The 229,825-nt window shown below is 71.7% G+C and carries 196 protein-coding genes and 11 pseudogenes (2 of these 207 only partly in view); 114 read left to right on the top strand and 93 right to left on the bottom strand.

Translation table 11 applies throughout. The features are described from left to right. From OG689_RS04630 to OG689_RS04615, 4 genes are all read right to left on the bottom strand, one after another. Positions 1-1,356, bottom strand: the 5' portion of a protein-coding gene (locus OG689_RS04630; RefSeq protein ID WP_266317946.1) for an NAD(P)/FAD-dependent oxidoreductase. 159 nt of this gene lie to the left of the window's left edge; only the first 1,356 of its 1,515 coding nucleotides appear in the window; its start codon is at positions 1,354-1,356; its stop codon lies off the left edge, out of view. Positions 1,357-1,718: 362 nt separating this feature from the next. After that, positions 1,719-3,689 carry a lamin tail domain-containing protein gene (locus tag OG689_RS04625; protein ID WP_266317944.1) on the bottom strand — a complete coding sequence of 657 codons (1,971 nt, stop codon included), beginning with the start codon at positions 3,687-3,689 and terminating at the stop codon, positions 1,719-1,721. A gap of 245 nt (positions 3,690-3,934) precedes the next feature. After that, positions 3,935-4,618, bottom strand: a complete 684-nt coding sequence (locus tag OG689_RS04620; protein WP_266317943.1) for a winged helix-turn-helix transcriptional regulator — start codon at positions 4,616-4,618, stop codon at positions 3,935-3,937. Positions 4,619-4,692: 74 nt separating this feature from the next. Beyond that, positions 4,693-5,133, bottom strand: coding sequence for a VOC family protein (locus OG689_RS04615; RefSeq protein ID WP_266317942.1), 441 nt, complete (start codon positions 5,131-5,133; stop codon positions 4,693-4,695). A 485-nt stretch (positions 5,134-5,618) separates the two neighbouring features. Here OG689_RS04615 and OG689_RS04610 point away from each other — a divergent pair, with 485 nt between their 5' ends. The 5 genes and pseudogenes from OG689_RS04610 to OG689_RS45005 form a co-directional block, all read left to right on the top strand. After that, positions 5,619-6,047 (top strand): organic hydroperoxide resistance protein, encoded by a 429-nt coding sequence (locus tag OG689_RS04610; protein WP_266317941.1) that lies wholly within the window; start codon positions 5,619-5,621, stop codon positions 6,045-6,047. Positions 6,048-6,198: 151 nt separating this feature from the next. Beyond that, positions 6,199-6,570 (top strand): VOC family protein, encoded by a 372-nt coding sequence (locus OG689_RS04605; protein ID WP_266317939.1) that lies wholly within the window; start codon positions 6,199-6,201, stop codon positions 6,568-6,570. A 171-nt stretch (positions 6,571-6,741) separates the two neighbouring features. Continuing rightward, positions 6,742-7,281 (top strand): DinB family protein, encoded by a 540-nt coding sequence (locus OG689_RS04600; RefSeq protein ID WP_266317937.1) that lies wholly within the window; start codon positions 6,742-6,744, stop codon positions 7,279-7,281. A 328-nt stretch (positions 7,282-7,609) separates the two neighbouring features. Next, complete coding sequence (locus tag OG689_RS04595) at positions 7,610-8,410, top strand: NRDE family protein (RefSeq protein ID WP_266317935.1); 801 nt, start codon at positions 7,610-7,612, stop codon at positions 8,408-8,410. After that, positions 8,374-8,691, top strand: a pseudogene (locus tag OG689_RS45005) (hypothetical protein); the annotation flags it as partial. The gene OG689_RS04595 and the pseudogene OG689_RS45005, both read left to right, overlap by 37 nt. Before the next feature lie 186 nt (positions 8,692-8,877). Here the strand turns inward: OG689_RS45005 and OG689_RS04590 are convergent. Continuing rightward, entirely contained in the window at positions 8,878-9,810 is a 933-nt protein-coding gene (locus tag OG689_RS04590) for a diacylglycerol kinase (RefSeq protein ID WP_266317934.1), read from the bottom strand. After that, a complete protein-coding gene (locus OG689_RS04585; protein WP_266326864.1) occupies positions 9,807-11,387 on the bottom strand; it encodes an FAD-binding oxidoreductase in 1,581 nt (526 codons plus the stop codon). Before OG689_RS04585 ends, OG689_RS04590 begins: the two co-directional genes overlap by 4 nt. Before the next feature lie 80 nt (positions 11,388-11,467). Here OG689_RS04585 and OG689_RS04580 point away from each other — a divergent pair, with 80 nt between their 5' ends. Both OG689_RS04580 and OG689_RS04575 read left to right on the top strand, forming a co-directional pair. Continuing rightward, complete coding sequence (locus OG689_RS04580) at positions 11,468-12,046, top strand: TetR/AcrR family transcriptional regulator (protein ID WP_266317932.1); 579 nt, start codon at positions 11,468-11,470, stop codon at positions 12,044-12,046. Beyond that, the gene (locus OG689_RS04575; protein WP_266317931.1) at positions 12,043-13,596 is read left to right on the top strand and encodes a glycerol-3-phosphate dehydrogenase/oxidase; all 1,554 of its coding nucleotides are present in this window, start codon (positions 12,043-12,045) and stop codon (positions 13,594-13,596) included. Before OG689_RS04580 ends, OG689_RS04575 begins: the two co-directional genes overlap by 4 nt. A gap of 69 nt (positions 13,597-13,665) precedes the next feature. Here the strand turns inward: OG689_RS04575 and OG689_RS04570 are convergent, their stop codons facing one another. Then, a complete protein-coding gene (locus OG689_RS04570; protein ID WP_266317929.1) occupies positions 13,666-14,850 on the bottom strand; it encodes a cytochrome P450 in 1,185 nt (394 codons plus the stop codon). Positions 14,851-15,032: 182 nt separating this feature from the next. Here OG689_RS04570 and OG689_RS04565 point away from each other — a divergent pair, with 182 nt between their 5' ends. From OG689_RS04565 to OG689_RS04550, 4 genes are all read left to right on the top strand, one after another. Beyond that, a complete protein-coding gene (locus OG689_RS04565) occupies positions 15,033-15,926 on the top strand; it encodes a LysR family transcriptional regulator (protein WP_266317927.1) in 894 nt (297 codons plus the stop codon). Between the two features lie 102 nt (positions 15,927-16,028). After that, the gene (locus OG689_RS04560) at positions 16,029-16,448 is read left to right on the top strand and encodes a VOC family protein (protein WP_266317925.1); all 420 of its coding nucleotides are present in this window, start codon (positions 16,029-16,031) and stop codon (positions 16,446-16,448) included. Further along, a complete protein-coding gene (locus OG689_RS04555; protein WP_266317924.1) occupies positions 16,441-16,620 on the top strand; it encodes a hypothetical protein in 180 nt (59 codons plus the stop codon). Before OG689_RS04560 ends, OG689_RS04555 begins: the two co-directional genes overlap by 8 nt. A 460-nt stretch (positions 16,621-17,080) precedes the next feature. Next, positions 17,081-19,153 (top strand): calcium-binding protein, encoded by a 2,073-nt coding sequence (locus OG689_RS04550; RefSeq protein WP_266317922.1) that lies wholly within the window; start codon positions 17,081-17,083, stop codon positions 19,151-19,153. A 122-nt stretch (positions 19,154-19,275) separates the two neighbouring features. On the opposite strand, the pseudogene OG689_RS04545 reads toward OG689_RS04550, so the two are convergent. Then, positions 19,276-19,407 (bottom strand): annotated as a pseudogene (locus tag OG689_RS04545) (glucarate dehydratase); the annotation flags it as partial. 164 nt (positions 19,408-19,571) lie between these two features. Here OG689_RS04545 and OG689_RS04540 point away from each other — a divergent pair. From OG689_RS04540 to OG689_RS04530, 3 genes and pseudogenes are all read left to right on the top strand, one after another. Further along, complete coding sequence (locus OG689_RS04540; RefSeq protein ID WP_266317921.1) at positions 19,572-19,871, top strand: antibiotic biosynthesis monooxygenase; 300 nt, start codon at positions 19,572-19,574, stop codon at positions 19,869-19,871. Continuing rightward, positions 19,858-20,711: pseudogene (locus OG689_RS04535) on the top strand (IS5 family transposase). Before OG689_RS04540 ends, OG689_RS04535 begins: the two are co-directional and overlap by 14 nt. A 507-nt stretch (positions 20,712-21,218) precedes the next feature. Continuing rightward, positions 21,219-21,959 (top strand): class I SAM-dependent methyltransferase, encoded by a 741-nt coding sequence (locus tag OG689_RS04530; protein WP_266317919.1) that lies wholly within the window; start codon positions 21,219-21,221, stop codon positions 21,957-21,959. Between the two features lie 123 nt (positions 21,960-22,082). On the opposite strand, the gene OG689_RS04525 is transcribed toward OG689_RS04530, so the two are convergent. The 3 genes from OG689_RS04525 to OG689_RS04515 all read right to left on the bottom strand — a co-directional run bounded on the left by OG689_RS04525 (position 22,083) and on the right by OG689_RS04515 (position 26,181). After that, positions 22,083-22,790: an NADAR family protein gene (locus OG689_RS04525; RefSeq protein ID WP_266317917.1), complete on the bottom strand. Its 708-nt coding sequence runs from the start codon at positions 22,788-22,790 to the stop codon at positions 22,083-22,085. Between the two features lie 94 nt (positions 22,791-22,884). Further along, positions 22,885-25,107 (bottom strand): FUSC family protein, encoded by a 2,223-nt coding sequence (locus tag OG689_RS04520; protein WP_266317915.1) that lies wholly within the window; start codon positions 25,105-25,107, stop codon positions 22,885-22,887. A 471-nt stretch (positions 25,108-25,578) separates the two neighbouring features. Next, positions 25,579-26,181, bottom strand: coding sequence for a TetR/AcrR family transcriptional regulator (locus tag OG689_RS04515; RefSeq protein ID WP_266317913.1), 603 nt, complete (start codon positions 26,179-26,181; stop codon positions 25,579-25,581). Between the two features lie 120 nt (positions 26,182-26,301). On the opposite strand from OG689_RS04515, the gene OG689_RS04510 reads away from it, so the two are divergent. After that, a complete protein-coding gene (locus tag OG689_RS04510) occupies positions 26,302-26,757 on the top strand; it encodes a DUF4345 domain-containing protein (protein ID WP_266317912.1) in 456 nt (151 codons plus the stop codon). Positions 26,758-26,969: 212 nt separating this feature from the next. On the opposite strand, the gene OG689_RS04505 is transcribed toward OG689_RS04510, so the two are convergent. After that, on the bottom strand, positions 26,970-27,272 hold the full coding sequence (locus tag OG689_RS04505; RefSeq protein WP_266317911.1) for a hypothetical protein: 303 nt from the start codon (positions 27,270-27,272) through the stop codon (positions 26,970-26,972). A gap of 221 nt (positions 27,273-27,493) precedes the next feature. Between OG689_RS04505 and OG689_RS04500 the strand changes: the two genes are divergently transcribed. The 3 genes from OG689_RS04500 (at position 27,494) to OG689_RS04490 (ending at position 29,606) form a co-directional block, all read left to right on the top strand. Next, entirely contained in the window at positions 27,494-28,159 is a 666-nt protein-coding gene (locus tag OG689_RS04500) for a helix-turn-helix domain-containing protein (protein WP_266317909.1), read from the top strand. Then, a complete protein-coding gene (locus OG689_RS04495; RefSeq protein ID WP_266317907.1) occupies positions 28,156-28,893 on the top strand; it encodes an SRPBCC domain-containing protein in 738 nt (245 codons plus the stop codon). The genes OG689_RS04500 and OG689_RS04495 overlap by 4 nt, the downstream gene beginning before the upstream one ends. A 140-nt stretch (positions 28,894-29,033) precedes the next feature. Next, positions 29,034-29,606, top strand: coding sequence for a dihydrofolate reductase family protein (locus OG689_RS04490; RefSeq protein ID WP_266317906.1), 573 nt, complete (start codon positions 29,034-29,036; stop codon positions 29,604-29,606). Between the two features lie 325 nt (positions 29,607-29,931). On the opposite strand, the gene OG689_RS04485 is transcribed toward OG689_RS04490, so the two are convergent. Both OG689_RS04485 and OG689_RS04480 read right to left on the bottom strand, forming a co-directional pair. Then, a complete protein-coding gene (locus OG689_RS04485; RefSeq protein ID WP_266317904.1) occupies positions 29,932-30,330 on the bottom strand; it encodes a barstar family protein in 399 nt (132 codons plus the stop codon). 169 nt (positions 30,331-30,499) lie between these two features. After that, on the bottom strand, positions 30,500-31,528 hold the full coding sequence (locus OG689_RS04480; RefSeq protein WP_266317903.1) for an aminoglycoside phosphotransferase family protein: 1,029 nt from the start codon (positions 31,526-31,528) through the stop codon (positions 30,500-30,502). 179 nt (positions 31,529-31,707) lie between these two features. Here OG689_RS04480 and OG689_RS04475 point away from each other — a divergent pair, with 179 nt between their 5' ends. The 4 genes from OG689_RS04475 (at position 31,708) to OG689_RS04460 (ending at position 34,894) form a co-directional block, all read left to right on the top strand. Then, the gene (locus OG689_RS04475) at positions 31,708-32,559 is read left to right on the top strand and encodes a class I SAM-dependent methyltransferase (RefSeq protein ID WP_323189250.1); all 852 of its coding nucleotides are present in this window, start codon (positions 31,708-31,710) and stop codon (positions 32,557-32,559) included. Positions 32,560-32,761: 202 nt separating this feature from the next. Beyond that, the gene (locus OG689_RS04470; protein ID WP_266317902.1) at positions 32,762-33,199 is read left to right on the top strand and encodes a glutaredoxin domain-containing protein; all 438 of its coding nucleotides are present in this window, start codon (positions 32,762-32,764) and stop codon (positions 33,197-33,199) included. A 205-nt stretch (positions 33,200-33,404) separates the two neighbouring features. Then, positions 33,405-33,755, top strand: a complete 351-nt coding sequence (locus tag OG689_RS04465) for a VOC family protein (RefSeq protein ID WP_266317900.1) — start codon at positions 33,405-33,407, stop codon at positions 33,753-33,755. A gap of 383 nt (positions 33,756-34,138) precedes the next feature. Beyond that, positions 34,139-34,894, top strand: a complete 756-nt coding sequence (locus OG689_RS04460) for a DUF4239 domain-containing protein (RefSeq protein ID WP_266317899.1) — start codon at positions 34,139-34,141, stop codon at positions 34,892-34,894. A 179-nt stretch (positions 34,895-35,073) separates the two neighbouring features. On the opposite strand, the gene OG689_RS04455 is transcribed toward OG689_RS04460, so the two are convergent. The 4 genes from OG689_RS04455 to OG689_RS04440 form a co-directional block, all read right to left on the bottom strand. Beyond that, positions 35,074-35,808: an SDR family oxidoreductase gene (locus tag OG689_RS04455; RefSeq protein WP_266326860.1), complete on the bottom strand. Its 735-nt coding sequence runs from the start codon at positions 35,806-35,808 to the stop codon at positions 35,074-35,076. A 157-nt stretch (positions 35,809-35,965) separates the two neighbouring features. Beyond that, a complete protein-coding gene (locus OG689_RS04450) occupies positions 35,966-36,178 on the bottom strand; it encodes a TrmO family methyltransferase (RefSeq protein WP_266317897.1) in 213 nt (70 codons plus the stop codon). Positions 36,179-36,322: 144 nt separating this feature from the next. Further along, a complete protein-coding gene (locus tag OG689_RS04445; protein WP_266317896.1) occupies positions 36,323-37,585 on the bottom strand; it encodes a family 16 glycosylhydrolase in 1,263 nt (420 codons plus the stop codon). A gap of 321 nt (positions 37,586-37,906) precedes the next feature. Continuing rightward, a complete protein-coding gene (locus OG689_RS04440; protein WP_266317894.1) occupies positions 37,907-38,836 on the bottom strand; it encodes a LysR family transcriptional regulator in 930 nt (309 codons plus the stop codon). 485 nt (positions 38,837-39,321) lie between these two features. Between OG689_RS04440 and OG689_RS04435 the strand changes: the two genes are divergently transcribed. From OG689_RS04435 to OG689_RS04400, 8 genes are all read left to right on the top strand, one after another. Beyond that, on the top strand, positions 39,322-40,092 hold the full coding sequence (locus OG689_RS04435; protein ID WP_266317892.1) for a helix-turn-helix domain-containing protein: 771 nt from the start codon (positions 39,322-39,324) through the stop codon (positions 40,090-40,092). Between the two features lie 310 nt (positions 40,093-40,402). After that, positions 40,403-41,026: a DUF4142 domain-containing protein gene (locus tag OG689_RS04430; protein WP_266326858.1), complete on the top strand. Its 624-nt coding sequence runs from the start codon at positions 40,403-40,405 to the stop codon at positions 41,024-41,026. A gap of 107 nt (positions 41,027-41,133) precedes the next feature. Then, a complete protein-coding gene (locus OG689_RS04425; RefSeq protein WP_266317891.1) occupies positions 41,134-42,486 on the top strand; it encodes a DUF1996 domain-containing protein in 1,353 nt (450 codons plus the stop codon). A gap of 134 nt (positions 42,487-42,620) precedes the next feature. Further along, positions 42,621-43,427, top strand: a complete 807-nt coding sequence (locus OG689_RS04420) for a hypothetical protein (RefSeq protein WP_266317890.1) — start codon at positions 42,621-42,623, stop codon at positions 43,425-43,427. Then, positions 43,424-44,860: an NADH-quinone oxidoreductase subunit NuoF family protein gene (locus OG689_RS04415; RefSeq protein WP_266317888.1), complete on the top strand. Its 1,437-nt coding sequence runs from the start codon at positions 43,424-43,426 to the stop codon at positions 44,858-44,860. The genes OG689_RS04420 and OG689_RS04415 overlap by 4 nt, the downstream gene beginning before the upstream one ends. 258 nt (positions 44,861-45,118) lie before the next feature. Next, on the top strand, positions 45,119-46,129 hold the full coding sequence (locus OG689_RS04410) for an SCO0930 family lipoprotein (protein WP_266317887.1): 1,011 nt from the start codon (positions 45,119-45,121) through the stop codon (positions 46,127-46,129). Beyond that, positions 46,126-46,593 carry a hypothetical protein gene (locus tag OG689_RS04405; protein ID WP_266317886.1) on the top strand — a complete coding sequence of 156 codons (468 nt, stop codon included), beginning with the start codon at positions 46,126-46,128 and terminating at the stop codon, positions 46,591-46,593. The genes OG689_RS04410 and OG689_RS04405 overlap by 4 nt, the downstream gene beginning before the upstream one ends. Before the next feature lie 578 nt (positions 46,594-47,171). Beyond that, positions 47,172-47,960, top strand: coding sequence for a sigma-70 family RNA polymerase sigma factor (locus OG689_RS04400; RefSeq protein WP_266317884.1), 789 nt, complete (start codon positions 47,172-47,174; stop codon positions 47,958-47,960). Positions 47,961-48,346: 386 nt separating this feature from the next. Here the strand turns inward: OG689_RS04400 and OG689_RS04395 are convergent, their stop codons facing one another. Together OG689_RS04395 and OG689_RS04390 are read right to left on the bottom strand one after the other, a co-directional pair. Then, on the bottom strand, positions 48,347-49,576 hold the full coding sequence (locus OG689_RS04395) for a serine hydrolase domain-containing protein (RefSeq protein ID WP_266317882.1): 1,230 nt from the start codon (positions 49,574-49,576) through the stop codon (positions 48,347-48,349). 373 nt (positions 49,577-49,949) lie between these two features. Next, positions 49,950-51,131: an LUD domain-containing protein gene (locus tag OG689_RS04390; protein ID WP_266317881.1), complete on the bottom strand. Its 1,182-nt coding sequence runs from the start codon at positions 51,129-51,131 to the stop codon at positions 49,950-49,952. 150 nt (positions 51,132-51,281) lie between these two features. Between OG689_RS04390 and sigJ (OG689_RS04385) the strand changes: the two genes are divergently transcribed. Both sigJ (OG689_RS04385) and OG689_RS04380 read left to right on the top strand, forming a co-directional pair. Then, positions 51,282-52,235: an RNA polymerase sigma factor SigJ gene (gene sigJ, locus OG689_RS04385; RefSeq protein ID WP_266317880.1), complete on the top strand. Its 954-nt coding sequence runs from the start codon at positions 51,282-51,284 to the stop codon at positions 52,233-52,235. Between the two features lie 565 nt (positions 52,236-52,800). Further along, entirely contained in the window at positions 52,801-53,940 is a 1,140-nt protein-coding gene (locus OG689_RS04380; RefSeq protein ID WP_266317878.1) for an extracellular solute-binding protein, read from the top strand. 109 nt (positions 53,941-54,049) lie between these two features. On the opposite strand, the gene OG689_RS04375 is transcribed toward OG689_RS04380, so the two are convergent. Beyond that, positions 54,050-54,472, bottom strand: coding sequence for a hypothetical protein (locus tag OG689_RS04375; RefSeq protein ID WP_266317877.1), 423 nt, complete (start codon positions 54,470-54,472; stop codon positions 54,050-54,052). 171 nt (positions 54,473-54,643) lie between these two features. Here OG689_RS04375 and sigJ (OG689_RS04370) point away from each other — a divergent pair, with 171 nt between their 5' ends. From sigJ (OG689_RS04370) to OG689_RS04360, 3 genes are all read left to right on the top strand, one after another. Beyond that, positions 54,644-55,597, top strand: coding sequence for an RNA polymerase sigma factor SigJ (gene sigJ, locus OG689_RS04370; protein WP_266317876.1), 954 nt, complete (start codon positions 54,644-54,646; stop codon positions 55,595-55,597). Between the two features lie 202 nt (positions 55,598-55,799). Then, a complete protein-coding gene (locus tag OG689_RS04365; protein WP_266317874.1) occupies positions 55,800-56,423 on the top strand; it encodes a GNAT family N-acetyltransferase in 624 nt (207 codons plus the stop codon). A 182-nt stretch (positions 56,424-56,605) separates the two neighbouring features. Then, positions 56,606-57,214, top strand: a complete 609-nt coding sequence (locus OG689_RS04360) for a hypothetical protein (protein WP_266317873.1) — start codon at positions 56,606-56,608, stop codon at positions 57,212-57,214. A 151-nt stretch (positions 57,215-57,365) separates the two neighbouring features. Here OG689_RS04360 and OG689_RS04355 read toward each other — a convergent pair whose 3' ends face one another. Both OG689_RS04355 and OG689_RS04350 read right to left on the bottom strand, forming a co-directional pair. Beyond that, positions 57,366-58,319 carry a hypothetical protein gene (locus tag OG689_RS04355; RefSeq protein ID WP_266317871.1) on the bottom strand — a complete coding sequence of 318 codons (954 nt, stop codon included), beginning with the start codon at positions 58,317-58,319 and terminating at the stop codon, positions 57,366-57,368. 346 nt (positions 58,320-58,665) lie between these two features. Beyond that, positions 58,666-58,965, bottom strand: a complete 300-nt coding sequence (locus OG689_RS04350) for a LuxR C-terminal-related transcriptional regulator (RefSeq protein ID WP_266326856.1) — start codon at positions 58,963-58,965, stop codon at positions 58,666-58,668. Between the two features lie 35 nt (positions 58,966-59,000). Between OG689_RS04350 and OG689_RS04345 the strand changes: the two genes are divergently transcribed. Further along, positions 59,001-59,453 carry an ATP-binding protein gene (locus OG689_RS04345; protein ID WP_266317870.1) on the top strand — a complete coding sequence of 151 codons (453 nt, stop codon included), beginning with the start codon at positions 59,001-59,003 and terminating at the stop codon, positions 59,451-59,453. A gap of 556 nt (positions 59,454-60,009) precedes the next feature. Here OG689_RS04345 and OG689_RS04340 read toward each other — a convergent pair. Then, complete coding sequence (locus tag OG689_RS04340; protein WP_266317868.1) at positions 60,010-60,705, bottom strand: pyridoxal 5'-phosphate synthase; 696 nt, start codon at positions 60,703-60,705, stop codon at positions 60,010-60,012. Positions 60,706-61,310: 605 nt separating this feature from the next. Here OG689_RS04340 and OG689_RS04335 point away from each other — a divergent pair. From OG689_RS04335 to OG689_RS04325, 3 genes are all read left to right on the top strand, one after another. Next, entirely contained in the window at positions 61,311-62,192 is an 882-nt protein-coding gene (locus OG689_RS04335; RefSeq protein WP_266317866.1) for a SigB/SigF/SigG family RNA polymerase sigma factor, read from the top strand. Between the two features lie 62 nt (positions 62,193-62,254). Next, on the top strand, positions 62,255-62,620 hold the full coding sequence (locus OG689_RS04330) for an STAS domain-containing protein (RefSeq protein WP_266317864.1): 366 nt from the start codon (positions 62,255-62,257) through the stop codon (positions 62,618-62,620). Further along, on the top strand, positions 62,620-63,054 hold the full coding sequence (locus OG689_RS04325; RefSeq protein WP_266317863.1) for an ATP-binding protein: 435 nt from the start codon (positions 62,620-62,622) through the stop codon (positions 63,052-63,054). The genes OG689_RS04330 and OG689_RS04325 overlap by 1 nt, the downstream gene beginning before the upstream one ends. A 145-nt stretch (positions 63,055-63,199) precedes the next feature. Here OG689_RS04325 and OG689_RS04320 read toward each other — a convergent pair whose 3' ends face one another. Next, entirely contained in the window at positions 63,200-63,373 is a 174-nt protein-coding gene (locus tag OG689_RS04320) for a hypothetical protein (RefSeq protein WP_266317861.1), read from the bottom strand. Positions 63,374-63,793: 420 nt separating this feature from the next. Between OG689_RS04320 and OG689_RS04315 the strand changes: the two genes are divergently transcribed. Next, positions 63,794-64,267 (top strand): YfbM family protein, encoded by a 474-nt coding sequence (locus tag OG689_RS04315; protein WP_266317859.1) that lies wholly within the window; start codon positions 63,794-63,796, stop codon positions 64,265-64,267. A 152-nt stretch (positions 64,268-64,419) separates the two neighbouring features. On the opposite strand, the gene OG689_RS04310 is transcribed toward OG689_RS04315, so the two are convergent. Together OG689_RS04310 and OG689_RS04305 are read right to left on the bottom strand one after the other, a co-directional pair. Then, positions 64,420-64,785 (bottom strand): PRC-barrel domain-containing protein, encoded by a 366-nt coding sequence (locus OG689_RS04310; RefSeq protein WP_266317858.1) that lies wholly within the window; start codon positions 64,783-64,785, stop codon positions 64,420-64,422. A 126-nt stretch (positions 64,786-64,911) separates the two neighbouring features. Continuing rightward, positions 64,912-65,439: a histidine phosphatase family protein gene (locus OG689_RS04305; RefSeq protein WP_266317857.1), complete on the bottom strand. Its 528-nt coding sequence runs from the start codon at positions 65,437-65,439 to the stop codon at positions 64,912-64,914. Between the two features lie 440 nt (positions 65,440-65,879). Between OG689_RS04305 and OG689_RS04300 the strand changes: the two are divergent. The 3 genes and pseudogenes from OG689_RS04300 to OG689_RS04290 all read left to right on the top strand — a co-directional run. Then, positions 65,880-67,229: pseudogene (locus OG689_RS04300) on the top strand (anti-sigma factor antagonist); the annotation flags it as partial. 427 nt (positions 67,230-67,656) lie between these two features. Beyond that, positions 67,657-69,444 carry a thiamine pyrophosphate-requiring protein gene (locus tag OG689_RS04295; protein WP_266317855.1) on the top strand — a complete coding sequence of 596 codons (1,788 nt, stop codon included), beginning with the start codon at positions 67,657-67,659 and terminating at the stop codon, positions 69,442-69,444. Between the two features lie 185 nt (positions 69,445-69,629). Next, positions 69,630-70,073, top strand: coding sequence for a DoxX family protein (locus OG689_RS04290; RefSeq protein WP_266317854.1), 444 nt, complete (start codon positions 69,630-69,632; stop codon positions 70,071-70,073). 259 nt (positions 70,074-70,332) lie between these two features. On the opposite strand, the gene OG689_RS04285 is transcribed toward OG689_RS04290, so the two are convergent. Continuing rightward, positions 70,333-70,509: a hypothetical protein gene (locus OG689_RS04285; protein ID WP_266317853.1), complete on the bottom strand. Its 177-nt coding sequence runs from the start codon at positions 70,507-70,509 to the stop codon at positions 70,333-70,335. 367 nt (positions 70,510-70,876) lie between these two features. Here OG689_RS04285 and OG689_RS04280 point away from each other — a divergent pair, with 367 nt between their 5' ends. The 7 genes and pseudogenes from OG689_RS04280 (at position 70,877) to OG689_RS04250 (ending at position 77,227) form a co-directional block, all read left to right on the top strand. Next, entirely contained in the window at positions 70,877-72,514 is a 1,638-nt protein-coding gene (locus tag OG689_RS04280) for a diacylglycerol kinase family protein (RefSeq protein ID WP_266317852.1), read from the top strand. Then, a complete protein-coding gene (locus OG689_RS04275) occupies positions 72,514-73,512 on the top strand; it encodes a YihY/virulence factor BrkB family protein (RefSeq protein ID WP_266317851.1) in 999 nt (332 codons plus the stop codon). The genes OG689_RS04280 and OG689_RS04275 overlap by 1 nt, the downstream gene beginning before the upstream one ends. Before the next feature lie 9 nt (positions 73,513-73,521). Then, a complete protein-coding gene (locus OG689_RS04270; protein ID WP_266317850.1) occupies positions 73,522-74,424 on the top strand; it encodes a phosphatase PAP2 family protein in 903 nt (300 codons plus the stop codon). A 99-nt stretch (positions 74,425-74,523) separates the two neighbouring features. Beyond that, positions 74,524-75,369 carry a YhjD/YihY/BrkB family envelope integrity protein gene (locus OG689_RS04265; protein WP_266317849.1) on the top strand — a complete coding sequence of 282 codons (846 nt, stop codon included), beginning with the start codon at positions 74,524-74,526 and terminating at the stop codon, positions 75,367-75,369. Positions 75,370-75,575: 206 nt separating this feature from the next. Then, on the top strand, positions 75,576-75,869 hold the full coding sequence (locus tag OG689_RS04260) for a WhiB family transcriptional regulator (protein WP_266317848.1): 294 nt from the start codon (positions 75,576-75,578) through the stop codon (positions 75,867-75,869). A gap of 130 nt (positions 75,870-75,999) precedes the next feature. Further along, positions 76,000-76,452, top strand: a pseudogene (locus OG689_RS04255) (SRPBCC family protein); the annotation flags it as partial. Positions 76,453-76,903: 451 nt separating this feature from the next. Beyond that, complete coding sequence (locus OG689_RS04250; RefSeq protein ID WP_266317847.1) at positions 76,904-77,227, top strand: plasmid stabilization protein; 324 nt, start codon at positions 76,904-76,906, stop codon at positions 77,225-77,227. Between the two features lie 64 nt (positions 77,228-77,291). Here the strand turns inward: OG689_RS04250 and OG689_RS04245 are convergent, their stop codons facing one another. Next, positions 77,292-77,930, bottom strand: a complete 639-nt coding sequence (locus OG689_RS04245) for a LysE family translocator (RefSeq protein WP_266317845.1) — start codon at positions 77,928-77,930, stop codon at positions 77,292-77,294. An 89-nt stretch (positions 77,931-78,019) separates the two neighbouring features. After that, complete coding sequence (locus OG689_RS04240) at positions 78,020-78,844, bottom strand: DUF1963 domain-containing protein (RefSeq protein WP_266317844.1); 825 nt, start codon at positions 78,842-78,844, stop codon at positions 78,020-78,022. A 234-nt stretch (positions 78,845-79,078) separates the two neighbouring features. On the opposite strand from OG689_RS04240, the gene OG689_RS04235 reads away from it, so the two are divergent. The 3 genes from OG689_RS04235 (at position 79,079) to OG689_RS04225 (ending at position 83,008) form a co-directional block, all read left to right on the top strand. Continuing rightward, positions 79,079-81,523 (top strand): SpoIIE family protein phosphatase, encoded by a 2,445-nt coding sequence (locus tag OG689_RS04235; RefSeq protein ID WP_266317843.1) that lies wholly within the window; start codon positions 79,079-79,081, stop codon positions 81,521-81,523. Between the two features lie 135 nt (positions 81,524-81,658). Beyond that, complete coding sequence (locus tag OG689_RS04230) at positions 81,659-82,186, top strand: hypothetical protein (protein ID WP_266317841.1); 528 nt, start codon at positions 81,659-81,661, stop codon at positions 82,184-82,186. A gap of 411 nt (positions 82,187-82,597) precedes the next feature. After that, positions 82,598-83,008, top strand: a complete 411-nt coding sequence (locus OG689_RS04225; protein ID WP_266317840.1) for a VOC family protein — start codon at positions 82,598-82,600, stop codon at positions 83,006-83,008. 147 nt (positions 83,009-83,155) lie between these two features. Here the strand turns inward: OG689_RS04225 and OG689_RS04220 are convergent, their stop codons facing one another. Continuing rightward, positions 83,156-83,740, bottom strand: a complete 585-nt coding sequence (locus OG689_RS04220; protein ID WP_266317839.1) for an XRE family transcriptional regulator — start codon at positions 83,738-83,740, stop codon at positions 83,156-83,158. A 116-nt stretch (positions 83,741-83,856) separates the two neighbouring features. Between OG689_RS04220 and OG689_RS04215 the strand changes: the two genes are divergently transcribed. After that, positions 83,857-84,681, top strand: coding sequence for an EamA family transporter (locus OG689_RS04215; RefSeq protein WP_266317837.1), 825 nt, complete (start codon positions 83,857-83,859; stop codon positions 84,679-84,681). 65 nt (positions 84,682-84,746) lie between these two features. On the opposite strand, the gene OG689_RS04210 is transcribed toward OG689_RS04215, so the two are convergent. Next, a complete protein-coding gene (locus tag OG689_RS04210) occupies positions 84,747-85,541 on the bottom strand; it encodes a hypothetical protein (RefSeq protein ID WP_266317836.1) in 795 nt (264 codons plus the stop codon). Between the two features lie 356 nt (positions 85,542-85,897). Here OG689_RS04210 and OG689_RS04205 point away from each other — a divergent pair, with 356 nt between their 5' ends. Next, positions 85,898-86,335, top strand: a complete 438-nt coding sequence (locus OG689_RS04205) for a VOC family protein (RefSeq protein WP_266317834.1) — start codon at positions 85,898-85,900, stop codon at positions 86,333-86,335. 129 nt (positions 86,336-86,464) lie between these two features. Here the strand turns inward: OG689_RS04205 and OG689_RS04200 are convergent, their stop codons facing one another. The 5 genes from OG689_RS04200 to OG689_RS04180 form a co-directional block, all read right to left on the bottom strand. Continuing rightward, positions 86,465-87,355: an alpha/beta fold hydrolase gene (locus OG689_RS04200; protein ID WP_266317833.1), complete on the bottom strand. Its 891-nt coding sequence runs from the start codon at positions 87,353-87,355 to the stop codon at positions 86,465-86,467. Between the two features lie 206 nt (positions 87,356-87,561). Continuing rightward, the gene (locus tag OG689_RS04195) at positions 87,562-87,729 is read right to left on the bottom strand and encodes a hypothetical protein (protein WP_266317832.1); all 168 of its coding nucleotides are present in this window, start codon (positions 87,727-87,729) and stop codon (positions 87,562-87,564) included. Positions 87,730-87,758: 29 nt separating this feature from the next. After that, a complete protein-coding gene (locus OG689_RS04190) occupies positions 87,759-88,115 on the bottom strand; it encodes a PRC-barrel domain-containing protein (protein ID WP_266317831.1) in 357 nt (118 codons plus the stop codon). 96 nt (positions 88,116-88,211) lie between these two features. Beyond that, complete coding sequence (locus OG689_RS04185; RefSeq protein WP_266317829.1) at positions 88,212-88,694, bottom strand: flavin reductase family protein; 483 nt, start codon at positions 88,692-88,694, stop codon at positions 88,212-88,214. Positions 88,695-89,514: 820 nt separating this feature from the next. Beyond that, positions 89,515-91,041, bottom strand: a complete 1,527-nt coding sequence (locus tag OG689_RS04180; protein ID WP_266317828.1) for an alkaline phosphatase family protein — start codon at positions 91,039-91,041, stop codon at positions 89,515-89,517. Positions 91,042-92,395: 1,354 nt separating this feature from the next. Here OG689_RS04180 and OG689_RS04175 point away from each other — a divergent pair. From OG689_RS04175 to OG689_RS04145, 7 genes are all read left to right on the top strand, one after another. Next, positions 92,396-94,528, top strand: a complete 2,133-nt coding sequence (locus OG689_RS04175; RefSeq protein ID WP_266317826.1) for a family 20 glycosylhydrolase — start codon at positions 92,396-92,398, stop codon at positions 94,526-94,528. Positions 94,529-94,791: 263 nt separating this feature from the next. Then, entirely contained in the window at positions 94,792-95,913 is a 1,122-nt protein-coding gene (locus OG689_RS04170) for a TIGR03364 family FAD-dependent oxidoreductase (protein ID WP_266317825.1), read from the top strand. A 21-nt stretch (positions 95,914-95,934) separates the two neighbouring features. Next, positions 95,935-96,618: a phosphonatase-like hydrolase gene (locus OG689_RS04165; RefSeq protein ID WP_266317823.1), complete on the top strand. Its 684-nt coding sequence runs from the start codon at positions 95,935-95,937 to the stop codon at positions 96,616-96,618. A 95-nt stretch (positions 96,619-96,713) separates the two neighbouring features. Next, complete coding sequence (locus tag OG689_RS04160) at positions 96,714-97,781, top strand: ABC transporter ATP-binding protein (protein WP_266326854.1); 1,068 nt, start codon at positions 96,714-96,716, stop codon at positions 97,779-97,781. Beyond that, on the top strand, positions 97,774-98,691 hold the full coding sequence (locus OG689_RS04155; RefSeq protein WP_266317822.1) for a 2-aminoethylphosphonate ABC transporter permease subunit: 918 nt from the start codon (positions 97,774-97,776) through the stop codon (positions 98,689-98,691). Before OG689_RS04160 ends, OG689_RS04155 begins: the two co-directional genes overlap by 8 nt. Next, complete coding sequence (locus OG689_RS04150) at positions 98,678-99,475, top strand: ABC transporter permease subunit (protein ID WP_266317821.1); 798 nt, start codon at positions 98,678-98,680, stop codon at positions 99,473-99,475. The genes OG689_RS04155 and OG689_RS04150 overlap by 14 nt, the downstream gene beginning before the upstream one ends. Before the next feature lie 142 nt (positions 99,476-99,617). Next, on the top strand, positions 99,618-100,682 hold the full coding sequence (locus OG689_RS04145) for a 2-aminoethylphosphonate ABC transporter substrate-binding protein (protein WP_266317819.1): 1,065 nt from the start codon (positions 99,618-99,620) through the stop codon (positions 100,680-100,682). Positions 100,683-100,837: 155 nt separating this feature from the next. On the opposite strand, the pseudogene OG689_RS04140 reads toward OG689_RS04145, so the two are convergent. Next, positions 100,838-101,044, bottom strand: a pseudogene (locus OG689_RS04140) (substrate-binding domain-containing protein); the annotation flags it as partial. 285 nt (positions 101,045-101,329) lie between these two features. On the opposite strand from OG689_RS04140, the gene OG689_RS04135 reads away from it, so the two are divergent. Then, a complete protein-coding gene (locus OG689_RS04135) occupies positions 101,330-102,166 on the top strand; it encodes a hypothetical protein (RefSeq protein ID WP_266317817.1) in 837 nt (278 codons plus the stop codon). A 105-nt stretch (positions 102,167-102,271) separates the two neighbouring features. Here the strand turns inward: OG689_RS04135 and OG689_RS04130 are convergent, their stop codons facing one another. Together OG689_RS04130 and OG689_RS04125 are read right to left on the bottom strand one after the other, a co-directional pair. After that, a complete protein-coding gene (locus OG689_RS04130; protein WP_266317815.1) occupies positions 102,272-102,649 on the bottom strand; it encodes a transposase in 378 nt (125 codons plus the stop codon). Continuing rightward, a complete protein-coding gene (locus OG689_RS04125) occupies positions 102,646-103,425 on the bottom strand; it encodes an ISAs1 family transposase (protein ID WP_266317813.1) in 780 nt (259 codons plus the stop codon). Before OG689_RS04125 ends, OG689_RS04130 begins: the two co-directional genes overlap by 4 nt. A 394-nt stretch (positions 103,426-103,819) precedes the next feature. Between OG689_RS04125 and OG689_RS04120 the strand changes: the two genes are divergently transcribed. From OG689_RS04120 to OG689_RS04100, 5 genes are all read left to right on the top strand, one after another. Beyond that, the gene (locus tag OG689_RS04120; protein ID WP_266317811.1) at positions 103,820-104,800 is read left to right on the top strand and encodes a glycosyl hydrolase family 28-related protein; all 981 of its coding nucleotides are present in this window, start codon (positions 103,820-103,822) and stop codon (positions 104,798-104,800) included. Positions 104,801-104,880: 80 nt separating this feature from the next. Continuing rightward, the gene (locus OG689_RS04115; RefSeq protein ID WP_266317809.1) at positions 104,881-105,933 is read left to right on the top strand and encodes a hypothetical protein; all 1,053 of its coding nucleotides are present in this window, start codon (positions 104,881-104,883) and stop codon (positions 105,931-105,933) included. Then, positions 105,918-106,250: a transposase gene (locus OG689_RS04110; RefSeq protein WP_323189375.1), complete on the top strand. Its 333-nt coding sequence runs from the start codon at positions 105,918-105,920 to the stop codon at positions 106,248-106,250. The genes OG689_RS04115 and OG689_RS04110 overlap by 16 nt, the downstream gene beginning before the upstream one ends. A gap of 404 nt (positions 106,251-106,654) precedes the next feature. Then, the gene (locus OG689_RS04105) at positions 106,655-107,212 is read left to right on the top strand and encodes a hypothetical protein (protein ID WP_266317807.1); all 558 of its coding nucleotides are present in this window, start codon (positions 106,655-106,657) and stop codon (positions 107,210-107,212) included. A 113-nt stretch (positions 107,213-107,325) separates the two neighbouring features. After that, entirely contained in the window at positions 107,326-107,919 is a 594-nt protein-coding gene (locus OG689_RS04100) for a DinB family protein (protein ID WP_266317805.1), read from the top strand. A gap of 80 nt (positions 107,920-107,999) precedes the next feature. Here OG689_RS04100 and OG689_RS04095 read toward each other — a convergent pair whose 3' ends face one another. Next, positions 108,000-108,389: a darcynin family protein gene (locus OG689_RS04095; protein ID WP_266317803.1), complete on the bottom strand. Its 390-nt coding sequence runs from the start codon at positions 108,387-108,389 to the stop codon at positions 108,000-108,002. Between the two features lie 99 nt (positions 108,390-108,488). Then, positions 108,489-109,382: an NAD(P)H-binding protein gene (locus OG689_RS04090; protein WP_266317802.1), complete on the bottom strand. Its 894-nt coding sequence runs from the start codon at positions 109,380-109,382 to the stop codon at positions 108,489-108,491. A gap of 107 nt (positions 109,383-109,489) precedes the next feature. Between OG689_RS04090 and OG689_RS04085 the strand changes: the two genes are divergently transcribed. From OG689_RS04085 to OG689_RS04075, 3 genes are all read left to right on the top strand, one after another. Next, on the top strand, positions 109,490-110,470 hold the full coding sequence (locus OG689_RS04085) for a LysR family transcriptional regulator (protein WP_266317800.1): 981 nt from the start codon (positions 109,490-109,492) through the stop codon (positions 110,468-110,470). Positions 110,471-110,571: 101 nt separating this feature from the next. Then, positions 110,572-112,788: a hypothetical protein gene (locus tag OG689_RS04080; protein ID WP_266317798.1), complete on the top strand. Its 2,217-nt coding sequence runs from the start codon at positions 110,572-110,574 to the stop codon at positions 112,786-112,788. A 225-nt stretch (positions 112,789-113,013) separates the two neighbouring features. Next, on the top strand, positions 113,014-113,811 hold the full coding sequence (locus OG689_RS04075; protein WP_266317797.1) for a hypothetical protein: 798 nt from the start codon (positions 113,014-113,016) through the stop codon (positions 113,809-113,811). Between the two features lie 414 nt (positions 113,812-114,225). Here OG689_RS04075 and OG689_RS04070 read toward each other — a convergent pair whose 3' ends face one another. Next, the gene (locus OG689_RS04070) at positions 114,226-114,660 is read right to left on the bottom strand and encodes a VOC family protein (RefSeq protein WP_266317796.1); all 435 of its coding nucleotides are present in this window, start codon (positions 114,658-114,660) and stop codon (positions 114,226-114,228) included. A gap of 47 nt (positions 114,661-114,707) precedes the next feature. Then, on the bottom strand, positions 114,708-115,340 hold the full coding sequence (locus tag OG689_RS04065) for a class I SAM-dependent methyltransferase (RefSeq protein WP_266317794.1): 633 nt from the start codon (positions 115,338-115,340) through the stop codon (positions 114,708-114,710). 194 nt (positions 115,341-115,534) lie between these two features. On the opposite strand from OG689_RS04065, the gene OG689_RS04060 reads away from it, so the two are divergent. Next, a complete protein-coding gene (locus OG689_RS04060) occupies positions 115,535-116,119 on the top strand; it encodes a helix-turn-helix domain-containing protein (RefSeq protein ID WP_266317792.1) in 585 nt (194 codons plus the stop codon). 159 nt (positions 116,120-116,278) lie between these two features. After that, complete coding sequence (locus OG689_RS04055; protein ID WP_266317790.1) at positions 116,279-117,829, top strand: PLP-dependent transferase; 1,551 nt, start codon at positions 116,279-116,281, stop codon at positions 117,827-117,829. A gap of 36 nt (positions 117,830-117,865) precedes the next feature. On the opposite strand, the gene OG689_RS04050 is transcribed toward OG689_RS04055, so the two are convergent. The 4 genes from OG689_RS04050 to OG689_RS04035 all read right to left on the bottom strand — a co-directional run bounded on the left by OG689_RS04050 (position 117,866) and on the right by OG689_RS04035 (position 121,729). Continuing rightward, positions 117,866-118,774 carry a LysR family transcriptional regulator gene (locus OG689_RS04050; RefSeq protein ID WP_266317789.1) on the bottom strand — a complete coding sequence of 303 codons (909 nt, stop codon included), beginning with the start codon at positions 118,772-118,774 and terminating at the stop codon, positions 117,866-117,868. Between the two features lie 265 nt (positions 118,775-119,039). Beyond that, positions 119,040-119,909 (bottom strand): iron uptake transporter permease EfeU, encoded by an 870-nt coding sequence (gene efeU, locus OG689_RS04045; protein WP_266317788.1) that lies wholly within the window; start codon positions 119,907-119,909, stop codon positions 119,040-119,042. A gap of 36 nt (positions 119,910-119,945) precedes the next feature. Next, positions 119,946-121,235 (bottom strand): iron uptake transporter deferrochelatase/peroxidase subunit, encoded by a 1,290-nt coding sequence (gene efeB / locus OG689_RS04040; protein ID WP_266317787.1) that lies wholly within the window; start codon positions 121,233-121,235, stop codon positions 119,946-119,948. 17 nt (positions 121,236-121,252) lie between these two features. Further along, entirely contained in the window at positions 121,253-121,729 is a 477-nt protein-coding gene (locus OG689_RS04035) for a cupredoxin domain-containing protein (protein WP_323189249.1), read from the bottom strand. A gap of 348 nt (positions 121,730-122,077) precedes the next feature. Between OG689_RS04035 and OG689_RS04030 the strand changes: the two genes are divergently transcribed. The 3 genes from OG689_RS04030 to gap all read left to right on the top strand — a co-directional run bounded on the left by OG689_RS04030 (position 122,078) and on the right by gap (position 124,782). After that, positions 122,078-122,488 (top strand): hypothetical protein, encoded by a 411-nt coding sequence (locus OG689_RS04030; protein ID WP_266317786.1) that lies wholly within the window; start codon positions 122,078-122,080, stop codon positions 122,486-122,488. A 118-nt stretch (positions 122,489-122,606) separates the two neighbouring features. After that, the gene (locus OG689_RS04025; RefSeq protein WP_266317785.1) at positions 122,607-123,563 is read left to right on the top strand and encodes a helix-turn-helix domain-containing protein; all 957 of its coding nucleotides are present in this window, start codon (positions 122,607-122,609) and stop codon (positions 123,561-123,563) included. Positions 123,564-123,783: 220 nt separating this feature from the next. After that, entirely contained in the window at positions 123,784-124,782 is a 999-nt protein-coding gene (gap, locus tag OG689_RS04020; protein ID WP_266317783.1) for a type I glyceraldehyde-3-phosphate dehydrogenase, read from the top strand. Positions 124,783-124,939: 157 nt separating this feature from the next. On the opposite strand, the gene OG689_RS04015 is transcribed toward gap, so the two are convergent. Then, on the bottom strand, positions 124,940-125,644 hold the full coding sequence (locus tag OG689_RS04015) for a hypothetical protein (protein ID WP_266317781.1): 705 nt from the start codon (positions 125,642-125,644) through the stop codon (positions 124,940-124,942). A 537-nt stretch (positions 125,645-126,181) separates the two neighbouring features. Between OG689_RS04015 and OG689_RS04010 the strand changes: the two genes are divergently transcribed. Then, on the top strand, positions 126,182-129,595 hold the full coding sequence (locus OG689_RS04010) for a DNA polymerase III subunit alpha (RefSeq protein ID WP_266317779.1): 3,414 nt from the start codon (positions 126,182-126,184) through the stop codon (positions 129,593-129,595). A gap of 120 nt (positions 129,596-129,715) precedes the next feature. Then, positions 129,716-130,087, top strand: coding sequence for a hypothetical protein (locus OG689_RS04005; RefSeq protein ID WP_266327779.1), 372 nt, complete (start codon positions 129,716-129,718; stop codon positions 130,085-130,087). A gap of 71 nt (positions 130,088-130,158) precedes the next feature. On the opposite strand, the gene OG689_RS04000 is transcribed toward OG689_RS04005, so the two are convergent. Continuing rightward, positions 130,159-130,731: a hypothetical protein gene (locus OG689_RS04000; protein ID WP_266317778.1), complete on the bottom strand. Its 573-nt coding sequence runs from the start codon at positions 130,729-130,731 to the stop codon at positions 130,159-130,161. A 153-nt stretch (positions 130,732-130,884) separates the two neighbouring features. Between OG689_RS04000 and OG689_RS03995 the strand changes: the two genes are divergently transcribed. Both OG689_RS03995 and OG689_RS03990 read left to right on the top strand, forming a co-directional pair. After that, a complete protein-coding gene (locus OG689_RS03995) occupies positions 130,885-131,931 on the top strand; it encodes an ATP-binding protein (RefSeq protein ID WP_266317776.1) in 1,047 nt (348 codons plus the stop codon). Next, on the top strand, positions 131,928-132,575 hold the full coding sequence (locus tag OG689_RS03990) for a response regulator transcription factor (protein WP_266317774.1): 648 nt from the start codon (positions 131,928-131,930) through the stop codon (positions 132,573-132,575). Before OG689_RS03995 ends, OG689_RS03990 begins: the two co-directional genes overlap by 4 nt. Positions 132,576-132,793: 218 nt before the next feature. Here OG689_RS03990 and OG689_RS03985 read toward each other — a convergent pair whose 3' ends face one another. The 3 genes from OG689_RS03985 to OG689_RS03975 all read right to left on the bottom strand — a co-directional run bounded on the left by OG689_RS03985 (position 132,794) and on the right by OG689_RS03975 (position 134,916). After that, complete coding sequence (locus tag OG689_RS03985) at positions 132,794-133,414, bottom strand: DJ-1/PfpI family protein (protein WP_266317773.1); 621 nt, start codon at positions 133,412-133,414, stop codon at positions 132,794-132,796. After that, on the bottom strand, positions 133,402-133,533 hold the full coding sequence (locus tag OG689_RS03980) for a hypothetical protein (RefSeq protein ID WP_266327777.1): 132 nt from the start codon (positions 133,531-133,533) through the stop codon (positions 133,402-133,404). Before OG689_RS03980 ends, OG689_RS03985 begins: the two co-directional genes overlap by 13 nt. A 183-nt stretch (positions 133,534-133,716) precedes the next feature. Beyond that, on the bottom strand, positions 133,717-134,916 hold the full coding sequence (locus tag OG689_RS03975) for a serine hydrolase domain-containing protein (RefSeq protein ID WP_266317772.1): 1,200 nt from the start codon (positions 134,914-134,916) through the stop codon (positions 133,717-133,719). Between the two features lie 198 nt (positions 134,917-135,114). Here OG689_RS03975 and OG689_RS03970 point away from each other — a divergent pair, with 198 nt between their 5' ends. Both OG689_RS03970 and OG689_RS44740 read left to right on the top strand, forming a co-directional pair. Further along, positions 135,115-135,261: a hypothetical protein gene (locus OG689_RS03970; protein ID WP_266317771.1), complete on the top strand. Its 147-nt coding sequence runs from the start codon at positions 135,115-135,117 to the stop codon at positions 135,259-135,261. 271 nt (positions 135,262-135,532) lie between these two features. Then, on the top strand, positions 135,533-135,751 hold the full coding sequence (locus OG689_RS44740; protein WP_323189374.1) for a DUF1524 domain-containing protein: 219 nt from the start codon (positions 135,533-135,535) through the stop codon (positions 135,749-135,751). 566 nt (positions 135,752-136,317) lie between these two features. On the opposite strand, the gene OG689_RS03965 is transcribed toward OG689_RS44740, so the two are convergent. The 9 genes and pseudogenes from OG689_RS03965 to OG689_RS03925 form a co-directional block, all read right to left on the bottom strand. Next, positions 136,318-138,468, bottom strand: coding sequence for an NPCBM/NEW2 domain-containing protein (locus OG689_RS03965; protein ID WP_266317770.1), 2,151 nt, complete (start codon positions 138,466-138,468; stop codon positions 136,318-136,320). Between the two features lie 753 nt (positions 138,469-139,221). Continuing rightward, positions 139,222-140,099, bottom strand: a pseudogene (locus tag OG689_RS03960) (transposase); the annotation flags it as partial. A gap of 140 nt (positions 140,100-140,239) precedes the next feature. Further along, positions 140,240-141,748 carry an ISL3 family transposase gene (locus OG689_RS03955; RefSeq protein WP_266326850.1) on the bottom strand — a complete coding sequence of 503 codons (1,509 nt, stop codon included), beginning with the start codon at positions 141,746-141,748 and terminating at the stop codon, positions 140,240-140,242. Positions 141,749-142,241: 493 nt separating this feature from the next. After that, positions 142,242-144,143, bottom strand: a complete 1,902-nt coding sequence (locus OG689_RS03950) for a glycoside hydrolase family 27 protein (RefSeq protein WP_266317769.1) — start codon at positions 144,141-144,143, stop codon at positions 142,242-142,244. 590 nt (positions 144,144-144,733) lie between these two features. After that, positions 144,734-147,070, bottom strand: a complete 2,337-nt coding sequence (locus OG689_RS03945; protein WP_266317768.1) for a LuxR C-terminal-related transcriptional regulator — start codon at positions 147,068-147,070, stop codon at positions 144,734-144,736. 720 nt (positions 147,071-147,790) lie between these two features. Beyond that, entirely contained in the window at positions 147,791-149,692 is a 1,902-nt protein-coding gene (locus tag OG689_RS03940; RefSeq protein ID WP_266317767.1) for a glycoside hydrolase family 27 protein, read from the bottom strand. Between the two features lie 738 nt (positions 149,693-150,430). Then, positions 150,431-151,381: a BadF/BadG/BcrA/BcrD ATPase family protein gene (locus tag OG689_RS03935; RefSeq protein ID WP_266317766.1), complete on the bottom strand. Its 951-nt coding sequence runs from the start codon at positions 151,379-151,381 to the stop codon at positions 150,431-150,433. After that, positions 151,378-152,313 (bottom strand): N-acetylmuramic acid 6-phosphate etherase, encoded by a 936-nt coding sequence (locus OG689_RS03930; RefSeq protein ID WP_266317765.1) that lies wholly within the window; start codon positions 152,311-152,313, stop codon positions 151,378-151,380. Before OG689_RS03930 ends, OG689_RS03935 begins: the two co-directional genes overlap by 4 nt. A gap of 27 nt (positions 152,314-152,340) precedes the next feature. Beyond that, a complete protein-coding gene (locus OG689_RS03925; protein ID WP_266317764.1) occupies positions 152,341-153,219 on the bottom strand; it encodes a MurR/RpiR family transcriptional regulator in 879 nt (292 codons plus the stop codon). Between the two features lie 365 nt (positions 153,220-153,584). On the opposite strand from OG689_RS03925, the gene OG689_RS03920 reads away from it, so the two are divergent. The 5 genes from OG689_RS03920 to OG689_RS03900 all read left to right on the top strand — a co-directional run bounded on the left by OG689_RS03920 (position 153,585) and on the right by OG689_RS03900 (position 160,275). Continuing rightward, the gene (locus OG689_RS03920) at positions 153,585-154,640 is read left to right on the top strand and encodes an ABC transporter substrate-binding protein (RefSeq protein ID WP_266317763.1); all 1,056 of its coding nucleotides are present in this window, start codon (positions 153,585-153,587) and stop codon (positions 154,638-154,640) included. 5 nt (positions 154,641-154,645) lie between these two features. Next, on the top strand, positions 154,646-155,494 hold the full coding sequence (locus OG689_RS03915; protein ID WP_266317762.1) for an ABC transporter permease: 849 nt from the start codon (positions 154,646-154,648) through the stop codon (positions 155,492-155,494). Then, on the top strand, positions 155,473-156,291 hold the full coding sequence (locus OG689_RS03910; RefSeq protein WP_266317761.1) for an ABC transporter ATP-binding protein: 819 nt from the start codon (positions 155,473-155,475) through the stop codon (positions 156,289-156,291). Before OG689_RS03915 ends, OG689_RS03910 begins: the two co-directional genes overlap by 22 nt. A gap of 10 nt (positions 156,292-156,301) precedes the next feature. After that, positions 156,302-158,602, top strand: coding sequence for a beta-N-acetylglucosaminidase domain-containing protein (locus OG689_RS03905; RefSeq protein WP_266317760.1), 2,301 nt, complete (start codon positions 156,302-156,304; stop codon positions 158,600-158,602). Between the two features lie 80 nt (positions 158,603-158,682). After that, the gene (locus OG689_RS03900; RefSeq protein ID WP_266317759.1) at positions 158,683-160,275 is read left to right on the top strand and encodes a discoidin domain-containing protein; all 1,593 of its coding nucleotides are present in this window, start codon (positions 158,683-158,685) and stop codon (positions 160,273-160,275) included. A 246-nt stretch (positions 160,276-160,521) separates the two neighbouring features. Here OG689_RS03900 and glpX read toward each other — a convergent pair whose 3' ends face one another. The 12 genes and pseudogenes from glpX to OG689_RS03845 all read right to left on the bottom strand — a co-directional run bounded on the left by glpX (position 160,522) and on the right by OG689_RS03845 (position 172,690). After that, a complete protein-coding gene (gene glpX, locus OG689_RS03895; RefSeq protein ID WP_266317758.1) occupies positions 160,522-161,502 on the bottom strand; it encodes a class II fructose-bisphosphatase in 981 nt (326 codons plus the stop codon). A gap of 60 nt (positions 161,503-161,562) precedes the next feature. Then, on the bottom strand, positions 161,563-162,396 hold the full coding sequence (locus OG689_RS03890) for a class II fructose-bisphosphate aldolase (protein WP_266317756.1): 834 nt from the start codon (positions 162,394-162,396) through the stop codon (positions 161,563-161,565). Next, the gene (locus tag OG689_RS44735; RefSeq protein ID WP_323189373.1) at positions 162,374-162,856 is read right to left on the bottom strand and encodes a PfkB family carbohydrate kinase; all 483 of its coding nucleotides are present in this window, start codon (positions 162,854-162,856) and stop codon (positions 162,374-162,376) included. Before OG689_RS44735 ends, OG689_RS03890 begins: the two co-directional genes overlap by 23 nt. 103 nt (positions 162,857-162,959) lie before the next feature. Further along, positions 162,960-163,310: pseudogene (locus tag OG689_RS44730) on the bottom strand (PfkB family carbohydrate kinase); the annotation flags it as partial. Continuing rightward, a complete protein-coding gene (locus OG689_RS03880; protein WP_266317754.1) occupies positions 163,310-164,275 on the bottom strand; it encodes an ROK family protein in 966 nt (321 codons plus the stop codon). The gene OG689_RS03880 and the pseudogene OG689_RS44730, both read right to left, overlap by 1 nt. Continuing rightward, entirely contained in the window at positions 164,268-165,224 is a 957-nt protein-coding gene (locus tag OG689_RS03875; protein ID WP_266317753.1) for an SIS domain-containing protein, read from the bottom strand. The genes OG689_RS03880 and OG689_RS03875 overlap by 8 nt, the downstream gene beginning before the upstream one ends. A 469-nt stretch (positions 165,225-165,693) precedes the next feature. After that, positions 165,694-167,109: a hypothetical protein gene (locus tag OG689_RS03870; RefSeq protein WP_266317752.1), complete on the bottom strand. Its 1,416-nt coding sequence runs from the start codon at positions 167,107-167,109 to the stop codon at positions 165,694-165,696. Between the two features lie 302 nt (positions 167,110-167,411). Further along, entirely contained in the window at positions 167,412-167,936 is a 525-nt protein-coding gene (locus OG689_RS03865; RefSeq protein ID WP_266317751.1) for a glycoside hydrolase family 88 protein, read from the bottom strand. 818 nt (positions 167,937-168,754) lie between these two features. Further along, positions 168,755-170,506, bottom strand: a complete 1,752-nt coding sequence (locus tag OG689_RS03860; RefSeq protein WP_266317750.1) for a ricin-type beta-trefoil lectin domain protein — start codon at positions 170,504-170,506, stop codon at positions 168,755-168,757. A 350-nt stretch (positions 170,507-170,856) separates the two neighbouring features. Beyond that, positions 170,857-171,114 (bottom strand): RICIN domain-containing protein, encoded by a 258-nt coding sequence (locus OG689_RS03855; RefSeq protein WP_266326848.1) that lies wholly within the window; start codon positions 171,112-171,114, stop codon positions 170,857-170,859. 21 nt (positions 171,115-171,135) lie between these two features. Next, positions 171,136-171,375 (bottom strand): polysaccharide lyase family 8 super-sandwich domain-containing protein, encoded by a 240-nt coding sequence (locus OG689_RS03850; RefSeq protein WP_266317749.1) that lies wholly within the window; start codon positions 171,373-171,375, stop codon positions 171,136-171,138. Between the two features lie 229 nt (positions 171,376-171,604). Next, complete coding sequence (locus OG689_RS03845) at positions 171,605-172,690, bottom strand: GntR family transcriptional regulator (protein ID WP_266317748.1); 1,086 nt, start codon at positions 172,688-172,690, stop codon at positions 171,605-171,607. 402 nt (positions 172,691-173,092) lie between these two features. Between OG689_RS03845 and OG689_RS03840 the strand changes: the two genes are divergently transcribed. The 7 genes and pseudogenes from OG689_RS03840 to OG689_RS03815 form a co-directional block, all read left to right on the top strand. After that, positions 173,093-175,480: a ricin-type beta-trefoil lectin domain protein gene (locus OG689_RS03840; protein ID WP_266317747.1), complete on the top strand. Its 2,388-nt coding sequence runs from the start codon at positions 173,093-173,095 to the stop codon at positions 175,478-175,480. Between the two features lie 121 nt (positions 175,481-175,601). Continuing rightward, positions 175,602-178,862 carry a glycoside hydrolase family 3 C-terminal domain-containing protein gene (locus tag OG689_RS03835; protein WP_266317746.1) on the top strand — a complete coding sequence of 1,087 codons (3,261 nt, stop codon included), beginning with the start codon at positions 175,602-175,604 and terminating at the stop codon, positions 178,860-178,862. Between the two features lie 236 nt (positions 178,863-179,098). Further along, positions 179,099-180,199: a substrate-binding domain-containing protein gene (locus tag OG689_RS03830; protein WP_266317745.1), complete on the top strand. Its 1,101-nt coding sequence runs from the start codon at positions 179,099-179,101 to the stop codon at positions 180,197-180,199. A 64-nt stretch (positions 180,200-180,263) separates the two neighbouring features. After that, entirely contained in the window at positions 180,264-181,064 is an 801-nt protein-coding gene (locus tag OG689_RS03825) for an ATP-binding cassette domain-containing protein (protein WP_266317744.1), read from the top strand. 5 nt (positions 181,065-181,069) lie between these two features. After that, on the top strand, positions 181,070-182,341 hold the full coding sequence (locus OG689_RS03820) for an ABC transporter permease (protein ID WP_266317742.1): 1,272 nt from the start codon (positions 181,070-181,072) through the stop codon (positions 182,339-182,341). Positions 182,342-182,480: 139 nt separating this feature from the next. Then, positions 182,481-182,651 (top strand): annotated as a pseudogene (locus tag OG689_RS44725) (transposase family protein); the annotation flags it as partial. Continuing rightward, positions 182,649-182,837: pseudogene (locus OG689_RS03815) on the top strand (hypothetical protein); the annotation flags it as partial. The pseudogenes OG689_RS44725 and OG689_RS03815, both read left to right, overlap by 3 nt. Here the strand turns inward: OG689_RS03815 and OG689_RS03810 are convergent. From OG689_RS03810 to OG689_RS03800, 3 genes and pseudogenes are all read right to left on the bottom strand, one after another. After that, complete coding sequence (locus tag OG689_RS03810; protein WP_266327775.1) at positions 182,785-182,970, bottom strand: hypothetical protein; 186 nt, start codon at positions 182,968-182,970, stop codon at positions 182,785-182,787. The pseudogene OG689_RS03815 and the gene OG689_RS03810 sit on opposite strands and share 53 nt — an antisense overlap. A gap of 266 nt (positions 182,971-183,236) precedes the next feature. Next, positions 183,237-184,382, bottom strand: coding sequence for an RICIN domain-containing protein (locus tag OG689_RS03805; RefSeq protein ID WP_266317740.1), 1,146 nt, complete (start codon positions 184,380-184,382; stop codon positions 183,237-183,239). Between the two features lie 844 nt (positions 184,383-185,226). Then, a pseudogene (locus OG689_RS03800) lies at positions 185,227-185,427 on the bottom strand (ISL3 family transposase); the annotation flags it as partial. A 127-nt stretch (positions 185,428-185,554) separates the two neighbouring features. On the opposite strand from OG689_RS03800, the gene OG689_RS03795 reads away from it, so the two are divergent. After that, positions 185,555-185,992: an ATP-binding protein gene (locus tag OG689_RS03795; protein WP_266317739.1), complete on the top strand. Its 438-nt coding sequence runs from the start codon at positions 185,555-185,557 to the stop codon at positions 185,990-185,992. Between the two features lie 28 nt (positions 185,993-186,020). Further along, a complete protein-coding gene (locus tag OG689_RS03790) occupies positions 186,021-186,404 on the top strand; it encodes a recombinase family protein (protein WP_266317736.1) in 384 nt (127 codons plus the stop codon). A 53-nt stretch (positions 186,405-186,457) separates the two neighbouring features. Here OG689_RS03790 and OG689_RS03785 read toward each other — a convergent pair whose 3' ends face one another. Continuing rightward, a complete protein-coding gene (locus OG689_RS03785; RefSeq protein WP_266276092.1) occupies positions 186,458-187,309 on the bottom strand; it encodes an IS5 family transposase in 852 nt (283 codons plus the stop codon). 124 nt (positions 187,310-187,433) lie between these two features. Further along, complete coding sequence (locus OG689_RS03780; protein ID WP_266317147.1) at positions 187,434-188,846, bottom strand: NF041680 family putative transposase; 1,413 nt, start codon at positions 188,844-188,846, stop codon at positions 187,434-187,436. Positions 188,847-189,479: 633 nt separating this feature from the next. Here OG689_RS03780 and OG689_RS03775 point away from each other — a divergent pair. From OG689_RS03775 to OG689_RS03760, 4 genes are all read left to right on the top strand, one after another. Continuing rightward, positions 189,480-189,701 carry a hypothetical protein gene (locus OG689_RS03775; RefSeq protein ID WP_266317730.1) on the top strand — a complete coding sequence of 74 codons (222 nt, stop codon included), beginning with the start codon at positions 189,480-189,482 and terminating at the stop codon, positions 189,699-189,701. Between the two features lie 96 nt (positions 189,702-189,797). Then, entirely contained in the window at positions 189,798-190,382 is a 585-nt protein-coding gene (locus tag OG689_RS03770; protein ID WP_266317727.1) for a GNAT family N-acetyltransferase, read from the top strand. Positions 190,383-190,724: 342 nt separating this feature from the next. Then, the gene (locus tag OG689_RS03765; RefSeq protein WP_266317723.1) at positions 190,725-191,396 is read left to right on the top strand and encodes a helix-turn-helix transcriptional regulator; all 672 of its coding nucleotides are present in this window, start codon (positions 190,725-190,727) and stop codon (positions 191,394-191,396) included. A gap of 656 nt (positions 191,397-192,052) precedes the next feature. After that, positions 192,053-192,502, top strand: coding sequence for an ATP-binding protein (locus tag OG689_RS03760; protein WP_266317717.1), 450 nt, complete (start codon positions 192,053-192,055; stop codon positions 192,500-192,502). 184 nt (positions 192,503-192,686) lie between these two features. On the opposite strand, the gene OG689_RS03755 is transcribed toward OG689_RS03760, so the two are convergent. The 5 genes from OG689_RS03755 to OG689_RS03735 all read right to left on the bottom strand — a co-directional run bounded on the left by OG689_RS03755 (position 192,687) and on the right by OG689_RS03735 (position 198,909). Then, a complete protein-coding gene (locus OG689_RS03755; RefSeq protein WP_266317715.1) occupies positions 192,687-193,754 on the bottom strand; it encodes a substrate-binding domain-containing protein in 1,068 nt (355 codons plus the stop codon). A gap of 916 nt (positions 193,755-194,670) precedes the next feature. Then, positions 194,671-195,651, bottom strand: coding sequence for a hydroxyacid dehydrogenase (locus OG689_RS03750; RefSeq protein ID WP_266326846.1), 981 nt, complete (start codon positions 195,649-195,651; stop codon positions 194,671-194,673). Positions 195,652-195,770: 119 nt separating this feature from the next. Then, positions 195,771-196,628: a carbohydrate ABC transporter permease gene (locus tag OG689_RS03745; protein WP_266317711.1), complete on the bottom strand. Its 858-nt coding sequence runs from the start codon at positions 196,626-196,628 to the stop codon at positions 195,771-195,773. Further along, the gene (locus OG689_RS03740) at positions 196,625-197,485 is read right to left on the bottom strand and encodes a carbohydrate ABC transporter permease (protein WP_266326844.1); all 861 of its coding nucleotides are present in this window, start codon (positions 197,483-197,485) and stop codon (positions 196,625-196,627) included. Before OG689_RS03740 ends, OG689_RS03745 begins: the two co-directional genes overlap by 4 nt. A 74-nt stretch (positions 197,486-197,559) precedes the next feature. Beyond that, on the bottom strand, positions 197,560-198,909 hold the full coding sequence (locus tag OG689_RS03735) for a sugar ABC transporter substrate-binding protein (protein WP_266317707.1): 1,350 nt from the start codon (positions 198,907-198,909) through the stop codon (positions 197,560-197,562). A gap of 260 nt (positions 198,910-199,169) precedes the next feature. Between OG689_RS03735 and OG689_RS03730 the strand changes: the two genes are divergently transcribed. Both OG689_RS03730 and OG689_RS03725 read left to right on the top strand, forming a co-directional pair. Further along, a complete protein-coding gene (locus OG689_RS03730; protein ID WP_266317703.1) occupies positions 199,170-201,131 on the top strand; it encodes a DUF2264 domain-containing protein in 1,962 nt (653 codons plus the stop codon). Positions 201,132-201,137: 6 nt separating this feature from the next. After that, positions 201,138-201,917 (top strand): sugar phosphate isomerase/epimerase, encoded by a 780-nt coding sequence (locus OG689_RS03725; protein ID WP_266317700.1) that lies wholly within the window; start codon positions 201,138-201,140, stop codon positions 201,915-201,917. 10 nt (positions 201,918-201,927) lie between these two features. On the opposite strand, the gene OG689_RS03720 is transcribed toward OG689_RS03725, so the two are convergent. After that, on the bottom strand, positions 201,928-203,004 hold the full coding sequence (locus tag OG689_RS03720) for a substrate-binding domain-containing protein (protein ID WP_266317699.1): 1,077 nt from the start codon (positions 203,002-203,004) through the stop codon (positions 201,928-201,930). Between the two features lie 242 nt (positions 203,005-203,246). Then, positions 203,247-205,808, bottom strand: coding sequence for an RICIN domain-containing protein (locus OG689_RS03715; protein WP_266317695.1), 2,562 nt, complete (start codon positions 205,806-205,808; stop codon positions 203,247-203,249). Positions 205,809-206,531: 723 nt separating this feature from the next. On the opposite strand from OG689_RS03715, the gene OG689_RS03710 reads away from it, so the two are divergent. Further along, positions 206,532-207,662 (top strand): LacI family DNA-binding transcriptional regulator, encoded by a 1,131-nt coding sequence (locus tag OG689_RS03710; protein ID WP_266317684.1) that lies wholly within the window; start codon positions 206,532-206,534, stop codon positions 207,660-207,662. Positions 207,663-207,945: 283 nt separating this feature from the next. On the opposite strand, the gene OG689_RS03705 is transcribed toward OG689_RS03710, so the two are convergent. The 5 genes from OG689_RS03705 to OG689_RS03685 form a co-directional block, all read right to left on the bottom strand. Beyond that, positions 207,946-208,950 (bottom strand): ABC transporter substrate-binding protein, encoded by a 1,005-nt coding sequence (locus tag OG689_RS03705; protein WP_266317680.1) that lies wholly within the window; start codon positions 208,948-208,950, stop codon positions 207,946-207,948. Between the two features lie 397 nt (positions 208,951-209,347). Beyond that, positions 209,348-210,784 carry a hypothetical protein gene (locus OG689_RS03700; protein WP_266317675.1) on the bottom strand — a complete coding sequence of 479 codons (1,437 nt, stop codon included), beginning with the start codon at positions 210,782-210,784 and terminating at the stop codon, positions 209,348-209,350. A 215-nt stretch (positions 210,785-210,999) separates the two neighbouring features. Continuing rightward, positions 211,000-211,998: an ABC transporter substrate-binding protein gene (locus tag OG689_RS03695; protein WP_266317669.1), complete on the bottom strand. Its 999-nt coding sequence runs from the start codon at positions 211,996-211,998 to the stop codon at positions 211,000-211,002. A 116-nt stretch (positions 211,999-212,114) separates the two neighbouring features. Beyond that, positions 212,115-213,167: an ABC transporter permease gene (locus OG689_RS03690; protein WP_266317665.1), complete on the bottom strand. Its 1,053-nt coding sequence runs from the start codon at positions 213,165-213,167 to the stop codon at positions 212,115-212,117. Then, positions 213,164-213,976: an ATP-binding cassette domain-containing protein gene (locus OG689_RS03685; RefSeq protein WP_323189372.1), complete on the bottom strand. Its 813-nt coding sequence runs from the start codon at positions 213,974-213,976 to the stop codon at positions 213,164-213,166. Before OG689_RS03685 ends, OG689_RS03690 begins: the two co-directional genes overlap by 4 nt. Before the next feature lie 256 nt (positions 213,977-214,232). Here OG689_RS03685 and OG689_RS03680 point away from each other — a divergent pair, with 256 nt between their 5' ends. The 5 genes from OG689_RS03680 (at position 214,233) to OG689_RS03660 (ending at position 220,816) form a co-directional block, all read left to right on the top strand. After that, positions 214,233-215,246 (top strand): LacI family DNA-binding transcriptional regulator, encoded by a 1,014-nt coding sequence (locus OG689_RS03680; RefSeq protein ID WP_266317655.1) that lies wholly within the window; start codon positions 214,233-214,235, stop codon positions 215,244-215,246. Between the two features lie 2 nt (positions 215,247-215,248). Further along, positions 215,249-216,151: an ROK family protein gene (locus OG689_RS03675; RefSeq protein ID WP_266317649.1), complete on the top strand. Its 903-nt coding sequence runs from the start codon at positions 215,249-215,251 to the stop codon at positions 216,149-216,151. Between the two features lie 158 nt (positions 216,152-216,309). Then, positions 216,310-217,491: a mannose-6-phosphate isomerase, class I gene (gene manA, locus OG689_RS03670; protein WP_266317643.1), complete on the top strand. Its 1,182-nt coding sequence runs from the start codon at positions 216,310-216,312 to the stop codon at positions 217,489-217,491. A 506-nt stretch (positions 217,492-217,997) separates the two neighbouring features. Next, complete coding sequence (locus OG689_RS03665) at positions 217,998-220,040, top strand: hypothetical protein (protein WP_266317639.1); 2,043 nt, start codon at positions 217,998-218,000, stop codon at positions 220,038-220,040. A gap of 428 nt (positions 220,041-220,468) precedes the next feature. Then, positions 220,469-220,816, top strand: coding sequence for a recombinase family protein (locus tag OG689_RS03660; protein WP_266317635.1), 348 nt, complete (start codon positions 220,469-220,471; stop codon positions 220,814-220,816). A gap of 386 nt (positions 220,817-221,202) precedes the next feature. On the opposite strand, the gene OG689_RS45000 is transcribed toward OG689_RS03660, so the two are convergent. After that, a complete protein-coding gene (locus tag OG689_RS45000) occupies positions 221,203-221,574 on the bottom strand; it encodes an IS3 family transposase (RefSeq protein WP_354536920.1) in 372 nt (123 codons plus the stop codon). Positions 221,575-221,623: 49 nt separating this feature from the next. On the opposite strand from OG689_RS45000, the gene OG689_RS03655 reads away from it, so the two are divergent. Then, positions 221,624-221,803, top strand: a complete 180-nt coding sequence (locus OG689_RS03655; protein WP_323189248.1) for an ATP-binding protein — start codon at positions 221,624-221,626, stop codon at positions 221,801-221,803. Positions 221,804-222,136: 333 nt separating this feature from the next. Here OG689_RS03655 and OG689_RS03650 read toward each other — a convergent pair whose 3' ends face one another. After that, entirely contained in the window at positions 222,137-223,537 is a 1,401-nt protein-coding gene (locus OG689_RS03650) for a hypothetical protein (protein ID WP_266317631.1), read from the bottom strand. A 248-nt stretch (positions 223,538-223,785) separates the two neighbouring features. On the opposite strand from OG689_RS03650, the gene OG689_RS03645 reads away from it, so the two are divergent. The 5 genes from OG689_RS03645 to OG689_RS03625 form a co-directional block, all read left to right on the top strand. Continuing rightward, positions 223,786-224,991: an ROK family protein gene (locus tag OG689_RS03645; RefSeq protein WP_266317626.1), complete on the top strand. Its 1,206-nt coding sequence runs from the start codon at positions 223,786-223,788 to the stop codon at positions 224,989-224,991. A gap of 553 nt (positions 224,992-225,544) precedes the next feature. Continuing rightward, positions 225,545-226,594 (top strand): substrate-binding domain-containing protein, encoded by a 1,050-nt coding sequence (locus tag OG689_RS03640; RefSeq protein WP_266317625.1) that lies wholly within the window; start codon positions 225,545-225,547, stop codon positions 226,592-226,594. 168 nt (positions 226,595-226,762) lie between these two features. Further along, the gene (locus OG689_RS03635) at positions 226,763-228,337 is read left to right on the top strand and encodes a sugar ABC transporter ATP-binding protein (RefSeq protein ID WP_266317623.1); all 1,575 of its coding nucleotides are present in this window, start codon (positions 226,763-226,765) and stop codon (positions 228,335-228,337) included. Next, complete coding sequence (locus OG689_RS03630) at positions 228,334-229,371, top strand: ABC transporter permease (RefSeq protein ID WP_266317622.1); 1,038 nt, start codon at positions 228,334-228,336, stop codon at positions 229,369-229,371. Before OG689_RS03635 ends, OG689_RS03630 begins: the two co-directional genes overlap by 4 nt. Before the next feature lie 240 nt (positions 229,372-229,611). Next, on the top strand, positions 229,612-229,825 hold the start of the coding sequence (locus OG689_RS03625; protein WP_266326842.1) for an IS110 family transposase. It continues 1,016 nt past the right edge of the window; 214 of the gene's 1,230 nt are visible here — the first part of the coding sequence; its start codon is at positions 229,612-229,614; its stop codon lies beyond the right edge, outside the window.

Genomic DNA, 229,825 nt, shown 5'->3' with positions numbered 1-229,825 from the left:
CCGGGGGAGGTCCGCGAGCGAGCGCCTGACGTAGCCGGCGTCGAAGTCCAGGAGGGGGCGGGTGGGCATGTCGGGCTCGGGGACCGCCCGGGCGGTGTCGTACCCGTGCTCGTCCATGTGTCGGAGCAGGCGGCAGAAGTACTCGCAGACCAGGCCGACCTTGAGGGTCCAGGAGCTGTTGGTGTAGCCGATGGCGAAGGCGAAGTTGGGCAGGTCGCCGAGCATCATGCCGCGGTAGGCGACGGTCTCGGGGAAGGAGATTTCCCGTCCGTCGACGGTGAGGTCCATGCCGCCGAAGAGCTGCAGGTTGAGGCCGGTGGCGGTGACCACGACGTCGGCCCGCAGTTCGCGTCCGCTCGCGAGCAGGACGCCGGTCTCGGTGAAGCCGGCGATCGCCTCGGTCACGACCGAGGCCCTGCCGTCCCGGATCGCGGTGAACAGATCCCCGTCGGGTGCCAGGCACAGCCGCTGGTCCCAGGGGTTGTACGGCGGGTTGAAGTGCTCGTCGACGGGATAGTCCTCGGGCAGCAGCCTGGCGTTGGCGGAGCGGATGTACCTGCGGCCGGCGTTCGGGAACCGTCGCAGGAGCCGCCAGATCAGCCGCTGGACCGCGATGTTCCTGCGCCGGGTCAGCGCGTAGCCCCGTTCCGGGCCGAACACCTTCTGCAGGCGGTTCGCGAGGGCGTCGCGGCGCGGCAGGGCCATGATGTAGCTCGGCGTGCGCTGGAGCATCGTCACGTGCTCCGCGGTCTCGGCCATGGCGGGCACCAGGGTGACCGCGGTGGCGCCGCTGCCGATCACCACCACCCGCTTCCCGGCGTGGTCGAGGTCCTGCGGCCAGTGCTGCGGGTGGACGATGTCCCCGGAGAAGCGTTCGCGGCCCTCGAACACCGGGGTGAAGCCCTGGTCGTAGCGGAAGTAGCCGCCCGCGCAGAAGATCCAGCCGGCCGTCAGCCGCGTGCGCTCGCCGGTGCCGGTGTGCAGCACCTCGACGGTCCAGCGGGCCGTCCGCGAGGACCAGGCGGCCGCCAGCACCTTCTGCTGGTAGCGGATGTGGGGCTCCAGGACGTTCTCCGCGACGGTCTCCCGCAGGTAGGTCAGGATCCGTGGGGCCGCGGCGATCGCCTCCTGGTCCCGCCAGGGCTTGAACTCGTAGCCGAAGGTCTGCAGGTCGGAGTCGGAGCGGACGCCCGGGTAGCGGAACAGGTCCCAGGTCCCGCCGGCGGCCGCCCGGGCTTCGAGGACGGCGAAGGACTTGCTGCCGTGCTGCTGGAGATAGCGCCCCGCGCCGATGCCGGAGATGCCGGCTCCGACGATGAGCACGTCGACGTGCTCGGTGGGAAGGCGGTCTCCCATGGTTCGATCCTCCTCGATGAGACCAGAGGCCCGTGGTCGCCGACGGGACGGCCCCGTGAACGGGCACGACGCGATTGCTCGTCGCGCCATGCTGCACTATGCACCATGGGCTCGGAGGGGGCTCCTCCCGCGCCTGCGGCGGGCTCTGTCCCGCACCCGGGACGGCCCCACGACGTTCTCGGCGGCGGTCCGTGGGCGGGCACGACGAAGCTCCCGGCAGTCATCGGGTGGTCACGGTTCGTGACCCCGTCTGCCGGGAGCTTCGTCGTGCGGTACGGCCCGGGTGCCTCAGTGGCCCCCGTCCGGCGGCACCCAGGAGGAGGCTCCGCGGGTGAGCCGCCTCCCGGGCGCGGGGGGAGGGATCAGCAGGGGAAGGTGCCGCTGTAGAGGGCGTGTCCGTAGGAGGAGCTGCCGGAGCCGAAGCCGTAGACGCCGTCGTCGCTCCAGACCGCCTCGCGGAAGCCGCTGACGCAGGTGGAGGTCGGCGCGATCGCGAAGCCCTCCAGGTTGTCGGCCGGCATGACGGCCGGGTTGGTGTAGGTGACGTCGGGGACGATCGCGCCGGTGGCGTTGACCTTCATCAGGGTGTGCGTCTCGCCGCAGGTGTTGTCGCAGGTCGCGATGATGCGCTGGGTCCCGGCGTCGAAGGTCACGTCCATCACGGAGGCCTTGCCGGTCGCGATCGTGCCGAAGGTGATGAACGTGCCGTCGGAGTTCAGGCCGTACACGTGCAGGCTGCCGTCCCACTCCAGACCGGCGAAGAACAGGCCCGAGCCGTGCAGCGGGTAGTTCGCCGGGTTGTAGGCGGCGCCGGTGAGCGGGTCGACCCAGCCGTTGGCGGTCAGCCAGCTGTCCGGGACGTGGCCGACGCCTTCGAAGCCGAGGTTGGCGTCGTCCTTGCTGCCGGTGTTCAGCTGCGGGAACTGCGAGGTCATGTCCCACTGGTGGATCGGCGTGAGCGTCGAGCCGGTCGCGGCCGGATCGAACTCCATGATCGTGTCCTTGGGGACCGTGTTGTTGGAGTTGTCGCGCTCGGAGGTCACGTAGATGTGGCCGTTGCCGCCGACCGTCAGGCCCTCGGAGTCCGGCTGGCCGGAGCCGCCCGCGAAGTGGATCTGCTTGCCGGTCGCGCTCCAGGTCGCGTCCGGGATCCACTTGCCGCCGCTCTTCACCAGCTTGTACAGCCAGTTCTTGTTCTTGGCGGCCCACAGCACCGACGGGTTCGCCGGGTCGAACGCCAGGCCGCTCACGTCACGGCCCTCGGGGCCGGTGGACGTGGTGAACGCGCAGACGTTGTCGGCGATGGTGACGTCCAGCCCGCCCGGCCACGCCAGGGTGCCCGTCGGGGTGGAACCCGTACCGCTGGGCGCCTCGGGGGTGCAGCCGCTGGTCAGCGCACCGCCGCCACCGAGCAGCTGCCCGGTCTGGCCGCCGCCACCGCCGCTGCCCGAACAGGAGTTCACGCCGCCGAGCGTGGCGGTCGCGGCGGTCCGGAACCAGCCGGTGCCGTTCGCGCAGCGCTCGTCCGACGGCTTGGCGCCGTTGGTCGCCCAGGTCACCGAGTCGATGGTGCTGCCGTTGCCGTCGATCAGGAAGACCGAGTCGTTGTCGCCCAGCCCGAGGGTGGAGTTGAAGGTGACGTAGCCGCCTGCGGGGATGCTCGTCGCACTCGGCGAGGAGGACGAGATCGACACCGGGGAGTGCGTGGTGTCGTTGTCGACGTACTTCCACGACCCGATGCTGACCGCGCCGGTGCCGCCGTTGTACAGCTCCACGGTGTCCGCGCCGTCCGAGGTGACCTCGTTGATCCGCACCCGGCTCGCCGCCGGGAGCGAGGACGGGCAGCCCGCGGCGTTGGCGGCGCCGAACGTCGTCGCCACGGTCGTGGTCACCCACGCCCCGGCGCCGTCGCCGCCGCAACGGGCCATCGCCGGCTTCGCGGCGTTGGTCGCCCACTCGACGCGGTCGACCACCGTGCCGTCGGCCGTGTAGATCACCAGCTTGTCCGAGTCACCCAGCCCCTTGGGCGAGTTGAAGGTGACGAAGCCGCCGGCCGGGATCGTGGTGGCGGTCGGGCTGAACGACTGCGGCGAGAAGCCGTCGTCGGACATCTTCCAGCCGCTGATGCTCACTGCGGTCGAGCCGGAGTTGTACAGCTCCACCGTGTCGTTGTTCGACGAGGTGACCTCGTTGATCCGGATGTTCTGGTAGCCGGCCGGGTCCGCGGCGGCCGCGGGCTGCGCGGCGAGTATCCCGGTGACGAGGAATCCTGAGAACGTCAAAGCCGCGGCGCAGACGGAGGCGACGCCGGTACGCGAGTGTGAGGTAGGCACGAGGCCGAACTCTGACGGCGCAACATGGAACCGGCGTGTACTGCGGCTGAATGCCACCTGCTGGCCACCGGAACGCCAGGCGCGCGCGGTCACCACGCGACGCGCGGTCACCACGCGACGCGCGGTCACCACGCGACGCGCCGGCATCGCCGGGGGCTCGGTCGGACGCACGTCGGGCCGTCGTCGGGCCGTCGTCGGGCCGTCGCCGGGTCGGCGGCGGCCGTCGCGCGCCCGGGCGACTCGGATCAGCTCGTCCGGTCCGCCGTCCGGGTGCGCGGAGACGGGAGGCGGAACAGGCCTCTCAGCCTGCGGAGCGCCTCCCGGTCGCCGGCGGCGGTCGCCGCGCCCGTCTCCATCGCCTCCGCCATGGTGAGGGTCTGGTCGGTCAGCCGGAGGAACGCCTCCCGGCCGATCGTGACGGTCGCGTCCGGGTGCTGGGCCGGGCCGTGCAGCGCCTCGACGGACCCGTCGGCGATCCGGGCATGGAACAGTTCGTCGTCGATGCGGAACTCGTAGACCGCGTGGAGCCCGGCGGCGGCCTCGGCGTCGAAGCAGGCCCGCAGGCCGAGTACGGCCCAGCCGGGGTGGAAGGTCTCGTCCTGGCGCCGTTCGCCCATCGCCCACTTCAGGCCCCACCGGGCGAGCTGCAGGATCGCCGGCCCGAGTTCCTCGCCCGCCTGGGTGAGGGCGTACGCGGGGGTTCGCGCGGGCGGGGGGAGCACGATCCGGTGCGCGAGCCCCTCGCGTTCCAGGTGCTTCAGGCGGGCGGCGAGCAGTCCGGTGCCGAGGCCGCGCAGGCTGGCCTGCAGGTCGCCGTACCGCTTGGGGCCGGTCAGAAGTTCGCGGATCAGGAGCAGCGTCCAGCGCTCCCCGACGAGGTCGAGGGTACGCGCGGTCGCGCAGTACTGGTTGTACGTTCGCTGTTCCACTTCGTCATTCTAGGGTCCTGCGCGAGCAATCCGATCGGTACCGGCGGCCGGCGTCGACAGCGGACTCCCTTCTCTCAGCCCAGTTGCTCGGCCAGCGCGAGGATGATTCCGCTCGGCCCGCGGAGGTAGCAGAGCAGGTAGCTGTCCTCGAAGCGCGTCACCTCGCCGACGAGTTCGGCGCCGTGCGGCCGGAGGCGGGCGAGGGTGTCCTCGAGGTCGTCGACGGCGAACATGACGCGGTGCAGGCCCCGGGTGTTCGCCGGGGTGACCGCCGGCTCCGGCGTGATCGCCTTCGGGGAGTGGTACGTCGCCAGTTCGAGCCGGCCCGGGGCGTCCGGGATCCGCATCATCGCGATCTCGCTCCGCATGTCGTCGAGCCCGACGACCTCTCCCGCCCAGCGTCCCTCGATCGGCATCCTGCCTTCCAGCTCCATGCCGAGTTCGGTGAAGAAGGCGACGGCGGCGTCGAGGTCGTCGACGACGATGCCGACGTTGTCCATGCGCTGAATGGTCATGAGCCCGAGGATAGGTGCCAGGTCCGACAGTGCCGGCTCGGCCGGCCGTCCGACCCGTCAGCACTCCTTCTTCCGGTGGTAGGGGTCGACGGGGGCGACGTCGGCCCAACCGGGGGTCGTCCCGGACAGGCCGTCCGGCGACACCGGGGAAGTGCTTCGGCTTCCACACGAGGGAAACCGACTTCGCGTCACCTGTCCGTGGAAGGACGGGCGTGGAGGAGTATCCGGTGTCCCAGGCCCAGGGGCCGTGCCAGGCGCCGTGGACGAGAACGAACGTGGTCGTCGGGGATCCTCCGGACGAGTGGGGGCTGCACCCGGTCGGCGGATTCCGCCGGGGCGGCGGCTTCTTGGTCGGTGGCCCGGCGGGGCGTTCTCCGAATCGGCTGTCAGGCCGACTGCCGGTGCGTGGATCTGATGGTACGTCATTGACTTCTTGATTTTGAAGTGCCAGATTCTGAATCAGGTAGCAATGAGGGGAGTTCAGGATGACCAAGGCGCGGTACACGGCGCAGGCGCACGTCACCGGTGGCAGGAACGGCCACGGCCGCACGCACGACGGCCGGCTGGATCTGGAGCTGCGGCAGCCCGAGGAGCTGGGCGGGGACGGCGAGGGCGTCAACCCCGAGCAGCTGCTCGCGATCGGCTTCGCGGCCTGCTTCGGCACGACGCTCGCACTGGTCGGGCAGCGCGGCGGGCTCAAGGCGGACGACGTGGAGATCGACTCGTCGGTCTCACTGGTCCCGGCCGACGGGGGACGCCTTCAGCTGGCCGTCGAGCTGCGGATCGAGTTGCCCTCGGTCACCGCCGAGCAGGCGGTCGACCTGGTCAGGACGGCCCACCAGGTCTGCCCGTACTCCGGTGCCACCCGGGGCAACATCGACGTGGCCCTGGTGGTCGGCGGCACCCGGGTGTGACAACCCGCCCGCTCCCCTCGCCGAGGGGAGCGGGCGGCACCACCGGAGATGGGCGCCGTACGCCCGGCGGCCGGCTCCCCTCCGCATCCAGGGCAGGGGACAGGCCGGTCCACCAGGTTTCGTCCCCGCGATCGAAGGCACACTGGCCGACATGCCTCTCTCGCTGCATCACATCGTCATCGACGCCCACGACCTGCCCGCCCTGGCCCGGTTCTGGGCCGCCGCGCTGGGCTGGCAGATCCTGTCCGAGCGGGAGCGGGAGGTCGTGATCGGGCCGGACGCCACGTCGCCGGTGGGCATCTGCTTCATGCCGGTGACGGACCGCAAGGCCACCAAGAACCGTCTGCATCTCGATCTCACCTCCGCCGCGGAGGACCGCGAGGACGAGATCGAGCGCATCCTCGCCCTCGGCGCCCGTCGGGCGGACGTCGGGCAGCGCGGCAACGAGTCGTGGACCGTGCTGGCCGATCCGGAGGGGAACGAGTTCTGCGTGGTCCGGCCGAAGGAGACCCTCATCGGCTGACGGCCCTGGACTCCGCCGCATCCCCGGACCGTCGGGCCATGACCGCCGTCCGTCCCTGTCGGCCCGGGGATTCGATCTAGGCCATGAACTGGCCTAGATCCCTCCTATCGTTTCTCTTGTCGACGGAACAGACGGAACAGACGGAACAGCACCTCACGAAGGCGGAGAATCATGACCGAGACCACCACCCTCACCCCGGCCCTCACCGGCGAGCGCGCGGATCTGCTGGAGCAGCTCGGCAAGGCGCGGTTCTTCCTGCGCTTCACCGCGAACGAGCTGTCCGACGCGCAGGCCGCCGAGCGCTCCACCGTGAGCGAGCTCTGCGTGGGCGGGCTGGTCAAGCACGTCACCGGCGTGGAGCAGAGCTGGCTCGCGTTCATCCTCGAAGGCCCGTCCGCGATGCCCGACTTCACCGCCATGACCGAGCAGGACCTGGCCGACCGCCGGGACAGCTTCAAGCTGCTGCCCGGTGAGACGCTGGCGGGGGTGCTCGCCGACTACGCCGAGGCTGCCCGCCGGACGGACGAGCTGGTCGCCACCCTGCCCGACCTGGATGCGTCCCATCCGCTGCCGAAGGCGCCCTGGTTCGACGGCGACGTCCGGTGGTCGGCCCGCCGCGTCCTGCTCCACATCATCGCCGAGACCGCCCAGCACGCCGGTCACGCCGACATCATCCGCGAGGCCCTGGACGGCGCCAAGAGCATGGGCTGACCCTCCCCGTACGAGCTGCGGCCCGGCCACCGCCGGGCCGCAGTCGCGCTCGCGGCCTCCCCCTGCCGCGCCGTCCCGTCGGTCCCCGTCGGTCCCCGTCGGTCCCCGTCGGTCCCCGTCGGTCCCCGTACCGTGTGCCGGCTGCCTGGGATCCGGGCGGGCAACCGTCGCCCCGGAGCGGGAGCGGGTGATGGTCCGGGGCGGCAGGGCTGCTCCCGCCAGGCGCTCGGCGCGAGTCGGTGAACCCGGCCACCGGGCCGGGGTCCCGTGGGAGGATCACAGGCAGGGGACGGCCGAGGTGAGGGGATGCGCCGTGTGCACCGTGTTCGTGAGTTTCGATCCCGGCTCGCCGGTGCCGATCCTGGTTCTCGCCGCTCGGGACGAGTACGCCGACCGGGCGTGGCTGCCGCCGGCCCGGCACTGGCCGGACCGGCCGCGGCTGCTGGGCGGCCTCGATCTGCTGGCGGGCGGCACCTGGCTGGCCGTCGACCCGGGCGGCGCGGGCCGGGTGCCCCGTCTCTCCTGCATCCTGAACGGGTTCGGGGTTCCCGCCGAGCCGGCCGGCCGTCTCTCGCGCGGAGAACTGCCCCTGTTGGCGGCGCAGGGCGACGACCTCACCGACCGCGACTGGGCGCGCTACGACCCATTCCACCTGATCACCGCCGGGCCGGACGCGGTGTCCATGCTGGGCTGGAGCGGCACCGAGCTCACCCGCCGGGCGCTGGAGCCGGGGCTGCACGCCGTGATCAACGACGGGATGGAGGGCCTCGCCGAGCACCGTACGTCCTCGCAGCGCGCCTCGCGGATGATGGCCGCCCGGCTCGCGTACTTCCGGCCCCGGCTGGCGGCCGTCCACCGGCCGGAGCCGCCGGCCGCTTCCGCCCCCGGGGCCGTCGCCCCGACCGCCGACGTGTGGGGCGACTGGGCGCCGATCGCGGACGGCGACGGGCTGGACCGCACGGATCCGGCCGCCCTCGTCCAGCGCCGCGACTTCGGCGAGGGCCGGATCTGGGCGACCACCTCGCTCGCCCTGGTCGGGCTCGGCCGCGGCGCGGTCCGCTACGACTTCAACCCGGCGCCGGGGAACGCCGCCTGGTACCCGGTCGACACCCGGCCGGCCGGCGACTGACCACGCTGCAGGCCGACCCCTCCTACGCCGCCGTGGTGGACGTCATCGGGCACCACTACCCCTGCGAGGGCACCAACGGCGGCACCGGCGACACGGGAACCGCCTGCAACCGTCCGACGCCCGCCGGCGCGACCGCCCTCGACAAGCCGATCCGGGCCAGCGAGAACGGCTCCCTGGACCTGAACGGCGGCGCCGCCCCGCAGATCCGCACCATCACCCGCGGCTACGTGGACGGGAGGATCACCGCCACCTTCAACTGGCCGCTGATCGCCGCCACGCCGATCGGCGCCCAGCAGCAAGGCCCTCGACACCGCCGACGGCTCCCTCGCCAAGGGTGCCCAGATCGTCCAGGCCGCCCCCTCGGCCGGCGCCACCACCCAGCAGTGGACGCTGGTCGGCGTGCAGTTCCCCTGACCGAACCCCGAACCCCGACCCCCGGCCCTGCCGCGACCGGCAGGGCCGGGGCCTCAGCGCGCGGTCGCGCCGGGGACGATGACGTCGAGCGACTTCGGCAGGATCCGGACCTCGGCCGGCAGCGGGCCGACGTACTCGCCGTCCGCGTACGCGTTGATCCCCGGGGACTCGATGCGCAGCGAGGCCGTACGGTAGGTCTCCACCTCGGAGCGCCGCACGTGGGTGCCCTTGAACACGGTCGGGAAGAAGCGCGCCACCCGCAGGCGGGGCATGGCGTGCACGAGGGTGACGTCGAACAGGCCGTCGCTGCGGTCCGCCCCCGGGCAGATCACCATCCCGCCGCCGTAGCTGCGGGTGTTGCCGATCGCCGCCAGGGTGAGCGGGCGGTCGACGACCGTGCCGTCCGCCAGCACCAGCCGAAACGGCAGCGGCCGCAGGTTGGCGAACTCGACCAGGATGGCCAGGTTGTAGCGCATCCGGCCGTGCGGCCAGCGGAGCCGGTTGGTCCGGTCGCTGACCAGCGAGTCGAAGCCGGTGGCCAGCACCGAGCCGAAGATCCGGACGGTGCCGTCGGCGGCCTCGATCCGGCCGAGGTCGACGGTCTCCACCCGCCCGTCGACGATCACGTCCGCCGCTGCCTCGGGGTCCTTCAGCGGGATCCCGAACTCGCGGGCGTGGTCGTTGCCGGTGCCGGCCGGGATCACGCCGAGCGGCACACCGCTGCCGGCGAGGGCCTGCAGGGCCAGGCTGATCATGCCGTCGCCGCCCGCGACCACCAGGGCGTCGGTGCCGCGGGCGACCGCCTCGCGGGCCAGTCGAAGGGAGTCCGCGGCGTCGGCGCCGGCGGTGGCGAGGACCTCGACGCCGCGCTCGCGCAGCCGGTCGGCCGCCCGCCGGGCGGCCTGCTCGGCCCGGCCGCCGCCCGCGGCCGGGTTGGTCAGCAGGGTGACCTTGCGGATCGGCCCGGCGGCCGCCGGCCCGCTCACGGGATGAGCTTGCCGGGGTTGAGGATCCCGGCCGGGTCGACGGCGTCCTTGACGGCCCGGAGGATCTTCACCCCGAGGTCGCCGATCTCCCGGGTCATCCACGGCAGGTGGTCGGTGCCGACCGCGTGGTGGTGGGTGATGGTGCCGCCGTGCGCCAGGATGGCGTCGCCCGCCGCCTGCTTCGCCCGGCCCCACTCCTTGAGCGGGTCGCCCTGCTGGGCCGCCACGACGGTGAAGTAGAGCGAAGCGCCGGTCGGGTAGACGTGCGAGATGTGGCACATCACCAGGGAGGACGAACCGCTCTCGCGCAGCGCGCCCTCCAGGGCCGAGGTCACGGCGGCCTTCAGCGCGGCCAGGCCGGCCCAGCTGGTGGCGGTCTCCAGGGTCTCGCAGAGCGCGCCGGCGGTGAGCAGCGAGTCGCGCAGGTACGGCGCGTTGAAGCGGCCGTGCTCCCAGGCCTTGGCGGCCTCCTCGCCGAGCGAGGTGCCGCCCGCGGCCAGCAGGACCTCCCTGGTCCGCAGGTGGCGGGCGGCCGCCTGCTCGGGGGTGCCCTCGAAGACGGTCACCGCCAGGCAGCCGCCGGTGACCTGGGCGCCGCCGATCCGGTCGGTCATCGCCAGGTTGATCGCGGTCTCGGTCTCGTCGGAGATCCGGATCACGGTCGGGCCGGTGCCCTGCTGCTCGACCTCGCGCAGCGCGGCGGCGCCGGTCGCGAAGTCGGGGAAGCTCCAGGCCTCGTGGATCTTCACGGCGGGAGTGGGGTGGACCCGCAGCCGGACGGCGGTGATGACGCCCAGCGTGCCCTCGGAGCCGAGGAACAGCTGGCGCAGGTCGGGGCCGGCGGCCGAGGCCGGGGCGCGTCCGAGGTCGATCGCGCCGGACGGCGTGAGCACCCGCAGCCCGCGGACCATGTCGTCGAAGCGGCCGTGGCCCGCCGAGTTCTGGCCGGAGGACCGGGTGGCCGCGAAGCCGCCGACGGTCGCGTACCGGAAGCTCTGCGGGTAGTGGCCGAGCTCGTACCCCCGGGCGGCGAGCAGCGCCTCCGCCTGCGGCCCGGTCAGGCCCGCGCCGAGGACGGCCTCGCCGGAGACCTCGTCCAGCGACTCCAGGCGGTCGAAGCGCCGCAGGTCGAGCGAGATGACGGCGGTGAAGCCGCCGCGGACCGGGTCGACGCCGCCGACCACGCTGGTGCCGCCGCCGAACGGCACGATCGCGATCCGCCGCTCGGCGCAGAGCGCCAGGAGCGCGGTGATCTCGTCCTCGCCGCCCGGGAGCACGACGGCGTCCGGGGCGTCCTGGACCTCGCGGCTGCGGCGGCGCAGCAGGTCGGGGGTCGACTTGCCGCCCGCGCGGGGCAGCCGGTCGGCGTCGTGGCTGCTGACGTGCGCGGCGCCGACGATCGCGGCGAGGGCGTCCAGGTCCTCCTGCGGCAGGGCGGACGGCCGCAGGACGACCTCCTCGGCGGTGGGCGCGGGGTGGTCGGCCGGCGTCACCCCGAGCGCCTGCTCCAGCAACCCCCTGATGTCCTCGGAGAGCGGCTTGGCGAGGTCGGGGTCGCCCCAGGCGTCCCACTTCATCGGGGGCAGCGGCAGGGTGGCGGGCGTCCGGTCCGGTCCGGTTGGCGCATCGGGTGTCATGCGTTACAGTTTTACACATCATGTCAAGTAGTAATGCTGACCCGCAGAGCGTCGACGACGCCATCCTCGACGCGGCCGCCGAGCTGATCACCCACCTCGGCGCCCGCCGCACCCAGCTGGCCGAGATCGCCCGCCGGGCGGGGGTCAGCCGGCCGACCGTCTACCGCCGCTGGCCGGACGTCCGCGCGGTCGTCGGCGCCCTGCTGACCCGCGAGATCGCCACCACCCAGGCACAGGTCGTCCGGGCCGGCGACGACCGCGAGTCCGTGGTCGCCTGGATCGTCGAGGTCGCGTTGCGGATCCGCGACCACCCGGTGCTCGGCGCGCTGCTGCACTCCGACCCCGAGGTCCTCTTCGAGTACGTCACCGAGCGGCTCGGCACCAGCCAGCGCGGCCTGCTCGACGCCCTGTGCGGCGCGCTGGTGCTCGGCCAGCGGCACGGCTCGGTGCGCGCCGGGGAGCCGACCGAGCTGGCCGCGATGGTGCTGCTCATCGCCCAGTCCACCGTCCAGTCGTACCGCATGGTCGCCCAGCTGCTTCCCGAGGAAGCATGGCGGCGCGAACTGGCCAGAGCCCTGAACGGATACCTCGCGCCATGACCCCAGCCACCGGCTCGACCGCACTCGACGGCCGCCGCCGCGCCCGCGACCTCGACGAACTCGCCGCCGGCGGCGGCCGGATCGACGTCCTGGTGATCGGCGGCGGGGTCACCGGCGCCGGCACGGCCCTGGACGCCGCCTCGCGCGGGCTGCGCACGGTGCTGGTCGAATCCCGCGACCTGGCGTTCGGCACCAGCCGGTGGAGCTCCAAGCTCGTCCACGGCGGCCTGCGGTACCTGGCCTCCGGCCGGATCGGGGTGGCCCGGGAGAGCGCCGTGGAACGCGGCATCCTGATGACCCGCACCGCCCCGCACCTGGTGCGCGCCCTGCCCCAGCTGGTGCCGCTGCTGCCCTCGACGGGACGCGGCCGGGCCGCGCTCGTCCGCGCGGGCTTCCTGGCGGGCGACGTCCTGCGGCTGAGCGCCGGCACGCCGGCCCGGGTGCTGCCGCGCCTCCGCCGGGTCGGCGTGGCCGAGACCGCGGAGCTGGTGCCGGCCGTGCGCCGGGAGGGGCTGACCGGCGCGCTGGTCGCCCACGACGGCCAGCTGATCGACGACGCCCGGCTGGTCGTCGCGATCGCCCGGACGGCGGCGCAGCACGGCGCCGCGGTACTGACCCGGGTACGGGCGGACGAGGTCACCGGCACCTCGGCGCTGCTCACCGACACGCTCACCGGGCAGACGCTGCGGGTGTCGGCCCGGGCCGTCGTCAACGCCACGGGCGTGTGGGCCGGCGAGGTCGACCCCTCGATCCGGCTGCGGCCCAGCCGCGGCACCCATCTGGTCTTCGACGCGGCGGCTTTCGGGCACCCCTCGGCGGCGCTGACCGTGCCGGTGCCCGGATCGACCAGCCGTTTCGTCTTCGCGCTGCCGCAGCAGCTCGGACGGGTGGTGGTCGGCCTGACCGACGAGGACGCGCCCGGCCCCGTCCCGGACGAGCCGGAGCCGACCGAGGGCGAGATCTCCTTCCTGCTGGACACCGTCAACACGGCCCTGCGACGGCAGTTGACCCGCGACGAGGTGCGCGGCGCCTTCGCCGGGCTGCGTCCGCTGATCGACACCGGCGGCGGCAGCACGGCCGACATCTCCCGCAAGCACGCCGTACTGGAGTCGCCCTCCGGGGTGCTCACCGTCGTCGGCGGCAAGCTGACCACGTACCGCAGGATGGCCCAGGACGCGGTGGACGCCGTCCTGCGGGCGCGCGGCCTGGCCGCCGGGCCGTGCCGGACGGCGGACCTCCCGCTGGTCGGGGCCCCGCGGCACCGGGACAGCGCTCCGCTGCCGGGCGAGGACGTACCGGCTTCGCTGACCGCGCGTCACGGCGGGGCGTCACGGGCGGTGCTGGACGCCGCGACGGTCGCCCGCCCGCTGGAGCCGGTCGCCCCCGGGATCGAGGTCACCCGCGCCGAGGTGGAGTTCGCGCTGACCCACGAGGGCGCGCTGGACGCGGCCGACGTCCTGGACCGCCGCACCCGGATCGGACTCGTCCCGGCCGACGCCGAGCGCGCCCGACCGGTGGTCGAGGAGATCGTGGCCGCCCACCGGGGCTGACGCGTCGTCCGGCCCCGACCCCGCACCGGCCCCGTCCCGTCCCGGCCGCCGGCGCCCGCCCGGGGCCGCTCAGGTCAGCACGGGCAGCGAAGCAGGCCCCCGGACCAGGCGCGTCCGCCGCCAGCGGAGTTGATCCGCCGGCACGGCCAGCCGCAGCCGGGGGAAGCGCGTGAGGACGGCGCGGAGGGCGATCTCGGCCTCGGCCTGCGCCAGCGGGGCGCCGAGGCAGCGGTGGATGCCGTGGCCGAAGGCGAGGTGCCCCGCGGCCGCCCGGTCGAGGTCGAGCAGGTCGGGCGACGGGAACCGGCCCGGATCCCGGTTGGCGGCGCCGATCGCGACCAGCACGGGCAGGCCGGCCGGGATCTCGACGTCCCCCAGGGTGACGGGCTCCGTGCTGAACCGGAAGGTGGAGGTGCTGACGGGGGAGTCGAAGCGCAGCAGCTCGTCCAGTGCGGTCGCGATGCCGTCCGGGTCGCTGCGCAGGCGCTCCAGCTCGGTGGGGTGCTGGAGGAGCGCCAGGACGGCGTTGCCGAGGTGGTTGGTGGTGGTCTCGTGTCCGGCGACGAGCAGGAGCGCGGCCAGGGACACCAGTTCCTCCTCGCCGAGGCTGTCCCCGCCGTCGCGGGCCGCGATCAGGCGGTCCAGCAGGGCGTTCCCCGGCCGTCGCCGCCGGTCGGCGACGAGGTCGGTCAGGTAGCCGGCCACGGCGTGCGAGGCGGCGTCGACCCGGTCGGGGGCCCCGGCGGCGAACAACTCGTCCGACCAGTGCCGTACCTGGGCCCGGTCGGCCTGCGGCACCCCGAGCAGCTCACAGATGACCGCGACCGGCAGGGGCGCCGCCAGATCGGTCACGAAGTCGGCCTCGCCGCCGACGGGCCAGCGGTCCAGCAGCTTGTCGGTGGTCTCCTGGATGAACGGACGCAGGGCTGCCACCGCGCCCGTGGTGAAGGCCTTGGCCACCAGTTTGCGCAGCCGGGTGTGGTGGGGCGGGTCGGTCGCCAGCATGGTGTGCGCCACCGCGGGGTGCAGGCGCCGTCGCGATTCCCTGCCGGCGAAGAAGGCGGCGGTGTCCTTGGAGAGCCGCGGGTCGGCGAATGCCTGCCGGGCTTCGGCGTACCCGGTGACCAGGTAGCTGCTGTGCCCGCCGGGGCCGGTGGGGAAGGGCTGGACCGGGCCCGCCGTGCGGATGTCGGCGTAGGCGGCGTAGCCGGCGTATGGGTCGCGCGGGTTTCGATCGCCGGTCGGCTCGTTCATGGGCTCGGGACTCCAAGTGGTTCAGGCAGCCACCATCGGCGGCCCGCAGATCTCGCACCGGGCGTCGGCTGCCCCCGGAGCGGCCATTATCCGTCCTGCCGTCGATGATCTTGTGGAGCGAAGGGCACCGTAGAATGCGCCGCGTTCGGATGATCGGAAGATCATCACTGATACATCGGGGGATGCTGATGGAACTTCGGGACATCGAGATCTTCTTGGCGCTGGCCGAGGAACTGCACTTCGGCCGGACCGCCGAACGGCTGCGCGTCACCCCGGCCCGGGTCAGCATGGCCATCAGGAAGCAGGAACGCAGCGTCGGGGCGATGCTGTTCGAGCGCACCAGCCGCACCGTGCGGCTGACCGAGGTCGGCCGGCAACTGAGGGACGACCTGCGGCCGTGCTACCTGGGGCTGCAGGAGTCGCTGGAGCGCGCGCGGATGGCCGCCCAGGGAGTGAGCGGGCGGCTGCGCGTCCTGATGATGCCGTTCAACGTCGGGGACCTGCACATCTACTGGAAGACCTTCCGCAAACGGCACCCGCAGTGGGAGCTGCAGGTCCGACTGTCGAGTCTGGAGGACCCGTTCGGCAAGCTGCGCGACGGCGAGTGCGACGTCTTCGTCGCCTGGCTGCCCGTCGAGGAGCCCGACCTGACCGTCGGCCCGACCCTGTTCACCGATCCCCGCATCCTCGCCGTCTCGGCCGACCACCCCCTGGCCGGGCGGTCCTCCGTCCCGCTGGAGAACCTCGCCGACTTCCCGAACGCCACCGGCCGGATCGGACTGGACTACTGGGAGGAGGGCTACATGCCCTTCAGCACACCGCGAGGCCGTCCGATCGAGCGCGCGCACCAGGTGGCGGACTCCTCCGAACTGATCGACATGGTCACCATGGGCGAGATCATCCAGCCCTTCCCGAGCCACGTCACCCGGTACTGGGGCATGCCAGGCGTCCGCTGGCTGCCGATCCAGGGCCTCTCCCCCCTCTCCTTCGTCCTGGTGTGGCGGACCGAGGCCGAGAACGACCTCGTCCGCGCCCTCGCCGCCACCGTCCGCGACCTCGGCGCGTTCCGCTTCTGACCGCACCCCCCGGACGGCCTGCGGCATCGTGAACACCTGGGTTAACGAACGTTGCGAGAACCGTCGTTGTTCGCGCCGGCCGCCAGGGTCAGGCTGAACGGCATGAACATCACCTCCACCACGGTGGCTTTGGAGGTCGGCGACCCGGCCGCCTCCAGTCGCTTCTTCACCGAGCACCTCGGGTTCCGGGAACTCCTCCGCACGGACGACCTCATCCAGCTCGAACGGGACGACGGCGCCGCCGACATCCTGCTGGTCACCTCGGACACCGCGGTGGCCCCCGGACCGCCGCTCACCGGGTTCGTGTCCTTCACGGTCACCGGAATCGCCGAGGCGGCGGCCCGACTCGTCGCGGAGGGGGTCACGGTGACCTCGCCGCTGGCCCTGCAGCCCTGGGGCGGGTGGACGCTGGGGCTCGTCGACCCCAACGGCATCGACGTCCAGCTCGCCGAGTGGAGCGCGCCCGCCGGCGCGGCCCACCCCGCCGAGGACCGCACGGCCGAAGGAGCAGGCCGTGACTGACCTCTCCCCGTCATCGGCCGACGGCCCCGACACGGCGGACAAGGCCGAAACCGCCGGGACGGTCTGTGCCCTGCGGACCGCCTACGAAGACCGGAAGGTGCTGGAGCGCGGCGACTTCGCGGTGATCGCCGACACCGTGTTCGGCCTGCTGCTCCCGCCGGCGCGGGGATGACCCCGTAGTGCTGGCGGCGGCCTCGTTGTCCGCCGCGCCTGACCCGCCGCAGCGCCGGCCACGGTCGGCTGGGACTTCCTGTAGGCGAGCCGGTGGGCGCTCATCCGCCCGCCGACCGCCCCGCCGCCCGGGCGGCTAACCCTTCCCGGCGCAGACGGGCCGCCATCGAGCGGGTCGCCTCCCCGCGGGGCGCGACACCGCCGGCCGAGCCGCCGGAAGCCGCCGCCGGCGGGCCTGCCAAGGCCCGCCGGTTGCCTCACCCGTGCGAGTGGATCCCGGCCGCCGGTGGGCGGAGTGCGCGCAGGGCGTCGGGGCTTCGCCGCGTCGTGCCCGGAAGCTGTGGCTGGACGCCCGATGGCCCGGGCGGCGGGCGGGTGCCCCGGCGACGGGGTGCCGGCGTCGTCGGTGGTCACCCGGTGCGCCGACCGGAGCCATGACGACGAGAGGCAGAGTGGGCCGAATGTCCCTGTTCAGTGCTGATCCAAGACCGGAGTCCGTGCGCGCCGCCGGCGGCCGAGGCCGTTCCGGCCTCGGCCGGGCCGGGGTGGCGGGCGCCGCGAGTGTGGCGCTGCTGCTGGCGCTGCCCGGCGTCGCGTGGGCCGCTCCGGGTGACCTGGACCCCGGGTTCGGTACGGGCGGCAAGGTGACGACGGACTTCGGCGGCAGTGGGGACGCGGCCACCGCGGTGGCGGTGCAGGCGGACGGCCGGATCGTCGCCGCGGGCGTGAAGGACGGTGACTTCGCGCTGGCCCGGTACAACACCGACGGCAGTCCGGATGCCGGTTTCGGCACCGGGGGCAGGGTGACGACGGACTTCGACGGTGGCGGGGACGCGGCCAACGGGGTGGCGGTGCAGGCCGACGGCCGGATCGTCGCCGTGGGCGTCAGCGAGTCGAGCGCCGGCGGCAACTTCTTCAGCTTGGTGCGCTACAACACCGACGGCAGCCTGGACACCGGGTTCGGCGCCGGCGGCAAGGTGGTCACGGACTTCGGCGGCGGCGGCATCGACGAGGCCTTCGCGGTGGCGGTGCAGGCCGACGGCCGGATCGTCGCCGCCGGCCTGAACGGCGGCGACTTCGCGCTGGCCCGGTACAACACGGACGGCAGCCCGGATGCCGGCTTCGGCACGGGGGGCATGGTGCTCACCGACTTCGGCGGTGGCGCCGACGCCGTCCACGGCGTGGCGGTGCAGGCCGACGGCCGGATCGTCGCGGCCGGCTACACCGGGAACAACGTCGGCAACTACGACTTCGCGCTGGCCCGTTACACCAGCACCGGCGCTCTGGACACCGGGTTCGGCACCGGCGGGCGGGTGACCAGCGACTTCGGGGCCTTCGAGTCCGCCAACGGCGTGGCGGTGCAGGCGGACGGCCGGATCGTCGCGGCCGGCGTGACCGGCAACGACTTCGCGCTGGCCCGCTACACCGCCGCCGGGGCGCCCGACACCGGGTTCGGCACCGGCGGCCGGGTGACCACCGACTTCGGCGGGTCCGAGAACGCCCAGGCGGTGGCGCTGCAGGGTGACGGCCGGATCGTCGCGGCCGGGTTCGGCACCGCGGGCGGCAGCAACAACTTCGCCCTGGCCCGGTACAACACCGTCGGCGGGCTCGACACCGGGTTCGGCACCGGCGGCCGGGTGACCACCGACTTCGGCGGCTTCGACCAGGCCCACGGGGTCGCGGTGCAGGCCGACGGCCGGATCGTCGCGGCCGGCCTGACCGACAACGACTTCGCGCTGGCCCGCTACGAGGGCGGGGGCGGCGCGCCCGTGCCCACCGACGTGAACCTGTCGGTCACCAAGTCGGGGCCGGCCACCGTCAGTCTCGGCGACCTGGCCACCTACACCGTGAGGGTGAGCAACACCAGCAGCACCCTGTCGGCCACCGCCGTCACCCTGGCGGACACCCTCACCGGGCCCGCCGTCCTGCTCTCGGCCACACCCGGCACCGGGACCTGCACCACCTCCGCCGCCGGGGCAAGTTGCGCGCTCGGCACCCTCGCCCCGGGGGCGAGCGTCACCGTCACCGTCGTGGTCGAACCCACGGTCATCGGGACGCTCTCCGACCGCGCCACGGTCGGGGCGGCCCAGCCCGACCCGGTGCCGGCCGACAACAGCGCCACGGCTACCACCACGGTGAACAACGCCCACGGCTGCACGATCATCGGCACCAGCGGGGCCGACAACCTGTTCGGCACCAGCGGCAACAACGTGATCTGCTCGCTCGGCGGCAACGACATGGTCAGCGCGGGCGGGGGCAACGACATCGTCTACGCCGGCTCCGGGAACGACACGGTCGACGGCGGCAGCGGGAACGACACCCTCTACGGCGGGACCGGCAACGACACCCTGAACGGCTCCACCGGCGCCGACACGCTCAACGGCGGCCCGGGCAACGACACCCTGATGGGCGGCAACGACAACGACCAGCTGAACGCCGTCGACGGCGTGGCCGGCAACGACGCGGCCCACGGCGGCAACGGCTTCGACAGCTGCACCGTCGACCCCGGCGACACCGTCACCGGCTGCCCGTAACGACAGGGCCGAACCGAACCCGCGGGCCCGGCCGCCGGACGGCGGCCGGGCCCGCGGACGGCGTGTGCCCACTCGTACCTCGGGCTGTACGGGCGGGCACGCACTGCCCGGCGGCCCCGGGCTCACCAGCGTGGCCGCCTCCGCCGGTACGCAGGGTCGAAGCGCTGCATGTACGCGGTGTCGTCGCGCTCCCGGACCTCGCAGCGTAGGTGGTTCTCGTGCAGCCGGGCCAGCGCGTCGCGGTCCAGTCGTACCGCTCCGGCGCCGCGGGCGTGGCCCCGGTCCGCCTTGATATCGAACGCCGGCGCGCCGGCAGCGCCGGTGCCGCCTTCTGGACGCGCGTCATCCGATCGGGCACCCAGCGGGCGGATGCAGAAGTCGAGGGTCCTTCGGCCACGTCGGACATAGGGTGTGCGTCATGGAATCGCATGTGCTGGTCGTTGCCGATGTGTCCTGCAGCCCGGAGAACGCGGTCGAGTTCGGCCGGATCCTGCACGAGTTCGCCGGGGCCTGTCGCGAGGAACCCGGCTGTCTCTCCTACGAGGTGTTCCGCTCCGAGGAGTCGCCCCAGCGCTACGTGAGCATCGAGAAGTACGCCGACGCCGCCGCCTTCGCGGCTCACCGCGACTCCGACCACTTCCGTGAGATCGGCCTAGAGCGCGTCTTCAAAGGCGATGGGCTGATGAGCGATCATGTTGGTCGTGATTCGTCGTCATGAGCTGTCGGACGTGGAGTGGGAGGTGCTGTCCCGTCTCCTGCCGCGAGCGGGGACGGGACGGCCTCGGGCGGACGACCGGATGGTGCTGAACGGGATCGTGTGGAAGCTGCGGACCGGCTCGGCGTGGCGGGACGTGCCGGAGCGGTACGGCTCGTGGCAGAGCCTGTACACGCGTTTCCGCAGGTGGGCCTTGGACGGGACCTTCACCCGGATGCTGCGCTCGATCCAGGCGGAGAAGGACGCGGCCGGAGACATCGACTGGCTGGTGTCGGTCGACTCCACGATCGCCCGTGCCCACCAGCACGCGGCCGGCGGCCGCAAAGGGGGGCTCCCGACTGGGACAAAGCGGATGATCACGCCCTCGGTCGATCCCGGGGCGGACTGACCACGAAGCTCCACCTCGCCTGCGACGGGCGGGGACGCCCACTGGGCCTGGTGGTCACCGGCGGGAACGTCAACGACTGCACGCGCTTCGAACAGGTCATGGCCGACATCCGCGTGCCCCGCCTCGGGGCGGGCCGCCCGCGCACCCGCCCCGACCACGTCCTGGGCGACAAGGGCTACAGCTCCCGCGCCATCCGTACCTACCTCCGTCGGCGCGGCATCGCCCACACCATCCCGGAACGCGCTGACCAGGCAGCCGGCCGCCGCCGAAGGGGACGACACGGCGGACGGCCGCCCGGTTTCGACAGGGAGAAGTACACCCACCGGAACACAGTCGAACGCTGCTTCAACCGGCTCAAGCAGTACCGCGGCATAGCAACCCGCTACGACCAGACCCGCGAGTCCTACCAGGCCGCCGTCACTCTCGCCTCAACCCTGCTCTGGATCAACCTTTGAAGACGTGCTCTAGCCCGGCTGATGCCGCTGGCGATCGCACGCGACGTGCGGATGTACGACCAGCCGGCTGAGATCCCGGCCGCAGGACGTTAGCCGTCTCCCCGCCGACCGATCACCTCGGATCGCCGGCCGGCCGGCGATCGTCCCGCCTCCCGCGGGTCGCCGTGACCGGCCGGGCGCGGCCACGGGCCCTTGCAGTGATCAGGTGAGGCGCCGGCGTGGTTCGCCGGTCCGGTCGACTGACGAGCCGTCGGAGCAGAGCGAGTGGTCGAGTGGCTGTACTCGTGCACATGTCGCCGCCGAACCCTCCTCCGCGCCGGCATCGGTGTCGGGCCGACGGTCCCACCGGGCGTCCGAGCGAAACACCAAGACGGCAACGGGCCTCCGGTACGGCATATTTGGAGCTTCCGCCAGTACGACGCCCCGGTCGTCGCGAGGGAGACTGCCCGGCAGGGGCGGCGGCCCGTTCCGAAGGCCGAACGCCGGGAACAGAGGGGGAACAGTACGATGAGTGGTCAGCTGTACGACGAGATCGGCGAGGCTTTCGAGGGCTTCAAGAACCTCCCGCTCGCGCGCTACGGGGAGGTTCCGGGCTTCCTCGCCCTCGTCGGCGACGTGAAGGGTCGGTCGATCCTCGACCTAGCCTCCGGAACCGGCTTCTACAGCCGGGAGTTCAAGCGCCGCGGCGCCTCCCACGTCCTCGGCGTCGACATCTCCTCCGTGATGGTCGACGCGGCCCGGGCCCAGGAGGACGTCGACCCGCTGGGTGTGCACTACGAGGTCGGCGACGTCGCCGAACTGCGGTCCTTCGAGCAGCGGTTCGACATCGCGGTCGCGGTGCAGCTGTTCAACTACGCCGAGGACGTCGCCACCATCGAGCGGATGTGTCGGTCCATCCACCGCAGCATCACGGAGGGGGCCGAGTTCTTCGCCTTCGTGCAGCACCCGGACTTCCGTTTCGACGGGCCGTCCCTCGCCAAGTACGGCTTCCTGTGCGAGTCGCTCGGCGAGGAGACCGAGATCGGTCCGCGCGTGCGGATCACCGCGCTCCTCGACCCGCCGATCTCCTTCGTCGCGAACCCGCCCAGCCGCGAGGTCTACGAGAAGTGCCTGCGGGCGGCCGGATTCAGCGAGGTCACCTGGGTGCCTCTGGAGGTCTCCGCCGCGGGCGTGCGCGAGTACGGCAAGGAGTTCTGGGACGACCTGGCCGCCAACCCCCCGTTGACGATGCTGCGCTGCCGCGCCTGACCCGGGAGGCCCGTCCCCGGCTCGGCGGGGGACGGGCCGCCGTCCGGCACCGGGCCTGCCACTCGGTGGACGGCGCGCACGGAAGTCGAGGGTTGCGAGGCCCGGGACGACCGGGCCGCCGGCTCAGTGCGCCTGGTCCGCGAGGGCCAGTTCGGCCCGGACCAGTTCGAGGAGCCGGCCCATCCAGTTCCGTCCCGAGCGGGTCTGCTCGCCCCAGTACGTGGAACCGGGGTCGTGGTAGCGGATGGTGGTGTCGCCGGTGGCCAGGAGGATCTCCGCCGCTCCAGGGTGCTGGGCGAACTTGGCGCGCAGCACGCGGGCCATCACCGCCGGGCGGGCCTGCGCGCCGCCCGGGCCGTCCAGGGCCTGGAAGGCCTCGGCGGCGCACGAGTGGCGTACTTCGTCGACGGTGACCGGCATCGGGTGGTCGTTGTGCAGTTCGGGGAGGGAGAATTCGTCCACCAGCACCGCGCGGTCGGCCGGCGGCCCGGTGCGTTCGGGCGGTGCGTTCAGCCGCTCGATGTCCGCCCGGATCTCGGCCATCAGGCGTTCCGGGGTGAGAAACGTGTGCGCCGAGGCGAACCGCCAGGTGGCGAGCCCGGCGGCGGAGCCGCGGGAGCCCTCGGCGATCCGGGCGGCCACCTGGCCGTACCCGACCCGCTCGGCGAACTCCTCCACGGTGGACAGGCCCCAGCAGTCGACCAGACCGTCGGCGTACACGGTCAGTTCGGTGAGGCTGTGGACACCACCGTGATGGGCGAAGACCGGCCGCCACAGGCCGGGAACGCGCTCGCCGTCCGAGTACCTGAAGGTGCGTCGCTCGCCTGACATGGCGGCCAGCCTAGGGGATAGGCACCCGCCCCGGATCGGCCACCCGACGGGGGAGGCGGCCGGGCGGCCCGTCCGGCGGTCGGAGGGTCCCGGGTCACGGTGTGCGGTCGGCGGTCCGGGCCGGTTCGGGTGCGGGGGGTGAGACGGCGGCGAGGTCGTCGAGCAGTCCGCTGAGCCAGACGCTGAGATCGGTGGCGGTGAGCAGCAGCGGGTCCGCGGGCGGGTGGGCGGCGAGGGTGCGTTCGCCGAGCAGGACTTCCTCGGTCTCGGCGAGGCGCAGCTCGGCCCGGTCGGGCCGCCTTCGCTGCCGCAATCCGTGACTCTGCCGCCGAAAGGCGCCCGCCACCCGGTCGGCGTCCCGCTCCAGCCGCTCGACCGTCCGGGGCCAGGGGGCCAGTGAGCCGGGCGGGCAGCGGGTGAGGAGCTGTTCGGCGCCCCTGGTCGTGTGCTGGCAGGCGAGCAGCGCGGCCTGCCAGTTCGGGCCGTCCATCACCGGGTCGTGCCGTTCCGCCTGGAACTGGGCGTAGGACGCCTCGGCGAAGGTCAGCGTGTGCTGCGCGCGCTGCAGGGCGCCCGTCCCGGCGGCGCGGCCCGCCACCACCGCCACGGTCTCCTGGAGGGCCAGCGCGCTGTCGGAGAGCAGATCGGAGATCGAGCGCCGTAGCTCGCTGCCCCCGCCGCGCGGCCAGGCGCAGAGGCCGGCCAGGGTGCCCACGGCGGCGCCGATCAGCACGTCGATCAGCCGGGTCTCGGCCAGGCGCCAGTCGGCCGGGGCCAGCTGAGTGAAGATCATCGCGACCACCACGGTGAAAAGCCCCTGGCCCCAGGCCACCCCCAGCAGCGGCCCGGCGGTGAAGGCGAGCAGCATGGCCACCGGAAGGACGGCCGCGTAGACGGCAGGCCGCTCACCGATGGCGAAGAGCAACGGCGCGGTGGCGAGCGCGCCGAGCAGCGTGCCGGTGAGGGCGGGCCGCAGCGTCATCCGGGTGTCGGCGGCGCAGGTACGCATCAGGGTGAGGGTGGCGAGCAGCGCCCAGAAGCCGTGGGACAGGTCGAGGGCGCCCGCGACCAGCCGCGCGACGGCCAGGGCCGAGGCGGTCCGCAACGCGTTCTGGAAGTACACCGACCGGGGGGTGAGGTGCCCGCGGAACCGGTGCCACCAGAGCTTCGGGGTGGACATGTGGGCGTACCAGAACGGGCTGCGCCAGCGGTCCTGCGGGTGCGGGTCCGGTGGTACGGGCGCGCGCCGGCTGATCCGGACGGCGAGCAGCAGGAACCGCGCGCCCTCGGCGGCGTCCAGGGCGATGCAGCCCAGCCGCAGCTTGGCCTCGGCGGCCTCGGGCGAGGACGGCCAGGGCTCCTGGGCCGGCTCGGCGCGGGCCGTCTCGAAGCCGGCGATCGCCTCCTCCACGCGGGCCGGGTCGGGCGCCGGAGCCCGGGCGCAGACGCCGGGTGCGGCCGCGCGCAGTGCCCGGGCCGTGGCCCGGAGCAGGACGGCGGTCTCCGGGGTCGGGGCGCCCACTCCGAGGGTCACCACCCGGGCCAGCTGGGTCCGGGTGTAGCGCAGCGCGGCGGCCGAGTGGGTGAGCGCCCGGTCCACCGCGCTCGCCGACGCGGGGCGTTCCAGTACGGGCACCCGGGAGGGGCGGAGGCTGTCGACGGCGACCCGGCTCGCCGCCAGCGGCCCGTCCGCGCCGGCAGTCCGGCGGGCGGCGTCGGCGTACGCGGCGTCGGCGGGGTCGACGGCGTCGCCGATGTCGGTGGCACCGGCACTCGCCCTGGGCGCCGTGCACGCGTCGGCCGCGGTGTCGGCCAGCCGCGCCACCACGTCCGCGGCGCGGGCGAGTCGGTCCTGGTACCGCACGGGTGTCCGTTCCGGCCAGAGCACCAGCTCGGCGCCGGCCAGCAGGACCACCCCGACGGTGACCCCGGCGAGCCGGGCCAGGAGCGCCTCGGGCTGGTAGGGCGGGAAGCACGGCAGGATGTAGAACAGCTGGAGCCCGTTGGCGAGTCCGACCAGCCGTGGCCCGCCGACCGACCCGTAGGCGACGGCGAACCCGACGACCAGCATGCCGAGCGCCGCCGACCAGGCGTGGACCGCCAGCAGGGTTCCGGTGGCGACCAGGGCGTACGCGGCGGGCAGCACCGCCAGCAGCGTCCGGGACCGTTCCCGGGGGCCGCCGCCGAGCTGGGAGAGGGCGCCGGTGGCCACGGCGCCGAACAGCGCGTAGGTGGCCGTCGTGGCGTTGTGCAGGCCGTACCGGCAGACGTAGAAGCTCGCGCAGGCCACCAGGGTGACCCGGAGTGCACGGTGCACGGCCACCAGGTGGGGATCCCGGCGGCGCAACCACCCGGGGGCGGCGGGAAAGCGGCCCATCGGCACCTCGCTCCCTCCTGCCGTCCCCGCTCGCCGGGCGTCGGGTGGTCGGTGATCGGTGGTCCGCCGTCCGTGCCGGGCCGTCCGTGGTCGGTCGTCGGCGGTCGACGGCGGTCGACGGCGGTCGACGGGACGTTCCGCCGGCAGCGCCCGGTGCCCTCGCCGAGGGCGCGGGCGGAGAGCGTTGCCGACCACTCCGGAACCGGATGCCGGCCGGTACCCGCGCGCCAGGTTCTGCACGGACGCCACGGGCCGGACCGGTGCTCGTCCGCTCGCGGCCCGGGGCCGGCCGCCACGGCGGCCGGCCCCGCTCACCACGGTACGGTGCGGCGCCGTCCCGGGCCTGCGCTGAGGAACCGGGACAGGCCTTCGCGCCGCGCGTACCGTCACCGGCCGGCTTGCGCCGCCCTGCTACGCGGGCCCGGTCCCTGCGGGGAGCAGCGGGCGGAGGGCGCCGAGTACGGCGCCGACGCAGACGTCCCGCAGTTGGGTGCGGGTGCACGTTTCGTTGCCGAGCCAGTCGACGACGAGGACCTGGACGAAGACCAGCCAGCTGCGCAGCACGGCGGAGACCGCCTCGCGGCTGTTGTCGTCGGCCAGGGGGAGGACGGCGAGGAGGCGGGCGCGGAGGGCGTCGAGCTCGCCGGTGATGATCGTCTGGACGACGGGGTCGCCGGCCAGGACGCGGTTGGCGGCGATCACGGCGTTGCGGTTGGCGATGAAGTAGTCGAGGTGGACGTCCATGCCCTGGACGAGCTGGTCCAGCAGTGAATCGGCCGGGTCGAGACGGGTCTCCGTGAGCAGCCGGTCCGCCGCTTCCTGGTAGACCGCGGCGAAGAGCGCCTGCTTGCTGGGGAAGTGGCGGTAGAGCAGCGCCCGGGAGACGCCGGCCTGCCGGGCGACGTCCTCCATCAGCACGTACTCGTAGGGCTGCTCGGCGAAGAGCCGCGCTCCGACGGAGAGGAGCTGGGCTCGTCGTTCGGCGGGGCTGAGGCGGCGGCGGGGCGGTGGCACCCGGTCAGCTTACTTGACACGCGTCTACTTCCAGGGCCTACCCTGCTCCCAGGGCTGGTAGACGTGTGTCTACTAGTGTGCCTTCGGCATGGACGACGGAAGACGGGGTGGTGGTGGGCCATGGCCAGAACTCTCCGAGTGCTCGTGCAGCTCATGGGATGGTCCTGCGTGGCGATCGGACTGTTCCATCTCGCGCTCGGCAACGCGGCGATCCCCGGCGCCGCGCACGCGGGGGTGACGATCGACAGCTGGGGACGCTTCATGGGCGCGGCCTTCGCCGGCTACGGGCTGGCCTGGCTCTGGGCGGCTCGGCAGCGGCCCGTCCCCGCCGCGGCGGTACGCCTGCTCGCCGGCGTGTTCCTGCTGGGCGGCCTCGGGCGCCTGCTCTCGCTGGCGCTGAACGGTTGGCCGCAGTGGTTCCAGATCGTGCTCGCGAGCCTCGAGCTGGGCCTGCCGCCGATCTACTTCTGGCTCGCGGACGCCGACGAGCGGGCTTTCGGGCGGGCGGATCCGGGGGCGGGCGCCGGCCAGGGGGCCGGGGCGGCCGGGGCGGCCGTCCGGACGGTGCGTTCGTAGTAGTCCAGGGGGCGGCTCCGGGGCGCTTCAAACAGGCCCCGGGGCCGTACCGGCAGGTGAGCGGTGCGGCCGCGCCGCTCACCCACCGGACCACCTGCGCACCCGAGCTCTGCCCACGGGGACCGCCCGCGGGGTCCGGCTACGTGGTCGGCGCCCGGGGTCGGCGCCCGCGGCCGGTTCCCCGGGCGAACGAACTCCGGCGCGCGCGTGTCTCAGCGGGCCGTCCACACCGGGCAGGTGGCGGTGTGCCGGTGCAGGACGACGACGGCGCCGCCCTGCAGGGTCTGGCGCCGGCTGCTGACGGAGCAGCAGACCCCGGCTCGAAGCGGCTCCGGGCCGGGGAGTGGGACGGTCGGGCGGACGGGCAGCGGGGGAGAGGGTTCGCGCGGCGCCGGGAGCGGGGCGCGGGCCACGGCGGCGCCGGTGGCGCGGTCGGCGCCGCTGCGCCGGCTGCTGTCCAGCGCCGGGGTGAGGGCACGATCACGGCTGCGGCGGCGGTTGCGTCGATGAGGCATGGCACCCAGCCTGCCCGCCTTCCGCGCCTTCATGTCCCGCGCGCCGGGAAGGCACGCCGTCCGCGCCAGCCGAACGGCCGCACCCGGGACCGGGGCGGTGGGTCCGTCGCGCGCCCGATGCCGGTCGGCGCCGGGCCGTGCTTGCCGGCGCGGTCCGTCCTTGCGGCACCGACAACTTTCCTATTCTTGACAAAAAATATTGTCGGGGTCATCCTGGAACAGTGCTGGACGTCGCTGTGATCGAAGAACCCGCCGCGGCCGAGGCGTCCCTGGACCCGATACGGTCCGGGATCCTCGCCGCCCTGGCCGAGCCCGGCTCGGCCACCATACTGGCCGCCCGCCTGGGCCTGCCCCGGCAGAAGGTCAACTACCACCTGAAGGAGCTGGAGCGGCACGGGCTGGTCGAGCTCGCCGAGGAACGGCGCAAGGGCAACGTCACCGAGCGGGTGTACCGCGCCACCGCCGCCTCCTACGTGATCTCCCCGATCGTGCTGGCCGCCGTCAGCCCGGACCCGTCCCGCTCCCCCGACCAGCTCTCGGCCCGCTGGCTGCTCGCCCTGGGTTCGCGGCTGGTGCAGGAGGTCGGGCAGCTGCTGACCGGCGCCGCGCGGGCCGGGCAGCGGGTCGCCTCCTTCGGCATCGACGCGGAGGTGCGGTTCGCCTCCGCCTCCGACCGGGCCGCCTTCGCCGAGGACTTGGCCCAGGCCGTGGCAGCCCTTGTCGGCCGCTACCACGACGAGTCCGCCCCGGCCGGCCGCAGCCACCGGCTGGTCGTCGGACTGCACCAGATTCCCGCCCCCACCGATCCCCGGGGGCCCGCCGCAGGCACCACCGGGAGCACACGGACGACACCGCAGCCCGAAGCGGGACAGGAGGACCAACGATGACGCACCCGTTCGAGATCGAGCTGGAGACGGCCCTGCCGGCGACCCCGGAACAGGTCTGGGAGGCGATCGCCACCGGGCCCGGGATCGACTCCTGGTTCATGGGCCGCAACGAGGTGGAGCCGCGCGAGGGCGGCAGCGCCGCGATGGAGACCGGCGGCCACCGGGAGAAGGCGCTGATCACCGCCTACGAACCGGGCAAGCGCTTCGCCAGCCGTACCTCCCCGGCCGAGGACGGCCGCTTCATGGCCTTCGAATACCTCATCGAAGGACGGGAAGGCGGCACCACCGTCCTGCGCGTCGTCCACAGGGGCATGCTCGGCGACGACTGGCAGGACGAGTACGACGCGCTGCGCCGCGGCTGGCCCTTCCACCTGCACACGCTGCAGCAGTACCTGGCCCACTTCGCGGGGCGGATCGCCGTCCCGGTCTTCGCCGCCGCGCCGACCGGCCGCAGGTCGGGGTCGGACGTCCGGCTGCTGCTCGCCGGCGGACTGTCCCTGCCACTCCCGGTGGCCGTCGGCGCGCGGGCGCAGGCCCGACCGGCGGGCCTGCCGGCGCTGGACGGCGAGGTGGTCTGGGCCGACGACGAGCGGTTCGAGATCCGCACCGCCGACGGCATCTACACCTTCCACCAGGGCCCCGGCATCGCCCTGATGTTCCACCACCTGTTCGCAGCGGACACCGACGGGGCCGAGGACGCCTGGCAGCGGTGGCTGACCGGACTCCTCGACTGACCGATCTCCCCGCCCGACCCCCGGGCGCCGCTGCCCGATGCGTCCCGCGACCGCATCCGCACCGGGCCGCACCCCGCCCCGCCCTCCCGGCGGAGGCCCGCAATCGTCAGCACGACACAAGAGAGCAAAGGACATACCCGATGCGCACCCTCATCAGCACCGCCTTCATCTCCCTCGACGGCGTCGTGGAGGCCCCCGGCGGCGAGCCCGGCTACCGCAACTCCGGATGGACCTTCAAGGACATCGAGTTCGTCCCCGACGCCTTCGAGATCAAGGAGCGCGAGCAGCGGGAGTCCGCCGCCGTCCTCCTCGGCCGCACCAGTTACGAGGCCTTCAGCCCCGTCTGGCCGGACATGGTGGAGTTCGCCCAGTACCGGACGATGCCCAAGTACGTCGTCTCCACCACCCTCACCGACGACAAGCTCGTCGCGAACTGGGGTGACACCACCATCCTGCGCTCCCTCGACGAGGTCGCCGCACTCAAGCAGACCGACGGCGGCCCGATCATCGTCCACGGCAGCGCCACCCTGAACCAGGGCCTCTCGGACGCGGGCCTGATCGACCGCTACCACCTGCTGGTCTTCCCGCTGCTGCTGGGTGCCGGCAAGCGGCTGTTCAGCGCCACGGACAAGGACACCCAGAAGCTGAAGCTCGTCGAGCACGAGGCCTACTCGAACGGCCTCCAGAAGCAGATCCTCGACGTCGTCCGCTGACCTGCCCCCGGCAGCGCCCCCGCAGTCGCACCCCGCAGCCGCACCCCGGCCACCGTGCCCGCCCCCGCCGTCCCGCGGGGGCGGGCACGGCCGCACCCGCTTGCACCGGAACTGCCCCGGTTCAGTCCGGCTTCCGCAACAGGCCTATGAGGAGAGCCGGTGGCCGAGCTGGTCGAGGAACTGCTACAGGCCGGCTGCAGCGAGGTCGCAGCCGTCGAACCACGAAGCCATGGTGTATGTCCAGACACGTCCGCTTGCGGCGTGTTCGAGGACCTGTCCCCGCCCAGCAGTAGACGGCCAGGAGTCGTAGCTGGTGCCACAGCGCCTACAGCAGAAGCGAATTGAATGTCTTGCCAGGGTGATCCATCCCGAGCCCCCAGCGGCGACCAGCAGCATTGAGAATCCTGAGAAGGATCTCGCGGTCCTCGGCACACGCCTGCAACATGAGTGCTGATCGCTCGATGACGATCAGGTAGTGGTCAGCGGGCGCCCACTTCATGTCGCCGAGGCAGTCCGAGAGGGCATTCCAGTTCCAGCCGAAGTAGACCGGAAACCGGAGGCGGGCACTCATCTGTTCGAAGAGCCCTTGCTCGTCGCCCATCTTGGCACCATCCAGCCAGGCTACGTAGCTGGTCCCTGAAGGCGGCAAGAGGAACGAAGAGTGCTGGGCGTCCTCCTCCAGGTGGTGCACCCAGGGGGCCTCGCCAGTCCAGTAGTGGTTCATTTCCCTCCGGTTCAAGCTGTCAAGCCTGCTTCGACACGATAGCTGTGCAGCGCCCGACGGGTTCGGCTGAACATGCGTGCTTTGCCGAACGGCTCCTTGGAGGCGATGGCGGAGAAATAGTCAAGACCTGTGGCCCGGCGATCGTCCGGGTTGCGGGGTGACAGCGTCCTCACGGTCGTTGTGTGGGCGGCGGTTGAAGGGTGGGCCAGCGGGTGAGCATGCTGTTGCGCATGGCTGCGGCCAGCTGTCCGAGACCTGGCAGGTCGCCGCCGTCGGCGGTCATCCGGCTGATGACTCCGAGACGATGGACGAGCCGCTGTCGGGCCGTCACCGTCCCCCAGCGCCAGTCCTGGTTCGGGATCCTGACCAGATGGTCAGTGGTGCCGCGCTGAGCCCGCTGGACCAGCGCATCACCGCGTAGCAGCCAGCCGGCACATGCGTCGGTGAGATCGTCCTGGACATCGGTGCTCGTCGCCCGGCGCCAGGCGGCGCGGTAGGCGGCCTCCGCCGCATCCAGCAGGGGCTGAGTCGGGGCAGTGACACACCAGCAGGTCGGGAAACCGATGCGCAGGTAGGCGAGTTCCACCAGCCCGTTGCCCAGCGCGGCCTGTTCGAAGTCGATGAACCTGACGCCGCTGCGGGTATGCATGTCGTTGCCGGGACAGGGGTCGCCGTGCAGCAGAGCATGGCCCGGCGCCTGGGCCAGGCGGTCCACGAGGCCGTCCAGCTCTGTCCGTACTCCGGAGGGCGCTGCAACGCCGAGCGTGTGGGCAAGTCCGAGGAAGGAGGCGGCGTCATCCCGGGTCGGGCCGGACCAGACGGGGAGAGTGCCTGCGTCGTCGGCGCTGGTAGCCGCATGGAGCCGGGCCAGCGCCGCGGCGTAGTCGACCACCCAGTCCTCGCGCGGCTGCTGATGCTCCAGGTACTCCAGGACCAGGACCCGCTCCTGCGGGTCGGTGCCGAGGAGCGTCGGCACGACGGGCGGATCGACCCGGGACGAGAGCTTCAGCGCGGCCACCTCGCGGGCGTACCTCTCGGTGGCCTCCGGGGCGTCGATCAGTTGCTTGACCACCACGGGTGTTCCGGACAGCTCGGCCCGCCATACCCGCGATCGCGGACTGCTGCCCAGCCGCCGAGCCCGACGGGGTGTGCCCAGTTCGGCCCGCAACGTGTCGCCGAACGGCAGTCGTGACCACATGGCCTCATCCTCGCATGCGCGCGAACGGCGTTCTGAGCGGGGCGGGTTGGAGGACGCACCCAGCACCCCAGCCCTCCCCCGCCGGACGCCCCGACTGTCACCCTTGCCGCACCGACCGACATCGGACCGGCCCGCCGGAAGACAACCTGAATCACCGGTATTGCATCTAGGCTGGCGCGGTGACTGATGAGCAGGAGCGGGTGCAGCCGTCGGGAGTGTGGGCCACGGCGGTGGGGGTGGCCAGGGTGCGGGCGCTGGAGAGCGAGCGGGAGAACGCGCTGTTCCACGACCCGCTGGCACAGGCCTTCGCCGCCGCCGGCGGGCTGTGGCCCTCCTCGCCGCCGCTGCCCGACGACGAGGCCGCGCGACGCCGCCGACTGGCCGTGTCGTTCTCCATCGTGATCAGGACGAAGTTCCTCGACGATCTGTTGCGGGAAGCCTCGGCGTCCGGGGTCCGGCAGGTCGTGCTGCTCGGCGCCGGGATGGACAGCCGGGCCTTCCGGATGGACTGGCCCGAGGGCACCCGGCTGTTCGAGGTCGACACCGCCGCGCCGTTGGACTTCAAGGATTCGGTGCTGCGCCAGGAGCGGGCCGTCGCGCGTTGCGAGCGGATCACCGTCGCGGTGGACCTGCGTGAGGACTGGCCGGGCGCGCTGGCCGCCGCAGGGCACGACCCTGCGGTGCCGACCGTGTGGATCGCCGAAGGGCTGCTGATCTATCTGCCCGAGGACGCCGTGGAACTGCTGCTGGCCCGGATCGGCGCACAGTCGGCGGCAGGCAGTCGGTTGGGGCTGACCTTGGGCTCGCGCGGCGTGATCGAGCGTTTCGCTGCGGATGCCGCGCCGGGATCGGCGGCGGCCATGTGGGTCTCGGAGATGCCCGACGACCCGGTGGGCTGGCTGGCCGGGCACGGCTGGGAGGCCGACAGCCACACCCTGCGGGAGCGCGCTGCCGCCTACGGTCGCCCGATCAGCAGCCCGCCGCAGCGCGAGGAGCGGCCCGGCGGACTGATCTCGGCGGTCCGCCGGTAGGGCGCTTTCCGGTTCCCTGGACGATCGACTCCAAGGGGGCCTGAAGAGTGGATCCAGGTTCATGCGCGGCCGGCCGATTACGGGGAGCTGCCCCGGGGCCAGGCCGCGTGACCCGGCCGATCGGGCCGCCAGGGAAGGCAGTTGACGATGGGGCGCCGGCATGGGTCCGCGCCGAACCGCACGACCGATAGTCTGTACGACTATGACGCGCGCCTGGACCTTGCCCGTACTGTTCATGACCGGCGGCGCACTCCTGGCGACCGTGCAGTTCGTCAGAGGCTCGTCCGTAGTCGCCGTCGCCTTGCTGCTGCTGTTCGTCCTGCTCGCGGGGCTGCACTCACCGCTGGCCTTCCCCCGATCGATCGGGGCGGCCGAGGCGCAGGACCGAAGCGCGGTCGACGGTCGACCGGTCGTCTACTGGCGGGCTGGCTGCAAGTACTGTCTGCGCCTGCGGATCCGGCTGGGCCGCAGCGCCCGCCATCTGCACTGGGTCGACATCTGGAGCGATCCGGCCGGGGCGGCGGCGGTGAGAGCGGCCAACGACGGCGACGAGACCGTACCGACCGTGGTGGTGGCAGGACAGGCGTACGTCAACCCGGATCCGGCATGGGTCCGAGGACAGCTTCCCGCGTCCGGGTGACACCCCGGGCGCCGTGCCGGACCGAAGGGTGGCCCGTGGAGGCGCCGCAATCGCCTTCTCCGCCGAGCGGGTCAGGCGCCGTGGTGCCGAGATGGCTGCCGTCCGGTACGCCCTGAACCGGCCCGCAGCCGGTGCGTGCTGGGCCGGTGTGTCCTGGGCCGGTGTGTCCTGAGCCGGCATGGCCGGTAGCCTCTACCCTGGCGTCATGATCAACGGTGCTCACATCGTCATTTACAGCCGTGACGCGGAAGCGGACCGCGACTTCTTCAGGGACGTGCTGGAGTATCCACATGTCGATGCCGGAGGCGGCTGGCTGATCTTCAAGCTTCCGCCGGCCGAGGTCGCGGTCCATCCCACGACGGGGCCGGAGACTCAGGAGCTCTTCCTGATGTGCGACGACGTCGAAGCCACGATGGAGGATCTGACCGCGAAGGGGGTGGAGTTCACGCAACCGGTCACCGAGGAGCGTTGGGGACGGCTGACCAGGCTCCGTCTGCCCGGCGGTGGAGACGTGGGCATGTACGAGCCCAGGCACGAACGGGCCACCGGACTCTGACGCCCTTCGGCCCGGTGGTTGCCTCGCCCTTCCCACGCGAGGACGAGTGCGGCTCGGACCGGCGTGAGGTCCGCTGTCCCGGAACAAAGGGGCCGCAGAAGCGGTGTCAGCGACCTTGCGAACCTCACTGCGGCAGAAGTGGTCAGCTGGTCCCGCAACCCGGCCACCCCTGACGGCGCGCGGTCGACTGTGCTCAACAGATGGCTTTCGACCGGCTCGAACAGCTAACGGCTGCTGGAATACCAAGTGCTCACAGAGGGCGGTCATTTCCAGTCAATATGCTGGATCGGTGAACTTCGGTCATCCTGTGCACTCAATGGGATGGATTTAGCCGTGCGCGTTTCAGTCGGCGTACACGAGTGCGGTCAAATGGACCTATGAGCATGGCTGCAATCGCCCTGGCTGCCGGCTGCGTCGGCGCCTCGATCCTCCTCCTGGTCCTCATGGTTCGCTACGTTCCGCAGCATTGGCGGGAAGGGTCCACCCTGAAGGACGGCATCGAACATTTTTCGACGCTCAACAGGACACTGTTCAGCTTTATCCTGGCGCTCTCGATCGTCACTGCCGGCACGAGTCTGAGCAAAGCCGCCGATGAGGTCAGCAATGAGGGCGCGAGCCTTGTCAATCTCTACTGGGCGACGCGGCCGCTGTCTCAATCCGCCCGGGATCAGGTCCGCGAATTGACTCGCGAGTACACGGTCACCGTGATCAACGAGGAATGGCCGGCGATGGCCGAGGGTGGAAGCAGCGCCCGGGCCCAGGAACAGTACGACGCGCTGAGGCGGTTGCTGCAGGACTCTTCGGGTGACTCCAAGCAGGAACAGACTTTCGCCCGGGACTCACTGCTCGCCCTCCGGGAGGTGGGTGACGCCAGGCGGGCGCGGATCCTGGCGGTCTCCCACGAAGTCCCCGACTACCTCTGGTTCGGGCTGATCCTGTCCGCGGTGCTCCTGGTGGCGGCGTCGGCGCTCCAGATCCAGGATCTCAGGTGGCCGGGAATCGTGGGAATCGGCGGGCTGGCACTGCTGCTGTCCGGCGTGATGATCTTGCTGTCAGCCATGAACCACCCCTTCAGCGGCGGGATCCACGTGGAGCCCGACGCCTTGAGATTCGCGCTGCATCGCTACGCCGTCATCTGACCTCGGGGGCCGGGCACCACAAGCGCGGCCGTTGCCGGGCGGGCGGGCAGGAGGACAGCGACGGACCGGCATCTCCCACCGGCCGGTGCGGTCGCTCCTTGCCACGGGAGCCATTCCCCGCTGTCTCCGAGAGCGACCCCCTTCGCGGGCGACCTCCTCCGCGTTCGTCCCGCCGGGTCCTACGCGAGTCCGCCGTTGCTCATCAGCAGCTGCCCGTTGATCCACTGGCCCTTCGGCGAGCAGAGGAAGTCCACCAGGTGCGCGGTGTCCTGCGGGACGCCGAGGCGGTTGAGGGGGGTCTGGCGAACAACCTCCGCGCGTCCCTCGTCGGACATCCAACCGGTGTCCACCGGACCCGGATTGATGACGTTGGCGGTGACGCCGAGGTGCGCGAGTTCATGGGCCGCGGCCAGGGTGATCCGGTCCAGGGCCCCCTTGCTCGCCCCGTAGGGGAGGTTGCCCACGGTGTGGTCGCTGGTGAGGCTGACGACGCGCCCGGTGCCGGGAGCGCCGGTGAAGCGTCGGCCGAATTCGCGGATCAGAAGCCAGGCGGCGCGGGCGTTGACGGCGAAGTGGCGGTCGAAGCTCTCGACGGTCGTGTCGAGCAGGCCGGAGTCGACCGATTCGCAATGACACATCACGAGGGCCGTGATCCCGCCCAGGTGGCGCTCGGCCTCGTCGAAGACGCGGGCGGGTGTGTCCGGGTCCGCGAGGTCGGCCTCGACGGCGACGGTGGCCGCCCCGTGCTCGGTCAGCTCGCGGATGATCGCATCGGTTCCTCCCTGCTCGACGCCCCATGCCATCCGCCGGTCGTAGGGGTTCCAGTACGTGAAGGCGATGTCCCAACCCGACGCCGCCAGTTGGGAGGCGATGCCGGCGCCGATCCCGATCGTGCGGCCGACCCCGGTCACCAGTGCCAGGGGGCGGGGACCGCCAGGTCCGTGTTCTTCTCCGGTCGTCGTCACAACAGCAGATCATTTCGCGGTGAGCGCCTTCGGGGCAAGGTCCTTCTCGTTGCGCCGGAGCTGTTCTGATCGATGGTCAGGCCAGCCGCGGGGGCTCGGACGCGCCCTACCGTTCGCCACCCCGAGCCAGCACCGGCTTGACGTCCAGTACCGGGGTGCCGTTCACGGCTTCGAGGTCACTGACCTGGACGCGCAGGCCGTCGACGGCCAGGACGGTGACCCGGTGCAGGCCGATGGGGTTGGGGCGGTCCGGCGACCGGGTGGCGAAGACGCCGGTCTCCGGGCGGGTGAGGTCCCCGCGCGGGTGGACGGCGAGCACCGCGCGGTCGGTGCCATGCCGCCGCCGTCACGGGGAGCCTTCGCCGCGGCCGTTGGTCGATGACCCGGCGTTCATGGAGCGGGGCGGGCCCGTCCTCCCCGGAACGGTCAGGGGAGGACGGGCCCGCAGAGTGCGCGCCGTGGGTCAGCCGATCGTCCACTTCTGGTTGGCGCCGCCGCCGCACGTCCAGGTCTGGAGCCTGGTGCCGTCGGCGGAGGAGTTGCCCTTGGCGTCCAGGCATTTGTTGGCGCCGGTGTTGGTGAGGTCGCGAGCGGCGGTGGACGTCCACTGCTGCGCCTTGGTGCCGTTGCAGGTGTACAGCTGGACGACCGCCCCGTCCGCGGTGGAGCCGCCCGCGACGTCCAGGCACTTGCCGAGCGCGCGTACGGTGCCGTCGCTGCCGACGGTCCACTGCTGGGCCGGGGTGCCGGTGCAGTTGTGCAGCTGGATGGGGGTGCTGTCGGCGTTGGAGCCGCCGGCGACGTCCACGCACATGCCACCGATGCCGGTGATCGGGCCGGTGCGGCCGGTGCTGTTCCAGGCCGTGGTGCGGACGTAGTCGACGGTCATGGTCTGCGGGAAGGACGTGGCGCCGTTCGGGCTGCCGGGCCAGTCACCGCCGATGGCCAGGTTGAGGATGACGAAGAACGGGTGGTCGAAGACCCACCGGTTGCCGCCCACGTCGGCTGGGGTGCGGGTCTGGTAGGCGTGGCCGTCCACGGACCAGGTGATGGCGGTCGGGCTCCAGTCGACGGCGAACACGTGGAAGTCGTCCGCGAAGACCTGGCCGTTCGGCAGGGTGTATCCGGCGCCGATCCCGGCACCTCCGGAGTAGCCGGGGCCGTGGATGGTGCCGTGGACGGTGCCGGCCTCGGCGCCGACGTTCTCCATGACGTCGATCTCGCCGTTGTTCGGCCACCCGACGGTGCCGAGGTCGTTGCCGAGCATCCAGAACGCCGGCCAGACGCCCTGGCCGCGCGGGATCTTGATGCGGGACTCGAAGTGTCCGTAGGCCTGGGTGAAGCTCCTCGCGGTGTTCAGGCGTGCCGAGGTGTACTGGCACTGCCCGTACCAGCAGCTCAGGCCGGGGTCGGTGTTCTTCCGGGCGGTGATGACCAGATGGCCCTGGCCGTCGAGGGCGGCGTTGCCGGTGCCGCCGGTGTAGTACTGCAACTCGTGGTTGCCGTACCCCGAACCGCCGCTCTCCTGGGTCCACTTGGCGGCGTCGGGGGCGGTGCCGGCGGCGCCGTTGAAGTCGTCGGACCAGTTCTGGGCGAGGATGGCGGCGTCCGCCGGTGCGGCGCCGGAGCCGGTCGTCGAGACGAGCACGGCCGCTATGAGGGCGGTGGTGATGATGAGTACGAGCTTGCCGAAGGACCAACGGCGCACGCGACGAGCAGCAGCCATGGGCATGCTCCCTTGTCTGGGAGGAGGGGCGGGGGCGTCCGGCCGGGCGTGCGTCACGAGGGTGGGGGTGAGGTGAGAGCGCTCTCACATCTGACGCGGCGTCGTCCGTGGCCCTGAACACTACGGAGGGAATTTCGTCATGGCAATGTCAGGCCATTGTCCGCGCGAGGCTCTGACCTGCGGATATGCGGCAGGGATCGGCGCTTAACATTCCCTTAAGCCTGGCTTGAAGTGCGGAGAGGGCTCTCGGCGGGGCGCGGCGACCGTGGACCGGAGGCCCGCACCCCGGGCCCGCGCGCGCCCCCGCGGGGCCGCCGCGCCCTACGCCGGCGGCCGGCGCGGCGCCGGGATGTCCTGGCCCGGCGCCCGGGTGGTCTCCCGGAGGAGCGGGAGCAGCATCTGCTCGTACGCCGTCAGCGGGCGGGCCAGGGTCCAGCTGACCGTGATCGTGCGACCTTCGGGCGCCGGGCGGATCCTCAGCTCGGCCAGCAGTCCGTGCCGGAGTTCGAGCCGGACGGACCGGCGCGGCACCAGTCCCACCCCCAGGCCGATCCGGATCCCCTCCTTGATGCCCTCGGTGCCCCACAGGTCGAGGGTCCGGGCGTCGTCCAGCTCCCAGCCGTGCAGCAGGTCGGTGAGCTGACGGCGGGTCTGCGATCCGCACTCGCGGAGCAGGAAGGTCTCATCCGCCAGGTCGGCGGGGGTGAGGTTGCGTCCCGCCAGCGGATGGTCGGCCGGGCAGACCAGCAGCATGTCCTCGGCGAGGAGCCGCTCGGAGCGGTACCCGCCGGGAGGCAGCGGGTTCCCGCTCAGTCCGATGCCGGTCCGCCCCTCCTCGAGGGCCTCGGCGAGCTGGTCGGCCGTGCTGACGGCGACACTGAACTGCAGGGCGGGCTCCCGGCGCCGCAGTTCCAGCAGCACCGACGGCAGGAAGTGCCCGCCGATGGTGCTCGTGCTGCCGATCGTCAGGGGCTCTTCGCCCAGCAGTGCCGCCGCGTGCACCGCTTGGACGGCCTGGTCCGCCAGCGCGAGCACCTCCTTGGTCTGCGCCAGCAGGACCTTGCCGGCCAGGGTGGGGCGGATCTTCGGCCCCGAGCGGTCGACCAGCTGGGTCCGCAGGGCTATCTCGAGGTTCTGCACCTGTTTCGAGACGGACGACTGGCTCAGGAACAGGACCTGGCTCGCGGCCGAGAATCCCTCACACTCGATGACCTGTACGAAGATCGCCAGTTGATTGAGGTTGAGTCGCATCGTGGCCTCGCTCGCGTCCGGAGGGTAAGGGACACAGGGGCGGCGCGGCGCCTCGCGGGCCTGGCCGGTAGGGCAATGTACCGTGCGCCGGGCCCGCGCCACAGCGGAGGTCCACCTTCTGTTCCGCCGGGCCGGGGTCGGGTGTGCGTCCGTCCCGCATGCCCTGACCTGTACTGACGGTCGGTCGGGCGAGGTCCGCCCGATGCCCGCACGTCAGGGGCGGGTCGCTGCCAGTAGGTAAAGAATGAGCAAAGCGACGGGACGAAACCTCGATTTGAGCCTCTTTCCCTGGTGACCGGCCCGCCTGTGGCCGGCAGTTCCCGGGAGGAGATCCGGTGCACCCAAGCCTCAATGGTCGGCCGGCCGTGCATTCTCCGTCCGACGCTCCCACACGGCGGACACCCGCCCTACCCGGCCGCCGCCCCTTCGCGGCCCGGCGCCCGTCCCCGGCGGCGCCGTCCAGGCACAGTACGGAAGGAGCCCCCATGCACGCGCCGGCCCTGCCCGGTGACGGCCGCGGCGAACCGGTCCGACACCGGCCGCCCGAGTCCGACGCCGGGGCCGGGCGGCGGGACGACCCGGGGACGGTCCAGGCGGTGGCGCTCTCCGTGGCGCCGGGACCACCCCCGCCGGGACTGTCCGCCGTGCGGGTCGTCGCCTACCTGCACGGACCCGAGCCCTACCTGCTGATCCCCGACCCCGCGCCGGGGATGCACCGGACGCTTCTGCGCTGGCTGGAGGGCCGGTCGGCGGCGGTGGGCCCGGTGGTGCCGCGCGCCGACGCGGGTGCCTCGCTCCGCTGGGCCCGTACGCTGCTGGCAATGGCGCCGCAGTGGCCGGGCGCCGCGGGGGAGCTCCTCTTCGTGGAGGACCATCTGGCCAAGGTGATGCTCTTCCAGGACCCCTTGCTGGCCGGCCACCTGTCGGTGAAATGGCTCGGCAGACTACGGGACATGACGCCTCGTCAGCGTGAGCGGACGGAGCAGACCCTGCTCGCCTGGCTGGAGGGCGGCGGCGCGGCCCGGGCGGCACTGCTGCTGCGCATCCACCCCCAGACCGTCCGGTACCGGCTCCGGATGCTGGAGCGGCTCTTCGGCAGCAGCCTGCGCACCTCGCAGGCGCGGTTCGAGATCCTGCTCGCGCTGAAGATCCACGGCATGGCCGCCGAGTGCGCCCGGCTGCGCCGCAGAGCCGACGAACTGCCCGTGCACGACACGTTCGAGCCCGGGCAGGACGCCCGGCCCGGCAGTCGGTGAGCGGTACCCGCTCCTGACCCCTCCAGTCCAGATTCCGTGACGTTCGACCGGGACCTGCGATCGCGAAAATCCGTCCGTCGTCGATGAGTTCTCCCACGGGCGGGACCGCGTTTCGTCGAGTGTTCACCGCGCCCACCGGGCTGTCCTCAGCCGATTCCGGTGGCGGGCCGGCCTGACCGCTCATTCCGGCATGATGAGGAAACCGATGTCATCTTCGAGGAAGAAGCGCGGACCCGGAAAGACTCCCTTCGGTATTCCCAAGGTGAGTCGCCTTCCGCGATCGTTCGCCACTCTTCTCGTGATCGTGGCCATGATTTCCACGGCGGCGGCCCTGGTGGTCCCCATCGTGCGCTCGGCGGGTTCGTACCGCAGTCCGCAGGCGGACCAGGTGCCGGGGACGGTGCAGACGCCGACCGGGCCGCTGACACCCCTCGACCGGGACTTCGTCAAACGGGTCAGACTGGCCGGGTTGTGGGAGATCCCGGCAGGTCGGATGGCCCTGGCCAAGGGCGGCAGTACCGAGGTCAGGACCGCCGGCCAGCACTTGGTGGACGGGCACACGGAGCTCGACCGGGCCACCCTGGACACCGCCCAGACGCTGGGCCTGGAGGTGCCCGGCGAGCCCTCCGTCCAGCAGAAGGCCTGGCTGAAACAGCTGGACGACGCCCAGGGGGCGGAATTCGACCGGCTGTTTGCGAATATTCTGCGCAATGCCCACGGTCAGGTCTTCGCCGTCGTCGCCCAGGTGCGCGCCAGTACCCAGAATTCCACGGTCCGTGATCTGGCGACCATGGCCAATTCCACGGTGCTGGACCATATGACGGTCCTGGAGGACACCCGACTGGTGAAATTCGGCGACCTTTCCGGCCCGCCGGCGAGCACCTCGTCGCCGACCGCGAGTCCGGTCCCGGCCCCTGGCGGGACCCAGCGTTAGACACCTGCAGCAGAAGAGGCTGTCCACGGCCTGTCCGACAGGCCCGATCCCGTTTCGAGGGTGCGATGATGAAGGTTCACAAACGTGGCAGGTCAAGGCGCAGGGTCATGGCCCTGCTGCTGGCCGGGGTGCTGGCCGTCAGCGGCGCGTCCGTGCTCGCCGCCGCGGCGTTCGCCGGGCAGCGCCCCTGGCGGTCCCAGCCGGCCGCCGCCCAGATCGGTACGGTCGCCTGCGGCGACGTCGGTGCGAGCCTGGACGCGGTGCCGGAGGCCGCCCAGCCGGACGTCGACCAGGACCTCGCCGATCTCGACGTGCAGGTGGCGGACGCCTACCGCAGCCTCTCCGAGCCCGGCTCCGGGGGCGGCGAGAAGAACGTCATGGGCGCGCTGGCCGAGAAGCGCTCGACCACCCTGCGCAAAATCACCGAGAAGGCCGGACCGGACTCCGGGCTGCCCAAGGACCTCACCGGACTGGCGAACTGCTCGATCCGGCGCGACCTGGTCGTCGACGCCTCGACCCGGGACTACGCCCCGGAGAACCAGAGCGGGACGGCCGACAGGAGCAAGGGTTCGGGCGGGGGGCAGTCCGCCCTGGGCCGCGGTTTCGTCGACATCAAGTCCGTCTCCCCGAACGTCGTCAAGCCCGCCCGGAAAGGGCCGGCCACCGGCACCTTCACCTCGAGCTGCGGGCGCAACGGCAACCGCCACCTCAACCCCGACAACGTGATCGTGGCCCCCGGGGTGAGCAACGGCGCCCACCACATGCACGACTACGTCGGCAACCGCGTCACCAGCGCGTTCTCCAGCAACGACAAGCTCGCCGCCGCCGGCACCACCTGTTCCAACGGGGACCAGTCGGCGTACTACTGGCCGGTGCTGCGGCTGCTCGACCGCACCCAGGAGAGCGACTTCCAGGCGCCCGGCGGCGGCAAGGACCGCAACCGCGGCCGGATCCTGCAGCCGGCCGAGGTCGGGATCACGTACAGCTCCCCCACCGGGAACAAGGTCCAGCCGATGAAGCGCTTCCTGCGGATCATCACCGGCGACGCCAAGGCCCTCACCAACGGGCCGGTCAACGCCCACGCCTCGTGGAGCTGCACCGGGTTCGAGGACCGCCAGCTCGCCGACAAGTACCCGGTCTGCCCGGGCGGCAGCCGGGTGGTGCGGACCCTGAAGTTCCCGGACTGCTGGGACGGCAAGAACATCGACAGCGCCAACCACCGCTCCCACACCGCCTTCTCCAACGCGAACGGCAGCTGCCCGAAGAACTTCCGGGCGATCGCCCAGCTGGTGGAGCGGGTCACCTACGAGGTGCCGTCCGGGGTGCGCTTCGCCGTCGACAGCTTCCCCGAGCAGCTCCACAACCCGATCACCGACCACGGGGACTTCATCAACGTGATGAACCAGAACCTGCTTGACCAGATGGCGAGTTGCGTCAACGAGGGGCGCCGCTGCGAATGACCCCCACGGGCCGCCGCCGGGACGGACCCGGGCGGCCCGGGCCGCGACTCCCCGCGCGGCCCGCCCGGCGCCCCGCCCGACCAGGGCGGCGCCCCCAATCGACCGCAGTACGGACAAGGCCGGAGGGCACAACGATGTCGACAGGGCAAGGACGCCGGTCCCGGCGTTCGGCCGAGGACCCGGGGCGGGCCCGCCGCGGTGACCAGGCGCCGGACCGGGCCACCGGAGACCGGCCCGAGGCCGGCGGCCGGACCGCACCCACGGCGTGGTCGCTGCTTCCGCTGCTGGCCGTGGGGCTGGGCCTGACGGCCGTGGTTGTCAACGGCGCTCTGCAGGCCTTCCTCGGGGTGGCCGCCGGGGTGCTCGCCCTGGTGTCGTTCTCCGCGGCCGTCCTGTGGGGCCTCGCGGCGACCGACCGGCTGCTCCTTCATCCGGTGCACCGGCTGGCCGCGCAGGCGGTCCACCGGACGATGGGCGTCGCGGGTGTGGTCTTCCTCGTCCTGCACGTCTGGATCAACCTGTTCCAGGACCGGATCGGCGCACTGTCGGCCTTCGTGCCGTTCGCCGACCCGCACCGACCGGTAATCCTGGGCCTCGGGGTCCTGGCCGGCTACCTGCTGCTGGCGGTCGCCCTCGCCGGGGCGGCCCGCGGGGCGCTGGCCAGGACCGGCGAGGCCAGCCGGTGGCGGATCGTCCACATCTGCGCCTACCCCGCGTGGGGCGCCGCGCTGGTCCACGGGCTCAACGCCGGCCGGCTGCCCGCCCCGTGGGTGTCCGTGCTGTACGCGGTCGCGGTGGCCGGTGTGGTCGTCGCGCTCGGGCTGCGGCTGGCCTTCCAGGACCGCGGTTCGCTGCGCCGCAGCGCCGTCCCGGTCCGGCCGGAGCCCGACGGCCGGCCGGCGGTCGGCGCCGGATCCGCTCGGCGGTGGCTGGACGGATGACCGGCGCACCCATCGCCTGGCTCGGCCGGCCGGTCCTGTTCGCGGGCCTGGAGCACGAGGAGCGGCTGGACTACCGCTCGCACCTGCTGGTCCACGACCGGCCGACGGCGATGCCGGCCGACGAACTGGCCGACCTGGCCGAGAACGTCAACCTGCGCGGCCGGGGCGGGGCCGGCTTCCCGTTCGCCAGGAAGATCCGGGCCGTCGTCAAGGCGGCCGCCCGGCGCAAGGGCCGCCCGGTCGTGGTCGTCAACGGAACGGAAGGAGAACCCAGTTGCCTGAAGGACGCCGCGCTGCTGCTGCGCACCCCGCACCTGGTGCTGGACGGCGCGCTGCTGGCGGCCGCCGCGCTGGACGCCGAGCAGGTGGTGCTCGGCGTCACCCGGGCGGACGTCGAGCAGTCCCTGCGCCGGGCGCTGACCGAACGGAGGACCACCAGGCCGGCGGTCACCGTCACCCGGCTGCCCGAGCGGTTCGTCTCCGGCGAAGGGAGCGCGCTGGCCCGCGGCATCACCAGCGGGATCGCCCTCCCGCGCGGCGGCGGCGTGCGGACCAGCGACAGCGGGGTCGGGGGCATGCCGACCCTGTTGTCCAACGCCGAGACGTACGCGCAACTCGCCGTCGCGGCCCGGCTGGGGGCGCTGCCCTACCGCGAGGTCGGCCTTCCGTCCGAGCCCGGGACGGTCCTGCTGACCCTGGGCGGCTCCCAGGTGGTGGAGACGCCCACCGGCGTCCCGCTCGGCGAACTGCTGGCGATGTTCGGCATGGAGATCGGGCAGGGCGTCCTGGTCGGCGGCTACCACGGCAAGTGGCTGACCCCCGCGGCGGCCGCCATGGCCGTGGTGTCCCGCGAGTCCTTCCAGAGCCTCGGCGGGGCGCTCGGAGCCGGCGCGATCCTGCCGCTGCCGGACAGCACCTGCCCGCTGGGCGAGGCGCTCCGGGTCGCCCGCTGGATGGCGGACGAGACGGCCGGCCAGTGCGGCCCCTGCTACCTCGGACTGCCCGCCCTGGTCAAAGCGTTGGAGGAGGTGGTGCGGGGCGGCGGTCGAGCCGCCCTGGACGTCGTCGAGACCCGGATGAAGGCGGTCACCGGACGGGGTGCCTGCAGCCACCCCGACGCCGCCTCCCGGTTCGTGGCCTCGGCGCTGCAGGTCTTCGACGAAGACCTGCAGCTGCACTCCTACCAGTACGGTTGCGGCCGGTCCGTGCAGGGCGTCCTCCCGATGCCGGTCATGGAGAGCGCCGGGAGCATCATCGTGGACTGGACGCTCTGCGAGGCGCACGGGCTGTGCACCAGTGTCCTGCCCGAGGTCATCGGCCTGGGCGCGGACGGCTTCCCCGCCGCCGGCGTCATGCCGGTCCCGCCGCGACTGCTCCAGCAGGCGGCCCGGGCGGTCGACCGATGCCCCGCGCTGGCGCTGCGGATCCAGTGAGTGCCGCCCGGCACCCGGCGACCGCGGACGGCGTACCCCGGTGGCGATCACCGCCGCGCACCTCACCCCTGACCCCTCACCCCTGCCCCCTCACCCCTGCCCCCTCACCACACCCGGCCGTCCCACCCGGCCGTGCCACCGATCGGCCCCTCGATCGGACTGTCCGATCATCCCACCTCGACCCACGAATCCCTCGAAACCCCAGGCTCCACCGATGGAAAGGCACGGAAGATCTTGACAACGAAACGATACGGGCTCGTGGCGGTCTGCCTCCTGCTGGCCGGCCTCGTGTTCATGGCGGCCCTCGGGAGCGTCAGCAGCAGCGCCAGCCCGTCCTCCGGGGCGTCCGATTCGACCCAGTTGGCCGGCGCGACGCCGTCCCCGGCGGGTGCGTACGGCGCGTACGGCTCCTACGGCGACGCCTCCTCCTCGCCCTCGGCCTCGGGGACGGCCGCCGCCGGGCGTCCCGGCGGGGCGCTGGCGATCCGGGTGGACGACCAGCTCGGCCCCGTCATGACGGACGGTCAGGGCTTCACCCTGTACCGCTTCGACAAGGACACCGCCAAGCCGCCGATGTCCAACTGCTCCGGCGCCTGCGCCACCACCTGGCCGCCCGTGATCAACGACAGCAGCACCCAGCCGGGCACCGGCATCGACCCGGGCAAGATCGGCGAGGTCATCCGGGCCGACGGCACGCACCAGCTGACGGTGGGCGGATGGCCGGCCTACCGCTACGCGCAGGACACCGCGGCCGGTGACACCAAGGGCCAAGGCGTGGGCGGCACCTGGTTCGCCCTGGCGCCCGACGGGACGAAGGCCAAGGCCGCCGCGGCCGACGCCTCCGCCTCCGCCGCACCCACGGCCCAGGCCCCTGCCACCACGATGCCGCAGCCGTCCCAGCAGGCCCCGGTGAAGGTGCAGATATCCGTGGTCGTCAACCCCCAGCTCGGCCAGATCATGGTGGACGGCCACGGCCGGACCCTGTACCACTTCGGCAAGGACACCGCCTGGCCGATGCGCTCCAACTGCGAGGGGCAGTGCCTCAAGACCTGGCCGCCGGCCCCGCCGGTGGACGCCGACAAGGTCAAGGGCGTGGACCCGAAGCTGATCGGCAAGATGCAGCGCCCGGACGGCACCTGGCAGCTCAGCATCAACTGCACGCCCGTGTACTACTACTCGGGCGACCAGGGCTTCGGTGACGCTCTCGGGAACGGGATCGACAACCAGTGGTCGGCCATCAACCCGCAGGGCAAGCCGGCCGGCAAGTGAAGGCCCGGGGCACCGTCCTCGCCCCGTCCGGTATCGACCGCACCGCGGTCCGGTGGGCCGCGCTGATCCTGCTGTTCCTCCTCGGGGTCGTCGAACTCCTGTGGGGACCCGGCGGATTGGTCGGGACCTCGCAGGCGGCCCAGCGCCCCGGACCGAGTTCGGTGGAGGAACTGGCCCGCCGGATCGGCTGCACGGCCGAGATCACCACCGACGCGGCCGACCTCCGGCAGGGCATGTGCACCTCGGGCGGGGAGGAGGTCTGGATCGCCAGCTTCCCGACACGGCGCGCCCAGGACGCCTGGACCACGGAGGCACAGGCCTACGGCGGGTCGTACCTGGTCGGCGACGGATGGGTGGTCGTGCTGTCCGACGCCACGGCGGGCGTCCTGCACGGGCTGCTCGGCGGGACGATCGTCAGCGGGGCCGAGCACACCGGCGCGCACGCACCAGCCGACGGCGGGTGAACCGCGAGAACAGTGACGACAGCGACAACAGGGCGAGGGTCCCCACCGGCAGCCGCCGGCGGGGACCCTCGCCCTGTTGCCCCCGCGCCGCCCGCCCGGTGTCCGAGAACCGCTCGGCGATCCGTCACAGCGTCATGAACGCTCCCTGGCAAGGACGTCCAACCATGCGAATGCCGTATGCACTTTTCTGTTATTCAAGGGCTGCCGCACTTGACGGGGCTTCGCCACGGTGTCGGCGCGCGCGTCCGCGTCCCACCAGTGGGCCCGCGGCGACACCCGCACGGCACTGCGAGGCCGTGCGTGCAGATTCCTCACATTCGGATCCGGAATCACCGGGCGGCCTGCCGTTCCCGGAACTGTTGCCCTGAAACCCGTGGGACTGGTGTGCTGTGGCCCTTCCTGCCACACCGTCCCGACGGCCGCAGCAGCAGACCGCCGTCGATGCCCTTCGTCCGGGCAGTTCACGTCCCGGCCCGTGCGGCCGTCACGCCGGTCAGGCCCGCGAACTTCCCACCGTGAGAAGGCCAGAGCTGAGGAGGAACAAGTTGACTCTTCGTACCAGTACCCGTGAATCGGGATTGAGCGCGCTGAGCGACGCCGAACTCTCGGCGGCACTCGCCACCTCGACCACGACCGGCGGCTCCCGCATCCGGGAGGTGATGGCCGAGGTGTTCACCCGCCACCACGGCGCCGTGCTCGCCTACGCCCGCGGCTACTGCCGCGACCCGCAGACCGCCCAGGACCTCGCCGCCGAGGCCTACGCCAGCACGTACCTGTCCGTCGCCCGCGGCCGCGGCCCGCGGCACGCCTGGCGGCCCTACCTGATGGCCGTCGTGCGCCGCACCGCGATGGAGTGGAGCGCCCAGAGCAAGGACCGGGTCCTGCTGCCGGAGGACTTCACCACGTGGGCCGAGCGCCTGGCCGACGACGCGGAGACCGAGGGCGCGGTGCTCGCCGCCGAGGAGACGGCGCTGGTCGCCAGGGCCTACCGCGCCCTCCCGGAACGGTGGCAGGTGCTGCTCTGGTTCTTCGTGGTGGAGGGCGAGTCGGCCGCCACCGTCGCCCAACGGATGAGCATGACACCGAGCGGGGTGCGCTCCCTCGCGGCCCGGGCCCGCGCGGGCCTGCGCGAGGCGTACCTGCGCGCGCACGTGGACGAGGACACCGCCCCGGAGTGTCGCTACTTCACCTCGCTGCTCACCGGAACCGCCCGCCGCCCCGGCCGGCGTCGAGGCCGGGAGCTGGCCCGCCACCTGGGGGAGTGCCCCCGCTGCGGGCGGGTGGCCGAGGACTTCCGCCGGGCCAACCGCCACCTGGAGGCCGCGTCGCCGGAGGCCGCCCGCCCCGAGGCGGTGCCGTCCTGCTGAGCCCGGCGGCTCGGCCCGGCAGCCGGCCGGACACGCCGGCGCGGGGCGGCACCGCTCGGGTCCGACCCGTTCGGAGCGCGGCTTCGCCCCTCGGGGAGGACCCGGGCGGTTGCGACGGGGGAGTACCGGTCCGGCAGGGCCCGGGCCCGTAGCGCGGAGGACGATGCGCGGCGGCCTGGAGCCGCTGGAGGCAGCGGCTCCAGGATCCGCCCCGCTTCCGGTGACGAGGTGACGAGGTGACGAGGTGACGAGGTGACGAGGTGACAAGGTGACCGCGTGACCGCGTGACCGCGTGACCGCGTGACGACCTGATGACCTGACGACCTGACGAGAGGGCCCGGCCGGGTCGGGCAGGGCGGGGGAGCGGCGGCGGTACGGGCGGGGGCTCAGCCGAAGTCGGGGATCGGGTGGTCCGGGGCGAGGGCGGCCGCGATCCGCTGGCTGATCTGCTGGGCGGTGTGGCCGCCCGGGCTGGTCGGGCCGTTGGTGGTCGAGACCGCGATGGCGAGGTGCTCGCACGGCAGGTAGGCCTGGGCGGCGGCGTAGCCGAAGAACAGCGGGTGCTGGACCACCCAGTCGTTGAGGACGAGCAGGCCCATCCCGTAATGGGTGGCTTCGGTGTTCGCGAGGCAGATCTGCTCCGAGCAGGTGGAGGTCGGGTGGCCCAGGCCCACCGTCCCCGGGTTCAGCATCTCCTGGTAGCCGGCCGGTGAGAGCAGCTCGCCGGAGCCGATACCGGCGGCCGAGCGGGCCAGGTCGCAGATGTCGGTGGTCTGGACGGCGCCGGGGGCGGTCGTCCACGAGGGATTCCAGAAGGTGGACTCCTCGTACGTCCCGCGATCGGAGGTGAAGGCGTGCAGGACGGGCGTCGGGATGTCGGGCGTGAAGCTGTTGCGGGTCTCGTCCAGTCCGAGCGGGCCCATGACCTTCTGCTGGAGCAGGATGTCCAGCCGCGTCCCGGTGATCTTCTCCAGGGCGGCACCGAGGAGGACGAAGTTGGCGTGCGAGTAGCTCCAGTTGGTCCCCGGGTCGTACCACAGCGGCCTACCGGTCGAGACGGCCACCAGCTCCTCCGCCGTCCACGCGCGGAACGGGTTCGCGTAGACGGTGTCGCCGAACCCGGGGGCGGTGACGTAGTCGACGAGGCCGGAGGTGGAGTCGCCGAGCATGCGCAGGGTGATCCGGTCGCCCAGGTGGTCCGGAAGGCCGGGCAGCCAGCGCCCGACCGGGTCGTCGAGGCCGACCCGGCCCTCGTCCACCAGGCGCAGCAGCGCCGTGCCCAGGTAGGCGATCGCGATGTTGCCGTTCCGGAAGTGCATGGCGGGCTCGGCCGGCACCCCGGTCATCGACTCGCCGAGCGCGGCGGTGACCACCTCGTGACCGTCGACGGTGACCCGCAGGATCACGGACTTGAGGTCCAGCTCCGCCTGGGCCTGCTCGGCGATCCGCAGGATGTCGCGGGCCGGGCCGCTGTCGGGCAGCCGGGAACTGACGCAGGGTCGGCGCCGGCCGCCGTCGCCCGCCACGCCGGTGGCGCTCGTGACCGGGGCGCTGAGGGCGACGAGCGCGGTGACCGCGGCGAGGCACAGCAGTGAGGTGGGGCGGGTGCGTCTCATGCCCGCAGTATCGGCGGGGAGCGTCCGGGCACCGGCCCGGCGGCCGGAGACCCGCACGAACATCACCCGTCGGGCCCGCACGGACGATCGCCGGGCGCGCACGGACGATCCTCGGGCCCGCGGCGACCGCCCGCCCGGCAGGTCGCTCACCGCCGATCACCGGCCCGTGCCCCGGCGCGCTGCGGAGGATGCCCGCCCGCGGCCGGGCATCCCGGGTCGGGCCGGCTCGCTGCCGGCCGGCCACCCGTGCGGCCGGGCCGTAAGGTCCGTGGCCGGGTGGCCGGGGTGGGACGTGAGCGAAGGCGGTCCGGACGTGGGCAGTGCGCCTCCCCGGCCCTCAGGCCCCGGCCCTCAGGCTCCACCGCACCGGAGGTCAGAATCCGACGGCCTCGCGCAGCAGCAGGACGGTGCCACGCCCGGGCTGCGGTTCGGCGTTGAGGACGAGCAGGCGGTTGACCGCGCTGGGCCGCCCGTAGATCGCCTGGGCGCGCACCGTCTCCAGCGGGAGGGCGTGCTCCTGGACCCGGCGCAGTGCGGTGCTCAGGTTGGGCACCACCTTCTGCGCGCCGACCACCCAGATCGTCCTCGCGGCGCCGCCGGCGGAGGCGGGCAGCTGGCTGCCGCTGCCCGAGGCGATGACGAGCGAGCCGGTTTCGGTGACGGCCGAGACACTGGCGACGAGGACGTCGGGGGTCGCCGTCAGTAGCCGGATCCGGTCGGACTCGGTGGTGCGGTCCATCGTCAGCACCTGTGGCCGGACGGCCTGGTAGCGGTCGTCCGTCTCGATGTCCTGCGCGATGTCGGAGAGCCGAAGCGTCTCGCTGGCCCCGGTGAACACGCTCGCGCCCTCCGGGATCAGATCCTTGACGCGGGCGCGGGCCGCTGCGGCGTCGTCGAGGAGTTCGGCGGTGAAGCCGTTCGCCCGCAGCGCCGCGATCGTCCGGTCGAGCCGCTCGGCGGACGCCGGTGCCGCGAAGTCGTCGGCCGTTTCGGACGTCTCCGCCGCCGACCCGTCCGCCGCACCGGCATCCGATGCCCGACCGGCATCTGATGTCCGACCGGCACCCGATGTCCGACCGCCGTCCCCGGCCTTGCCGGAGCCGTGTGCCCGGGCGTCGGGGGTGGGCGCCGAACCCGCCAGCGGGGTGGTGTCGATGTACCGGACTTCGTAGACCCGCTCGGCGAACCTCCATCCGTCCGGGGTGCGCCGGTACGTGTCGTGGTAGACGGCGAAGTTCAGGCCCGAGCGGCCGTCCAGCAGACGCGCGAGCTCCTGCATGTAGGTGCGACCGGTGGCGGTGTCGCCGTCGATCCGGATCGTGCCCGGGTGGGAGTTCTGCACGAAGTAGTCCCACTGGCTCTGCAGGCGTTCGCCGCCGGTCCGGATCTCCTCCCGGCCGATCAGCTCGACCGGGATGTCGGGCATGCGCAGAGCGCCGTCGGGGGTGAACAGCGCGGCGAGGCGGGCGCGGTCGCGCATCATGGCCGCGTCGGTGAACTCGCCGCGCAGCGCCTCGATCTCGACGCGGTCGGCGATTTCCTGGAAGTCGTTCATGCGGAGGGTCCTGTCCGGTGGATGGTGTGTTCGTCTGCACCACTCCGACAACGCAGCCCCGCCGAATGTGAGGGGAGCCGCCGACCTCACATTCCACCGCTCCGATGTGTCGTACTGAAGAGGACACGGAACGAGGGAGCCGGAGAGCGCATGACCACCCCGTCGGAACAGGTGCAGCGGCAGGCGGACGAGCAGCGGGACGCCGGCCTGAGCGCGATCATGAGCGAGCGGCGGCACCTGCTGAATCTCGCCTACCGGCTGCTCGGCTCCCTGGCCGACGCGGAGGACGTCGTCCAGGAGACGTACGCCCGCTGGTACGTGATGTCCCGGGCGGAGCAGGAGTCCATCGCGTCGCCGGGCGCCTGGCTGACGACGGTGGCCGGCCGCATCTGCCTGAACCTGCTCGGCTCGGCGCGCGCCCGGCGGGAGTCCTACGTCGGCGCGTGGATCCCGGAGCCGCTGCCCGCCCAGGCCGGGCGGATCGCCGGGGCGGCCGGCGGCGTCGGCGCGGACCCGGCCGACCGGATCACCCTGGACGAGTCGGTGACCATGGCCTTCCTGGTGGTGTTCGAATCGATGACGCCGGCCGAGCGGGTCGCTTTCGTGCTGCACGACGTCTTCCGCTACCCGTTCGCCGAGGTGGCCGAGATCGTCGGCCGCAGCCCGGCGGCCTGCCGCCAGCTGGCGTCCTCGGGTCGCCGCCGCATCGCCGCCGCGCGGGCCGGGGCGAGCCCGGACGCGGCCCTGCGGGCGAGCGTCGTCCGGCGGTTCAAGGTGGCCTGGGAGGCGCAGGACATCGAGGCCCTGATCGGCCTGCTCGACCCGGGCGCCGTCGCGATCGCCGACGGCGGCGGCCGCGCCGTCGCCCGCCTGCTGCCGATCGAGGGCGCCGAGCAGATCGCCCGGCTCTATCTGACCATCGCCCGCCTCGCGCCGCCCCGGACGATCCTCGAGCGCACGGTCAACGGGCTGCCGGGCCTGGCGGTCGAGTCCGAGGGCCTGATCGAGACGGTGTTCGCGTTCGAGGTCGCGCGCGACGACCGCATCACGCACATCTGGGCGGTGCGCAACCCGGACAAGCTCCGCCCGTGGCGGCCGTCCTGATCCGGCCGAGATCCGCGGCTCCACCGGGCCGTGCCCCGGCTGCCCGGCCGCTGCGCCCGGCACCTCGTCCGACCGGTACGACGAGGTGCCGGGCTGTCGCCGGCCTCCACCGGGACGGCGCCGGGCCAGGCATCCGGATGCTTCCGGACGGTGTCGGCGCCCGCTCTTCACGGGCGGTCGCAGGCCTTCGGGCCGCCGTACCTTCGGAACAGTGGCAGGGCGCCGTCCCGGGTCGCTCCGTGGCCGGTCACGGCGCCTGCACGGCTGGGAACGGACACGGTGACGAACGTTGGCGCGGGCTACGGTCCGCGACGGTTGAACAGGAAGAACCGCAGGTCGGCCGAGTATGCTGGAACGGAGCGTCACTACGTTCGGGGGGTCGGCGGCTTGTTCGGGGAGATGCCGTCGCCGACGCGCCGGGGGGTTGCGCGTGACGTGGACGGCGGGCCCACGGCACTCGCGCCGGGCGGGCCGCGCGACGGCGCCGAGCCCCCCGTGGATGTCCGTGCCGCCGCCTCGGAGTGGCGGGCGTCCGGTGATTTTCTGCTCTTTTGGAGGCGGCATCGTGGCTGTATCCCGTCGGGGCGCGTACACCCTCGCCGCCTGCCTGTGCGCCGTGGCCCTCGGGCTCGGTGGCTGCGGCTCGGAGGGGTCGGGGAAGCCGGTGGCTCCCGCCCAGGCCGCGTCCGCCGAGGACGTGGGCGGGATGGAGACGCTGATCAAGGAGGCACAGGCCGAGGGCCAGCTCAACACGAGCACCCTGCTGCCGCACTGGGCGAGCTACGGGGCCCTGATGGACGGGTTCGCGAAGAAGTACGGGATCAAGGTCGTCAACGACAACCCGGACGGCTCCAGCCAGCAGGAGATCGACGACATCAAGCGCCTCCGGGGGCAGGCGAACTCGCCCGACGTGCTCGACCTCGGTGACTCCTTCGCCCAGTCCGCGGCGCGGGAGGACCTGCTGGCCCCGTACCGGACCGTCCCGTACAACCAGATCCCGTCCTCCCAGAAGGACAGCAAGGCCCGCTGGGTCAACAGCTACGGCGGCTACGTCGCCATCGGCTGCGACGCCAACCGCGTCGCCACCTGCCCCGTGTCGTTCAACGATCTGCTGAAGCCCGAGTACAAGGGCATGGTCGCGCTCACCGGCAAGCCGGTGACCGCCGGGTCGGCCTTCGCGGCCGTGTACGCGGCGGCGCTCGCCAACGGGGGCTCGTTCGACGACATCCAGCCGGGCATCGACTTCTTCGCCCAGCTCGACAAGGTCGGCAACTACAACCGTGCCAACGCCTCGGTGAGCGCGATCGCCGCCGGCCAGACACCGATCGTCATCGAGTGGGACTTCCTCAACCTCCAGCACACCGACGAACTCAAGCCGTCGGGCGTGGACTGGAAGGTGTCCATCCCGTTCGACGGCAGCTTCTCGCAGTACTACGCGCAGGCCGTCAACAAGGACGCCCCCCACCCTGCCGCGGCCCGGCTGTGGGAGGAGTACCTCGCCGCTCCGGAGGGCCAGAACCTGCGGTTGGTGGAATTCGCCCGACCGGTGCTGATGGACGTGATGGCGAAGAACGGCACCCTCGACACCGCACTCGCCGAGCGGCTGCCGACCGTCGAGGGCACCCCCACCTTCCCGACCGAGGCCCAGCTCGCCAAGGCGCACGAGACCGTCCGGACGAACTGGCCGACGGCCGTCCCCGACTGACCGGCGCGCCTGGGCCCGGGACGTCAGACGTCCGGGCCCGGCGCCCGGGCCCGGCGGACCGGCGGTCGTCCGGCCGGCCGTACGGTGACGGCAGCGCTTCGGGCGGCGGTCAGGACCGCCTGCCGGAGTACGCCGGCAGCCGGCCGGTCAGCACCTGGCCCAGCGCCAGCACGCTCAGACCGAACATCAGAACGCCCAGGGGGACGTGGAGCGACGGACGGTGCGTGACCCCCAGCACCACCTGCACCGAGGCGAGCAGCAGGAAGCCGAAGGCGTGCAGGACGGGGCGGGGGCTCCCGCCGCCCGGCCGCCACGCCAGGACCGCGGCGAGCAGGTACAGCATCGAGGCGCCGTACATCACGCGCGCTCCGACGCTGTGCAGCACCTCGCCGTGGGACGAGGACAGCAGCAGTCCGGCGGTGGCCGCCTGGAAGAAGATGGCCACGGTCTGCAGGGCGATCGCGGTCTGCAGGAACGCGCGGCCGCTGTGTTCCGTGCTGGTCCGGCTGGCCGTGGTGGTCCGAATGGCCATGGTGGGTCCCCTGTTCTGCCTCGCGGCGGTGGATCGGTAGTGTCTCGGTTGATCGACGACGCAGGCCTGCGAAATGTGAGGCGCATCGCCGGTCCGACAGTCCGATGCGGGTGTTTCGCCGACCCGGCGGGAGCGGAAGCGGACGAGAAGAAGCAGGGAGCGGTCGCCACCATGAGCACCTCGTCGGCGCCAGGTCACGACCGGTCCGAGCCGGGGCCGGGCGCGATCGTCGGCGAGCGGAGCCGGCTGATCAACATCGCGTACCGGCTGCTCGGCTCGCTGGCCGAGGCCGAGGACGCGGTGCAGGAGACCTACGCCCGCTGGTACGCGATGTCGCCGCCGCAGCAGGAGGCCATCGCATCGCCCGGCGCCTGGCTGACGACGGTGGCCGGCCGGATCTGTCTGGACCAGCTCGGTTCGGCGCGGGCCCGGCGCGAGCGCTACGTCGGCGAATGGATCCCCGAGCCGCTGCCCGACCGTACCGAGTGGATCGGCGGCCCGGCGGGCGGCGGCAGGGCCGAGCCGGCCGATCCCGCCGACCGGGTCACCCTGGACGAGTCGGTGAACATGGCCTTTCTCGTCGTACTGGAGTCGATGACCCCGGCCGAGCGGGTGGCGTTCATCCTGCACGACGTCTTCCGGTACCCCTTCACCGAGATAGCCGAGATCGTCGGCCGGACGCCGGCGGCCTGCCGGCAACTGGCGTCCTCGGCCCGGCGACGGACGCGCGCCGTGCAGGCCCCGGTGCTCCCCAAGGCCGGTCAGGCCGGTCTGGTCCGGCATTTCAAGGAGGCGTGGGAGGCCAGGGACATCAAGGCCCTCGTCGGTCTGCTCGACCCCGACGCCACGATGATCGCCGACGGCGGGGGACTGGTCGGCGCCGTCCTGCGGCCGGTCGAGGGCAGCGAGCGCATCGCCCAGTACCTGATCCACATCGCGGACAAGGCCCCCGGTCTGACGCTCCTGGAACGGACCGTCAACGGCCGGCCCGGCCTGGTCGCCCAGCACGGCGGCGTCACCGTGACCGTGGCGGCCTTCGGCCTCGCCGGCGATCGCGTCACCCGCATCTGGGCGGTGCGCAACCCGGAGAAGCTCCGCCCCTGGACCGAGTCGGGGCAGAACTGACCCGTCGCCACCGGCGGGACGGAGCAGGCCCCGTCGCCACCGGCGGGACGGAGCAGGCCCCGCAGGTCCCCGGCCGCAGTGACGGTCGGGCGGGCGCGCAAGCACCCGCCCGAGCCCGCTCGTCCCGGCGGAAAACCGCTGGCCGGCGCGCCGCCGCCCTCGTAGCATCCGACCGACGGCGGGCGAGGAACGGAAGACCGACATGACCACCACGGCGCAGGAGCCGGACACCGAGGCCGATCTGAGCGATCGTCCGGCCTCCGTACGAGGGCGGGGCGTCGTCCTCACCCCGCTGGACGTCGACGACGCCGAGCTCCTCCAGCGCTGGCGTTCGGACCCGGTCGCCGCGCACGCGCTCGGGAGCTGGCCGCGCCCGCTCACCGCCCTGCGTGAGCGCCTCGAACGCGACATCGGGAGCAACGGCCGCGACGACTTCCTCATCCTGCTGCCCGACGGAACCCCGGTCGGACACACCGCGGTCTTCAACCAGGACTACGGCGACGCCACCGCCGAGCTGGAACTGGTGCTCGCCCCGGAGCACCGTGGCCGGGGCCTCGCCCTGGACGCCCTGAACGCCCTGACCGACCTCACGTTCGGCGAACTTCCCCTGCACCGCCTGCAGGCGGACACCCACGCCACCAACGACGCCGCACTCGCCACACTCGCCGCGGCCGGGTTCGCCCGCGAAGGCGTCCGCCGCTCCGTCTGCATCCACCGGGGGCGGCGCCACGACGTGGCCGTGCTCTCCCTGCTGCGCCCCGAGTGGGAGGCCCAGTCCCGTCCGAAGGCCTGGGAGCTGCCGATGCCTCCGGAGACATCCGGCTGAACCCCCGGACCAGGTGGAACCCCCGGACCAGGTTGTCTCCCGGACCGGGCGGTGTCCGTGGGGCCGTGGCTGGGCCGGTCGGGTGGGGCCGGGGGCGTATCGGTGGCCCACCGGTGTGGTGCCGGAGAGCGGCGAGGCGATGGCGGGAGGCTGGTGCTCCGGAGGCAGGCAGGAGAGAGCGTGTGACTGGGCGCAGCCGTCGAGATTTCCAGGGCCTCGCAGGCGGTACCGGTGCTGAGGACTCCGCCCGGGCGCGGGTGGCCGGGGACCCGGGTGTGCTGGGGACCGCCCTGGCCGTGGTGCTGGCGTTCTCGCTCGCCGAGGGCTCGTGGGAGTGGTTCTCCACCTATCTCGGGTTGACCCTGCTCGCCGTGATCCTGTCGTTCGGCCAGGTGCCGCTATGGACGCCGGGCGGGCGGCCCGCCTACGTGTGGAGTCTCGCCGCCTACTCGCTGGTGGTGGGTCTCTGCGTGGCACTGGCGCTGGCTCCCGCCCTGCAGCGCTGGGACTGGCTGTTCCCGATGCCCGCCACCCGGCAGGGGTGCGTGGAGTCGGGCCGGTACGAGAGCCTGCGTACCCAGGCCGCCCTGGGGGACCTGGCGAGCCAGGACGCCGAAGCGCTGGCCCACACCCAGCAGGAGCAGAGCCACCAGGTCGTCGTCGACTGCCTCGCGGCGACCACGACGCGCTGGCTGCCGGTGTACGCACTGGGGACGGCGCTGCTGGTGGGGACGGGTGCCTGGGCCTGGGGGCGGGCCCGCTCCGGTCGGAAGCCGACCGGATCCGGGTGAGCGCAGGCCCCGTGGCCGACCCGTCTCCCGTGGGCCTCGGGGGCGGCAGCGGCCGGGGCCCTGAGCACTTCCGACGTCCCTCCGCCTCCGGCCCGTCCCGTCGGTCGCCCCTTCCGCACCAGGGGCGACCGACGGGACGGGCCGTCCGGGCTCAGCGGTGCAGACGGGCGGTCAGCACGTTGGGGTCCGGCGGCGGGCCGAAGGCGGCGCTGGTGACGAAGACGGTGTTCCGGTGGACGGCCACGGAGGTGGGGCTGGTCAGGCCGTCGGCGGCGGTGAGCACGACGGATCGGGACCCGTCCGGGGCCAGCCGCACCACCTGGTCGGCGGTGTTCACCGCGGCCAGGACGGTGTCCTGGTGGGCGTCGGTGAAGGTGAAGTCGTCGATGCCGGCGAGCCCGTCCGCCCTCGTCCCGATCGGGCCGGCGGTGCCGTCCTGCCGGACCGGGATGCGCAGCAGGGTGCCGAGGTCGGTGTTGCCGACCCAGACCGCGCCCTGATGGACCTTGATGCCGTTGGCGCCGATGAAGCCGGTCGGCTGCAGCGGCGGTCCGGCGGCCCAGACGGTCGGCTCACCACCGTCCAGCGGGATGCGCCGGACCACACCCAGGACCGAGTCGGCGGAGTAGAGGACACCGGCCTTCTCGTCGAGGGCCAGCCCGTTCGGCAGGCCCTCCGGCGGCAGCTGGGCGATCCGCCGCAGCGTGCCGTCGCAGTCGAGACGGTAGATGCCGGTCAGTTCGGTCCCGGTGGCGTACGCGGCGTAGAGGGTGCCGTCGTGTGCCCGGGCGAGGCCGGTGGCCGCGGCGAAGCCGACCAGTGGGGTGTTCGGGTGCTCCTCCGCCGGCATGGTCGCCAGGATCCGCACCCCGCCGTCGGGGGCGATCCGGGCGATCTGATGGGCCGAGAGGAAGGTCACGTCCAGGGAGCCGTCCGGCTCCGGCGCGCTGTTCTCCGGCATCTGACCGGCCGCCAGAACCAGATGGACCAGAATCCTGGCATCCGACAGGGGCGGCGCGACCGCGGTGGCGGGCGAGGCGGCGAGCAGCGCCAGCACGGCGGCCGCGACGGCGACGGCGCCGGCCGGACGGGGAATGCGGGGCACGGGTTCTCCTAGCTGAAGGGGCGCCGGCTGACGAGGCGTTGCGTCCGGCGACCTTCCCAGCAGAGCACGGGGCGACGCCGTCTGCCCGGCGGCGCGGGCGGGGCGCGGCGCGCATCCGAAGCGGGTGCCGGGGAACGGCGGCGCCGCCCCGCCCGGAGGTGTCCCGGGTTCGCCCGGGCGGACGGCACCGGGGCGGAGCAATCCGGTGCGCCGGCCGGACGCGGCTTCGCCCGGCCGTCGCCGGGGGCGGTCTCCTTCGGCGCCGGCCCCCGGCGACGGCGGGGCGGGCGAGGAGGGAGAACCGCGGCCGCGCCCGGCCCGGTGCCGGCCGATAAGCGATGGCCCATCAGGTGTCGGATCGGTAGCACGCATCCGGTGGGCGGATGCGTCCACCGGGCGCGTCCACCTGGTGCGCGGGGCGGTCGACGGCGGGACCGCCACCGGACGGCGCCACCCGTCGCCCCACGGTCAGGGCGGGGTGAGGGCCTCGTCGATCCACGCCGAGCTTCTTGAGGGTGCTGGCGACATGGTGCTCGGCGGTACGGACGGACAGGGCCAGGGCATGGGCGATGTCCCGGTTGGTCGCGCCGGTGGCGAGGAGTGGCCGAGCCCCATGGGGGCGCGTGTTTCGGCCGGACGGGGGCAGTCGCGGGGAGGGACCGACGGGTGGAGGTGGCGAGGATGACCGGGAAGCACCATTCGATCAGGGCGACGGGCTGGGCCCGGAAGCTGCCGATCGGCAGTGGGGTGCGGGCCGGACGGCAGTGGGCCCGGCGGCACCTGGACGAGCTGGGGTGGACGTCGACGGCCCCGGAGACCGCCGACGCGGTGGTGCTGATCGTCTCGGAGCTCGTCACCAACGCGCACGTGCATGCCGGCAGCAGTGCCGATCTGGTGCTGACCTGGGACGGCACCTGCCTGTACGTCAGTGTCCACGACTCCTCGTCGGAGGCGCCCCGCCCCCGGGAGGCCGACGCCGACGCCGTCTCCGGCCGTGGGATGGCGCTGGTGGACGCGCTCGCCGACGACTGGCAGACCCGGACCGGTGAGCGGGGCAAGACGGTGACGGCCTGCTTCCACCCGCCCGGCCGTCCGGGCCATCGTCACCCGGAGATCACGGAGACCGGTTCGTAGCGCGGGTGTTGCGGCCCCGCCGCTCGGCAGGCCGAGGTGCGACCGGATCAGCAGTGGACGCTCGGGCCCGCCTGACACACTCGCACCGGAGAAGGCCGACGGACCGGACCCACGGACCCGTCGGCCGACCCGGGCCGCAGGTGACCTCGGCCTCCAGGACCCGGACGTGGTCTTGGAGGGCGACGCCCTCGTGGCGGTCGACCACACCGTCGGACCGGTCGGACGGACGCCTGCGGCCCGGCGACGACGGAGGCGGGGTGCTCGCCGGAGGCGGGAGGTCCGGACGGTCGCTGCCGGCCGCCGACGACGCGGGTGTGAAGCAGCCCGGCGGGCCGGTGCGCGGCGAGCCGGAGCAGGTGACGCAGCGAGGTGCGGGCCGGGCCGCACGGCGGGGTGACCGAGTGGCGCAGGTCGAACCGGGGCTCCTCGGCGGCGAGTTGGTCCAGGTGGAGGGTGGGTGCGGGGCGCCCCGCACCGTAGCAGCCCGGTGCGTCGGCCCGGGGCTGGTCGGCGACGAAGAGCAGGATGTTCCGGCGCGCCGGCGCGGGCGGGGCGGTCACGGCCAGAGGTACTCCCTGTACCAGTCACCGGGCGTCGCATCGTCCGAAGTCCCGTTGCCCGTCAGGGTTTCGGCGGCGCGCAGACAGCGGACCCGGGTGTGGACGCGGTCGGTGCCGGCCTCCCAGAACTCCACCTCGCTCGGGACGATGCCGTACAAGGTCCAGCTGGGCGGGCAGGGGATGTCCTGCGGGTGGGCGTCCGACAGGCGGCGGCACTCGGCCAGCACCTCCTCGCGGTCGCCGGGTGCCGTGGCCCGGTGGAGGTGGGCGGAGAGCCGCGAGCCCCGGCCGCGCTCGGCGAAGTCCGCCTCGGAGGCGGCCCGGTCGGTGGCCGTCGCGGTTCCCGTAAGGCGCAGTTGGCGTCCGACCACGGGCCAGTGGAACTGCACGGCGACGCGCGGGTTGTCGGCCAGTTCCACGCCCTTGCGGCTGTCGGAGTGCGAGGCGAAGTAGAGCCGCTCCCCGTCGATGTCCTTGCAGAGCAGCACCCGGCTGGAGGGAGTGCCGTCGGCGCCGACCGTGCAGAGGGTCATCGCGTGCGGCTCGGCCTGACCCGCGCCGGCCGCGGCGAGGATCCACTCCTGCACGGCTTCCAGCGGGTTGGCGGCCAGGTCCGCGGTGGTGAAGCCCTTCGGGTCCAAGCCTTCGAACACCGCAATGGCCCTGAATCGGTTGCGCGTCGTCTCGGTCACCCGGGCAACGCTACTGGGCGACAACCGCCGGCCGCCGGCAGATCCGCTTCTACCAGGGCGACTTCGCGGCACCGATCCGGCCGACGGTGTGCACGCCGTCGATCTGCGTCCGGATGAAGGCGGCCGTCCCGGACAGCTCGAAGGCCTGCTGCGGACCGGCGATCACGACCTGGCTGCGGACGTCAGGAGACCGCGGTGGCGGACAGTGCCGAGGTGATCACCGAACCGGTCGGCAACGACATCGTCACCCTGGGCCGGGCGGCGGCACCGGCCGCTCGACCCGGGCCGGGTCGCGCTCGCGTCCGGACTCGCCCCGTCACCCCGCGTCGCCGCCTGCCGTGATTCAGCCGGCCACGCGCAGTGGTCCGTCCTGCGGGACGGGAAACAATTTCGCGGGTCGAAGGATTGCCCCGGCGCAGGCGGGGTATCACCACCGGACGAGCGTTCGGGGCCGGCCGCCCCCGCTCCTGCCCGGCTCACCGCCGGGCCAAAGACACGCGCATCACACCGGGACGCCGCTGCCTGAAGAAGCCGGGCGCCAAGGCCTCCCACCCCGATCCCCGCCTGCCCGCCCTGCGCGGACGACGCGGGGACGAGCCAGGGAGATGACCTCCGTGTCCGCCCCCAGCACCCCGGCGCTGCCCGAGACCGCGCCGCGCCCCACCGAATTCCGCCTGCCGACCCGCCAGGAGATGCGGGCCATGGGCAAGACCGAGGCCCGTGAGCTGAGCGACGCGCTCTTCGAACGGCTGGCCGGTCTGGAACGCGGATCCGCGGCCTACAGCTACGTCCGCGGCACCGTCATCGAACTCAACATGCCGCTGGTCCGCTTCGTCGCCGCCGGCTTCCGCCACCGCGCCGCCGAACTGGACGACATCATGCAGGTCGGGACCGTCGGCCTGATCAAGGCTGTGGACGGCTACGACCACCGCCGCGGGGTGGAGTTCCTGACCTACGCGATCCCCACCATCACCGGCGAGATCAAGCGGTTCTTCCGGGACACCTCCTGGCCCGTCCGGGTGCCGCGCAGCCTCCAGGAGCTCTACCTGCGGGTGGTCCGCTGCTCCGACCGGCTGGAGCAGCAGCTCGGGCGGTCGCCGGCGCCCGAGGAGATCGCCGCCGACCTCGACCTCGACGTCGCGGACGTCGACGCCGCCCTGCGCGTCGGCTGCGCCTACCGGGCCGGTTCGCTCGACGCCCTGCGCGAGGACCGCGAGGCCGAGACGGGCAGTACCCTGCTCGACCGGCTCGGCGAGGACGACGGCAACCTCACCCTGGTCGAGTTCCGCGAATCCGTCCGGCCCCTCCTGGCGGACCTCACCCCCCGCGAGCGCACCCTCCTGCTGCTGCGGTTCTGGGGAGGCTGCACCCAGTCCGAGATCGCCGAACGGATCGACTGCTCCCAGATGCAGGTCTCCCGGCTGCTCGCCGCCACCCTCGGCTCGCTCCGCGCCCGGCTGGAGGAGCCGGCGGCGGACGCACCCTGACCGGGCCTATGGTGGAAGCCGGGGAGCACGTCGAGCCCGTCGAAGCGGGAGGAACAGAGGCGATGGAGCCCGAAAGCACCGCGTCCGAGCTGACGGTGGCCGTGCGGACCTCCGCACGGGGCGTGGTCGTGCGGCCCGAGGGCGAGCTCGACCACGACACCGCCGGGCCGCTCCGCGACGCATTGGAGAGCGCCGTCGGCGACGGCCTCGGCCGGGTCGTGATCGACTGCGCCGGGCTCGACTTCTGCGACTCCACCGGACTGAACCTGCTGCTGCACACCAGGCTCGACGCCGAGGACGCGGGCCTGCTGCTGGCGCTCGCCGACCCGGGCCCGATGGTCTCGAGAATGCTGGACGTCACGGGTGTCCGGGCGGTCTTCCACATCTACCCGTCCGTCGCCGAGGCGCTCGCCGCACCGGACGTCTGATGCTCCAGGACACCGACACCCGACGGCTGGTCCTCGCCTCCGGCGGGGGAGCGGTGGGCCGGTGCCGTGAGTTCGCCCGGGAGGCGCTGACCCGCTGGGACTGGGCGCCGGCCGCCGACGGTGAGCGCGGCGAAGTCGCCCGGGACGTCCTGCTGATCGTCAGCGAACTCGTCACCAACGCGGCCCAGCACGCCGACGGCCCCATCGAACTGAGCCTCACCCGCTCCACCACCGGGCTGCGGGTGGAGGTCGCCGACTGCAGTCCCGAACCCCCGGTGCTGCGCCGCGGCGCTGATCCCGTGCTGCCGGGCGGCCACGGGCTGCGCGTGGTCGACCTGTTGTCCTGGTCCTGGGGCAGTCGCGTGCACGAGCACGGCAAGACCGTCTGGTCCGAGATCGCGGCCCCACCGGCCGAGTTGCGGCGCCGCCGCTGAGCCGAGTTGCGGCGCCGCCGCTGAGCCCGCCGGCTGTCCGGAGTCGCTTCCGTGGTTCGGCCCGGTGCCGGCTCTCGTCCGCCAGGGCTCGCGGCAACGCGGTCGGGAGGAGCCGGTCCGTCCCGGAGGACGGTGCCGGCTCCGGTCAGCGGGCCGAGTGCGGCGCCGGCATCGGCGGCGGCACCGGGTCCGGATCGGGCAGCGGCGGCGTCGGCTGCGGCTCCTGCGGGTCGGGACCGGGCCAGGGGTCGGGCACCGGCGGCTGCGGCCCGGGCATCGGCGGACGGGTGTCCGGATCGGGCGGAACTGGAACGGTCATGACGCTCACCTGCCTCGTCGCCCGGCGCGTTCGCCGGCCGGGCTCGTCCTCGGGCGGCCCTGGGAAGCGGCCACTTCGCGTGGCCGGCCCGGAGTTCGGAGCCGTAGGTCGGGGGTGCGGCCGCGACCGTCCGCGGGAGGACGGCCGCCGTACCGGGCGGACCACCCGCCGCGGGACGGGGCGGGCCCGGCCGCCCGGGAGCCGCCCGTGCGGCACACCGCACGTCCACGGTCCGCGCCTACCCGGCCTGCGCCGTTCGACACCCCGGGCGATCGGCCGCGATCGGGCCCGCGCCGATCCGCACGGTCCCCCTCCGACGCGGCCCCGGGCTTGGCGCGGCGGGCCGGAACAGGCCATCATGCTATGGAACATGTGTGCGATAGGCCGATGACGGGATCGGTATCGACGGAGGGGGTTGCCATGGGCATGTACGTCTCGTTCACCCGGATGACGCCGGCGCAGCTGGAGCAGGCCGCGCATGATCCCGACTGGGCCGCGGAGTACCTCGACGCCTACTACGGCGACGGCGGCCCGTGCGACCTGTCCGGGGGTCTCGACAAGGCCTGGGCCGGCCTCCAGTTCCTGCTGGACGCCGCCGAGGTGCCGGTCGAGTTCCTGATGGACGGGTTCCCGATCCGCGACGACGGCACCCTGTTCGGGTGGAGCGCCGAGGACGTGCGGGAGCTGGCGAAGGAACTGCGAGCGGTGCCGTTCGAGCGGCTGGCCGCCCACTACGACCCGGCCCGGATGGCGGCGGAGGGGGTGTACCCCAACGTCTGGGAGTTCCGGCCCGAGGAGGAGCTCGACCACCTGCGGGGGTCCTACGAATCGCTGGTGGGGTTCCTGGACTCGGCGGCCGCCTCCGGCTCGGCGGCGGTGATGACCTTCGGTTAGGGCCGGCCGGCCCCGACCTGACGGGCCGGCCCGAGCCCGGCTGCTACGAACGGCCGGCTCCGGGCCGGATGAGGCCCCCGGCCGGGTCGTACGACCGTGCGGGCCGCCACCGGAGTCGGTGGCGGCCCGCAGCGGGTCCCGGGACGGCGGGGTCAGATGACGGGGCCGCCGTAGAACGGGCCGTAGTAGCCCGCGTACCTCTCCTGGTAGCCGGCGTCGCTGTCGTGCCCGGCCCGGTCGAACTCAGGGCTGCCCTTGACCTCGTCCTTGGTCCGGTCGAGGTAGACCTTCTGGTCGGCCTGGTCGACCCGCAGCACCGTGCCCGCCGGGATCAACACGTGCCGGCCGAAGATCCACGGACCGGTGTCCACCACCAGGTACTGGGCGCCGACCTCCTCGGACAGCTTGTCGACCTTCCCGATGGCGCCGTCCGTCGCCTCCACATGGAAGCCGACCAGATCCGTACCGGAGACGTGGCCGGACGTGGTGCGGAACTCCCAGATCTCGATGCTGCTCATCGCGTCTCCTTCGCGTTGCGGCGCCGCTCGGGCTGCTCCCGGGTGCGACGCGTTCTCGTCGCTGCGCCTGCCCTGGACCTCGGGTCCCACACCTGCCGTTCGCGCCGCCCCCTGACTCACCGGCCGTCAGAGGCGCGGGGACCAGTAGGCGTCGAGGCGCGCCGGGCCGGCCCCGAGGTCCGCCCAGGAGCCGGCGAAGCTCAGGACGGCGATGCCGGCGGTGTGGAAGCCGGAGTCGTCCAGGCGCTTTCGCACCTCCTCGGGCCCGTGGCCGGCGAGACTGCCCGCCAGGTCCCGGATTCCCGGGTTGTGGCCGACCACCAGCACCGTGGCGGCGTCGGCCGGGAGCTGTTCGAGCAGGGCGCGGAGTTCGTCGGCGCCGGCCCGGTAGAGGCGCGGCTCGAAGTCGGCGGGCGGCGGGCCGGTCAGTTCGGCGGCCGTCAGCTCCCAGGTCTCCCGGGTGCGTACCGAGGTCGAGACCAGGACCTGGTCCAGGGCCAGGCCCGATCGGGCCAGCCACCGGCCGGTACGGGGTGCGTCCGACCTGCCGCGTGCGGTCAGCGGCCGTTCGTGGTCCGGGTGCTCGGTCAGGTGTTTCGGGTCCGCCTTCGCATGCCGCAGCAGAACGATCCTGCGGGTCGATCCTTCGCTCATCCCGGCCCTCCCACGGTGGTGCCTGCGCGCCCTGAGAATACCGGCGGACCCGCCCGGGCCGCCCGGCGACGATCACATCGGCCCTCCCGGGCGCCGCCGGTCTCCCCCTGTCGTTCGGGTCGAGTTGCCGTGCCGGTGGCGCCCTGTCGTGCCCCTGCCGTTCGCCGTGTCGGGGCCGATGCCGCCCCCGGCGAAGATCCGACTTTCTGCGGGAGAGATGCGTGCGCGAGCTTCTGACGCCCCCCGCCGCCGCCTGCCCGCCGTGACGCTTCGCCCCCGAGGCTGAAGCGGGCGCGCTCGCGCGGGCTCCGCCCCGTCCCAGGTGTGCCTTCGCCCCGGCGTCTCGCGGGGCCGCTGCGCGGGTGCCGCCCGGCGCCCCCGCCTTTCTCCAGTGCGCCCGGCCCACAGCCGGCGTGCTCCGAGCACGACAGGTTCCTGCCTTGTCCTCTCCCGCCGCGTTCCCGGCCGCGCGCCTGCGCGCTCCCAGGCCTGACCGGCTCTCCGATCCGAAGGTCTGGCGCACCGAGGTGCTGGCCGGCCTGGTCGTGGCGCTCGCGCTGATCCCGGAGGCGATCTCGTTCTCGATCATCGCCGGGGTCGACCCCAGGATCGGCCTGTTCGCCTCCTTCACCATGGCCGTGACGATCTCGGTCGTCGGCGGGCGGCGGGCGATGATCTCCGCAGCGACCGGTGCGGTGGCGCTGGTGATCGGGCCGCTGAACCGTGAGCACGGCTTCGGCCACCTGGTCGCCGCGGTCATCCTCGCGGGCGTCTTCCAGATCGTGCTCGGCGCGCTCGGGGTGGCGAAGCTGATGTGCTTCGTGCCCCGGTCGGTGACGGTCGGGTTCGTCAACTCGCTGGCGATCCTGATCTTCATGGCGCAGGTCCCCGAGAGGACGCACGTGCCGTGGGCCGTCCATCCGCTGGTCGCCGCCGGTCTGGCGCTGATGGTGTTCTTCCCGAAGGTCACCCGGGTGGTCCCGGCGCCGCTGGTCTCCATCGTCGTCCTGACCGTGATCACGCTTGCCGCGGGCATCGCGGTGCCGACCGTCGGGGACAAGGGTGCGCTGCCGTCCTCGCTCCCGGTGCCCGGGCTGCCGGACGTGCCGTTCACCCTGGAGACCCTGACGACCGTCGCGCCCTATGCGCTCGCGATGGCGCTGGTCGGCCTGATGGAGTCGCTGATGACCGCCGAACTCGTCGACGACATCACCGGCATTCGCTCGAACAAGGCCCGCGAGTCGATCGGGCAGGGCATCGCAATTCGAGCGGCCCCTACCCCGACAGGCCGGGGCCTCGGCCGCGATCGCGGCCGTACGTCCGGTCCGAGGCGAGGGCCGCAGGCCCGTAGGGGGCCTCCCGTCCGTCCCGCGGACGGCCGCGCCAGGGGGTGTGCGGCGGTGTGTAGCCTTGGCGCACCGCCGCATAATGGTCATGTCCACAACATGAGACTGGGGGAGCAGCCGATGACCACGACCGAGCCCGTCCTCGCCGTCACCGCTCGCACGACCCCGGCCGGGGCCGTCCTGGAAGTGGCCGGCGAGCTCGACCACGACGGCGCACCCCGGCTGGCCGCCGCGGTACGCCGCGTCCTGGCCGGCCGGCCGGCCCCCTCGACGCTGGACCTCGACCTCGCCGCCGTCACCTTCTGCGACTCCTCCGGCCTCACCACCTTGCTGCGCGCCCGGAGCGAGGCCGGGCACCAGGGGACGGTGGTCCGGCTCGCCGGGCTGTCGCGGCCCGTGGCCCGGCTGTTGGAGATCACCGGCATCGACCGGGTCTTCGCCGTCGACGCCGAGGTGTCCGTCGGGCTCCCGCAGGTCCGCGTCGGCTGGCCGGACGCCCTCCCGACGTAGCCGTGTCGGCCGCGCCCGGCCGCAGGTGCCTCCGGGGCCGGGTGGCGCCGGATCGCCGTTCCCGGTCCGGTCACCCGGCGAGGCGCAGCCAGGCCGCCGCAGGTGCGGCGTGACCGGCCGGCGTCGGGTGCACGCCCTCCGCGGCCCGGTGTCCCGGGAGCACCACCACGGGCCGGCCCCTCCCGGTCGTCGCCGAAGTGGCAACGCCGAGCCCACCCGTCTCCTCGAACCACCACCGGCACGCCCGCGCGGCGGCAGCCCGCCGAGGCCTGTGTTTCGGGCCGCGCGGACGGGTCAGACGGAGGGGCGAAGAGCCGCCGCGGCCCGTGGACGAGCCGCATTCGCGAACGGAGCCGCGCAGATGAAGGTCTCGGACTACATCCTGGAACGCCTGCGGCAGTGGGACGTCGAGCAGGTCTTCGCCTATCCGGGCGACGGCATCAACGGCCTGCTCGCAGCCTGGGGCCGGGCCGACGACAAGCCGCAGTTCGTGCAGGCGCGGCACGAGGAGACGGCCGCCTTCCAGGCGGTCGGCTACGCGAAGTTCTCCGGCCGGACGGGGGTGTGCGCGGCGACCTCCGGCCCGGGGGCGATCCACCTGTTGAACGGCCTGTACGACGCCAAGCTCGACCATGTACCGGTGGTCGCGATCGTCGGGCAGACCGACCGCAGTGCGATGGGCGGCTCCTACCAGCAGGAGGTCGACCTGCTGTCGCTGTACAAGGACGTCGCCTCGGCCTACTGCGAAATGGTCACCGTCCCCGAGCAGCTGCCGAACGTGCTCGACCGCGCGATGCGCATCGCCGCGACGAGCCGGACGGTGACAGCGGTGATCGTCCCCGCGGACGTCCAGGAACTGGAACACCGGCCGCCGGCCCATGCCTTCAAAATGGTGCCCTCCAGCCTCGGTGTGGGCCGCTACGCGCCCGTGCCCTCCGACGGGGACCTCGTACGCTGCGCCGAGATCCTCAACTCCGGTGAGAAGGTGGCCGTCCTCGTCGGCCAGGGCGCGCGGCACGCCCGCCCCGAGGTCGAGCAGCTCGCCGAGACCCTCGGGGCCGGAGTGGCGAAGGCGCTGCTCGGCAAGGACGTGCTGCCGGACACGCTCCCGTACGTCACGGGTGCGATCGGCCTGCTCGGCACCCGTGCTTCGTACGAGCTGATGCGGGACTGCGACACCCTGCTGGTGATCGGCTCCAGCTTCCCCTACTCGCAGTTCCTGCCCGAGTTCGGCAGGGCCAGGGCGGTGCAGATCGACGTCGACCCGTCGATGGTCGGGCTGCGGTACCCCTTCGAGCTGAACGTGGTGGGGGACGCCGCCGAGACCCTGAAGCGGCTGCTGCCCCTGCTGGACCGAAAGGAGGACCGGAGCTGGCGGGAGACCGTCGAGGAGAACACCGCCCGGTGGTGGGAGGTGATGGAGCGCCGCGCCGCCGTCACCGCCGACCCGCTCAACCCCGAGCAGGTGGTGCACGCCCTCGATGCCCTGCTGCCCGAGAACGTCATGATCGCCGCGGACTCCGGCTCCGCCGCCAACTGGTACGCCCGGCACCTGCGGATGCGCGGCACCATGCGCGGCTCCCTGTCGGGCACCCTGGCCACCATGGGCCCCGGCGTCCCGTACCTGATCGGGGCCAAGTTCGCCCATCCGGACCGCCCCGCCGTCGCGATCGTCGGGGACGGCGCGATGCAGATGAACGGCCTCGCCGAACTGATCACCGTCGCCAAGTACTACCGGCAGTGGACCGACCCACGCCTGATCGTCGCCGTCCTGAACAACCGGGACCTCAACCAGGTCACCTGGGAGATGCGGGCCATGCAGGGCGCCCCGCAGTTCGAGCCCTCACAGCGCCTCCCGGACGTCCGCTACGCCAACTTCGCCGTCCAACTCGGGCTCTACGGAACCCGGGTGGAGGACCCGGCGGAGGTGGAGCCGGTGTGGCGGCAGGCCCTCGCCTCGGACCGGCCGTACGTCATCGACTTCCGGACCGACCCGGCGGTGCCGCCGATCCCGCCGCACGCCACGCTCGACCAGATCACCGCCGCCGCCTCGGCGGTCGTGCACGGCGACAGCGACCGCGCTTCGATGCTGAAGCAGGGCCTCAAGGCGAAGATCCAGGAGTTCCTGCCGGGAAACGGCAAGGAGTGAGCCGAACGGGCCGGACACCCCCTCGGAAGGGCCGGCCCGGGCGCGACCTCGCGACCGGGCCGAAGCCCCGGGGCCGTTGACCCCCGGGGCAGCAACCCGTCCGCCGTCGGCGCCCCCCGCGCGGTCGGCCGGCCCGGGGGGCGCCGCCGCTGATTGGCCGCCGGCGATCCGGAAAGACGCGGGACATGTCCATCCTGAGAGCCTGTGCCCGACCGATGCTCGCCTCGGTGTTCCTCCACAGCGGCGCCGACGCCCTGCTGAACCCCCGCCCCCTGGAGCCCCTGGCCGAGCCGGTCGTCGACACCCTGGCCGACCACGTACCCGCCGCCCCGCAGCAGACCGACACCGCGATCCGGGTCAACGCCGCCGTCCAGGTGGCCGCCGGCGCGCTGCTCGCCACCGGTCGCCTCCCACGCCCGGCCGCCCTCGCCCTGGCCGCCACCCTGGTGCCGGTCACCTGGGCGGGCCACCGCTTCTGGGAGGAGAAGGACGAGGCGCGGCGCGCCGAGCAGCGCATCCACTTCCTGAAGAACCTCTCCCTGTTCGGCGGGCTGCTCATCGCGGCCGCCGACTCCGGGGCGGAGCCGTCGCTGGCCTGGCGCGCCCGGCACCGGCTGCACCGGGGCTGACGAACGCCGGGCGGGCGTGACCGTGCTGCTCCCTGCCCGCCCGCCGGGCCCGGGCGGGCGGGCTGCACCAGGACGGCTTCGTCGTCGCGCAGGAGCTCCTCCCGCCGGGAGCAGGAGCTCCTCCCGCCGGGCGCGGCGGCGGGCGGCACCGGAGCGCCTTCGGGGCCGGCCTGCTCGACGCGACGCAGCGGCGGGGGCCGACGAGCGCCTCGACAGCGCGCGGCGCCGGCGACCGCCTCGACCAGGCGTGGCGCGGTGGTCAGGCCGCCCGCCGGGCCGGGAGTTCCACGCCGGGCGTCCCGGGTTCCTCGACGACCAGCTTCAGCCGGGGCGGCTGCGACGTTCGGGGCCGGGTGAACACCCGCTCCTCGAAGCGGGCCAGCAGGACCACCGCGGCGAGCAGCGCCGGAGGTGTCAGCAGAGCGAACACGATCATGAGAAGACTCCTGGGACGAGAGTTCGTGTCCCGGTCCGCCTGCCCCCACTTCCCGATCGAATGTCCCGACCAGCAGTCCTGAAAGGGATCGATCGGGTACGGGCGCAGCTCCTGACCGCCGCTGCCGGATGCGGGTCGGTCGGGCCGCCGACGGCTGGACGTCACGCCGCGCTGCCGACCGCCCGACGCTCTGCACACCGGACCACGCGTTCGAGCGGATCACCGGCGAGGAGTGGGGGCGGGACACCCGCTGCTCCTTCGAGTCGTACTCCAACACCGAGGGCCGGGCCGGTCGCAAGCTGCCTGATTCCCCCACCCCGTCGTCGGCCGGGCGGATGAAGTGCCCGCGCCCGGGCACACGAGGCGCATGACAACAGGGGTCAACCACCTGCTCCGCCGGATCGCGCCGCCGCTGCTGCTCCAGACGCTCCTCATGGTGCTGGTCGGCCTCACCATCACCCACCCGCCGCTGCACCTCTGGCGTCCGGGGGAGAACGCGGTGACCGACCGGCTGGCCGCGAACCGCGTCCCCGTGCTGGACACCGTCACCTCCTGGCTCTCGGTGCTGGCCGGCACCGGGGCCGTGGTGACCGTCGCGGCGGTCGCGGTGCTCGCGCTGCTGCTGCGGGCAGGGTGGCGGGAAGCGGCCTTCCTCGGTGGCGCGGTGGCCGCCCAGTCCGCGGTGTTCCTGCTGGTCACCATGGGTGTGGACCGGCCCCGGCCGACCGCTCCGCAGCTCGACGCCGCGCCGCCGACCTCCAGCTTCCCGTCCGGCCACGTGGGCGCGGCCGTCGCGCTGTACGGCGCGCTGGCCGTCCTCGCCGCCCTGCGGCTGCGAGGCCCGCTCCGACTGCCGCTGTGCGCCCTGGCGGCGGTGCTGCCCGTGCTGGTCGCGGCCGGCCGGCTGTACCGCGGGATGCACCACCCGTCCGACGTCCTGGCGGGGCTGGTGAACGGCGTCGTCGTGCTCCTGGTGATGTGGCGGGCCTTCCTCGGCGACCGCGGGCGGTCCACGGCCGCCGCCGGCCCCCGCCGACCGCCGGGCGGACGGTCGGTCGTGGTGGTGTTCAACCCCTTGCTGGTCGACGTCGACACCCTCGACCGGATCGGCCGCGTCCTCGCCGAGCACGGCTGCCCGGCGCCGGTCCACGCCGCCACCAGCGCGGAGGACCCCGGCCGGGGCGCCGCCGCGCGCGCCGTCGAGGCCGGGGCGGACCTGGTGGTGGCCTGCGGCGGCGACGGCACCGTGACGGCCTGCGCGCACGCCCTCGCGGGGACGGGCGTCGCGCTCGCGATCGTCCCCTGCGGCACCGGGAACCTGCTGGCCCGCAATCTGGGCCTGCCCTCGGACCCCGCGCGGGCCCTGGCGGAGGCCCTCGGCGGCGAGCCCCGGTGGATCGACCTCGCCCTGGCCGACGGGGACGGCATCAGCCCCACGACGGTCAGCGCGATGGCCGGCATCGGCCTGGACGCCGCCACGATGGCGGACACCCACCGCAGTGCCAAGGACCGCTACGGGTGGCCCGCCTACCTGCCTCCGCTGGTCCGCCACCTGCGAGACCGGCGGATGCGGCTCACCGTCACGCTGGACGAGGCGCCGCCCGTCCACCGGCGGGCCGCGATGGCGGTGGTCGGCAACGTCGGTGCGCTCCAGGGCGGGATCCGGCTGCTGCCCGACGCCCGGCCGGACGACGGCGTGCTCGACCTCGTCCTCGTCCATCCCCGCGGCCTGACCGGCTGGCCGGAAGCGGCGGCGCGGCTGCTCACCGGACGGGTCCGCGGCGGGTCCGCCGACCAGGAGGCGCCGTTCGAGCACTTCCGGGCCCGCCGGATCCTGATCACCGCCGACCGGGACCAACCCCGTGAGCTCGACGGGGAGTCCCTGCCCGCGGGCCGGACGCTGAGGCTGGACGTGCGGCCCGCCGCGCTGCTGGTCCACGTACCGCCGGCCGCCGAGCGGCACCGGGTCGGCAGCGGGACGGTCCGGGCCGAAGGGGGCAACTGATGGGGACGGCCACCCGGGTCGGGCGCAAGGGCGGCCCCCGGGGGGAGCTCTCCGCCGACGAGGCCGTCACGACCCTGCGCGCGTACGGACGGTGGCAGCTGCTCAGGGACGCCTTCCTGCGTTTCCGCTACGCCGACGGCTTCAGCCACGCGCGGGCCCTCGCCTTCCAGACCGTGCTGGCCCTCGTGCCGTTCGCGATCGCCGTGGTCGGCCTGTCCTCGGTGCTGCACACCCAGTGGCTCGGCCGGGTCACCGAGCTGACCATCGCCCGGCTCACCGCGGGCCCCAGCTCCGAACTGGTCGGCGAGGTGCTGCGGCGCAGCCGCGAGCGCGCGGGGGACGGCGGCAGCGTCGCCCTGTGGGGCGGCGCGCTGTTCTCGCTGGTCAACGTGGCCACCGCGATGTGCCAGATCGAGCGCGGCGCCAACCGGATCTACGGCATCGAGCGCGACCGGCCCTTCCACCGCAAGTACGCGCGCGGGCTGCTGATGGCCGTGCTGGCCGGCCTGCCGCTCGGCCTCGGGTTCGTCCTGCTGGTGGCGGGCGGGGAGATCGCCGCCTCGGTCGCCGAGGCGGGCGGCCCGGGCGGTCACCGGGCCGCCCTGGCCTGGGCGGTGCTGCGCTGGCCGGTGGGCATCGTCCTCGCGCTGCTGTCCGCGAGCGTGATCTTCCACCGGGCGCCGCGCCGGGAGCAGCCGGGCCACAGCTGGCTCGCCTTCGGCGCCGCCGTGTACCTGGTGCTGTGGGTCGGACTGACCGGACTGTTCAGCCTGTACCTGCGGGTCAGCAACTCCGTCGACGCGGTGTACGGACCGCTCAGTGTGATCGTCTCCCTGCTGATGTGGGCGTACCTGACCGCGATCGCCCTGCTGCTCGGGATCGCCTTCGCCGCGCAGCTGGAGGCCGACCGGACGGGCGTCCAGGAGCCCGTACGACCCGACCCCGAGGCGTCGGCAGGACCGGACGACCCCGGGGATGACCCGGCAGGTCGCGGGTAGGCGGGGCCGATGACACCCGACCAGGAGCCGCACCAGGGCCTCCACCGCGTCCGCAGTCCGGCGCCGCCCGGCAGTCCGGCGCCGCCCGGCAGTCCGGCGCCGCCCGGAAGTCCCGCGCCGATCCGCGGCCTCCACCGGCGCCGGTTCTCCCCGCGCCGCGCCGACCGGCGCTTCGGCAGCCGCCTCCTCGCCGCCGTCGTCGCCTTCGCGGTGGCGGCCGTGCCGACCGCCGTCCTGCTGGTGCTGATCGAGGCCGGCTGGGAGCCGCTGCGCGAGCTGGACGCCGGCGCAGCTGCGCGCCTGAACGAGAGCGTCCGCCAGCACCCGCTCCTGCTGGAGGCGGCGCGGACCCTGACCGACGGGCCGTGGGACCCGGTCACCATGCGCCTGCTGGTCGCCGCCGCCGTGGGCTGGCTGCTCCTGCGGCGGGCCTGGCGGCTGGCCCTGTGGGCGGCCCTCACCGAGCTGGCCGCCGGCCTGACCGGCCTGCTGGTCAAGGAGGCGGTGGGCCGGGTCCGGCCCCGACTGCCCGACCCGGTCGCCCACGCACCCGGCTTCTCGTTCCCGTCGGGGCACGCCATGACCGCCATGACCTCGTGCGCGATCCTGCTGCTCGTCCTGCTGCCGGTGGTGCCCCGGCGGGCCCGCCCGGCGGCCTGGACGCTGGCAGCGGTGACCGTCCTCGGGACGGGGCTGACCCGGATCGCCCTCGGTGTGCACTGGGTCAGCGACGTCCTCGGCGGCTGGCTGCTCGGGCTCGCCCTGGTCGCCGCCACCGCCTGGGCGTTCGACACCTGGCGCCGGGAGAGCGGGCTGCGGGTGCCGGCGCTCCCGGAGGGTCTGGAACCCGAACTCGCCACGGACCAGGACGAGTCGCCGGCCCGTGCGGCGGGCGGCCACGCCCACCGGTAGCCGTGGACCGCCGCCGCCCGCCCGGGGGAGAGGCTCCCGCCGACTGCGTCGGCCTGGCCGGGGTAGCAGCGAGGACGGGGCCGAGGTGTGGAGGCTACGGTGACTGCGGAGCGCGAGCACGAACCGGACACGGCCGGGCCGGCCGCCGCGCCCGGGCGGCGCAGCGCGACCGCCGTCGTCCGGGAGGTCTGGAAGCAGGGCTGCACGGTGGAGCTGCTGCAGCGTTCGATGGCCTTCGCGGCCCTGTTCTTCGTCACCCTGGTGCCCCTGCTGATCGTCATCGCCGCCGCCTCGCCCACCCATGGCAGCGGCATCAGCCAGTGGATCACCGACGGCCTGGGGCTGACCGGGCGCGGCGCCGAGGCGACCCGCGGCCTGTTCGCCTCCCGGGGCCAGATCCTCAGCACCACCACCGGCTTCGGCATCGCCGCCCTGACGGTCTTCGGCATCTCCCTGATGGCCTCCGTCCAGACCGTCTACGAGCGCATCTGGCAGCTCGACCGCAGCCCCTGGCACTCGGTCTGGCGCCAGGCGCTCGGCCTCGCCGGGCTGACCGCCTACATCCTCGTCGCCGCCTGGAGCGGCAGCCCGTGGCGGCACAGTCCCGCCCAGCCCGCGCTGCGCCTCACCGCCACCCTGCTCGGCGGCCTGCTGCTGTTCTGGTGGCTGCAGCACCTGCTGCTCGGCTCGCGGGTGCCGTGGCTGCGGCTGCTGCCCGGAGCGGTGGCCACCATGGCCGCGCTGGCCGGACTGCGGTACTTCTCACGCCTGGTGCTCGCGCCGCTGCTGGTCTCCAACGCCGTCTCCTACGGCACCGTCGGCGCCGTCCTCGTCGTCCAGTCCTGGCTGATCGGCGTGGGCTACACCATCTACGGCGGGGCGCTCGCCGGACGCGCGGTCATGGGGCGCGGGGCCGGTCCTCCGTCGGACGTGCCGCCGTCGTGAGCCGACGGGGGAGAACGGGCGGACGGGCGCGAGTGGGTCGGGGGAAAGCGGGCAGGCGGCCGGGGAGCCGGTTCGGGAGCCGCCGGGCGGACCCTCCTCGCAGGACGGGCGGCCGACTGCCCCCACCCGCGGGCCCCTTCGGGTGTTCCCCACCGGCCCCGGGCGGCCCCGCCCTCCCGTCTCCGTCCAGCCGAGGTGAGAACCCCATGACCGACCTCAAGCGCCTGCCGGGCGCCTTCGACCACCACTGGAACTGGCAGCTCGCCGCGGCCTGCCGGGCCGTCGACACCAGCCTGTTCTTCCATCCCTTCGGCGAGCGCGGCCAGGCCCACGACGACCGCGAGGAGGAGGCGAAGAAGATCTGCCAGGGCTGCCCCGTCCGTACGCAGTGCCTCCGGCACGCCCTGGCGGTGCGGGAGCCGTACGGGGTGTGGGGCGGACTGTCCGAGGGCGAACGGGCCGCTCTGCTGGGCCGTGCCCGCGCCGCGCGGGCGGCGTGACCGCCGCGCCGTGGTCGCCGGGTCCGTCCGGGGACCGCTCCTGCGAGGCCGGGTGATTGGCCGCACCGAAGCGGGGCAGGCGCGCCCTTGACAGCGAAGTCCGAGCCTGTCGATCCGGAAGGAGACTGTGGTGAGCAGGGTGAAGGAGTCCATCGACGTGGACGTCCCGCTGCACAGCGTCTACAACCAGTGGACGCAGTTCGAGGACTTTCCGAGCTTCATGGAGGGGGTGGAGGCGGTCCACCAGACGGACGACCGGCACGCCCGGTGGACGACCAAGGTCGCCGGCGCGCGCCGCGAGTTCTACACCGAGATCGTCGACCAGCTCCCCGACGAGCGGATCTCCTGGCGCACGGTGGGCGGTGACGTCCGGCAGCTGGGCATCGTGACCTTCCAGCGCCTGGACGACGCCCGGACGAGGGTGAGCCTGGCTATGGACTTCGAGCCGCACAGCCTGGCCGAGAAGGCGGGCGACCTGCTCGGCGTCCTGGACCGGCAGGTCAAGGGCGACCTCAAGCGGTTCAAGGGCTTCATCGAGCAGCGGGGCCATGAGAGCGGCGGCTGGCGCGGACGCCTGGCGCCTGACGGCAGCCCGGCCGCATCGGCCGGCGGCACCGTGGGCGCCGGAGACGCGCCGGTCCGCGAGCGACCCGGGAGCCGGATGACCGGGGAGGGCGCACCGCCGCCCGCGGACCCGGACGACATGCGGCACGGCTGACCCGCCCGGACGCCTCGCCGCCCCTCGGACGAGGCCGGTGACCGGGCCTGCTCCGAGCTCGTGGAGCTGCTGCGAGGTGCAGGAACAGCACCGGTCACCGCGGCCGACGTGTTTGCAGTGGCCCCGTCCGCCCGCCGCCGCAGCCGTCGCCCTCGTGCTGGGCACCGTGTCTGCGCCAGGTGGGCGCGGCCCACCGGCGCGCCGGTCCGGCGAGGTCGAGGATCGTGACATCAGCCACCGCCCGGCCCGTCGCGGGTCGAGCGGCCCGGGGCGGGCAGACGTCCGCCGAACCGACCGACGACCCAGGAGGCCCGCGATGCCACGTGGATCGAGCCCGAAGCGGGAACGACAGTACGAGCACATCAAGGAGAGCGCCGAGGAGCGCGGCGAGAGCCCCGAACGTGCGAAGGAGATCGCCGCCCGGACCGTGAACAAGGAGCGGGCCCGGCACGGCGAGTCCAGGACGGCCAGCCGCTCGTCCGTCGAGGACATCTCCTCCGGTCGCCGTGGCGGGCTGCGCTCCCACTCCGGCTCCCAGGGCCCGACCTTCGACCAGCTCTACAACGAGGCACGGCAGCGCAACGTCAAGGGCCGCTCGAAGATGAACAAGAAGCAGCTCGCCGAGGTCCTCGGGCACTGACACCCGGCGTCACGGGCGCGGCCGTCGCCGCGGACGGGCGGCCGCGGCCGTCCGGCGACGCCGGTCAGTCGCCGAAGGCGAGGCGGATGCCGAAGGCGGCGACGACCGTGCCGGTGACGCGGTCCAGCAGCCGGCGCGCGCTCGGCCTGCTCAGCCGGCCGCGCAGGGCCCGGGCGCAGGCGATGAGCACACTCGACCAGACCAGGCCCAGCGCGATGTGGACCGAGGTGAGCAGCAGGCCCATCGCGACGTGGTTCGTCCCCGGCGGGATGAACTGCGGCAGCAGGGCCACGTAGAACGCGCCCATCTTGGGGTTGAGCAGGTTGGTCAGCGTCCCCTGACGCCAGCCGCCGCGCGCCGTGTCCGGTGCGGGACGGGAGTCGGGCGCGGCCGCCTCGGGCGCGGGCCCGTTCCCGAAGGTGGCGCGCAGCATCCGGACCCCCGTCCACACCAGGTAGGCGGCGCCGGCCCAGCGCAGAGCCGTGTAGGCGACCTGCGAGGCCGTCAGCAGCGCCGTCACGCCCACCGAGGTCAGGGCGCCCCAGAGCAGGGTTCCGGTCTGGATGCCGAGGACGACACCCCAGGCCCGGCGGCGATGGCCGAGGGCCGAGGTGCGCAGGACCAGCGCGGTGTCGAGGCCGGGTGTCAGGGTCAGCAGTCCCACCACCAGGGCGAAGGACCACAGAGCGGTGCTCGGTGCCATGGAACCTCAACCTATGCCCCGGGGGCGGGGCCGCTGCCGCCCCCCCGGATCCCGGGGGCGGCCGTGGCGTCGTCGCCGCGCGGCCCCGGTCACGAGCAGTCGTAGCGGTGGGCGAAGGGACGCCCGGGGCAGTCGTGGCACTCGAAGAGGTACACACCGCCGAGGTCGCCCAGCACCAGGCCCGGACCCTGGTAGGGCGTTCCGGCGTCCTCCTCGACCGGGGTCCAGGCATGCCGGGAGATCGCGTCGGCCTCGGTGCTCCGCACCGTCAGCAGATGCTCCATCCGCTTCCCGCAGCCGGCGCAGTCCGGCCAGTCCGGGTCCTGGCTCCAGCCGGGGTAGCCGACGAGTTTGGTGCCCGGCGCGGTGGAGAGGTGCCGCTGGTAGTCCCAGCCCCTCTCCTCGTCCAGTGCCAGGAACCGGTCCTCCAACGCGTCCCAGATGTCCTCCCGGAGGTCCCAGGAGGGGTACTCCGTCACCCGCTCGGGATGGACCACGCACGGACGCGGGACGTAGTCGGCCTCCTGCTCGGCCGGGCCCGGCGGCGTCCCCAGCCGCGTCCCGACCGCGCCCGCCCGGCGCCAACGGACGTGCGGAACCACCCAGCCGTGGTCGCGGTGGGTCCGTGGGCACCACAGGACCTGGAGGAGGTCGCACCCGACGGGGAACGGCACCAGGTCGGGAACGTCGCCGCGGTGGATCTGCACGACCGGCACCATCGGGGAGCCTTCGTGTTCGGGGCACAGCGGCCACTCCTCGTCGGCCGGCCACAGCAGCGGACCGCCCACCGAGCTGTCCCGGTACGTGGGCTCGCCCGCACAGGGGTGCAGCCGTACGCTCTCCCTGCGGAAGGGCAGCACCTCGGGGAAGAGCTTCTCGACGTCGACAGGGCGCGAGGGCGTGTGGCGGGTCATGCCCACAGGCTAGTGCTGGCGCGGATGCCGCCCGGCGAGACCTCGGCCGGGGGATTCCCCCTCCGACTGCTCCGCCGCGGTCGTCCCGGTGCGCCGTGCGCGTCCGTGGCGGCCGCGTCCCGTGCCTGCGGCGGTCCCGGCGGCTGCTCCGGACCATGGTCGTCCGGACGGCGGCGTGTTCCCGGCCTACCCTGGACCCAGACCCTGGCGGACGAGCGGCCGAAGAGGGGGAGCATGCCGGAGACGGGCCCGGAGAGCGCCTTGCAGGCCACCATCGACCGGCTGCGCGCCGAGGTGGAGGGCCAGCGCCGGGCGATGCGTACCCGCGCGGTGATCGAGCAGGCCAAGGGCATCCTGGTGGAGCGGCTCGGCTGCTCGCCCGACCAGGCGTTCGAGCACCTCACCCGACTGTCCCAGGACGCCAACCGCAAACTGGTCGACCTCGCCGCCGACCTGGTGGGTTCGGTCGCACCGCCGGAGGCGGACGAACGTCCCCCGGCGGCCGACGAACCTCCTGCGGTGGTCGGGCCGCCGACCGCCCCGAGGGCCCGGGTCCGCCGGGTGGAGGACCACGTCCTCGTCCCGGCCCCACCCGGGCGGGGCGACCCCTCGGCAGGTGAGTTCGCCGCCCGCTACCACGTGGCCGCCTCGGCGCTGTCCTCCGCCGAATCCCCCGACGAACTCGCCGCCCTCCTCATGGAGACGGCGCTGGCCCCGCTCGGCGTCGGCGCGCTCGCCGTCACCCGGCTGGAACCCGACGGCGCCCTGCGACTGGTGGCCAGTAACGGGGTGCCCGCCCACCAGCTCAGCCAGTGGCAGCGGATCCCCCCGCAGATGTCCCTGCCGCTGACCGACGCGGCACGCCGCGGCGCCACCGTCTGGGTGCACGGCCGGGGCGAGTTCACCCGGCGGTACCCCGACCTGACCGGCCAGGACCTCGTCCCCGGCGACACCGTCTGCGCGCTGCCGCTGCGCACCGGTGAGCAACTGATCGGCGCGATCAAACTGGGCTGGCCGGGTACCTGCACCCCGACCGCCCACCTCCGACGGCACCTCTCCGCCCTGGCCCGGCTCTGCGCCGGCGAGCTGCTGCGGGTGCTCGCGCTGAGCCCGGAGGGCGGCGGAGCGCCGTTCCCCGCCGGCGAGCCGTGGTTCCAGGCCGTGCTGGACGCGCTGCTCGACCCGGTGCTCATCCTGCACGCCGTCCGGGGGGCCGACGGCACGGCGACCGGCGGGACGGTGACCGACCTGCGGGTGGTGCACGCCAACGCCGCCACCGTCGACCTCGCCGGCCGCACCGGAGCGGCCCTCACCGGCCGGCTGCTCGGCGAGCTGTACCCCGGGATGGTGGCCTCCGGCACCGTCCGGCAGCTGATCGAGGTCGCCGTCACCAGGGAGCCGTACCTCGGCGCGGCCGAACAGTTCGTCGAGGTGGTCGGTGGGGCCGTGCACGGCTCCACCATGACCTTGCGGGCCACACCGTTCCTGGACGGCGTGCTGGTCAGCTGGCGCACCCACGACGAGCAGGAGCGCCGGGAGACCCAGCTCGTGCAGGCCCAGCGGCTGGCCGGCCTCGGCACCTGGCAGTGGCGGGTGGCCGACGACCGGTTCGACTGCTCGCCCGAGGTGTTCCGCCTGCTCGGGCTGCCCCGCCCGGCCCGGCGCGGCTGCCTCACCGCGGCCGAGGCCGAGTCGGCGGTCGCGCCCGGTGACCGGCAGGCGGTGCGCCGGGCGGCGCGGCAGTTGCTGGACGGGGAGCGGGCCGCCGCGCTGGAGTTCCGGATCGTCCGCCCCGACGGCGTCGGCCGCAGGGTCCGGGCGATGGCCGAGGCCGTGCCCGGACCGATTCCCGGGAGCCCGGTGCTGGCGGTGCGCGGCGTGGTCCAGGACGTCACCGCCTGGCGGCGCACCGAGGAGGCGCTGGTCGCCACCCGGTCGCGGCTCGCCGAGCAGGTCCGCCGGACCGCCGACGAGCACCGGGCCGTCCTGGCGCTGCAGCACGCGCTGATGGACGCGGCGGCCGGCCCGCCCACGCCCGGCCTGGAGGTCGCCGCCCGCTACCTGCCGGCCGAGACCGAGGCCAAGATCGGCGGTGACTGGTACGACGCCCTGACGCTGCCCGACGGCACGGTACTGATCGTCGTCGGCGACGTCTCCGGGCACGGCCTGCGGGCGGCCGCCGGCATGGCCCAGGTCCGGGACGCGCTGCGCGGCATGGCCTTCACCGGCGCCGAGCCGGCGCGGCTGCTGGAGCGGCTCAACCAGATGCTCTGCCACCTCGGCGGCGGCTTCATCGCCACCGCCGTCTGCGGCCTGCTCGACCCGGCGGCCCGCACCCTGACCTGGGCCCGGGCCGGGCACCTGCCGCCGCTGCTGGCGCACGAGGGCGCGGCCCGCTACCTGGAGCTGCTGCCGGGCCCGGTGCTCGGCGCCGTCCCGCACGGCGTGTACCGCAGCACGGTCCTGCGGCTGGAACCGCAGGACCTGGTGCTGCTTTTCACCGACGGCCTGATCGAGCGGCGCGGCGAGGATCTGGCGCTCGGTCTCGACCGCCTCGCCCGGGCCGTGGAGGACTACCGGGTGCCGGGCATCGACGGCTGCCTGGACCACGTGCTGCGCAGGCTCAAGGCGCCGAACCCTCGGGACGACACCTGTGTCGTCGGCCTGCGGTTGAACTGACGCCCGCCGAAGGGGCGACGCAGCGACATCGGGCAGCGGCGGACGGGATGCGTCGCCCGCGGGACGCCCTCGTGCCGCGGCCTGATGCTCCGTCGGCCTTTCGCGATGTCGTACCGGCGTTGCAGGATCTACGGCATGACACAGCAGCAGACGAACGGGTCATCGCCGATCGACGCGGCCGGCAGGTATCTGGAGGGGCTCGGCGAGCGGCTGAGGGTCGACGGCTGCCACGTCAGCACGGCCGGCTGGCGTGGCCGTCCCGTGGTGGTCGGCAGCCGATCGGACCGTAAGGCACGCTGGTTCGGCACCAAGACCGAGCTGTTCGTCCTCGCCGCCGCCGTCCCCGAGATCGACGCGGCCTCGCTGAGGGACTTCACGGGGTGGGCGATGGACTTCGCCAAGAGCATCCGCAGTGGTCTGCCCGGCGCCCGCAACGCGGCGACCGTCCTGCCGGCCCTGGTCAGCGGCAGCGTCCAGCCGTCCGCGGCGCAGTGGGCCGCGGCGGACGCCCGGCTCCTGGGGACCACCCTGCTCGGCCGACCGATCACCGTGGAGACGGTGCCGCCCGGGGCCGCCCGGACCATCATGTACCGGGGTGGCGTCGCGTGGGGCGGGATGTTCACGGGGCACGTCCTGGAAAAGGCGTCACTGTACTTCCCGTGAGCACAGCGATGCGGTGAGCACGCGAGCGGTGCGGGTGCGGGTACGGGACGGCTGACAGCGAGGCGATCCCTGCGCGCACCGTCCGGCGCCGGGCCGAGGCCGTGAAGCCCCGAGGCCCTGAAGCCCCGTGGCCCTGAGGCCCCGTGGCCGTGGGCGGACCGCGCGTCGACGCTCCCGTCCCCGGGCCCGACGCCGCCAGGGTCGAACGGTTGATCCGCGAGTGGTGGGCAGCCGAAGGTCCGTCAGCGGGTGCGCCGGGAGGCGAAGAACAGGGTCTTCCTGCTGTCCGTCGGCCGCCAGGGCACCGACGACCGCCAGGGCACCGACGACCCTGCGGCCGGGATGTCAGTCCCTTGTGTGAGCATCGGCGTGACCGAAGTCGTTGTCCTCGTCGTGGAAGGAAGCCCCGCCATGGTTGCGTGGCCCGGAGAGATCCAAGCCGTCACCCTGTTCGTGGAGGATCTGGCGAAGGCCAAGGAGTTCTATCGGGACGTGTTCGAACTCCCCGTCCACTTCGAGGACGAGAACTCGGCCGTCTTCCTGTTCGGCGGGACCATGGTCAACCTGCTGGCGGTCGCCTCGGCCCCCGAGCTCGTGGCTCCCGCCCCCGTCGCCTCCCCGGACCGCGGCGTGCGCGCGCAGTTCACCCTGGGGGTCACGGACGTGGACCAGGTGTGCCGGCGCCTGGTCGAGCGAGGCGTCGGCCTGCTCAACGGACCGGTGGACCGGGCGTGGGGTGTCCGCACGGCGAGCTTCCGCGATCCGGGCGGCCACATCTGGGAGATCGCCGCTCCCGACGCGCCGGGCGCGGCCGACGTGTAGGGCCGCGGGAGTGGGGAGGTGCGGCCGTGCTCGGATGCCGGCCGTTCCCCCCGGCAGGGGCCGGCGGGGCGACGGACCGATCGGCGTGCGCCGCCGAGTTCCGAGGTCACCCCGGACGGGGTGCTCCTGTGCTGGGTGCCGTGCGGGTCAGGGCGCGATGCCGGGGCCGGGCGGCAGGTGGACGGTCATGGTCAGGTGGCAGGTCTCCGTGCCCGAGCCGCGATAGGTGTGGGGGGCGTCGCCGTCGAAGGTGGCGGTCCGCCCGGCTTCGACCGTGTGCTCGGTGCCGTCGACGACCAGGGTCATCCGGCCGGCGGTGACGCTGACGGTTTCCACCACGCCGGCCTGGTGGGGGTGGCTGGAGTACTCGTCGCCGGGCGCCAGTTGCCAGCGCCAGACCTCGACGGGGGCCGGGCCCGAGGTCGTCAGCATGAGCCGCGCCTCGCCGCCGTGCTCCCCGGTCCACAGGGGGGCCACGGAGTCGGCGGCCACGACGCGGACCCGGCCCTCGGGGCGTCCCTGCATCAGCGCCGACACCGAGATCCCGAGGGTGTCGGCGAGGCGGACCAGGGTGGCCAGGTTGGGATTGCCCTGGGCCTTCTCCAGCCCGACCAGGGCGTCCTTGCTGACCTGGGCGCGCCGGCCGAGCTCCTCCAGGGACAGGCCCGCCCGGATGCGGGCCGCCCGGACGTTCTGCGCGACCGTCCGCAGGGTCGCGGCTGTCTCGGTCACCTGATCACCTTCCCTTCCCATGGACCATTTGAATGCACCGTGCGGTCGTTCCATTGGGTCATTCGGTCGATCTGTTGTACCTACTGGTCGTTCCGTTGAATAGTAAGGGATGACCCGTGATCGCTCTTCTGCTGGCCCTGGGCAGCTCACTCGCCTACGGGTGCGCCGACTTCCTCGGCGGCCTCGGGGCCCGGAAGGCCCATGTGCTGCGGACCGTGCTGATCGCGGCCCCGGCCAGCCTCGCGGTCGAACTGCTGCTGTGGCCCTTCCTCGGCGCCACGTTCAGCGCGGGGGCCGTCGGCTGGGGCGCCGCCTCGGCCGCGGCCTTCGCCCTGCTCTACAGCACGCTGGCGATGGGCCCGATGAACGTGCTGTCGCCGGTGACCGCCCTGGTGTCCGCCGCCCTCCCCGTCGGTGTGGGGCTGCTGCAGGGCGAGCACCTGGGCGCCGCCGGACTGGTCGGCCTGCCGCTCGCCCTCGTCGCGGTGGTGCTGATCAGCGCCGGCGCGGGAGCCGGCTCCGCTCGCCCCACCCGTACCGCGCTGCTGCTGGCCCTCGGCGCGGGCGCCGCCATCGCCCTCCAGCTGATCTTCCTGCACCAGGCACCCGCGGACAGCGGCGTGGCTCCGCTGATCGTCGGCCGGGCGGTCTCCTCGGCCGTCACCCTGGCCGCGGCGGGGCTGATGTACCGCAGGCTGGGCTCCGAGCGGCCCGCGTACGCGATGTCGGCGGCCGCCGGCGCCCTGGACTCGGTGGCCAACCTGCTGTTCCTGCTCGCCTCCCGCAGCGGGGACCTCACCGTGGTCGCCGTGATCACCGCCCTCTACCCCGCCGGGACGGTCCTGCTCGCCCGCGCCGTCCTCGGCGAGCGCGTCCACCGCGGCCAGCTCATCGGCCTGGCCACCGCCGCCGTCGCGGTCAGCTGCCTCGCCCTGGCCTGACCGGGCACCGCTCCGTCCCGGCTCCGAGGCACCCGGGCACACGGCTGCTGCCCCCGCCGGAGGACTCAGGACAGGCAGACGAACAGGACGCGGACCAGGCAGCTCGGCGCGGCGGTGGGGGACGCGCCGGTCCCGGCAGGCGGGGTCGCGCCCGGGGTCGAGGGCTCGACCGGAGCGGGGGCCGGCGCCGGCGGCCGCGAGGAGGGTGCGGACGGGGGAGCAGTCGGCTCGGACCGCTCCACCCCCGCCGAAGGCGCGGGCGGCCGCGGCGGATCGGCGGGCGCCGCGCCGGGCAGCTGCGACGGGCCCGGGTGGGCCGGGCCGCCGGCTGCGGGGACCTCGGCCGGGCCGGTGACGCCACCGGGCCGCGCGGCCGGACCGGGGTACGCCGTGGTGGTGTTCGTCCGGGCCGCGTCACCCTCGTCCGGCAGCGGCTCCGCGACGAGCGCCTGGAGCGGTAGCCGTGCACCTGGGCCCGGTGGCTCGGTCCGGATCGCGTCGCCGCCGATCGGCGCGCTCAGGACGGACGAGCGGGGCGGCGCGGATCCCGAGCCCGCACCCGTGATCACCAGCAGGACCACGGCGCCGACGCAGGTGGCCAGCAGGGCCGGCAGCAGGCCGGGTTCGCGCGCCGATCGCCGACCGGGCCCGGCCGTCGTACCGGCGGGCGCCGGGAGGCCGAGCGGGCGGTGGCCGCCGGCGCGGGACGGCCGGGCGGGGGAGCGCGGTGGCAGCAGCCGGACCGTCACCGTGGGGACGGGCTCCGGGGCGGCGTCCGGCAGGGCGTTGGACGCGATCCCGCAACCGGGGCAGGAGATGGCACCGTTGACGTGGCGTCGGCATGTCGGGCAGTACTTCAAGGGACCCTTCCACGGCCGAGGGGGCGCGGCGTCGACGCCCCGGGGAGACGACCACGCTGGCAGAAGGGCGACGAAGCCCTTGCCATCTCGGCGAAATGGCCCACCGCCGGCCGTCCGGGTTGCTACCCTGCCGCGCTCCGGCGTCATGAGTGCGCTCTGCGTCGGGCTTTCCGGTTCCGGGTCGTTCCCACTGGACCCATGACCCGGACGATGCCGGCATCGCTCCCGAGCAGGTCGGGCAGGGGTGGATTGCCCGCCAACGCCCGCGTGGCCGCCAGGAGTCGGCCGCATGCGCCTCGATCGGCCACCAGGTGGGCCCGTGGGGGCGACGAAGACCCCGCCAATAGGATGGACCGATGGCGTCGATCAAGCAGGTCCAAATCACCTTCGACTGCGCGGAACCCCTGCGCGTGGCCCGTTTCTGGTCCCAGGTGCTGGGGTATGTCGTACCGCCGCCGCCGGACGGGTTCGCCGGCTGGGAGGACTTCGACCGCGCGGCGCCGCCCGATCATCAGGGGCCGGCCTCCGCCTCGTGCGCCGATCCCTCAGGAGGGGGACCCCGGCTGTACTTCCAGCGCGTTCCCGAGGGCAAGGTCGTCAAGAACCGGGTGCATCTCGACGTGCGGGTCGGCGTCGGTCTGGTGGGCGACGAGCGGGTGGCCGCACTTGAGGCCGAATGCGCACGGCTGGTCGTGCTCGGAGCGAACCGCGTGCGCATTCTGCTGGCCGACGGCGTCAACGAGTCGTGCCTGCTGATGGAGGACGTCGAGGGCAACGAGTTCTGCCTCGACTGAGTGACCGCGAGCGCCCACCCCGTGAGTCGGCGGTGCGCCCCTCGGCCCCCGTGGCGGTACCGGCGCAGCCCTTCGGCCCCCGTGGCCGTGGCACAGGCCTTCGGCGATCACCGCCGGGCACGGCCTGGATCAGTCCGCGGCCGGTGAAGGCCGGACGTCCGAGCTGCCCGGGGTGCTGTCGCCGGCGCTGTGTCGGAGGATCGCGGGGACGATCGTCGCCCAGTCGGCCCGGTCGACCCCGTGGCCGGCGTCCCGCAGAGCCAGCAGCTTCGCCCCGGGGATCTGCTCCGCGAGGGCCTCGCCGTGGGGGAGCGGGAACATCGGATCGGCCGTCCCGTGGATCACCAGCGTGGGCACGGTGATCGAGCACAGGGGCGCTCGGGGGAGCCCGCCGTCCGGGAGCGAGTCGTGGTTGCGGGCCGCGCCGAAGTCGTAGGCGCGCTCGATGTCGCGCCGGACCAGGCTGCGGGCGGCGGCCTCGTCGAACTGCCGCCTGCCTCCCGCGAGCAGGCGTGCGTAGGCCACCTGCTGTTCGAGCACCGGGTCGGCGCCCGGGGGATCGGCCGGCGTGGCCGCGACCAACCGGACGAACTCCCCGGTCGGTGGGGGCAGTTCGCGGTCACCGGGTACGGCGGCGGAGGTGCTGATCAGAACGAGTGAGCGGACCCGGCCGGCGTGGTCGAGCGCGAGCAGTTGCGCCAGCGCCCCGCCGGCCGAGACACCCACGATGTGCGCCGACGGGATCCCGTACGCGTCGAGCACCCCGACGGCGTCCCGGGCCAGGTCCGCCGCGGTGTACCCGGGGCGGCCCGGCTCGTAGGTGGTCGATCGGCCGGTGTCGCGGTGGTCGTAGCGGATCACGAAGCGCCCGCCCTCGGCGAGCATCCGGCAGAAGCCCTCCTCCCACCAGAGCATCGAGGCCCCCAGGCCCATGACGAGCAGGACGGGCGGGGCCGACCGGTCGCCGAAGGACTCGGTGCACAGCTCGATGCCGTCCGTCCCGACCATGCGCTCGGCCATCGCCGACTCTCCTCCTCTCCAGTCCCGTGGCGCCCGGGCGGCTGGTGCCTCGGCGGCGACGAGCCGCCCGGCTGCCTCCCGTGACGGTTCACGGCGCCGGGTGTCGGCGGCCGTCACCCGCCCTCCGCCCTTCCCCCGTCGACCTTGGGCGGCACCTCGCGACGTGGTTCGCGCCCCGGTCGGCGCGGCCGGCGAAGGCCGGGGCCTCAACGGGTGGGGCGCCGTCCGGTTCGGCGCAGGCGCGCGGCGCCGAACAGCAGGGCACAGGCGAAGACCAGGATGCCGACGACGAGCAGATAGAACAGGCCCTTGACCGTCGCGCCGAGAATCCCGAGCACGACGGCGGCGAGGACCAGGAACAGCAGCCAGGCCACGGCGGTCCACCTCCGGAATTCAGCGGCGTTCAGCGGCGGGCGAGTTGGCGTTCGCCGCCCGCGCCCGGCGCGTACTCCAGCTTGTAGTGGGCGAACACCTCGGGCTCCTGCTCGGCGGTGAGCACCCCGTCCATGTCGATCGAGGGCGCGTCCTTCACGACGCCCTTCCCGAACGCGACCTTGACGTAGCCGGGACCGACGAGCGCCCCGTCCAGCGGAACGAACACCAGACGGTGCCGGGTCGGCAGGCCGACGGTGACGGTGGCGAACGACGGAGCGTCGGTGGACGTGTTCACGTACACCGACTCCAGGATTCCGATCTTCTTGCCGTCCTGGTCGACGACGTCGTGATCACGCCATTCGCGGATGTCGGCGGTCTGGATCATGTGCGGCCTCCGATCAACGGGCATTGCCTTCCATCCTGCGGCCACCTGCGCCCTACCGGCCACCGAGGGTGCGCCGGCGGGCGGCCCCGGAGGGCGTCAGGCCGGGTGGCCGGCGTCGATGTCCTTGACGTCGTGCAGGGCCAGGCTGGCGGTGGCCTCCGGTGCGCGGGTGCTGACCGGGGCGAGGAGGAAGCCGACATGGTCGCCCCAGTCGGCGCGGTCGAGCACCCGGCCGACGAACCAGGCCTCCGCCTCCGCCAGGAGGGGGACCCCGGCCGGGCCCGGCGCCCAGACGACGTCCTCGAACTTGTCGACGCTGTCGCCGCTCCGGCCGCCGAAGCGTTCGGCCAGCTCATGCTTGTCGCGTGGGATCAGGTGGACGGCGAGGGCGTCGCTGCGTGCCGCGACCCCGTAGGTATGGTTCGCCTTGGAGATCCACACCACGAACCGGGCCGGGTCGATCGAGCACTGCCCGGCGAAGCCCGCCAGGCATCCGGCGAGATCACCACCGGCCGCCGCGGTGACCACGTAGACCGGATGGTCCAACAGGGCGGTGAAGGTGCCGAACTGGTTTTCCACGGTCCCTCCAGGTGCGTGCAGCGGGCCGGCCCGGGGCCGCGCGTCGTCCGGGGTGTCCATTTCGTCGGGGTGTCCGGGCGTCATTCGTCGGCCGGACGCGCCGCGCCCTCGTCCTGATCGGCCTCGGGGCGGTCCGGCCTGTCCCGGTCGGCACGTCGCGGTCCGGCTCGGACGTCCCGGACCGGTCGTCGTTGCCGTGGTCCTGCTGGTCCGGCACGCCGCCGGAACCGCCCTTGGAGGGTGTCGTCCATGGCTCGCTCGCCCTTCGCGTGCGCTGCTTCGCGTGCGCTGCTTCACGCGCGCTGCTTCGCGTGCGCTGCTTCGCGTGCGCTGCTTCACGCGCGCTGCTTCACGCGCGCTGCGCGTCTGCCCAGGTCCGCCGACGCGAAACAGCCGGGCACCCGCGAGCGGCCGTCCGCCCGCGCGGGGGACGGAACCGGACCCCGCCGGCATGCTTGGCCGCCGGTGTCGCGGACAAACGCACGGCAGGGCACCCCCGTTCCACCGCGGGTGACCGACCGTGCCCCGGGCGAGCGGCCCGGCCGGGGCGGAGCGGCCTGCCACCTGCGGCGCCGGACCAGCCCACCGGCCTGCCCCGGCGCTCCTGGCGGGCCGCCCCGCCCCGCTACGGGAGAGGCACGCATGCCGTCGGACGACCTGCGTCCCGCGGGTGACCGGGCCGGGCCAGGACTGTCGGAGGCCGGCGTACGATGCGGCCGACCCGGGCGGAGGTGCGGCCCGGCCGAAGTCATCGTGATGCCCGGACCACCGCGGTCCCGGGCACCGCACGGACGGTGTGCGGTGCCCGGGCCGGGAGCGGTCAGCTCTGCGGGGTGAGGGTGACCTGGTCGACGGTCCAGAAGGCGCTGTTGGTGCCGGTGTAGCGGAACTTCAGCTGGGCCGTGGTGGCGCCGGCCGGGACGTTGACGGTGACGGACTCGAAGGTGTTGGTGTTCGCCCGGTAGGACTTCACCAGTTGCGGGGCGCCGCCGTCGAAGGAGACGTAGACGTCACCGGTCTGCGGGCCGTCCACCAGGTAGTCGGTGGCATAGCCGACGACCGCGCTGGTGGCGCCGCCCACCTGGTAGACCGGGCTGACCAGGGTGGAGTCGAACTGGCCGGCGCCGTGCGAGGCGTCGTCCCACTCGTCGGAGTCGGCCACCGCGAAGACGTTGCGGGAGCGGACGTTGGTCTCCCGGCCCTGGCCGCGCTCGGCCGCCGTCCAGAACTCGTCGGTGGCGAACGACCAGCCGCGCCATTCGGTGACACCGCCGGTGGGCATCGCCGAGTTGTCGATGCTCCAGCCCGCCGGCGGGGTGTGGGTGAAGCCGGTGAGGCCGGCGTCGATACCGGTCTCGTCCACCCGGGTCTGCAGGGAGCCGCGCAGGGCGTCGAAGGCGTCGGGGACCAGGCTGGGGATGGGGGTGCCGTCCAGGTTCCAGGCCGGGTTCACCGCGACACCCTCGTGCTGGAGCACGGTCGGGGCGACGTCCACGACCTTCACGTCCCGCCGGACGGAGCCGGGGGTGTAGCCGGCGCCGTCGGCCACCACGAAGGTCTGCCGCTCGACCGCGGAGTTGCCGCCGTGGCCACCCGCGTCGGTGTGGCCGTGGTCGGTGGTGACCATGATCAGCCAGTCCTCGGACGCGTACGTGGGACGGGACTTGACGGCGTCGACGACCTGGCCGACCAACCCGTCCACGCTGTGGATGGCGGCCAGGTACTGCGAGCTCGTCCCGCCGTAGCTGTGGCCGGCCTCGTCGACCTGGTCGAAGTGCAGGAAGGTGGCGTCGGGGTTGCCGTGGGCGAGGTAGTCGGCCGCGTCGGAGGCCGTCTTGGTGTCGTTCTCGCTCTCCGCGATCCGCAGGTCGGCACCGCCGTTGAAGATGGTGTCGGCGACCGGGTTCCAGGAGGCGACGACCAGGGTGGAGGTGGCCGAGGAGGCGGTCTCCAGTCGCTTGCCCAGGCTGGGGTAGAGGTTGAAGTGCGAGCCGGTGAAGGTGTTCTCCTTCACGCCGTGCTTGTCCGGCCAGACGCCGGTGGCGATGGTCGACCAGCCCGGTCCGGAGACGGTGGGGGAGAGCGGGTCGGCGTAGAGGTTGCTCGGGGCGGTGAGACCGTCGGCCATCAGCGCCTTGATCCGGGGGGCGTCGGCGGCGAGCAGTCTGTCGTATCTGGTGCCGTCGATGCCGATCACCAGGGTCTTCGCGGTCTTGGTGCCGTTCGGGAGGTTCTTGTACGTGCCGGGTTTGGGGGCGGCCTGGGCCGGGCCGGCGGCCAGGGCCAGTGGGACGGTCGCGGCGGTGGCGGTGAGTACCGCGAGGAGGGTGGATGCGGGCCTGGTCATCTTCAAGGGGGACTCCTGGGGAGTTGACGGGGAGGGGCCGCCGACGCGTCGGGCGGGGCCGGCCGGGGTCGGTGAGGATCCGGCTGCCGCAGGTGTCCTGGGCGGCCCGCGGCTCACCGCGGGCCCATCGGCCACCACTGCTTGTTCGAAAGGAAGTTGACGGGCGAACGGATCCTGCTGCACAGGCGATCGGCGGCGTCGGCCATGGGTATGGCTCGGGTTCGCGGGGCCGGCCCGGTGGGCCGGGTCGTCGGGGCGGGCCGCCGTCGGGGGCGGCCGTCGTTCGACGGGCGCAAGTCTCCACGGACTCCGGTCACTGACTCCAGACCGGTTATCCAATCGTTACCAAGGGAAAAGCGACATATCGCATCACTGTCTCCCATAGTGACCTGACAAAAACTCGGAGTTCCACGCGAAGGATCAGAATCGCGCAACCGTGGGTCGGGGTCGACGGTCATGCGGAGTTTGTTGCTCGAAGTCGTTCGGGGTGGGCCGGCCGCTGACTTTCGGTTTGTCGGGTGGGTCGGGTCGGACGGACCCGGGCGGGCGGAACGGCGGCCGTCGTGGCGGGGTCGAATACCTGGCTTCCGGTGGCGCGTCGAGGTCCGCGGTGTGAAATTTCGCGAACCAGTTGCCCGCGACGGTTTCCCGCAGGTGAAAAGGGGGCGAACGTCGGTCGGGGATCATCTCGCGGTAGCTGCGGAGTATTCCGGCCCGCGGCCCTGAGGGCGCGTCCCCGGCCTTCGGTCGGCCGGTGGGGTGCCGGGTCCGCGATTGCGGGGCGATCGGCAGGCGTCCGAGGGTGATCGGCCTCGCCCCTCCGTCGGCGCGGTGCCGAACTCCCCAGGGTGTCGCCGAGGTTGATCCGGTCGGCGCGCTGGTCCTGGTCGGACCGCGACCGGCACCCGCTGCTTGCACATGCTCTAATCCGAGCACTAGCATGCACAATCAAGCAGCACCAGCCAGTCGGGAGAACGCCCGGCCCGCCGTGACCGAGGTGCCCCGGGGAAGCCCCGGGGTGGCCGTAGGATGCGGGGAGGAAGCCGGGAAATCACGTGTGTCGTCCCACGCCCGTATGTTCTCCGAATTGCTTCCGACCCCGTCCTTCAGTGGTCCGGAATTTCTCCCGCAGTACACGTGCGCGTCACGATCGAGCCATGCCCGGCCGAAGGGCTGGTCCTTTCCTGCCGCGTCATGTTGTGCGCTTCCTCCCGCCAACAGCTGTCCTACGGCGCGGGCCTGTCGTCAGGTCCGCGTTCCCTTTCGCATAAGCATTTCCGTCTTTCCCTGGTCCAGTGCGGTACCGCACCCTGCCCAAGGGCGGTGCGGTCCCGCTCACAAGAAGGAGTCATCGATGCGGTTGTTTCCCCGGCGAGGCCCTGCCCTCGCCGTTCTGGGCGCCGTCGCCGTTGTGGTGCCGCTGTTGTCGGGCACCACGGCGGTGACCGCCGCACACGCGGTGCCCGCGGTGCCGGCGATCGTGCCCCAGCCGGTCTCCGAGTCGGCCGGTACCGGCAGCGGGTTCACCCTGGCCGCCGGGACGCAGGTCGACGTGCTGTCCACCGCCCCGGCCGCGGTCGGCGTCGGCAGCTACCTGGCGGGACTCCTGGCGCCCGCGACCGGGTTCACCCTCCCGGTGGTCAGCTCCACCCAGCCGCAGAGCGGCGCTCTCGTCCTCGACCCCAACGGCTCGGCCACGCTCGGGGCCGAGGGCTACACCCTCACCTCGAACAGCGGCGGCGTCACCGTGACGGCGCACGGCGCGGAGGGCCTGTTCCGCGGTGTCCAGACCCTGCGCCAACTGCTGCCCGCCGCCGTGGAGTCGCCCACGGTGAAGCCGGGGCCGTGGACGGTCGCGCCCGTGCAGATCTCCGACTCGCCCCGGTACTCCTACCGCGGTGTGATGCTCGACGTGGCGCGCCGCTTCTACCCGGTCGCGCAGGTCAAGCGCTACATCGACGAGGCCGCCACCTACAAGATCAACACCCTTCACCTGCACCTGACCGACGACCAGGGCTGGCGGATCGCGATCGGCGCGCTGCCGAACCTGATCACGGTGGGCGCCAGCACCCAGAGCGGGTTCACCGGCGGCACCTCCTGGTACTACACGGCGGCCGAGTACCAGGACCTGGTCGCCTACGCGAGCTCGCGGTTCATGACGGTCGTCCCGGAGATCGACGGCCCGGGCCACACCAGCGCGGCGCTGGCCTCGGTGGCCAACCTGAACTGCAACAACCAGGCGATCGCGCCGTACTCGGGCTTCTCCGTGGGCATCAGCCTGTACTGCCTGAGCGACTCGCAGCACGTCAGCAACGTCAGCAGCTTCCTGAACACCGTGATCAGCACGGTGGCGGCGCTCACCCCCGGCCCCTACATCCACGTCGGTGGCGACGAGACCCCGCAGGCCACCGCCTCCCAGTACGCCTCGTACGTGTCGGCGGCCGCCTCGGCGACCACCGCGCAGGGCAAGAAGGTGATCGGCTGGCACCAGCTCGGCCAGGGCACCCTCCCGGCCAACAGCCTCCTGCAGTTCTGGGGTGACGCCGGCGACCGCTCCACGGTGGGCACCTCGCAGGAGTCCGTGACCATCCAGCAGGTCCGTTCGGGCGTGGCGCAGGGCGCCGGCTTCATCATGTCCCCCTCGGACCACGCCTACCTGGACATGAAGTACGACTCCAGCACCCCCTACGGCCTGTCCTGGGAGGGCTACGTCTCGGCCCAGAAGGCCTACGACTGGGACCCGACCACCGTCACGGCCAAGACCAACGGCAACTCGCCGGTCGTCCCGGCCGCGCAGATCACCGGCGTCGAGGCCGCACTGTGGGCGGACCGCGCCTACTCCGGCAGCAACAACCTGCCGACCTCCACCAGCCAGTTCCCCGAACCGTCCGTCTACGCCGACCACATGAGCTTCCCGCGGCTGCCGGCGATCGCCGAGATCGGCTGGTCGCCCCAGTCCACCCACGACTGGACCTCCTTCAGCCAGCGTCTCGCCGCGCAGGGTCCGCGCTGGACCGCTGCGGGCATCAACTACTACGCCGCCCCGGACATCTCCTGGCCGACCGGTGGTTCCGGCACCCTGAACGGCGTCCACACCGTCACCACCGGCAGCCAGGCCCTGGACGACCCGGGCAGCTCCACGAGCACCGGCCTCCAGATGGACACCTGGGCCCTGCACGGCGGCAGCAACCAGAAGTGGACCTTCACCCAGCAGTCCGACGGCTCCTACACCCTCGTCAACGGCGCCTCCGGGCTCTGCCTCGACGTGAACGGCGGCTCGATGACCGCCGGGGCGGCCGCCATCCAGTACACCTGCGGCGGCGCCCTCAACCAGCGCTGGCAGGTCACCCCGCTCACCGGCGGCGGCTACACCCTGACCTCGGCCAAGAGCGGACTGCTGCTGACCACCGCCTCGACGACCAACGGCGCGCTGGTCACTCAGCAGACCAACACCAACTCTGCACTGCAGCACTGGACGATCACCTGACCTGACCTGACCTGCACGGCTTGCGGCTGTTTGACGGAGCATCATTTGATGCTCCGTCAAACAGCCATGTCCGTATGCAGATTGAGCATATGCCGTTGAGTCACTGCGTCGAGCATCGGTGCCGGTGGCCCCCCGGCGCCCCATGGACCGCGTGTCGGCGGCGCCCCGAAGGTCACGGAACGATAACCGGTCTGGTCCAAAGTTAACAGCCCCGTCACAGCACGCTTGCCTGCCATACATCTTCCGGACCAACTCTGTTCCCCGTGAGAATCATCATTGTTGGAGCAGGCGTCCTGGGCAGCATGCATGCCTGGCACGCAGTCGAACGCGGCCACGAGGTCGTCCACATCGAGCGCGAGTCGGAGGCTCGCGGCGCATCCGTACGCAACTTCGGCCTGGTCTGGGTCGGCGGCCGGGCGGGCGGGGAGGAGCTGGCGACCGCGCTGCGGGCCCGCGAGCTGTGGGAGGAGATCGGCGCCCGCGTCCCCGCGCTGGGCTTCCGCGGCAACGGATCGCTGACCGTCGTCCGTACCGACGCCGAACTCGCCGTTGCCGAACAGGCCCTGAAACTCCCCGACGCCGAAGCCCGCGGGCTACGGCTGCTGGACGCCGAGGAGACCCGGGCCGCCAACCCCGCCCTGCGCGGCCGGCTGCTCGGCGCCCTGTGGTGCGGTCGCGACGGCGCGGTCGAGCCCAGGGTCGCGCAGCCCGCCCTGCGGGCCGAGCTGGAGCGCTCCGGCCGCTACACCTTCCTGCCCGGCCGGGAGGTGCGCGAGGTGGTCGGCCCCGCGGCCGTCCGCGACGACCGGGGCCGGATCCACACCGGCGACGCGGTGGTGCTCTGCACCGGCGCCTGGCTCGGCGGCCTGGTCCGCGAACTGGCCCCCGACCTGCCGGTCCGCCGGGTGCGCCTGCAGATGATGCAGACCGACCCGCTCGGCGAGCGGCTGACCACCTCCGTCGCCGACGGCGACAGCTTCCGCTACTACCCCGCCTACGCCGGCAGCGCGCTGGACACCCTCGCCGCCGTCCAGCCGCAGGAGCCCACCGCCGCCGAGCACAAGATGCAGCTGCTGATGGTGCAGCGCGCCGACGGCGGCCTGACCATCGGCGACACCCACGAGTACGAGCAGCCCTTCGGCTTCGACGTGGTGGAGGAGCCCTACGAGCACCTCGACACCGTCGTCGAGGATCTGCTCGGACGCCCGTTGCCCCGTATCCGCCACCGCTGGGCGGGCGTCTACGCCCAGTGCACCGACACCACCCGGGTCGTCCACCGCCAGCAGGTCGGTGACGGGATCTGGCTGGTCACCGGCCCCGGCGGACGCGGCATGACCTGCTCCCCGGCGATCGCCGAGACCACCGCCGACGTCCTCGGCCTCTGACCCAAGCACAGGAGCTCAACCATGCACGACATACGACTCGCGGTCCTCGACATGGCCGGCACCACCGTCGCCGACGGCGGCCTGGTGGAGCAGGCCTTCGAACAGGCCGCCGGCAGCCAGGGTGTGACGGCGGGGAGCGCCGAACACGAGCGCATGCTCGCCCACGTCCGCGCCACCATGGGCGAAAGCAAGATCACCGTGTTCCGCCACCTCTTCGGCGACGAGGACCGCGCCCAGGCCGCCAACCGGGCCTTCGAGGCCGCCTACCACGACCTGGTCGACGACGGCCGCTGCCGCCCGCTGCCCGGCGCCGCCGAAACCGTGGACAAGCTCCGCGGAGCAGGCATCAAGGTGGCTCTCACCACAGGCTTCTCCCGGGCCACCCAGGACCGCATCCTCGCCGCCCTCGGCTGGCAGGACCTCGCGGACCTCACCCTCTGCCCCGCCGACGCCGGCCGCGGCCGTCCCTACCCGGACATGGTGCTCACCGCCCTGCTGCGCACCGGGACGGACGCCGTCCAGCAGGTCGCGGTCGTCGGCGACACCGGGTACGACATGCTCAGCGGCCGCAGCGCCGGCGCAGCCGTGGTCGCCGGCGTCCTCACCGGCGCCCACCGCGAGGAGCGGCTGCGGGCCGGCGGCGCCACCCACCTGCTGCCCTCGGTCGCCGAGCTGACCGCCCTCCTGTTCGAGGGGGAGCGGTGACCGCCGCCGGCGGGAGCCCCGTCCTCACCTCGGCGCCCCCGGTCGTACCCGCCCCCGGCGGCGCCCCGGACGCCACCGGGACCGCCCGGTCCGGCCTGCGCTTCCAGGACGTCACCGTCGCCTACCACGGCACCACCGTGCTCGACGGCTTCACCCTGGAGGTGGCCCCCGGCGAGGTGGTGGCCCTGCTCGGTCCCAGCGGATCCGGCAAGACCACCGCCCTGCGCACCGCCGCCGGCTTCACCACGCCGCTGCGCGGCCGGGTGCACATCGGCGGCCGCGACGTCACCGACCTGCCACCGTACCGGCGCGGGATCGGCATGGTGGTGCAGCAGTACGCCCTCTTCCCGCACCTGCGGGTCGAGCAGAACGTGGCCTTCGGCCTCAAGGCGCACAAGACACCCCGGGCCGAGATCGCCGGCCGGGTGGCCCGCGCCCTGGAGATGACCGGGATGGGCGGCTACGCCCGCCGGTACCCGCGCGAGCTCTCCGGCGGCCAGCAGCAGCGGGTCGCCATCGCCCGGGCACTGGCCATCCGGCCGGACGTCCTGCTGCTCGACGAGCCGCTGTCCGCGCTCGACGCGCAGCTGCGCTCCGGGATGCTCGCCGAACTGGCCAGATTGCACCGGGAGTTGCCGCACGTCTCCATCCTCTACGTGACCCACGACCAGCTGGAGGCGCTCACCCTGGCCGACCGGATCGCGGTGATGAAGGACGCCCGGCTGGTGGACTGCGACACCCCGCGGCGCCTCTACCGGCGGCCCGGCGACACCTTCACCGCCGCCTTCGTGGGCCAGGCCAACCTGCTGCCGGTGACCGTCGAGTGGCACGACGGCGGCGTCTCGCTGGCGGGCACCGCGCTGCGCGGCACCCCGACCGCGGGCCTGGCCCCGGGCGACGACGCCGTGCTCTGCGTCCGTCCGCACCTGGTGCGGCTCGGCGCCGAGGGCGACTTCAACGCGCTGGCCGGCACCGTCGGCGACATCCAGTGGCGCGGAGCCGGCCACCGGCTGCTGGTCGACCTGGACGCCGGCCCCCGCCTCACCGCCGACCTCGGCGAGCTGCGCGTTCCGCCCGCCCCGGGCGAGCGGGTCACGCTCTGCTTCGACCCCGAGGACGCCGTGGTGCTCCCCGCCGGCGGAGAGGACCGCAGGGATGGCTAGCGCCCTGTACGAGGCACCCGTCGAGGTACCCGCGCCGGCCGCCGTCCGGCCGGGCCGCCGCCCGCGGTCCGTCCCCGGATGGCTGTGGGCGCTGCCGCCGCTGGTCGGACTCGGCCTGGTCTTCCTCTACCCCCTGGTGCTGGTCGGCTGGCAGTCCGTCACGCCCGACACCGGCGGGCACTCGCTGGCGGCCTGGTCGGACGTGCTGGGCTCGACCGCCTTCCACCGGGCGCTGCGGACCACCGTGTGGATCGCGGCCGGCTCCACCGTCGGCTGCCTGCTGCTGGGCTTCTACCTGGCCTGGGTGATCGCCTTCGTGCCGTTCCCCGGCGCCCGGCTGGTCGGCCGGTTCATCGACCTCTTCGTCGCCCTGCCGTCCTTCCTGATCACCCTGTCGCTCGCCTTCATCTACGGCAGCGCCGGCCTCGCCAACGGCGCCTGGACCGGGCTCACCGGCAGCCACCACCCGCTCTTCGCCTTCCTCACCTCGCCCTGGGGCGTCCTGCTGGCCGAGATCACCTACTTCACCCCGTTCGTCATGCGGCCGCTGCTGGCCGCCTTCTCCCAGGTCGACACCGCGCAGATCGAAGCGGCCGCCTCGCTGGGCGCCCGGCCCGGGCGGATCGTCCGCCAGGTGATCCTGCCCGAGACGCTGCCCGCCCTGGCGGCCGGCGGCAGCCTGGTGCTGGTGATGTCCCTCAACCAGTTCGGCATCGTCCTGTTCACCGGTGCCAAGGACGTCACCACCCTCACCCTGCTGGTCTACAGCCGCGCGGTGCTGGAGTCCGACTACCCCGCCGCCTGCGTGATCGCGGTCGTCAACGTCGTCCTCTCGGTCGCGCTCCACTCGCTCTACCGGCTCTGCCTGCCCCGGGCCGGCAAGGAAGGAGGCAACCGTGCTGGTGCATAGCCGGGCCGCCCGGCTCGCCCACTGGACCTTGTTCCTGCTGCTGGTGGTGCCGATCTTCGCCCTGCCCCTGCTGATGGTGGTCGGTGCCTCCTTCGCCGACCGGTGGGACGGCGCCCTGCCCTCCGCCTTCACCGCCGCCCACTACGCCGACCTCGGCCGCGGCCAGTCGCTGGACGCCCTGACCACCAGCCTCACCACCGCCCTGGTCGCTGGCCTCGCCGCCCTGGTCGTCGGCGGCTGGGCGGCCCTCGCCGCCCGCGGCACCGGCCGGCGCTTCCGGCAACTGCTGGACGGGCTGTTCATGCTCCCGCTGGCGGTGCCCTCGGTGGTGGTCGGCCTGGCCCTGCTGGTCGCCTTCTCCAAGCCGCCGCTGCTGCTCAACGGCACCACCACCATCGTCCTGCTGGCGCACACCGTGCTGGTCACCTCCTTCGCGTACCAGTCGGTGCGGGCCGCGATCGGCCGGCTCGACCCGGCGCTGGAACAGAGCGCCGCCGGCCTCGGAGCCCCGCCCGCGCAGGTGCTCCGGCGCGTCACCCTGCCGCTGCTGCTGCCGTCGCTCACGGCCGCCTTCGGCCTCTGCTTCGCCCTCTCCATGGGCGAGTTGAGCGCCACCATGATGCTGTACCCGCCGGACTGGCTGCCGCTGCCGGTGCGCATCTTCGCCGCCACCGACCGTGGCGCCCTGTTCACCGGGGCGGCGCTGGCCGTGGCGCTGATCGCCAGCACCCTGGTGGTCCTCGCCGCCACCGCCCGCCTGCGCACCCGGGCCTCCTACCGCTGAACCCCGGGCCCGTTCGAACGTCGGCCCGCCCGAACCCTGGCCCCGCTCGAAGGTCGGCCCCGCTGCAACCCGGCCCGCTCCGGGTCTCCCGCTCCCCGTTCGGTGCCCGGTCGCCGAACGCCTCGAGAAAAGACACCCCGCCATGCACGCACGCCTCAGATCGCTCACCGCCGCCCTCGCCGCCCTCGCCCTCGGCGGACCGCTCGCCGCCTGCTCCGGATCCTCCGCGCAGTCCGGCGGCGACGCCAAGGAGATCACCGTCTACAGTGCCGACGGCCTCAAGGCCGAGGACGGCAACGGCTTCTACGACAAGGCCTTCAAGGACTTCACCGCCGCCACCGGCATCAAGGTGAACTACGTGGAGGGCGGCTCCGGCGAGATGGTCCAGCGCCTGCTGCGGGAGAAGTCCAACACCAAGGCCGACCTGGTCGTCACCCTGCCGCCGTTCATTCAGTCCGCGGCGAGCCAGGGCCTGCTGGAGAACTACCGGCCCGCAGGATCGGACCAGGTGGCCGACGGCGACAAGGACCCGGCCGGCGCGTGGACCTCCGTGGTGAAGAACTACCTGTGCTTCATCTACAACAGCAAGGAGGTCGCCGCGCCGCCGAAGACCTGGGACGACCTGCTCGACGGCAAGTACAAGAACAAGCTGCAGTACTCCACCCCGGGCGTGGCCGGCGACGGCACCGCCGTGCTGATCAAGGCCATGCACGACTTCGGCGGCATCCAGGGCGCCACCGACTTCCTGGGGAAGCTGCAGAAGAACAACGTCGGGCCGTCCTCCTCCACCGGCCAGCTCGCCCCCAAGGTCAACAAGGGCGAACTGCTGGTCGCCAACGGCGATGTGCAGATGAACTTCGCCAACCGGTCGGCGATGCCCAACCAGGCCATCTGGTTCCCGGCGGCGAAGGACGGCCGGCCCAGTACCTTCTCCCTGCCCTACGCCGCGGGCGTGGTGAAGAACGCGCCGCACCGGGAGAACGCCAGGAAGCTGCTGGACCACCTGCTCACCCAGGAGGTCCAGCAACAGGCCACCACCCTCGCCGGCGGCTTCCCGGCCCGCGCCGACGTCACCCCCGGTGGCGACAACGCCGCCAAGCTGAGCGGGCTGCTGGACGGGGTGGAGCTCTTCACGCCGGACTGGAACGACATCGACGCCAACCTCAAGTCCTACGTCGGCGCCTGGAAGCAGGCGACCGGCAGCTGACCGCGGGGCCGGCCGGCGGCGCACCGGAGCGCCGCCGGCCGGCGCACGGCCGGCATCAGCCGGCGGCCGGTGTTCGTCCGACCGTGGACGTCCGCCCGTCCGGGCCGGTGCGCCGCTGCGTCCGGGCCGGTGCGCCGTCGCGTCCGGGCCGGCCGTCAGCGCGTCGGCGCCGGGCCGGTGGAGCCGCGGACGACGAGTTCGGTGGCGAGTTCGACGTGCAGAGCCTCCACGGTGTGGCCCTCCATCAGGCGGGTCAGCAGGCTGACGGCCATCCGGCCGAGCTCCTCCAGCGGCTGGCGGACGGTGGTGAGCATCGGCACGGTGCTGCTGCTCAGGTAGATGTCGTCGAAGCCGGTGATCGAGAGGTCCTCCGGGCGCGGGGAAGGCCGTCGTACCGAGTGAGATCAGCGAGTCCTCCGCGATTCGCCGGACGGTCCGGTCCGGAGCCGCGAGGTCCCAACTGGTGGGTGGTCATGGGGTGGAGGCTGGAGTGCCGGTCCGACAACGGGGCCTGTCGGTCCGTGGGTTCGGGCACGGGGCCCCGTACGGTGAGCCGCTCGAAGGCCCGGTCACGGGGCCCGCCGTTCCCGGTGCGGTCGCCTGCCCGTGGTCGCGGCCCCGGGCAAAACCGGTGGCGGCGGAAGAACGTGGACGACAGGATGGCGCCGGTGGACACCCTGCCCGCATCGCCCCGCCCGTTCCCCGTGCCGATCCCGGACCCGCGGTCCCGCACCATCGCTCCCGACTACGCGGGTATGGAAGCGCTGGTGCGCGCACTCGTCCTGCCGGCCCGGGCGTCCATGCAGGTCATGAGCGCGTTGGAGACCTCCCGCGAACTTGTCCGGCACTCCTACCACCGGTACGAGTTCGCGACCGTCGCCGTCACGCACTCGCTCTACGCGCTGGAGCACGTCCTGGCCGAACGGCTGGATGTCGCCGAGCCGCTCGAAGGCCTGATCGAGCGGGCGGCCGACGCGGGGCTGCTCGCGGTCGAGCTCGCCGCCGAGCTGGACCGCGGCCGGGTGGTGCGAGACCGGCTCGCGCACGGGGCCGCGTCAAGTGCCGCCCTCAACCCGGTCAGGGCCGTCAAGATGCTGGAGAACGTCTTCGCCGCGGTCGCTCTCCTGCTTCGCCCGGCGTCGACGGCCGGGCCGGCCGCCGCCGGTACGACCGCGACACAGGCCGACGAGCTCCTTGCCCGGCTCCGGGAGGACCACTGCCGGGCGCCGTTCCCCGTCGGCTTCGTCGGTGTGGACCTCGCCAGCGTGGAACTGGTCCTCCTGGACGCGGACGTCGCTGTCCTGGTCCGGCAAGAGCTGGCCGGCGGACTCGACGACGACGGCATCGCCCTCCTCTGGTCGTGCATAGCGGGCCTCGACAAGATCATGCCGCTGATCAACGAGGAGTACTGCGCCTCCTACTTTGCGAGACTCCGAAGGATGGCCGGCCTGGCGGCCTCGCGCCACATTCCCGCCGCGACCTGACGGGCGCGTGCGCCCCCCGTAAGCCACCGGCGATCCACATGCGCCCCGGCGCCCGAGCCGGGACCACCAGGGCTTCGGCAAAGTCACGGGATGTCCGGTTCGTGATCATGTGAGCCCGAGGAGGGCAAGCGGTCGCCTCGGTTCTCTCGCGTTGTGTCGGAGGGCGGTGGCGATGTTGCGGACTCCTGCGAGTCGGAGGGCGCCGATGGCGAGGTTGCGCCAGGTGGCCATGGTTCGGGGGGCGTTGCCGGTGCGGAGCTGGGAGGCGTCCTCGGCGAAGGTGACGTCACGGATGTGGTGGAGGGCTTCGATGGTCCAGTGGCCGCGGATGAGGGCGGCGAGCTGGGCGGGGGTGGCCCGGTCGGCGGTCAGGCTGGTGACCGCGTAGATCGTCTTGATGGTGACCTTGCCGGTCTTGCGGTTCGTTCGGCGGCGCTTGAGCTGGACTGCCTGTGCCGCGTGCGGGAAGAGCAGGTTGCTCACGGTGGCCGCCTTGATGCGGCGGATCTCGCTGCGGCCGTGTCCTGTCTCCCGAGTGCGTCCTGGAGCGGGATCGCTTTCCAGGGAAGGGATTTGAGCTGTTTGCGGAGCTTCTTCTGGTTGCCCTTGACGATCACGATGTAGTGCGCGGACCGGCCGGTGACCAGGTAGTCGGCGTGCTCGCGCTGGGTGTGCATCGCGTCGCTGGTCACCACGGCGCCGGCGAGGCCGGCGACGGTGTCCAGGAGCGGCTGGAAGCAGGTGATCTCGTTCGTCTTCTCGCCGACGTCGAGTTGGGCGAGGACATTGCCGGCGGTGTGGTCGAGGGCGGCGAGCAGGTGGATCTTCCGGCCGTGTGCGCGGGCGGCGCCGCGCAGGCTCTTGCCGTCCACTGCGATCGCCCGCAGGGCTGTGGCCTGCGTGTTTGGTTGACGGTCGGTGAGCCAGCCGCCTACGGCGCGATCGAGCGCATCAGCGTCGATCCGGACCAGGACCCGGCGGATGGTCGCCTCGCCGGGCACCTTGTGACGTGTGATCAGCGGATCGTGCCGGGCTCCCAGCGCGAGGAGTACGTCGCGCGGGGCGTCGGCGGCCCACTCGCTGATCGCCAACAGCGAGGTCGCGCCGGCCAGTACAGCGGCTGCGGCCAGGGCGAGCACGTGGACCAGGGCGTGCCGGACCCCGCGGGGGGTCGCGCGGGTCGGGGACTTCGGCGAGGCGTTCCAGCAGGCCGGGGAGTTCGTCGAGTCCGGCCGACAGCTGGTCGCGGAGTTGCTCAAGAGCAGGCGGGATCGGTGATGATGTGGCGGCAGGCACGGTTTTCCATCGGGATCACGGGGCGTCGAGAACTCCATGATCTTGGAAGTCCATGCCTGCTTCACGTCCGAATTGGTCCACCCGCCGCAGACCGTGACCAATCGGACGATCCGTCACTGCCTTCAGCGCGTGATTGCGGATAGTGACCGCGGTTGGATGGCCATCGGGCCTTGCCGATCTGCGCAGGCTGCTGCCCACACCTAGCCTGGAGGTATATGGGGCTAGGCAAAAGGTGCGAGCGCAGTACTGCCGAAGGGTTCCGGCCTTCGGCACCGAGGTCGGGTGTGCTCGCGCGCTTCGGCCGCGCTCACGCCCAGCCTTTCCGACCGATGTGGCCTCGACGAAAGGGACGTTCTGATGGACATCGTAATTGTGCGAGCCGCACAACCGATCAAGGCTGGCCAGGTGGTCCGCACCACAGGATCATCGGTCACCCCCACTCCCCCTGCTGTCAAACCGATCACCGTAACTGTCCCTGCTGTCGAGGAGTTACATACCATTCCGTTCTTTGGGGTTGCGCTGGAGCCGGCAAAAAGGGCTGGAGATGACGTCAAAGTCCAAATAGGCGGTGCTTTCAGCGGCCGCCTGGGCCGCGGTAAGTTCGGCGCGGTTGGCGTCAACAGTTCGGGACAGATCGTCCGCGCTGCGGATGAAATTGACAAATGCGTGAGCGCTCCGAACTGGATTGGCGACTGCGATGAATCGGGCACGGTGACAGTCCGGCCCCGCCGCGACACGCGGCTGAGCGTGCTCTACTTCGGAGCGATGGGAAACAACAAAGACGACGACACAGGCGCGATCCAAAGCGCCCTCGACTGCGCGATGCGACTCGGCACTACTCATGGCAAAGTCGTCTACCTTCCTCCGGGAGACTACCGGATTACGAAGCCTATTGTCGTCAGGCACCATTGCATTCTGGAGGGAGCTGGGGGAACTGGTCTTGGTGTCACTGAAAATACTCGCATACTCGCCGATGTGAAAACAGGAGATTTCAACCTGTCTACTGCGACCGGTATCGGTCCAGTTGCAGGAGAGACTGTTTATTGTGCGATTGCCCTGGTGGGATCTTGGACCTCCGGACCGCCTGCTCCAGATCCCTCGAATGATCGTGCAGACTATGCTGTGCTTCGCCAGTTCACCCTCAAGTCGGATCCCGACCAAGGGATGGAATTCATGACAATTCATTCTTGGGCTGCACCTTTGTTTCGTGTCACGCGGCGCACAACCGTCACCGACAGTACAACTGTGATCACGAAGCTCCACAGTTCGCCGTGTACATCGGCTGCTACGGCGAAGGGGATGCCCCGTCGGTGTTCAAGGGCGGGAATATCGCTGTAGTCGGAGGGGATATGATTATCACCTCGGACTCAATATACTGGGGCTATGGCGCCGTCAAAAAAGGGCCCTCTACTCTGAAAGTGACGAACAAGTATTCCAAATATCCCGAGTATTTTATCTCCGCGAATGGGGCGGGGGTCGATATCGAGGAAGATGAGCTGCAGACGCCCGGGAATGGATACTATTATCGAGCAGTCCATGCCGGGCATACATTCGGAAAGAATGGTAAGCCCCCCGATGGTATGCCTGACTTCCCGAAGGAGGTCGGGCAGACGCTTGAAGAGCTCGATCATTTGCTGTGGAGATGTGAGGGCAAATATAGGATTGAGTTCTCAACGGTCAACAAACTCGGGGATGCTTCGGATTCCACGATCATTCAGGATTACGGCTCCCTCGCGCCGGACGACCAGTGGAGCGCCCTCTTCCGTATCCAAGTCCAGACAGCTCCCGACGCGGTCAAGGGCCGGATCGAAACATCCCTTGTGAGCCCGGCGAATCACCACACTTACTATCAAACCGCGTACGAAAACGGTCCGGTTCCCGGCGCGCTGATGCTTCCGGAAGCCTGGATTGGAAACTACCTCTTCGGTGAGCGGCGAATCGCTATTGTTCATAATGGAACTCCGTGGAATACGTCTGCCGGTAGCTGCAACTTCTACGGTCCGGGTGATCTGCTTCTCAATGCCACCGGAGCAACGGCGCGCCAAGGCCCGATCGGGTGGGCGGTGAACGCCCCGTGTGGAAGGCGGTCGGCGGCTCTTGCCTGGAGTGACGGAAAGCACTACAAGATAGGGCAAACCGTCAAGCCGGCGAGCGCCAATGGATTCGTATATCGACTGATCGCCTACATAGGCGGCCCGTCGAACCAGCTGCTCAAGGTCTCCGGTGTGAAGGAGCCGCCGCCCTGGCAACAACCGGGGCCGGGGCGGAGTGTCGGAGGCCTGACTTCCGACAATCACCTTCAATGGCAGACGATCTATGACCTGGATGCAAACCCAGGGATCATTGAACCACTTCCTCATGGCGTGACAGGACAGGCTGACTCGAGAGCAACGGATATTGCTCAGCTGAAGGCTGATTTCAACGCACTTCTCGCTAAGATGAGAGATGCGAACCTATTGGAACGGAACTGAACCGCAAGACCGGCAAGGTCACCATCAAGACGATCTACGCGGTCACCAGCCTGACCGCTGACCGGGCCACCCCCGCCCAGCTCGCCGCCCTCATCCGCGGCCACTGGACCATCGAAGCCCTCCACCACATCCGTGACGTCACCTTCGCCGAGGACGCCTCCCAGCTCCGCACCGGCAACGCCCCCCGAACCATGGCCACCTGGCGCAACCTCGCCATCGGCGCCCTCCGACTCGCAGGAGTCCGCAACATCGCCACCGCCCTCCGACACAACGCGAGAGAACCGAGGCGACCGCTTGCCCTCCTCGGGCTCACATGATCACGAACCGGACATCCCGTGACTTTGCCGAAGCCCTGCCGGGACCACCGTTCCCCGTGCCGAGGGGTTCTTTTCAGGGCGCCCCGGGCGAGTGGGGCTCCGCCGTCTGCCGGGGCTTGGCATATCGTCCGTCAATTGATCCGAACGAAGGGTCTTCGGGCGCTGGCGTACCCCCACCGTCCCCGCTTCGATAGCTTTGTGCGTAGACGTCCTATTGGTGGGCGTCAGTCCGGGAGGAGTGCGCCGTGCGTAGGTTTTCCGCTGTGGTGGCCGTGGTTGTGGGGGTCGTCGCTCTGGTCTTCGGCAGTACCGCCATGGCGGGGCCGCCGGGGGCACGGCTCGCTGGCCGGTACCTGAATGTGCATCAGTGCGTCTATGTCGGCAGTGGCGGGCACTATACGAACGTGCTGCCGAACACGGCGAACGCGGCCTTCAATACGGGCACGAACCTCTCCGGGGTGCCGGACGCGACGCTCTCCTGCGGCCCGGGGAGCGGTGGTTGGCGGCAGGCGCCCGCCAACTCCGCCGTGAAGGCCTTTGACCTCACCGCCGGCCGGTACCTGAACCTGCACCAGTGCGTGTACTTCTCGGCCGGGCAGCACTACACCGCGATCCTGCCGAACACGCCGAACGTCAACTTCAACACCGGCACCAACGTCTCCGACACGCCCGACACCCGGCTGAACTGCGGCCCCGGTGCTGGTGGTTGGACCCTGCTGCCGGCCAATTCCGCCGTCAGGCCCTTCGACCTGGCCGCCAATCGCTTCCTCAACCTGCACCAGTGCGTGTGGACCTCGGCCGGGATGTACTACATGGGGCTGCTGCCGAACACGCCGAACGTCAACTTCAACACCGGCACCAACGTGTCCAACGCCGCCGACACCGCCCTGAGCTGCCACCCCGGTGGCGGTGGTTGGTCGCTCGACGGGCTCGACTCGGCGTTCCGGCCCCTGGGCAGCTGAGCCTGGACACCCGCACGCCTCTGCTGCCGGTCGCCCGCCCGCCCGTGCGGTCGACCGGCAGCCCGTGGGGAAATGCCGGTGATCGGCCCGGCGGCGAGCGGCAGAATGACGACATGACTGAGTCCGATCCCAAGGTTGTCCTCCGCCTCTACCTGCAGTTCGCCCGCGATGCCCTGTTGTGGAAGCTCGAAGGTCTCTCGGAGTACGACATCCGGCGGCCGCTGACACCGACCGGCACCAACCTCCTCGGCCTGGTCAAGCACGCGACCGGGGTGGAACTCGGTTACTTCGGTGCCACGTTCGGACGTCCGGCCGCCGGGCCCCTGCCCTCGGCGTCGAATGCCGCCGAGCCCAACGCGGACATGTGGGCCACCGCCGACGAGTCGCGGGCGCAGATCATCGAGGGGTACCGCCGGGCGTGGGAGCACGCGGACACGACCTTCGACGCCCTGGAGCTGGACGCGGTCGGCCAGGTCCCCTGGTGGCCGCCCGGGCAGGACGACGTGACCCTGTTCCACGCCCTGGTCCGGGTGATCGGCGACACCCACCGGCACGCCGGCCATGCCGACATCGTGCGTGAACTCATCGACGGCTCCGCCGGGATGAGCAGGACCAACATCGGCCTGGCGTCCGACGACCCGGCCTGGTGGGAGAAATACCGGGACCAGTTGGAGCAGGTGGCCAAGGAGGCCGACCGGGGCCTGTAGCACCCGTGCCGCTGCCCTCCGGCCGTGACCGGCCGGAGGGCAGCGAGGGCATCGGCGCGGTTGCGCGGCCGGGCGGCGCGTCAGGTGGTGATGGTGGCGACGGGTTCGAGGCCGTAGGTTCGGGCGTAGCCGTTCTCGGTGCCGACGAGCAGGTCGACGACCTCGAAGTAGCGGTCCCAGAAGGGGGTTTCGCGCAGGGCGTCGATGAGGAGCTGGTAGGCGTGGTGGTCCTCGGCCTCCCACATCCAGACGTCGGTGACGCGCGCGGAGTAGAACTCCGTGTCGTAGAAGCGTGACCGGACGCCGGTGGTCCTGGCCTCGATGGCCGGCAGGACCTGGGTGGTGAAGGCGTGCACGCGTTCCGGGACGGTCAGGGCGAGCCACTCGGGTGTGGTCTTGACCAGCATGAACGCCGTGACCGGGGGTTCGGTCCGTTCGGCGGGCGTCGGTTCGGTCGTTTCAGCGGGCATCAGGGTGCCTCCAAGGTGGCAGGTGGTCTTGGTTCGCCGGGTTCGCCGGGTTCGGCGGGGTCGGCGGGGCCGATGTGCTCCGGCGCCGGGTGGCGGGCTTCAGGAGAGGACGGCGGGCTTGAGGGTCCGGGCGCACCACTGCTCGAAGGTGGTGGGGGAGCTGGTGCCCGGGGTGCGGGCGACGCCGGCGTCGAGACCTTCGTCCTTGGCGCGCTTCATGTCGACGATGCCCTGGACGAATTCCTTGTTGAGGCCGTAGCCGACCAGGGTGCGGTACATCTCGTCGAGGGGCTGGCGTTCGTAGCGGACGGGGCGGCCGAACTGTTCGGTCATGATGCGGGCCAGGTCGTCGGGGGAGAGGTCCTGCGGCCCGAGGACCGGGACGTCGTCGGCGCCGGTCCAGGAGCGGTCCAGCAGCAGGCCGGCCGCGGCGGCCGCGATGTCGGCGACGGCGACCATGGGGGCCTTGCGGTCGGCGTCGACGACGTCGGCGAAGACGCCCTTCTCGCGGATCGAGTCGACCTCCTCGAGCAGGTTCTCGAAGAAGGACGGGTTGGCCAGGGCCCGGTAGGCGACGCCGGCGCCGGCGACGAGTTCGTCCATGGCGAGGGAGGCGGTGACCAGGCCGGCCCGGTCGGCGAGCGGGGTGCCGCGGCCGAGCGCGGAGACGCCGACGACATGGCCGACACCGTGGGCGGCGAGGGCCTGGACGGCGGGGCGGGTGAAACCGGTCCAGGCGTCGTGCGGGGTGAGCGAGGCGTCCGGGGGGACGAGCCAGAAGACGGCGTCCGCACCGTCGAAGGCCCGGTCGAGGACCTCGGCGTCGCCGTGCGAGCCGGTGACCACCTCGGCGCGGCCGCGCACCGCGTCCGGAAGCCGGGCGGGATCGCGCACGATCACCCGCAGTTCCTCGCCCGCGGCGGGGGCGGACTCCAGGAGCAGGGAGAGCAGGTGACGGCCGATGTTCCCGGTGGGAGCAGTGATGACGATCATGAAAACCTCTTGGGTCGTGCCGGTTCGGTACGTCCCTCATCCTGCTGAGGACCGCCGTGCTGCCACAATGGGAACATCGGCACGGAATCATTGACTGAAATGGAATAATGCTGGTGAGCAGCCCTGATCCGGTCATCGACGCCAATCTCGCCATCGCGCTGGACGCTCTGCTGACCGAGCACAGCGTGACCCGCGCCGCCGCCCGGCTGCACACCTCGCCCGCCGCCATGAGCCGCACCCTCGCCCGGCTGCGCCGCATCCTCCAGGACCCACTCCTGGTCCGGGCCGGCCAGGCCATGGTTCCCACTCCACGCGCCCAGGCCCTGCGCGAGGAAGCCGCCGCGGTGGTACGCAGCCTCGGAGCGCTGCTCAGCCCCGGCGCGAGCGTGGACCCCGCCGGCCTCAGCAGCACCTTCACCCTGCAGGCCGCCGACCTGGTCGGCGCGGCACTGGCCCCCGGCCTGCTGCGACTGGCCCAGCGGGAGGCGCCGGGGGTCTCGTTCCGGATCCGGGCCGAAGAACTGGAGGCCGGGCCCGCCCTGCGCGACGGCCGGATCGACCTGGAGATCGGCTCCATCGACCACGTGGACCCCGAGACCCGGGTCGAGGAGCTGGTCAGCCTCCGTATGGTGGCCGCCGTCCGGCCCGGCCATCCGCTCACCGAGGGGCCGCTGACCCCGGCCCGGCTCGCCGCCGCCCAGCACGTCGCGGTCAGCCGCCGCGGCCGGTTCACCGGCCCCCTCGACACCGCCCTGGCCGAGCAGAACCTCCGGCGGCGGGTCGGCGTCGTCCTCCCCGGTCACCTGGCCGCGATGACCCTCGCCGCCCGCACCGACGTCGTCTGCCTGGTACCCGCCGCGCTCCCCGGCGCGGCCCCCTCACCCCTCACCCACGACGCCGACGCCCTCGGACTGCGGCTCCTCGACATCCCGCTGACCCTGCCGCCACTGACCATCGGCATGGCCTGGCACCCCCGGCACACCTCCGACGGAGCCCACCGCTGGCTCCGCGACGCCGTCCGCCGGACGCTCCGCACACCGACCGCGGCTGCCGGGATCACCGGGCCCGACGCGCCGGACCGCAAGTAGGACGACACCGGCCCCGGCCGGCCGCGCCCTCGCGCGGTCGGTGCCGGGCCTGGGAGAAAACCCGCATGCGCCGATCCGCCGGGGTCTGGGATCATCGCCGGATGCTCCAGCGCCTCGAATCCATGGTCGTCCGGCACACCCGCCGCCTCCCCGCCCCCGCCGGGCCGGCCGTCCTCGTCGGAACCGCCGGGACCGCCCGACCTGCCGGGCCAAGTGGTCAAGGAGCCACCGCGGCACGGCAGTTCGACGCCGCGCTGCTGTCCGTGGGCTTCAAGCTCTCGGCGGAGCTGCTGGAGCAGCTGTCGGAGCTGGCCGAGCAGACGGTCGTCGAGACGGCCGCGCGTACGCTGGCGACCGTGCGCGAGGTCGTCGGCGACCACGTCCGGCACAACGCCTACTTCGTGGACTTCCCGGCGAACGTCCCGGACACCTTCGACTTCTGGACGCGCTGCCTCGCCGAGGCACTCGCCGACGAGGCGTCCCGCCCGAGTACCCTCGACCAGCTGCGCACCGGCGTGCTCGACCTGCTGACCCTCCCGACCTACGGCAGCTACCAGCACACGTACGCCGACCTGCTGGCCGCACACGACGAGCTGATCGCCGCCGCGGGCGACCGCATGACGGTCCTGCACCTGGGCGGCACCCTGGACGCGGAGGTGACCGCCCTCTACCTGGCGCTGGCGGGCAGCACGACCCCGCTCGGCGAGGAGGGCCTGCGGGACCTGCGGGTCCTCGCGGAGCACTGCGCCGACGGTCCGCAGCCCGAGGCGATCCCGATCCGGGAGAACCGTGCGCTCGTCAACCTCGCCCGCCTCGACGCCGGCGCGGACCTCCTGCTGGACACCGTCACCGACGTGCTGCGGCTGGCCTGCGCTCTGTCCGGCGGCGATGTGACCCTGGTGGAGCCGACCCGGTTCCGGTCGCTGTCGCGCCCCGTCCGGCGCGCCCTGCTCGCCGGCCTCGACGCGGTGGTCGCCGCGGCCCCCGCCAAGCTCGCCGATGTCACCGCGCACCGCGAGGCCTTCAAGCGCCTCGGCGAGCGACTCCACCCGCACGAGTACCCGCGCTGGCCGCACGCCGCCGAGGTCTTCGCCGTCGCCCGCGGCGAGTTGACGGCGCGCACGTTCGACAGCCGGGTCGAGGAGCTGCTGGGAGCCGGTGACGTCAGCGGGGCGGCCGGGCTGCTGACCGGCGCCCCGGGCAAGCTGTTCCGTGCCCTGGACCGCCTGCTCCGCGCCTGCCCGACCCAGCAGGAGCGCGACGCCGTGGTGGCCGCGGCCGAGCACGCCGCCCCGCAGGTCGCCGGCCGGGTGCTGCTGTCCGTCCGCGAGCATCTCCACAACCGCACCGACGAGTCCGGCGGGACCCGTGTCTTCGTCAACCGCCTCGGCCGGGCCTGGGTCACCACCGACACCCGCCCGGCCGTGCCACCGGACGAGCGCAAGCGCCTGATCACCGCCCTGGACGCCGAGACGCGCCGCCGCCTCCCGGCGTCGGGGCGCCTGCTGATCGACCCCGACATCCTCGACGTCGCGCTCCCGCTCAGCGGCAAGGCGACGGCCGCCGGACTCGGCGTGCTGCCGCGCGGCTCGCTCTCCCCGGTCGAGGGGGAACTGCTCCGGTTCTTCGTCCACTGGAAGCAGACCGCCCGCACCACCGACTTCGACCTGTCCGCGCTGCTCCTGGACGCCTCGTACGGGACGCTCGGCTGGCTGTCCTACACCTCGCTCACCCAGGTAGAGGGCGAGCATTCGGGGGACATCACCGACGCGCCCGAGGGAGCCTCGGAGTTCATCAACCTGCGGCTGGGGGCGGTGCGCGGCGACTTCATCGTCCCCCAGGTCAACATCTTCTCGGGCGAGGGCTTCGAGGAGGTCGAGGAGTCGTTCTTCGGGTTCATGCTGCGCGACGGCGACCAGCAGGGGCGTCCCTTCGAGGCGCGCACCGTCCGGATGAAGTCGGAGCTGCGCGGGCAGGGCCGGGTGGCCCTGCCGCTGGCGTTCCTGCGCGGCCCGGACGGCGGCTGGCGGGCGAAGTGGCTGCACCTCCACCTCAAGGGCACCCCCAGCTCCAACCGGGTCGAGGGGAACCGGGTGTCGGTCGCCACGCTGCTGCGCGGCGTCGTCGAGCGGGAATACCTGACGGTCCGGTACCTCGCGGACCTGATGGCCGGCGCCGGCACCGTCGTCACCCGCTGGGACGGCGGGGCCGTCCCGGACGGACCGGTCACCTACATCGGGCTGGAACGCCCGGCGGGGCTGCACCCCGCCTCCGTCGTCGTCACCCCGGAAAATCTGCGCGACCTGATCCCCGGCTGACTGCTACCGTTGGCCCCGGCGAGGCCATGAAGGGGCTTCCTTCTCACACCTCCAACGTTAGTCCCTTCGCTTTCCTCGCCCTCGACATCGCGCCGGGGTGCCGTCACGGCACCCCGGCGTCGTCGTGCCCCGGGTGGGGGAAGATGACCAGGGTGCGCAGGCAGCCGGCGGCGGGACGATGGCGCCCCCTCGTGGGGCCGGCGGCGCGGCTGGGATCATGCACGCATGCCCGAGGAATCGAACCCGTTGTCAGGCCTGTGGCCACCCGCCCCGTCCGGTACCACCGACTGGCTGGTGGAGCTGTGCCATGACGGTACGACCGGCTTCATGCCACCGGTGATGCCCGACGCGGCCTGGGTGCTCAACGCCATGTACGAGCACGAGCGGGGGCCCGCCGAGACCTCGTACCACGAGTACCGCCAGGCGCGTCTGGCGGACGGGAGCGCTCAGCCCCGCAGCATCGCGGGCATCGACCTCGAAGTGGGTGTCTCCACCGGAGGCGGCCTGGGCCGCGCCGAGCACCCCGGCCCTGGTTGGCGGCGGCTGCGCTGGGCCGAGCTCGCGCGACGCACCGGTGACCCCGTCGTCCCCGACGGACTCCTGCCCTCCTACCGAGCCTTTCCCTCGGCCAGGAAGGAGGGCAGTTGGCCGCTCGGCATCGTTCCGCCCACCGAAGGAAGCCTGGACCGGCCGACCTGGAACCGACTGGTCACCGTCCTCACCGAGCACAGCCCCGCCGGCCCGGACACCCCCTGCCTGGCCTACTACAACCCGCTGATGCTCCAGACCTTCGACTTCGACAACCTCCATGTGCGGGCGGGTCGCCTCGGCGATGCCCCGATGCTGTACGACAACCCTGAGGTCCACTTCAGTCCGTCCAACCTCTGGGCCGAGGACCGGTCATGGGTCCTGTGCACCGACTACGACCTGTGGGCCACCAAGGTCGCCGGGCCCCCGGATCTCGTCGAAGCTCTGCTGGACGACCCCGAGATCGAGGCGATCCGGCTTCCCTGGGCTCCCTGAGGACGAGCCGGGGTCCGCCGTTCCCGCCCCGGACGTCCAGGATGACGACGGTGGGGAGCAGCCGGCGACCGGCCCCGGGACCGGGCCTCCTGGGGTGAGGCCGGCACGGAGGGAACGGGGCGCGTCCGGTACATCTGCCCCGCCCCCGCCCCACGCCACATTCCGACCGACGGGTGAGATCCGCCCGGACCACGGCGCGCCCCACGGGTTCGCCGGCCGGCCCGGTTACCGTCCAAGGGCGGGCGTTGCTGCGCCCTGCTTCCCGGCCCGGCCGCTTCTCCTCGTCGCGGCCGGGCCGCGCCGCTCTCCGGACGCCGGTACCCCTGTGGGCAGACGCTGACCGGGGGCAAACGGATCCTGCGGGAACGCACCCGGGTGAGTGCCTGCGGGACGTGGCTCGTCGTCCTGCCGGCCTCAGGCCGAAGCTGCGGCGACGCAGAACTCGTTGGCCTCCGGGTCGGCCATCATCACGTGGTGTCCGGTGAACTCCTCCAGGACGGTCCCGCCCGCCCGCACCAGCCGGTCGGCCTCCGCCCTGATCCGCGCCCACCGCTCGTCGGGGCCGCCGTGCCCGGGCACCCGGATGTCGAGGTGCAGCCGGTTCTTCGCCCTTTTGGGCTCCGGGACCTTGAGGATGGCGAGCCTGGGGCCGTCGCCGGCGGGGTCGCAGAGCCAGGCGCCGTCGTCGGCGGACTCGTCATCCGCCAGGTCGAACTGCGCGAGCCACTCCTCCCGCGTCCGGAAGGGGGCCGGCGGCGGTTCGTCGATATAGCCCAGCGCCGTCTTCCAGAAAACGGCGAGGAGCTGTGCGTCCGTGCAGTCGAGGGTCAGGTCGATTTTGGCTGCCATGACAGGACCGTACTGCGCAGCGCGTGGCGCGGGCCGTGGTGCACGGGTCAGCGGGCGCGTCGGACGGCGATGACGTTGTCCGTGACGGTCGCGGTTTCGCCGACGGGGCCGGTGGCGGTGCGCCGGGGTGCGTCGGCACCTACGACCTGCCAGGCGTCGTCGAGCTGCAGCGAAGCGACGACGTCCTCCGGTGCGGGGTGGTGGATGTCCTGGCCGGCCTGCCAGGACCAGGGGGCGGTGGAGGCGTGTTCGATCACGATCAGCAGCCCGCCGGGGGCGACCGCCCGGGTGGCGCGGCGCAGGACGTGTTCGCGGGAGATGGCGACCGGGGTGTGGAAGTAGGTGGCGGTGACCAGGTCGTAGGTGCCGTCGGGGAACGACCGGGCGAGGTCGTGCCGCCGGGTGCGAACCCGGTCGGTGACGCCCTCGGCCGCGGCGCCCGCCGACACGCGGTCGAGGGCGGTCTGTGACACGTCGACCGCGGTGACGTCCCAGCCCTGGCCGGCAAGCCAGAGGGCGTCGCCGCCGTGGCCGCACCCCAGGTCCAGGGCGATGCCGGGGCTCGGGTCCAGGCCGGCGAGCAGCGAGGTCAGGACGGCGTTGGGCCTGGTGCCCCAGTGCGCGTCCATACCGGCGTAGTGCTGCTCCCAGAAGTCTGCGGACTCGTCGACGCTGTTCATGCGCGGTGCCTTTCGGTGCGGGAGGTCATGAGGTGGCGGTGCCGGGTGCGGCGGCTTCGGACGATCAGGCCGGCGGCGGCGGGAGCTGAGTTCGAGGGCGGATCGGCAGGTACTGGGCGGGCCCGCTGCCACGACACTGCGGCGACGGCTGCCGGAGTTGCAAGCCCTCATGCCGTTTCAGCATGCTGGTGGACATGAGCGCCGCACGGGACGTCGAGAAGAAGGACCGGCTGGCCGCGGTCGGGCCGCGACTGCGAGAGCTCCGCCGACGTCACGGGCTGACGCTGGCCGGCCTCGCCGAACAGACCGGGATCAACGAGAGCACGCTCTCCCGCCTTGAGGGCGGCACCCGCAAACCGACCCTGGAGATGCTCCTGCCACTCGCCGAGGTCTACGCCGTGCCCCTGGACGAGCTCGTCGGCGCGCCCCGCACCGGGGACCCGCGCATCCACCTCGAGCCGGTCACCCGCAACGGCATGACCTTCGTACCGCTGAGCCGGCCCGGCGGCGTCCAGGCCCACAAACTGCTCATCCCGCCCCGGCCCGACACCGAACCACACCTGCGCACGCATGAGGGCTTCGAATGGGTCTACGTCCTGGCCGGCCGCCTGCGCCTGCTGCTCGGCGACAAGACCGTGATCCTCAAGCCCGGCGAAGCCGCCGAGTTCGACACCCACGTGCCGCACTGGCTCGGCCCCGACGACGAGCGCACCGTGGAACTCCTCATCCTGTTCGGCACCCAGGGAGAACGGGCCCACCTCAAGGCCCGCACTCTCTGACCCCCGCCCCCGCGACGATCCGCACCGTGCGGGGAGGCCGTCGCCGGCCGCCGGCGGCCTCAGCTGGGGGCACCGGGGCGGGGGGTATAGACGAAAGCTGGACCCTGGCAGAGAACTGCGGCATTCCGCGGTCGCCCCGCCCGCTGCGAGCCTCCAGGAGTGAGCCCTTCCCGAATCCCCGCCCTCGCCCCCGTCTCCGTCCCCACCGCCACGAGCAGCACGCCTGGCGGCGGTGACCCCGTCGGCACCGCGGCCTCGCAGCACGCCGCGCCGTACGCGGACGCCGTCCTTCGCACCGCCGGCCAGGACTGGCTGCGCCTCAACGTCCCCGGCCACGCGGCCGGCAGCCACCCGTCGACCGACCTGGCCGGGCTGTTCGGCGACGCCCCGCTGCGGCTGGACGTACCGCCGCTGCTGGAGGGGATCGACCTCGGCGCCAGCAGCCCGCTGGACCAGGCGCTGGGCCTCGCCGCCGAGGCCTGGGGCGCGCGCCGCACCTGGTTCCTCACCAACGGCGCGTCCCAGGGCAACCGCATCGCCGTCCTGGCGGCCCAGGCCCTCGGCGAGACCCTCGTGGTGCAGCGCAGCGTCCACTCCAGTGTCATCGACGGGCTGGTGCTCTCCGGCCTGCGGGCCGCCTTCGTCCATCCGTCGGTGGATCTGGAGCTCGGGATCGCCCACGGCGTGACCCCCGCGGATCTCGCGGCGGCGCTCTCGGCGGCCCCGGGCGCGGCGGCCGCCTACGTGGTGACACCCAGTTACTTCGGTGCGGTGGCGGACGTCCGGGGCCTGGCGGAGGTCGCGCACCGCGCCGGGGTGCCGCTGATCGTGGACGAGGCCTGGGGCTCGCACTTCGGCTTCCACCCGGGTCTGCCCGGCGGGGCTCTCGCCCACGGCGCCGACGTGGTGGTCTCCAGCACGCACAAGCTGGGCGGCAGCCTGACCCAGTCGGCGATGCTGCACCTGGGGGAGGGGCCGTACGCGGACGTGCTGGAACCGCAGCTCCAGCGGATCTTCCATCTGACCCAGTCGACCAGTGCGAGCGCTCTGCTGCTGGCCTCGCTCGATCTCGCCCGCCGCACCCTGGTCACCGGGCGGGAGGCGATCGGCTTCTCCCTGGCGGTGGCCGACGCGATGCGCGCCGCCGTCCGGGCGGGAGGCCGGTTCGGTGTCGTCAGCGACGGCTTCGGCCGGTTCGCCGACATCGTGGCCGCCGATCCGCTGAGGGTGGCGATCGACACCCGGGCCGGGGGCCTCTCCGGTCACGAGGCCCGACGGCGCCTGCTGAACGAGCACCGGATCATGGTCGAGGTCGCCACCGACTCCGCGATCGTCGCGGTGGTCGGCGCCGGCGCGGCCCCGGACCCGATGCGCTTCACCGAGGCCCTGCACGCGCTGCCCGTGCCGCCGAGCGGGCGGGCGGCGCCGGTCCGGATCCCGTTGCCGGCCCCGGGGCCGGTCCGGCTGACGGCCCGTGCGGCGTTCCTCGCGCCGAGCACGGTGGTGCCCGCCGAGCAGGCCGTCGGCCGGGTGTCCGCCGACACGCTGGCCGCCTACCCGCCGGGCATCCCCAACGTCCTCCCCGGTGAGGTGATCACCCAGGAGCTGGTCGACTTCTTCCGGCGCACCGCCGCCACTCCGGGCGGTCACGTCCGGGGCGCGGCCGATCTCGCCGTCAACACCCTGCGGGTGGTCGACGAGGGGGAGTAGCGGGGTGCGGGAACAGGCGGGGAGCCAGGCCGGCGTTCAGTCCGGTCCGGCCAGTACCCGTGCCTGCCGGCGAAGGGCGGCCAGCAGGTCCAGCGCGGCGGGCGACACGCCGGACCGGGGCATCGCGACCCCGATCTGGCGTGCCAGCACCAGGCCCGCCAGTTCCCGGACCACGATGTCCTCCCGGGGTCGGCCGAGGCCGAGCCGGGGCACCAGCGCCACCCCGATGCCGGCCGCGACGAAGCCCTGCATCACGCCGTAGTCGTCGGTCCGTAGCGCGTGCACCGGCTCGAACCCCTCCCGTGCGCAGGCCCGGCCGAGCAGCCGGTCGCACGGGTCGGCGTCGGTGGTGCCGACGATCCAGGCCTCCTCGCGCAGCGCGGCCAGCGGGACGCGTTCCACCCCGGCCTGGGGGTGGTCGGCGGGCAGGACGAGCAGCAGCGGGTCCTCCATCAGCGGATGGACGGCGAAGTCCTCGTCCAGCCCGAGCCGGTCGCCGGGCTGCGAGAAGACCAGGGCGAGGTGGAGTTCCCGGCTGCGCAGGCCGGCCAGCAGGTCGGGCAGTTCGCCCTCGGTCAGCGACACCCGCACCCCGTGCCCGTGCACCTGCCGGACGGCCGGCGGCAGCAGCAGCGCCCCCGCGGTCGGGAAGGTGCCGACCCGCAGCGCGACCGAGCCCTGTTCGACCAGGCCGCGGACCTCCCGCTCGGCCAGCCCGATCCGGGCCAGCACGGCCTCGGCGTGCGTCAGCAGCGTCTCCCCGGCCTCGGTGAGGACCGCGCCGCGCGGGCCGCGCTCGACCAGTCTGGTCCGGAAGTGCGCCTCCAGGGTGGCGAGATGGTGCGTGATCGTGGGCTGGCTGTGCTGCAGTGCTCGGGCGGCCGCGGCGAGCGAGCCCTCGCGGGCGATCGCGCGCAGCACGTGCAGGTGGCGCAGTTCGAGCATGAAGTGCCTTGCTGTCGGGCCGGGCCGGGCCCGGCCGTCCGGCTCCGCGGGGTGGGCCCGCCGCGCCGTAGGAGGGCCCTTCACCATTGCAGCGCAGGTCGACCCGGGCGGCCACCGTGGGCCGAACGGGTGGCCGCGGGGCGGTGCGGGGCGGTGCGGGGCGGTGCGGGGCGAGGCGGGCGGTGCGGGGCGGTGCGGGGCTGTGCGGGGCGAGGCGGGTGGCCGCAGTGCGGGGCGAGGCGGGCGGTGCGGGGCGAGGCGGGCGTCAGGACGGCCGGCGGTGGTCGGTGCCGGTTCCTGCGCCGGCCTCGGCCCCGGCCACCGGGCGGGCCGGCCTCGTCGCGGGCCGGCGCAGGAAGAAGTAGAGCGTGGGGACGAGATAGGCCACCCAGACGACGACCTGCAGCACGGTGGGGTCGGGCTGGAAGTTCAGGATGCCCTTGAGCAGGGTGCCGTACCAGCTGTCCTTCGGGATGGTGGCGGTGATGTCGAAGGCCAGGTTGTGCAGGCCGGGGAGCCAGCCGGCCTCCTGCAGGTCGTGGACGCCGTAGGCGAGGACGCCCGCCGCGACGACGATCAGCAGGGCGCCGGTCCAGGTGAAGAACTTGGCGAGGTTGATCCGCAGGGCGCCACGGTAGAACAGCCAGCCGAGCAGGACGGCGGTCAGCAGGCCGAGCGCGGCGCCGACGAGCGGGCGGACGCCGTCCCCGGTGGCCTGGACGGCCGACCAGATGAACAGGGCCGTCTCCAGCCCCTCCCGCCCGACGGCCAGGAAGGCGGTCGTGACCAGGGCGACGGTGCCGAGCGCGATGGCCTCGTCCAGCTTGCCGTGCAGATCGGCCTTGAGATGGCGGGCCGTGCGGCGCATCCAGAAGACCATCCAGGTCACCAGGCCGACGGCGGCGATCGACAAGGTTCCGCCCAGCGCCTCCTGGGCCTCGAAGCTCAGCTGGGCGGAGCCGTACTGCAGCAGCGCCCCGAAAGCCATGCTGAGGACGACGGCGGCGGTGATCCCGGCCCACACCGGAAGGAGCTTGTCCCGGCGCTCGGTCTTGACCAGGTAGGCGATCAGGATGCAGACGATCAGGCTTGCCTCGAGGCCCTCGCGGAGGCCGATCAGGTAGTTGGCGAACACACGTTCTCCTCGGATGGTGGTCCGGCCGGGGCAGCCCTACCGGAACAGGGAGCGGCCCCAGGAGTCGCCCGGCCCGCGGACCCCGGGCGGGCAGGCGAAGTGGGCGGAGCCGACGTGCTGGACGTACTCGTTCAGGGCGTCGTCCGAGGCGAGGTGGTGCTGCAACGGGACGAACGCCGACCGGGTGTCGCGCTGGTAGGCGAGGAAGAACAGTCCGGCGTCCAGGCGGCCCAGACCGTCCGTGCCGTCGGTGAACGAGAAGCCCCGCCGCAGGATCGCCGCCCCGGCGTCGGAGCCGGGGTGGGCCAGCCGGACGTGGGCGCCGTCCGGCATCGCCGCCAGGACGGGGCTGTCACGCTCGTGCTGCCGGCCGAACGGCGCGCCCTCCGCCTTGGTCCGGCCGAAGACGTCCTGCTGCTCCTTGAGCGAGGTCCGGTCCCAGGTCTCGATGTGCATCCGGATCCGCCGCGCCACCAGGTAGGACCCGCCGGTCATCCATTCCGGGCCGTCGCCGGCGGCCACCCACACATGGCGCGCCGGCGCCCGGGCGTCCGTCCCGGCGATGTTCCGGGTGCCGTCCTTGAAGCCCATCAGGTTGCGCGGGGTCTGCGCCTCGGGCGTGGTGGAGGACGTCCTGCCGAACCCCAGCTGGGACCAGCGCAGGGCGACCCGGCCGAACCCGATCCGGGCCAGGTTGCGGATGGCGTGCACGGCCACCTGCGGGTCGTCGGCGCAGGCCTGGACGCACAGGTCACCGCCGGAGGGCTCCGGATCGAGCCGCTCGCCGGGGAACGGCGGCAGGTCGACCAGCGCGGCCGGGCGCCGCGCGGCGAGGCCGAAGCGGTCCGGACCGCCCCTGGTGAACAGGGTCGGGCCGAAGCCCGGTGTCAGGGTCAGCCGGGAGGCGGGCAGGCCGAGCGCTTCACCGGTGTCGTCGGGCGGTCGCGCGGGCGGCCCGGTCGCCCCGTCACCGACCTCGTGGCCGGCGGTCATCGCGGCGGCCGCCGCCGTCCACTCCCGCAGCAGGTCGGCCAAGGCGGCCCGGTCGGTGGTGGTGACGTCGAAGGCGGCGAAGTGCCGCCGGTCCTGGACGGGCGTGGCGATGCCCGCCTGGTGCTCGCCGTGGAAGGGGACGAGCCGCCCGCCCGGGGCGTTCGCCGCCGAGGGCTCGTCCCCGGCGACCAGGGCGGCCGAGGCGGTGCCGGCGGCTCCCGGGGCAGCCCCGGCTCCGGCCCAGCTCAGCAGCACGCGCCGGCTCGGCCGCCGTCGGTCGGGCTGAGTGCCTGGGGGCGCATCGGGGTCCGGCGGCGGGGCGGGCTCGTCCATGACCGGTCACTCCCCGCTCAGGTCGACGCCGGTGACGCCGGTGACGCCGGCACTGACGGTGCTGACGCCGAAGCCGAAGCCGAAGCCGAAGCCGCTGCTGAAGCTGGTACTACGGTGATCTTCTGGCGGATGCCGTCCCCGGTCATGCCGGGTTTGCAGGCGATCTCGTAGGAGCCGGGCCTGAGCTCGGCGGTGACGGTCGCCCTGGTGCCGGGGCCGATGTTCTCCCGCTCGGTGACGATCCGGTCCCCCGGCGCGTACACGTACACCTCGGTGACCTTCGAGCCGGTGTTGCTGACCGCGATGCTCACCGGCCCTGCGGGCAGGGTGTTCACGGACACCTGGCAGGCGGTGTCGGAGGCGTCCACCTGGACCGTCCCGGAGCCGGACGAGCCGCCCCCGGAACTCGAACAGCCGGTCAGGGCCGAGGCGGCGGTGGCGGCCACGAGGGCGCCGAAGGGTAGCAGCGGACGGGTACGGCAGGCGGCGGGCATGGGTCTCCCTCGACCGGAACAGGGCCCCCGCGCGGGCGTCGTGCGGGGCGAGGGTCACCCCTTGCAAGCTAAGGCATACCTTGGTTAGGGGGTCCGAACCCGGCCACACGACCGGTGGCGCGTCGCCTCCCGGGCGGCGGCAGGCTCACGGCTCCGGGCCCGTTTTCGACAGCCGCTCCGGCGGGCCGGCCGCGGGCCCGCCGGACCGGGCGACGGTGCCCGCCCGCCGGACCGGGCGACGGTGATCGTGCGTCGGACCGGGCGTCGGCGACCTGTCGGGCCGGGAGGCGGCGTCGACGGGCACCCGGGTGAACGGTCGCCCATCCGGGTCGGCTACTGTCTGCAACCATGCAGAAGATCACACAGGTGTTCGGGGTTGCCGCCATCGGCAGCGCGTTCGCGCTGCTCGCTGGCTGTTCCTCCGCGCAGCCTCCGGCCGTCTCCAGTACCGCGCGCCCCGCCGCCTCGGTGCCCGGGACGGCAGCACCATCGCTCTCCGTGTCGGCGCAGCCTGTGGTGGCGAGCCGGGCTCAGTCCGCCGTGGCCGGTGCCGCCGCGGTGATGAACATCCTGCACCGCGGGGGGAAGCCGTCGGCCGAGACCTGCGCTGCGCAGTGGAACGAGCTTCCGCCGGAGAAGCAGGCGAGCCTGGACCACGACGGCTTCGACGCGGGCTGCTTCGGCGCCTCCCAGCCCGACGTGGTCTCCTTCGGGCCGGGGGCCGGGCCGAGCCCGACCGGGACGCCCGGGCAGCCCTGATCCCTGGCAGCCCTGATTCCGGGACAGCCCTTGCGCCCGGACGGTCCTGACGCCGGGCCGCCGGTCCGCCCGCCGCCCGGACCGGCTGCGCAGGGAGCTCGTTCCGTACCCTGTCCCCGTGCCCGCCTCCCGACTGAACCGCGTAGCCGTCCTGGTGCTCGACGGCGCGAAGCCGCTCGACGTCGGCATCCCCGCGCAGGTGTTCACCACCCGCGCGAGCATGCCGTACGAGGTACGGGTCTGCGGCGCGGCGCCGGGGCTGGTGGCCGGTGGTGACGGCCTGTCGTACCACGTCGCCCATGGTCTCGACGCGCTCGGCTGGGCGGACATCGTCTTCGTCCCCGGCTACCGGATTCCCGACCGGGACGCTCCCTCGCCGGCCGTGCTGGACGCGCTGGTGGCCGCCCACGACCGGGGCGCGCGGCTCGCCGCGATCTCCACGGGTGCGTTCGCGCTGGCCGCCACGGGCCTGCTCGACGGCCGGCGCGCCACCACGCACTGGCACTACACCAAGGCGCTCGCCGCGAAGTACCCGCTGGTCCGCGTCGACGAGAACGTCCTCTTCGTCGACGAGGGCAGCGTACTGACCTCGGCCGGCGCCGCTTCGGGCATCGACCTGTGTCTGCACGTCCTGCGCGGCGACCTCGGCGTGGCCGCCTCGAACCACGCGGCCCGGCGCCTGGTCGCCGCCCCCTACCGGAGCGGCGGCCAGGCGCAGTACGTGCCGCGCAGCGTGCCGGAGCCGATCGGCGAGCGGTTCGCCGCCACCCGCGAGTGGGCGCTGCACCGGTTGGGCGAGCCCCTGACCCTGGAGATGCTCGCCCGGCACGCGGCGGTGTCGCCGCGCACGTTCTCCCGGCGCTTCGTCGAGGACACCGGCTACACGCCGATGCAGTGGGTCATGCGCGCCCGCGTCGACATGGCCCGGGAGCTGCTGGAGCGCTCGGAGCGGGGCGTCGAGCAGATCGCAGCCGACACCGGCCTCGGCACCGGGGCCAACCTGCGGCTGCACTTCCAGAGCATCCTGGGCACCACGCCGAGCGAGTACCGGCGCACCTTCGCCCAGGGCGAGTAGCCCGGGCCCTACGAGTGGTCCGGGCCGTAGGAGTGCGGTGGCGCACGGTGGCGCGGCCTGTCGCCGGGCGGCCGGCGGGGTGCACGGGCCTCACCGGAAGGCGCGTGCGCCGGTTGGCGCGATCCTTACGAACCATGGCACTCACGCCGCTGCCACGGGCGAGCGCCGCGCGCGAGTCTGGTGTCGACAGATCTGGTGATCGGTGGAAGGGACACCACTCATGACTCGTATCGCTATCAACGGATTCGGCCGCATCGGGCGCAACGTGCTGCGTGCTCTGCTGGAGCGCGACAGCAAGCTGGACGTGGTCGCCGTCAACGACCTCTCCGAGCCCGCCACTCTTGCCCGGCTGCTCGCCTACGACACCACGGCCGGCCGGCTGGGCCGCCCGGTGACCGTCGACGGGGACACCCTCGTCGTCGACGGACGCCGCATCAAGGTGCTCGCCGAGCGGGAACCGGCGCAGCTGCCGTGGGCCGAGCTCGAGGTCGACATCGTGCTGGAGGCGACCGGTCGGTTCACCTCGGCCTCGGCCGCCGGCGCCCACCTCGCCGCCGGCGCGCGGAAGGTGCTCGTCTGCGCGCCCTCGGACGGTGCGGACGTCACGCTCGCCTTCGGCGTGAACACCCATGCCTACGACCCCGCCCTGCACACCATCGTCTCGAACGCCTCCTGCACGACCAACGCGCTCGCGCCGCTGGCCTCGGTGCTCGACGACCTGGCCGGCATCGAGCACGGGTTCATGACCACCGTGCACGCCTACACGCAGGAGCAGAACCTGCAGGACGGTCCGCACCGCGACCCGCGCCGGGCCCGCGCCGCCGCCGTCAACATCGTGCCCACCACGACCGGCGCCGCGAAGGCGATCGGCCTGGTGCTGCCCGGTCTCGACGGCAAGCTGTCGGGTGACTCGATCCGGGTGCCGGTCCCGGTGGGCTCGATCGTCGAGCTCAACACCACGGTGGCCCGCGAGGTGACCCGCGCCGAGGTGCTGGCGGCCTACCGCACCGCGGCGGAGGGACCGCTCGCCGGCATCCTGGAGTACTCGGAGGACCCGCTGGTCTCCTCGGACATCACCGGCAACCCGGCCTCGTCGATCTTCGACTCGGCCCTGACCCGGGTCGAGGGCCGGCACATCAAGGTCGTCGCCTGGTACGACAACGAGTGGGGCTTCTCGAACCGGGTGATCGACACGGTCGGTCTCCTCGCCGCCCGCTGACCTGGGGCGAGGCGGACCCCGGGCCGTTCAGGGTGACCGCCGGCCCGACCTGTCGGGCCGGCGGCGCCGGCACCCGGTGCCACGCGGCCCTGTGCGTGCGGCCCTGTAGTCCCGCTCCGCCCGAACGCGATGCCCCAGGCAATCGCGCACCAAGTTGTCAGCGGGCGTCCTGGGGGCCGCGGTCTTCCTCGACGCTGTCGGTGTCCTCGGTGTCCTCGGTGTCCTCGGCGGCCTGCGATTCCTCGCTGCTGCGGGCGAGCCGGCGCAGGTCGGGGAGCAGGGCGGGAAGGCCCGCGGCGTACCGCCCGACCTCGGCGCGGTCGGGCAGCGGATGGTAGAGGAAGCAGATCCTGTTCCCCCGGACGCTGACCGCGGGGGCTCCCAGTGCGGCGAGGCGATCGGTCAGGTCGCCGGCCATGAGGGCCTCGGTGAGCTTCTGCGAGCTGGGCGATGCCATCGGGATGTAGAGGCCCGGCCGGGTGACCGGGATCCGAAGGGCGGCGGCGCCCCATTCCCGTTCGAGCCGGATCGGCGGCACGCTCTCCGGGATCTCGTAGCAGAACAGCAGCCAGTGCAGGCCGCGTCGCTGTTCAAGCCGCGTGAACCAGGCGACGGTGATCGTCTGCCCGTCCTGGCCCGGGCCGGTGACGGTGGTGCCGCGCGGGGCATCCAGCCAGGGGTAGTGCGGTAGGTGGTCGTGCCAGGACTCGGTGCGCTCCAGCACGCGCCAGCCGGGGCGGCGGCCGAGGGCCCGTAGCAGCCGCTCGGCGGCCCTCAGCCGGCCGGAGGCGCGGATCTCCCGGGTCAGTCCATAGGCGATCGGCGCCATCAGTAGGGTGGCGAAAAAGATCCAGCCGGCCATACCGTCCCCCTCACCTCGCCCGCGACCAGCGCGGGGAGCCTCCATGTGAACGCACATCGTAGACGGCATGTCTGACACTGCGTCGCCGATGGGTCGGACATCGCCGAAGGGCCGGACGCGGAGCGCAGGGCCCGCCGGTCGGGCTCGGCAGGCAGGTCCGGTCCCGGGCGGCCCCCTCGGGCCCTCGCGCGGCCCCCGCGCACCCCCTGTGCCGCCCCCGCGCACCCCCTGCGTCACCCTCGTCCGGCCACTGCGGCCGAGTGCGCCGTCCGCCCGGAGCGCGGCGCCACGGTCGCCGCCGGGGTGCGGCACCATCCCGGTGGCCGGTGGCCGGTGGAGGGTTCGCGGGTTCGGTGGCCCGGGGCGCGAGGGTCACCGAAGGTGTTCGCACCGGAGCGGTGCGTCCTTGCAGGTGAAAGCGGAGACGTTTGATCGATTTCTATTAGCTCAAATGTTCGAACAGGCTCTAGGGTGGGTGTCAGGTGGGGGCGCCGGAGATCAGGACATGGGGGTCGTGGAGCTAGGAGGCGACCACCGTTGTTCACGCATCTGCACGTCGCCTCGGGGTACTCCGTCCGCTACGGGGCCTCCCTGCCCGACCGCCTGGCCGAGCGGGCCGCCGAGCAGCGGATGGGTGCGCTGGCGCTCACCGACCGCGACACGGTCGCCGGGGCGGTGCGCTTCGCCAAGGCCTGCCTCCGGGCCGGGGTGCGGCCGGTGTTCGGCGCCGACCTCGCCGTCCCCCTGCTGGAGCCGGCCGCCACCACCGCGACGGCCGCCCGCCGGAAGACCCCGGCGCGCGGGGGAGCGTTCGTCGACGAGTCCGCCCCGCGGATCACCCTGCTGGCCCGCGACCGCACCGGCTGGGCCAACCTGTGCGCGCTGATCACCGCTGCCTGGGCCGCCCGCGCCGAGTCCGGCGGCGGCCAGCCGATCGTCCCCTGGACCGCCCTCCAGCAGCACACCGAAGGCCTCACCGCCCTGCTCGGCCCCGCCTCCGAACCCGTCCGGGCCCTCGCCGCCGGCCGCCCCGACCGGGCCACCGAACTCCTCGCCCCCTGGCGCGAGGCCTACGGCCCGCACCTGCGCCTGGAGGCCGTCCACCACCGCCGCACCGGCACCGGACCGGGCTCGCTGCGCCTCGCCGCCCGCACCGTCGGCCTGGCCGCCGACCTCGACCTGCTCGCCGTCCTCACCAACGCCGTCCGCTACGCCGACCGCGCGCAGGCGCCGGTCGCGGACGTGCTGGACGCCGCCCGGCTGCTCGTCCCCGTCCGGGCCGGGCGGACCTGCAACGGCGAGCGCTTGCTGAAGGACAAGCCGGAGATGGCCGCGCTGGCGGAGGAGGTCGCCCGGGCGGCCGGCCAGGAGAACGGCGGCGCGGCCCACCTGCTCGCCACCACCGAGCGCACCGCCGGCGACTGCCGCCTCGACCCGGAGTCCGACCTCGGCATCGGCCGGGTGCACTTCCCGGAGGAGCACGTGATCGGCGCGGCGCCGGGTACCTCGGCGCGCACGCTGCGCCGGCGCTGCGAGGCCGCGATGGTCCGCCACGGCTACGACCGCTCCGCCACCATGCGCACCCGCCTGGAGGAGGAGCTGCGGGTGATCCAGACCCTCGGCTGGCCGACCTACTTCCTGACCGTCGCCCAGGTCGTCGACGACGTACGGGAGATGGGCATCCGGGTGCAGGCTCGCGGTTCGGGCGCCGGCTCCCTGGTCGTCCACCTGCTCGGCATCTCGTTCGCGAACCCGCTGGACCACGAACTGATCATGGAGCGCTTCCTGAACCTGCGCCGTAAGTCGCTGCCGGACATCGACATCGACGTCGAGTCGGCCCGCCGCCTGGACGTCTACCGGCGGATCATGGACCGCTTCGGCACCGACCGGGTCTGCACCCTCTCCATGCCCGAGACCTACCGGGTCCGCTGGGCGATCCGCGACGCCGGCCTCGCGCTCGGCCTGCCCCCCGACGAGACCGGGACCCTGGCGAAGGCCTTCCCGCACCTCACCGCCCGCTCCGCGAAGACCGCCCTCGCCGAACTCCCCGAGCTGCGGCAGCTCGCCGAGCACGCCCACCGCTACGGCCGGCTCTGGGACCTCGTCGAGGGCCTGGACGCGCTGCCCCGCGGCACCGCCATGCACCCCTGCGGCGTCATCCTCTCCGACGACACCCTCCTGCGGCGCACCCCCGTCTTCCCCACGGCCGGCGAGGGCTTCCCGGCCTCCCAGTTCGACAAGGAGGACGTCGAGGACCTGGGCCTGCTCAAACTCGACGTCCTCGGGGTCCGGATGCAGTCCTCCATGGCCTACGCCGTCCAGGAGATCGAACGCACCACCGGCGAACGGATCGACCTCGACGACCGCACCCAGGTGCCCCTCACCGACCCCGAGGCCTACCGGCTGCTCCGCGAGGGCGAGAGCCTCGGCGTCTTCCAGCTCGAATCGCCCGGGCAGAAGGACCTGCTCGGCCGCCTGCAGCCGGAGACCTTCGAGGACCTGGTCGCCGAGATCAGCCTGTTCCGGCCCGGCCCGGTCCAGGCCGACATGATCAAACCGTTCCTGCTCGGCCGGCACGGCAAGAAGCCGGTCAGCTACCCGCACCCCGATCTGGAGCCGTGGCTGCGCAGCACGTACGGCGTGGTCATCTTCAACGAGCAGGTGGCCGGGGTCTTCGCGACCATGACCCGCACCGACCTGGCCATGGGGGAGGAGGCCCGCCGCGCGCTCGCCGAGCCGGAGCGGATCGCCGCCCTGGAGTCCTGGTACCGCAAGGCCAGTGCTTCGGCCGGCCGCCGTCCCGAGGTGATCGACCGGGTCTGGACGATGCTCAAGAACATGGGCGCCTACGGCTTCGCCCGCTCGCACGGGGTGGCGTTCGCCCTGCCCACCCTGCAGTCGGCCTGGCTGAAGGCGCACTACCCGGCGCCGTTCTACGCCGGACTGCTGGAGCACGACCCCGGCATGTACCCGAAGCGCCTGGTGCTCGCGGACGCGCGCCGGCGCGGCGTGCCGGTGCTGCCCGTCGACGTCCAGCACTCCGGCACCGACTACCGCACCGAGCAACTCCCCGACGGCCGCCTGGGCCTGCGCATCCCGCTCGCCGACGTACGCGGCATCACCGACGAGGAGGCCGCCAGGATCGCGGCGGAGCGCCCCTACACCGACATCCCCGACTTCTGGGCCCGGGCCCGCCCCAGCCAGCCGGTCGCCGACCGCCTGGTCCGCATCGGCGCCCTCGACGCCCTCGCCCCCGGCGCCCACCGCCGCGAACTCCTGCTCCAGCTCGACGAACTCCACCGCCAGCACCGCACCGCCCAGATCCCCGCCCAACTCGTCCTCGCCCCGCCCGCCGCCCCGGCGGCCGGCAGCACCGGCCTGCCCGCGATGACCCCGGACGAGGAACTGCAGGCCGAACTGGAGGTGATCGGCATGGACGCCTCCCGCCACCTGATGGAGCCCTTCCACCCGCTGCTCGCCGAGCTCGGCGTCACCCCCTCCCACCAGCTGGGGGAGCGGACGGCGGGGGAGACCGTCCTGGTGGCCGGGGCGAAGGTCGCCATCCAGACCCCGCCGATGCGCTCCGGCCGCCGTACCATCTTCGTCTCGCTGGACGACGGCAGCCAGGGCGGGCAGGTCGACCTCACCTACTTCGACGACACCCACGCCCAGGCCGCCCACCCGCTGTTCCACCACTTCCTGATCCTGGGCCGGGGCACCGTCTCGCGCCGCGGCCGGTCGGTCACCGTCATCGGCACCCACGCCTGGAACCTCCAGGACATCGCCGACGCCCACGCGAGCGGCGGCACCGCCGCCGTCCGCGCCCTCCTCGCCGCGACCCCGCCGGCGGGACCGGACAGCCCGGACCCCGAGGGCGAGCGCCCGGCCCGCCGCCGCCCGGGCGCCGGCCCCGGCCGCCTCTGGCACGCCTCTCCCGGCTCCGCGGGCTGACTCGGCGCTTGTCGGGTGGGCCAGGTGTCGGCGCCGGACCTCCAGCTCGCGGCCGACGGGACCAGGGAGCCGCCCGGGACCCGGCAGGACGGGCGGCGGCCCGGCAGACCGACAGGCGGCGTGACCTACCAGCCCGAACGTAGGCCCAGGGCGCTGTGCTGCACGTACGCGGCGGGGACATCCGCGTTCCCCGACCCCTGGCGGGTCAACTCCACCAGTCCCTGGCAGACCTTCCACGACGGTACCGCGGTCACGTCCAACAGCTTCGTCAACGCCTGGAACTGGAAGAACGGCGGTGTGGTCTGCAAGATGTACAGCACCGCCGAGGCCGCCTATGCCGACCTGCAGTCCGACAACCTGGACGTGCTGGACCAGGTCCCGCCGTCGGCACTGGCCGGCTACCGCAGCGACCTCGGCAGCCGCGCGATCGACGCCCCGCAAGGCGGGATCTCCAGGACTACCCGCTCAACGCCAACTTCCTCTCCGACGTGAGCTCCAGTCCCGCCACGTCCTGGCGGTCAGGCCTTCGCGACGTGCCCCGGCTCGCTCCGGCGGCGACGGGGTCAGTGCGAGCCGGCCCTGGACCGGCGGTGGTAGTCCACCGTGACGACCGCCAGCAGCGGGCCCCAGAGCAGCAGCGGGGCGTAGCAGAGGGTCATGGTCAGGCCGGCCAGGCCGTGTGGTGCCTCCGGGCTGCCCATGGCGTCCGGGCCGTACCATCCGCCGAAGCCGGCGGCGAAGGTGATGGCGGTGACGGCGAGTGCGCCGAGTCCGGCCGGGATCACGGCGGCGCGTGGATGGACTCGGCGGCCGCCGATCAGCGGCAGCCAGCGGGGGGTGACCCGGCCCCAGGGGCGGACGAGGCCCAGCGAGAGGAAGGCCAGCGTCTCGGCGAGCGCGCTCAGGGCGAGCACGTAGAGGGTGCCCCAGCCCGGCATGTGAGCCGTCATCTGCTGTTCCGTCGCGCCGGAGAAGCCGACCGGGACGCCGACGCCCAGGGCGATCCGCCAGAGCCCGGACGGGACGGCGGTCAACGCCGCGACCTTGGCCACCCGGACCGCCCACGGTGCGGCGGGCCGGTACGGGAGGGCGGTGGAACCGGCACGGGTGGTGGGGGTGACAGCGGTGTCGAGCATCGGAGTTCCTCTCGTCGTTCGGTGTGCCTCCAGACTCGCGGCGGGCCGGGTACCGGCGGCAGATGCCGATCGGCAGGTCTGCGGGCACCCCGACGCCCCGGTATGTGCCGTTCGGCACAGGCGGATACACCTCTCGGTGCATAGGCTGGCCGCATGATCGGGCAATGGGGGAGCATCGTGCCGGTGCTCGCGGTGACGGCCGCGGTATGGATCAGGAAGCCACGACCGACGGCGACGGCCGGGGCGCTCTCGCTCGCGCTGACCGCCGTCGGGGCGGCATCGGGTGGCTTCGGCGAGGACGGCCCGGCAGGGTTGGTCGGAGTGGTCGAACTGGTCGGTCTGCTGGCCCTGGTGACGGTCACGGTGCGCACCGGCCGGGGCCGGACGGCCGTCGGGCTCCTGACGGTGGCGCTGCTCTGCTGGCCGCTGCGCTTCGGCGCGCCGGTCGAGGGCTGGCAGCAGGTCGGACTGCTCGGCTTCGGCGCGGTCGGGGCCCTGGGGGCGGCGCTGGTCGGCTTCTACCTCTGGTCGCTGGACGGGCTGCGCCGCCGCGAGGTGGCGGCCGCGCGCCGCGCCGAACAGCTGGAACTCGCCCACGACCTGCACGATTTCGTGGCGCACGACGTGAGCGGCATGCTCGCCCTGGCCCAGGCGGGCGGCTTCCTGGCAGGGCCCCATCCCGAGCTGGCCGAGGTGTTCCGGCGGATCGAGCAGTCCGGCCGGCAGGCGCTCTCCTCGCTGGACCGCACGGTCGCCCTGCTGCACACCCCGGACCAGGACGACGCCGCTCGCCGGTCCCCGCAGCCCGGCCTGGCCGAACTCCCGGCGCTGGCCGAGCGGTTCACCGCCTCCGGCGCCGCCCAGGTCCGGCTCGACCTGCCCGAGCAGCCGCTCGCTCGTGAGGCCGGGGCCACCGTCCATCGGATCGTGGTCGAGGCGCTGACCAATGTCCGACGGCACGCCCCCACCGCCCGGGCGGTCACGGTGTCCGTACGCCGGCTCGACGGGCAACGGCTGGAGTTGACCGTCGCCGACGACGGCAGGGCGGCCGAGAGCCCGACCCGACGCCGGGGCGGACACGGCCTGAGCGCCCTGGCGGCCCGGGTCGAGGCCCTCGGCGGTACGCTCGACGCCGGGCGCACCGGGCAGGGCTGGCTGGTCACCGCGACATTTCCGCTGCCGCCCGAGGGGGCCTCGTGACCATCCGCATCCTGCTGGCCGACGACCACGACGACATCCGCGCCGCCTACCGGATGATCCTGGACGCACAGCCCGACCTGACCGTGATCGCGGAGGCCGCCGACGGCCTCGCCGCACTCGAACAGGCCCGCCTGCTGCGACCCGACGTCGTACTGGCGGACATCCGGATGCCGAAACTGGACGGCCTGGAGCTGACCAGGCAACTGGCCGGGCCCGAAGCGGCCGACCCGCTGCGGGTGGTCGTGGTGACCACCTTCGACCTGGACGATTACGTGCACGCCGCGCTCCGGCACGGGGCCGCCGGCTTCCTGCTCAAACGCTCCAGCCCCGCCCTGCTGGTCGAGGCGGTCCGAGCGGCGGTGGCCGGCGACACCCTGATCAGCCCGCAGATCACCGTCCGGCTGCTGCGCCAACTCGCCACCCCCGCAGCGGTCTCGTCGCCCGCCGGGCCGGCCGAGCCGCTGACCCCCAGGGAGAGCGAGATCGCCGAACTGGTCTCGGGCGGGGCGACCAATGCGGAGATCGCCGCGCGGTTGTTCATCTCGGCCGGCACGGTCAAGAACCACCTGGCCACCATCCAACGCAAGCTCGGCGTACGGAACCGGGTCGGCATCGCCGCCTCGGTCTGGGGTGAACGCCGATAGCGGGACGGCCGACAGGACGAACCGCAGGCGGCGAGCGATCCGAACTCCGCCGGTGCGCTCGGGCCGCCCGCACGAGCGTCGTCCCGCCGGACGACGGCAGTCAGAGCGGGCAGGTCGGCCTCACCCATGCCGACGACACCCCCGCCCAGGCCGCCCACCCGGTCTTCCAGCACTTCCTGATCCTGGGGCGGGGTACCCCACACCAGCCGCAGCAGGCCCTACCCCAGGGTGCGAGCCCGTTCGACCACCTCGGCCGGGGCCTTGGCCACCGAGCCGGTGTCGAACGGGGGCTGCGGGTCGTACTCGGTGTAGAGCTGGATCGCCCGGGCGGTGGTCTCGTCGCTGAGCAGGCCGGCCAGCCGGATCGCCATGTCGATACCCGAGGACACCCCGGCCGAGGTGATGATCCGGTCCCGGCGGACGACCCGTTCGGGGGTGTAGACGGCGCCGTACGCCTCCAGTTCGGCGACCGCGCCCCAGTGGGTGGTGGCGCTCAGACCGTTCAGCAGACCGGCCGCCCCGAGCACCAGGGCGCCGGTGCAGACCGAGGTGGTGAAGCGGGTACCGGCGTGGACGCGGCGCACCCAGTCGAGGAAGTCGGGGTCGCCTGCCACGGTCCGGGCGCCCCTCCCCCCGGGGATCAGCAGGACGTCGCAGTGTTCCACCTCGGAGTACCTGGTCGGGACGTGCACCGGCAGTGCGCCCAGCACGTCCTGCACCAGACCGGGCTCAGGGGTGACGAAGCGCACGGTGGCGCCGGGCACATGAGCCAGGATCTCGTACGGTCCGATCGCGTCGAGCGGCTCGAAGCGGTCGAAGAGCGGGATCACGATGTCCATGTGGCGCATCGTAGCCAGTAGACGTCGAGGCTGGGCGCGGAGGCGACCGCGGCGCGGAAGGCGGACGACCGTTCGTCGATCAGTCGTAGCAGGCCGGCGAACTCAAGTGGCGTGGTCACAGGGACTATCTGTCACTGTGTTCCGGTATCCGGACAGTGATTTCCCCAGCAGCCGCGGGGGCGCGCGGCCGGGCCGCGCGCCCCGGACTCACCGTCCTCATGCTGAAACGATCAGGCACTCACGCCCGCCGGCCCGCCGCACCGCCGGCCGGTCCGGGGCCCGCCACCGGGCCGAGGGCGGTGCTAACGCGGCGGGATGGGGCGGTCGTAGACGTTGTCCGGGGTGACGATCTCGGTGATCGCCCGGGCGAGCAGCGTGCTCGGCTCCTGTCCCTGGGCCCGGACGTCCGTGTTGATCAGGAGCACCAGGGTGGCCTTCTGCGCGGGCAGATGGACGGTCACGCTCTCGTAGCCCGGCAGCGAGCCGTTGTGTCCGATCCATCCGCCGGTCTCGAAGATCCCGAGGCCGTAGCTCGTGCCCGGGAACCCGGTCGGCAGGGTCTTGAGCCGCTCCGCCTGGGTCTCCGGGCTGAGCAGCGTTCCGGTGGCGACGATCTCGGCCCAGCGGCGCAGGTCGGGCAGGTCCGAGATCATCGCTCCGGCCGCCCAGGCCCAACTGGGGTTCCAGTCCGTCGCGTCGGTGATCTCGCCGCTCGGCGTCTCGTCGCTGTAGCCGTGAGCGTGAGGATTCGGGAACTCCGTGCCCCTGGGGAACAGCGTGTGGCGCAGGTGGGCCGGGCGGAGCACCTGCCGGCGGACGAAGTCGGCCAGGCGCAGGCCGCTGACCTTCTCGACCATCAGGCCGAGCAGGACGAGGTTGGAGTTGGAGTACTGGAACACCTCGCCCGGCGCGGAGGTGTTGTCGTGCCGGAAACCGTACGCGAGCAGTTCCTGCGGGGTGAAGGTACGATTCGGATCGCCCTCCAGCGCCTGGATGAAGTCCGGGTCGGACGTGTAGGGGAAGAGGCCGCTGCGCATCTCGGCGAGCTGACGCAGCGTGATTCCCTCCCCGCCGGGCACGCCGTCGACGTAGTCGGAGATCGGGTCGTCCAGCCCGATCCGGTGGTCGTCGACGAGTTCGAGCAGTGCGGTGACCGTGAAGGTCTTGGTCTCGCTGCCGATCCGCATGAAGAGATCGGTGGTCATCGGCTCGCCGGTGGCGGTGTCGGCGACACCGGTGGCGCGGACGTAGCTCCCCCTGCCGGGCAGCCAGAGTCCGGCGATCACGCCGGGGATGCCGGCCTGCCGGCGGACGTCCTCGATGGCCTGGTCCAGCCGGGCGGTCAGCTCGGGGCCCAGCCCGTACGGAGGGCAGTCGTCCTTCGTGTACCGGTCGGCCGCGACGGTGCGGACGGCCGTGGCGGGGGTCGCTGCCACTGGTGCCAGCGCGGTCGCGACGAGCAGTGCCGCGGCGAGCACACGGCGGGAAGGGGTACGTCTCACGTCGGGGCGCTTCTTTCAGGTGGGGGACTCGGATGGCAACGTCACCATCCGGCCCCGGGCGGAGGCCCCCTGCCCGGTCCGCTGTCCGGCGAGTCCACTCGTTCGGAGCCACCCGGTGTCGGGCAGCAGCCGTGGCACGCGGAGGCGTTCGGGGCAGGGGTTCTCCGCGGCCGGTTCCGGCCGGTCTTCCTCAGCGACGTGGCGTCCTTCGACGGCGCCTTCCTCACCGACTCGCGCGGTTTCGCGGTGGCCGGCCGGATCGACACCGTCGGCCTGCCGTTGGACGCGCCGCTGCTGGCGACCGCCCGGCGGCTGCACCGCGAGGCGCCCTGGGACGAGATCTGACCGGCGCGCCTGATCGGGGGAGCGGCCCGCCGTTCCTCCTCACCATCGATGTCCTCCCGTACCAGGAGATACCGGATCGCGCAGTCCCGCTCCCACCCCGCATGGTCCTCGGACCGCACGCTTCTCTTGGCGCACTCACCGTGCGGTTCGCTGACGCCGACGCCCTCCGAATATCGCGTGCCTGGAAAGACGTTCCCCGCCAGTCGGGGCCTCGAACTGGAGTGCGTCCGAGCGGTAGGCCTACGCCAACGACCTCGACGAGCCGCGCGCGCTGATCGCCGTCACCGCGAAGTCCAACCGCAGCAAGGCCGACAAGGCCCCCGCCGACTGGCTGCCGACCAACACCGGGTACCGCTGCACCTACCTCGCGGACCGGACCGCGGTGAAGACCCGCTGGGGCCTGACCGTCGACCAGCGTGAAGCCGACGCCCTGCACCGGCTCGCCGCAGACTGCACGGACGAGCCGCTCTCCGTCACCCTCGCCCGCTGACCGCCGCGCCGTACCGCTTCACCCACATCGCGGACCGGACCGCCGTCAAGACGCGCTGGGCCTCCTACTGACCGTTTCCGTGGCGGTTGGGCCGACATCGACCTCATGGCGGCCATCGACAACGCGGGGGTGCTGCCGGCCCCTGACGTTGGTTCAGCCCAAGCCTTCGGTGATCTTCTCGATCGCTGTGTGGCCCGGGTCTTCGGTTCGCAGGGCTCCGAGAGACAGAGCACTCCATAGAAGGCTCTGGAGCCTCCTCAGCTCCCGCTCCACGGCCACGGCCACCACAAGCCACGCCCGGGGGCTGGCGATAACGATCGGCGTCGGCTCTTCACCGCGATACGGCGGGACACTTCACTGGGCACCCGGCTCCACCGTTCATCATCCCCGACCACGAACACCCGTGACCAGGGAAAAGATCCCCGACCGCCCCAGTGAACGGCCACGCCGAGCCACTGAAGACCAAACGCCGATCATCAGCTGAGGTTGTAAGGGCCGGCGTGCTTGGCAGCCGCACCGCCCGGGGGTGGTGGGCGGTGCGGCAACGATCCTCCCACTGGTAGGGGTCAGGTGCAGGTGATGACGGGCTGTGCCCAGTCGGCGTGGTCGTTGGAGTTGCCGTCGCCGTTGTCGGTGACGTGCAGGGTGACTTCCTGGCCGCCGGTGAGGTCGGCCTGCAGTGCCTTGGGTGCGTCGGTGCCGGTGAGGATTCCGCTGTCGGCGATCTTGACGCCGTCGCGCAGGACCTGGAAGACGACGGATCCGTTGTTGCCGACCTCGTCGTCGATGCCGACGGTGGTGGTCAGGGAGGTGCAGGTGCCGCCGAGGTAGTAGGTGATGTCGGAATTGGCGTGGGTGCCGAGGCCCTTGGTGTAGCCGGTGCCGCCGATCTTCATCGGCTTGCCGTCGCCCGCGCCCGATCCGCCGTTGCTGGTGTCACGCTCCACCGGGCCGTAGCCGTTGGTGGGGGCGGAGGTCCAGGTCAGGTCGGAGAGGGCATGGGTGCCGGATGACGGCGGGCAGGAGATCTTGGCGTCGGCCCAGTCGGCGTGGTCGTAGTAGAGGCCGTCACCGCCGTCGGTGACGCGCAGGGTGACCTCCTGGCCGCCGGTGAGGTCGGCCTGCAGGGGCTTGGGTGCGTCGGTGCCGGTGAGGGTGCCGCTGTCGGCGATCTTGACGCCGTCGCGCAGGACCTGGAACGTCACCTTGCCCCTGTTGCCGACCTCGTCGTCCACCCCCACGGTGGTGGTGAGCGAGGTGCAGGTGCCGCCGAGGAAGTAGGTGATGTCGGAGGCGGCGTGGGTGCCGAGGCCCTTGGTGTAGCTGGTGCCGCCGATGGCCAGGGTGCGGCCGTCGGCGGCGCTCTGGCCGCCGTTGCTGAGGTTGCGTTCCACCGGGCCCCAGCCGCCGGCCGCGGAGGACCAGGGGAGTTCGGAGAGTTGGTGGAGGCCGGTGGGGGGTGCCACCCTGGTGGCGGGTGTGACCTTGTACATCACCGTTTCGTGCGGCGCGACGGCGGCACTGATGACGCCGGTGGTCGAGGTGACGGCCTTGGACCACAGGTCCTTGAGCTGGTAGGTGGCGGCGCCGCCGGCGCCGATCGCGTCAGTGGTGGTGGAGATCGTCGCGGCGGTGGTGTTCTCGTTGGTGAGGGTGACGGCCCGGGAGCCGTCGGCGAGGGCCTTGGTCATGACGACCAGGCCGCTGCTGCGGGAGACGACGGTGCCCTGGCGGCCGAGCGGGTCCTGGTCGACGGCGATGACATCCGTGTTCCCGAGGATGTCGAGGTTGGCGGTGGTGGCTTTTGTTGGATCGGTGAGGTCGGTTCCCATGAGCAGTGGGGCGGCCATCTCGGCCCACAGGCTCATGTGGGTGCGGTACTCGGTGGTGGTCATGCCCCCGTTGCCGACCTCCAGCATGTCGGGGTCGTTCCAGGCACCGGGCCGGGCGAAGGCGGCGAGCGGCTGGTTGGCCTTCGCCTTGCCGATCATGCTGTTCCAGTTGTCGTGGATGTCCATGGTGGTGCGCCAGGAGTTGGCGACGGTGGGCCGCCAGGGGTCGACGGGCGTCTGGGGTTCGCGGTGGATGCTGTAAAAGATCGGCCGGCCGGTGGCGTTGAGGGCGTCGCCCATCGCGGTGAACGCCTGTTCGGCGTCGACGCCGTCCTCATCGGCCTTGCACCAGTCGTACTTGAGGTAGTCGACGCCCCAGGAGGCGAAGGCATTCGCGTCCTGGGTCTCGTGGCCGAGGCTGCCCAGTTGACCGGGGTAGCCGTTGTAGATGTTGGCGCAGGAGCGGCTGCCGGGGGTGGTGTAGATGCCGAGCTTGAGGCCCTTGCCGTGCACATAGTCGGCGAGTGCCTTGATGCCGGAGGGGAAACGGACGGGGTCGGCCTGCAGGGCGCCGTCGGTGCCGCGGGTCGCGGCCTGCCAGCAGTCGTCGATGTTGACGTACTGGTAGCCGGCCGTCTGAAGGTCCTTGGACACGATGGCGTCGGCCGCGGCCTTGATCTTGTTCTCGTCGATGCCGCATCCGTAGGCGTTCCAGCTGTTCCACCCCATCTGAGGGGTGCGCCCGAGGTGGTTGTCGAGCGCGGCCGCGGGCGGGGCGGACGCGACCTGGAGGGCTGTGGTGGCCACGAGCGCACTGGCGGCCACGAGGACGGCGGAGGCGGTGGCGGCCAAGCGCCGCCGGACGGTGGAGCGGGAGTCGGTCATGTTCGGTCCGATCGGTGGTGCTTGCGAACGGGTGGGGGAGCCAGGCAGGGGTGACGGCGGATGGGGGAAGCTGCCCGTGCAAGGTCGGGCGTAGCTGGGCCGGTGGAGTCGGCTGCGGATCCGGAAGGCCGGTGGGCGGGTTCACCGACAGGCCCTGCACTTCCAAATCAAACAGAAAACAAACCTGCTTACACAGATTCAAACGAATTCCAACGATGTGACGCACATGAAACCCTGGGTTCACCGGGGAGTCAACGGGTCCGCACGGACTTGCCAGCCGCGTTACCACAACGTCACCGACGCCCACGTCCAGCAGTGCGAAGGGCTTCCGCAAGGACGTGAGCAGAGCTCGGCTCAACCTGCGGAGATCGCGATCGGCGCCCGGCGCAGACCCCGGCGGAGCCGAACCACAGCCGGCGCGAAGGCCGCCAGGCGCAAGCCCCAGAACGCCTGACACGCTGCACTCCCCTCCGCCCCGGACCGCACCAGCGGCCGGGGCCGAAGCGTGCGGCGGCAAGGGCCGTCAGTACGGCCTGGCCGGCGAGGCGGCCGGCACCTGCCGGATGCCCCCACCGACCAGCAGCCACCGGCAGGGCCAAACCCCGACCAACCGAACCGACCACCGCAACCCAGAAGGGACCAGGGGTTGTCGGATTGTCCGCTCGCTCCCAAGGGTGGTCTGACCTGCGGAAACGTCCAGGCCAGACCGAGGGTCGGGTCAATGTAGAGGACAACGCCGGGCCCAGCCTGAACCCGGATGCCCTTGCGGATCTTTTCGGTGACGGCGTGTCCGACGGAGTAGGTGGTCTGGATGCCTCGCTGCCTGAGGGCGCGTAGGTGGGCGAGGAAGGTCTTGGCGCTGCCCGCGCTGTCGGTGCGGATGAGAGGACCGGGGTGCCGTGGCGGTGGGCGTCGGGAATCTGCGCGAGGGCCGCGTCGACGACCGTGATGTGGTCGGCTGCGGTGTTCGCTTCGGCGTTGCCGGGTCGCAGGATGCCGGCCAGGGCCTCGCCGGTGATGTCCAGGAAGCAGAGCATCGGGTGGCTGCCGAAGCCGCGTTTGCAGGTGGCAGCCGCCTCTTCCTTCTCGGAGTGGCAGGTGACCAGGGTGGCGTCGATGTCCAGTACCAGGCCGGGCAGTTGACGTCCTCCGGCGCGGGCCGGCGGTATCCCGTCCGTGGTCTCGGCGGTCTGCAGCCAGGCGACTTCGCGGGCGGCGGCCCGGGCTGCCCGCAGTGCGTTCAGGTTGTTGGTGTCGATGCCCGCCAGGACGCGCCAGGCGGTGGGGGTGGAGGCGACGGGGCCGAACACGTCACGCTGGTCGCGGAGCACGGCCAGGTCCCGGATTGCCTCGCCTCCGTCGGCGAGCATCACCGCCAGGTCCACCGCGACGCGGCCGGGGTCGTGCCCGGTCCCGCGCGGTCGCAGCCCGTGCGGAGCGTCGCTGAAGGCGCTGGTCGGCGAGGTGGCGTCGGCCAGATCCGCCAGCAGACGCGAGCCGGCGTGGCTGACCACCCCGTGCCCGTCGGCGCTGACGACGAGCTTGGGGCGTGACCGGGCAGTGTGCACGCAGAAAGTGCCTTCCCGCTGGTACGACGGAGACCTTGGACAAGTCTCATCGTCCCAGCTCAGAAGGCACTTTCGCGCTTCCGGCCACGATCCGGACGCGACCCCGGATGAAACACGCAGGTTAGCTGGTGGGGTTCAGCGCCCAGGCCTGGGTCTTGAACTTTTGGCTCTGTCCCGTAATCGGTGGTAGCGCTGTGTAGTGGTCACTGGAGGAGGATGCGGTGGCGGAGGAGGGGGAACCCGGCCCGGCCGTGCATCTGCCTCATGATCCGCTTGGTTCGGGTGTTGACGCCCTCGGTGCGGCCGTTGTGGTACGGGAGGGTGAGGCCGGCGTCGACGGCGGCCCGGTCGAGTTCGAGGCCGTTGCAGAAGCTGTGCAGGTGGGGCAGGTCGGTGGCGCGCACGATGGTGATCCAGTCGGTGAGCTTGGCGTCATTGCCTTCGGCCGGGGTCAGCAGCTTTGCGAACTCTCCGGTCAGACGGGCGAGTTCGTTCATCTCCGGGCAGGCTTCGGTGAGTTCCCGCAGCAGTACGGCGTCCTTGTCGCGCAGGTTCTCCGGGCGGGTGAGCAGGAGGCGGGCGAAACGCTGCGGGGTGGTGACCGGCCTGTCGCCCTCGGCGCGGCCCTGGGTGAGGTAGCGGATTAGGAGGTTCGCGCTGCCGGTGTAGCCCAGCTCCTTGATCTCGCGCAGGAGGTGGGTGACGGGCACCGCGGGGTCCTCGCTTCGGCGCCGACGCAGGTGGTCGCGGTAGGGGTCGACGAGGGTGGGCTTGTAGCGGGGTGCGCGGCGCTCTGCGGTGGGCTCCTTCATGCGGGCGTACCGTTTGACGGTGTTCAGGGCGACGTCGAGGCGGCGGGCGCATTCGAGCAGGCCGACGCCCTGGCCGAGCAGGGTGTGGACCTGCTGCCAACGCTCGCGGGTGGTCTGCTCGCGGACGCCCCCGGGACGTGCGGGGTTCACGGTGCTGGCCCAGCAGACGGCGTGGGAGCGGACCTCGGCCAGGACCTTGCCGCACAGGTTGGACCAGAGGTGCCACCTGTCGCTGACCTGCACCGCGTCGGGCAGGGCCTGGCGGATCGCCTCGCCGTAGGAGGCGGAGCCGTCGCGGCAGACGTACTCGGCTCCGGGATGCGCACGCAGCCACGCCACCAGGGTCCGGGTGGTGCGGTCGGGCAGGACGTCGATCCGCTCGCCGGTCTCGGCGTCGATGATCACGGTCGCGTAGCGGGACCGGCGCTTGAGGGCGAAGTCGTCGATACCGAGCACACGCGGGACGCGCAGCAGCGGCACCGCCCGGCACATGAGCATGCGCAGGGCGGTCGAGCGGGAGACCGCGCAGGCCAGTACACGGGAGAGGCGGGCGCCCGCCCGGCCCGCTAACTCCTTCACCACGGAAGCGAGTTGATCAGCCAGGCGACCAGTCCGCCGCTGGTAGCGCTCCACGACGCCGGGAACCTGCTCACGGAACGTCTGCCGCCGGCAGCCGAGCACCGGGCAGACCAAGCGCCGCAACCTCACCGAGACGACGACCCGCCGTCCGTCCACCGGCACGTCCGAGACCCTCCGCCCGTGGAAACCGTGCACCCGCCCTGTCGGCGTCCCGCACGCGGGACACGGCACCGGATCGTCCCGGGTCCGCGCCGACACCCGAATGACCTCGCCCTCGTCCGTCACACCCTCGACGACCAGCGCAGAGAGCCCAGAAAACACCACACGCACAAGCTCGTTGACATCACGCACACCATGCCAACGACAGTCGTCACCGTTGGTTACCACCGATTACGGGACAGAGCCGAACTTTTTACAGACCCCTCCAGGCCGTCGAGCGGGACGCGGTCGTAGAAGTGGAGGACCAGTTCGCTCGCTGCGCCTCGCATCGCCAGGTCGCCCGGCTCCGCGTCGGCGGCGAGGTCGTCGCAGCGGCTGCCGTAGGCGTCGAGGGTCAGGCGCCAGGAGCGGCCCTCGGTCGTGTGCAGGTCGATGGTCGCCGGCTTGAACGGCCAAAGCCAGCAATCCGCAGCCGCCAAGTGGGCGACGACGGAACTGCCCAGATCATGGATGACGCCGGGAAGAGGAGTTCGGCGGGCGAGCAGTGAGCCGCGTCGTTGCCGTCAGTCGTGGCGGGTGCTGGGCGGCGCGAACTTCGGTCCGTGCCGCCCAGTTGTCGCGAAAGGTCCTCGGAGCGGTTCCGGGGAGGGTGCTGTCAGGATTTGGTGATGGAGAAGATGTGCAGGGCCGAGGTGTTCGGCAGGGTGATCGAGGTCAGGCTCTTGCCGGCGGTGATGGTGATCGGCGCGTAGGAGACGACGTAGGGGGTGCCGAACTGGTCGGGTCCCTCGGGGGTGTTGCGGTGCAGTGCGGTGACGGCGGTGCTGTCGCCGAAGGCGGTCGGGTTGCTTGTCTGCCAGTTGGGGAAGCCGAGGGTGGCGGTGCTGCTGGTTCCGTCGCTGTAGTTCAGGGTGATGGTGCCGGAGATGTCGCCGCCGCTTGAAGCTCCGAGGAAGCCCAGGGTGGTGCCGCTGCCGAAGTAGTCGATGGTCTGGCCGGTGGCCGTGATGCTGTCGAACCGGCCCGAGCCGTTGTTCAGCCAGTCGAAGGTCTGGCCGTTGACCGACACATGCCCGCCTGCGACCGCACCGCCGGCGGCGAGCGCGTCGGAGGAGAAGCTGTCGCAGACCCGGTCGAAGCAGCCTGCCGTGGGGGCGTCGTCGTCACTGATCACTGTCGCGTTGAGCGCGGTGCGCCAGGTGGAGAAGTGGCCGGACTGGTTGGGGTGCAGGCGGTACAGGACGGCGCTGGTGGCCGGGACTGTCGCCGAGATGGCGCCGGTGCTGGAGGTGGTCTGCTTGCTCCACAGGTCCTTGAGGGTGAAGTCGGTGGAGGAGGTGCCGATCGCCGCTGCGGTGGTCGAGATGGTTTGGGCTGTCGTCGACTTGTTGAGGAGCAGTACCGCGTAGTCGCCGTTGGCCAGCGGCTTGGAGTAGACGTCGGTGTTGGCGTCGGTGGAGATCTGCTTGCCCTGGGCGCCGAGGCGGTCCTGGTCGACGGCGATGACGTCGGTGTTGCCCGCGTCGGCGACCCTCTCCGGGGTGAAGGCGGCGGTGCCCTCCAGGTTGACGTTCAGCGGCGAGGCCATCACCGCCCACGCGCTGAACTGCGCCTGCTGCTGGGTCCGGGTCATCGAGGTCTTGCCGATCGCCAGCTGGTCGATGTCGTTGAAGTGGCCGGCGCGGGCGAAGGATGCGGAGGCCACGGACTGGGCCATCATGGTCGACACGGACGCCCAGTTGCCGCCGTTGGTGTCGGAGCCGATCCGCCATGCCTGGGACGTCAGACCCGCCCCGGCCACCACCTGCTTGTACAACGGACTGTCGGTGTGCTTGTCGTCCGAGTTGAAGTACGTCGGTGCCGAATTGCTGAGGATCATGCGGGTGCCGTACGTCTTGTTCGCGGCTGCGATCGCGTCGGCAGCGTCCTTGGAGGCGGTGACCGCTGTGTCGGCGTCGTGCTGCGTCTCCAGCAGCAGCCCGGGGGAGGTCTGCTGGTAGGCGTTGCAGTAGTCCATCTTGATGTAGTCCACGCCCATGGACGCGAAGTAGTTCGCGTCCTGGGTGAAGTGGCCCCAGCTGCCCGCGCCGCGGTCGCAGGTGTAGGTGCCGCCGTCGATGTAGATGCCGAACCTCAGGCCCTTGCTGTGCACGTAGTCGATCGTCGACTTGATCCCGTTGGGGTACTTGCTCGGCGAGGTGATGAAGTTGCCGTTCAGATCGCGGCCGTGCTGGCTCGCGGGCACGATCTGGGTGCCGTCCCAGTCCTTCCCGTTGTCCTGGATCATCCAGTCGTCGTCGACCGCGATGATGTTCCAGCCCTTGGCGGCCAGTCCCGAGGAGACGGCGGCGTCCGCGTCCTGCCGCATCAGGGTGTCGTTCGTGTGCTTCCACGTGCCCGGCCGGATGATCATCGTGGGCACCCCGGCCAGAGTGTGGTCGGCGATGTTGCCGGGCGCGGACACCGCGACCGCCGGGCTCGCCGCCACGGCCGTGACGGCGGCCGTGGCAGCCATCACCCCCGCGGTGAGGGACGCGAGGAGCTTGGGGGAACGCATGTGGATCTCCTTGTCGATCTTTCACCGCGGGGTCGGCGCGGCGCGAGGGAGGGGGCCGTGGCCTGGGGTGGAAAGGGCGGAGCGGCGCCGCTGCTCGGGGGTCGCGAGGCGGTCGCTGTCCGGGGAGGGATCACGCGGTTGCGCGGGAATAGCCCGAGGCGCCATCCTGTGATCAGGCTAGATCGAAGTCAAGAGATCGGTACCGTATGAGCGGGCAGATGACTACTTGAGCATCTGGAGTCCGAGTGGTTGGCGTCGTGCCGTACCCGGCCTTCGCGACGAGTGCCATGCCGAGCCCGTCGCGCTTCGGGGCGAGCATGAAGTGCAGGGCCTGCCTTCGGCGGATGACTCCTCGTCAGGCGGGCTGCGGTGGCGCAGCGGATCGCGGTCAATTCGGCGAGCTGAAGACCCGGCAGGTGGGGGACGCCGGAGACGTGGACGAGGAAGGTTCTTCGAGTCGGCAGTTGACGCGCAGTCGTTCCAGTGCGGTCACCTGTTGGCGGGCTGGGTTGCCTCGTACGCGGAGGGTGGTCGCTCAGCAAGCCGCACATCCGGATGGTCGACGCGCGCTCGCGCCGTCGTTCTCGTCGTCAGTGTCCCTGGTGGGCGGCCCAGGTGGCGATATGGGCACGGGAGGTGAAGCCGAGCTTGACGAGGATCTTCTGAACGTGTCCCTCGGCCGTGCGCTGTGAGATGACCAGCGCCGCTGCGATCTCCTTGTTGGACAGTCCCTGCGCCACCAACTCCGCGACCTGTTCCTCACGTGCGGTCAATGGACTGGACTCGGCCTGCGCGGTGCCCGCAGCTGGGGGCGGTGCGGGCTCGTCGCTGGTGAGCGCGTAGTCGACGGCCTCGTCGAAGTCGAAGGAAAGGCCACGTGTCACGCCCGCCTCGTAGAGCGCCTCCCCGAGTTCCGCTCTGATCTGCGCGGTGGCAGCGTCGAGGAGGTCGCGCTCCGCACCCTGGGCGGCGTCGGCGATGCCGAACGCTCGACAGATCCGCTGACGCGCGCCGAGCAGTACGGCACCGCGTGCGGAGTCGTCGGCGGCCACCGTCGAGCACACCAGGAGGATGAGCGCCGTGACCATGCCGATCGAATTGGTGAACTCGCGCGCGATCGCTACGGCCTTCCGCGTGTACCTGATGACCGAGCTGTGCTCACCCGCGCCGAACTCGGCGATGGACCGACCCACCAGCGACCAGCACAGGAAGTAGCGCTCACCGCACTTCGCGCTGCAGCGCTCCGCCTCCTCATGGGCGGTGACCGCCTCGTCGTAGTGCCCGAGCATCGCGTGTGCGATGGTCAGCGTGCAGAGGGCCTCCGCGCGTTCCGGTATTCCGCCGTACTCGGGGATCGCCAGCGCCGCCTGCGTGTGGGCGACCCCGGCGGCGTAGTCGTCGCGGAGCACCGCCAACTGTGCCTCGGTGGCGAGGGTACGAGCGTCAATCAGTGGGTCGTGCAGGTGGCGTGCCAGAGTCCGGCATCCCTGCAGGGCCGCCTCGGCGGCGGCGAAGTCCCGTTGGGTGGAGCAGATCGAGGACAGGGTCCGCTGGGTCATGAAGCGGGCCAGGGTCGGTTCGCTGTCTGTGGCCAGGGCCCGCTCCAGCCACAGCCGCCCCTCGATCAGCTGGCCGCTCCCGTGCCAGTACGGGAGCAGCGCTGCGGTGAACCTCATTCCGGCGTGCTCCTCGCCGGGGGTGGACAGGCAGTACTCCATGGCGGCGCGCAGGTTCGGGTAGTCGCGGCGCAGGCGCCGCGACCATGACAGTTGTTCGGCGCTGTGCCACTGCGTTGCCATCTGCTCGGCCAGGTGGAGGTGCCAGTCGCGGTGGCGGCGGAGCAGTTCGCCCTCCTGGCCCGCTGCGCGCAGTCGGTCGCGTCCGTACTGGGCGAGGGTCTCCAGGAGCCGGTACTGCACTTCTCCCAGGTGTTCCTCGTGAACGAGGATCGACTTGTCCACGAGTCCGGCGACCAGGTCCAGGACCCTCTCGCGTGGCAGGTCCTCGCTGGAGCACACGCCCTCGGCCGCGTCCAGGCCGAACCAGCCGGCGAACACCGAGGACCGGGCCCACAGCAGCCTTTCCTGCGGTGAGCACAGGTCGTGGCTCCAGTCGATCGCCGCCTCCAGGGTGCGGTGGCGGGCGGGTATTGCGCGGTCGAGCGTGCCGACGGAGCCGAGCCGCTCGTCGAATCGCCGCACGAGCTGTCCCGGGGTGAACACCCGTGTCTGGACCGCCGCCAGTTCGATGGCCAGCGGGAGGCCGTCCAACCTGCGGCACAGCCGGGCCACGTCGGGCCAGTCCTCCCTGACCGCGGAGCCTCCACCGACCGCGGCGGCACGCTCCGCGAACAGCACCAGCGCCGGATACCGCGCAGGTGCCGGCGAACTCCGTGCGAGGTCCGTGTCGAGGTCCGGGCCCGAGACGAAGAGCGGGGGTACTTGCCAGACGTACTCACCAGTGACCCACAGCCGCTCGCGGCTGGTCGCCAGAACCCGTACGAGCGGAGCCCGCCGGATCACGGCGTCGATCAGGGCCGCGCACGCGTCGACGATCTGCTCACAGTTGTCGAGGACGAGCAGCATCTGCCGCTCACGCAGGAATTCCGAAATGACCTCCGTCGGATCACGGTCCGACTGGTCGCCGATTCGCAGGGCCCTCAGCACCGAGGATCCGAGCGCCGCCCGGTCCAGCACGGTGGACAGGTCGATGAACCACACACCGTCCGCGAACGCCCGGCGCAGCTCCGTGGCCACCCGAACCGCCAGCCTGGTCTTGCCGACGCCACCGACACCCGCCAGCGTCACCATCCGGGCCTCGGACAGTGCGACCTTGACCGCGTTGACCTCCTGCCGCCGTCCCACAAGGCTCGTCAGCTCGACCGGCAAGTCGGCATCATCCGTGCGGGTCTGCACGCGAGTAGCCATATTCCGGACGATAGGTCGACCCAGGAGATCCGGCAAACGGGTCCCGCTCATCGTCGTCGGAGGCTGAGAGCCGAGACCGTCAGCCCGGCCACGGAGGGTCAGCGATACGGCCGGACGAGTGATGCGCGGAAAGTGGTGCTGTGCCGCCAGCGGTACCGTCGTGAGCGAACGCCGCCCGTGCCCGCGCCGCGGGCAACGACGCCGAACAGCCAGAGCCCCAGCACCACGAGGGCGACCCACCACAGAACGGATGCTGTTGGCGATCCTCACGGGGTGAGTCGCTGACATGCGGCGAAGAACGGGGGCCGGCTCCTACGCGTACGGGTGTGCGGGCTGTCCAGGTGCGTCCGACGAGCTGGACGTGTGTCTTGGCGAGGCTGCGATAGCGGCATTGTCGCAGGCGGTAGGCAACGGGCAACGGGCTTCCATGACCTGCGAAGACGCCGACTTCCCGGCCTTCTCCGGGTTCTCAGGCGACACCCATCACCGGACGAAACCCCCGGAACGGGGCCGGTACGAGATGCGGGAGCTCGTGAACGCCCTCCTGTACCGGAGTGGATCGACTGCCGGCGGGACTACCTTCCGCCGCGCGGCGCGGTGTACTACTGCTTCGCGGAGTGGCCTGACGAGGGCACCGATCAGAGGGTCCATATCGGTGCCGCCGTCCGTGCCGCCCAGCTGTCGCGAAAGGTCCTCGGAGCGGTTCCGGGGACGGTGCTGTCAGGATTTGGTGATGGAGAAGATGTGCAGGGCCGAGGTGTTCGGCAGGGTGATCGAGGTCAGGCTCTTGCCGGCGGTGATGGCGATCGGCGCGTAGGATACCAACCAGTTGGTGTCGTACCTGTCGGGACCGGTCGGGGTGTTGCGGTGCAGTGCGGTGACGGCGGTGCTGTCGCCGAAGGCGGTCGGGTTGCTTGTCTGCCAGTTGGGGAAGCCGAGGGTGGCGGTGCTGCTGGTTCCGTCGCTGTAGTTCAGGGTGATGGTGCCGGAGGTGTCGCCGCCGCTTGAAGCTCCGAGGAAGCCCAGGGTGGTGCCGCTGCCGAAGTAGTCGATGGTCTGGCCGGTGGCCGTGATGCTGTCGAACCGGCCCGAGCCGTTGTTCAGCCAGTCGAAGGTCTGGCCGTTGACCGACACATGCCCGCCTGCGACCGCACCGCCGGCGGCGAGCGCGTCGGAGGAGAAGCTGTCGCAGACCCGGTCGAAGCAGCCTGCCGTGGGGGCGTCGTCGTCACTGATCACTGTCGCGTTGAGCGCGGTGCGCCAGGTGGAGAAGTGGCCGGACTGGTTGGGGTGCAGGCGGTACAGGACGGCGCTGGTGGCCGGGACTGTCGCCGAGATGGCGCCGGTGCTGGAGGTGGTCTGCTTGCTCCACAGGTCCTTGAGGGTGAAGTCGGTGGAGGAGGTGCCGATCGCCGCTGCGGTGGTCGAGATGGTTTGGGCTGTCGTCGACTTGTTGAGGAGCAGTACCGCGTAGTCGCCGTTGGCCAGCGGCTTGGAGTAGACGTCGGTGTTGGCGTCGGTGGAGATCTGCTTGCCCTGGACGCCGAGGCGGTCCTGGTCGACGGCGATGACGTCGGTGTTGCCCGCGTCGGCGACCCTCTCCGGGGTGAAGGCGGCGGTGCCCTCCAGGTTGACGTTCAGCGGCGAGGCCATCACCGCCCACGCGCTGAACTGCGCCTGCTGCTGGGTTTGGGTCATCGAGGTCTTGCCGATCGCCAGCTGGTCGAAGTCGTTGAAGTGGCCGGCGCGGGCGAAGGAGGCCGTAGCCACCCCTTGGGCCAGCGTGGTCTTCATCGTCTCCCAGGTGCCGCCGTTGGTGTCGGCGCTGACCCGCCAGGCCTGGGCGGACAGTGCCGACCCGGCCACCGCCTGCTTGTAGTACGTGCTGCTGGTGTGGTTGTCGTCCGAGTTGAAGTAGGTCGGCACCACCGAGTTGAGGATCATGCGGGTGCCGTACGTCTTGTTCGCCGCCGCGATCGCGTCGGCAGCGCCTTTGTTGGCGGTGACCGCTGTGTCGGCGTCGTGCTGCGTCTCCAGCAGCAGCCCGGGGGAGGTCTTCTGGTAGGCGTTGCAGTAGTCCATCTTGATGTAGTCCACGCCCATGGACGCGAAGTAGTTCGCGTCCTGGGTGAAGTGGCCCCAGCTGCCCGCGGCGCCGTCGCAGGTGTAGGTGCCGCCGTCGATGTAGATGCCGAACCTCAGGCCCTTGCTGTGCACGTAGTCGATCGTCGACTTGATCCCGTTGGGGTACTTGCTCGGCGAGGTGATGAAGTTGCCGTTCAGATCGCGGCCGTGCTGGCTCGCGGGCACGATCTGGGTGCCGTCCCAGTCCTTCCCGTTGTCCTGGATCATCCAGTCGTCGTCGACCGCGATGATGTTCCAGCCCTTGGCGGCCAGTCCCGAGGAGACGGCGGCGTCCGCGTCCTGCCGCATCAGGGTGTCGTTCGTGTGCTTCCACGTGCCCGGCCGGATGATCATCGTGGGCACCCCGGCCAGAGTGTGGTCGGCGATGTTGCCGGGCGCGGACACCGCGACCGCCGGGCTCGCCGCCACGGCCGTGACGGCGGCCGTGGCAGCCATCACCCCCGCGGTGAGGGACGCGAGGAGCTTGGGGGAACGCATGTGGATCTCCTTGTCGATCTTTCACCGCGGGGTCGGCGCGGCGCGAGGGAGGGGGCCGTGGCCTGGGGTGGAAAGGGCGGAGCGGCGCCGCTGCTCGGGGGTCGCGAGGCGGTCACTGTCCGGGGAGGGGATCACGCGGTTGCGCGGGAATAGCCCGAGGCGCCATCCTGTGATCAGGCTAGATCGAAGTCAAGAGATCGGTACCGTATGAGCGGGCAGATGACTACTTGAGCATCTGGAGTCCGAGTGGTTGGCGTCGTGCCGTACCCGGCCTTCGCGACGAGTGCCATGCCGAGCCCGTCGCGCTTCGGGGCGAGCATGAAGTGCAGGGCCTGCCTTCGGCGGATGACTCCTCGTCAGGCGGGCTGCGGTGGCGCAGCGGATCGCGGTCAATTCGGCGAGCTGAAGACCCGGCAGGTGGGGGACGCCGGAGACGTGGACGAGGAAGGCTCTTCGACTCCTCGCGCCGGTCCGCAGCGCTGGTCGTACCGACTACGGAGGCCGGTGACAGGGGCCAGGCCGCATCTCCGAGCGCGGTGGCCGCGTAGGTCCGGCGGTATGGGCAGGTGTGATCCTTCCGCCGGACCACCCAGGTGTCCGTCCTGTCGATCAGATTGCTACGGCCGGTGAAGTCACCGTGGTGAAGCACGGGCGGACCAGGGCGGTGGCGCTCCGCAGCTGCGGCGACACGGAACGCCGGTGTCGGTGCGGGTGCGGTGGACCACCGGAGATCACGGGTTACCGGAGCCTGCCGGTACGACGACCTGATGCCGCGTCATGGGCGCTGCCGGCGGCGGCGAGTGCGGGGTCGTCGGCGAGCAGGACGGCGGTGGCCCCGGCGCGGCTGAGCAGCTGCCGCAGCCGGTGTTGCAGTGGCCCGGGGCCGGTCGCCACGGAGCCGGCGAGGACGACGGGTCCGTGCAGGTGGTCGTCATTCACGTCGCGGGCGATCCGGCACAGGTGATGTGCCGCCAGGTCGATTGCCGCGACTGCTTCCGGGTCGCCCTGTTCGGCCGCCGGACCGAGCAATGGCGCCAGTGTGGACAGGTGTTGTGGTGTGCCCCGGTAGGACCAGCGGAGCAGGCTGCCGTGGTCGTGGCAGCCGGTGCGGGCGAGGACGGCGCCGACCAGCGGGCCGGTGGAGGCGTTGTCCCGCAGTCCGGCCAGGGCCCGGCGCACGGCCTCGCGGCCGAGCCACTGGCCACCGCCCTCGTCGCCGAGCAGCCAGCCGAGGCCGCCGCTCGTCCGGGTCACCACTCCGTGTTCGACCCTGCAGGCGATCGAGCCGGTGCCGGCGATCAGCACCGTGCCGTCGGGGTCGCTGGTCCCGGCGGCGAAGGCGATGACCGCGTCCGAGGTCAGCTGGAGAGGGGTCCCGGGCTGCAGGGCGAAGGCCCTTCGGGCGTCGGCGGCGAAGGCGTCCACGGCGGCGGGGTCGCCGAGGGCGCGGTAGCCGGAGAGGCCGATCAGGCAGTGCGTCACCCGTCCGGGGTCCGCTCCGTCCAGGGCCTGCCGGACGGCGTCGGCCAGCCGGGCCAGTGCGGTGGCGACGCCATGGGAAGCGGGGTTGCCGCCGGGGGCCGTGCCCCGTCCGAGCACCTGACCGTGCTCGTCCAGTGCGACGGCCCTGGTGGTGGTTCCGCCCACGTCGAGGCCGAGGCCGATGCCGGGGCGGGTGAGGGCGCTCACCGGTACTCCGCGGCGGGCCCCGGTCCGGCCAGAGCCCGGACGGCGGCCCACGGGCGGCCGCCGCACGTGGCCAGTGCCTGACGCGCCGTCATTGGGGTGGCCCCGGCGGCCAGGACCACCAGCGCGGTCGGGGTCTCACCGTCGCAGGAGTCGAGTGCGGCCAGCGCCTCCGCGGGGGTCGCCCGGCATGCGGTGGCAAGGGTGCGGGCCGCCCGTTCGCGCAGCTTGGCGTTGCCGGCCGAGGCGGACACCATCAGGTTGGACCAGGTGTGGCCGCTGCGGACCATCAGGGTGGTGGAGAAGGCGTTGAGGGCGAGCTTCTGGGCGGTGCCGGCCTTCATTCGGGTCGATCCGGTGACCACCTCCGGTCCGGTCGCCAGCACGACGTGCAGGTCGGCGAGGCCGGCGAGCGGGGCCGAGGGGTCGCAGCTGATCAGGGCGGTGCTGGTGCCGACCGTGCGGGCGGCGGTCAGCGCGCCGGCCACGTAGGGAGTGCGGCCGCTGGCGGTGACGCCGATGACCAGGTCCGCCGAGGCCAGGTGGGAGGCGGCGAGGTCGGTGTCGGCACCGTGGTCCTCGGCGTCCTCTCTGGCCCGGTACGCGGCGTCGGGCCCTCCGGCCAGGTGCGGGCAGAGGGTTTCGGGGCCGACCCCGTAGGTGGGTTCCAGCTCCAGCGCGTCCCCCAGGGCGATCCGCCCGCCGGCTCCCGCGCCGAAGTAGTGGATGCGGCCACCCCTCTCCAGCGCCGCGAGCCCGGCCTCGACCAGGTCGCCGAGACCGGGCAGGGCGGCGGCCACCGCGGCCGGCACGGTGGCGTCGGCCTCGTTGATCAGGGTGAGGATCTCCATGGTGTTGAGGCGGTCCAGGCCCATGCTGGCGCCGTTGCGCAGCTCGGTGGGCGGCAGGTGGTCCAGGTGTGCTTCTGCGGGCATGGGAGGTCCTGTCGGGTAGGAGAGCCTTCAGCTTCGGGTGCGACCCAGGGTGCGGCTGCGAACCGCGTCGTGGGCCCGCTCCAGATCGTCCACGGCGCGCGGGTGCGAGCGCTGCGCGAGGGTCACGTACAGGCAGTCGAGGGCGGTGAGTTGGGCGCTGCGGGCGGCGGTGCCGCCGCTGCGGAAAGTGGTCTCCCTGGCGGAGGTGGTCAGCATCAGGTCGGCCTTCTCGGCGGCGGGGGAGCGGGGGCTGCTGGTGATCACGGCCGTGACCGCCCCCGAGCGGCGAGCCTCGGTGAGCACGTCCACCACCTCCCTGGACCGTCCCGAGTGGCTGACGGCGATCACCAGGTCGCCCGGGCGCAGCACGGCGGCGCTCATCAGCGCGGCGTGCACATCGCTCCACCATGCGGCGGCGTGGCCGAGCCTGAGCAGTTTGCGGGCGCCGTCCTCGGCGGCCAGCGCGCTGGAGCCGACGCCGAAGAAGTCGATCCTGCGGGCTGCCTGCGCGGCGTCGGCGACGGCGGCGAGGGCGGTCAGGTCGAGCTGGGCGGCGGTCTCCTCGGCCGCGCGGGCGTTGGCGAAGCCGATCTTGCGGACCACCTGGTCCAGCGGCTCGTCGGGGCCGATGTCGGTTCCGAGGTCCAGCACGGCCCGGCCGTCGGCCCGCAACCGTTCGGCCTCGGCGGCCAGGCCGATCCGCAGTTGGGCGTAGCCGCGCAGGTCCAGGCTCCGGCAGAACCGGTGGACGGTCGCCTCCGAGGTGCCGCAGGCTCGGGCGAGCTCGGAGATGGTGCGCTCGGCGGCGGTGCCCGGGTCCTGGAGGACCAGATCGGCGATGCCGCGCTCGGCCCTGGGGAGGCTGTCGTGGAGGGAGCGGATGTGGTTGAGCAGATCGACTGGCACGGGTGGCGATCCCTTCAGTGTGAAACTTATTTTCTTCAGAGAGCGGGACTGCCTGTCAATCCGCCCGCCTGGCCTGGGTTTTCAGTTCACTTGCGGCAATATGACGCAATATTACTTCTCAGTATGAAAGATATTTGCGGAAATTATTGACTGGATCGCGGGCTCGCCAGCACGATGGGCCCAGTCGGAAACCACTGCGGGAAGGAGAGCACGGTGCGTATCGTCGTCCGCCGTCCGCTCCTCCCGGGCGTCCGCTGTTGCGGCTGATTACCCCGCCGCTTCCCCGCTCATCTCTCGTTGACGCCACGTCGCCCTGCCGTGCCATCCCTGCCCGGACCGTTGCGGGCAGTTCCAAGGAGACCGCCATGCCCCGTTCGCCCGGGTCCGCCGTACCCGCTCTCGGCGCGCTGCTCACTCTGACCGCTGTCACCCTCACCGGCTGCGCCTCCAGCGCCGGCGCCAAGACCTCCGCGGTCGATGCGGCGGCAGTCGCGCTGCCCAGCACCGTCCCCGGCGGAACCACGCTCCGGGTGGCCGACCAGAACCTGCTGCTGCAGACCCTGCTGTCGGCCTCGGGTCAGGACAGCAACCTTCCCTACGACATCAGCTGGTCCGCCTTCCAGGGCGGCCCGGCGATCCTGGAGGCCTTCCGGGCCAAGGCCGTCGACGTCGGTTTCGTCGCCGACGCCCCGGTACTGGTGGCCCGGGCCGCCGGCCAGAAGGTGAGGATCGTCGGAGCGGTGCAGGGCAGCACCAGCTCCACCCACCTGTGGACCTCGCCCACCAGCAAGGCCAGGACCCTGGCCGACCTCAAGGGAGCGAAGGTCGCCGTCACCGAGGGCACCACCCTCCAGGTGGCCGTTCTGCAGGCCCTGAAGAACGCGGGCCTCAAGTCCTCGGACGTCACCCTGGCCAAGCTCTCGCCGGTGGACACTCCGCCGGCACTCGGCGCGAACCAGGTGGACGTCGGCGCCCTGACCGAGCCCCTGGTCTCCAAGTACGACGCCGCCTACAGCGGCAAGGGCGCGCACGAGCTCGACGACGACAAGAACCTCACCAGCGGACTGCAGTTCCTGATCGCCCCCGACGCGGTCACCGCGGACCCGGCCAGGAGTGCCGCAGTGGCCGACCTGTCCGCCCGCTTCACCAGGGCCGAGCTGTGGCTGACCGCGCACAAGGACGTCTGGGTGCAGAAGTACTACGTGGAGACCCAGAAGCTCCCCAAGGCCATCGGGGACGCCGTGGTCGCCGACAGCGGCACCGCCACCATTCCCACCTACGCCGCCGCCACGGCCGCGCTGCAGAAGGTCGCCGACCTGCTGGCTGACTACCAGGCGCTGCCCGCCAAGGTCGATGCCGCCGCCGCCTTCGACCAGCGCTTCGACGCCGTGCAGCAGGCCGCCGCGAAGTCGGCGGGCTGAGGGCCGTGACTGCCGCCGTGCGGGGCACCGAACCCCTCGCCGCCACCCCCGTACCCGCCGCCGCAGGCCGGCGGCCGCCCCGGCCGCTGGGCCCGCGCGCCCGGCGGGTTCCCTTCGCCCGCGCCGTGGGGCCGCTGCTGCTGCTGGCGGTGTGGCAGACCGCCTCCGCCGTCGGCTGGCTGGCCCCGGAGACCCTGGCTCCGCCCGGCACGGTCGCCGCAACAGGATGGGACCTGGCCCGCAGCGGGCAACTGGAGCACCACCTGTGGGTCTCCCTGCAACGGGCCGGCATCGGCCTCGTCTTCGGGGTGGCGGCGGCGGTGCTGCTGGCCCTGGCCGCCGGACTGACCCGGATCGGCGAGGCCGTGATCGACGGCACCGCCCAACTGCTGCGGGCCCTCCCGATCCTGGCCCTGGTACCGCTGGCCATCCTGTGGTTCGGCATCGGCGAGGAGGTGAAGATCATCCTGGTGGCGCTGGGCGTCTTCTTCCCCGTCTACGTCAACACCCAGGCGGTCCTGGCCGGGCTCGACCTCAAGTGGGTCGAACTGGCGCAGGCCGTCCGGCTGAACCGCCGTCAGTTCCTGCTGCGGATCGCCCTTCCCGGGGCCGCGCCCGGGTTCTTCACCGGACTGCGACTCTCGGTCACGGTCTCCTGGCTCGTGCTGGTGGTCAGCGAGCAGATCAACGCCTCCAGCGGCATCGGCTACCTCATGACCGAGGCCAGGACCTTCGGCCAGACGGACGTGATCGTCGTCGGCCTGGTGGTCTACGGACTGCTCGGCCTGGTCTCCGACACCCTGGTCAGACTCCTGGAACGAAAGGCACTGCGATGGCGGACCACCCTGGCCTGACGGACGGCCCCGCGACCGACGGCCCCGCGGTCCGACTGCGCGGGCTGACCCGGTCCTTCGCCGGTCGGACCGTCCTCGACGGCATCGACTTCGACCTCCCGGCCGGGCAGTTCACCGCCCTGCTCGGGCACAGCGGCTCCGGCAAGTCCACCCTGCTGCGCGCGGTGGGCCGACTCGACCACGGGGTGGCCGGCTCCGGCAGCATCGACGTGCCCGGGCAGCACGCGGTGGTGTTCCAGGACGCCCGGCTGCTGCCCTGGGCCCGGGTGCTCGACAACGTGCTGCTGGGCCTGCCCGGACGCGAAGCCCGGGCCGCCGGGCGCACCCTGCTCGGCGAGGTTGGCCTGGCAGACAAGGAACGGGCCTGGCCCGGCACCCTGTCCGGCGGCGAGGCCCAACGCGCCGCCTTGGCACGGGCGTTGATCCGCGAGCCGGGCCTGCTGCTGCTGGACGAGCCCTTCGGGGCCCTGGACGCGCTGACCCGGATCCGGATGCACGCCCTGCTGGTCCGGCTGTGCGCGCGACACCGCCCCGCCGTCCTCCTGGTCACCCATGACGTGGACGAGGCACTGGTCCTCGCCGACCGGGTACTGGTGCTGACGGCCGGCCGGATCTCGTTGGACCTGGACCTGCACCAGGAGGGCCTGGATCCCGACCGCACCCGTGGCACCCCGGCCTTCGCCGGGCTGCGCCGCCGCCTGCTGTCCGAACTCGGTGTGCGTGAGCAGGGCACGCTCGCCGAGGCGTGCCACGCCTCCCTTGATGAACGGTCACCTCTTCAGAACAGTGGGAAGTGAGGATTCCGCCATGTCCATCGCCCGTCCGTTGAGCGCAGTCGCGCTGGCCGCAAGTCTTGCCGTCGGCCTGGCCTTCGCCGGGCCACCGCCCCGTGCCGAGGCGGCCACCGTTCTGCCGGTGGTCTCACCGACCCCGCAGTCCATCCAGGCCACCGGCTCCGATCTGGCGATTCCGGCCGAGGTCAAACTGCTCGCCCCGAGCGGGGCCGACCCGGCGGCGGTGGACGTGGTCACCGCTGCCCTGCGCTCCGCCGGGGCGAAGGTGACCACCGAAGCCACCCCGAGCAGCGCCGCCCTGACCGTCTCCGTCGGCGGACCGGCCGAGAACTCCTACAGCGCCGGACTCCTCACCGAGATCGGGGCCTCCGGTCCGTCCGGACTGGCGTCCGGCGGCTACCGGCTGGCGACCGGCACCGCCGGCATCGGCCAGGTCGCCGTACTGTCCGGCGTGGACGAGGCCGGGACCTTCTACGCCGCGCAGACCCTGCGCCAACTACTGACCGGGGCCGCCACCACGCACACCCTGCCCGGAGTGACCGTCCGCGACTGGCCCGGGTTCGCCCACCGCGGTGGCAAGGAGATCTTCCACGGCACCCCCTGGTCCGCCGCGGACGAGGACGCCGAGGTGGACTTCCTCGCCGCCCACAAGATGAACGCCTTCTCCTTCATGCCCGCCAACGACCCGAGGATCTCCGGCTCGACCTGGCGCGTCCTCTACCCGACCGCCGAGCTGCCCCACATCGCGGAAGTCGTGGCCCGGGGCCGGCGACAGCACGTGGACGTGATGTACCGGATCAACCCCGAGGCCCCGCTGACCCCCTCCGCCGGAATCTGCCACGGCCTGCAGTCCGATCTGGACGCGCTCACCGACCGGCTCCAGCAGGTCTACGACCAGGGCGTACGCACCTTCATCATCGGCTGGGACGACGTCAGCCAGACATTCACCTGCTCATCCGACAACGATGCCTTCGGCTCCGACGCCAGTCCGCTCGCCGCCGCGCAGGCCCACGTCCTCAACTACGTCCAGAAGAACTTCATCGCCACCCACAGCGGTGCCGACCTGATCACCATCCCCACCGGCTACTGGGGCACCGCCGCCAGCACCTACCGCACCCGCCTGAGCGCCCTGATCCCGTCCGGGACCACCGTCTACTGGACCGGCACCGACGTGGACTCCGGCACCATCACCACCGCGCAGGCGACCACCGTGAAGGCCCAGTTCGGCGGACGTCCGCTGCTGATCTTCGACAACTACCCGGTCAACGACTACGTCACCGACCGGCTGCTGCTCGGCCCGCTGCAGGGCCGCAGCAAGGACCTCGACACCGCCACCGTCGGCTTGACGGCCAATCAGGCCATCCAGTACCAGGCCTCGTTGATCCCGCTGTACACCATCGCCGACTACACCTGGAATCCCGCCGCCTACAGTGCCGGCGCCTCCTGGAACAACTCGCTGCTGGAGTTCGCGCACGGTGACACCCAGGCCTACCGGGCGCTGCGGGTGTTCGCCGAGAACAACTACTCCTCCATCCTCACCACCACCGAGTCGCCGACCCTGACCGCCCTCGCGGCGACCTTCTGGTCGGACTACTCCGCGGGCAGGAGCCTCACCAACTCCGGGCAGGCGCTGTACGACTGGTTCGGGCAGATGGCATCGGCGCAGTCGGTGCTCACGGCCAGGCTCGGCAACGCCGAGTTCCTCAGCCAGGCAGAGCCCTGGCTGAACAAGCACACCCGCTACGGGCTGGCCGGGCAGACGGCCGTCCGGCTGGTGCAGGCGGCGGCGAGCGGTGACGGCAGCAAGGCCGCGAGCCTGCAGTCCACCCTCGGCACCCAGCGCACCGACATCGCGGCGATCCGCCAGAAGGTCGCCACCGGGGTGGCCGACACCTTCCTGGCCAAGGCGTCCGCGGTTGCCGTCCCCGACCTGGCGCTGCGGGCGCCGATCACCGCCTCCAGCACCCTCAACAGCGCCCGCGCCCTCGCCTACGCGGTGGACGGCGATTCCAGCACCCGCTGGACCAGCGCCTACGCCGACCCGCAGTGGTTGCGGATCGACCTCGGCACGGTCCGCCAGGTCACCGGCGTGCGGTTGAACTGGGAGGCGGCCTACGCCACGGCCTACCAGGTCCAGGTGTCCACCGACGGCACCACCTGGACCACTCTGTGGTCCACCACGGCCGGCACCGGCGGGGTGGTCGACCTGACCGGGCTCAACGGGAGCGGACGCTACGTCCGGCTCTCCTTCACCAAGCGGGTCAACAACGCCTGGGGGTACTCGCTCTGGGACGTCAACGTCTACGGCCGCTGAACCGCCACCGACCCAGGACGACATCACGCGTTCAAGGCCAGAAGCTTCCGACTGCCGCACGTCACGAGAGGTGACCCGCGATGGAACACCCCCGGCACAATGCCACCCCACCGACCCGGCGGAGCGTCCTGACCGGAGGAGTGGCACTCGCCGCCGTCGCACTGAGCGGCTACTCCGCGCTCGAACTCGCGCCACCGGCCGCGGCTGCCACCCCACCGCCCCCGCGCGACCCGGACTTCCCGGCCGCCGTCCAGCCGGTCGACCTGAGCGTCGACGCCTTCGGCATCGACAACTGGTACGTGTGGTGCGGCACACCCGCCTACCACCAGGGCCGCTACTACACGTTCTACTCCCGCTGGCCCACCGGCTCCACCGGACGCGGCAGCGACCCCTCGGAGAGCATCTTCTACGGCTTCAGCGGCTGGATGAAGTACTCCGAAATAGCGCTGGCCGTCGCCGACCACCCGCACGGGCCCTACACCCACGTCAGAACGATCCTCTCCAGCACCGACGACCCCAACCGGTGGGACCAGTACAACGCCCACAACCCGCACGTCCGCGAGTTCGACGGCAAGTGGTACCTGTACTACATCGCCACCAGGCCGACCACCGGCCAGAGCACCATGTGGCTGAACTACCACAAGGGACAACGGATCGGCGTGGTCGTCGCCGACACCTTCGACGACCTCGTCAACGGACGAGGACGACGCAGCGCCAACCCGATCGCCGGACCCGACTACGTCAACACCTTCCAGATGGCAGTAAACCCGTCGGTCGACAGGACACCCGCAGGCACCTTCCTGATGACCTACAAGTGCTGGGACAACCGCAGTCAGTACATCACGGTCGTCGGCACCTCCGACTCGCCGGAAGGACCGTTCACCTACGCCGCGAAAGCACTCGCCACCACGACGACTCAAGCCGAGGACCCGTACCTCTGGTACGACCACCAGCGCGCGCGTTACTACGCCATCGTCAAGGACTTCTACAGTGGCGCCGACCGTACCAACGCCCTGACCCCGCAGTACGGCGCCCTCGCCCTGGTCACCTCGCGGGACGGCATCGTGTGGGACCGGTCGGAGCACCCACTGGTATCGCTCAAACAGTTGAGGCTGACCGACGGATCGACTCTCGCACTCGCCAACCTCGAACGGCCCCAATTGCTCTTCGACCCCGACACCGACACACCGATCGCCCTGTTCTGCGCCATGCGCGTCGGCTCCTCCGGCGTCAGCAAGAACGTGTCGGTACGGCTCGCCCTCACCCCGGTGGACCTCGCCCTCGGGAAGGCGGCGACGGCGTCGAGCACGGCGCTCACAACGGGCCGCGAACCGTCTCTCGCGGTGGACGGCTCGACGACGACCCGCTGGGCCAGCAAGTACGCCGACCCGCAGTGGATCCAGATCGACCTCGGAGCCGTGTGGCGGGTCACCAGGGTCGACCTGCACTGGGAAGCCGCCTACGGCAAGCAGTACCGCATCCAGGTGTCGGGCAATGCCACCACCTGGACCGATGTGCACACCACGACAACGGGGCAGGGCGGCCTGGAGACGCTGACCGGCCTCGGCGGCGTCGGACGCTACATCCGAATGCTCGGAGAGAGACGCGGCACCAGCTACGGCTACTCGCTCTGGCGGTTCAGCGTCTACGGCTCGGCGGACCTCACCCTGTGAGCACAAGCCGGTGAGCCTGCGGCGCGTCGGCGGAAACCGTTGTCGCGCCGCAGGCCCGACGCGGACACAGCACTGCGTGCAGTGCTGTGTCCGCGGCCCGTCGCCTCGGCGGCGGTGCCGTCCGTGGTGAGGACGGCCAGGGGCGGTCGGCCGATCAAGTCACCGGGAACGGGTGCTGACCGGACGTCACACCCGTCCGCAGCTGGACGACGTCATGGGGGCCGGCTTCCGGGACCGGCGGAGTGCTCACGGCCTGGGCAGCTTGTGGGTGGAGTGGATCTCCCGGATGGTGCCGCTCTTGGAGCGCATCACCAGCGAGCTGGTGGTGGCGGTCTCCTGGCGGTAGTGCACGCCGCGCAGCAGCTCGCCGTCGGTGATGCCGGTGGCCACGAAGAACACGTTCTCGCCGCTGACCAGGTCGTCGGTGGTGAGCACGTGGTCCAGGTCGTGCCCGGCGTCCAGTGCCTTCTGCCGCTCGGCCTCGTCCTTCGGCCACAGTCGGCCCTGGATCGCGCCGCCCATGCACTTCATCGCGCAGGCCGCGATGATGCCCTCGGGGGTGCCGCCGATGCCGAGCAGCAGGTCGACGCCGGTGCCCTCGCGGGCGGCCATGATGGCGCCGGCCACGTCGCCGTCGGAGATGTACTTGATGCGCGCGCCCGCCTCGCGGACCTCGCGGACCAGCTTCTCGTGCCGCGGCCGGTCCACCAGGACCACGGTGACGTCCTCGACGGCGATGCCCTTGGCCTTGGCGACCCGGCGGATGTTCACCGCCGGCGGGGCGGCGATGTCGACGAACTCGGCGGCCTCGGGGCCGGTCACCAGCTTGTCCATGTAGAACACGGCGCTCGGGTCGAACATGGTGCCGCGGTCGGCGACCGCCAGCACGGCGACCGCGTTGTTCATGCCCTTGGCGGTCAGCGTGGTGCCGTCCACCGGGTCCACCGCGACGTCGCACTCGGCGCCGGTGCCGTCGCCGACCCGCTCGCCGTTGTAGAGCATCGGGGCCTCGTCCTTCTCCCCTTCACCGATGACGACGACGCCGCGCATCGAGACGGTGGCGAACATCGACCGCATGGCCGTGACGGCGGCGCCGTCGGCGCCGTTCTTGTCGCCCTGGTCGACCCAGCGGCCGGCTGCCATGGCCGCTGCTTCGGCCACTCGGACGAGTTCGAGTGCCAGATTCCGCTCGGGGCGCAGCACCGGCTCCTGCGGACGGGTCGTCACAGGACACCGCCGGGGCTCTCGTTGCTCAACGCGTGCTCCTCATCGAGTTCTTGGCCATGGTCAGGACCCGTTCAGGACCGACAGCAGCCGGGCGACCTCGGCCGTGACGGCAGCACGGGCGGGGCCGAGGTACTTGCGGGGGTCGGCGACCCCGGCTTGGCCGTCCAGCTGTTCGCGGACGGCCTGGGTGAAGATCTTGTTCAGGTGGGTGGAGATGTTGACCTTCGTCATGCCCGCCTGGACGGCCGTGGCGAGGTCTGCGTCGCTGACGCCGGAGGATCCGTGCAGGACGAGCGGGACCGGCACGGCCTCGCGCAGGTGGGAGATGAGGGCGAAGTCGAGGACGGCGTCGCGGGTGAGCATGGTGTGGGAACTGCCCACCGCCACCGCGAGAGCGTCCACTCCCGTCGCGGCGACGAAGTCACGGGCCTCACCGGGGTCGGTGCGCACCCCCGGGGCGTGGGCGCCGTCCTTGCCGCCGACCTCGCCGAGTTCGGCTTCCACCCAGACTCCGTGGCTGTGGCAGAACGCGGTGATCTCGCGGGTGGCGGCGAGGTTCTCCTCGTAGGGGAGCTTCGCGGCATCGAACATGACCGAGGTGAAGCCCAGTCCGACGGCCTCGCGGACCAGGTCGGTCGACTCGGCGTGGTCGAGGTGGACGGCAACGGGCACGCCGGCCGCCCTGGCCATGGCGAGTGAGGCGAGTCCGATCGGTTCCAGCGCGCCGTGGTAGCGGGCGGTGTTCTCGCTGATCTGCAGGATCACCGGCAGCCCGGCCGCCTCGGCGCCGGCCACGATCGCTTCGGCGTGCTCGGTCTGTACGACGTTGAACGCGCCGACGCCTGCCCGCTGCGCGGCGGCCCGGACTATCTCATCGGTGGGTGCGAGGGGCATGGGTTTCCTCCACGGGAACGGTGGTGCGCAGGCGGCGGTAGATCTCGGCGTCGAAGTCGCCGGCGACCGGGCAGGGGACGGCTGCGGCGGACAGGGCCACCGCCTCGCGCAGGACCTCGGGCCACGGCGCGCCGGTGGCGAGCCCCGCGGCGAGCGCGGCGACACAGGCGTCGCCCGCGCCGGTGGGGTTCCCACTGAGCAGTGCGGGCGGCCTGGCCTGCCAGCTGCCGTCCGCGGTGATCGCGTGCAGCCCGTCCGGACCGCTGGAGGCCACCACCGCGCGGGCGCCCAGCGCGCGCAGGCCGGCTGCCGCCACGGCCGTGTCCGTCTGTCCGGTGACGGCTGCGAGCTCGGCGGCGTTGGGTTTGACCACGTGCGGTCCGGCACCGAGCGCGGCCAGCAGCGGGGGCCCGCTGGTGTCCAGCACGGTGACGGCTCCGGCCGCCGCGGCCGTCGTGATGAGCTGCGCGTAGGAGTCCTCGGGCAGGCCCGGGGGGCAGGCTGCCGGCGAGCACGACGACGTCGGCGTCGCGTACCAGCAGCGCGTACCGGGTGGTGAAGGCGCGCCACTCCTCCGGCTGAACGACCGGCCCGGTCTCGTTGAACACGGTGGCGTCGCCGTCCTGGCGGGAGACCACGGTGAGGGTGCGCCGCGAGTCGCCCGTGACCGGCACCAGGTTGTCGTGCAGACCGGCCGTGCGCAGTTCCCGGCGGAGCAGGGCCCCGGTGGGACCGCCCACGAGGCCGGTCACGGTGACCGGATGCCGGAGGGCCGCGAGCACCCGGGCGACGTTGACGCCCTTGCCGCCGGCGCGCTGGTGCACCTCGTCGACGCGGTGCGAGCTGAGCGGGACCAGGCCGTCGACGAAGTAGGTGACGTCCAGGGCGGCGTTGAGCGTGACGGTGAGGATCATCATGACACCGCCGGTGTCTGCCGGGACGAGACCGGCTGACCCACCGCCTGCCACGCGTACAGCCCGGCGCCGAGGCAACCGGCCTCGTCGCCCAGTCCGGCGCGGACCAACTCCGGGCGCCGTTGGAAGGTGAGCCGCTGGGCGAGGGCGGAGCGCACCGGCTCCAGCAGGAGCGTGCCGGCCTCGGCGAGACCGCCGCCGAGCACGATCAGCTCGGGGGCGAGCAGCGTTACGCCGCTGGCCAGGGCCGTGGCGAGCGCATCGGCGGTGCGCGCCCAGACCGCGGCGGCGTCGGCGTCGCCCTGGGCGAGCAGCACCGCCACCTGTTCGGCCCCCTGCACCGAGCGGCCCGAGCGGGCGGTGTAGGCGGCGGCGACGGCGCTCGCGGAGGCCACCGTCTCCAGGCAGCCCCGGCCGCCGCAGCCGCACGGCGCGCCGTCGAGGTCGACCACAAGGTGGCCCAGTTCGCCCGCGTAGCCGCCACCTCGGACAGGTCGGCCGTCGGTGAGCAGGGCGGCGGCTATGCCGGTCCCGATCGCGACGAAGAGCACGTCCCGCTTGCCGCGGGCGGCGCCGAGGGAGGCTTCGGCGAGCCCGCCGGCCCGGACGTCGTGGCCGAGTACCACCGGCAGCCCGGTGCGCCGCGCCAGCAGCTCGGCGAGTGGCAGGTCGCGCCAGCCGAGGTTGGCCGAGTAGACGGCGCGGCCGAGCTCCTCGTCGACGATGCCGGGCACCACCACGCCGGCCTGCCGGACCGGCAGGCCGTGCTCGGCGGCCCGCTCGGCCAGGGCGGCCAGGGCGGCGACGATCTCGTCCAGCACGGCGTCGGGGCCGGCCGCGCGCGGGGTCGGCCGGCGCAGCGTCAGCACCGGGCGCAGCGCGTGGTCGAGCAGCGCGCCCTTCATGCCCGTCCCGCCGACGTCCAAGGCGATGACGCAGGCACCGCGGTCGATGTCGTCACGCACCAGTGTTCTCCAGTACCACCGAGCGGGTGAGGTTGCGCGGGCGGTCCGGGTCGAGGCCGGCGGCCTCGGCCAGCGCGACGGCGAGGCGCTGGGCCCGGACCAGGTCGGCCAGCGGGTCGAGCTGCTCGGGCGCGTCCTGGGAGTCGGCGACCAGGGTGCCACCGACCCGGGCGATGTCCTCGGCCAGCCCGGCCGGCAGGGCGCCGAACATCCAGGCCGCCCGGCCGGGGCCGGTGATGCTGATCGGCCCGTGCCGGTACTCCATCGCGGGGTAGGCCTCGGTCCAGGCGCCGGCCGCCTCGCGCATCTTCAGGCCGGCCTCCAGAGCGAGCCCGTAGCTCCAGCCGGTGCCGAGGAAGGTGAACTGCTCGGCGCCGATCAGCTCGGCGGCGAGCGGCGCCTCGACGGCCCGCTGGGCATCGTCGGCCGCCCGGATGACGGTCCGCACGCCGGCCGGCAGGGCGCCCTCGGCTTCCAGGTGCGCGCGCAGCAGCGCGAGCACGGTGGTGGCGAAGCGGGTCTGCACCACCGACTCCTCGTCGGCGAAGTCCAGAACGGCCACGGCGTCGGCGGCGGTCATGATCGGCGTCGCGGGATCGGCGGTGATCGCGGCTGTGGCCACGCCCGCCTCGCGGGCCCGGTCGAGCAGGTCCAGCACCTCGGTGGTGGTGCCCGAGCGACTGATCGCCAGGATCCGGTCGTAACCGCCGCGTCCCTGCGGGAACTCGGAAGCGGCGAAGGCGTCCGTCACGCCGTGTCCGCCGCTCTCGCGCAGGACGGCGTAGGACTGGGCCATGAACCAGGAGGTGCCACAGCCGACGACGGCGACGCGCTCGCCGCGACGGGGCAGGGCCGCGCTGTGCTGGGCGAGGGACTCGGCAGCCTGCCTCCAACAGGTCGGCTGCGAGGCGATCTCGACCGTGGTGCGGGACGAGGAGGTGGTAGCCATGCCGAGGCTCCTTCGGGGGATCAGGCAAGAATCGATGCTCGCTAATGCTCGATTAGTAGCAGGTTTAAGCAGAAATGAGCAAGAGGGTGCTGTGGGCCTGCGCAGAAGAGGCGGCAGGCAGGTCGGGGCCGGCAACGCCGAGCGCTGCGGGAGGGGTGCCCGAAGGCCCCGGCCGCGGTGGTGCCTCAACGTCTGGGTGCTTCACTGATCCGGCCGTCGGCCCGGAGGCGACCTGGCGTTCGATGAACGCGATCGGGCGACCGCGGGCAGGACGGCGATGACGGAACCGGCGAAGAATCGCCCGGGGGGACCGGCGGGCATCCGTCCGTCGCGGTGTTCACGGGCACCGGCTGCGCGATCACCGCTCGACGACCGCCGGCACTTGTCCATCGTCACCGGGCAAGCGCCGGGCCGTGCACCGGCTTCCAATCGAGCCGGCGCACGGCCCGCGCGGGCTGCGCGGAGGAGGTCAGTGCCGCCGGCGCCGGGTCCGGCGCTTGCCCAGCAGTACAGCGGCGCCTCCGACAGCGAGGAGCGTGCCGCCGATCAGCGTGGGGGTGAGGACCTTCGCGCCGGTGGACGCGAGGGCGGGGCCGTCGGCTGCGGCGGCGGGGGACGGCGTCGCGGTGGTGGTCGAGCCGATGAGGCGGGTGTCGTCAGCCTGCTGCGTCGATTGGACGGGCGCCGGCGTGGGGGTGGTGGCGGACACGTTGGGGGCCTGGTCGGCGCCGAGGTCCACCCGGACGTCGGCGCCCTGGTCGGTCATCCGGACGACGCTGAGGGAGATGTGGGCCGAGGTGTCGGCCAGTGGCGTGTCCGCAGTGAACGAGCCCGCGGTGGTCTTGTCCTCCTGCTTGGTGTTGCCGATCATGACCGCGTGGTCGTACTTCCCCTGAGGGACTCGGAAGACGTCGACGCCCCGCGGAACGTCGCCGTCCAGACCGGAGTCGGGAGTACGGTACTCGACGACGATCCGGTCGCCCTTGGTGCCCAGCGGCAGATCGATCGCCCGGGTCCCCGAAGCATTCGCCGGGGCGTGCAGGGGCGCGAGGTGGACGGTGGTGGTCGTCCGGGGTGTGCTGACCTGCTGGGCGGTCAGCCACTTCTGCGCCAGGAGCTCGGGTGCGGACAGGCCCTTCTTCGAACCGCCGGCGCCCATGGGGGTCCGCCGGCTGTACTCGTCGGCCGTGCACACGCTGAAGCTGCCGGCCGTGCAGACCTGGCGTTCCTCATGGGCGAACCCGAGATTGTGCCCGGCCTCGTGGACGATGGCGGCCAGGTCGTTGACGGCTCCTTCCTGGAACCAGGTCGTGGGCCCCGGCTGGCTCCCGAGTCCCCACCAGGCACACGCCTTCGTGCTGGGCATGACGATCGACAGGTGGTCGTAGGTCAGGTCGGGGATGGCCCTCCGGGCGAGCTCGGCGACCTTGCCGCTGTCACACCCGGACTTGTCCCACCCCGAGCTGTCCACGTCCAGGGTGAACGGCCCGAACACACCGTCCCCCTTCGCCGGCACCACCGTCATGCGGTTGTCCGAGTTGGCCGCGTAGTACGCGGCAAGGGAACCGGTGGGCCCGAAGAAGTTGCTGACGGCCTTGGTGCGATCCGCGCCGGGGTCCGACAGTGCGCTGTTGCGGAAGTTGACCAGCACCACCACGTGCCGGTCGGTGGTCTGCGGGGCGGGATCGGCCGCCGCCGCAGTGCCGACCACCGGCCCACAGAGCGCGAGTGCGGTGGCGGCCGTGCTGGCCGCCGCGATCCGGACGGCCCCGCGGTGTGCGGCGCGGACCAGTGCCGGACCGTCGGCGGGTGTCCGGGCGGCCCCGGCGCGGCCGGCGGATGCTGAGGCTCCGGTCCGGCTCCTCGTGGAACGGCTGCTTGCCATGTGCGTTTCTCCTCATTTGCTTCAGATCGGCGGGCCTCGGGTGTCACCAGCCTCGGTTCGTGGCGAGGACTGGAGATCATGAGGCTTCGCGCTGTGGAGAGGGCCGCGGGGGTGTCGGTAGCCCGGGCGCGGGGAGCTGCGTTCGTCTCCCGCTTCAGGAGATCCGCGAGGCCGGCTCGGATAACAGAGATTTCTGTCCGCGATCTCTCGTTCTTCACGCGAACGGCCCCGCTGACTGCGCGTCAACACACCGACCGGAACGCTGGCCCACACCGCCACCGGGCGGCGGGCCGACATCCCGATCACCAGCGCCAAGACGGTCGTGTCACTCGGGCTCCCCGCCAGCGGTGCACCACCGGCGGCCTGCGTCGTGGCCGCAGCCGTGTCGCCGGTGGTCGGCGCGGCGGTGAACCAGTCGTCCAGTAGCTCTTGCTGCTCGTGGCGAAGGTGCCGGAGCGGGGTTCGAGTCGTCCGTGTTCCTGGTACAGGTCCAGGTAGACCTGTCCGGCACACTGGCTGTCCGCGTTTCGCGTCGTGGTGCCGCCGTCGATGCCGTGGTTGTTCTGCTTTCCCCACGCCACCGTGTAGTTGAGGTACTTCTGGGTCCGGGTGAGCCGGTAGTGCGCCATGTTGCCGCAGTGGTAGGTGGCCGGGGCCCACTGATTGGTGCCGGGGTTCGTGTTTCCCTTGATCCAGTAGTCGTTCACCAGCGTCATGGCCGAGATGACGTCGGCCCGGCTCGGCAACTGGTCCGCAGCCGTCGCCGCCGCGGCGGGCGCCTGGTCCACCACGCCGAGGGCGACCGCGGCGCCGAGCGTGCCTGTCATACCAAGCAACGTTCGTCGGTTCATCGAACTGCCTCTTCCGTGGAGGGTCTTGAGGGGAGGGCGAGAACCGACAGAATTGAACGCCCAGCGCCGGTCCCTCGTTCACCTTGATCCGGAACGCGGTCGCGGCCTCGCGCTGCCGCCCGTCATGGCTTGTTGCGACGGGCCCGACCGACTCGGGCCCCGCCTGCCGAGTCCGTTGCTGAACTGCGCAATCGCCCCCACGAAAATCCTGCGGCGCTGTTGCCCCGCAGGTCCTCGCTCGCGCGGGACGTGGTGCTGGTCGCCCCTGGAGGGACAGATGATCACCAGTCGGTATCCGGACGGCCCTGGCAGAGAGCAGACCTGCCGCCCGCGGACCGTCCGGCATTACGTCGGACCAGGCGGTGGTCGGACCTCTCGTCAGCGTCTCCGACCACAGCACCGGGCCCGGTGACACCACCCCCTTAGGTCAATCTTCGACAGGGGGACGCAGTCGTGCCGGGTCCGGAGGACAGCGGCCTCTTGCCGGACTGCGGAATATAGCGGCAGCAGCGACGTGGCGGTGTCCTGGCTGGTGGCGCCCTGGACGATCAGCAGGGCCGGCCCAGCCGGATCTCACCGCGGCCGGCGGGCGGGCCGCCACCCGCGAGCTCGTTGCCCGCCGGTCGGACCTCCCGGCGGTGTTCGCGCTGAACGACGGCACGGCGGTCGGTTCGCTCGCCACCGCAGATCTCCACCCTGCGGGTTGCGGCTGGTTGTGGCGGGGCTGCGCCCGGGCGTGACACCGCAGGTCTGTGCGACTTCCCGGTCTCGCACAGACCTGCGGTGGGTCGCCGCTACTGGGGCAGGGCCCAGATCTGGTTCTGCTGGTTGGCCTTGGAGATGCCGCAGCCGTCGACGATGAGTGGGTTGCCGTTCGTGGTGAGGGAGTAGTAGTCGTCCAGGCAGAGGTTCAGGCCGGTGTTCTTGAGGAAGCCGTTGCGCTGGTAGGCCCACTGCTCGGTGGCCCGTCCGTCGCAGGTGTTCAGCTTCGCCCAGTATCCGACGTAGCGGCTGTCGGTGCTCTGGTAGACCGCGTCGAGGCACTTGCCGAGGGTGCGGACGGTGCCGTCGCCGGGCAGGGCCCATCGCTGATTGGTGCCACCCGTGCACTGGTACAGGGTGACCGGGTTGTCGGGGCCCGTGGCGGCGTACGCGTCGTCGACGCAGGTGCCGCCGATGCCGGTGAGCTGGCCGGTGGGCTGCTGGCCGGTGCAGCCGGTGCCGGGGGTGATGCGGTAGATGGCGGTGCCGTGGGCGGGGACGGTCGCGCTGATCGCACCGCTGGTCGTGGACGTGGTGCCCGACCAGAGGTCCTTGACTGTCGCCGAGCAGCTCGCGCCGGCGAAGCCGATTCCGTTGAGGGTGGTACCGGCGGTGGTCGGGGTGGAGCTGCGGTTGAGCAGTGCGACGGCGCGGTCGCCGTTGGACAGGGGTCGGGCGAGGACGTCGATTGTGCCGTTCTGGGAGACGATGCCGGCCTGCTTGCCGAGCGTGTCCTGATCGATGGCGAGGACGTCGCTGTTGGTGAGCGTCGTGAGCGACGCCGTCGAGAGCGCGGAGACGTCGGTGCTGAGGATCAGCGGCGAGGCCATCATCGACCAGAGGGCGAGCTGGCTGCGGGATTCGTCGTCCGTCAGGTGGTCGCCGGTGATGAGGAAGTCCGGGTCGTTCCAGCTGCCGGGGGCCGAGTAGCGGGCCAGGGGCGCGTTGTAGCCGTACTGGGTGAGCACGCCGGCCTGGTTGCCGGTCTTGGACCAGGCGGATCCCGCCGCGTTGTACATCTTCACGTCGTAGCCCTCGCGCCACAGCTGGCCGCTCTTGCTGGCGGCGTCGATCACGCTGTACCAGTCCGCGAGGTCGGACTTGCCGATGTAGAAGTAGGCGGGGGAGGATTCGGAGAACACCATGTCGCGCTTGCTGCTGTTGGCCTTCATCGCCGCGCCGAAGTCCTTGTAGGCCTGGCTGTAGCCTGCGGCGTTGTTCGAGGCCGAGGGCATGTTGCAGCCGTCGAGCTTGATGTAGTCGACGCCCCAGGAGGCGAAGGAGTCGGCGTCCTGCTGGAAGTGGTTCCAGCTGCCGGGGTAGCCGCCGCAGGTATAGGTGCCGATGTCCTCGTAGAGGCCGAACTTCAGTCCCAGTGCGTGCAGTTGCTGGCCGATGTAGGCCATTCCGCGCGGGAACCTGGTCGAGTCCGCGACCAGGTTGCCGGCGGCGTCGCGGCTGTTGCCCATCCAGCAGTCGTCGACGGTGACCGTGGTGAAGCCCTTGGCCTTCAGCCCCTTGTCCACCAGCGCATGGGCCTGGGCGAGGATCAGGGTCTCACCGACGCCGGCGTCGCCGGTGTTGGGGTTGTTGGGCGTGCAGCCGAACCGCGCCCAGTTGTTGAAGCCCATCGGCGGCGTTACGGCCAGCGAGTTGCCGTTCGGGCTGGTCGCGGTCGGCGACGCGGCTGCGTTCGGGACGAGCAGTGCGCTCGACATGCCGACGACGGCGCAGGCCATCGCTACGGCTGAGCTCAGGGATATGGCGCGGCGGGGGTTTGCCATGGGGTTGGTCTCCTGACCGGAGTGAGGAAGGCGGCGCTTGCGGATGTCAGAAGGGCCCGTCTCGTCCAGAGCTGATTAACCGTCACCTCGGTAGGGGTGAAGCCGGAGGTGGGGAGGCGGGGGCTGGCGGTTGTTTTCTATCGCCAGATGTTCATTATTGGCAAGAGATTCGCCTTTTCGATCAGAAACGTGCATTCATGGGGTGCTCGGTGGCGAGTGCGGCGGGCTGGGCGTACTGCACCCGGTGCCGGTGCCGGTGCCGGTGCCGCGGGCGCGCTGCCCGCTTGCTGCGGCGACAGCAAGCCGGCCTGCCGACCGCGAGATGAGGTGCGTGCGGCGCCGACCGTTGGTCACACGGCGATCCGCTGCCACTGCTGGCTCGGGTCGCCCGAGTCGCTCTGCTGCACGATGGCGGCCAGGTCGGCGACGGCATCGCCTTGCACCGCAAGGAGCTTCCCGGACCGGACGCAGAAGATCTTCACGTAGCCGCCGCCGGCGCCGGCCAGTGTCCAGCGCTGGGTGGTGCCGCCGGCCCAGGGCATGGCGGGGCTGGAGGTGGCCCGCGCCCCGCGCGCCGCGTCGGCGAGCTGCTTGGTGGCACCGGACAGCCATTACGGATTGACGGTAGGTCAGAGAGCTTCGGAACAGTGCCCGTTGCCGAAGTCGGAGCCCCACCACGTGACCACGCCGTTGTTGGTGTGCCAGCCGCGGAGGTTGTCGCCGTTGCCGGTCTCGTAGAAAGTGGTGCGCGCGGAGCACAGGCTCAGTGGGGCAGCCCAGCCGGGCCGGCGGACCATCGCGCGGTCCATGCCGTGGAAGACCGTCGCGCCGGGCGGCTCGACACCGGCCACGACCGTGGCATCGTTCACCAGCGCTTGGGTGCGGGCGGGTTCGCGCCGATGTACCCGTCCGTCGCGGAAACCGAGCCGTAGGGAAGATCGGTCCGCAGGAGCCGGCAGCGGTGCAGGGCGGCGGAAAGGGTGTGTCCAGGTGCAGGCTCCTTGCCGGTGGGCAGTGCGCGTGCCGAACTGCCGGCGCGACTCGGGACTCGGGACACGGTCGCGGGCACCCGGCGCGCGGGGGTGCGGCCGACCGTCTTCACCGTTCTGCTGGAACGACCGCTCCGCAGGACTGCCGGATGGTGAGGCCGGGCCGCAGCAGGATGCTGCGGGGCGGGTGGTCGGGGTGGCGGAGGCGGTGGAGCAGCAGTTCGGCCGCGGTGCGTCCGACGAGGTACTTGGGCGGGGCGACGGCGGTGAGGGGCACGTCCGGGATGTCGGCGATCTCGTCGTCGTAGGCGACGAGGGCGAGGTCCCCGGGGACGGAGAGATCGGCGCGGCGCGCCGCGGACACCAGGAGGGCGGCCTGGCGGTCGCCGAAGCACAGGGCGGCGGTGCATCCGGCGGAGCGGAGGTGGGCGAGGGCACGGTCGGCGGTGGCCGGACCCCACTCCTCAAGCGATGCCTGGAACCGGATCGGGACGGCGCCCAGTTCGGCGATCGCCTGGCGATAGCCTGCCGCGACCGGATCGGCGGTGGGGCTGGGGGATCGCAGGACCAGGCCGATGGTGCGGTGCCCGAGCTGGGCCAGATGCCCGACCGCCTCGTACGCCCCGGCTTCGTGGTGTGTGCACACGCTGTCGTTGGCGGCCCTCAGGGAGGTGTCGCGTCGCTCGATCAGCACTGCGGGCACGGGGAGTTGGGCCAGTCGGCTGAGGTACGTGTCGGTGGGTTCGGGGCCGGTGAGCGTGGGTGTCAGCAACAGCCCGTCGACGCCGGCGTCGAGCATCTCGTGCAGAAGCTTGCACTCGAGTCGCTGGTCGTACCCGGAGCAGACGAGCTCGACGCGCGCGTCGGCCTCCGCGCGCACCTCCTCGATGCCCCTGAGCACGTGTGGGTAGTAGAACGTCGTCGACGGTACGACGACACCCATCAGGAGCCTACGCGCCTTGGTGACCTGCGGTGTCCGGACATACGTCCCCGAGCCCTGGCGCCGGTCCACCAGCCCCTCGGCGACCAGGTTGTCCACAGCGCGCCGGACCGTACTGATCGAGACCGCAGTGTCCGCGGCCAACTCCTTCTCGGTCGGCAGGCGGGTGCCCGGCTGCCGGATGCCGTCGAGGATCTCCCGGCGCAGCCGGTCGGCGAGTGCCAGGAACTTCAACTCGGCGGGCCCCTCCACCATCACCACTTCCTTGTGGGTACTGCTCAGCGGCCGCCGAGGAGGCGCCTGCGGGTCAGCCCATGATTTGCCGCGGTGACCCGGAAGTCAACGGGGTGTTCGCCCAATGAACTGCGCATGAATTCAACCGCCCGGTCATCCGGTCGCCGGCCGTTGACCGCCCGGACCTCGCTGCCTACCGTTCTGGCCGTTCAACGGATCCGTCGGCCTCCTGGAGCACAGCGCGGTGATCGCACGCGCTCGGAAAACGCTCTCGGAAGCTCGGACCATCGGTGCCGCCGGTGGTCCGGTCGCCCTCCTCTGCTTGTGTCGCCATCGATCACGCCATGATCAACAGTCGTCCCAATCAAGAGAGTTGATATGTCCATACACCGAGGACGCCCACGCTTTTTACCCAGCGGAGCGGTGGGCGCGGTCCTCGCGGTCCTCACCGCGATGATCGGCGTCTGTGTGCCGACCATCGCCCATGCCGCGACATTGACGTCCATCACGATCGACGGCACCAAGCCGGGCCTGACGTTCGACGGTATCGGGGCTGCGTCCGGCGGCGGCGGCAACTCCCGCCTGCTGATCGACTACCCCGAGCCGCAGCGCAGCCAGCTGCTCGACTACCTGTTCAAGCCCGGCTACGGCGCCTCGCTCCAGAGCCTGAAGATCGAGATCGGCGGCGACACCAACTCGACCGACGGCGCCGAGGCCTCCATCGAACACACCAAGGGTGCCGTCGACTGCAACCAGGGCTACGAGTGGTGGGTCGCCGAGCAGGCCAAGGCGCGCAACCCCGGCATCAAGCTCTACGGCCTCGCATGGGGCGCGCCGGGTTGGATCGGCGGCGGGAACTTCTGGTCCCAGGACATGATCGACTACCTGATGTCCTGGTTCGGCTGCGCCGCGCAGCACGACCTGTCGATCGACTACATCGGGGGCTGGAACGAGCGCGGTTACGACAAGACCTGGTACGAGAACCTCCGGAGCACGCTGAACACGAAGGGCTACACCTCGACCAAGGTGGTCGCGGACGACGGCTTCGGCTGGGGCGTCGCCGACGACATGGCGAAGGATCCGGCGTTCAAGGCGGCGGTCGACGTCGTCGGGTCCCACTACGTCTGCGGGTACCTCAGCAGCGGCGCCACGTGCAACAGCACCGCCACCGCGCAGGCCCTCGGCAAGCCGCTGTGGGCCAGCGAGAACGGCTCCCAGGACACCGACACCGGAGCCGCTGCCGTGGCGCGGGCGATCAACCGCGGTTACATCGACGGCAGGATGACCTCGTTCATGAACTGGCCGGTGATCGCCGCCCTGTACCCGAACGAGACGTTCTCCACGGACGGCATGTCGGTCGCGGCCCAGCCCTGGTCGGGCAACTACCGGATCGGCAGGACCACCTGGGCCACCGCGCACACCACGCAGTTCACCAAGCCCGGCTGGCACTACATCGACTCGGCCGGCGGCTACCTCGGCGGAGCCAAGGCGAACGGCAGCTACGTCACGCTGAAGTCGACCAACAACACCGACTACAGCACCGTCATCGAGACGATGGACGCCACCGCTTTGCAGAGTGCGACGTTCACCGTCAGCGGCGGCCTGTCCACCGGCAAGGTGCACGTCTGGGCGACGAACCTGAAGTCGTCGAACTCCGCCGACCACTTCGTCCAGGCCCCGGACGTCACGCCCGTCAACGGCACCTACACGCTGACCCTGCAGCCCGGCTACGTCTACACGGTCACGACGACCACCGGTCAGGGCAAGGGCACCGCCACACCCCCCGCCGCCACCCCGCTCGCGCTGCCGTACTCGGACAACTTCGAGACCGCGGCCGCCAGCACCTCGCCCAAGTACTTCGCCGACATGAACGGCGCCTTCGCCACGCACACCTGCGGTGCCTCCCGCGCCGGCACCTGCCTGCGCCAGATGGCGCCCACCCAGCCGATCAACTGGACCCACGAGAGCTACCACGCGCCCTACACCTTCATGGGCGACGGCTCGTGGAGCAACTACACGGTCGGCACGGACGCCCTGTTCGAACAGGCCGGAACGGTCGAGGTACTGGGCCGCATCGGCACGCAGGGCAAGAACAACCAGGGCCTGAACGCCTACCACCTGCAGCTTTCGGACACCGGCGCGTGGACCATCAAGCGAAGCGACACCGTCCCGGACCCGAACAACGCGGGCAGCACCACGTGGGCCTGGACCCAGCTGGCGAGCGGGACCGTGGCGGCCCTGGGCACGAACACCTGGCACACCATCGCGCTGAAGATGGAGGGCTCGACGCTCACCGTGGTCATCGACGGTACGACCGTGGGCACGGCCACGGACGCGACCTACACCAGCGGCCCGGCCGGCCTCGGCGTCACCGGCTACCAGACCGAGCAGTTCGACAACTTCGCCCTCACTGCCGGCACCGTCTCCTCCCACACCGGCCCGATCACCTCCGGTGTGCCGGGCAAGTGCGTCGACGACAACGCGAACTCCAACGTCAACGGCACCCACGTCCAGATCTGGGACTGCAACGGGACCAACGCCCAGAAGTGGACCTTCACCAACGGCACCCTGCAGGTCAACGGCAAGTGCCTGGACGTCACCGGCCGCGGCACCGCGAACGGGACCCTCGTCGACCTGTGGGACTGCAACGGCGGTGCCAACCAGCAGTGGACCCCGCAGCCCGACGGCACGCTGAAGGGCACGCAGTCCGGACGCTGCCTCGACGATCCCCGTGGCACCGCCACCAACGGGACCCAGCTGGACATCTGGGACTGCAACGGCGGGTTCAATCAGAAGTGGACCCTGCCGTAGGGATGCTCCGCGCATCCGCCTGACAACGCTCTGACACCGCCTCGTGAAGGCGGCGTCCCGGAGGGGCGGGCACCCCCGCCCGCCCCTCCGTCCGACCTCTCCGCAGAAAGGAAAAGGGAGCATGCGTAATTCCAAGCTCGGGCCCGTCGTGCCCACCAGTCTCGTACCCAGGCGCAGGCGGGTCCTTGCCGGGACGGCGTGCGCGATCATGCTGGCCTGGACGGGCCTCCAGGTGCAGACCTCTGCCACGGCGGCGCCGGCCGCGACCGCCGCGGTCGGCACTCCGGTCTACCTGAACACTTCGTACTCGTTCGCGGCACGCGCGGCCGACCTCGTGTCGCGAATGACGTTCGCCGAGAAGGCGGCGCAGCTGAACGTCCAGATCGCGCCGGCGATCCCCCGATTGGGGGTGCAGGACTACATGTACTGGAGTGAGGGCGCGCACGGGATCAACTACCTGGGCGCGGGGACCAACGTCGCCGGGGGATCGGACCACCCCCCGGCGACCAGCTTCCCGGTGAACTTCGCCTCGTCGATGTCCTGGGACAAGGACTTGATGTACCAGGAGACCACCGCGATCTCCGACGAGGCCCGCGGATACCTCGACAAGAGCCTCTTCGGTGTCGCCCCCAACAACATCGGCAGGTCGAAGAGCGACTACGGCTCGCTGACGTTCTGGGCGCCGACGGTCAACATGGACCGCGACCCGCGCTGGGGCCGCAATGACGAGGGCTTCGGTGAGGACCCGTACCTGGTCGGTCAGATGGCGGGGGCGTTCGTCAACGGCTACCAGGGGAACACCACGACCGGGCAGTCCACGAACGGCTATCTGAAGGTCGCCGCCACCGCGAAGCACTTCGCGCTGAACGACGTCGAGAAGATGCGCAAGGCCGCCGACTCGGTGGCCACCGACGCCGACATCCGCAACTACTACACCGCGCAGTTCAAGAGCCTGATCGAGGACTCCCACGTCTCGGGTCTGATGACGTCGTACAACGCGATCAACGGGACCCCGGCGGTGGTCGACACCTACACGAACAACCAGATCGCGCAGCGCACCTACGGCTTCGGCGGGTACACCACCAGCGACTGTGGTGCCATCGCCACCGTCTACGACCTGCCCACCGCGAGTTCGTCCGTCGCCGGGCACAACTGGGCCCCGCCGGGCTGGACGACCGACGGCCTGGGTGACAACTCGACCTGGACCAACACCGCCACCGGGGCCAAGATCTCGGCCAAGGCCGGGGCCCAGGCGTACGCGCTGCGGGCCGGCACCTACCTGAACTGCGACGGCGGCGAGAACACGGTGGCCAACCTGCAGGCGGCCATCAACGTCGGGATCCTCAGCGACGGCGTCATCGACACCGCGCTGACGCGGGTCTTCGCCATGCGCATGGCGACCGGTGAGTTCGACCCGGCGAGCAGCGTGCCCTACACCTCGATCACCAAGGCGAACATCGAGAGCCCGGCGCACCAGGCGCTGGCCGAGAAGGTGGCCACCAACGACCTGGTGCTGCTGAAGAACGACAAGCCGGCCTTGGCCACGGCCCCGCTGCTGCCGCTGAACGCCGCGAAGCTGAACAACGTGGTGATCCTGGGCGACATGGCCAACAAGGTCACGCTCGGGGGCTACTCCGGAACCCCGACCACCCAGGTCAACGCGGTGCAGGGGCTGACCAGCGCGATCAAGGCGGCCAACCCGGGCGCGAACATCCTGTTCGACGCGGCCGGCACCTCCAGCACCTCCACCTCGGCCGCCACGCTGAGCGCCTCCACGCAGACCGCGATCAAGAACGCCGACCTGGTGGTGCTCTTCGTCGGCACGAGCATGAGCAACGCCACCGAGAACGTCGACCGCTCGAACCTGGACATGCCGGGCAACTACCGTTCGCTGATCACCCAGACGACGGCGCTGGGCAACCCCAACACCGCCATGGTCATCCAGTCCAACAGCCCGGTGAAGATCGACGACATCCAGGCGCCGATCCCGTCGATCCTCTTCAGCGGCTACAACGGCCAGAGCCAGGGCACGGCGCTGGCCAACGTGATGCTCGGCAAGCAGAACCCGTCCGGCCACCTGAACTTCACCTGGTACAAGGACGCCTCCCAGCTGCCCGCGATGAGCAACTACGGGCTCGCCCCGGCAGCCACCGGCGGGCTCGGCCGTACGTACCAGTACTTCACCGGCGCTCCGACCTATCCGTTCGGCCACGGCCTCAGCTACACCAACTTCGCCTACTCGGCGGCCACGGTGGACAAGAGCTCCGTCACGGCCGACGGCACGGTCAACGTGACCTTCACGGTCACCAACCAGGGTTCCGTGTCCGGTGCGGCCGTCGCCCAGCTGTACGCGGCCACTCCCAATGTGACGGCCCCTGCCGGAACGACCGCCGTTCCGTTGCCGGCCAAGCGTCTGGCCGGGTTCCAGAAGACCCAGGTGCTGGCCCCCGGCGCCGCGCAGAAGATCACGCTGCCGGTCAAGATCGCGGACCTGGCGTTCTGGGACTCCTCGGCGATGAAGTCGGTGGTCTACGACGGGACCTACCGGTTCCAGGTCGGCTCCAGCTCGGCGGCCATCGCCTCCACGGCGGACGTCACCGTCTCCGGCGCCCTCACCCCGAGGGTGCAGTACGTCACAGTGCAGCCGGAAAGCGTCGTGTACAACATCGGTGACACGATCGACCTGACCGGGAAGAACCGCTGGATCAAGGACGACACCACCGGCAGCACGACCCAGGACCGCAACCTGGGCGTGACCGCCGACCACGTCGTCGAGGCCGTCAACAGCGACCAGTCGTTCGTCAACCTGAGCGGCGCGACCGTCTCGTACAGCAGCAGTGACACCTCCGTGGCCACCGTCAGCAGCGCGGGCAAGGTCACCACGGTCGGTGCCGGCACCGCGACCATCACCGTCACGGTCAACGGCGTCAACGGGTCGGTCCCGATCGTCGTCACCGACCCGCTGGTGAACGGCGGCGTCTACGAGATCACGGCCGCGGGGCAGGCCATCGACGATCCGAGGGCCACTACCACCCCCGACACCCAGCTGGACGGCTGGGCGTCGAACGGCGGCACCAACCAGCAGTGGACCGCCACGCAGAACAGCGACGGCACCTGGCAGTTGAAGAACGGCGCCTCCGGACTGTGCATGGACGTACGGCACGCCTCGGGCAGCGCAGGCGCCGCCGTCATCCAGTGGACCTGTACCGGAGCGACCAACCAGCGCTGGAGCATCGACTCCCACGGCGGTGGCTACGCCCTGAAATCGGCCAGCAGCGGCCTGGTGGTCACCGAGGCGAGTGCGAGCAACGGCGCTCTGCTGACCCAGCAGCCCTATACCGGCGCAGCAGCACAGAGCTACACCTTCACCAAGGTCGGCTGACCACAGAGCAAGGCGTCCGGGCCGTCCCGTAGGGGGATGACCCGGACGCCTCTCTGTCGTCGTGCGCCGCGCTGTGTGGACGGCGTTTCGCAATCGTTACCGAGCCGGGCATCGACAGTCCGGGCTTCGCGCACATATAAGTTTTGCGGACTGACAAATTGGCCCCGCGGACCCATGGCGGGCGGCCACCGCAGTTCTCCGCGTGACGCGTCATCACCCTGAGAGAGACGAATTCCATGATCAAGAGATCCGCTTCGACGTGCCTGTCCGCCGGGCTTCCGCTGCTCCTGGCCCTGGCGGCCTGCGGCTCCGGCGGTTCGGCCTCGCCGGCCGGCGCCGGAACCGGGAACGCGGTGAAGGGCAAGATCGGAGTGATCCTCCCCGACACGAAGTCCTCGGCCCGTTGGGAGTCCGCCGACCGGAAGTACCTGGAGACCGCATTCAAGGCCGCAGGCCTCCCCTACGAGATCCAGAACGCGCAGGGCGACAAAGCGCAGTTCCAGACCATCGCCGACCAGATGCTGACCGACGGTGTGACGGTGCTGGTCATCGTCAACCTGGACAGCGGCACCGGAAAGGCCGTCCTGGACAAGGCCAAGCAGCAGGGCGTGGCCACCATCGACTACGACCGGCTCACCCTCGGCGGCAGCGCGAAGTACCACGTGAGCTTCGACAACGTGGCGGTCGGCAGGCTCCAGGGCGAGGGCCTGCAGAAGTGCCTCGCCGCGGAAGGCAGGTCGAGCGCCGACATCGCCTACCTCAACGGCTCGCCCACGGACAACAACGCCGCGCTCTTCAAGCAGGGTTACGACGGTGTGCTGTCGAAGGTGGCCGGCTACACCACGGTCGCCGACCAGTCCGTTCCGGACTGGGACAACCAGCAGGCCGGCACCGTCTTCGAGCAGATGTTCACCCAGCAGGGCGGGAAGATCGACGGCGTGCTGGCGGCCAACGACGGCCTCGGAAACGCCGCGATCGCGGTGCTGAAGAAGAACGGCGTGAACGGCAGGATCCCCGTGACCGGCCAGGACGCGACCGTTCAGGGCCTGCAGAACATCCTCAACGGCGACCAGTGCATGACCGTGTACAAGGCGGTCAAGCAGGAGGCGGACGCCGCCGCCGATCTCGCCGTCTCCCTCGCCCAGGGCAAGGAGGGCGCCACCACCGCGACCGCGCACGACCCGGTCGGGAACCGGGACGTCCCCTCGGTGCTCCTGACGCCGGTCGCGGTCACCAAGGAGACCATCAAGACGGTCGTCGCCGACGGCTTCGTGAGCAAGGACGAGCTGTGCGCCGGCGAGTACGCCGCCAAGTGCTCGCAGGCCGGAATCAGCTAGAGCGACCAAGGTCCGTCGCACAGCGGCTCGCTGACGCGACGGCCTGCGCGACGAGGAAGAAGACATGACTGAACCAATCCTGTCATTGCGACAGGTGAACAAGAGCTTCGGCCCCGCCCACGTCCTGCGGAACCTGGACTTCAACGCCTACCCGGGCGAGGTCATGGCGCTGGTCGGCGACAACGGAGCCGGAAAGTCGACGCTCACCAAGTGCATCGGTGGGATCCATCCCATCGACTCCGGCACCTTCCGGTTCGACGGCCGCTCCGTGAAGGTGAACGGGCCACGCGACGCCTCGGCCCTCGGCATCGAGATCGTCTATCAGGACCTCGCCCTCTGCGACAACCTCGACATCGTCGAGAACATGTTCCTGGGACGGGAAGAGCGTTCCGGCCTGGTTCTCGATCGGACGGCGATGGAGGAGAAGGCCGTCAAGACGCTGGCGGGACTCTCCGTCCGCACGGTCAGCTCCGTGCGGCAGCGCGTGGCAAGCCTGTCGGGCGGGCAGCGGCAGACGGTGGCCATCGCCCGGGCCGTGCTGTGGAACAGCAGAGTCGTCATCCTGGACGAGCCCACCGCCGCCCTGGGCGTCGCCCAGACCAGCCAGGTCCTCGACCTGGTGAGGCGGCTGGCGGACGCCGGTCTCGCCGTCATCCTCATCTCCCACAACATGAACGACGTGCTCAGCGTCGCCGACCGGATCTCCGTGCTCTACCTCGGGCGAATGGCGGCCGAGGTCAAGCGGGAGGACGTCGACCACACCCGGATCGTCCAGCTGATCACGGCCGGGCGCTCCGGGGATCTCGGGCTGACGCCCGAACAGACCGGAGAGATCACCCAAACGACGGACGGAGCCCAGGAATGACCTCCGTGACCGAGTCCACGGGCAGCCGGAACCCGACCACCCAGCAGGGCGACCGGGGCCGAGTGCCGAGATCGGACCTGGCGTCCCACCTCGCCGCATACGGTGCGCGGCTGCGCGGCGGGGAGATGGGCTCGCTGCCGGCCGTCCTCGGACTGGTGGTGCTCTGCGCCGTCTTCGGCGCCCTGCGCCCCACCTTCCTGACGGAGGGAAACCTCGCGAACCTCTTCACCCAGGGCGCGGTGATCACCACCATCGCCATGGGCCTGGTGTTCATCCTGCTGCTCGGTGAGATCGACCTCTCGGCCGGTTTCGTGAGCGGTGTCGCAGGCGCCGTCCTCGCGGTCACCCTCACCAAGCACGGCTGGCCCCTGCCTGCCGCGCTGGCTGCGACGATCGCCACCGGAGCGGTCGTCGGACTGCTGCTCGGAACGCTCGTCGCCCGCGTCGGCATCCCGTCCTTCGTCGTGACCCTGGGCGGCTTCCTCGCCTTCCAGGGCGTGGTGCTCATCATCATCGGGCAGGGCGGGAACATCCCGGTCACCGACCCGACGATCGTCGCCATCCAGAACAAGAACCTGACGCCGTCCCTCGGTTGGGTCCTGTTCGTCCTCGTCGCCGGCGGATACGCGGCTCTCAAGGCGCTCACCGCCCGATCCCGCCGCCGAAAGGGGCTGGCGGCAGAGCCGGTCGCGGTGGCCGTGGCGAAGACCGCCGGCGTGGCGCTCGTCTCCGCCGCCGCCGTGGCGATCCTCAACCAGGAGCGCAGCCGCAACGTCCTGGTGGTGAGCCTCAAGGGCGTGCCCATCGTGGTGCCCATCCTGGTGGCCCTGCTGGCGGTGCTGACGTTCGTCCTCGGGTACACCCGCTACGGCCTGCACATCTATGCGGTCGGCGGCAATGCCGAGGCTGCTCACCGGGCGGGCATCAAGGTCGCCAGGATCCGTACCTCGGTGTTCGTGATCGGGTCCACGATGGCCGCGTTGGCAGGTGTCCTCGCCGCGTCCCGGGCGAACTCGGTCGACCCCAACGCCGGCGGCAGCAACACGCTGCTCTACGCGGTGGGCGCGGCGGTCATCGGGGGCACCAGCCTCTTCGGGGGCCGGGGACGCGTGGTCGACGCGGTCGTCGGCGGCGCGGTCGTCGCCGTCATCGACAACGGCATGGGCCTGCTCGGCTACAGCTCGGGGGTCAAGTTCGTGGTGACCGGACTGGTACTCGTCCTCGCCGCCGGTGTCGACGCGCTCTCGCGGCGCAGGTCGGCGGTGAGCGGCCGATAGTCCGGTCGGTCTGACGGCTCGGTCGCCGACTCGGCCACTTCGCAGAACTGAGCCTTTTCTGGGCGGCCAGCGATCGGGTGACGGCCGGCCGGCCGTGGACGTGGGAGCAACGGACAGGGCTCCCAGGTGGTCGAGGGAGGTGCCTGACACCTCGCTCATCCACCGGGGAGCCCTCGTCGTCACCCGGGAGGGTGACCGCCGGTGCAAGCTCCGCCCCTCCCAGCGGGCACTGGTTGCAGTGGTGTACCTGCGCAAGCACGACACCCTGGCCCAGGTCGCGGCCGGCCTCCGGATCAGCGTGGGCACCGCCGAGGTCGAGCCCGCCACCGCCGAGTGGGTGAACTGGTACAACCACCGCCGACTCCACGGTGGGACAGGCCACGTCCCGCCTGTCGAATACGGAGCCAACTACTACCTGACAGCCACGAAACCGCTGGTCACAGTCACACCACGGGGTCTCCGGCCAAGCCGGTGCGGTTCACCAGCAGCGCGGTGAAGCAGGTTGTCTCGTTGGTCGTGTCGGGCAACCGCAGTTGGGTGACGGTCCGGCCGTCTGCGGTCATCGCGGCCAGCAGGTGGGCGGCGGTCGAGGTGTCGTGACGGGAGCCGCGGGCGGCTCTGCCGTCCACGGCGACCGAGTCCGGTCCGATGACCTGGCGGATCGTGGCGGCAGACGGTGGCAGACTGGCGGCGCAGCGAAGCCCCGGTGGTTCAGGGCGACTTGGGAAGGTCACCCCGTTCAACCGGAGCTTCGTTGCATGCGTGACGGTCCGACCCGGAAACCCCGCACCACCGTGACCTGCGGACTCACGTGCTCACCAGGACTTTGGAACAGCCCTGCCCCCGTCGTCGTTGTCGCACCTGATCTTGTGGGACAGGAATGACGACGACAGGATCAGCCGCGCGTCCATTGCTGGCCGGAACTTCCGTTGCAGTTCTGGAGCTCGACATTCGCCCCGTTGGAGGTCGACGCGTTGACGACACCCACGCAAAGCCCGGACGCGACGCCGCGGATGGTGCCGTCGGACTCGAGTGACCATTGCTGGTTGGTGCCGCCGTTGCATTGCCATGTGATGAGATTTGTGCCCGCGGTAGTGCCCTGGCGCGTGGCATCGAGACAGCGAGCCTGGCCGGCGAGCCGACCGCCAGGATAGGTCGTCCACGTCTGGCTGTCCCCGTGGGTGCATGACCAGATGCCGACCGGGTTGCCGTCGGTACTGGCATTGAAATCGTCCAGGCACTTGCCGGACGCCTTCGAGATCAGCGTTGACGCGCTGGTTCCTGTGAACCCGCGGGTCACATGGGCGTCGTTGCCGCTCTGTGCAGCTTGGTAGTTCGCCTGGCCAAGGCAATCGCCACCGTACTCGGAGTTGGCAGTGCTCTTCCCGGTCAGGCCGCCAGCGTCGGTGGAGGTGGGGCCGCCGAAGACCGCGTCGGACCGGGGCATCATGGCGCAGTCGGGGACCTGCAGGTAGTACTCGACGAAGCCGGCCTGGTAACGGCCGAGATTGCCGCTGATGGGTGCCAGCGTGTAGGTGCCGATGTGGATCGACGTGCCGGTGGCGCTGTCGGTGGCCGTCCCGGTCCAGGTGTCCGTGCCTGTGCGGGCGACCTTGAGGTTGTACTTGTGGCCGTATACGGCGTCGAAGTCCACGCCACAACTGACCCCCGAGCCGCTGTCGGCACCAGGCTTGCAGTTGGCGTCGGCGCTGGAGGTCCCGTCACCGAAGACGGAAAAGACGCCGTGCAGGCGCTCCTTCCCGTCCTGGTTGAGTCTCGGCTGCAGACCGATGTAGCCAACGTTGCTGCCGAAACTGAACTGTTGCGCGAAATAGATGCCGCCCTGGTGCGCGGTGGCGCTGTTGACGGTGATAGGGAAGGTGATGTTGGTCAACCCCGAGGAAGGGGCGTTCGGGATCGACCAGCCGATTGACACATTGCCTCCACCGGTCACCGCGGCGGCCGGGTCCGACACACACAGCAGAAGCCCGGCTGCGGCGATCGCGGTCCCGGCGAAGCGGCCCTTCGCACGCTTTGACATGTGTTTCATCCGTTCAGTTGATATAGGGAAGGAGTTCGCGGAGTCTGCGGAATGTCCACCTCTGGAAGGATCTCGGTCCTCGGGTGTCCCGCAGAGGAACGGGGGAATCTCACGATCGGGTGCCGATGAGTCGGGTCGGCGACGATCGGCCAGGATCGGATCCATCAGCCTTCTGGTTCCCACGAGCCTTCTGGTCGCCTCGTTGGCGCGTTCCAACGGCCGGGGATGTCGCGGGATGTGCGAGAAAGGGCCGGGAAGTGGCTTCGCCGATCGGCGGCAGTCTCCAGGAAGTGCGAGTGGGAGGCCCGTCTCGGTGGGCCGGGGACGACGCCTCGGAAGAGCGGTGCCCACAAGGCTCGCGCTGTGGCCGGCCCCGGTCAAGAGGTGATGGAGCACATCAATCGGCCAATTGAGCTGGCGTCGTCAAGGTGGGGACGAACAGCTGCGGGTTGGCTTCTTCCACTTCAATCAAGAGGCAGCGTTTGCCGGTGAGGCCTGCAGTGCTCGAACCAGCGAATGGTTGCGCGAGGCGTTCCAGCTGAGCCCTCAGCCCGAATCCACCGGTCAATGGCCGGTCCAAGGTCCGAGCTGAAAGCGGAGATGCCACCGGGCCAGGGCGGGCCGGACTGAACAGGACCCGCTCACGCAGGGGCCAGCCGCGCGCTCCACCACGTCCGGCGCTGGTGACGCCTCGTCACCCACCCGGCCCGCAGTCGGCCCTTCGGCGAACAGGTGCCACCTCCTCGCGGGCGATCCGCGCGTGTGCTCCAGCCGCTGCCGGGCCGCCTCCGCCTGCACCTCCGCCTCCCGCAACATCTCCAGCCCGGACTCCGGAGGCGGGCACCGCCCGGCCCGACAACTCCTTCACCACGGATCCGAGCTGGTCGTCGAGACGGAGCGTGCGGCGCTGGTGGCGCTCCGCGACGCCGGGAACCTGCTCGCGGAACGTCTGCCGTGAGCAGCCGAGCACCGGGCACACCAGCCGCTGCAGCCTCGCCGGGACGACGACCTGCCGGCCGTCCACCGGCACGTCCGCCACCGTCCGATGCGTGACGCCGGCACGGTCCCCTGGGTAGAGGAACACGGGGAACAGGTAGTTCTACGGCTGTGTGAGGCGCTCGGCCGAGCGAACGTTGAGACATCGCCCGATTTGTCTGCCTCTGGGAGTCCCGATGACCACCCAAGCCGTCCAGCCCCCGTCCTTCGTGGCGAGCTCCTCCCCGTCGGACCCGGCAGTGTGCGCAGTGGCTGCGGTTCCGCAGTCCGTGACCGCGCTGCGGAGTTTCGCCAGGGATGTGGCCCGGCGCTGGCTGCTGCCCGACGAGGTCGAGGAGGCGCTCTGCCTGGTGGTCACCGAGCTGGTCACCAACGTGGTGCTGCACAGCGGGAGCCCGGAGGTGACGCTGGTCCTCGGCCGGGGCCGCGCCGGCGTCACGGCCGAGGTCCGGGACACCGGCCGGTGGAGGGCTCGCGCCGGCCGCCGCGCCGTCGAAGCGGACGCCGACGCCCTGTTCGGACGAGGTCTGCAACTGGTCGGCGCATACGCGACGGCATGGACGAGGACCACCACCGCCGCCGGCACTCGGGTCATCGCCCATTTCGCCCACTGAGCTGTCGGGAACCCCAGGAGAGAACGCCATGGATGTCACAGCCACGATTCAGCACGGGGAGCGCCCCGCCGCCGCCTACCTGCGATGCAATCCCTCCGGCGCCTCGCAGATCGATTGGTACCGATACGAGCTGGGCAGGTTCGCCGCTCTGCTCGGGCTGCCGGGGCCGTCGTTCTTCGAGGACACGGGACCGCTTCCGGGGGAGACGCCGCCGGCACTGGCATCTCTGCTGGATCTCGTGGAGGCCGGCGTCTTCCAGGCTGTGCTGGTTTCCCGATCGGCCGTCCTGGTGCCGGACGGCATGACGACGACCGACTTCGTCGACATGATCGCTGCCGCCGACTGCCGGATCATCGAGTTTCCCTGCCTGAGTAGGCCGGTCCAGGCGTCGGAGGTGTTGTTCGTGCGGTAGTCCCCGCGCGCTGACGAACGTACGGACCTGGCTTAGACCGACCGGCAAATGGATCACTTGAGGCGTCGGGTGGTGGGCCGGCCGTCCCAGCGGTAGCGGCTCGTTGCCCGGCGGATCAGCATGCGGAGCGTGACGAGGGCGGCGGCGAGGTAGAGGTAGAAGTCCACGACGCTGCCGCTCCTCTCGGTGCAGCGCCGGAGCTTGCCGTAGTCGTTCATCCACGAGTGCGTGCGCTCGACCACCCAGCGCTTGCCGGCCTGGATCGGGGCGGGCACGCCCTTGCGGGCGATCTCCGCGGTGAAGCCCAACTGGGCTATCAGCGAACGGGACTTGGCGCTGTCGTAGCCGCGGTCGAGGTTGACGTTGACGGCTTCCGGCAGCGCGCCGACCTGGTCCTTGGCGGCGTCCAGGGTCGGGCCGAGCAGGGGCGAGTCGTGCCGGTTGGCCCCGTCGGAGACGATCCCGAGCGGGACGCCGCAGGCGTCGGTGGCGACGGAGCGCTTCAGACCCTGCTTGCCCCGGTCGACCGGCGAGCGCCCGGCCTTGTCACCGCCGGACGGGGCCTTGGTGATACAGCCATCCACCGAGATCTCGCCCAGACCGAGGCCGATCATCCGGTCGTAGGCCTCGAGCGCGAGAGCGTGCACAGATTCGGAAATCCCTTGCTCGGCCCACTCTTTGACACGCCGCCTGATCGTGCGGTCGGAGCATCCAGGGGTGGAGACGCGCTCGTAGCCGGAGCCGTGGACCAGCGCGAGCACGATGTGCTCGAAGACCGTCCGGTCAGCGATCCGGCGGCGGTGGCAGCCCAGCGGATGGTTCGCGACGAACGCTTCCCGGGCAGGCAAGAGTGCAGCGAACTGGTCCCAGAGGGGTTCGAGCAGGCAAGATGGCAGCGCGGGCACGGCCGTCCTTCGTGATCACTGAGCGTAGAGAACTCCATGATCACGTGGACCCGTGCCCGTACTGCATCCACCCCGCCTTACGTGCGACAGCGACTGCCTATTGCCGGTCGGTCTTAGCTTGAATTTAAAGGTTGCCCCTCGGCGTTCCGGTCGAGGGGTTGTCCTTTTTGCTCTGGTTTTTTCCGACGGGATGGCGGGGTGCGGGGGCTGAGGTGCTGCCGGTGGGGCGGCCTGGGCCGGGGCGGGTGGCTTTCGGCGGGTTCGCGGGAGTGCCGACAATCCGGCGGATCCGGTGATAGCCGCGGCGGACCCTGGCCGGGGTGAGGCGGCCGGGGTCGAGGGGTTTCTCCCAGGGGCGGCGGAGGTCCTCGGCGAGGGGACGGGCGAGGCGGAGTTGCGTGTGGGCGGCCACGAGGAGCCAGGCCCACCGGTCGGCCTGTTCGGGGTGGCGGAGGCGGGGCCGGGTGAGGCCGAGAGTCTGCTTGAGGAAGCGGAACGTGTGCTCGAGGTCGAATCGCCGCAGGAAGATACGCCACAGCCGGTCGACATCGTGGGCAGTCGCGTCGGGGACCGAATGCCACAGCCACAACGGTTTCGGGTCCCGGTTGCCTGGCAGGTGCTCGACCACCAGGTGAACCAACGTGCCTTCGACGATGGGAAGTTCGCCCTCGTGGCCGGTCCAGCCGCCCTGGCGGCGTTCCAGCTTCGGGTGCAGGCGCCCCCAGCAGCGGGCGGTCACGGCGCCGAACCGGTCATGGCGGGTGGCCGACTCCTGGACCGGATCCGGATGCGTGGCCGAGTGGGCGAGGCGGAACTCCTCCCCGTGGCGGGGCTGCCGGCCGGGCCACGGTCCCTTGCGGCGGCCGGCCGGGTGGTGCATCACGCGATCGGAGCGGATCCGGCCGAGCAGCCGCACCGGCTCCTCGCGCAGCAACCAGGTCAGGCGCACGATGTCGTAGCCGGAGTCCAGGACGAACAGCACCTCGGGGTCGCCGTCGCGCCACTGCCCGGCCTCACGAAGCCGTTCCAGCAGGTCGCGGATCTGGGCGGCGGTGACCGCCGTAGGATCGTCGCCAGGCCCGATACGGACCGCGTCGAGCACCCCGGTCCAGGACGAGCGGCCGCCGCCCAGCGCGGCGGCGACCTGGTACGGCCAGCCTGGAATCGTCTGCCGGACGCCGTCGCACCGGCACGGCCGGTAGCAGTGCAGGCGGGCCGGCGAGCACTCCGCGTCAGGCCTCGGCCAGGGCGTCACGTCCACCGCGATCGACAGTTGCCGATCCGCCCCGCGCGGCAACTCAAGCGCGGCCAGAGCCAGCCGCAGTCGTCCGACATCGATCCGGCCGTTCGCCAGAGCGTCGTACATCGCCCCGTGGCCGCGCCGGTGCACCGACTCCAGGCTCAACTCCGGCAGCGACACCACCGGCCCGTCCGCACACAGCACCGCGTCCACCAGCTCGAACAACGCGTCCGCGCGGCGCGGCAACGCACCGAACAACTCCATCCGAAAGGAGGACAGTTCGACCAAACCCGACATCTGCACAGCCGCATGGACCACACTGGACACCGACGACCTCCGACCCGTTGTGAGACTCGACATCACACAGCGTGAACCAGAGGTCGTCGCCATTTCCGGCGAATCCCCATGTGGGTGAACAGATCGGGCATCAGGCGATCACGGAAGGTTAAAACTCAAGCTTAGACCGACCGGCAATTGGGGGGCGGCGTCGCGGCGCCCGGGCTGTCGCCTGGACTGCGTTGTCGTCAGTCGCCGCAGCTCCGCTGCTGCTCCCTCCTCCGCCTTGCCAGACTCGGCCCGAACACCGCTCCTTCACCCACCCCCCCAATTGCCGGTCGGTCTTACGTGCAGGTATTGCTGCTCCCGTGCGGACACGCCGGGGTGATGCCGACCTGCCGGTCGAGTCGACAAGCTTCGTGGGACGGCGACACGAGGTCGGCGCCGTCAAGGCTGCCCCGTCAGGGGCCCGAGAGGTGAAGCCGACGGGAGTCGGCGGCATCGGCAGGACGCGGCCGGCACTGCGGGTCTCCGCAGAACTGCGCCGGGCCTTGGCGGGACGGTGTGCGGTGCGGGCACTGGCGACGAGCGGCCGCCAGCCGGGGGGTCACGGGCGAGTATGTCCTGCACCTTCCCGAGGAGGAGCCCGGGGAGGTGCAGGTCCGGTTTCTGGAGACTCTGGCCCGGTACGGGCGTGCCCGGATGCATGAAGCGGGCCGGGAGAAGGAACTGGTCCGGCGCCACCGTGACCGGTACCTGCAACTGGCCGAGGGGATGCCGGCGCAGTGGCAGGGGCCCGACCAGTTGTCGTGGTCGCGGCTGCTACGCCGTGAGCACTTGATTCCCCTTCAAGTCTGCCTGTTCGAAAGGGAGTGACAGGAAGGGGCGAGTTTGGTGGGTCCCCAGGGAGCCTCGCGATGAGCTGCGTGTGGGACCTTGACAGCTGTGGTGGCCATCGGGTGATCATGGCTCGTGACTCGCGATCTGTCGACGCCTCCCGTCATTCTGCCCGGTTCGCTCGCCGGCTCCCCTCAACCCGTCCTGCCCGCCGCGCAGGGTCTGTTGCTGCGTCCTTGGGAACCGGCTGACGCAGCGGCATTCCTGTTCGCATACCAGGATGAAGACATCCGCCGGTGGCACACACGCCGCCCGTGGTCCGAGACCCGTGTCCGGGAATGGTTCGACCGCTATCGCCAGGACTGGGAACAGGAGAAGGGCGGCCACTGGGCGGTTACCCGTGACGGTGGTGAAGTGCTCGGCCGCATCAAGCTGGGCAACGTGAACTTCGACGAAGGCATCGCCGACATCGGCTACTGGGTCCTCCCGGCAGCCCGCGGAGCCGGTGTCGCCCCACGCGCCCTTTCAGCGCTCAGCGTCTGGGCCATGAATGAGATCGGTTTTCCCCGCCTGTGCCTGGACCACTCGACGCGAAACCACGCCTCCTGCAGGGTCGCCACAAAGTCCGGCTATGTGCTGGAGGGGACCAAGCGCAGCGCCGGGGTGCATGACGATGGTCGGCACGACATGCATCTGCATGCGCGCGTCCGGGATGTTTGAACCCGGCCGGCCGGACGGCTCTGACGGTCGCGGCGTCCTGACGCGGGTGACGTCGTCAGGTACGGACTCGGAGAGTGAAGCCTCGGATACCTCCAGGGTGCGGACGGCGAAGTCGAAGGCCTTCGTGTGACCGACCCTTGTGACCACCGTCACCACGAGACATTCCGTGGAAAGCGGCGGTTCGGTCGGCTATGTGGACCACTGTCAGCGGAACAATGCGCCGGGCATTTCCGTGGATTCTATTCCTCTGCTGCAGTCCGCGTCCTGCTGGCCTTGGCCAGAGACCAGATCGGAGAGTTCGACCAAGCGGCCTCAGCCGGGAGGGATGCACGGAGCCACTGCATGAAGCACGGTGATCAGTGGTACCTCTCCTGGGCGCTCATCGCACTCGGCTTCGCCGAACTCGGCCGCCTCGATCCGACCGCAGCGACCGATTGCGGTCGTGAAGTCCTCCGGATCGCGCAGTCCTTCAGCGATCTCACGGGCACCGGGCTGGCGACCTTGCTGATGGCGGGGGCGAGCGTCGTCATCGGTGAGAACGAGCGGGGCGCCGTACTTCTCGGTGTCACCGAGCGGCTGGGCGAGAAGGCGACACTGCTGAGGGCCATCACCTTCTACGACAGCACGACGAAGCTCTTCGGGGCGATGGCTCGCAAAGCCCTGGGCGAGGTCGCGTTCGAGGCCGCCATGGCCCGCGGGCGCGACTTCGGCGTCGACCGGGCGGTCGACTACGCGCTCGACACGACCGGCGGTGACGATGTGCGGACACCGGCCGAGCCGACCGAGCCCACAGGGCCGGCCGAGTCGGTCGCACCTGGCAGGGAGCTGCTGAGCAGCCGCGAGTGGGATGTGGCCACGCTGGTCGCGGAGGGGATGTCGAACAAGGAGATCGCCGCAGCGCTGGTCATCTCCCAGCGCACTGCCGAGGGGCACGTCCAGAAGATCCTCGTCAAGCTCGGGTTCACCTCCCGCACGCAGGTCGTCGCCTGGGTCGCCGGGCGCGTGGACACCTGAGTGCGGCGGTGTCGGCGCCGCGGTTCCGGGGGTACGGGCGGGAACAGGTAGTACTACGGCTGTGCGCACGGTTCGGGTCGAGGAATGTGGAGATATCACCCGATTCCTTCGACTGCCGGGAGCCCCCGATGACCACAACAGCCGCGCAACCCCGGCCCTTCGTGACGGGTGCTTCCCGTCCGGACCTGACCCTCACCGCGCGCCAAGACCGTCTGGTGCCTCCTGGTCTGACGCAGTCGGGGCCACGTGTGGCCCGCCGGTCCCCGCCTTCGGACGCTTCGCCGAGGGCGGGGACGGCTGGACTCCGGCCCGAGTGTCCGCACGCCCGGCCCGTCGCATGCTGTTCGGTAGATCAGATTAGATCATTCGATCTATTTACTGCGTATGTGGGCGTAGTGCGTTGACTTGATCAGATGGTCGGCCTACCGTAAGGGAATGCCTACCGGTTCCGGTAGGTCCGGGCTCGTCAGCCTGGACTCTGTGCTCGTTCGCCCGTCGGCAGCGCTGTTGAGGAGTTCGCACCTCCCGCAGCATCGCCGGGGTCGTCTGTGAGTTCGACCGCGCCTGGGGTGACACCACCCGGTGCGCTCGGCTCCAGCTCATCTCAGCTTTCCGCAGTCCGGCCGGTGAGCCGCCGGAGCGTGAAGGAGCTCCCCATGATCAGTGCCGAGAAGACCACCCCTCCTGCCCGAACGGCATCTGAGGCTTGGTCGAGGCCGCGGACCGAGAGCGCCGGATGTGTCCTGTCCGCGGTGGCGGCGTCCGTTCCCGTGCTTCGACGGTTCGCCAGTCGGCTGATCAGGCTCTGGTGCCTCCCGGAAGCCGTCGAGGAGGCCGTCACTCTCGTCGTGACGGAGCTGGTCACCAACGCCGTACGGCACAGCGGCAGCGCCGACGTCGCTCTCGTGATGGCCACAGCCGAAGGCCGGCTGACGATACGCGTCCGGGACTACGGACTGTGGCGGCCCCGGGACCCGCGTCCGGCGGACGACGAGGCGTGCGGTGGCCGGGGCCTGGACCTCGTGGACGCCTTCGCGGTCACCTGCGAGGTCCTCTCGACCGCAAGCGGCACCCAGGTCACGGCGGAGATCGCGCTTCCGACCTGACCCGACTGCCGTCCGCGCCCAGGCCGCGGGGCGGGGGAGTGCCACGCAGACGACGCTCTGTCGGCCCGGGAATGCGGCCAACGGCATCGACCTGGCCACCAACGCCCGCCTGCTGCGCCAGAACGCGGAGCCGGGCTCGGTGGACAACCCCTCGTCTGGTCGGCCGTCGGCCACGCGCGGCGGATCACTGCTGGCGGGGATCGCCTCCGCACGAGGTGCGGACCTTGAGCCGGGGCAGCAGCCGCACGTGGTGGACCGGCAGGCCGGGGCCGTCGGTCAGGCGCCGGAGCATCAACTCCACAGCGGCGGTGCCGACCGCACGTTTGGGCGGGGAGACCGCGGTGAGCGGCTGGGCCGCCAGTGCGGCGAACACGTCGTCGTACGAGATCAGCGCCAGATCCTCGGGCGCCCGCAGGCCGCGGGCGCGCAGCGCCGGGGTCAGTTGGATTGCCTCGTGGTCGTTGTGCACCAGCACTGCGCGAACACCGTCGGCCGCCTCTGCGGCGATCCGTTCGGCCACGGCGTCGGTGTCGAGTCCGGGGCGGTGGATCTCGATCACCGGCCGGGGTTCGAGCCCCAGACGGCCGGTGGCGTCGGCATAACCGGCACGCACCTGGTGGGCGGTCCAGCTGTCCTCGCGGGCCGCCAGCAGGACTGACTCGTGGCCGAGCGTGACCAGGTGGCGCAGGGCGAGCAGGACGCCGTAGTGGTGGTCGGAGCCGACTGTGGGAAGCCCGGCCGCGGTGCTGCCGGGTGCGGCGATCCGTTCCACCAGGACGGCCGGCACCGGCAGGTCGCGGATCCAGGTCGAGTCGGCGATGTCGCCGCCCGGGTGCCAGTTGGGGGTCAGCAGCAGGCCGTCGAGGCCGGCGTCCAGCAGCTGGTCGACCTGGGCGCGGTCGTCCGAGGACTCGTAAGAGGCGATACCGAGCACCAGGCGGGCGCCGGCGGCCGCGGCCGCGGTGCGGGCCCCGGCGATCACCTCGTCGAAGTATGAGCCGACGGTGGGGACCAGCATGCCGATTACTCGGTCGCGGCCGGTGGCGGCGACGGGGGCGGCGGTGCCGAGCGGCATTGAGACGGCCCCGTGCGAGCGGCGCAGTAGGCCGCTCTCGGCGAGCGCGGCGACATCTCGGCGCACTGTCACCGGGGCGGTGTCGATCCGCTCCGCCAGGTCCATCACGCGAACCGTGCCCAGTTCCCGGACCACATGGAGGATCCGGGCGCGCCGCTGCTCGGCGGTGATGGTCATGGCTCCCCTGTTCTCCCCGCCCGGGACATCGGGGCGGAAGCTGATAGCGTCGTGCGCAATGAGTATCACTCGATCGTGTCTGATCGAAAGTATCCACGGTGTGTGCGCGAATCGAGGCGTGGGGTGAGACCTTGGCGGCGCACAGACGAAGATGCCCAATTCCTGGGAGGGCAGTGGGATGTCGGTTCTGCTGCGGCCTGGACGGCAACGACCGGTGGAACAGCGGAAAGCCGACGCAAGCCTGGTCCGGGACAGGCCCAACTGCGGCTGGGGCGACTCCCACGTCGATCGACCACGACTTCGGCGGCCGGAACGTCTCCGCCGCCTTGCTCGCCCAGGGCGACTGGAGGGTCGGCAATCGCGAGGGCGCAACCGCCCGGACGGACAGCAGGTGGTGGGCCTCGGCCGCAGCGACAGCCGCGGCCTGTGTACCGACGCGGGGCAGCCCGCGACCGGTGGCGGAGCGTTCGTGAAGGTCGTCGACGGGCGGTATGTGGCCAGTGACCGGGCGTCCGGGGTTACCGAGCTCCAGTGCCGGGACGAGACCCTTCGTAGCCGGGTACGGTGTGTACTCCGACGCGATGTTCTCGCCGGTGCGCGCACCGGTCGCCGGGCCGCTGCCGACGGGCGGACGGACCCTGTGGTTCGACCAGGGTGACAATTTCTCCCGCCGTCGGCGGATCGGCGGCGAGCGACCGGGCGCCGGGCCTTTACGAGGGGCCGCTGTGCCGACGACGAATACCTCACGTGTGTGGCGCACACCTGGCAGTGGAACCAGGGCGGCGGCGCCGGCCGGGCACCCGATGCGCTGCTCTGCCGCCCGCTGGGCTGTGGGCGCGAACGGCGGAGCGTCCACCACCGCGATGGTGGTGGACGCTCCGCGGTCGAAAGCGGGTCGGCGCCGAGCGGTGGGCCCTCAGGCGGTGCGGTGGATCTCCTGGGCCAGCACCGGGTGGGAGAACGGCAGGCCGGCGGTGTAGCGGGCGAGTTCGTCCACCGCGGCGGCGGCCATCCGGTGCAGTTCGGTGCCCATGGAGCCGGCCATGTGCGGGGTGAGCAGCACGTTGGGCAGGTCGTAGAGCGGCGAGTCCTCGGCCAGCACCTCGGGCGAGGTCACGTCGAGTACGGCGCTCAGGCGGCCGGAGACCAGTTCGGGGACGAGTGCGTCCTGGTCGATCAGCGAGCCGCGCGAGGTGTTGACCACCGTCGCGCCGTCGGGCATCAAGGCGAGCCGGCGGCGGTCGATCATGTGCCGGGTGGAGGGCAGCTGGGGCGCGTGGATGCTCACCACGTCGCTGAGTTCGCACAGTTCGTCGAGCTCGACCGGGCGGGCGCCGAGGGCGCTGGCCTCGGCGGCCTCGACGTACGGGTCGTGCAGCAGCAGGTGCAGGTCGTACGGCCGGAGGAGTTCGAGGACTCGGCGGCCGATCTGCGACGCTCCCACGATGCCGACGGTGCGGCGGTAGTTGCCGATCCGCGGGTGGGCGGCCTGCCAGTCGTGGCGGGCGCGCAGTTCGCGGTACTCGGCGGCCAGCCGCAGGACCTGCTTGTTGGCGAACAGGATGGCGGCGACCGTGTATTCGGCGACCGGCAGGGCGTTGGCCCAGGCGGCGGAGGTGACCTGGAGACCGCGCTCCCAGCAGGCGTCGGTGATGTGGTGCTTGACCGAGCCGGCCGCGTGGATGACGGCGCGCAGCCGGGGTGCGGCCGCCAACACCGCCTCGTCGATCGGCGGGCAGCCCCAACTGGTGACGAGGACCTCGGCGTCGGCGAGCGCGGCGGCGGCCTCAGGGGTGGTGAAGTCGTCGACGATCAGCGACGGGTCCAGGTCGGCGAGGCCGGTGAGCCGGGCCAGGGTCTGGGCATCGATCAGCTGCGGGGCGAGCTGCGGATGCATGGCCAGCAGGGCTCGTGGGCGGCACCGGCCGGGGGCGGACAGGTCCGGGGACCCGGCGGCGGTGGACTGCTGGGGCACTCGGGTCTCCGTTGGTTCGGCGAGGCGCGCGGTGGGGGCGGTCACTTGACGCTGCCTGCGGTGAGGCCGGCCTTCCAGTGCCGCTGGAGCGCGACGAAGGCGACGACCAGCGGGATGACGGCGAGCAGTGAGCCGGTCACCACCATGGGGTAGAAGTGCGGCTCGGCGTGGGTCTGGGTGTTCCACGCGTACAGGCCGAGGCTGACCGGGAACAGCCTGTTGTTGGAGAGCATCACCAGCGGCAGGAAGAAGTTGTTCCAGATCGCGGTGAACTGGAACAGGAAGACGGTGACGAAGCCGGGCGTCACCATCCGCAGACCGATCGACCAGAAGATGCGCAGTTCCCCGGCGCCGTCCATCCGGGCGGCCTCCAGGACCTCGCCGGGCACGTACCCGGCGACGAAGATCCGTGAGAGGTAGACGCCGAACGGGAACACCAGGCTGGGGATGAAGACGGCCCAGAAGGTGTTGACGATGCCGATCTTGGACGCGAGCAGGTACAGCGGCAGCGCGGTCGCCGTGGTGGGAACCAGGACGCCGACCAGTACCAGGCCGAACAGTTTCTCCTTGCCGCGGAACCGGTACACCTCGAAGGCGTAGCCCGCGCAGATGCAGATGAATGCGCAGAGCAGGGCGCCGCCGCCGGCGTACAGCACGGAGTTGAGGTACCAGCGGAAGTAGATTCCGTCGGACTCGGTGGCCAGGGCGTGCAGGTTGTCGCCCAGGTGGAAGTTGCTCAGGGTCAGGGTGTTGCCGCCGAGCAGGTCGGGGGTGTTCTTGGCGGAGGCGGTGATCAGCCACACCAGCGGCAGCACGGTGTAGACGGTGACCAGGACCAGCGAGGCGTTGACCGCCCCCTTGGAGAGGGACCACGGACGCTTCTTGGCGTGCTCGGTCATGAGCGGGTCTCCTTCCGGCGCTCGGAGCGGGCCCGGGTGGCCCGGGTGATGATGAAGGAGAGCAGCGCTGCGGCGAGGGCGAGCAGGACCGAGGCGGCGGCGGCCAAGCCGTAGTCGTTGCGCTCGAAGGCGGCGGTGTAGGCGTACATGTTCGGTGTCCAGGTGGTGGTGACGCCCGGGGCCGAGCCGCGCAGGATCATCGGTTCGGTGAACAACTGGAGCGAGCCGATCACGGTGAACAGCGCGACCATCGTGATCGACGCCCTGATCAGCGGCACCTTGATGCTGAGCGCGGTCCGCAGGGCTCCGGCGCCGTCGACGACGGCCGCCTCCAGCACTTCGCGGGGGAGGGCCTGCAGGGCGGCAAAAAAGATGATCATGTTGTAGCCGGTCCACTCCCAGACCGCCATGTTGACCACGGCGGGCAGCGGGTGGCCGAGCACGTCGATCGACGCGCCGGCGCTGTTCAGGGCGTCCAGTACCGGGCTGATGCCGGGTGTGTAGAGGTACGTCCAGACCAGGGCCGCGATGATGCCGGGGACGGCGTGCGGCATGAACAGGGCCAGCTGGAAGAAGCGCTTGGCACGGGCCAGCGCCGAGTCCAGCAGCAGGGCCACCGTCAGCGAGAGGCCGATCATCACCGGGATGTACAGCAGGCAGTACTGGGCGATGTTCCAGAAGCCGTCCCGGAAGGCCGCGTCGCCGAGAGCCCGGGTGTAGTTGCCGAAGCCGGTGAAGACGGTCTTCGCGTCGCCGAAGCCGAGACCCGAGCGGCGCTCGGTGAACAGGCTCAGGTAGACGGCGTAGCCGATCGGGACGAGCAGGGCCGCCGTGAAGAGGATGAAGAACGGGGCGATGAGTACGGCGGGGGCCCCGTACCTCCCGCGCCGCCTGACGGCGGCGGCGCGGGAGGAGCCGGTGGTGCGGTGCGTCACTGGGCGACCTTGAGTCCGCGGTTCTTGAGTTCGGCGGTGGTGCCCTGCTGGGCGGCCTCGACACCGGCCTGCAGCGTGCCGCCCTGGGTGACCTTGCCGAAGGCGTCCTTCATGGCGTTGTTGGTGATGCCCATGGTCGGGCCCCAGGTCCAGCCGTCGCGGATCGACTTGGAGGCGTCGATGAAGACGGAGTAGATGTCCTGGCCGCCGTAGAAGTCGGTGTTGAACGCGGCCTTGGCGGTCGGGACCAGGTCCGGGTCGGCCGGGAACATCGAGGAGGTGCCGGATGCGATGCGGGCCTGGATGCCCTCGGGGGTGGTGGTGGCCCAGGTGGCGAACTCGACGGCGGCCTTGGCCTTCTTGCTGTTCTTGGAGACGGCGAAGGTGGTGCCGCCCAGCATGCCGCTGGCGGGCTTGCCGTCCCAGGTCGGGACCGGGGCGACGGCCCACTTTCCGGAGGCGTCGGGGGTGGTGGCCAGGGTGGACTTCAGCACGCCGCCGCCCCAGGCCGCGCCGAGGTAGCCTGCGGTCTCGCCCTTCTGCAGCGAGGCGGTCCACGGCTGGCTGAACGAAGGCTGGACGCGGACCAGGTCGTCCGAGATCAGCTGCTGCCAGTAGTCGGTGACCCGCTTGGTCTCGGGCTCGTCGATGTCCACGCTCCAGGTGTCCCCCTGGGCCGTGAACCAGTGCGCGCCGTTCTGCCAGGACAGGGCCTCGAAGGTGCCCGGGTCGTCCGGGAAGAAGGTGCCGATCCGGGCGTTCGGGTCGGCTGCCTTCAGCTTGAGCGCGTCGGCCCGGTATTCGTCCCAGGTCTTGGGCGGGGCGGTGATGCCGGCCTTGTCGAACAGGTCCTTGCGGTAGAAGAAGGCCTGCGGGGCGACATCGAGCGGCAGGCCCCACTGGGCCGTGGCGAGGGTGGTCTGCTGGACGGCCTGCGGCAGGTACTTCTTCTTGAGGTCGGCGGAGACCAGCTTGGTGATGTCCTGGACGGCGCCCTGGCTGACGAAGTCCGGCAGCGCACCGTATTCGACGTTGAACAGGTCGGGGGCGTTGCCGGCCTTGGAGGCGTCGGAGATCTTCGCGTAGCCGCCGGCCACGCCGGACGGGATCTGCTCGAAAGTGACCTGGACGTCCTTGTGCGAGGCGTTGAAGGCGTCGACGACCTCCTTGGTGCCCTTGGCCCAGCCCCAGAAGGTGATGTTGACCGGCTTGCCGTCGCTCGCCGGGGCGGCGTCCGAGCTGCCGGAGCTGCCGCAGGCCGCGAGCATGGTGATCGAGAGCGCGGAGGCGGTGAGCGTGGCGGCCAGGCGGAGGGCTCTGCGGCCGGAGGTGCGAGGAGTAGACATGGCACGGCTCCTGAGGGAGGGGGGTCGGTATGCCCGAGTGGATGGCCGTTTGCTGAGGAAGAAGGGGGCCCAGCGCGGCGATGTGGCCATCTTGCGACCGCATGGGATCGGAGTCAAGAGGTTGGGATCAAGTGATCTCAATCGATACGGCTCCCTGCGGGCCACTTTCTGGTAACAATACTGGCTCACGAAGCGGAGGAGTGGGCTTCGCCCATCATCATCAGATCATTCGGTCAAAATTACTGGATGGATTGATCCACTTGGTCATACGTTCAGCAGCCTCCCTCCTGCTCCCGCCGGAGGACCGCAAACTCAGCCCCTACACGGGCTGGACCAGGTCGCACTGGGAGGCCGCCGCCGACGCGCTCCTCGCCGCCGTCCGGCCGTTCGCCGGGCCGGAGCAGGCACTCATCATGCTCCCGGGCCCCCGCCCCAGCATTTCCGGCACCCGCTCCGACGGGCTGGAGGGCTACGCCAGGACCTTCCTGCTGGCCGCTTTCCGGATCGCCGGAGCCGGCGGTGACGACCCGCAGGGCCTGCTCGCCCGGTACGCCCAAGGACTCGAGGCCGGGACCCGCGCCCCCACCACCGACCGCGAGCTGACCGACCGCGACCCGATCTCCTGGCTCGCCATCGGCGACCGCAACCAAGCGATGGTCGAAGCCGCCTCCATCGCCCTGGCGCTGCGACTCACCCGGCCCTGGCTCTGGGACCGGCTCGACCCGCAGGTACGCGAGCGGGCCCGCACCTGGCTGGCCGGCGCCCTCCACCACACACCGGTCGACAACAACTGGTGGCTCTTCCCCTTCACCGTGGGTGGCTTCCTGGCCGAAGCCGGCCTCGACGAGGACGGCGCGGCCGAGGCCGCCGTGCGGCGCGGACTCGCCAAGATCGAGCAGTGGTACCTCGGCGACGGCTGGTACACCGACGGCCGCCCGCGCGCCTTCGACCACTACAACGGTTGGGCGTTCCACCTCTACCCCGTGCTGCACGCCCACCTGAGCGGCGACCGCGAACTGCTCGACACCTACGGCGGCCGCCTCGCCGCCCACCTCGACGGGTACGCCCGGACCTTCGGTGCCGACGGCGCCCCCATGCACCAGGGCCGCTCGCTCAGCTACCGGTTCGCCGCCGCGGCCCCGCTGTGGGCCGGAGCCCTGACCGGCCGCAGCCCGCTCACCCCGGGCGCCACCCGCCGCCTGGCCTCCGGCGTCCTGCGCCACTTCCTCGACCGCGGCGCGACCGAGCCGGACGGCCTGCTCTCGCTCGGCTGGTACGGCCCCTACCCGCCGCTGGTCCAGCCCTACTCCGGCCCCGCCTCGCCGTACTGGGCGAGCAAGGGGTTCGTCGGCCTGCTGCTGCCGCCGGACCACCCGGTCTGGACCGCACCCGAGGAAGCCGCGCCGGTCGAGCGCACAGACGCCGTCCACCCGCTGCCGCAGCCCGGCTGGCTGATCCAGTCCACCGTCGCCGACGGCCTGGTCCGCCTGCACAACCACGGCAGCGACGATCAGCCCGCCGACCAGGTGCTGCCCGACGAACCGCTGTACGCCCGGCTCGGCTACTCCACCGCGACCGGGCCACTGCCCGACGGACCTCCGGACAACCACTTCGGCCTGGTCGTCGACGGGCAGGTCAGCGAGCGCGGCCGGATCCGCCCGTTCGGCGCCGGGGACGGCTGGGCCGCCTCGGCCCATCGGCCGCGGATCGGCGCGGTCGAACTCCCCGGCGTAACCGTGACCTCGCTGGTCCTCGCCCACGGCGCCGACGAGGTTCACGCCCACCTGGTCACCGGCGCCGCGCCCGGGACCGAGGTCCGGCACAGCGGCTGGCCGGTGGCCGGAACCGCGGCCGAGACCTGGACCGACGGCCCGCTCGCCGCGGCGGGGACCTGGACCGACGGCCCGCTCACCGAGACCGGGGCCGGCCGGCTCACCTCCGCCCTGCAACAGGTCGAGGGGTACACCGCCGCCCGGACCGTCCGCGTTCCGGCCGGCACGGCGTTCGGCCCGATCTGCGCGCTGCCGGTACTCTCCGGGCGCACCGGTGCCGGACCGTCGCTCTTCGTCTCCGTCGCCCGGCTCTCCCGCTCGGCCGCCCGCCCCCTCGACGGCCCCTCCGTGTCCACCGAGGGAGCGCTGATCCGGGTGGTCTGGTCCGACGGCAGCTCCCACGAGGCCTCGCTCGACCTGGACGGCCCCAGCGTCCGTCGGAAGGACTGACCCACCGTGCGACTCGCGTTCTCCACCCTCGGACTGCCCGGCCTGCCGCTCGCCGAGGTGATCCGGCTCGCCACCGACCACGGCTGGGCCGGGCTCGAACTGCGCTGCGCCCCCGGCGAACCCGTCCACCCCGACATGACCGCCGCCGCGCGCGCCCGCGCCCGCCACGCCCTCGACCGGGCGGGCCTGATCCCGCTCGCCGTGGCCGGTTACGTCGGCGTCGCCGCCCCCGGCGAGGACGGCCCGGTGGTCGCCGAGCTGCTCGACCAGCTCCGGCTGGCGGCCGACCTCCGCGCCGCCTACGTCCGGGTGTTCCCGCAGGGTGGTGAGGGGTGGATCGACGATGCCGACCAGCGCGCCGCCCGGCGCCTCGCCGAGGTCGCCGACCGGGCCGCAGAGCTGGGCGTCAGCATCCTGCTGGAGACCCACGACTCCCACCGCGGCGGGCGCGACGTCGCCCGGGTACTCGAACTGGTCGCCCACCCGGCGATCGGCGCGCTGTGGGACCTGCTGCACACCCGGCTGGCCGGCGAGACCCCGTCCGCGACCTGGGGAGCACTGCGGCCCCACCTCGGCTACGTCCAGGTCAAGGACATCGTCGACCGCTCCGACCTCACCCCGGTGGCGCTCGGCGCGGGCAGCCTCCCGGTCGGCGAGTGCGTCCGCCTGCTGCCGCCCGACTGCTGGGTGTCCTGGGAGTACGAGGCGCCCTGGTACCCGGACGCCGCGCCGTTCGGCGCGCTGCTCGGCCCAGGGGCGCAGTACCTCGCCGCGCTGCGGTCCTGACGGCCGTGGTTCAGCGGGCGGCGCCGCTTGGGCCGACGCCGCCGCACGAGGTGCGGACCTTCAGCTCCGGCAGCAGCTCCACGTGGTGGACCGGCAGTTCGGGGCCGCTCTCCAGACGGCGCAGCAGCAGCTCCAGCGCCGCCGAGCCCACGGCCCGCTTCGGCGGCGCCACCGCCGTGAGGGGCGGGGCGGCGAGGGCCGCGAAGACGTCGTCGTAGGAGATCAGTGCCACGTCGTCCGGCACCCGCAGACCGCGGCCGCGCAGCAGCGGCACCAGGTGGATGGCGTCCTGGTCGTTGTGGACCAGGACCGCCCGCGCGCCGTCCGCGACGCCCGCGGCGATCCGGACGGCGACCTCCTCCATGTCGCCGCCGGGCTGGTGGATGCCGACGACCGGGCGGGGCTCGAGGCCCAGAAGTCCCACGGCCTCCTGGTAGCCCGTCCGGACGTGGTACGCCGTCCAGGTGTCGTCGCGCGCGGCCAACTGGACCGCGCGGTGGCCCAGCGAGGACAGGTGCTGCAGCGCCACCAGCACCCCGTGGTGGTGGTCGGAGCCGACCGAGTCGAGTTCGGCGAACGGGCTCTCCGGCGCGGCGCGGCGCTCGACCAGCACGGCGGGCACCCGCAGCCCGGCGAGCCACGCGCTGTTCTCCGGTTGTCCTCCCGGCTTCCAGTTCGGGGTGAGCAGCAGGCCGTCGACGCCGGCGTCGAGCAGCTGCTCCGCCTGGGCGCGGTCGTCCGAGGACTCGTAGGCGGAGATGCCGAGCACCAGCCGCGCGCCCGCCGCCGCGGCGGCGGACCGGGCGCCCTCGATGATCTCGTCGAAGTACGACCCGACCGTGGGCACCAGCATGCCCACCACCCGGTCCTGGCCCGTCACCCGGCCGGCCACGGACTCCCTGCGGGGGAGCGACACCGCACCGTGCGAGCGGTGCAGCAGCCCGGCGTCCGCGAGGGCCGCCACGTCCCGGCGGACGGTGACGGCCGCCAGGCCGATGCGCTCGGCCAGATCCACCACGCGGACCGTCCCGAGTTCGCGGACGAGGTAGAGGATGCGGGCCCGGCGCTGCTCGGCCGTGATGGTCATGGCGTCACTCCTCTGGGTGAACTTGCGGTCTGGGACGGATCAATTTGTATCATTCGATCCGTCGTAAGCCCAGAGTACTCAGCTGGTGACGATCCCCAGCCTCGGGGGGATTGGCGGTGTTGCCGAGGCTCCTGCGGGAACCCCCGACCGGTGCGCGCGTCGGCCTGATGCCGGGCCCGGAACGTGCCCGAGGCCTGCACGGAAGTACCGTGCAGACCTCAGGACTCGGTGGGTGGGTGGGATCAGCCGACGGTCAGGCTGAGGTCGTCGCAGGTGGATGTGGCGGAGGCGACCGGCAGGTAGCAGAAGACCGTGGCCGAGGTGTTGGTCGGACCGGTGGTGAAAGTGGTCGACTGCGGGGCCCAGCCGGTGGCCGAGGTGTGGGCGGTGACCTGGGTGCCGCCGTAGTTCTTCACGCCGAAGCTGGTGGAGCTGCCCGAGTCGGCGCGGACCCAGCCGGAGAAGGTGTAGGTGGTGTAGGGCGACAGCCCGGTGACGGTGTACTCCATGGTCGCGTAGTCACCGGCCGCCGACTGCAGCTTCAGGTCGTGGGTCGGGCTGTGGGCCGCGGTGTCCGTGACGACGCTGGCGTTGTGGACGGTCCAGCCGGTCAGGTTGCCGGACTCGAAGTTCCCGGTGGGGATGAGGTTGGCCGATCCTGAGCCGGCCGGGAAGGTGAGCGTCTGGGCGTTGACCGCGTGGGTGTCGCCGGAGGTCCCCGGGTTGGTCCAGTCCCGCTGCGCGGCGATGGCGACGCCGCCGGTGCCGGCGGTCAGGCTGAGCGCCTGGCCGCTGTACCGGTTGATCAGGCGGTAGCTGCCGGCCGGCAGCTTGGCGTCCCTGACGGTCTGCAGGAACCACTGCCGCCCGACACCGGTGCCGGTGCCCACGGTGAGCGGGGCACCCCAGGCCCGTCCGGCGTTGGTGCCGTCGTTGACGCCGAGGTTCTGGCCGGAGGCGGCGTTGGTGATGGTGAGGAAGCCGTCGCCGGTGGGGGCGAACGTCCAGGACTGCGAGGTGGAGGTGCTGCCGGCGGCCGTGGTGGTCAGAGCGGTCCCGGACTGGTCCAGGTACCGGCCGTTGCCGGCGGCGATCTGGTAGGGCGCGCCGGGGCTGACCGGTGGGACGGGCAGGTTGCTCGGGTCGGTGTCGATCGTGGTGCTGACCCACTCGGTGCCACTCGTGGCGGTGCAGCTGTACATGCAGTAGTTGCGGAAGGTCTTGCCGATCAGGTAGTTGGAGGTCTTGGTGGTCGAGTCGAGCACGGAGCGGTACCAGGCGGCACCGCTGGGGTTGGTGACCGTCCCGATGTCCGTCCACTTCTGCGTGGCGAGGTCGGACGTGGTGTAGATGCGCAGCGGAGTGGATGTGGTGGGGTTCTCCGGCCGCGGCATCCCGACGTACTTGCCCAGGTAGGCGTCGAAGGTGACGTTCATCCGGGCGAGCGGCGGGGCGCTGGGCAGCTGCCCGGCGCTGAGCTGCTGTGCGGTGGTCCCGGTGTTGAGCGGGTTGTAGGCGTCGTCGAGGTAGCCGGCGCTGGTCCCGTCGGACGGGATCAGGTCGGTCTCCTTGCCGCCGACGCCGGGCTGCGTCCAGGTGCCGCCGTACCACTTCTTCCACGACGACGGAGCAAACTTGCCGGAGATCGGGGCACGCGCGACGTGTCCGAGGTCGACCCGGCCGCCGCCGGCGGTGTTCAGGACCTGGGTGTCGTAGTAGATGTAGAAGTAGCCGGAGGCGTTGTCGACGAACAGTTTCGGGTCGCCGTCGCCGTAGTAGTAGGTCTGGTTCGGGAACTGGTCGCGGCCGTCCTTGGCCGGGTCGTTGCAGACGGCCAGCTTGACCGCGACGGTGGCGTCGACACAGCTGGCGGGCGCCCCGGTGAGGCTGATCTGCCCCTTGGCCCCGGCGGCGGGCGTGGTGAAGCGCTGGGTCGCCGAGCCCGAGCAGGCCTGGATCGTGAAGGTGGCGCCGGCGCCGGTGCCGGAGGCGGTCAGACACAGACCCGAGGCGGGGTTGACCAGGGTGCCGCCGGTGACGGTCCACTTCTGGTTGGCGTTGCCCGTGCAGCCGTACCTGCCGACGGCCGTGCCGGCGGTGGTGCCGGCGCCGGTGATGTCCAGACACTGACCGCCGCCGGTGCGGACGCTGCCGTCGGGGGCCGTGGTGAACAGCTGGTCGTTCGCCCGCCAGGTGGTGAACGGCGAGGTGAGGATGTGGTCCTTGATCGTCCACGTGGCGCCGTGGTCGGTGGACTGTGCGTAGTCGATCGAGTCGTAGTGCAGGCCGTCGCCGAACGGCGACGGGGTGAACTCGTTGTGCACGGCCCCGTACCAGTCACCGGTGTCCGGGTCGACCCACACGCCGACCAGATCGCAGTAGTTCCGCTCGGAGTACCCGGTGGTCTGGGAGCCACGCGGGTCGTAGCTGGACATCAGGCCGGTCGGGCTGTTGTTGCAGCGCACCGTGGTGTTGGCGTTGTCCGGGGTCGAGGAGATCGAGGCCTTGGTGACGCCCGTGTCGATGTCCGTCCCGGTCCAGAACTGCCAGGCGCGGCTGTCCTTGCCCCCGTACAGTGAGTGCGAGGACTGGAAGTAGAACTTGCCGTCGCTGTCGATGAAGGGGTACGCCGCCGTGTCGTCGGCGTAGGCGTAGGTACCGGTCGCACCGGTCGTGATGGTGTACGTCGGCGTCGCCGCGAAGGCGGGCGACACGGCCTCGGGGCCGAGGGTGGCGACCGCGAGAGCCAGCGGCACGAGCGCCGCCAGCACGGCCCGGAACCGTCGCTTGGTTCGAGATGGCATGTGCATCCTCATGGTGGGGGAGGCGAGGGAGCTGTCGGCTGATGTCATGACGTGCCGCTGCGCACGGCGGCAGGCGTGAGGTGCCGGTGCCGCGTCCCTCGACGGACCGTTGGGGCGGACCGAGTCCCTGCGCCCGCCCGACGTCCAGCAACCTAGGATCGGCGGCGCGCCCGGGCAACCGGCCGACAGCATATGAATTGCAGGTGACCGCTTGATCGGTGATGAGCCGACTGTTTGTGACATCGCTGTTCGATCCGGAGGTCCCTGAAGTTGATCAAATAATTCCGACGAAGGAGCCCCCTACGTCTGCGGATGTCCGTCGGCTCGACCACCTGCCGTGGGAGTACGTCGCGGAGGACGCGCAGCAGGCCGGCGGCAGCCCCCGGACGTCATCCCGCTGCTCGGCCTGGACCACCGCGCACGGACTGCGGAGATGATGAAGGACCGGGGACAGGGGCGCACGGCCTCCGCGCCGAACGAATGGCCGGATGGCCTGCCGCGGGTGAGCGCGTAGCCGGCCGGATGCGCGCGGTAGTGCGAGCCCGACGTGACGCGGGTGGTCGCGAAACCTGCTGTCGCGCGAGCCCGGTGGCCATTTGCGCAATCATTGGGTATTGATGAGCCCGAGTCGGCTGTCGGCCGGAGCGGCGTCCTGTGCAATCCTGGCAGGAGCAGTAGCCGCGGCCGGACAGGCTCTGTCAGGTGTTGGACCAGGGAGTTCGCATGACCGGCTCGGCTCGGCGGACCTCGGAGGCCACGGCTCCCGAGGTCCCGGGGTTGAAGTTCCGCATGCTCGCCGACCGCCTGCGCCGCGAGATCGGCCGGGGCGTCTGGCCTGCGGGAAGCCGACTGCCGACCGAGCCGGAGCTCGCCCGGGCGCACCAGGCCTCGGTGAGCACCGTCCGCCGTGCCGTCGCCGAACTGGTGGCCGAGGAACTGGTCGTACGCCGCCAAGGCTCCGGTACCTATGTCCTCCCGCCGAAGCCGGCCAGCGGCTGCTCGGCGCTGGTCGGCGTGGTCGTGCCCAACGCCGCCTTCTACTACCCCCGTGTCCTGCAGGGCATCGAGGAGGAACTCACGGCGGCGGGTGCGCGCTCGGTGGTGGCCTGTTCCGGCTACGACCAGGTGCGGGAGATCGGAGCCGTCGCCGAGATGCTCGACATCGGCGCCGACGGTCTCCTCATCGCCCCCACCCTGATCGGGCCGGAGCCCCCCGAGGCCTACCTGGCGCGGATCGCCGGCATCCCGGTTCCGGCGGTCCTGGTCGAGCGCCGCGGGACGAGCCTCGGCGACACCACCGAGAGTGTCTGTACCCACCACGAGGCGGGAGGCTACGACGCTGTCCGGCACCTGGTGCGGCTCGGCCACCGGATGATCGGCTTGGTGCTGCGTATCCCCAGCCCCACCGCGGAACCGGTCGGGCGCGGCTTCCACCAGGCCATCCACGAACTCGGGCTCCCGAGTACCGAGTTCCAGGCCGCGCTGGAGGAGTGGAGCCCAGCGGCGGCGGACCGCTGCCTGGCGGGGTTGCGCCGTGCCGGTGCCACCGCCGCCGTCTGCTTCGGCGACCGCCAGGCGGCTCTGTTGGCGGCCGCCGCCCGGCGGCACGGGATGCGTGTTCCCGACGATCTGGCCCTGGTCGCCTACGACGACGAGATCGCCGACATCGCGGAGATCCCGCTGACCGCCGTGGCGCCGCCCAAGCACCTCCTGGGCCGCACGGCGGCCGCGCTGCTGCTGAACCGGCTGGAACATCCCGAGGAATCCCGGCGGCAGGTACTGCTGCGGCCCGCGATCACCGTCCGCGACTCCTGCGGCGCCGCCCGGGAACGGCCCGCACCAGGGCTGTACTGACCGGGAGGCGCGCGGTGACCGCAGGTCCGATCACGGGTCTTCGACATCGTGTGAGCACCGGGTGACCTCGAGCGAGGGGCCCGGAGGAGGTGCCAGCTGTCGGCGGCGGGCTCCCCGAGGCCATCGACATCTGCACCGGCCGCGGTGCCACCGCCGACCTCGCCCGTTGCCGGCACGCCCAGCACGAACTCGGCCTCACCCGGCTGCGGGTCCCGGCCGCCGCGGCTACGGAGGCCAAGTCCTCGGCTGGGGACCGGCGTAACCGCCCGCGCCGGTCAAGGGATCAGCAACCGGTCCGATAGAGGTACTTGGCGAACCTGGGGTTGTCGAGGTCGTCCTTGGCGATGGCGGCCATGGCGGTGTCGATCTCCTTGAGCACCGGTCTTCCCTCGAACGCGGCGGCGAGCTGGTCGACGGCCTGGGTGCCGATCGCGGCCGGGTCCTGGGCGACCAGGACCTGGATGGTGCCGGCCCTGAGCGCGGCGATCTCGTCGGGCTCTGCGTCGAAGCCCACAACCTTGACGACGCCCTGCTTACCGACCTGCTTCAGGCCGGTGGCGATGCCCCGGCCGGTGTTGGTGTTGCCGGCGAACACGCCGCGCAGGTCGGGGTGGGCGGCCAGCGTCGACTGCACCTGTGCGGCAGCGGTGGCCGGCTGGTCGTTGTCGTACAGCGTGGGCAGGACCGTGATGCGGGGGTGGTGGGCAGCCATCTCCTCGTTGAAGCCCTTGATCCGGGCATCGGTGGTGGTGACGCCCGGCTTGACGCTGATCACCAGGACCGAGCCCTGGTCGCCCATCTGCTTGGCCACCGCCAGGGCCGCGAGGACCCCGCCGGCCTCGTTGTCGGAGGAAGCGCGGGTGATTCCGACGGAGGGGTCGTTGACCGTGGTGTCGACCAGACCGATCTTGGTCCCGGCGGCCTGGAGCTGCCTGAGCGACGGGGTGAGCGCGTCGCCGTCGACCGGCGAGATCAGCAGGCCGTCCGGCCGGGACGCACCGACCGAGTCGATCACCGCGCGCTGCGCGGACGCGTCCCACTGTTCGGAGCCGTACACGGAGAGGTTCATGTCCAGTGTTCTGGCCTCGGCCTCGGCGGCACATGCCATGGTGATGTAGAAGGGATCGCTCTTCACACCGGTGATCAGCGCGATCCTCTTGTGGGCCGCATTGCCGATGTTCAGCGTCGGCCTGCCCCCACCGGTCGCCGCCGAGCAGGCGGTGGGGGCCAAGGCCAGTACGGCGCCGACGGCGGCGATCAGCCTGCGTCTGCTCCGAAGGCTCCACATGGCGTGTTCTCCTCGCTTGTCGTGCACTCGGTCGCCTCTCTGGCTGGCAGGTGGGTGGGAGCGGTGGCGCCGACGGTCGACGGCCTACCGGTCTCCTCGACCTCGTCGCGGTGGGGCATCTTCCAGGCGGTACTCATCCCGGGGACCTGCGTCTTCGCGAACGGCCGGAGCGAGGTCCATGTGATGTTCGGCAGGATCAGGACCGCCGGTTGCGGGGTCATGGAGCTCGATAGCGCGGAGTGGGCTCGGGCGGGCGACCGGCGCCGGGGCGACCGCTCGCCGACCGACCTGGGACGTACCTGCCCGGAGCCGACCCTCAGCGGCTCCGGGCAGGATTCTGGTGGTCCTGCGAGCGAGGATCAGGCCCCGCGACCTTATCCCCGCGTCCGCGACCTGGTCAGTAGGCCTGGTTGGTCATCGTGATGGCGCCCTGGAACTTGAGCCAGCGGGCGAGGTAGGCCCAGCCGGCGTGGTGGGCGACCCATTCCTCGCGGCCGGCGTAAGTGTCCTCGGAGTTGGCGTCGTTGTAGTTGCCGGCGTAGGTGTGTCCGTCGGTGTAGCGGTTCTGCATGTCGAGGACCTTCTGCTCGTGGTAGCCCTCCCAGTAGGCGCCCTTCCGGCTGGCGAGGTCGTCGAAGCCGAAGGCGTCGGCGAAGACGTCGAGGGTGGCGAACTGCATGCGCCGCTGCAGTCCCCAGTCGTTGCCGTTGGGGTAGTAGACGTCGCTGCTGCCGGTCTTGTAGATGGTGCCGCCGGGCGTGGCGTTGGTGTGGGTCATGGTGGGGTCTGCGCTGTAGGGGTTCTGGCCGGCGGTGAAGTTCAGGTCGACCAGGCCGTCGTAGACGACGTCCGCGTTGAACAGCGCGGCCTGGGGGGTGGCCTTGCGGGCGAGCGAGTAGGTGAGTCCGGAGGTGGCGTTGAAGGCGATGGACTCCATGTAGTCCGGGTGGACGATGCTGTGGTTGACCACCGTGCCGTCGCTGTTGACGTTGGAGCCCTTGATCCAGGAGGACACCGCCTTGCCGTTGACGACGGTGCTGTTGGTGAGGTCCTGCGGCCGGGCGGACGCGGAGACTTCGAGTTCGATGCTCTTGCGCATCCAGGTGGCGTAGTTGGCGTGGTCGGGCATCATGGCGGTGGCGACCTGGAGGATCTGGGCGTTCCAGGCGTTCTCCTCGGCCTTGGTGTCGCCGGGGGTGACGAACGTGCCGGTCGCGGTGCGGTAGTAGGGCACGGTGTAGTTGTTGAAACGGTTGGCCTCGGACTCGACCATCTTGCGGACCAGTTCCCGGTCGGTCGTGGAGAGGTCGTCCCACATGAGCCAGCCGGCGAGTCCGGCCATGGCGGCCCAGTGCGCGGTCTGCCAGCCGTTGCCCCAGCCGCCGGCGGTGTTGGCGAGGTGCCGCTCGGCCAGCGAGCTGATCAGGCGAATGGTCTTGGCCTTGGCGTCGGCGGTCGTGGGGCTGGGGTTGCTGTTGTTGCCGGTCTGGTAGACGCCGAGCTTGAGGGAGACGGCCAGGCCGACGGTCTCCGCGGCGGAGGGGCGGATGTTGTTCTCGCCGGTGCCGCCGAAGTCGAGGTAGGCGCCGCTCTGGGCGTCGTAGTTCTTGACGGTGTCGTACCAGGTGGTCAGCGCGTAGCGGTTGGTGTTGCGCAGGATGGCGCGCAGGCGCACGGAGTCGCCGTCGTTCGGGTGGGTGGTGGTGAAGCTCGCCATGTTGATCGGCGTCACGGCGGTGCTCGCCGCGAAGGCCGGGGTCGCGGCGCCGGCCGGCAGAGCCAGCGCGGAGAAGGCCGTCACGAGCGCGACGGCGGCAGTACGGATCCTGTTCATCGTGGACCTTCCGGGGGGAGAAGAGACCGAGGTTCCGGGTACGCGGCTTGCCGACGGAGCCGGGGAGCCGCGTACCCGGAGTGCGAAGCGGCCACGTCCGGGTTCACAGCTGCGGCCGCGAGCTGCCCTTTTGATCGAGAGCCGCGGTCACGGGAGGGGTGTCCGGGCGCTCGGGGCAGGGGAGGACGGGCCCACCCGGACGCTGTGGGGACGGGTCAGCAGTCGGACTTGTAGGCGTACTTGATGACCTGGGGGTCGTCCATGTTGTCCTTGGTGATGGCGACCATGGTGGTGCCGATCTGCTTCTGGACGGGCTTGCCGTCGAAGGCGGCGGCGAGCTGGTCGATGGCCTGGGTGCCGATCGATGCGGGGTCCTGGGCGACCAGGACCTGGAGGGTGCCGGCTTTGAGTGCGGCGATCTCGTCGGGTTCGGCGTCGAAGGCGGCGACCTTCACGGTGCCCTGCTTGCCGGCCTGCTGGAGGCCGGCGGCGATGCCCTGGCCGGTGTTGGTGTTGCCGGCGAAGACGCCGCCGAGGTCGGGGTGGGCGGCCAGGGTCGACTGGATCTGTGAGGCGGCGGTGGCCGGCTGGTCGTTGTCGTAGAGGGTGGGCAGGAGGGTGATTGCGGGGTGGTTGGCCATCTCTTCGGTGAAGCCCTTGATCCGGGCGTCGGTGGTGGAGATGCCCGGCTTGACGCTGATCACGATGGCCGAGCCTTTCTCGCCCATCTCCTTGGCCAGGGCCTTGGCGGCGACCTTGCCGCCCTCCTCGTTGTCGGAGGAGATTCGGGTGATGCCGATCGACGGGTCGGTGACGGAGGTGTCGACCAGGCCGATCTTGGTGCCGGAGGACTGGATCTGCTTGAGCGAGGGGGTGAGGGCGCTGACGTCGACCGGCGAGACCAGGAGGCCGTCGGGGCGTGAGGCGGCGACCGAGTCGATCAGGGGGCGTTGGACGGAGACGTCCCACTGGGCGGAGCCGTCGGCGGTGAAGTCCAGGCCCTTGGCCTTGGCCTCGGCCTGCGCGGCGCAGGCCATGGTGATGTAGAAGGGGTCGCTCTTCACACCGGTGATCAGGGTGACCTTCTTGGGGCCGCCGGCCGCGGTGGAGGCTCCGCCGCCGGAACCGGTGGAGCTGCAGGCGGCAGTGGTGGTGAGGGCGAGGGCGGCGCCGGCGGCTACGAACAGTGCGCGCTTGCTACGGATGATGGACATGGTGGGTGTTCTCCTAGGTCGTGCGCGCGGGGCGCCGTGGGGGATCCCCGCCCTGACAGCGGGGCCGCCGGCCCGAAGGCCGCCGTTCTTCTCGCGCTCTGCGCGGTGGTGGTGGGTTACTTGCGGTCGCGGGTCTTGCGGCGCATCTGGTCGATGAAGACGGCGGCGACCAGGACGACGCCGACAGCCACGTCCTGCCAGTACTGCTGGACGCCGATCACGATCAGGCCGGTGGTGAGCACGGCGGGGATGAACACACCGATCACGGTGCCGAGGACGGAGCCGCGGCCTCCGAAGAGGCTGGTGCCGCCGAGCACCACCGCGGTGATCACCTTGAGGTTGTCGGTGGAGTGGCCGGCGATGGAGGTGGTGCCGTAGGAGGCCAGCCACATCACCGCGCCGAGGCCGGCCAGCAGGCCCATCAGCGCGTACACCTTGACCAGGTGCCGACCGACCCGGATGCCCGCGCGCTGGACGGCGGCCGGGTTGGAGCCGATCGCCAGGGTGTGGTTGCCGAAGCGGGTGCCGGCCAGGACCAGGCCGAAGACGAGGGTGACGGCGGCGGCGAGGATCACCAGCCACGGGATGCCGAGGACCTTGCCGTAGCCGAGGCTGTTCTGCAGGTTCGACGCGGCGGCGCCGGCCGGGTCCTGCCCTCCGGTGGCGAGCTCGGCCAAGCCGAGCGCGGCGCCCAGACCGCCCAGGGTGACGATGAGCGGCGGGACCTTGCCGGTCGCGATCAGCGCCCCCTGCAGGGCGCCCCAGGCGGTACCGACCGCGACCGCGATCAGGACGCAGATCCCGACCGTCGTCCAGTCCGCGTCCGGGCCGCCGTGGTGGATGTTGTACTCCCCGGCCGCCACGGCGGCCAGCACCAGGACGGAGCCGATCGACAGGTCGATGCCCGCGGTGATGATCACGTAGGTCATGCCGACGCCGAGCACCAGGTAGATGGCTGCGTTGACGGCGATCTGGGTGAGGTCGTAGGCCGTGAAGAACGTGCCCGGTGCAGCGATGGTGAAGAACGCGACCAGGGCCACCAGGATCAGGAACGTCCACAGTTCGTTGACCGCGGCCAGCCGGCGCAGCCAGGGCGGCACCCCGCTCGGTCGGACCCGCTCCGGGGCTTCGGCGGACGGCTGCCCGGTCTGCTGTGCGGTGGCGGTCATCGGTCTTCCTCCGTGTTCCGTGCGCCGGTGGCGCCGGTGGCCGCGAACGTCTCCAGGTCGCGGTCCAGCGAGCCGGTCATGGCACCGACCAGCCCCTCGATGCTGGTGTCGGTCGCCTTGAGCGACGCGACCCGCCGGCCCAGCCTGAGCACCTCGATCCGGTCGGACACCGCCAGCACCTCCGGCATGTTGTGGCTGATCAGCACCACGCAGATGCCGCGGTCCGCGACCCGGCGGACGGTCTCCAGGACCTTCGCCCGCTGGACCACGCCCAAGGCGGCCGTCGGCTCGTCCATGAAGATGACCTTGTCGGCGAAGGCCACCGCGCGGGCCACCGCCACCGACTGCCGCTGCCCGCCCGAGAGCGTCGCCACCGGCGCGCTGACGTCCTTCAGCGTCACCCCGAGCTCGGCGAACGCACCGACCGCCTCACGCCGCATCGCGGCCCGGTCCAGCACCCCCAACCGGCCCAGCAGCCCACCGCGGACGATCTCCCGGCCGAGGTAGAGGTTGGCGGCCGCGTCCAGGTCCGGTGCCATCGACAGGTCCTGGTAGACCGTCTCCACACCCCGGCGCTGTGCGTCGGCCGGACCGGCGAACTGCACCGGCCTGCCCTCCAGCAGGACCTCGCCGGCGTCCGGGGCGATCACCCCCGACAGGACGTTGACCAGAGTGGACTTGCCGGCTCCGTTGTCGCCGATCAGGGCGACCACCTCACCGGCGTACGCCTTGAAATCGGCGCCCTGGAGCGCCTGCACGTGGCCGAATTGCTTGACCACGCCCCGCGCTTCGAGCAGCGGTTCGTTTATAGAGGCCATGTTGCGCCTTCTTCTTGGTATCGTTACCAGCCCGATGATTCTGAGACGGCTTGGAAGCGACTGTCAAGAGGTCCGGTCCGGATCTGTTCACATTGACCACCAGGGGCTCTTGCTGCACAGTTGGCGCATTCGGCAGGCGGGCGTGGGGTTGCCAGGCCTTCCGCTGTGGACTTGGTAACGTTGCCGAAATAATCGAGATGGTAACGTTATCGAAACAGTGAAGAGAAACGAAGGGGAGGTCAGTAGCATGGCCAGCCGGCCCACGATGAAGGACGTCGCCGCCGAGGCTGGCGTCGGAGTGATGACGGTCTCCCGGGTCGTCAACGGCGACCCCGGCGTCGCCCCCGCAACCGCCGCGCGTGTCGAGGAAGCCGTCCGCAGGCTCGGCTACCACCGCGACGACGTGGCCCGCCAGCTACGCCGCACCGACCAGCTCAGCCAGACCATCGGCCTGATGGTCGATCACGTGGCCGACCCCTTCATGGCGGCCATCGCGTCAGCCGCCGAGGATGTCGCCCGGCAGCGCGACAGTGTGGTCCTCATCGGATCCAGCCGCGATGACCTGCGGCGGGAACACGAGGTCGTCGCGGCCTTCACAGCCCGCCGGATCGACGGTCTGATCCTCACCCCGGTCGCGGGCAGCCACCGGTTCCTGCGCTCCACGATCGAGCAGGGCACGAAGGTCGTCTGCGTGGACCGCGCCGCTCCCGGCCTGGATGTGGACACGGTCGTGGTCGACAACTTCGAGGCCGTGCAGAACGCCGTCCGGCAGCTCGTCGCCAACGGCCACCGGCGGATCGGCTACCTGGGTGACCGGCAGGAGATCTGGGCGGTCGCCGAGCGCTACCGGGGCTACCTGGCCGCGCTGGAGGCCGCCGGCATCGAAGCCGACCCGGCCCTCGTCCGGCACGGGCTGCGGTCCGGCCCCGACGCCGGCGCCGCCGTCACCGAGATCCTCTCCGCCTCCGAACCCCCCACGGCGGTCCTGGCCAGCAACGACATCGTCGCCATCGGCGTCCTCGCGGTGCTGCCCCCGCACATCGCGTTCATCAGCTTCGACGACTTCACCCTCGCCGCGAGGATGACCCCACCGGTCACCGTCATCGCCCAGGACCCGGTCGCCATCGGCACGACCGCCGCCCACCTGCTGTTCGGCCGCATCCACGGGGACACCTCCCCGCCCCGCACCATCGTCATGCCCACCACTCTGATCCCGCGCGGTTCCGGCGAGATCCCCGGGCCCTACGCACAAGGAAGCTGACCATGGCCTCAGACGACCACTACCTCGCTGTCGACATCGGCGGCACCAAACTCGCCGCCGCGATCGTCACCGGCAGCGGCCAGGTGGTCCGCCAACGTGAGGTCCCCACCCCCTCGTCCGAGCCCGAACACCTCGTCACCCGCGCGCTCACCGAACTGGTCGCCGACGTCTGCGCGACAACGCCGCCGGCCGGGATCGGCGTCGCCTCGGCCGGCCCGATCGACACCGCCCGCGGCACCATCAGCCCGGTCAACATCCCGGCCTGGCGCGAGTTCCCCGTCGTCGACGCCATCGCCGAGGCGGTCGGCGGACCGCCACCGCGTCTGATCCACGACTCCACCGCCGCCGCACTCGGCGAACACTGGCGCGGCGCGGGAGCAGGCAGCAGTGCACTGCTGGGCATCGTCGTCTCCACCGGCATCGGCGGCGGCCTCGTCCTCGACGGCCGGCCGGTCTCCGGCGCTGCCGGCAACGCGGGGTTCATCGGCCACATCACCGCCGACCCGGTGGGCGAACACTGCGCCTGCGGCCGGACCGGCTGCATCGAGACCGGGGCCAGCGGGCCGGCCATGCTCCGCTGGGCCCGCGCCAACGGCTGGACCGGCCACAGCACCCCGGAACTCGCCGCCGCCGCCGCAACCGGCGACGCCACCGCCGTCGCGGCCTTCCGCCGCGGCGCCGAGTTCCTCGCCGGCGGCATCATCACCAGCGCGATCCTCCTCGACCTCGACCGCGTCGTCATCGCCGGAGGTGTCTCCGCGGCCGGCGAGGTCCTCCTCGGCCCCCTCCGCGCGGCAGTCATCCGCGACGACAGCGCCGACATCCGCGAGCTGCGGATCGTCCGCGCCGAACTCGGGCGTCACTCGGGCCTCATCGGCGCCGCCCGCCACGCCATGACGCCCTGACCGACCGGGCCCACCCGCACACCCCACGAGCCGAAGGACGAGCAACGGCGCTCTCCGGGCCCTGCCGATCGCAGGACCACCGCACGCGGCTTCCGTTTCCTCCGCTCCGGCCGCCTCGAACGGCTTCGCGAGCCTCCCCGCACCCCAGGGAAGCGCCCATGACGCTCTACCACCTCCAGAACCCCATCCGTACCTACGCCTGGGGATCACGCACCACACTTGCCGAACTCCAGGGCCGCCCCGCCCCCAGCGCGGAACCGGAGGCCGAGCTCTGGATCGGCGCCCACCCCACCGCCCCCTCCCTCATCGGGGACGGTGCCGGTATGACGCTCCTCGACCTCATCGACTCCGACCCGGTCACAGTGCTTGGCCCCGGCTGGCGACGCCTGCCCTTCCTCCTCAAGCTCCTGGCGGTCGAGCAGCCCCTCTCCCTGCAGGTGCATCCGGACGCCGAACAGGCCGCCACCGGATACGCGGCCGAGCAGGCCGCCGGCCTCGCACCCGACGACCCGAACCGCTCCTACCATGACGACCAACCCAAGCCGGAGCTGATCTGCGCGCTCACGCCGTTCACCGCCCTGTGCGGGTTCGCCGACCCGGCTCAGTCCGCCGCGCTGCTCGACTCACTCGGCATCGGCGCTCTCCACGACGTGGTCGACCACCTGCGAGCCGGCGACCTCCGCAGCACCGTCACCGCCCTGCTGACCTGGCCAGAGGACGAACGGGCCACCCTGGTCTCCGAGGTCCTCGCCGCGTGTACGGACCGTACCGACCTTCGCGCCACCTGGACCGCGAGGCTCGCCCGCGCATACCCGGACGACACGGGTGTCATCACCTCGATGCTGCTCAACCTGGTGGAGCTGGCACCCGGCCAGGCCCTCTACCTCCCAGGCCGCACCTTGCACGCCTACCTGTACGGCACCGGTGTCGAGATCATGGCCGCGTCCGACAACGTCCTGCGCGGCGGCCTCACCCCCAAGAACGTCAACGTGCCCGAACTGCTCTCCGTCACCGACTTCAACGCCACCCGGCCGGAGCCGATCCGTCCCACGCCCATCGGCGACCATGGCGAGACCTACATCGCCCCCGCACCGGAGTTCCGCCTCACCCGGCTGCGGCCGCCATCTCGCGGGCCGGCCGTCCTCCGGCGGCCCGGACCCGGCGTCGTCCTCTGCACCGAGGGCACCATCACCGTACGCAGGGGCGACGCCGTGACCACCCTCACCCCGGGCCTCGCCGCCTTCCTCCCCCACGACGGCGGTCCCGCCGTACTGAGTGGGGAGGGCGTCGCCCACCACGCCGCACCAGGCACCGCAGACCGCACACAGGCCACGCTCTGACGGTTCCACACCGGGCAACCGGTCGCGCACACGGGCAGCTCGATCGAGACCACCCAGCCGGAATGCCGGGCACGATCTCGCTCACCGGGCCCGCTACCGGAATGCCCGGCCGAATGCCGTCACCGGTCCGCGAGAAGGGCCGAAGGCTCAATGAGCGATTACCCTCCGCTTACGGGCACGAGCAGGGCCCTCCGGCGCGCGCCGGAAGGCCATTCCGTCACGCCGGAAGAACACTGCCACGACTCCGTTGCCGTCGAGACGTGCGCCGGTCATATGGAATTCATGTGCACCGTGCGTGTTGCCCACGGTAACGGCCGATCCTAGAGTTCTGCGCATCGGACTGGCGGTAGGAATCGGCTCGAGTCGAGGTCTGTCGGGGGGAGCCAGCACCCGTCCTTCCAGGCCGCCGAGATGCGCGGTATGTCGCATCAGCCGGCCGATCTCCCACGAACCCCATTCAGGGGAGTGCGTATGGCATCTCCCCTGGAGAAATCAAGGAGTTCCGCATGGACCTCTCCCGCCCGGGTCACCGTGCCCACCGCAGAGCCGCCGCCTTCCTCGCCATGACGGCGACTCTCACCACCATCGCCGTGACGACCACCGCGCAACCGGCCGGCGCACTGTCGCGAACCGTCCCGAGCGACACGGTCAACGTCGACCACTCCTACGCCAAGACGCCGCGGATGATCCTCCGCTCGGAGTCGTGGAACAGGACGACGGCCGCCAGCATGAAGAAGACGGCCGACGACGCCGCCGCCACCGGCCTCGCCGGCGCGGGCTGGAACACCGTCTCGTTCGACGACACCTGGGCCGTGCGGGCCGACTGCACCGACTGGGACGCCAACGCCACGGTCGTGCCGAACTGTACGAACGGACGCGACACCACCACCGGCAACCTCATCCCGTCGCCGATCAAGTACCCCAACGGCCTGAAGGACGTCGGCGACTACCTGCACAGCAAGGGACTGTTCTTCGGCGTCTACACCAGCGGCGGCAAGTACATGTGCGACTCCGGGGGGCGCAGCACGGCCTCGCCCGGAAGCTACGACCACTTCGACCAGGACTTCCGGTTCTTCGCGAGCGTCGGTGCCGACTACGTCAAGGTCGACTACTGCGGCGAGCCGAACACCACCAACAAGTCCGGCTACACCATCCTCGACACCGACGCCGAGATCGACACCGCCATCGAGTCGGCGCGCCGGGCGGCGACCGCGATCAACGCGATCAAGACCGACGCCGACCCCAGCAAGCGCCGGTCCATCGTGATGAACCTCTCCGCGCCGGCCTACGCGAACTGGAAGAACGACACCTACAACACACCGCTGTTCCAGCGCATGCTGAACAGCATCGTGCCTGCCGGCCAGGCCTACCGCATCGGCGGCGATGTCGGCGGGACGAGCTGGGCGGGTGCCGTCTCGCTCGTCGACATGGTCGAGCAGCTGCGCCCGTACGGCAAGCAGGGCCACTTCCTCGACGCCGACCGGCTGTACTTCGACGACACGACCCTCACGACCGACAACAAGCTCGGCGGCTACGTGATGTGGGCCATGCAGAACAGCCACATGGTCGCGATGATCCGCAACAACTCCAATTTCAGCGGCGCCATCTCGTCCACGCAGGCCGCCCTCATGAACAAGCCCGACCTCATCGCGGTGGGGCAGGACTCGCTGGCCACGCCGGCGAAGCGGGTCGCCCAGGGCAGCGGGTACGACGTGTTCGCCAGGCCGTTGAGCAACGGCGACTACGCGGTCGCGATCATGAACCGTTCGGCCACCGCGCCGGTCACCGCGACGACGAGCGGATCGGTGGTCGGGACTGCCGCGAAGGCGTTCACGCTCACGTCCATCGTCGGACCCGACATCACCTCCGTCGACGCGAGCGGCAACTTCAGCGTCACCGTACCGGCGGGGACAGCGGTCATGTACCGCTTGAAGGCCGCCAACACCGCCGCGTACAGCGGCTGGAACTTCGGCCTCAACGGCTCGACCGCCCGCAACGCCACGGCGATCACCGACGGCGACGCACCGACCGCGGGAAGCTGGGACGCGAGCGGCAGCACCCTGTCCTCGGACCGGCTGGCCAACTACTCCCAGCTGCCCGACGGAACCGCGATCGGCGTCAAGGCCGGACAGGCCGTCACGGCCGGCGGCGTCAACTACACCTGGCCGAACACCACCTCCGGCCAGTTCGACTCCGTCAAGCCGGTCGGCCAGACGATCGACTACAGCTACACCGGATCGGCGGTCAACTTCCTCGGCGCCTCGGGCATCGGCGAAGCCGGTGGAACGATCCGCCTCAACTACACCGACGGCACGTCCTCCACAGCGACCTGGGGTTTCCCCAGCTGGAGCTGCGCGAGCGCGCCGACCTACCCCGCGACGGTCGCGTTCAAGGTGTTCGGACGCAACGGCACCAGCGGCCTGGAGAACACGGGCACCGGATACTGCCTCTACACCAGGTCGGTACCGATCACGGCAGGAAAGACCCTGGCGTCGATCACCCTGCCGAACGCGCCCAACGTGCGGGTCTTCGCCATCAAGGCGACCTGACCCCTCGTAGCTGAAGCAGCCTGAGGCCCGCACGAATCTGAGTGCGGGCCTCGGTGCTTGGCCGTCGGTCCCGGTGAGGAATGGCGCCGACGGCGTACTTGTCCGTGCAGGAGCCGGGTGAGCGGCAGGGCGGTGGCCTGGCGCGGCTGCTGAGGGTCGTTGCCAAACCTGGATGCGAGAGAGGATGTCAATCACTCGGGTGCGGTGTTCCGGCCGCCGGTGGTGCCAAGCGGCAACGACGATCACATCTGATCGAATCGCTGGATGGTTGATTGTCATTGGACGATCGTGTTCAATCGGTATCCTGCACGACCGACCGACCGCGGCAATCAGTCGTACCTCGCGCGCGACCGCGCAGACCGCTTGCCGAGCGTCACCAGGAAAGCGCCCGTGGACCCGAGGTGGTCCCGGCCCGTGGAGAAAAGCGCATGTCCTCCTACGCCAATGTGCGGCCCTCGCCGCGTCCCGTCGCTGCCTACCTACGCCTGTGCCCGGCTGACCCGGAGCTGATGCTGACCTGTCGGAGTGATCTGGCCCGACTCGCAGAGCGGCACGGACTGCCCCGGCCGACATTCTTCGAGGATGACGACCACCTGGGGCGGGACGAGAAGCCGGCGCTGTCCGGCCTTCTCCACCTCATCTCCGCAGGGATTTTCCGGACCCTGCTCGTCCCCGGATCCTTCGTCTTCGCCGACGCCGGGCGAGAGGCCCGTGCGGTCGTCGAGGAGATCAGGGCGGCTGGCTGCGTAATTCTGGAACTCTCCGCCACGGAGTGACCGTGACGCATCGCATCGCTGATCCGCCGGCGGCCGGCCCCACGGCGGTTGCCACAGGTCCTTCGTTCATGAACTCGTTCGACACGTATTTCAGCGAGAAGTTGGGGCCCACTGAGGTTCATGGTGTGGCGCGAAGGAGTCCGAGGTGAGCTTGATCCGCTTTGACGGACACCTTCGGTGTGGTGGTCAGGCTGCGAGTGCGGTCTCCTACTCGGCGGGAGTGCGGCAGCCGAGGCTGCTGTGCAGTATGCGTCTGTTGTACCGGGCTTCGGTCCACTCGAATATCGCGGGACTGATGTACTGGGCGCCCGCGATCCGAATGGAACACCACCGGACCGGAGGGTCTTCCGGTGCGGCAGGCGGCCCGCAGGACGTCGGCCACGAGTTCAGTCCGCAGGTGGCTGCGGTGGCCCGGCCGGCGACGCGGCGCGAGGCGACGTCGATGACGGCGGCCAGGTAGAGCCGGCCCCGGTCGGTCGGATGCAGGTGATGTTGCCGAACCAGCGTGTGTCGACGGCCGCCGGGTCGGGCCGGAAGTCCCGCTCGACCAGGTCCGGACGGGCGGCTGCGCGCGGGTCGGGGATCGTGGTGCGCTGTGCTCGTCTGCGGTGTCGGCCCTGCAGGCCGGCCTGGCGCAAGAGCCGTGCCGTGCGGCCTCGCGCGCACCGGTCGCCGCCGCGCCCGAGTAGGGCATGGACGCGCGGGGCGCCGTAGCCGCCCCGCGAGGTCTCGTGGACCTCGGTGATCTTCCCGGTCAGTTCCGCGTCGCGGACCGTGCGAGGGCCTGGAGCGGCGGGTTCGGCGGGCGTGGAAGGCGGCCCGGGAGACCTCCGGCAGCTCGCACGGGAGTCCTTCGGCGACGAGACCGTCGCAGCCGCCCTGATCGACCGACTCGTCCACCACGCCGAGGTCCACTCCCTCAAAGCCGAGTCCTACCGCATGCGCGGCCGCGAACTCGGCCGCACCCCGACCACCAACAACGACTGAACAAGACTGCACAACGGCTCCCGATTGAACCGATCAGAGCGGCCCGTTGTCAGCCGTTGCCGACATTGTCCGTACCGCGCTGGCGGGGGGCGGTGTCGTCCGGCTCGCTGACACCGCCCCCCGCCAGCTCCGCAGCCGTTGGGCAGCTGCCGCGATCCGCGTCCCTTTGCTTTCCGGCCTCCGCAGATCGTCCGCGGCATCCGCCCGCCTGCTCGCGTTGTCCTCCAGCCCTGGGCCTGCCACGAGCCCGTCCGTCAGGCGCGCGGTACCGACCCTGCAGGTGTAGGTCCGATGTTCGGTGCCCGAGTTGGTGGTGGCGTAGGGCGTCCAAGCTCACGACCAGCAGGTCTTGTTCCCGACGCTGTTCTTGTTCAGCCAGAGGCTGAGGTAGCTGAGGCCGTAGATGACGCCGATGCGCTGTTCCCTCCCGCCGTAGCTGTTTTCGGCGCTGGAGGCATAGGTGTGGCCGTCGGTGTACCTGGCCTGCAGGGCGATCTGGGCGTTGTCGTGCAGCTCAGCCCAGGTCGCGGCCTTGGTGGTGGCCAGGTTGTCGACGCCGTAGAGGGAGACCAGGTTGTCGAAGCCGCCGAAGTATCCGGCGAAGGTGGTGCCCCAGTCGTTGCCCTGGGGGTAGAAGATGTTGGCGGACCCGGGCTGGTAGATGGTCTTCGTGCCACCGCTGGAGGTCGGGTACTTCTTGTCGACGAGGGCGTCGTAGACGGAGTCGATGTTGCGCTTGGCGGCGACGGGTGCGCAGGTGTTCGCCAGTCCCGCCGAGGCGGCCTCGTCGAGGCCCTGGTCCAGGATCATGTAGATCGGGTGCACGATGCCGTGGTTGATGACGGTGCCGTCATCGCCGATGTTGCTGCCCTGCAGCCAGGTGGACAGCTTGATGCCGTCGACGGTGGATGTGTCGGTCAGGTCGGCCGGACCGGCGGTGGCGGCCACCAGGAGTTGCGCGTGGCGGGCCTTCCAGCCGGCGGCTTGAGGGTGGTTGGGCATTATGGCCGTGGTGAGGCCCAGCAGAGCGGCGCTCCACTGGTTCTCCTCGACCTTGCTGTCGCCGGCGCTGACCACGGTCCCGTCCTTGCGGGTCATGTAGAGCTGGCTGCCGCTGGTGCCGATCAGGTAGACGTCGTTACCGGTGGTGAACCGGTTGGCTTCGGCGACCAGCATGTTCACGACTCTGTCGCGGTCGGTGGCCGACAGTTTGTCCCACATCAGCCAGGCGGCCATGCCGTCGTAGTAGGCCCACAGCGAGGTCTGCCATCCGTACCCCCAGGCGCTGGTGCTGTCGGTGTTGTTGGCCTTGTGGCGGGCGGAGATGGTGCGGATCAGGTTCACGTCGCGGATGGTGGCGTTGGCCGCACTCAGATCGACCGGGTTGTAGGCGCCCAGCTTCAGCGCCGCGGAGACCGAGAGCGCGGTCATGGCGGGGTAGCGGACGGCCGCCTCATCGGTTCCACCGAGGTTCAGGTAGCCGTCGGGCATGTAGGACGTGTACTTGCCCGCGTAGTTCGGGCCGATCAGGTAGCGGGATTCGTCGGCCAGGACCTTCTTGACCCGCTGGCCTGCCGCATCGCCAGCCGAGTAGGTGCCGAACGTGCTCCAGGCGATCGGCTGGACCTGGTCCGCGGGGGTGGCGCCATGCGCCGTGGAGATCTGCAGCGCTGCTGCCATCACGGTGCTGGTCACGAGCGCGGCGACATGCCGAACAGGCTTTGTGATCTTCATTGGACGCTCCAAGTGCGCACGTGTCTGACGTCGTGCCGGCGGGGGACCTACTCTGGCGGGGCGACGGCACTCTGCTGCGCTCGTCGACCAACGGGGCGAGCGCTCACCGGGCGGACGCGGCGGGGATCTGCGGTGCCGGTGTCGAGACGTCACGGCGACAAAGAATTCGATTAGTATCGAACCGTTCGATACTTGTAGGGCATAGGGTGGAGTGGTCTAGGCCACATGTCAATAGGTCAGGCAGAGAAGTGACGATCGCGCCCACGGCGACGGGGCCGCACGTATTGCGGCGGATGAACGCCACCGCGGTACTCGATGCCCTGCGGTCCGCCGACGGAATGATCGCGCGGGTGTCGGCACTCGTCGCCACCACGCGCCTGTCCAGGCCCGCGGTGTCCCGAGCGCTCGCTGCGCTGGCCGACGCCGGAGTGGTGGAGTTCCTGGTCACCGAGGAAAGCGGCGTCGGCCGCCCCGCGCAGCGCGCTCGGTTCCGCGCAGAATGCGGGCACGTGGCGGGCATCGACATCGGCCCCCACAAGCTCCTGGTGACGGTCGCCGACCTGGCGGGCACCGTGTGTGCCGAGCGGCGTGTGGCCACCCCGCCTGGGGCGACCGGCCCCCAGGTGGCCGGCCTGCTCCGGACGACCCTGACCGCCGTCGCTGCGGACGCCGGCGTGGAGCCGACCGCGCTGTGGGCCGTCACCGTGGGCACGCCCGGCGTGGTCGACGCCGAACGCGGTGAAGTCGTGCTCGCGCCGAGCATCCCCGGCTGGGCTGGTCTGCCACTGCTGGCCGAATTGCGGGACTGGCTACGCTGCTCGGTGCTCATCGACAACGACGTCAACCTGGCCGTGGCGGCGGAGCGCTGGCGTGGCCGGGCCGAGGACAACCTGCTTTACGTTCACTGGGGGGAGCGCATCGGATCGGGCAGCCTCATTGACGGCAAGCCCTATCGCGGGGCGTCCTCGGCGGCGGGTGAGCTCGGGTTCGTGGACCTCGCCACGCCGTTGGACGACGAGCCGCCACCTCTCGTCGAAGGGCTGGGCCCTTTCGAGCGGCTGGTCGGCGCCCGGGCGATCCTGGAACTGGCCGCGGAACGCTGCACCGGGCCGCAGCACGAAGCCATCCGCTCCGGCGGGGACGTGGCCGTCCTCTTCGAGGCCGCGGCGAACGGCGACGAGCAGGCGGTCGCGGTGGTGCGCACCGTGGCCCGCCGGTTCGCCCGCGGTCTGGCGACGCACCTGCTGGCGTTCGACCCCGGGTGCGTGGTCGTGGGCGGCGGCGTGTCGGGCGCGGGCGAGGTGCTGTTCGCCGCGGTCCGCACGGAACTCGCGCAGATGCTGCTGGTTCCGGTCGAGCTCCGTACCTCCGAACTCCGCGAACACGGCGTCGTACTCGGCGCGATCCGGGTGGCGCTGGACACCGCGGAGCATCGGTTGGTCGGCATGCTCTGACCGTCCACGGGCCACGGGGCGACAGCTCCTCCGCAACGGCGGACTTCACGACATCGTCAGCAAGCGTGGCGTTCGGCAACCTCGGTCGCCGTCCCCGTGTACGTGCGCGGGCGCTCCGGGTCGTAGCTGCGGGACTTGGCGACCGCGACCGCCAGGCGCTGGGCATGGATCAGGTCGGCGAGCGGGTCCTGGCTCTGGGCGGCGTGCTGCGATCACGAAATCGGCCAACCGCGCAAACGTGAACCGGGCCGGTCTGTGCCGCAGCCTCACTCCTCCATCCACGTGGTGCGCCCCATGAGCCGCCCGTGAATTCATCTGCCCGGTCATTCGCTCGCCGACCGTTGACCGGCTGGATCATGCTGCCTAGCGTTCCGGTACACGCACTTTCGGGCTCTCGGACAACACTGGTCCAGGGCGCAGCGCAGCTCCGTACGGGGGCGACGGGGACCGGTCGCCAGGTGCTGGAGCGTGTGGCAGTTGGTCGTCGCACCTGATGGCCGCCACCTTCCCTCTCCTCCGCGCCGGCGTTGGCGCATGCTCGAAGGATCTGTCAATGTTCCGTGTGGCCTACAGCCGTGCTGCCGCCGCGACCGGCCTGCTGCTCGCCCTAGGTCTGACCTCGGCCTGTTCCACCGGGCAGGAGGCGGTGAAGTCCGACGCTCCCGCGGCGGCGCCGGTGAGCGGCAAGATCTCGATCACCTACCTGCAGAAGCAGGGTGACCAGGAGTACTTCGTCGGCGAGGCGGCCGGCGCGAAGGCGAAGGCGGCCGAGCTCGGCATCGACCTGAAGGTCGTCAACCTGGGCAACGACGCGAACAAGACGGTCAGCGAGGTGCAGTCGGCCGCCGCGCAGAAGGCCAACGGCGTCATCATCGTGGTGCCGGACCCGGCGGTCGGCCCGCAGGTCGTCCAGACCGCCAAGGAGGGCAAGGTCGCGCTGCTGACCTCCGACGACCAGATCTGCGCGACCGGCCCGGACCCGTCCTCCTGCCCCAAGGACGACCTCGTCGCCCGGATCGGCTTCTCCGGTCAGCAGATGGGCGCGGAGGTGGGCAAGCGTGCCGCCGAGGAGTTCAAGAAGGCCGGATGGAACCCGGCCGACACCCGGATCGTCTCCGCCTGGAAGCAGGATGTCACCGTCTGCGGCGACCGTGTGAACGCCGCCAAGGAGGCGTTCGCCGCCGGCTCCGGCGTCGAGGTGAAGAACCTCGACGTCGCCACCGACAACACCCCCACGGGTGCCCAGGACAAGATCGCCGCCACCGTCACGGCCAACGCGGGCGTCAAGCACTGGGTCGTCTGGGGTTGCAACGACGAGAACGTCCAGGGCGGCGTCACGGCCATGGAGAACGCCGGCGTGAGCACCGACAACGTGATCGGTGTCGGCCTCGGCGCCTACCTGGCGTGCAAGGACTGGAGCGGCAGCAAGCCCTCCGGCATGAAGGCCGCCCTGTTCATCAACGGCAAGGACGTCGGCGCGCTCGCCGTCCAGACCATGTACGACAAGCTCAAGAACAGCAAGGACTTCCCGAAGGAGGCCTTCGCGCCGACCACCATGGTCGACGCGACCACGTGGAAGTCCGCCGGCATCTCCTGCAGCTGACGCAGCCGAACCGTCCGGTCCTGGTCCCCGTGGGCCGGCCCCTGCCGCCCCGGCCCTCTTCCCTGAGGGGCCGGGGCGGCTCCCCCGCTCAGAACTGCGTGACCGCGCCAACCCCGACGGTGCGTGGCCAGCGTCCTACCGTCCCCGCACGACTTGAAGGTGACCACCTTGAGCAGAGCCCTCGACACGAACCCGAATCCCGGGCCGCCGACCGCCGAGCCCTCCGGCAGCACGGGTGTGCGAGACGTCTCCAAGCGGTTCGGTGCAGTGCGGGCTCTCGACGCCGTCACCCTGGACTTCCCGGCCGGCCAGGTCACCGCCCTCATGGGAGAGAACGGCGCAGGCAAGTCCACCCTCCTCAAGATCCTCACCGGCGACCACCAGCCCACCGAGGGCAGCGTCGTCCTCGACGGCGAGCCCGTCCGGCTCGCCACCCCGACCGATGCCCGCCGCGCCGGCATCCGGATCATCCCGCAGGAACCCGAGATCATTCCGCACGTCTCGGTCGCCGAGAACGTCTACGCCGGCTCCCTGCCCCGCGCGGCCGGCCGCCTGCTGGACCGCGCCGAGCTGCGCCGCCGCATCACCGCCGACCTGAACCGGTTCGGCTTCGACAAGGTCCTCGACCCGGACCTGCTCGGCTCCCAGCTCACCCCCGCCCAGCGCCAGCTTGTCGAGATCCTGCGCGCGCTGACCGGCGAGGCCAAGGTCATCGCCTTCGACGAACCGACCTCCTCCCTGTCCGAGCACGAGGTCGACGCGCTCTTCGCCCTCATCCGCCGGCTGCGCGACCAGGGCGTGGCCGTCGTCTACGTCTCCCACCGCATGCAGGAGATCTTCCAGCTCGCCGACCGCATCGCGGTCCTGCGCGACGGCACACTCGCCGGAATCCAGAACGCCGCCGCCACCACCGAGGGCGAACTCGTCCGCCTCATGGTCGGCCGCGACCTCTCCACGATGTTCTCCCGCGCCCACGTCGCCACCGAGCGTCTGGTGCTGGACGTCCGGGGCGTCAGTACCGACGACGTGCGCGACATCGACCTGCAGATCCACGCCGGCGAGGTGGTCGGCCTGGCCGGTCTGATCGGGGCGGGTCGCTCCGAACTCGCCCTGGCCCTGGCCGGCGACCGGCCCATCCGTGCCGGCACCGTCATCCTCGACGGTGTCCACCTGGCCTCCGGCAGGCCCGGCGCCGTCATCCGCGCCGGCCTCGGACTCGCCCCCGAGGAAAGGAAGGCCCAGGCCCTGTTCCTGCACCGCTCGATCCGCGACAACATCACCACCGTCGTCCTCGAACGCCTTCGCCGCTTCCGCTTCGTCCGGCGGGCGGCCGAGCGCGAGCTCGCCCAGCAGTACGCGAACCGGCTGCGGGTGCGTACCCCGTCCATCGAGCACGAGGTCCGCAAGCTCTCCGGCGGCAACCAGCAGAAGGTCGTCCTCGCGCGCTGGCTCGCCCGCAAGCCGAAGGTCCTCATCCTCGACGAGCCCACCCGTGGCATCGACGTCGGCGCCAAGGCGGAGATCTACCAGATCATCGCCGACCTGGCGAAGGAGGGCGTCGCCATCCTGGTCATCTCCTCCGAACTCCCCGAGGTCCTCGGCCTCGCCGACCGCATCGTCGTCATGCAGAACGGCCGCATCACCGGCGAACTCGACCGCGAACAGGCCACCGAGGAAGCCATCCTCAACCTTGCCATGGCCGACGACATCGCACCTGCCCGCATCACTGGAGCCTCCGCATGAGCACCATGACCAAGACCCCGCCGGACACGACCAGCACCCCGGAGCCGCGCAGGGGCGCGGGCGTCGGCGCGGTCCTCACCTCCGTCGGTGGCCAGAACCTGAGCCTGATCGGTGCCCTGGTGCTGGTCCTGGGCCTGTTCGGGATCCTCAACGACAACTACCTCAGCGTCTCCAACATGCAGGTCATCGCCGAGGCCGCCACCATCACCGGCCTGCTCGCCGTCGTCCAGACCGCCGTCATCATCTGCGGCGGCCTCGACATCTCGGTGGGCTCCCAGGCCGGCGTCGCCTCCGTCGTCTCCGCCATGGCCTTCACCTCCGCCGGCTCCAACGCCCTCGCCGGCATCGCCGCCGCCGTCGGGGTGGGCCTGCTCGTCGGCATCCTCAACGGCGTGATCATCGTCTACGGCCGGGTCAACCCCACCATCGCCACCCTCGCCGGCCTCGCCGCCTACAAGGGCCTCGCCCAGCTCATCTCCGACGGCCGCGCCCAGGGCTACGTCCTCAACAACGACGTCTTCGTCTTCCTCGGCCGCGGCAAGATCGCCGGCCTCCCCGTCATGGTCTGGATCCTCATCGTCGTCGCCCTCGCCGTGCACCTGCTCCTCAAGTACACCGACATCGGACGCAACGTCTACGCCATCGGCGGCAACGACACCGCAGCCCGCCTCGCCGGCATCAACATCAACAAGTACCTCGTCGCCGTCTACGCCCTCATCGGCGTCGTCGCCGCCGTAGCCGGCATCCTCCTCACCGCCCGCACCGGCTCCGGCCAGCCCACCTCCGGCAGCGAAGGCCTCGAACTCAAGGCCATCACCGCAGCAGCCCTGGGCGGCGCCGGCCTCAAGGGCGGCAAGGGCGGCATCGGCGGCACCCTCCTCGCCGTCGCCCTCCTCGGCTGCCTCGAGAACGGCCTCACCGTCCAAGGCATCAACGCCTTCTGGCAGAACGTCGCCCAGGGCGCCCTCCTCGTCGTCGCCGTCGTCATCCAGCAGCGCCGCAACGGCGAACGCCGCATCGGCCTCCCCGCGTGATGGGGCTGGTCGGAAGGTGAGGGAGCGGTCCGTAGCCGCCAGTAGGAGAGCACTTCGTCCGCCGGAGCCCGTCCGAGCTCTGCTGTCAGACCGTGCCCTGTTGGACGGCGGGGAGGCCTGACTGCTCATGGGATGGTGTGCCCCGGGCAGTTGGGTGTGAGCACTGGATCCATTAGGGCGCGAGCCGTGCCTTCCGCCGGCTGCACAAGGTCCGTACGAGAGCGAAAGGCTGGGATGCTGGTGGTGTTCATCGGCGACGACCGGGCCGAAGATCATCATGATGTCGAGGTGCAGGACGGGACAGGCCGCAGGCTCGCAACTGCGCGACTGCCCGAAGGTGTTGAAGGCATCGCGAAGCTGCACGCCTTGATCGCCCGGCACGGCTACGACGAGCTGGAGCCCGGGCACGTCGTAGTGGGGATCGAGACCGACCGCGGCCCATGGGTCCAGGCCC

Source organism: Kitasatospora sp. NBC_00240, from assembly GCF_026342405.1.
In the GTDB taxonomy this organism is placed as follows: Bacteria; Actinomycetota; Actinomycetes; order Streptomycetales; family Streptomycetaceae; genus Kitasatospora.
The sequence above is the reverse complement of the archived record's forward strand: the minus strand, read 5'-3'. Positions and strand labels throughout refer to the sequence as shown.

Excerpts from the sequence above, each read along its gene's own strand:
- OG689_RS04615 (WP_266317942.1), bottom strand. The coding sequence starts at position 5,133 with ATGACCATTCAGCGCATGGACAACGTCGGCATCGTCGTCGACGACCTC.
- OG689_RS04610 (WP_266317941.1), top strand. The coding sequence starts at position 5,619 with ATGACCAAGGCGCGGTACACGGCGCAGGCGCACGTCACCGGTGGCAGG.
- OG689_RS04605 (WP_266317939.1), top strand. The coding sequence starts at position 6,199 with ATGCCTCTCTCGCTGCATCACATCGTCATCGACGCCCACGACCTGCCC.
- OG689_RS04600 (WP_266317937.1), top strand. The coding sequence starts at position 6,742 with ATGACCGAGACCACCACCCTCACCCCGGCCCTCACCGGCGAGCGCGCG.
- OG689_RS04585 (WP_266326864.1), bottom strand. The coding sequence starts at position 11,387 with ATGAAGTGGGACGCCTGGGGCGACCCCGACCTCGCCAAGCCGCTCTCC.
- OG689_RS04580 (WP_266317932.1), top strand. The coding sequence starts at position 11,468 with ATGTCAAGTAGTAATGCTGACCCGCAGAGCGTCGACGACGCCATCCTC.
- OG689_RS04575 (WP_266317931.1), top strand. The coding sequence starts at position 12,043 with ATGACCCCAGCCACCGGCTCGACCGCACTCGACGGCCGCCGCCGCGCC.
- OG689_RS04570 (WP_266317929.1), bottom strand. The coding sequence starts at position 14,850 with ATGAACGAGCCGACCGGCGATCGAAACCCGCGCGACCCATACGCCGGC.
- OG689_RS04565 (WP_266317927.1), top strand. The coding sequence starts at position 15,033 with ATGCTGATGGAACTTCGGGACATCGAGATCTTCTTGGCGCTGGCCGAG.
- OG689_RS04560 (WP_266317925.1), top strand. The coding sequence starts at position 16,029 with ATGAACATCACCTCCACCACGGTGGCTTTGGAGGTCGGCGACCCGGCC.
- OG689_RS04550 (WP_266317922.1), top strand. The coding sequence starts at position 17,081 with ATGTCCCTGTTCAGTGCTGATCCAAGACCGGAGTCCGTGCGCGCCGCC.
- OG689_RS04540 (WP_266317921.1), top strand. The coding sequence starts at position 19,572 with ATGGAATCGCATGTGCTGGTCGTTGCCGATGTGTCCTGCAGCCCGGAG.
- OG689_RS04530 (WP_266317919.1), top strand. The coding sequence starts at position 21,219 with ATGAGTGGTCAGCTGTACGACGAGATCGGCGAGGCTTTCGAGGGCTTC.
- OG689_RS04525 (WP_266317917.1), bottom strand. The coding sequence starts at position 22,790 with ATGTCAGGCGAGCGACGCACCTTCAGGTACTCGGACGGCGAGCGCGTT.
- OG689_RS04510 (WP_266317912.1), top strand. The coding sequence starts at position 26,302 with ATGGCCAGAACTCTCCGAGTGCTCGTGCAGCTCATGGGATGGTCCTGC.
- OG689_RS04505 (WP_266317911.1), bottom strand. The coding sequence starts at position 27,272 with ATGCCTCATCGACGCAACCGCCGCCGCAGCCGTGATCGTGCCCTCACC.
- OG689_RS04495 (WP_266317907.1), top strand. The coding sequence starts at position 28,156 with ATGACGCACCCGTTCGAGATCGAGCTGGAGACGGCCCTGCCGGCGACC.
- OG689_RS04490 (WP_266317906.1), top strand. The coding sequence starts at position 29,034 with ATGCGCACCCTCATCAGCACCGCCTTCATCTCCCTCGACGGCGTCGTG.
- OG689_RS04485 (WP_266317904.1), bottom strand. The coding sequence starts at position 30,330 with ATGAACCACTACTGGACTGGCGAGGCCCCCTGGGTGCACCACCTGGAG.
- OG689_RS04480 (WP_266317903.1), bottom strand. The coding sequence starts at position 31,528 with ATGTGGTCACGACTGCCGTTCGGCGACACGTTGCGGGCCGAACTGGGC.
- OG689_RS04470 (WP_266317902.1), top strand. The coding sequence starts at position 32,762 with ATGACGCGCGCCTGGACCTTGCCCGTACTGTTCATGACCGGCGGCGCA.
- OG689_RS04465 (WP_266317900.1), top strand. The coding sequence starts at position 33,405 with ATGATCAACGGTGCTCACATCGTCATTTACAGCCGTGACGCGGAAGCG.
- OG689_RS04460 (WP_266317899.1), top strand. The coding sequence starts at position 34,139 with ATGGCTGCAATCGCCCTGGCTGCCGGCTGCGTCGGCGCCTCGATCCTC.
- OG689_RS04445 (WP_266317896.1), bottom strand. The coding sequence starts at position 37,585 with ATGGCTGCTGCTCGTCGCGTGCGCCGTTGGTCCTTCGGCAAGCTCGTA.
- OG689_RS04440 (WP_266317894.1), bottom strand. The coding sequence starts at position 38,836 with ATGCGACTCAACCTCAATCAACTGGCGATCTTCGTACAGGTCATCGAG.
- OG689_RS04435 (WP_266317892.1), top strand. The coding sequence starts at position 39,322 with ATGCACGCGCCGGCCCTGCCCGGTGACGGCCGCGGCGAACCGGTCCGA.
- OG689_RS04430 (WP_266326858.1), top strand. The coding sequence starts at position 40,403 with ATGATTTCCACGGCGGCGGCCCTGGTGGTCCCCATCGTGCGCTCGGCG.
- OG689_RS04425 (WP_266317891.1), top strand. The coding sequence starts at position 41,134 with ATGGCCCTGCTGCTGGCCGGGGTGCTGGCCGTCAGCGGCGCGTCCGTG.
- OG689_RS04420 (WP_266317890.1), top strand. The coding sequence starts at position 42,621 with ATGTCGACAGGGCAAGGACGCCGGTCCCGGCGTTCGGCCGAGGACCCG.
- OG689_RS04415 (WP_266317888.1), top strand. The coding sequence starts at position 43,424 with ATGACCGGCGCACCCATCGCCTGGCTCGGCCGGCCGGTCCTGTTCGCG.
- OG689_RS04395 (WP_266317882.1), bottom strand. The coding sequence starts at position 49,576 with ATGAGACGCACCCGCCCCACCTCACTGCTGTGCCTCGCCGCGGTCACC.
- OG689_RS04390 (WP_266317881.1), bottom strand. The coding sequence starts at position 51,131 with ATGAACGACTTCCAGGAAATCGCCGACCGCGTCGAGATCGAGGCGCTG.
- sigJ (WP_266317880.1), top strand. The coding sequence starts at position 51,282 with ATGACCACCCCGTCGGAACAGGTGCAGCGGCAGGCGGACGAGCAGCGG.
- OG689_RS04375 (WP_266317877.1), bottom strand. The coding sequence starts at position 54,472 with ATGGCCATTCGGACCACCACGGCCAGCCGGACCAGCACGGAACACAGC.
- sigJ (WP_266317876.1), top strand. The coding sequence starts at position 54,644 with ATGAGCACCTCGTCGGCGCCAGGTCACGACCGGTCCGAGCCGGGGCCG.
- OG689_RS04365 (WP_266317874.1), top strand. The coding sequence starts at position 55,800 with ATGACCACCACGGCGCAGGAGCCGGACACCGAGGCCGATCTGAGCGAT.
- OG689_RS04345 (WP_266317870.1), top strand. The coding sequence starts at position 59,001 with ATGACCGGGAAGCACCATTCGATCAGGGCGACGGGCTGGGCCCGGAAG.
- OG689_RS04335 (WP_266317866.1), top strand. The coding sequence starts at position 61,311 with ATGACCTCCGTGTCCGCCCCCAGCACCCCGGCGCTGCCCGAGACCGCG.
- OG689_RS04330 (WP_266317864.1), top strand. The coding sequence starts at position 62,255 with ATGGAGCCCGAAAGCACCGCGTCCGAGCTGACGGTGGCCGTGCGGACC.
- OG689_RS04325 (WP_266317863.1), top strand. The coding sequence starts at position 62,620 with ATGCTCCAGGACACCGACACCCGACGGCTGGTCCTCGCCTCCGGCGGG.
- OG689_RS04320 (WP_266317861.1), bottom strand. The coding sequence starts at position 63,373 with ATGACCGTTCCAGTTCCGCCCGATCCGGACACCCGTCCGCCGATGCCC.
- OG689_RS04315 (WP_266317859.1), top strand. The coding sequence starts at position 63,794 with ATGGGCATGTACGTCTCGTTCACCCGGATGACGCCGGCGCAGCTGGAG.
- OG689_RS04310 (WP_266317858.1), bottom strand. The coding sequence starts at position 64,785 with ATGAGCAGCATCGAGATCTGGGAGTTCCGCACCACGTCCGGCCACGTC.
- OG689_RS04305 (WP_266317857.1), bottom strand. The coding sequence starts at position 65,439 with ATGAGCGAAGGATCGACCCGCAGGATCGTTCTGCTGCGGCATGCGAAG.
- OG689_RS04295 (WP_266317855.1), top strand. The coding sequence starts at position 67,657 with ATGAAGGTCTCGGACTACATCCTGGAACGCCTGCGGCAGTGGGACGTC.
- OG689_RS04290 (WP_266317854.1), top strand. The coding sequence starts at position 69,630 with ATGTCCATCCTGAGAGCCTGTGCCCGACCGATGCTCGCCTCGGTGTTC.
- OG689_RS04285 (WP_266317853.1), bottom strand. The coding sequence starts at position 70,509 with ATGATCGTGTTCGCTCTGCTGACACCTCCGGCGCTGCTCGCCGCGGTG.
- OG689_RS04280 (WP_266317852.1), top strand. The coding sequence starts at position 70,877 with ATGACAACAGGGGTCAACCACCTGCTCCGCCGGATCGCGCCGCCGCTG.
- OG689_RS04275 (WP_266317851.1), top strand. The coding sequence starts at position 72,514 with ATGGGGACGGCCACCCGGGTCGGGCGCAAGGGCGGCCCCCGGGGGGAG.
- OG689_RS04270 (WP_266317850.1), top strand. The coding sequence starts at position 73,522 with ATGACACCCGACCAGGAGCCGCACCAGGGCCTCCACCGCGTCCGCAGT.
- OG689_RS04260 (WP_266317848.1), top strand. The coding sequence starts at position 75,576 with ATGACCGACCTCAAGCGCCTGCCGGGCGCCTTCGACCACCACTGGAAC.
- OG689_RS04250 (WP_266317847.1), top strand. The coding sequence starts at position 76,904 with ATGCCACGTGGATCGAGCCCGAAGCGGGAACGACAGTACGAGCACATC.
- OG689_RS04245 (WP_266317845.1), bottom strand. The coding sequence starts at position 77,930 with ATGGCACCGAGCACCGCTCTGTGGTCCTTCGCCCTGGTGGTGGGACTG.
- OG689_RS04240 (WP_266317844.1), bottom strand. The coding sequence starts at position 78,844 with ATGACCCGCCACACGCCCTCGCGCCCTGTCGACGTCGAGAAGCTCTTC.
- OG689_RS04235 (WP_266317843.1), top strand. The coding sequence starts at position 79,079 with ATGCCGGAGACGGGCCCGGAGAGCGCCTTGCAGGCCACCATCGACCGG.
- OG689_RS04230 (WP_266317841.1), top strand. The coding sequence starts at position 81,659 with ATGACACAGCAGCAGACGAACGGGTCATCGCCGATCGACGCGGCCGGC.
- OG689_RS04225 (WP_266317840.1), top strand. The coding sequence starts at position 82,598 with ATGGTTGCGTGGCCCGGAGAGATCCAAGCCGTCACCCTGTTCGTGGAG.
- OG689_RS04205 (WP_266317834.1), top strand. The coding sequence starts at position 85,898 with ATGGCGTCGATCAAGCAGGTCCAAATCACCTTCGACTGCGCGGAACCC.
- OG689_RS04200 (WP_266317833.1), bottom strand. The coding sequence starts at position 87,355 with ATGGCCGAGCGCATGGTCGGGACGGACGGCATCGAGCTGTGCACCGAG.
- OG689_RS04190 (WP_266317831.1), bottom strand. The coding sequence starts at position 88,115 with ATGATCCAGACCGCCGACATCCGCGAATGGCGTGATCACGACGTCGTC.
- OG689_RS04180 (WP_266317828.1), bottom strand. The coding sequence starts at position 91,041 with ATGACCAGGCCCGCATCCACCCTCCTCGCGGTACTCACCGCCACCGCC.
- OG689_RS04175 (WP_266317826.1), top strand. The coding sequence starts at position 92,396 with ATGCGGTTGTTTCCCCGGCGAGGCCCTGCCCTCGCCGTTCTGGGCGCC.
- OG689_RS04165 (WP_266317823.1), top strand. The coding sequence starts at position 95,935 with ATGCACGACATACGACTCGCGGTCCTCGACATGGCCGGCACCACCGTC.
- OG689_RS04155 (WP_266317822.1), top strand. The coding sequence starts at position 97,774 with ATGGCTAGCGCCCTGTACGAGGCACCCGTCGAGGTACCCGCGCCGGCC.
- OG689_RS04145 (WP_266317819.1), top strand. The coding sequence starts at position 99,618 with ATGCACGCACGCCTCAGATCGCTCACCGCCGCCCTCGCCGCCCTCGCC.
- OG689_RS04120 (WP_266317811.1), top strand. The coding sequence starts at position 103,820 with ATGGACATCGTAATTGTGCGAGCCGCACAACCGATCAAGGCTGGCCAG.
- OG689_RS04100 (WP_266317805.1), top strand. The coding sequence starts at position 107,326 with ATGACTGAGTCCGATCCCAAGGTTGTCCTCCGCCTCTACCTGCAGTTC.
- OG689_RS04095 (WP_266317803.1), bottom strand. The coding sequence starts at position 108,389 with ATGCCCGCTGAAACGACCGAACCGACGCCCGCCGAACGGACCGAACCC.
- OG689_RS04090 (WP_266317802.1), bottom strand. The coding sequence starts at position 109,382 with ATGATCGTCATCACTGCTCCCACCGGGAACATCGGCCGTCACCTGCTC.
- OG689_RS04085 (WP_266317800.1), top strand. The coding sequence starts at position 109,490 with ATGCTGGTGAGCAGCCCTGATCCGGTCATCGACGCCAATCTCGCCATC.
- OG689_RS04080 (WP_266317798.1), top strand. The coding sequence starts at position 110,572 with ATGCTCCAGCGCCTCGAATCCATGGTCGTCCGGCACACCCGCCGCCTC.
- OG689_RS04075 (WP_266317797.1), top strand. The coding sequence starts at position 113,014 with ATGCCCGAGGAATCGAACCCGTTGTCAGGCCTGTGGCCACCCGCCCCG.
- OG689_RS04070 (WP_266317796.1), bottom strand. The coding sequence starts at position 114,660 with ATGGCAGCCAAAATCGACCTGACCCTCGACTGCACGGACGCACAGCTC.
- OG689_RS04065 (WP_266317794.1), bottom strand. The coding sequence starts at position 115,340 with ATGAACAGCGTCGACGAGTCCGCAGACTTCTGGGAGCAGCACTACGCC.
- OG689_RS04060 (WP_266317792.1), top strand. The coding sequence starts at position 115,535 with ATGAGCGCCGCACGGGACGTCGAGAAGAAGGACCGGCTGGCCGCGGTC.
- OG689_RS04050 (WP_266317789.1), bottom strand. The coding sequence starts at position 118,774 with ATGCTCGAACTGCGCCACCTGCACGTGCTGCGCGCGATCGCCCGCGAG.
- efeB (WP_266317787.1), bottom strand. The coding sequence starts at position 121,235 with ATGGACGAGCCCGCCCCGCCGCCGGACCCCGATGCGCCCCCAGGCACT.
- OG689_RS04035 (WP_323189249.1), bottom strand. The coding sequence starts at position 121,729 with ATGCCCGCCGCCTGCCGTACCCGTCCGCTGCTACCCTTCGGCGCCCTC.
- OG689_RS04030 (WP_266317786.1), top strand. The coding sequence starts at position 122,078 with ATGCAGAAGATCACACAGGTGTTCGGGGTTGCCGCCATCGGCAGCGCG.
- gap (WP_266317783.1), top strand. The coding sequence starts at position 123,784 with ATGACTCGTATCGCTATCAACGGATTCGGCCGCATCGGGCGCAACGTG.
- OG689_RS04015 (WP_266317781.1), bottom strand. The coding sequence starts at position 125,644 with ATGGCCGGCTGGATCTTTTTCGCCACCCTACTGATGGCGCCGATCGCC.
- OG689_RS04000 (WP_266317778.1), bottom strand. The coding sequence starts at position 130,731 with ATGCTCGACACCGCTGTCACCCCCACCACCCGTGCCGGTTCCACCGCC.
- OG689_RS03995 (WP_266317776.1), top strand. The coding sequence starts at position 130,885 with ATGATCGGGCAATGGGGGAGCATCGTGCCGGTGCTCGCGGTGACGGCC.
- OG689_RS03985 (WP_266317773.1), bottom strand. The coding sequence starts at position 133,414 with ATGGACATCGTGATCCCGCTCTTCGACCGCTTCGAGCCGCTCGACGCG.
- OG689_RS03965 (WP_266317770.1), bottom strand. The coding sequence starts at position 138,468 with ATGACCGACTCCCGCTCCACCGTCCGGCGGCGCTTGGCCGCCACCGCC.
- OG689_RS03950 (WP_266317769.1), bottom strand. The coding sequence starts at position 144,143 with ATGCGTTCCCCCAAGCTCCTCGCGTCCCTCACCGCGGGGGTGATGGCT.
- OG689_RS03945 (WP_266317768.1), bottom strand. The coding sequence starts at position 147,070 with ATGGCTACTCGCGTGCAGACCCGCACGGATGATGCCGACTTGCCGGTC.
- OG689_RS03940 (WP_266317767.1), bottom strand. The coding sequence starts at position 149,692 with ATGCGTTCCCCCAAGCTCCTCGCGTCCCTCACCGCGGGGGTGATGGCT.
- OG689_RS03930 (WP_266317765.1), bottom strand. The coding sequence starts at position 152,313 with ATGCCCGCAGAAGCACACCTGGACCACCTGCCGCCCACCGAGCTGCGC.
- OG689_RS03920 (WP_266317763.1), top strand. The coding sequence starts at position 153,585 with ATGCCCCGTTCGCCCGGGTCCGCCGTACCCGCTCTCGGCGCGCTGCTC.
- OG689_RS03910 (WP_266317761.1), top strand. The coding sequence starts at position 155,473 with ATGGCGGACCACCCTGGCCTGACGGACGGCCCCGCGACCGACGGCCCC.
- OG689_RS03905 (WP_266317760.1), top strand. The coding sequence starts at position 156,302 with ATGTCCATCGCCCGTCCGTTGAGCGCAGTCGCGCTGGCCGCAAGTCTT.
- OG689_RS03900 (WP_266317759.1), top strand. The coding sequence starts at position 158,683 with ATGGAACACCCCCGGCACAATGCCACCCCACCGACCCGGCGGAGCGTC.
- OG689_RS03890 (WP_266317756.1), bottom strand. The coding sequence starts at position 162,396 with ATGCCCCTCGCACCCACCGATGAGATAGTCCGGGCCGCCGCGCAGCGG.
- OG689_RS03875 (WP_266317753.1), bottom strand. The coding sequence starts at position 165,224 with ATGGCTACCACCTCCTCGTCCCGCACCACGGTCGAGATCGCCTCGCAG.
- OG689_RS03870 (WP_266317752.1), bottom strand. The coding sequence starts at position 167,109 with ATGGCAAGCAGCCGTTCCACGAGGAGCCGGACCGGAGCCTCAGCATCC.
- OG689_RS03865 (WP_266317751.1), bottom strand. The coding sequence starts at position 167,936 with ATGACAGGCACGCTCGGCGCCGCGGTCGCCCTCGGCGTGGTGGACCAG.
- OG689_RS03860 (WP_266317750.1), bottom strand. The coding sequence starts at position 170,506 with ATGGCAAACCCCCGCCGCGCCATATCCCTGAGCTCAGCCGTAGCGATG.
- OG689_RS03845 (WP_266317748.1), bottom strand. The coding sequence starts at position 172,690 with ATGGTGGAGGGGCCCGCCGAGTTGAAGTTCCTGGCACTCGCCGACCGG.
- OG689_RS03835 (WP_266317746.1), top strand. The coding sequence starts at position 175,602 with ATGCGTAATTCCAAGCTCGGGCCCGTCGTGCCCACCAGTCTCGTACCC.
- OG689_RS03830 (WP_266317745.1), top strand. The coding sequence starts at position 179,099 with ATGATCAAGAGATCCGCTTCGACGTGCCTGTCCGCCGGGCTTCCGCTG.
- OG689_RS03825 (WP_266317744.1), top strand. The coding sequence starts at position 180,264 with ATGACTGAACCAATCCTGTCATTGCGACAGGTGAACAAGAGCTTCGGC.
- OG689_RS03805 (WP_266317740.1), bottom strand. The coding sequence starts at position 184,382 with ATGTCAAAGCGTGCGAAGGGCCGCTTCGCCGGGACCGCGATCGCCGCA.
- OG689_RS03795 (WP_266317739.1), top strand. The coding sequence starts at position 185,555 with ATGACCACCCAAGCCGTCCAGCCCCCGTCCTTCGTGGCGAGCTCCTCC.
- OG689_RS03790 (WP_266317736.1), top strand. The coding sequence starts at position 186,021 with ATGGATGTCACAGCCACGATTCAGCACGGGGAGCGCCCCGCCGCCGCC.
- OG689_RS03780 (WP_266317147.1), bottom strand. The coding sequence starts at position 188,846 with ATGTCGGGTTTGGTCGAACTGTCCTCCTTTCGGATGGAGTTGTTCGGT.
- OG689_RS03765 (WP_266317723.1), top strand. The coding sequence starts at position 190,725 with ATGAAGCACGGTGATCAGTGGTACCTCTCCTGGGCGCTCATCGCACTC.
- OG689_RS03760 (WP_266317717.1), top strand. The coding sequence starts at position 192,053 with ATGATCAGTGCCGAGAAGACCACCCCTCCTGCCCGAACGGCATCTGAG.
- OG689_RS03755 (WP_266317715.1), bottom strand. The coding sequence starts at position 193,754 with ATGACCATCACCGCCGAGCAGCGGCGCGCCCGGATCCTCCATGTGGTC.
- OG689_RS03750 (WP_266326846.1), bottom strand. The coding sequence starts at position 195,651 with ATGCATCCGCAGCTCGCCCCGCAGCTGATCGATGCCCAGACCCTGGCC.
- OG689_RS03745 (WP_266317711.1), bottom strand. The coding sequence starts at position 196,628 with ATGACCGAGCACGCCAAGAAGCGTCCGTGGTCCCTCTCCAAGGGGGCG.
- OG689_RS03735 (WP_266317707.1), bottom strand. The coding sequence starts at position 198,909 with ATGTCTACTCCTCGCACCTCCGGCCGCAGAGCCCTCCGCCTGGCCGCC.
- OG689_RS03720 (WP_266317699.1), bottom strand. The coding sequence starts at position 203,004 with ATGACCATCACGGCCGAGCAGCGCCGGGCCCGCATCCTCTACCTCGTC.
- OG689_RS03715 (WP_266317695.1), bottom strand. The coding sequence starts at position 205,808 with ATGCCATCTCGAACCAAGCGACGGTTCCGGGCCGTGCTGGCGGCGCTC.
- OG689_RS03710 (WP_266317684.1), top strand. The coding sequence starts at position 206,532 with ATGACCGGCTCGGCTCGGCGGACCTCGGAGGCCACGGCTCCCGAGGTC.
- OG689_RS03705 (WP_266317680.1), bottom strand. The coding sequence starts at position 208,950 with ATGTGGAGCCTTCGGAGCAGACGCAGGCTGATCGCCGCCGTCGGCGCC.
- OG689_RS03700 (WP_266317675.1), bottom strand. The coding sequence starts at position 210,784 with ATGAACAGGATCCGTACTGCCGCCGTCGCGCTCGTGACGGCCTTCTCC.
- OG689_RS03695 (WP_266317669.1), bottom strand. The coding sequence starts at position 211,998 with ATGTCCATCATCCGTAGCAAGCGCGCACTGTTCGTAGCCGCCGGCGCC.
- OG689_RS03690 (WP_266317665.1), bottom strand. The coding sequence starts at position 213,167 with ATGACCGCCACCGCACAGCAGACCGGGCAGCCGTCCGCCGAAGCCCCG.
- OG689_RS03680 (WP_266317655.1), top strand. The coding sequence starts at position 214,233 with ATGGCCAGCCGGCCCACGATGAAGGACGTCGCCGCCGAGGCTGGCGTC.
- OG689_RS03675 (WP_266317649.1), top strand. The coding sequence starts at position 215,249 with ATGGCCTCAGACGACCACTACCTCGCTGTCGACATCGGCGGCACCAAA.
- manA (WP_266317643.1), top strand. The coding sequence starts at position 216,310 with ATGACGCTCTACCACCTCCAGAACCCCATCCGTACCTACGCCTGGGGA.
- OG689_RS03665 (WP_266317639.1), top strand. The coding sequence starts at position 217,998 with ATGGACCTCTCCCGCCCGGGTCACCGTGCCCACCGCAGAGCCGCCGCC.
- OG689_RS03660 (WP_266317635.1), top strand. The coding sequence starts at position 220,469 with ATGTCCTCCTACGCCAATGTGCGGCCCTCGCCGCGTCCCGTCGCTGCC.
- OG689_RS03650 (WP_266317631.1), bottom strand. The coding sequence starts at position 223,537 with ATGAAGATCACAAAGCCTGTTCGGCATGTCGCCGCGCTCGTGACCAGC.
- OG689_RS03640 (WP_266317625.1), top strand. The coding sequence starts at position 225,545 with ATGTTCCGTGTGGCCTACAGCCGTGCTGCCGCCGCGACCGGCCTGCTG.
- OG689_RS03630 (WP_266317622.1), top strand. The coding sequence starts at position 228,334 with ATGAGCACCATGACCAAGACCCCGCCGGACACGACCAGCACCCCGGAG.